This is a genomic window from Altererythrobacter sp. CAU 1644 (assembly GCF_029623755.1).
GTDB lineage: Bacteria > Pseudomonadota > Alphaproteobacteria > Sphingomonadales > Sphingomonadaceae > Erythrobacter > Erythrobacter arenosus.
In genome coordinates this window covers 1,151,406-1,377,980 of record NZ_CP121106.1, presented here as the reverse complement: position 1 = coordinate 1,377,980, position 226,575 = coordinate 1,151,406, and the positions used below count along the sequence as shown (strand labels likewise).

General features: G+C 61.9%; 227 protein-coding genes, 2 tRNA genes and 1 pseudogene (2 of these 230 running past the window's edge). 105 read left to right on the top strand and 125 right to left on the bottom strand.

What is annotated here, in order from left to right; translation table 11 throughout:
• The 7 genes in view from P7228_RS06780 to P7228_RS06750 are tightly spaced (at most 10 nt apart) and all read left to right on the top strand, a layout consistent with a single transcriptional unit that may run on beyond the window.
• A protein-coding gene (locus P7228_RS06780; RefSeq protein ID WP_278017452.1) for a 5-(carboxyamino)imidazole ribonucleotide synthase crosses the window boundary here: on the top strand, nt 1–317 show its final stretch. The gene continues 751 nt to the left of window position 1, outside the view; 317 of the gene's 1,068 nt are visible here — the last part of the coding sequence; its start codon lies off the left edge, out of view; its stop codon occupies nt 315–317.
• A complete protein-coding gene (locus P7228_RS06775; protein WP_430732508.1) occupies nt 314–829 on the top strand; it encodes a dihydrofolate reductase in 516 nt (171 codons plus the stop codon). The genes P7228_RS06780 and P7228_RS06775 overlap by 4 nt, the downstream gene beginning before the upstream one ends.
• Complete coding sequence (locus P7228_RS06770) at nt 829–2,037, top strand: dipeptidase (protein WP_278017451.1); 1,209 nt, start codon at nt 829–831, stop codon at nt 2,035–2,037. The genes P7228_RS06775 and P7228_RS06770 overlap by 1 nt, the downstream gene beginning before the upstream one ends.
• Nucleotides 2,034–2,972 carry a bifunctional riboflavin kinase/FAD synthetase gene (locus tag P7228_RS06765; protein WP_278017450.1) on the top strand — a complete coding sequence of 313 codons (939 nt, stop codon included), beginning with the start codon at nt 2,034–2,036 and terminating at the stop codon, nt 2,970–2,972. The genes P7228_RS06770 and P7228_RS06765 overlap by 4 nt, the downstream gene beginning before the upstream one ends.
• Nucleotides 2,973–2,982: 10 nt before the next feature.
• On the top strand, nt 2,983–5,973 hold the full coding sequence (gene ileS, locus P7228_RS06760) for an isoleucine--tRNA ligase (RefSeq protein WP_278017449.1): 2,991 nt from the start codon (nt 2,983–2,985) through the stop codon (nt 5,971–5,973).
• Nucleotides 5,970–6,500 carry a signal peptidase II gene (gene lspA / locus P7228_RS06755; protein ID WP_278017448.1) on the top strand — a complete coding sequence of 177 codons (531 nt, stop codon included), beginning with the start codon at nt 5,970–5,972 and terminating at the stop codon, nt 6,498–6,500. Before ileS ends, lspA begins: the two co-directional genes overlap by 4 nt.
• Before the next feature lie 3 nt (nt 6,501–6,503).
• Nucleotides 6,504–6,914, top strand: coding sequence for a DUF3035 domain-containing protein (locus tag P7228_RS06750; RefSeq protein WP_278017447.1), 411 nt, complete (start codon nt 6,504–6,506; stop codon nt 6,912–6,914).
• Between the two features lie 79 nt (nt 6,915–6,993).
• Here the strand turns inward: P7228_RS06750 and P7228_RS06745 are convergent, their stop codons facing one another.
• Nucleotides 6,994–8,292 (bottom strand): hemolysin family protein, encoded by a 1,299-nt coding sequence (locus P7228_RS06745; RefSeq protein WP_278017446.1) that lies wholly within the window; start codon nt 8,290–8,292, stop codon nt 6,994–6,996.
• 164 nt (nt 8,293–8,456) lie between these two features.
• On the opposite strand from P7228_RS06745, the gene P7228_RS06740 reads away from it, so the two are divergent.
• Nucleotides 8,457–9,152, top strand: coding sequence for a YiaD family glycine zipper/OmpA-like lipoprotein (locus tag P7228_RS06740; RefSeq protein WP_278017445.1), 696 nt, complete (start codon nt 8,457–8,459; stop codon nt 9,150–9,152).
• A gap of 45 nt (nt 9,153–9,197) precedes the next feature.
• On the opposite strand, the gene P7228_RS06735 is transcribed toward P7228_RS06740, so the two are convergent.
• Nucleotides 9,198–9,989, bottom strand: a complete 792-nt coding sequence (locus P7228_RS06735; protein WP_278017444.1) for a 3'(2'),5'-bisphosphate nucleotidase CysQ — start codon at nt 9,987–9,989, stop codon at nt 9,198–9,200.
• A gap of 147 nt (nt 9,990–10,136) precedes the next feature.
• Between P7228_RS06735 and sucC the strand changes: the two genes are divergently transcribed.
• The 4 genes from sucC (at nt 10,137) to P7228_RS06715 (ending at nt 14,215) form a co-directional block, all read left to right on the top strand.
• Complete coding sequence (gene sucC, locus P7228_RS06730; RefSeq protein ID WP_278017443.1) at nt 10,137–11,336, top strand: ADP-forming succinate--CoA ligase subunit beta; 1,200 nt, start codon at nt 10,137–10,139, stop codon at nt 11,334–11,336.
• A 198-nt stretch (nt 11,337–11,534) separates the two neighbouring features.
• Nucleotides 11,535–12,287, top strand: coding sequence for an electron transfer flavoprotein subunit beta/FixA family protein (locus P7228_RS06725; protein WP_278017442.1), 753 nt, complete (start codon nt 11,535–11,537; stop codon nt 12,285–12,287).
• A gap of 29 nt (nt 12,288–12,316) precedes the next feature.
• Complete coding sequence (locus P7228_RS06720; RefSeq protein WP_278017441.1) at nt 12,317–13,246, top strand: electron transfer flavoprotein subunit alpha/FixB family protein; 930 nt, start codon at nt 12,317–12,319, stop codon at nt 13,244–13,246.
• Between the two features lie 66 nt (nt 13,247–13,312).
• Nucleotides 13,313–14,215, top strand: a complete 903-nt coding sequence (locus P7228_RS06715) for a hypothetical protein (RefSeq protein ID WP_278017440.1) — start codon at nt 13,313–13,315, stop codon at nt 14,213–14,215.
• A gap of 21 nt (nt 14,216–14,236) precedes the next feature.
• On the opposite strand, the gene P7228_RS06710 is transcribed toward P7228_RS06715, so the two are convergent.
• The 12 genes from P7228_RS06710 to P7228_RS06655 form a co-directional block, all read right to left on the bottom strand.
• Nucleotides 14,237–14,875, bottom strand: coding sequence for a sigma factor (locus P7228_RS06710; RefSeq protein WP_278017439.1), 639 nt, complete (start codon nt 14,873–14,875; stop codon nt 14,237–14,239).
• 67 nt (nt 14,876–14,942) lie between these two features.
• Nucleotides 14,943–15,401: a hypothetical protein gene (locus P7228_RS06705; RefSeq protein WP_278017438.1), complete on the bottom strand. Its 459-nt coding sequence runs from the start codon at nt 15,399–15,401 to the stop codon at nt 14,943–14,945.
• A gap of 60 nt (nt 15,402–15,461) precedes the next feature.
• Complete coding sequence (locus tag P7228_RS06700; protein WP_278017721.1) at nt 15,462–16,685, bottom strand: DUF445 domain-containing protein; 1,224 nt, start codon at nt 16,683–16,685, stop codon at nt 15,462–15,464.
• A gap of 81 nt (nt 16,686–16,766) precedes the next feature.
• The gene (locus P7228_RS06695) at nt 16,767–20,249 is read right to left on the bottom strand and encodes an efflux RND transporter permease subunit (protein ID WP_278017437.1); all 3,483 of its coding nucleotides are present in this window, start codon (nt 20,247–20,249) and stop codon (nt 16,767–16,769) included.
• Between the two features lie 2 nt (nt 20,250–20,251).
• Complete coding sequence (locus P7228_RS06690; protein ID WP_278017436.1) at nt 20,252–21,442, bottom strand: efflux RND transporter periplasmic adaptor subunit; 1,191 nt, start codon at nt 21,440–21,442, stop codon at nt 20,252–20,254.
• A gap of 223 nt (nt 21,443–21,665) precedes the next feature.
• Complete coding sequence (locus P7228_RS06685) at nt 21,666–21,932, bottom strand: GlsB/YeaQ/YmgE family stress response membrane protein (protein WP_278017435.1); 267 nt, start codon at nt 21,930–21,932, stop codon at nt 21,666–21,668.
• Between the two features lie 146 nt (nt 21,933–22,078).
• A complete protein-coding gene (gene rfbD / locus P7228_RS06680; RefSeq protein WP_278017434.1) occupies nt 22,079–23,005 on the bottom strand; it encodes a dTDP-4-dehydrorhamnose reductase in 927 nt (308 codons plus the stop codon).
• Nucleotides 23,006–23,010: 5 nt separating this feature from the next.
• Nucleotides 23,011–24,066 carry a dTDP-glucose 4,6-dehydratase gene (rfbB, locus tag P7228_RS06675; RefSeq protein WP_278017433.1) on the bottom strand — a complete coding sequence of 352 codons (1,056 nt, stop codon included), beginning with the start codon at nt 24,064–24,066 and terminating at the stop codon, nt 23,011–23,013.
• Entirely contained in the window at nt 24,066–24,641 is a 576-nt protein-coding gene (gene rfbC / locus P7228_RS06670; RefSeq protein ID WP_278017432.1) for a dTDP-4-dehydrorhamnose 3,5-epimerase, read from the bottom strand. Before rfbC ends, rfbB begins: the two co-directional genes overlap by 1 nt.
• On the bottom strand, nt 24,638–25,519 hold the full coding sequence (rfbA, locus tag P7228_RS06665) for a glucose-1-phosphate thymidylyltransferase RfbA (RefSeq protein WP_278017431.1): 882 nt from the start codon (nt 25,517–25,519) through the stop codon (nt 24,638–24,640). The genes rfbC and rfbA overlap by 4 nt, the downstream gene beginning before the upstream one ends.
• A gap of 221 nt (nt 25,520–25,740) precedes the next feature.
• A complete protein-coding gene (sciP, locus tag P7228_RS06660; RefSeq protein ID WP_278017430.1) occupies nt 25,741–26,040 on the bottom strand; it encodes a CtrA inhibitor SciP in 300 nt (99 codons plus the stop codon).
• On the bottom strand, nt 26,041–26,343 hold the full coding sequence (locus P7228_RS06655; RefSeq protein WP_278017429.1) for a hypothetical protein: 303 nt from the start codon (nt 26,341–26,343) through the stop codon (nt 26,041–26,043).
• A gap of 161 nt (nt 26,344–26,504) precedes the next feature.
• Here P7228_RS06655 and mnmA point away from each other — a divergent pair, with 161 nt between their 5' ends.
• Nucleotides 26,505–27,659 (top strand): tRNA 2-thiouridine(34) synthase MnmA, encoded by a 1,155-nt coding sequence (mnmA, locus tag P7228_RS06650; protein ID WP_278017428.1) that lies wholly within the window; start codon nt 26,505–26,507, stop codon nt 27,657–27,659.
• A 7-nt stretch (nt 27,660–27,666) separates the two neighbouring features.
• Here mnmA and P7228_RS06645 read toward each other — a convergent pair whose 3' ends face one another.
• The gene (locus P7228_RS06645; RefSeq protein WP_278017427.1) at nt 27,667–28,017 is read right to left on the bottom strand and encodes a hypothetical protein; all 351 of its coding nucleotides are present in this window, start codon (nt 28,015–28,017) and stop codon (nt 27,667–27,669) included.
• 35 nt (nt 28,018–28,052) lie between these two features.
• Here P7228_RS06645 and P7228_RS06640 point away from each other — a divergent pair, with 35 nt between their 5' ends.
• The gene (locus P7228_RS06640; protein ID WP_278017426.1) at nt 28,053–29,192 is read left to right on the top strand and encodes a serine hydrolase domain-containing protein; all 1,140 of its coding nucleotides are present in this window, start codon (nt 28,053–28,055) and stop codon (nt 29,190–29,192) included.
• Here P7228_RS06640 and P7228_RS06635 read toward each other — a convergent pair.
• The 3 genes from P7228_RS06635 to pdxH are packed head-to-tail and all read right to left on the bottom strand — an operon-like array spanning nt 29,189 to nt 31,532.
• Nucleotides 29,189–29,959, bottom strand: a complete 771-nt coding sequence (locus P7228_RS06635; protein WP_278017425.1) for a PhzF family phenazine biosynthesis protein — start codon at nt 29,957–29,959, stop codon at nt 29,189–29,191. The two genes, P7228_RS06640 and P7228_RS06635, sit on opposite strands and share 4 nt — an antisense overlap.
• Nucleotides 29,960–29,967: 8 nt before the next feature.
• Nucleotides 29,968–30,903 carry a cation diffusion facilitator family transporter gene (locus P7228_RS06630; protein WP_278017424.1) on the bottom strand — a complete coding sequence of 312 codons (936 nt, stop codon included), beginning with the start codon at nt 30,901–30,903 and terminating at the stop codon, nt 29,968–29,970.
• Entirely contained in the window at nt 30,900–31,532 is a 633-nt protein-coding gene (gene pdxH, locus P7228_RS06625; RefSeq protein ID WP_278017423.1) for a pyridoxamine 5'-phosphate oxidase, read from the bottom strand. Before pdxH ends, P7228_RS06630 begins: the two co-directional genes overlap by 4 nt.
• Before the next feature lie 217 nt (nt 31,533–31,749).
• Between pdxH and P7228_RS06620 the strand changes: the two genes are divergently transcribed.
• Genes P7228_RS06620 through fabI form a run of 3 tightly spaced genes read left to right on the top strand, consistent with a single transcriptional unit; the run spans nt 31,750 to nt 34,576 of the window.
• The gene (locus tag P7228_RS06620) at nt 31,750–32,709 is read left to right on the top strand and encodes a DnaJ C-terminal domain-containing protein (protein ID WP_278017422.1); all 960 of its coding nucleotides are present in this window, start codon (nt 31,750–31,752) and stop codon (nt 32,707–32,709) included.
• A 46-nt stretch (nt 32,710–32,755) separates the two neighbouring features.
• On the top strand, nt 32,756–33,739 hold the full coding sequence (locus P7228_RS06615) for a YihY/virulence factor BrkB family protein (RefSeq protein ID WP_278017421.1): 984 nt from the start codon (nt 32,756–32,758) through the stop codon (nt 33,737–33,739).
• Nucleotides 33,740–33,751: 12 nt separating this feature from the next.
• A complete protein-coding gene (gene fabI, locus P7228_RS06610; RefSeq protein WP_278017420.1) occupies nt 33,752–34,576 on the top strand; it encodes an enoyl-ACP reductase FabI in 825 nt (274 codons plus the stop codon).
• 76 nt (nt 34,577–34,652) lie between these two features.
• Here the strand turns inward: fabI and P7228_RS06605 are convergent, their stop codons facing one another.
• The 14 genes from P7228_RS06605 to P7228_RS06540 all read right to left on the bottom strand — a co-directional run bounded on the left by P7228_RS06605 (nt 34,653) and on the right by P7228_RS06540 (nt 50,505).
• The gene (locus tag P7228_RS06605; RefSeq protein ID WP_278017419.1) at nt 34,653–35,843 is read right to left on the bottom strand and encodes a hypothetical protein; all 1,191 of its coding nucleotides are present in this window, start codon (nt 35,841–35,843) and stop codon (nt 34,653–34,655) included.
• A 29-nt stretch (nt 35,844–35,872) separates the two neighbouring features.
• Nucleotides 35,873–38,107, bottom strand: a complete 2,235-nt coding sequence (locus P7228_RS06600) for a GumC family protein (protein ID WP_278017418.1) — start codon at nt 38,105–38,107, stop codon at nt 35,873–35,875.
• A gap of 10 nt (nt 38,108–38,117) precedes the next feature.
• Nucleotides 38,118–38,852, bottom strand: a complete 735-nt coding sequence (locus tag P7228_RS06595; RefSeq protein WP_278017417.1) for a polysaccharide biosynthesis/export family protein — start codon at nt 38,850–38,852, stop codon at nt 38,118–38,120.
• The gene (locus P7228_RS06590) at nt 38,845–40,242 is read right to left on the bottom strand and encodes an O-antigen ligase family protein (RefSeq protein WP_278017416.1); all 1,398 of its coding nucleotides are present in this window, start codon (nt 40,240–40,242) and stop codon (nt 38,845–38,847) included. Before P7228_RS06590 ends, P7228_RS06595 begins: the two co-directional genes overlap by 8 nt.
• Nucleotides 40,243–40,812: 570 nt before the next feature.
• On the bottom strand, nt 40,813–42,018 hold the full coding sequence (locus P7228_RS06585; protein ID WP_278017415.1) for a glycosyltransferase family 4 protein: 1,206 nt from the start codon (nt 42,016–42,018) through the stop codon (nt 40,813–40,815).
• A gap of 7 nt (nt 42,019–42,025) precedes the next feature.
• The gene (gene wecB, locus P7228_RS06580; protein ID WP_278017414.1) at nt 42,026–43,156 is read right to left on the bottom strand and encodes a non-hydrolyzing UDP-N-acetylglucosamine 2-epimerase; all 1,131 of its coding nucleotides are present in this window, start codon (nt 43,154–43,156) and stop codon (nt 42,026–42,028) included.
• A gap of 3 nt (nt 43,157–43,159) precedes the next feature.
• Nucleotides 43,160–44,266, bottom strand: a complete 1,107-nt coding sequence (gene wbjC / locus P7228_RS06575) for a UDP-2-acetamido-2,6-beta-L-arabino-hexul-4-ose reductase (protein ID WP_278017413.1) — start codon at nt 44,264–44,266, stop codon at nt 43,160–43,162.
• Nucleotide 44,267: 1 nt separating this feature from the next.
• Entirely contained in the window at nt 44,268–45,308 is a 1,041-nt protein-coding gene (locus tag P7228_RS06570; RefSeq protein WP_278017412.1) for a polysaccharide biosynthesis protein, read from the bottom strand.
• 39 nt (nt 45,309–45,347) lie between these two features.
• On the bottom strand, nt 45,348–46,127 hold the full coding sequence (locus P7228_RS06565) for an AglZ/HisF2 family acetamidino modification protein (RefSeq protein WP_278017411.1): 780 nt from the start codon (nt 46,125–46,127) through the stop codon (nt 45,348–45,350).
• 2 nt (nt 46,128–46,129) lie between these two features.
• Nucleotides 46,130–46,744 carry an imidazole glycerol phosphate synthase subunit HisH gene (hisH, locus tag P7228_RS06560; protein WP_278017410.1) on the bottom strand — a complete coding sequence of 205 codons (615 nt, stop codon included), beginning with the start codon at nt 46,742–46,744 and terminating at the stop codon, nt 46,130–46,132.
• A complete protein-coding gene (locus tag P7228_RS06555; RefSeq protein WP_278017409.1) occupies nt 46,741–47,874 on the bottom strand; it encodes an N-acetyl sugar amidotransferase in 1,134 nt (377 codons plus the stop codon). The genes hisH and P7228_RS06555 overlap by 4 nt, the downstream gene beginning before the upstream one ends.
• A gap of 100 nt (nt 47,875–47,974) precedes the next feature.
• Complete coding sequence (locus P7228_RS06550) at nt 47,975–48,688, bottom strand: class I SAM-dependent methyltransferase (RefSeq protein WP_278017408.1); 714 nt, start codon at nt 48,686–48,688, stop codon at nt 47,975–47,977.
• A 58-nt stretch (nt 48,689–48,746) separates the two neighbouring features.
• The gene (locus P7228_RS06545; RefSeq protein ID WP_278017407.1) at nt 48,747–49,511 is read right to left on the bottom strand and encodes a polysaccharide deacetylase family protein; all 765 of its coding nucleotides are present in this window, start codon (nt 49,509–49,511) and stop codon (nt 48,747–48,749) included.
• A 115-nt stretch (nt 49,512–49,626) separates the two neighbouring features.
• Complete coding sequence (locus tag P7228_RS06540; RefSeq protein ID WP_278017406.1) at nt 49,627–50,505, bottom strand: UDP-3-O-(3-hydroxymyristoyl)glucosamine N-acyltransferase; 879 nt, start codon at nt 50,503–50,505, stop codon at nt 49,627–49,629.
• A 404-nt stretch (nt 50,506–50,909) separates the two neighbouring features.
• Here P7228_RS06540 and P7228_RS06535 point away from each other — a divergent pair, with 404 nt between their 5' ends.
• Complete coding sequence (locus P7228_RS06535; RefSeq protein WP_278017405.1) at nt 50,910–51,500, top strand: FkbM family methyltransferase; 591 nt, start codon at nt 50,910–50,912, stop codon at nt 51,498–51,500.
• 27 nt (nt 51,501–51,527) lie between these two features.
• Here P7228_RS06535 and P7228_RS06530 read toward each other — a convergent pair whose 3' ends face one another.
• The 10 genes from P7228_RS06530 to P7228_RS06485 all read right to left on the bottom strand — a co-directional run bounded on the left by P7228_RS06530 (nt 51,528) and on the right by P7228_RS06485 (nt 62,624).
• Entirely contained in the window at nt 51,528–52,268 is a 741-nt protein-coding gene (locus P7228_RS06530) for a class I SAM-dependent methyltransferase (protein ID WP_278017404.1), read from the bottom strand.
• Complete coding sequence (locus P7228_RS06525) at nt 52,259–53,401, bottom strand: glycosyltransferase family 4 protein (protein ID WP_278017403.1); 1,143 nt, start codon at nt 53,399–53,401, stop codon at nt 52,259–52,261. The genes P7228_RS06530 and P7228_RS06525 overlap by 10 nt, the downstream gene beginning before the upstream one ends.
• Before the next feature lie 37 nt (nt 53,402–53,438).
• Entirely contained in the window at nt 53,439–54,644 is a 1,206-nt protein-coding gene (locus tag P7228_RS06520; RefSeq protein WP_278017402.1) for a glycosyltransferase family 4 protein, read from the bottom strand.
• A gap of 146 nt (nt 54,645–54,790) precedes the next feature.
• Nucleotides 54,791–56,035 carry an O-antigen ligase family protein gene (locus P7228_RS06515; RefSeq protein WP_278017401.1) on the bottom strand — a complete coding sequence of 415 codons (1,245 nt, stop codon included), beginning with the start codon at nt 56,033–56,035 and terminating at the stop codon, nt 54,791–54,793.
• Nucleotides 56,035–57,501 carry a lipopolysaccharide biosynthesis protein gene (locus P7228_RS06510; RefSeq protein WP_278017400.1) on the bottom strand — a complete coding sequence of 489 codons (1,467 nt, stop codon included), beginning with the start codon at nt 57,499–57,501 and terminating at the stop codon, nt 56,035–56,037. The genes P7228_RS06515 and P7228_RS06510 overlap by 1 nt, the downstream gene beginning before the upstream one ends.
• Complete coding sequence (locus tag P7228_RS06505) at nt 57,464–58,618, bottom strand: glycosyltransferase (protein WP_278017399.1); 1,155 nt, start codon at nt 58,616–58,618, stop codon at nt 57,464–57,466. Before P7228_RS06505 ends, P7228_RS06510 begins: the two co-directional genes overlap by 38 nt.
• The gene (locus P7228_RS06500) at nt 58,606–59,727 is read right to left on the bottom strand and encodes a DegT/DnrJ/EryC1/StrS family aminotransferase (protein WP_278017398.1); all 1,122 of its coding nucleotides are present in this window, start codon (nt 59,725–59,727) and stop codon (nt 58,606–58,608) included. The genes P7228_RS06505 and P7228_RS06500 overlap by 13 nt, the downstream gene beginning before the upstream one ends.
• A gap of 1 nt (nt 59,728) precedes the next feature.
• The gene (locus P7228_RS06495; protein ID WP_278017397.1) at nt 59,729–60,313 is read right to left on the bottom strand and encodes an acyltransferase; all 585 of its coding nucleotides are present in this window, start codon (nt 60,311–60,313) and stop codon (nt 59,729–59,731) included.
• A complete protein-coding gene (locus P7228_RS06490; protein WP_278017396.1) occupies nt 60,310–61,311 on the bottom strand; it encodes a Gfo/Idh/MocA family protein in 1,002 nt (333 codons plus the stop codon). The genes P7228_RS06495 and P7228_RS06490 overlap by 4 nt, the downstream gene beginning before the upstream one ends.
• The gene (locus tag P7228_RS06485; RefSeq protein WP_278017395.1) at nt 61,308–62,624 is read right to left on the bottom strand and encodes a nucleotide sugar dehydrogenase; all 1,317 of its coding nucleotides are present in this window, start codon (nt 62,622–62,624) and stop codon (nt 61,308–61,310) included. Before P7228_RS06485 ends, P7228_RS06490 begins: the two co-directional genes overlap by 4 nt.
• Before the next feature lie 559 nt (nt 62,625–63,183).
• On the opposite strand from P7228_RS06485, the gene P7228_RS06480 reads away from it, so the two are divergent.
• The 3 genes from P7228_RS06480 (at nt 63,184) to P7228_RS06470 (ending at nt 66,167) form a co-directional block, all read left to right on the top strand.
• Nucleotides 63,184–63,657, top strand: a complete 474-nt coding sequence (locus P7228_RS06480) for a VanZ family protein (RefSeq protein ID WP_278017394.1) — start codon at nt 63,184–63,186, stop codon at nt 63,655–63,657.
• A gap of 289 nt (nt 63,658–63,946) precedes the next feature.
• Nucleotides 63,947–65,134, top strand: a complete 1,188-nt coding sequence (locus tag P7228_RS06475) for a sugar transferase (RefSeq protein WP_278017393.1) — start codon at nt 63,947–63,949, stop codon at nt 65,132–65,134.
• Between the two features lie 28 nt (nt 65,135–65,162).
• Complete coding sequence (locus P7228_RS06470) at nt 65,163–66,167, top strand: NAD-dependent epimerase/dehydratase family protein (protein WP_278017392.1); 1,005 nt, start codon at nt 65,163–65,165, stop codon at nt 66,165–66,167.
• Between the two features lie 11 nt (nt 66,168–66,178).
• Here the strand turns inward: P7228_RS06470 and P7228_RS06465 are convergent, their stop codons facing one another.
• The 9 genes from P7228_RS06465 to P7228_RS06425 all read right to left on the bottom strand — a co-directional run bounded on the left by P7228_RS06465 (nt 66,179) and on the right by P7228_RS06425 (nt 73,561).
• Nucleotides 66,179–66,784, bottom strand: coding sequence for a hypothetical protein (locus P7228_RS06465; RefSeq protein WP_278017391.1), 606 nt, complete (start codon nt 66,782–66,784; stop codon nt 66,179–66,181).
• 104 nt (nt 66,785–66,888) lie between these two features.
• Nucleotides 66,889–67,386: a demethoxyubiquinone hydroxylase family protein gene (locus tag P7228_RS06460; protein WP_278017720.1), complete on the bottom strand. Its 498-nt coding sequence runs from the start codon at nt 67,384–67,386 to the stop codon at nt 66,889–66,891.
• A gap of 20 nt (nt 67,387–67,406) precedes the next feature.
• Nucleotides 67,407–67,880 (bottom strand): disulfide bond formation protein B, encoded by a 474-nt coding sequence (locus P7228_RS06455; protein WP_278017390.1) that lies wholly within the window; start codon nt 67,878–67,880, stop codon nt 67,407–67,409.
• Between the two features lie 18 nt (nt 67,881–67,898).
• Entirely contained in the window at nt 67,899–69,236 is a 1,338-nt protein-coding gene (locus P7228_RS06450; protein WP_278017389.1) for a S41 family peptidase, read from the bottom strand.
• 179 nt (nt 69,237–69,415) lie between these two features.
• Nucleotides 69,416–70,651, bottom strand: coding sequence for a murein hydrolase activator EnvC family protein (locus tag P7228_RS06445; protein ID WP_278017388.1), 1,236 nt, complete (start codon nt 70,649–70,651; stop codon nt 69,416–69,418).
• Between the two features lie 4 nt (nt 70,652–70,655).
• Nucleotides 70,656–71,078: a 23S rRNA (pseudouridine(1915)-N(3))-methyltransferase RlmH gene (locus tag P7228_RS06440; RefSeq protein ID WP_278017387.1), complete on the bottom strand. Its 423-nt coding sequence runs from the start codon at nt 71,076–71,078 to the stop codon at nt 70,656–70,658.
• 60 nt (nt 71,079–71,138) lie between these two features.
• Nucleotides 71,139–71,504 (bottom strand): ribosome silencing factor, encoded by a 366-nt coding sequence (gene rsfS / locus P7228_RS06435; protein WP_278017719.1) that lies wholly within the window; start codon nt 71,502–71,504, stop codon nt 71,139–71,141.
• A gap of 123 nt (nt 71,505–71,627) precedes the next feature.
• A complete protein-coding gene (locus P7228_RS06430) occupies nt 71,628–72,320 on the bottom strand; it encodes a nicotinate-nucleotide adenylyltransferase (protein WP_430732507.1) in 693 nt (230 codons plus the stop codon).
• Nucleotides 72,284–73,561, bottom strand: coding sequence for a glutamate-5-semialdehyde dehydrogenase (locus P7228_RS06425; protein ID WP_278017385.1), 1,278 nt, complete (start codon nt 73,559–73,561; stop codon nt 72,284–72,286). The genes P7228_RS06430 and P7228_RS06425 overlap by 37 nt, the downstream gene beginning before the upstream one ends.
• 323 nt (nt 73,562–73,884) lie before the next feature.
• Between P7228_RS06425 and P7228_RS06420 the strand changes: the two genes are divergently transcribed.
• The gene (locus P7228_RS06420; RefSeq protein ID WP_278017384.1) at nt 73,885–75,027 is read left to right on the top strand and encodes a M23 family metallopeptidase; all 1,143 of its coding nucleotides are present in this window, start codon (nt 73,885–73,887) and stop codon (nt 75,025–75,027) included.
• Complete coding sequence (locus P7228_RS06415; protein WP_278017383.1) at nt 75,014–75,451, top strand: bactofilin family protein; 438 nt, start codon at nt 75,014–75,016, stop codon at nt 75,449–75,451. Before P7228_RS06420 ends, P7228_RS06415 begins: the two co-directional genes overlap by 14 nt.
• A gap of 85 nt (nt 75,452–75,536) precedes the next feature.
• Here P7228_RS06415 and P7228_RS06410 read toward each other — a convergent pair whose 3' ends face one another.
• The 4 genes from P7228_RS06410 to P7228_RS06395 form a co-directional block, all read right to left on the bottom strand.
• Nucleotides 75,537–77,210, bottom strand: a complete 1,674-nt coding sequence (locus tag P7228_RS06410) for a long-chain-fatty-acid--CoA ligase (RefSeq protein WP_278017718.1) — start codon at nt 77,208–77,210, stop codon at nt 75,537–75,539.
• A 59-nt stretch (nt 77,211–77,269) separates the two neighbouring features.
• Nucleotides 77,270–78,010, bottom strand: coding sequence for a DUF1013 domain-containing protein (locus tag P7228_RS06405; protein WP_278017382.1), 741 nt, complete (start codon nt 78,008–78,010; stop codon nt 77,270–77,272).
• Nucleotides 78,011–78,100: 90 nt separating this feature from the next.
• Nucleotides 78,101–78,727, bottom strand: coding sequence for a glutathione S-transferase family protein (locus tag P7228_RS06400; protein ID WP_278017381.1), 627 nt, complete (start codon nt 78,725–78,727; stop codon nt 78,101–78,103).
• Entirely contained in the window at nt 78,724–79,734 is a 1,011-nt protein-coding gene (locus P7228_RS06395; protein ID WP_278017380.1) for an NAD(P)H-quinone oxidoreductase, read from the bottom strand. The genes P7228_RS06400 and P7228_RS06395 overlap by 4 nt, the downstream gene beginning before the upstream one ends.
• A gap of 126 nt (nt 79,735–79,860) precedes the next feature.
• Here P7228_RS06395 and P7228_RS06390 point away from each other — a divergent pair, with 126 nt between their 5' ends.
• The 4 genes from P7228_RS06390 (at nt 79,861) to P7228_RS06375 (ending at nt 85,326) form a co-directional block, all read left to right on the top strand.
• The gene (locus tag P7228_RS06390; RefSeq protein ID WP_278017379.1) at nt 79,861–80,064 is read left to right on the top strand and encodes a DUF1192 domain-containing protein; all 204 of its coding nucleotides are present in this window, start codon (nt 79,861–79,863) and stop codon (nt 80,062–80,064) included.
• A 158-nt stretch (nt 80,065–80,222) separates the two neighbouring features.
• Nucleotides 80,223–82,631: an ATP-dependent Clp protease ATP-binding subunit ClpA gene (gene clpA, locus P7228_RS06385; protein WP_278017378.1), complete on the top strand. Its 2,409-nt coding sequence runs from the start codon at nt 80,223–80,225 to the stop codon at nt 82,629–82,631.
• 65 nt (nt 82,632–82,696) lie between these two features.
• Complete coding sequence (locus P7228_RS06380) at nt 82,697–83,728, top strand: ligase-associated DNA damage response exonuclease (protein ID WP_278017377.1); 1,032 nt, start codon at nt 82,697–82,699, stop codon at nt 83,726–83,728.
• 2 nt (nt 83,729–83,730) lie between these two features.
• Nucleotides 83,731–85,326 carry a cisplatin damage response ATP-dependent DNA ligase gene (locus P7228_RS06375; protein WP_278017376.1) on the top strand — a complete coding sequence of 532 codons (1,596 nt, stop codon included), beginning with the start codon at nt 83,731–83,733 and terminating at the stop codon, nt 85,324–85,326.
• A gap of 81 nt (nt 85,327–85,407) precedes the next feature.
• On the opposite strand, the gene P7228_RS06370 is transcribed toward P7228_RS06375, so the two are convergent.
• From P7228_RS06370 to P7228_RS06345, 6 genes are all read right to left on the bottom strand, one after another.
• The gene (locus P7228_RS06370; protein WP_278017375.1) at nt 85,408–86,007 is read right to left on the bottom strand and encodes a gamma carbonic anhydrase family protein; all 600 of its coding nucleotides are present in this window, start codon (nt 86,005–86,007) and stop codon (nt 85,408–85,410) included.
• On the bottom strand, nt 86,004–88,235 hold the full coding sequence (locus P7228_RS06365; RefSeq protein ID WP_278017374.1) for a polyamine aminopropyltransferase: 2,232 nt from the start codon (nt 88,233–88,235) through the stop codon (nt 86,004–86,006). Before P7228_RS06365 ends, P7228_RS06370 begins: the two co-directional genes overlap by 4 nt.
• Nucleotides 88,232–88,786: a GNAT family N-acetyltransferase gene (locus tag P7228_RS06360; RefSeq protein ID WP_278017373.1), complete on the bottom strand. Its 555-nt coding sequence runs from the start codon at nt 88,784–88,786 to the stop codon at nt 88,232–88,234. The genes P7228_RS06365 and P7228_RS06360 overlap by 4 nt, the downstream gene beginning before the upstream one ends.
• Nucleotides 88,779–89,336 (bottom strand): GNAT family N-acetyltransferase, encoded by a 558-nt coding sequence (locus tag P7228_RS06355; RefSeq protein WP_278017372.1) that lies wholly within the window; start codon nt 89,334–89,336, stop codon nt 88,779–88,781. Before P7228_RS06355 ends, P7228_RS06360 begins: the two co-directional genes overlap by 8 nt.
• Entirely contained in the window at nt 89,329–90,324 is a 996-nt protein-coding gene (gene hemB / locus P7228_RS06350; RefSeq protein ID WP_278017371.1) for a porphobilinogen synthase, read from the bottom strand. The genes P7228_RS06355 and hemB overlap by 8 nt, the downstream gene beginning before the upstream one ends.
• A gap of 63 nt (nt 90,325–90,387) precedes the next feature.
• Complete coding sequence (locus tag P7228_RS06345) at nt 90,388–92,067, bottom strand: M23 family metallopeptidase (RefSeq protein ID WP_278017370.1); 1,680 nt, start codon at nt 92,065–92,067, stop codon at nt 90,388–90,390.
• Nucleotides 92,068–92,340: 273 nt separating this feature from the next.
• On the opposite strand from P7228_RS06345, the gene P7228_RS06340 reads away from it, so the two are divergent.
• From P7228_RS06340 to P7228_RS06315, 6 genes are all read left to right on the top strand, one after another.
• Nucleotides 92,341–94,878 (top strand): helicase-related protein, encoded by a 2,538-nt coding sequence (locus P7228_RS06340; RefSeq protein ID WP_278017717.1) that lies wholly within the window; start codon nt 92,341–92,343, stop codon nt 94,876–94,878.
• A complete protein-coding gene (locus tag P7228_RS06335) occupies nt 94,875–95,183 on the top strand; it encodes an RNA-binding S4 domain-containing protein (RefSeq protein WP_278017369.1) in 309 nt (102 codons plus the stop codon). Before P7228_RS06340 ends, P7228_RS06335 begins: the two co-directional genes overlap by 4 nt.
• A 27-nt stretch (nt 95,184–95,210) precedes the next feature.
• Nucleotides 95,211–95,549 carry a ferredoxin FdxA gene (gene fdxA / locus P7228_RS06330; protein WP_278017368.1) on the top strand — a complete coding sequence of 113 codons (339 nt, stop codon included), beginning with the start codon at nt 95,211–95,213 and terminating at the stop codon, nt 95,547–95,549.
• Between the two features lie 260 nt (nt 95,550–95,809).
• Nucleotides 95,810–96,343, top strand: a complete 534-nt coding sequence (locus P7228_RS06325) for a CarD family transcriptional regulator (RefSeq protein WP_278017367.1) — start codon at nt 95,810–95,812, stop codon at nt 96,341–96,343.
• Between the two features lie 132 nt (nt 96,344–96,475).
• Complete coding sequence (locus tag P7228_RS06320; RefSeq protein WP_278017366.1) at nt 96,476–97,345, top strand: head GIN domain-containing protein; 870 nt, start codon at nt 96,476–96,478, stop codon at nt 97,343–97,345.
• Nucleotides 97,346–97,408: 63 nt separating this feature from the next.
• Nucleotides 97,409–97,741, top strand: coding sequence for a hypothetical protein (locus P7228_RS06315; protein ID WP_278017365.1), 333 nt, complete (start codon nt 97,409–97,411; stop codon nt 97,739–97,741).
• A gap of 8 nt (nt 97,742–97,749) precedes the next feature.
• Here the strand turns inward: P7228_RS06315 and P7228_RS06310 are convergent, their stop codons facing one another.
• Nucleotides 97,750–98,709 carry an L-threonylcarbamoyladenylate synthase gene (locus tag P7228_RS06310; RefSeq protein ID WP_278017364.1) on the bottom strand — a complete coding sequence of 320 codons (960 nt, stop codon included), beginning with the start codon at nt 98,707–98,709 and terminating at the stop codon, nt 97,750–97,752.
• A 62-nt stretch (nt 98,710–98,771) separates the two neighbouring features.
• Here P7228_RS06310 and P7228_RS06305 point away from each other — a divergent pair, with 62 nt between their 5' ends.
• Together P7228_RS06305 and P7228_RS06300 are read left to right on the top strand one after the other, a co-directional pair.
• On the top strand, nt 98,772–100,514 hold the full coding sequence (locus P7228_RS06305; RefSeq protein ID WP_278017363.1) for an acyl-CoA dehydrogenase family protein: 1,743 nt from the start codon (nt 98,772–98,774) through the stop codon (nt 100,512–100,514).
• Nucleotides 100,515–100,521: 7 nt separating this feature from the next.
• On the top strand, nt 100,522–101,349 hold the full coding sequence (locus tag P7228_RS06300) for a DUF815 domain-containing protein (protein ID WP_278017362.1): 828 nt from the start codon (nt 100,522–100,524) through the stop codon (nt 101,347–101,349).
• 6 nt (nt 101,350–101,355) lie between these two features.
• Here P7228_RS06300 and P7228_RS06295 read toward each other — a convergent pair whose 3' ends face one another.
• The gene (locus P7228_RS06295; RefSeq protein WP_278017361.1) at nt 101,356–102,816 is read right to left on the bottom strand and encodes a PQQ-dependent sugar dehydrogenase; all 1,461 of its coding nucleotides are present in this window, start codon (nt 102,814–102,816) and stop codon (nt 101,356–101,358) included.
• A 65-nt stretch (nt 102,817–102,881) separates the two neighbouring features.
• Here P7228_RS06295 and P7228_RS06290 point away from each other — a divergent pair, with 65 nt between their 5' ends.
• Both P7228_RS06290 and P7228_RS06285 read left to right on the top strand, forming a co-directional pair.
• Complete coding sequence (locus P7228_RS06290) at nt 102,882–103,364, top strand: GAF domain-containing protein (RefSeq protein WP_278017360.1); 483 nt, start codon at nt 102,882–102,884, stop codon at nt 103,362–103,364.
• Between the two features lie 144 nt (nt 103,365–103,508).
• Entirely contained in the window at nt 103,509–104,408 is a 900-nt protein-coding gene (locus tag P7228_RS06285) for a YMGG-like glycine zipper-containing protein (protein WP_278017359.1), read from the top strand.
• Between the two features lie 62 nt (nt 104,409–104,470).
• On the opposite strand, the gene P7228_RS06280 is transcribed toward P7228_RS06285, so the two are convergent.
• From P7228_RS06280 to P7228_RS06240, 9 genes are all read right to left on the bottom strand, one after another.
• Nucleotides 104,471–107,200 (bottom strand): carboxypeptidase regulatory-like domain-containing protein, encoded by a 2,730-nt coding sequence (locus P7228_RS06280; protein ID WP_278017358.1) that lies wholly within the window; start codon nt 107,198–107,200, stop codon nt 104,471–104,473.
• A 35-nt stretch (nt 107,201–107,235) separates the two neighbouring features.
• On the bottom strand, nt 107,236–108,075 hold the full coding sequence (locus tag P7228_RS06275; RefSeq protein WP_278017357.1) for a fimbrial biogenesis chaperone: 840 nt from the start codon (nt 108,073–108,075) through the stop codon (nt 107,236–107,238).
• A 221-nt stretch (nt 108,076–108,296) separates the two neighbouring features.
• The gene (locus P7228_RS06270) at nt 108,297–108,920 is read right to left on the bottom strand and encodes a DUF4402 domain-containing protein (RefSeq protein ID WP_278017356.1); all 624 of its coding nucleotides are present in this window, start codon (nt 108,918–108,920) and stop codon (nt 108,297–108,299) included.
• Between the two features lie 278 nt (nt 108,921–109,198).
• The gene (locus P7228_RS06265) at nt 109,199–110,185 is read right to left on the bottom strand and encodes a ParB/RepB/Spo0J family partition protein (protein WP_278017355.1); all 987 of its coding nucleotides are present in this window, start codon (nt 110,183–110,185) and stop codon (nt 109,199–109,201) included.
• On the bottom strand, nt 110,182–110,958 hold the full coding sequence (locus P7228_RS06260; RefSeq protein ID WP_278017354.1) for a ParA family protein: 777 nt from the start codon (nt 110,956–110,958) through the stop codon (nt 110,182–110,184). Before P7228_RS06260 ends, P7228_RS06265 begins: the two co-directional genes overlap by 4 nt.
• Entirely contained in the window at nt 110,955–111,587 is a 633-nt protein-coding gene (rsmG, locus tag P7228_RS06255) for a 16S rRNA (guanine(527)-N(7))-methyltransferase RsmG (RefSeq protein WP_278017353.1), read from the bottom strand. The genes P7228_RS06260 and rsmG overlap by 4 nt, the downstream gene beginning before the upstream one ends.
• Nucleotides 111,584–113,437 carry a tRNA uridine-5-carboxymethylaminomethyl(34) synthesis enzyme MnmG gene (mnmG, locus tag P7228_RS06250; protein ID WP_278017352.1) on the bottom strand — a complete coding sequence of 618 codons (1,854 nt, stop codon included), beginning with the start codon at nt 113,435–113,437 and terminating at the stop codon, nt 111,584–111,586. The genes rsmG and mnmG overlap by 4 nt, the downstream gene beginning before the upstream one ends.
• A gap of 108 nt (nt 113,438–113,545) precedes the next feature.
• A complete protein-coding gene (mnmE, locus tag P7228_RS06245) occupies nt 113,546–114,823 on the bottom strand; it encodes a tRNA uridine-5-carboxymethylaminomethyl(34) synthesis GTPase MnmE (protein ID WP_278017351.1) in 1,278 nt (425 codons plus the stop codon).
• 15 nt (nt 114,824–114,838) lie between these two features.
• Nucleotides 114,839–115,114, bottom strand: a complete 276-nt coding sequence (locus P7228_RS06240; protein WP_278017350.1) for a DUF6489 family protein — start codon at nt 115,112–115,114, stop codon at nt 114,839–114,841.
• A gap of 152 nt (nt 115,115–115,266) precedes the next feature.
• On the opposite strand from P7228_RS06240, the gene P7228_RS06235 reads away from it, so the two are divergent.
• From P7228_RS06235 to P7228_RS06215, 5 genes are all read left to right on the top strand, one after another.
• Entirely contained in the window at nt 115,267–115,965 is a 699-nt protein-coding gene (locus tag P7228_RS06235; RefSeq protein ID WP_278017349.1) for a dienelactone hydrolase family protein, read from the top strand.
• Nucleotides 115,966–115,977: 12 nt separating this feature from the next.
• A complete protein-coding gene (locus P7228_RS06230; protein WP_278017348.1) occupies nt 115,978–117,570 on the top strand; it encodes an FMN-binding glutamate synthase family protein in 1,593 nt (530 codons plus the stop codon).
• Nucleotides 117,567–117,968: a nuclear transport factor 2 family protein gene (locus P7228_RS06225; RefSeq protein ID WP_278017347.1), complete on the top strand. Its 402-nt coding sequence runs from the start codon at nt 117,567–117,569 to the stop codon at nt 117,966–117,968. Before P7228_RS06230 ends, P7228_RS06225 begins: the two co-directional genes overlap by 4 nt.
• Nucleotides 117,969–118,242: 274 nt before the next feature.
• Nucleotides 118,243–118,512, top strand: coding sequence for a hypothetical protein (locus P7228_RS06220; protein ID WP_278017346.1), 270 nt, complete (start codon nt 118,243–118,245; stop codon nt 118,510–118,512).
• Entirely contained in the window at nt 118,478–118,930 is a 453-nt protein-coding gene (locus P7228_RS06215; protein WP_278017345.1) for a pepsin/retropepsin-like aspartic protease family protein, read from the top strand. The genes P7228_RS06220 and P7228_RS06215 overlap by 35 nt, the downstream gene beginning before the upstream one ends.
• A gap of 17 nt (nt 118,931–118,947) precedes the next feature.
• Here the strand turns inward: P7228_RS06215 and rho are convergent, their stop codons facing one another.
• From rho to hemE, 3 genes are all read right to left on the bottom strand, one after another.
• Nucleotides 118,948–120,213 carry a transcription termination factor Rho gene (gene rho, locus P7228_RS06210; RefSeq protein ID WP_278017344.1) on the bottom strand — a complete coding sequence of 422 codons (1,266 nt, stop codon included), beginning with the start codon at nt 120,211–120,213 and terminating at the stop codon, nt 118,948–118,950.
• Nucleotides 120,214–120,518: 305 nt separating this feature from the next.
• On the bottom strand, nt 120,519–120,965 hold the full coding sequence (locus tag P7228_RS06205; protein WP_278017343.1) for a CopD family protein: 447 nt from the start codon (nt 120,963–120,965) through the stop codon (nt 120,519–120,521).
• Nucleotides 120,966–120,996: 31 nt separating this feature from the next.
• Nucleotides 120,997–122,013 (bottom strand): uroporphyrinogen decarboxylase, encoded by a 1,017-nt coding sequence (gene hemE / locus P7228_RS06200; protein ID WP_278017342.1) that lies wholly within the window; start codon nt 122,011–122,013, stop codon nt 120,997–120,999.
• Nucleotides 122,014–122,346: 333 nt separating this feature from the next.
• Between hemE and P7228_RS06195 the strand changes: the two genes are divergently transcribed.
• The 10 genes from P7228_RS06195 to P7228_RS06150 all read left to right on the top strand — a co-directional run bounded on the left by P7228_RS06195 (nt 122,347) and on the right by P7228_RS06150 (nt 128,893).
• On the top strand, nt 122,347–123,192 hold the full coding sequence (locus P7228_RS06195) for a pyruvate, water dikinase regulatory protein (protein WP_278017341.1): 846 nt from the start codon (nt 122,347–122,349) through the stop codon (nt 123,190–123,192).
• A complete protein-coding gene (locus P7228_RS06190; RefSeq protein ID WP_278017340.1) occupies nt 123,189–123,776 on the top strand; it encodes a Maf family protein in 588 nt (195 codons plus the stop codon). Before P7228_RS06195 ends, P7228_RS06190 begins: the two co-directional genes overlap by 4 nt.
• Nucleotides 123,773–124,630 carry a shikimate dehydrogenase gene (gene aroE / locus P7228_RS06185; RefSeq protein ID WP_278017339.1) on the top strand — a complete coding sequence of 286 codons (858 nt, stop codon included), beginning with the start codon at nt 123,773–123,775 and terminating at the stop codon, nt 124,628–124,630. Before P7228_RS06190 ends, aroE begins: the two co-directional genes overlap by 4 nt.
• Complete coding sequence (gene coaE / locus P7228_RS06180) at nt 124,627–125,223, top strand: dephospho-CoA kinase (RefSeq protein WP_278017338.1); 597 nt, start codon at nt 124,627–124,629, stop codon at nt 125,221–125,223. The genes aroE and coaE overlap by 4 nt, the downstream gene beginning before the upstream one ends.
• Before the next feature lie 60 nt (nt 125,224–125,283).
• Complete coding sequence (gene dnaQ, locus P7228_RS06175) at nt 125,284–125,982, top strand: DNA polymerase III subunit epsilon (RefSeq protein WP_278017337.1); 699 nt, start codon at nt 125,284–125,286, stop codon at nt 125,980–125,982.
• A 53-nt stretch (nt 125,983–126,035) separates the two neighbouring features.
• Nucleotides 126,036–126,605, top strand: coding sequence for a ribosome hibernation-promoting factor, HPF/YfiA family (gene hpf, locus P7228_RS06170; protein WP_278017336.1), 570 nt, complete (start codon nt 126,036–126,038; stop codon nt 126,603–126,605).
• 132 nt (nt 126,606–126,737) lie between these two features.
• On the top strand, nt 126,738–127,199 hold the full coding sequence (locus P7228_RS06165; protein ID WP_278017335.1) for a PTS sugar transporter subunit IIA: 462 nt from the start codon (nt 126,738–126,740) through the stop codon (nt 127,197–127,199).
• Nucleotides 127,189–127,662 carry a PaaI family thioesterase gene (locus P7228_RS06160; RefSeq protein WP_278017334.1) on the top strand — a complete coding sequence of 158 codons (474 nt, stop codon included), beginning with the start codon at nt 127,189–127,191 and terminating at the stop codon, nt 127,660–127,662. Before P7228_RS06165 ends, P7228_RS06160 begins: the two co-directional genes overlap by 11 nt.
• 4 nt (nt 127,663–127,666) lie before the next feature.
• The gene (locus tag P7228_RS06155) at nt 127,667–128,002 is read left to right on the top strand and encodes a DUF1491 family protein (RefSeq protein ID WP_278017333.1); all 336 of its coding nucleotides are present in this window, start codon (nt 127,667–127,669) and stop codon (nt 128,000–128,002) included.
• 204 nt (nt 128,003–128,206) lie between these two features.
• The gene (locus P7228_RS06150) at nt 128,207–128,893 is read left to right on the top strand and encodes a cell wall hydrolase (RefSeq protein ID WP_278017332.1); all 687 of its coding nucleotides are present in this window, start codon (nt 128,207–128,209) and stop codon (nt 128,891–128,893) included.
• A 66-nt stretch (nt 128,894–128,959) separates the two neighbouring features.
• On the opposite strand, the gene xth is transcribed toward P7228_RS06150, so the two are convergent.
• The 3 genes from xth to P7228_RS06135 are packed head-to-tail and all read right to left on the bottom strand — an operon-like array spanning nt 128,960 to nt 130,591.
• Nucleotides 128,960–129,757, bottom strand: coding sequence for an exodeoxyribonuclease III (xth, locus tag P7228_RS06145; protein ID WP_278017331.1), 798 nt, complete (start codon nt 129,755–129,757; stop codon nt 128,960–128,962).
• Between the two features lie 38 nt (nt 129,758–129,795).
• Nucleotides 129,796–130,125: a HesB/IscA family protein gene (locus tag P7228_RS06140; RefSeq protein WP_278017330.1), complete on the bottom strand. Its 330-nt coding sequence runs from the start codon at nt 130,123–130,125 to the stop codon at nt 129,796–129,798.
• Between the two features lie 34 nt (nt 130,126–130,159).
• Nucleotides 130,160–130,591 (bottom strand): CBS domain-containing protein, encoded by a 432-nt coding sequence (locus tag P7228_RS06135; protein ID WP_278017329.1) that lies wholly within the window; start codon nt 130,589–130,591, stop codon nt 130,160–130,162.
• Between the two features lie 135 nt (nt 130,592–130,726).
• Between P7228_RS06135 and P7228_RS06130 the strand changes: the two genes are divergently transcribed.
• Nucleotides 130,727–131,020: a hypothetical protein gene (locus P7228_RS06130; protein WP_278017328.1), complete on the top strand. Its 294-nt coding sequence runs from the start codon at nt 130,727–130,729 to the stop codon at nt 131,018–131,020.
• On the opposite strand, the gene P7228_RS06125 is transcribed toward P7228_RS06130, so the two are convergent.
• Genes P7228_RS06125 through P7228_RS06110 form a run of 4 tightly spaced genes read right to left on the bottom strand, consistent with a single transcriptional unit; the run spans nt 131,017 to nt 134,014 of the window.
• Nucleotides 131,017–131,421: a (2Fe-2S) ferredoxin domain-containing protein gene (locus tag P7228_RS06125; RefSeq protein ID WP_278017327.1), complete on the bottom strand. Its 405-nt coding sequence runs from the start codon at nt 131,419–131,421 to the stop codon at nt 131,017–131,019. The two genes, P7228_RS06130 and P7228_RS06125, sit on opposite strands and share 4 nt — an antisense overlap.
• A gap of 29 nt (nt 131,422–131,450) precedes the next feature.
• Complete coding sequence (locus P7228_RS06120; protein ID WP_278017326.1) at nt 131,451–131,930, bottom strand: DUF2497 domain-containing protein; 480 nt, start codon at nt 131,928–131,930, stop codon at nt 131,451–131,453.
• A 30-nt stretch (nt 131,931–131,960) separates the two neighbouring features.
• On the bottom strand, nt 131,961–133,448 hold the full coding sequence (locus tag P7228_RS06115) for a TolC family outer membrane protein (protein WP_430732506.1): 1,488 nt from the start codon (nt 133,446–133,448) through the stop codon (nt 131,961–131,963).
• A 2-nt stretch (nt 133,449–133,450) separates the two neighbouring features.
• Nucleotides 133,451–134,014, bottom strand: a complete 564-nt coding sequence (locus P7228_RS06110) for a protein-L-isoaspartate O-methyltransferase family protein (protein ID WP_278017325.1) — start codon at nt 134,012–134,014, stop codon at nt 133,451–133,453.
• A gap of 170 nt (nt 134,015–134,184) precedes the next feature.
• On the opposite strand from P7228_RS06110, the gene P7228_RS06105 reads away from it, so the two are divergent.
• From P7228_RS06105 to P7228_RS06095, 3 genes are all read left to right on the top strand, one after another.
• Nucleotides 134,185–135,705, top strand: a complete 1,521-nt coding sequence (locus P7228_RS06105) for a fumarate hydratase (protein WP_278017324.1) — start codon at nt 134,185–134,187, stop codon at nt 135,703–135,705.
• Between the two features lie 103 nt (nt 135,706–135,808).
• Nucleotides 135,809–137,044 (top strand): sensor histidine kinase, encoded by a 1,236-nt coding sequence (locus tag P7228_RS06100; protein ID WP_278017323.1) that lies wholly within the window; start codon nt 135,809–135,811, stop codon nt 137,042–137,044.
• Nucleotides 137,037–137,795: a LytR/AlgR family response regulator transcription factor gene (locus P7228_RS06095; protein WP_278017322.1), complete on the top strand. Its 759-nt coding sequence runs from the start codon at nt 137,037–137,039 to the stop codon at nt 137,793–137,795. Before P7228_RS06100 ends, P7228_RS06095 begins: the two co-directional genes overlap by 8 nt.
• A 117-nt stretch (nt 137,796–137,912) precedes the next feature.
• Here P7228_RS06095 and P7228_RS06090 read toward each other — a convergent pair whose 3' ends face one another.
• Nucleotides 137,913–138,218: a UrcA family protein gene (locus P7228_RS06090; protein WP_278017321.1), complete on the bottom strand. Its 306-nt coding sequence runs from the start codon at nt 138,216–138,218 to the stop codon at nt 137,913–137,915.
• 204 nt (nt 138,219–138,422) lie between these two features.
• On the opposite strand from P7228_RS06090, the gene P7228_RS06085 reads away from it, so the two are divergent.
• The 4 genes from P7228_RS06085 (at nt 138,423) to P7228_RS06070 (ending at nt 140,727) form a co-directional block, all read left to right on the top strand.
• The gene (locus tag P7228_RS06085; RefSeq protein WP_278017320.1) at nt 138,423–138,689 is read left to right on the top strand and encodes a hypothetical protein; all 267 of its coding nucleotides are present in this window, start codon (nt 138,423–138,425) and stop codon (nt 138,687–138,689) included.
• A gap of 58 nt (nt 138,690–138,747) precedes the next feature.
• The gene (locus tag P7228_RS06080; RefSeq protein ID WP_278017319.1) at nt 138,748–139,602 is read left to right on the top strand and encodes an acylglycerol kinase family protein; all 855 of its coding nucleotides are present in this window, start codon (nt 138,748–138,750) and stop codon (nt 139,600–139,602) included.
• A 99-nt stretch (nt 139,603–139,701) separates the two neighbouring features.
• Nucleotides 139,702–140,421, top strand: coding sequence for a metallophosphoesterase family protein (locus P7228_RS06075; protein ID WP_278017318.1), 720 nt, complete (start codon nt 139,702–139,704; stop codon nt 140,419–140,421).
• Between the two features lie 102 nt (nt 140,422–140,523).
• Nucleotides 140,524–140,727 carry a hypothetical protein gene (locus P7228_RS06070; protein WP_278017317.1) on the top strand — a complete coding sequence of 68 codons (204 nt, stop codon included), beginning with the start codon at nt 140,524–140,526 and terminating at the stop codon, nt 140,725–140,727.
• A 78-nt stretch (nt 140,728–140,805) separates the two neighbouring features.
• Here P7228_RS06070 and rpsI read toward each other — a convergent pair whose 3' ends face one another.
• From rpsI to P7228_RS06045, 5 genes are all read right to left on the bottom strand, one after another.
• Complete coding sequence (gene rpsI, locus P7228_RS06065) at nt 140,806–141,327, bottom strand: 30S ribosomal protein S9 (protein WP_278017316.1); 522 nt, start codon at nt 141,325–141,327, stop codon at nt 140,806–140,808.
• Nucleotides 141,327–141,806: a 50S ribosomal protein L13 gene (rplM, locus tag P7228_RS06060; protein WP_278017315.1), complete on the bottom strand. Its 480-nt coding sequence runs from the start codon at nt 141,804–141,806 to the stop codon at nt 141,327–141,329. The genes rpsI and rplM overlap by 1 nt, the downstream gene beginning before the upstream one ends.
• A gap of 176 nt (nt 141,807–141,982) precedes the next feature.
• Nucleotides 141,983–142,501: a hypothetical protein gene (locus tag P7228_RS06055; protein WP_278017314.1), complete on the bottom strand. Its 519-nt coding sequence runs from the start codon at nt 142,499–142,501 to the stop codon at nt 141,983–141,985.
• A gap of 198 nt (nt 142,502–142,699) precedes the next feature.
• Complete coding sequence (gene cutA, locus P7228_RS06050; protein WP_278017313.1) at nt 142,700–143,017, bottom strand: divalent-cation tolerance protein CutA; 318 nt, start codon at nt 143,015–143,017, stop codon at nt 142,700–142,702.
• Nucleotides 143,014–144,069, bottom strand: coding sequence for a COX15/CtaA family protein (locus tag P7228_RS06045; protein WP_278017312.1), 1,056 nt, complete (start codon nt 144,067–144,069; stop codon nt 143,014–143,016). Before P7228_RS06045 ends, cutA begins: the two co-directional genes overlap by 4 nt.
• 106 nt (nt 144,070–144,175) lie before the next feature.
• On the opposite strand from P7228_RS06045, the gene P7228_RS06040 reads away from it, so the two are divergent.
• The 3 genes from P7228_RS06040 to P7228_RS06030 all read left to right on the top strand — a co-directional run bounded on the left by P7228_RS06040 (nt 144,176) and on the right by P7228_RS06030 (nt 146,156).
• On the top strand, nt 144,176–144,559 hold the full coding sequence (locus P7228_RS06040) for a MerC domain-containing protein (RefSeq protein ID WP_278017311.1): 384 nt from the start codon (nt 144,176–144,178) through the stop codon (nt 144,557–144,559).
• A 26-nt stretch (nt 144,560–144,585) separates the two neighbouring features.
• A complete protein-coding gene (gene thiS, locus P7228_RS06035; RefSeq protein ID WP_430732505.1) occupies nt 144,586–145,563 on the top strand; it encodes a sulfur carrier protein ThiS in 978 nt (325 codons plus the stop codon).
• A gap of 65 nt (nt 145,564–145,628) precedes the next feature.
• Nucleotides 145,629–146,156 (top strand): hypothetical protein, encoded by a 528-nt coding sequence (locus tag P7228_RS06030; RefSeq protein WP_278017309.1) that lies wholly within the window; start codon nt 145,629–145,631, stop codon nt 146,154–146,156.
• A 4-nt stretch (nt 146,157–146,160) separates the two neighbouring features.
• Here the strand turns inward: P7228_RS06030 and P7228_RS06025 are convergent, their stop codons facing one another.
• The 4 genes from P7228_RS06025 to P7228_RS06010 form a co-directional block, all read right to left on the bottom strand.
• Nucleotides 146,161–148,116, bottom strand: a complete 1,956-nt coding sequence (locus P7228_RS06025; RefSeq protein WP_278017308.1) for an alpha/beta hydrolase family protein — start codon at nt 148,114–148,116, stop codon at nt 146,161–146,163.
• A gap of 107 nt (nt 148,117–148,223) precedes the next feature.
• Nucleotides 148,224–150,023, bottom strand: a complete 1,800-nt coding sequence (locus P7228_RS06020; protein ID WP_278017307.1) for an AMP-dependent synthetase/ligase — start codon at nt 150,021–150,023, stop codon at nt 148,224–148,226.
• 101 nt (nt 150,024–150,124) lie between these two features.
• Entirely contained in the window at nt 150,125–151,870 is a 1,746-nt protein-coding gene (gene ggt / locus P7228_RS06015) for a gamma-glutamyltransferase (RefSeq protein WP_278017306.1), read from the bottom strand.
• 10 nt (nt 151,871–151,880) lie between these two features.
• On the bottom strand, nt 151,881–152,909 hold the full coding sequence (locus P7228_RS06010; RefSeq protein WP_278017305.1) for a quinone-dependent dihydroorotate dehydrogenase: 1,029 nt from the start codon (nt 152,907–152,909) through the stop codon (nt 151,881–151,883).
• 310 nt (nt 152,910–153,219) lie between these two features.
• On the opposite strand from P7228_RS06010, the gene P7228_RS06005 reads away from it, so the two are divergent.
• The 15 genes from P7228_RS06005 (at nt 153,220) to P7228_RS05935 (ending at nt 164,846) form a co-directional block, all read left to right on the top strand.
• Nucleotides 153,220–155,022 carry a DUF885 domain-containing protein gene (locus P7228_RS06005; RefSeq protein WP_278017304.1) on the top strand — a complete coding sequence of 601 codons (1,803 nt, stop codon included), beginning with the start codon at nt 153,220–153,222 and terminating at the stop codon, nt 155,020–155,022.
• 21 nt (nt 155,023–155,043) lie between these two features.
• Nucleotides 155,044–155,982 (top strand): helix-turn-helix domain-containing protein, encoded by a 939-nt coding sequence (locus P7228_RS06000; RefSeq protein WP_278017303.1) that lies wholly within the window; start codon nt 155,044–155,046, stop codon nt 155,980–155,982.
• A gap of 9 nt (nt 155,983–155,991) precedes the next feature.
• A complete protein-coding gene (locus P7228_RS05995) occupies nt 155,992–156,894 on the top strand; it encodes an AraC family transcriptional regulator (protein WP_278017302.1) in 903 nt (300 codons plus the stop codon).
• 102 nt (nt 156,895–156,996) lie between these two features.
• The gene (locus P7228_RS05990) at nt 156,997–157,875 is read left to right on the top strand and encodes a helix-turn-helix transcriptional regulator (RefSeq protein ID WP_278017301.1); all 879 of its coding nucleotides are present in this window, start codon (nt 156,997–156,999) and stop codon (nt 157,873–157,875) included.
• Between the two features lie 99 nt (nt 157,876–157,974).
• A complete protein-coding gene (locus tag P7228_RS05985) occupies nt 157,975–158,385 on the top strand; it encodes an SUF system Fe-S cluster assembly regulator (protein ID WP_278017300.1) in 411 nt (136 codons plus the stop codon).
• A complete protein-coding gene (gene sufB / locus P7228_RS05980; protein WP_278017299.1) occupies nt 158,382–159,878 on the top strand; it encodes a Fe-S cluster assembly protein SufB in 1,497 nt (498 codons plus the stop codon). Before P7228_RS05985 ends, sufB begins: the two co-directional genes overlap by 4 nt.
• Entirely contained in the window at nt 159,875–160,180 is a 306-nt protein-coding gene (locus tag P7228_RS05975) for a cytoplasmic protein (RefSeq protein WP_278017298.1), read from the top strand. Before sufB ends, P7228_RS05975 begins: the two co-directional genes overlap by 4 nt.
• On the top strand, nt 160,177–160,680 hold the full coding sequence (locus P7228_RS05970; protein ID WP_278017297.1) for an endonuclease domain-containing protein: 504 nt from the start codon (nt 160,177–160,179) through the stop codon (nt 160,678–160,680). Before P7228_RS05975 ends, P7228_RS05970 begins: the two co-directional genes overlap by 4 nt.
• Complete coding sequence (locus tag P7228_RS05965) at nt 160,677–160,871, top strand: hypothetical protein (protein WP_278017296.1); 195 nt, start codon at nt 160,677–160,679, stop codon at nt 160,869–160,871. Before P7228_RS05970 ends, P7228_RS05965 begins: the two co-directional genes overlap by 4 nt.
• Nucleotides 160,872–160,903: 32 nt before the next feature.
• A complete protein-coding gene (gene sufC, locus P7228_RS05960) occupies nt 160,904–161,653 on the top strand; it encodes a Fe-S cluster assembly ATPase SufC (RefSeq protein WP_278017295.1) in 750 nt (249 codons plus the stop codon).
• Nucleotides 161,650–162,042, top strand: a complete 393-nt coding sequence (locus P7228_RS05955) for a hypothetical protein (protein ID WP_278017294.1) — start codon at nt 161,650–161,652, stop codon at nt 162,040–162,042. Before sufC ends, P7228_RS05955 begins: the two co-directional genes overlap by 4 nt.
• The gene (locus P7228_RS05950; protein WP_278017293.1) at nt 162,039–162,791 is read left to right on the top strand and encodes a SufD family Fe-S cluster assembly protein; all 753 of its coding nucleotides are present in this window, start codon (nt 162,039–162,041) and stop codon (nt 162,789–162,791) included. Before P7228_RS05955 ends, P7228_RS05950 begins: the two co-directional genes overlap by 4 nt.
• A 5-nt stretch (nt 162,792–162,796) precedes the next feature.
• Nucleotides 162,797–164,002 carry an aminotransferase class V-fold PLP-dependent enzyme gene (locus P7228_RS05945; protein ID WP_278017715.1) on the top strand — a complete coding sequence of 402 codons (1,206 nt, stop codon included), beginning with the start codon at nt 162,797–162,799 and terminating at the stop codon, nt 164,000–164,002.
• Nucleotides 163,999–164,499, top strand: a complete 501-nt coding sequence (locus tag P7228_RS05940) for an SUF system Fe-S cluster assembly protein (RefSeq protein WP_278017292.1) — start codon at nt 163,999–164,001, stop codon at nt 164,497–164,499. Before P7228_RS05945 ends, P7228_RS05940 begins: the two co-directional genes overlap by 4 nt.
• The gene (locus P7228_RS05935) at nt 164,499–164,846 is read left to right on the top strand and encodes a HesB/IscA family protein (protein WP_278017291.1); all 348 of its coding nucleotides are present in this window, start codon (nt 164,499–164,501) and stop codon (nt 164,844–164,846) included. The genes P7228_RS05940 and P7228_RS05935 overlap by 1 nt, the downstream gene beginning before the upstream one ends.
• 9 nt (nt 164,847–164,855) lie before the next feature.
• On the opposite strand, the gene P7228_RS05930 is transcribed toward P7228_RS05935, so the two are convergent.
• From P7228_RS05930 to P7228_RS05920, 3 genes are all read right to left on the bottom strand, one after another.
• Entirely contained in the window at nt 164,856–165,797 is a 942-nt protein-coding gene (locus P7228_RS05930) for a hypothetical protein (RefSeq protein ID WP_278017290.1), read from the bottom strand.
• Nucleotides 165,798–165,874: 77 nt separating this feature from the next.
• On the bottom strand, nt 165,875–166,318 hold the full coding sequence (locus P7228_RS05925; RefSeq protein WP_430732504.1) for a hypothetical protein: 444 nt from the start codon (nt 166,316–166,318) through the stop codon (nt 165,875–165,877).
• Nucleotides 166,305–166,991 (bottom strand): EI24 domain-containing protein, encoded by a 687-nt coding sequence (locus P7228_RS05920; protein ID WP_278017289.1) that lies wholly within the window; start codon nt 166,989–166,991, stop codon nt 166,305–166,307. Before P7228_RS05920 ends, P7228_RS05925 begins: the two co-directional genes overlap by 14 nt.
• A gap of 128 nt (nt 166,992–167,119) precedes the next feature.
• Between P7228_RS05920 and P7228_RS05915 the strand changes: the two genes are divergently transcribed.
• On the top strand, nt 167,120–168,115 hold the full coding sequence (locus P7228_RS05915; protein WP_278017288.1) for an adenosine kinase: 996 nt from the start codon (nt 167,120–167,122) through the stop codon (nt 168,113–168,115).
• Nucleotides 168,116–168,118: 3 nt separating this feature from the next.
• Here P7228_RS05915 and P7228_RS05910 read toward each other — a convergent pair whose 3' ends face one another.
• The 3 genes from P7228_RS05910 to purD form a co-directional block, all read right to left on the bottom strand.
• Nucleotides 168,119–168,946 carry a hypothetical protein gene (locus P7228_RS05910; protein ID WP_278017287.1) on the bottom strand — a complete coding sequence of 276 codons (828 nt, stop codon included), beginning with the start codon at nt 168,944–168,946 and terminating at the stop codon, nt 168,119–168,121.
• Between the two features lie 92 nt (nt 168,947–169,038).
• Nucleotides 169,039–169,404 (bottom strand): hypothetical protein, encoded by a 366-nt coding sequence (locus P7228_RS05905; RefSeq protein WP_278017286.1) that lies wholly within the window; start codon nt 169,402–169,404, stop codon nt 169,039–169,041.
• Between the two features lie 431 nt (nt 169,405–169,835).
• The gene (gene purD, locus P7228_RS05900; RefSeq protein ID WP_278017285.1) at nt 169,836–171,113 is read right to left on the bottom strand and encodes a phosphoribosylamine--glycine ligase; all 1,278 of its coding nucleotides are present in this window, start codon (nt 171,111–171,113) and stop codon (nt 169,836–169,838) included.
• On the opposite strand from purD, the gene xseA reads away from it, so the two are divergent.
• Genes xseA through P7228_RS05880 form a run of 4 tightly spaced genes read left to right on the top strand, consistent with a single transcriptional unit; the run spans nt 171,112 to nt 174,751 of the window.
• Nucleotides 171,112–172,572 (top strand): exodeoxyribonuclease VII large subunit, encoded by a 1,461-nt coding sequence (gene xseA, locus P7228_RS05895; protein ID WP_278017284.1) that lies wholly within the window; start codon nt 171,112–171,114, stop codon nt 172,570–172,572. The two genes, purD and xseA, sit on opposite strands and share 2 nt — an antisense overlap.
• A gap of 36 nt (nt 172,573–172,608) precedes the next feature.
• Nucleotides 172,609–172,812 (top strand): DUF2093 domain-containing protein, encoded by a 204-nt coding sequence (locus P7228_RS05890; protein WP_278017283.1) that lies wholly within the window; start codon nt 172,609–172,611, stop codon nt 172,810–172,812.
• Complete coding sequence (locus P7228_RS05885; protein WP_430732503.1) at nt 172,809–173,753, top strand: M23 family metallopeptidase; 945 nt, start codon at nt 172,809–172,811, stop codon at nt 173,751–173,753. Before P7228_RS05890 ends, P7228_RS05885 begins: the two co-directional genes overlap by 4 nt.
• Entirely contained in the window at nt 173,750–174,751 is a 1,002-nt protein-coding gene (locus P7228_RS05880) for an esterase-like activity of phytase family protein (RefSeq protein WP_278017282.1), read from the top strand. Before P7228_RS05885 ends, P7228_RS05880 begins: the two co-directional genes overlap by 4 nt.
• A gap of 69 nt (nt 174,752–174,820) precedes the next feature.
• On the opposite strand, the gene rpmB is transcribed toward P7228_RS05880, so the two are convergent.
• A complete protein-coding gene (gene rpmB, locus P7228_RS05875; protein ID WP_278017281.1) occupies nt 174,821–175,108 on the bottom strand; it encodes a 50S ribosomal protein L28 in 288 nt (95 codons plus the stop codon).
• 164 nt (nt 175,109–175,272) lie between these two features.
• Between rpmB and P7228_RS05870 the strand changes: the two genes are divergently transcribed.
• Nucleotides 175,273–175,728: a nucleoside deaminase gene (locus P7228_RS05870; RefSeq protein WP_278017280.1), complete on the top strand. Its 456-nt coding sequence runs from the start codon at nt 175,273–175,275 to the stop codon at nt 175,726–175,728.
• A gap of 3 nt (nt 175,729–175,731) precedes the next feature.
• Here the strand turns inward: P7228_RS05870 and P7228_RS05865 are convergent, their stop codons facing one another.
• The 5 genes from P7228_RS05865 to P7228_RS05845 form a co-directional block, all read right to left on the bottom strand.
• Complete coding sequence (locus P7228_RS05865) at nt 175,732–176,358, bottom strand: SMI1/KNR4 family protein (RefSeq protein ID WP_278017712.1); 627 nt, start codon at nt 176,356–176,358, stop codon at nt 175,732–175,734.
• A gap of 5 nt (nt 176,359–176,363) precedes the next feature.
• Entirely contained in the window at nt 176,364–177,065 is a 702-nt protein-coding gene (locus P7228_RS05860; protein WP_278017279.1) for a ribonuclease T2 family protein, read from the bottom strand.
• The gene (nadC, locus tag P7228_RS05855) at nt 177,062–177,922 is read right to left on the bottom strand and encodes a carboxylating nicotinate-nucleotide diphosphorylase (RefSeq protein ID WP_278017278.1); all 861 of its coding nucleotides are present in this window, start codon (nt 177,920–177,922) and stop codon (nt 177,062–177,064) included. The genes P7228_RS05860 and nadC overlap by 4 nt, the downstream gene beginning before the upstream one ends.
• 118 nt (nt 177,923–178,040) lie before the next feature.
• Nucleotides 178,041–178,838, bottom strand: a complete 798-nt coding sequence (locus P7228_RS05850) for a LytR/AlgR family response regulator transcription factor (protein WP_278017277.1) — start codon at nt 178,836–178,838, stop codon at nt 178,041–178,043.
• Nucleotides 178,835–180,052 carry a sensor histidine kinase gene (locus tag P7228_RS05845; RefSeq protein WP_278017276.1) on the bottom strand — a complete coding sequence of 406 codons (1,218 nt, stop codon included), beginning with the start codon at nt 180,050–180,052 and terminating at the stop codon, nt 178,835–178,837. The genes P7228_RS05850 and P7228_RS05845 overlap by 4 nt, the downstream gene beginning before the upstream one ends.
• Nucleotides 180,053–180,146: 94 nt before the next feature.
• Between P7228_RS05845 and P7228_RS05840 the strand changes: the two genes are divergently transcribed.
• Nucleotides 180,147–180,761, top strand: a complete 615-nt coding sequence (locus tag P7228_RS05840) for an HD domain-containing protein (RefSeq protein WP_278017275.1) — start codon at nt 180,147–180,149, stop codon at nt 180,759–180,761.
• On the opposite strand, the gene P7228_RS05835 is transcribed toward P7228_RS05840, so the two are convergent.
• From P7228_RS05835 to P7228_RS05790, 10 genes and pseudogenes are all read right to left on the bottom strand, one after another.
• The gene (locus P7228_RS05835; RefSeq protein ID WP_278017274.1) at nt 180,758–181,738 is read right to left on the bottom strand and encodes a M48 family metalloprotease; all 981 of its coding nucleotides are present in this window, start codon (nt 181,736–181,738) and stop codon (nt 180,758–180,760) included. The two genes, P7228_RS05840 and P7228_RS05835, sit on opposite strands and share 4 nt — an antisense overlap.
• Nucleotides 181,738–182,442, bottom strand: coding sequence for a DsbA family protein (locus tag P7228_RS05830; protein ID WP_278017273.1), 705 nt, complete (start codon nt 182,440–182,442; stop codon nt 181,738–181,740). Before P7228_RS05830 ends, P7228_RS05835 begins: the two co-directional genes overlap by 1 nt.
• Before the next feature lie 9 nt (nt 182,443–182,451).
• The gene (locus tag P7228_RS05825) at nt 182,452–183,807 is read right to left on the bottom strand and encodes a M48 family metalloprotease (RefSeq protein WP_278017272.1); all 1,356 of its coding nucleotides are present in this window, start codon (nt 183,805–183,807) and stop codon (nt 182,452–182,454) included.
• Nucleotides 183,808–183,817: 10 nt separating this feature from the next.
• Nucleotides 183,818–184,774 carry an alpha/beta hydrolase gene (locus P7228_RS05820; protein ID WP_278017271.1) on the bottom strand — a complete coding sequence of 319 codons (957 nt, stop codon included), beginning with the start codon at nt 184,772–184,774 and terminating at the stop codon, nt 183,818–183,820.
• Nucleotides 184,771–185,865 (bottom strand): phosphatase domain-containing protein, encoded by a 1,095-nt coding sequence (locus P7228_RS05815; protein ID WP_278017270.1) that lies wholly within the window; start codon nt 185,863–185,865, stop codon nt 184,771–184,773. Before P7228_RS05815 ends, P7228_RS05820 begins: the two co-directional genes overlap by 4 nt.
• A 1,167-nt stretch (nt 185,866–187,032) precedes the next feature.
• A pseudogene (locus tag P7228_RS16085) lies at nt 187,033–187,755 on the bottom strand (PAS domain-containing protein); the annotation flags it as partial.
• A 146-nt stretch (nt 187,756–187,901) separates the two neighbouring features.
• Complete coding sequence (locus tag P7228_RS05805) at nt 187,902–188,321, bottom strand: DUF2141 domain-containing protein (RefSeq protein ID WP_278017268.1); 420 nt, start codon at nt 188,319–188,321, stop codon at nt 187,902–187,904.
• A gap of 23 nt (nt 188,322–188,344) precedes the next feature.
• Nucleotides 188,345–189,079, bottom strand: coding sequence for a sterol desaturase family protein (locus tag P7228_RS05800; RefSeq protein WP_278017267.1), 735 nt, complete (start codon nt 189,077–189,079; stop codon nt 188,345–188,347).
• 51 nt (nt 189,080–189,130) lie between these two features.
• Nucleotides 189,131–189,643: an MmcB family DNA repair protein gene (locus tag P7228_RS05795; RefSeq protein WP_278017266.1), complete on the bottom strand. Its 513-nt coding sequence runs from the start codon at nt 189,641–189,643 to the stop codon at nt 189,131–189,133.
• A 39-nt stretch (nt 189,644–189,682) separates the two neighbouring features.
• Nucleotides 189,683–190,096 carry a hypothetical protein gene (locus tag P7228_RS05790; RefSeq protein WP_278017265.1) on the bottom strand — a complete coding sequence of 138 codons (414 nt, stop codon included), beginning with the start codon at nt 190,094–190,096 and terminating at the stop codon, nt 189,683–189,685.
• Between the two features lie 153 nt (nt 190,097–190,249).
• Here P7228_RS05790 and P7228_RS05785 point away from each other — a divergent pair.
• Together P7228_RS05785 and P7228_RS05780 are read left to right on the top strand one after the other, a co-directional pair.
• Nucleotides 190,250–190,326 (top strand) — tRNA-Arg (locus P7228_RS05785).
• A gap of 68 nt (nt 190,327–190,394) precedes the next feature.
• On the top strand, nt 190,395–191,006 hold the full coding sequence (locus tag P7228_RS05780) for a hypothetical protein (protein ID WP_278017264.1): 612 nt from the start codon (nt 190,395–190,397) through the stop codon (nt 191,004–191,006).
• Nucleotides 191,007–191,215: 209 nt separating this feature from the next.
• On the opposite strand, the gene P7228_RS05775 is transcribed toward P7228_RS05780, so the two are convergent.
• The 5 genes from P7228_RS05775 to P7228_RS05755 all read right to left on the bottom strand — a co-directional run bounded on the left by P7228_RS05775 (nt 191,216) and on the right by P7228_RS05755 (nt 195,804).
• Entirely contained in the window at nt 191,216–192,346 is a 1,131-nt protein-coding gene (locus P7228_RS05775; RefSeq protein WP_278017263.1) for an AAA family ATPase, read from the bottom strand.
• Entirely contained in the window at nt 192,343–193,269 is a 927-nt protein-coding gene (locus P7228_RS05770; RefSeq protein WP_278017262.1) for a toprim domain-containing protein, read from the bottom strand. Before P7228_RS05770 ends, P7228_RS05775 begins: the two co-directional genes overlap by 4 nt.
• A gap of 284 nt (nt 193,270–193,553) precedes the next feature.
• A complete protein-coding gene (locus P7228_RS05765; protein ID WP_278017261.1) occupies nt 193,554–193,739 on the bottom strand; it encodes a helix-turn-helix domain-containing protein in 186 nt (61 codons plus the stop codon).
• A 69-nt stretch (nt 193,740–193,808) separates the two neighbouring features.
• The gene (locus P7228_RS05760; RefSeq protein WP_278017260.1) at nt 193,809–194,312 is read right to left on the bottom strand and encodes a hypothetical protein; all 504 of its coding nucleotides are present in this window, start codon (nt 194,310–194,312) and stop codon (nt 193,809–193,811) included.
• 112 nt (nt 194,313–194,424) lie between these two features.
• Entirely contained in the window at nt 194,425–195,804 is a 1,380-nt protein-coding gene (locus P7228_RS05755; protein WP_278017259.1) for a hypothetical protein, read from the bottom strand.
• Between the two features lie 300 nt (nt 195,805–196,104).
• Here P7228_RS05755 and P7228_RS05750 point away from each other — a divergent pair, with 300 nt between their 5' ends.
• On the top strand, nt 196,105–199,722 hold the full coding sequence (locus P7228_RS05750; protein WP_278017258.1) for an SIR2 family protein: 3,618 nt from the start codon (nt 196,105–196,107) through the stop codon (nt 199,720–199,722).
• Nucleotides 199,723–200,137: 415 nt separating this feature from the next.
• On the top strand, nt 200,138–200,479 hold the full coding sequence (locus P7228_RS05745; protein WP_278017257.1) for a hypothetical protein: 342 nt from the start codon (nt 200,138–200,140) through the stop codon (nt 200,477–200,479).
• Between the two features lie 57 nt (nt 200,480–200,536).
• Here P7228_RS05745 and P7228_RS05740 read toward each other — a convergent pair whose 3' ends face one another.
• Together P7228_RS05740 and P7228_RS05735 are read right to left on the bottom strand one after the other, a co-directional pair.
• Complete coding sequence (locus P7228_RS05740) at nt 200,537–201,151, bottom strand: hypothetical protein (RefSeq protein ID WP_278017256.1); 615 nt, start codon at nt 201,149–201,151, stop codon at nt 200,537–200,539.
• 44 nt (nt 201,152–201,195) lie between these two features.
• Complete coding sequence (locus tag P7228_RS05735; RefSeq protein WP_278017255.1) at nt 201,196–201,687, bottom strand: DUF6232 family protein; 492 nt, start codon at nt 201,685–201,687, stop codon at nt 201,196–201,198.
• A 16-nt stretch (nt 201,688–201,703) separates the two neighbouring features.
• On the opposite strand from P7228_RS05735, the gene P7228_RS05730 reads away from it, so the two are divergent.
• Nucleotides 201,704–202,732, top strand: coding sequence for a hypothetical protein (locus P7228_RS05730; RefSeq protein ID WP_278017254.1), 1,029 nt, complete (start codon nt 201,704–201,706; stop codon nt 202,730–202,732).
• Nucleotide 202,733: 1 nt separating this feature from the next.
• Nucleotides 202,734–203,621: a PGN_0703 family putative restriction endonuclease gene (locus P7228_RS05725; protein WP_278017253.1), complete on the top strand. Its 888-nt coding sequence runs from the start codon at nt 202,734–202,736 to the stop codon at nt 203,619–203,621.
• A gap of 26 nt (nt 203,622–203,647) precedes the next feature.
• Here P7228_RS05725 and P7228_RS05720 read toward each other — a convergent pair whose 3' ends face one another.
• Nucleotides 203,648–204,595: a hypothetical protein gene (locus P7228_RS05720; RefSeq protein WP_278017252.1), complete on the bottom strand. Its 948-nt coding sequence runs from the start codon at nt 204,593–204,595 to the stop codon at nt 203,648–203,650.
• Nucleotides 204,596–204,638: 43 nt separating this feature from the next.
• Nucleotides 204,639–205,799, bottom strand: coding sequence for a tyrosine-type recombinase/integrase (locus P7228_RS05715; RefSeq protein WP_278017251.1), 1,161 nt, complete (start codon nt 205,797–205,799; stop codon nt 204,639–204,641).
• Nucleotides 205,800–205,843: 44 nt separating this feature from the next.
• Between P7228_RS05715 and P7228_RS05710 the strand changes: the two genes are divergently transcribed.
• The 10 genes from P7228_RS05710 (at nt 205,844) to P7228_RS05665 (ending at nt 220,640) form a co-directional block, all read left to right on the top strand.
• Nucleotides 205,844–205,971: transfer RNA gene (locus tag P7228_RS05710), tRNA-Arg, on the top strand.
• A gap of 192 nt (nt 205,972–206,163) precedes the next feature.
• Nucleotides 206,164–209,160 (top strand): TonB-dependent receptor, encoded by a 2,997-nt coding sequence (locus P7228_RS05705; RefSeq protein WP_278017250.1) that lies wholly within the window; start codon nt 206,164–206,166, stop codon nt 209,158–209,160.
• 99 nt (nt 209,161–209,259) lie between these two features.
• Nucleotides 209,260–210,807: a tryptophan halogenase family protein gene (locus P7228_RS05700; protein ID WP_278017249.1), complete on the top strand. Its 1,548-nt coding sequence runs from the start codon at nt 209,260–209,262 to the stop codon at nt 210,805–210,807.
• Between the two features lies 1 nt (nt 210,808).
• A complete protein-coding gene (locus P7228_RS05695; RefSeq protein ID WP_278017248.1) occupies nt 210,809–211,528 on the top strand; it encodes a SapC family protein in 720 nt (239 codons plus the stop codon).
• Nucleotides 211,521–212,552, top strand: a complete 1,032-nt coding sequence (locus P7228_RS05690) for a cupin-like domain-containing protein (protein ID WP_278017247.1) — start codon at nt 211,521–211,523, stop codon at nt 212,550–212,552. Before P7228_RS05695 ends, P7228_RS05690 begins: the two co-directional genes overlap by 8 nt.
• The gene (locus P7228_RS05685) at nt 212,549–214,051 is read left to right on the top strand and encodes a tryptophan halogenase family protein (protein ID WP_278017246.1); all 1,503 of its coding nucleotides are present in this window, start codon (nt 212,549–212,551) and stop codon (nt 214,049–214,051) included. The genes P7228_RS05690 and P7228_RS05685 overlap by 4 nt, the downstream gene beginning before the upstream one ends.
• A gap of 121 nt (nt 214,052–214,172) precedes the next feature.
• On the top strand, nt 214,173–215,234 hold the full coding sequence (locus P7228_RS05680; protein WP_278017245.1) for a LacI family DNA-binding transcriptional regulator: 1,062 nt from the start codon (nt 214,173–214,175) through the stop codon (nt 215,232–215,234).
• Nucleotides 215,224–216,426 carry an MFS transporter gene (locus P7228_RS05675; protein WP_278017244.1) on the top strand — a complete coding sequence of 401 codons (1,203 nt, stop codon included), beginning with the start codon at nt 215,224–215,226 and terminating at the stop codon, nt 216,424–216,426. Before P7228_RS05680 ends, P7228_RS05675 begins: the two co-directional genes overlap by 11 nt.
• Nucleotides 216,427–216,573: 147 nt before the next feature.
• A complete protein-coding gene (locus tag P7228_RS05670) occupies nt 216,574–218,952 on the top strand; it encodes a glycoside hydrolase family 3 protein (protein WP_278017243.1) in 2,379 nt (792 codons plus the stop codon).
• A gap of 104 nt (nt 218,953–219,056) precedes the next feature.
• Nucleotides 219,057–220,640, top strand: a complete 1,584-nt coding sequence (locus P7228_RS05665) for a sodium:solute symporter family transporter (protein ID WP_278017242.1) — start codon at nt 219,057–219,059, stop codon at nt 220,638–220,640.
• A gap of 75 nt (nt 220,641–220,715) precedes the next feature.
• Here the strand turns inward: P7228_RS05665 and P7228_RS05660 are convergent, their stop codons facing one another.
• A complete protein-coding gene (locus P7228_RS05660) occupies nt 220,716–221,912 on the bottom strand; it encodes a M20 metallopeptidase family protein (RefSeq protein WP_278017241.1) in 1,197 nt (398 codons plus the stop codon).
• 88 nt (nt 221,913–222,000) lie between these two features.
• Between P7228_RS05660 and P7228_RS05655 the strand changes: the two genes are divergently transcribed.
• Both P7228_RS05655 and P7228_RS05650 read left to right on the top strand, forming a co-directional pair.
• A complete protein-coding gene (locus P7228_RS05655) occupies nt 222,001–222,996 on the top strand; it encodes a diacylglycerol/lipid kinase family protein (RefSeq protein WP_278017240.1) in 996 nt (331 codons plus the stop codon).
• Nucleotides 222,996–223,892: a hypothetical protein gene (locus P7228_RS05650; RefSeq protein WP_278017239.1), complete on the top strand. Its 897-nt coding sequence runs from the start codon at nt 222,996–222,998 to the stop codon at nt 223,890–223,892. The genes P7228_RS05655 and P7228_RS05650 overlap by 1 nt, the downstream gene beginning before the upstream one ends.
• Before the next feature lie 12 nt (nt 223,893–223,904).
• On the opposite strand, the gene P7228_RS05645 is transcribed toward P7228_RS05650, so the two are convergent.
• Entirely contained in the window at nt 223,905–224,408 is a 504-nt protein-coding gene (locus P7228_RS05645; protein ID WP_278017238.1) for a DUF2141 domain-containing protein, read from the bottom strand.
• 285 nt (nt 224,409–224,693) lie between these two features.
• On the opposite strand from P7228_RS05645, the gene rpe reads away from it, so the two are divergent.
• Nucleotides 224,694–225,356, top strand: coding sequence for a ribulose-phosphate 3-epimerase (rpe, locus tag P7228_RS05640; RefSeq protein WP_278017237.1), 663 nt, complete (start codon nt 224,694–224,696; stop codon nt 225,354–225,356).
• Nucleotides 225,356–226,575, top strand: the 5' portion of a protein-coding gene (locus P7228_RS05635) for a heparinase II/III family protein (protein ID WP_278017236.1). Its footprint extends 649 nt past the window's final position; the window shows 1,220 of its 1,869 coding nt (coding positions 1–1,220); it begins with the start codon at nt 225,356–225,358; its stop codon lies beyond the right edge, outside the window. Before rpe ends, P7228_RS05635 begins: the two co-directional genes overlap by 1 nt.

Genomic DNA, 226,575 nt, shown 5'->3' with positions numbered 1-226,575 from the left:
TCTTCGCCACCAAGGATGGTCCGGTGTTCAACGAGATGGCGCCGCGCGTCCATAATTCGGGCCACTGGACGATCGAGGGCGCGGCGACGAGCCAGTTCGAGAACCATATCCGCGCCGTCTGCGGCCTGCCGCTCGGTTCGACCGAAACGCGCTTCGCCCAGGTCGAGATGCGCAACATCGTCGGCGAGGATGCGCTGACCGCACATACGATTTTGGCGGAAGATGGCGAGGCGCACCTACACCTTTACGGCAAGAAGGAAGCGCGCGGCGGACGCAAGATGGGCCACGTAACGCGCGTGAGCAACGCAGCCGCGTGAGCGAAATCGAACCGGGCCTGTTCCTGATCTACGCGCGCGCTGCCAATGGCGCGATCGGCCTCGACGGCGACCTGCCCTGGCGACTTCCGGCCGACCTCAAGCGGTTCAAGGCGCTCACTATCGGGAAGCCGATGATCATGGGGCGCAAGACGTTCGAGAGCCTGCCCGGCCTGCTGCCGGGGCGACGCCATATCGTGCTCACCCGGCGCGAAAGCTGGGACAGCACCGGCGCCGAAGTTGCGCGCTCGGTCGATGAAGCGATCGGGCTGGCACGACAAGCCAACCCAACCGGCGAAATTGCAGTGGTGGGTGGCGCCGCGATCTATGACGTCTTCATGGACCGCGCCGACCGCATCGAACTCACCGAAATCCACGCCGAATCCGCGGGCGACACTTTCATGCCCCCGCTCGGCAGCGAATGGGAAGTCGCTGCGCGCGAAGACCATGAGGCGGCGGGCGAGCTTCCGCCTCACAGCTTTGTCACCTACACGAGGGCGGAAGAGGAATCCTGATGCGCAAGCTTCTCTACGCCCTGCTGATCCTGATCGCGCTCGCGGCTGCGGGTTTCTTCGTCTTCGCGCCGGGCTATTTCGAGGCACAGACCAACCGGGTCGACGGCGAGCCGCTGATCGAAGTCTCGGACGAGGCGAAGGCGCTGCACGCAACGCTCACCATCGTCGATCTGCATTCGGACACGCTGCTGTGGAAGCGTAGCATGCTGGAGCGGGCGGATCGCGGGCACATGGATTTGCCGCGGCTCGAGGAAGGCAATGTCGCGCTGCAGGTGTTCTCGAGCGTGACCAAGTCGCCGGAGGACCAGAACTACGATTCGAACCCGTCGAACACCGACCAGCTGACCGCGCTGGTGATCGGCCAGCTCCAGCCGACCCGGACCTGGAACAGCCTGCTCGAGCGCTCGCTCTGGCATGCCGAGAAGCTGGTGCGCGCGGTCGAGGAAGCGCGCGACACCCTGTATGAAGTGCGCGGGGCGGAAGACGTCGACCGGCTGCAACGCGCGCGGGAGCTGGGCAAGCGGCCGCCGGTCGGCGCCATGCTCAGCATCGAAGGGCTCCACAATCTCGAAGGCGACATCGCCAATCTCGACCGGCTTTACGAGGCGGGCTTCCGCATGGCGGGGCTGACCCATTTCTTCGACAACGAGCTGGCCGGGTCGATGCATGGCGAGAAGAAGGACGGCCTGACCGAGATGGGCCGCGAGGTCGTCCGCCGCATGGAAGACATGGGCATGGTGGTCGACATCGCGCATTGCAGCCACAAATGCGTCGCCGAAGTACTCAGCATGGCGCGCCGCCCGGTCGTGTCGAGCCACGGCGGGGTGCAGGCGACCTGCGAGGTCAATCGCAACCTCACCGACGAAGAGATTCGCGGGGTCGCGGCAACCGGCGGGGTGATCGGCGTCGGCTATTGGGACGGTGCGATCTGCAGCACCGATCCGCGCGCGGCAGCGAAAGCGATGAAGCATATCCGAGACCTCGTTGGGATCGAGCATGTTGCCCTCGGCAGCGATTATGACGGAGCGACCACGGTGCGCTTCGACACCTCGCAATTGACGCAGGTGACGCAGGCGCTGCTCGACGAGGGTTTCAGTGAGGCGGAAATCCGCGCCGCGATGGGCGAGAATGCTTTGCGGTTGATCCGCAACGGCCTGATCCCCTTGGCCGAGTTGCCCTCCGAGCCAGCCAGCGAACCTTCCGCATGAGATGGCTCGACCACCGCGACGAAGTGCCCGCGGCGCTGCGCGGCGCGGTGATTGCGCTCGGCAATTTCGACGGCTTCCACCGCGGGCACCAGGCGGTCGCGGGCCAGGCGATCGACTGGGCGCATGCCGAAGGCCGCCCCTCGATCATCGCGACCTTCGATCCGCATCCGGTGCGCTTCTTCAAGCCCGACGTTCCGCCCTTCCGCCTGACGACGCTCGAACAGCGACAGGAACTCTATCTCGCCGCCGGGGCGACCGCGATGCTGGTGTTCCACTTCGACGCCGAGCTTGCCGGAACAAGCGCCGAGGACTTCATTAGCGAGATATTGTGCCAGCGCTTCGGCGCGCATGGCGTCGTCACTGGCGGCGATTTCACCTTCGGTAAGGGGGCCAGGGGCAATGTCGCACTGCTCCAGTCGCTGGGGGGCGAGCGCGGCCTCGAATCGCGCGTGGTCGAGGTGGTCGAGGATGGCGGCGAGATCGTCTCCTCCAGCCGCATCCGCGAGGCCCTGCGCGAAGGCAAGCCCGAAGTCGCGGCGGAACTGCTTACCCGCCCCTTCGCCATTCGCGGGATCGTCGAGCATGGCGACAAGCGCGGACGCGATATCGGCTATCCCACCGCCAACCTTGCGATCGACAAGTATTTGCGCCCCAAATACGGGGTCTATGCGGTGACCGGGCGGATCTTGGCCACGGGCGAAGTGCTGCAGGGCGCGGCCAATATCGGCGTCAGGCCCCAGTTCGAACCGCCCAAGGAACTGCTCGAACCCTATTTCTTCGATTTCTCGGGCGATCTCTACGGCCAGGAGATCGAGGTCGCCTTCCACCATTTCCTGCGGCCCGAAGCCAAGTTCGACAGCCTCGAGGAATTGATCGCCCAGATGGAGAAGGATTGCGACCGCGCGCGCACTCTACTAAGCGGCCCCCAAACTTGAATTGGGCATAATGACAGAAAAGCGCGACTACAGAGATACGGTCTTCCTGCCGAAGACCGACTTCCCCATGAAGGCCGGCCTTCCGCAGAAGGAGCCGGGTATTGCCGCGCGCTGGCAGGAAATCGGGCTCTACGAGAAGCTGCGCGAGAGCCGCGCCGGCCGCGAGAAGTTCATCTTCCACGACGGCCCGCCCTACGCCAATGGCGACATGCATATCGGCCATGCGCTCAACCACACGCTCAAGGACATGGTCTGCCGGACGCAGAACCTGCTCGGCAAGGATGCGCCCTATGTTCCGGGGTGGGACTGCCACGGCCTGCCGATCGAATGGAAGGTCGAGGAGCAGTACCGCAAGCAGAAGAAGGCCAAGCCGGTGCTGTCGGGCAGCGGCCGCAACGAAGGCGATGTGAAGGCCTTCCGCGACGAATGCCGCGCCTATGCGCAGCACTGGGTCGACGTGCAGCGCGAACAGCTGAAGCGCCTCGGCATTATGGCCGACTGGGACAATCCCTATCTCACCATGCAGAAGGAAAGCGAGGCGGTGATCGTCGCCGAGCTGATGAAGCTGGCCGAGGCGGGCAATCTCTATCGCGGTTCGAAGCCGGTGATGTGGAGCCCGGTCGAGGAAACCGCGCTGGCCGAAGCCGAGGTCGAATACGAGGACATAACCTCGACCCAGATCGACGTGGCGTTCGAGATCGTGGAATCGCCGATTGACGAGCTGGTCGGCGCGCATGCCGTGATCTGGACGACCACGCCGTGGACGATCCCGGTGAACCAGGCTTTGGCCTATGGGCCGGAGGTTGAGTATGTTGCTGTTAAGGTCTGGTCCGTTGGCACTTCTTCAGTCGGCAATGAAAATCTAGCCGCAAAGCAAGACCGCAATCCGCTCAACCAATGGATGGCCAAGACCTTCCTTGTGGCGGAACAGCTGCTCGATGCTTTTAGGCGCCGAGTTCAAAAATCGGTCGAAGACGGTTTTCCTCATTCAACGCTTGGATTGAAAGAGCAGTGGCGTGGCAAAGGCTCAGACCTCGCCGGAACCGTCGCCCGCCACCCGATGCACCATCTCGGCGGGTTCTACGCCAAGCCCCGCCCCTTCCTGCCGGGCGATTTCGTCACCACCGACAGCGGCACCGGCCTCGTCCACATGGCGCCCGACCATGGCGAGGACGATTTCGAGCTGTGCAAGGAACACGGCATCGAACCGCAGTTCGCGGTGATGAACGATGGGCGTTATCGCGACGACTGGCTGTGGCTGGGTGGCAGCGACGAGCGCCGCCGCAGCGTCATCAACAAGCCGTTCAATTCGCCCGAAGGCCCGATCTGTTCGGATCTGCGCGAAGCGGGCGCGCTGCTTTCGGCAAGCGACGACTACCAGCACTCCTACCCGCATAGCTGGCGTTCCAAGGCCAAGGTCATCTTCCGCTGCACCCCGCAGTGGTTCGTGCCGATGGACAAGCCGCTCGGCACCGGCGATTTCGACACCGGCGTGCCCGACGCGATCGGCGGCGCCATCGCGCCCTTCGTCAGCCAGGATCATTCGACCCTGCGCCAGCGCGCGATGCAGGCGATAGCCGACACCCGCTTCGTGCCCGAGAAGGGCCGCAACCGCCTCGGCTCGATGGTCGAAGGGCGCCCCGACTGGGTGCTCAGCCGCCAGCGCGCCTGGGGCGTGCCGATCACGCTGTTCGTGCGGCCCGACGGCTCCTACCTGCAGGACCCGGCGGTCAATGCGCGCGTCGTCGCGGCGGTCCATGAAGAGGGCATGGATGCCTGGAACGAGGGCAACAAGGCCGCCTTCCTCGGTCCCGATCACGATGCAGGTGATTTCGAGATGGTCACCGACATTCTCGACGTGTGGTTCGATTCGGGCACGACCCATGCCTGGGTGCTCGAGGGCGACCGCTGGCCCGAGCTGCAATGGCCCGCCGATCTCTATCTCGAAGGCAGCGACCAGCATCGCGGCTGGTTCCAGTCCTCGCTGCTCGAAAGCTGCGCCACGCGCGGCTGCGCGCCCTTCGACCAGATCCTGACCCATGGCTTCACCATGGCGAGCGACGGGCGCAAGATGTCGAAGAGCCTCGGCAATACGGTCGACCCGATCAAGGTGATGGAGACCTACGGCGCCGACATCATCCGCCTGTGGGCGCTGTCGGTCGATTTCACCGAGGATCACCGGATCGGCGACGAGATTCTGAAGGGCGTTGCCGACCAGTATCGCAAGCTGCGCAATACCTTCCGCTACCTGCTCGGCGCGCTCGACGGTTTCGTCGGCGATTTCGGCGATACGGCCGAGATTCCCGAGCTCGAGGTCTACATCCTCTCGCTGCTGTCCGATCTCGACGGCAAGCTGCGCCAGGCGGTCGTCGATTACGACTTCAACACCTACACCCGGCTGTTGTCGGAGTTCGTCAACGAGGACCTGTCGGCCTTCTACTTCGATATCCGCAAGGACAGCCTCTATTGCGATGGGCCGGACGATAGCCGCCGCAATGCCTATCGCACCGTGCTCGACCTGCTGTTCCACGCGCTGGTGCGCTATGCCGCCCCGGTGCTGGTCTTCACCGCCGAGGAGGTATGGCAGACCCGCTATCCCGAGGACGGCGAGCAGGGCGGCAGCGTCCACCTGCTGGAATGGCCGTCGGTGCCCAAGGTCGGCGCCGATACGGCGAAATGGGACAAGCTGCGCGCCCTGCGCGAGGACGTGAACGAGGCGATCGAGCCCTTGCGCCGCGACAAGGTGATCCGTTCCAGCCTCGAGGCCGAGGTGACCGTGCCCGCCAGCGCGGTTCCGGACGGCTTTTCCGACGAACAGCTCGCCGAACTGTTCATCACCGCGTCAGTCACACGCGGCCAAGGAGACGGCGTGACCGTCACCAAGACCAATGACCACAAATGCGGCCGTTGCTGGCGCCTGCTGCCCGAAGTCGCCGAAGACGGCGATCTGTGCGGACGGTGCGAGAGCGTGGTCGGCGCGATGGACGAGGTGGCAGCATGAACGGACTCCTGACCCGCAATCGCGTGATCGGACTGGCGATTGCCGGCGTGATCTTCGCGCTCGACCAACTGGTCAAATGGTGGGTGATCGGCCCGCTCAAGCTGCGCGAGGTCGGCAAGATCGACCTGCTGCCGTTCTTCGACCTGACCTACACGGAAAATCGCGGGGTCTCGCTCGGGCTGCTCCAGGCAACCTCGATGGAGATGCGGTGGGCGCTGGTCGCTATCACAGCGCTGATCGCACTGGTGGTGCTGGTGTGGATGCTGCGCGAGAAGGCGCTGGGCGATATCGCCGGGCTGGGCCTGATCCTGGGCGGGGCGCTCGGCAATATCATCGATCGCTATTACCTTGGCTACGTCATCGACTATGCCGACTTCCATATCGGGGATTTCCGCCCCTTCCTCATTTTCAATATCGCCGATGCCGCTATCACCATCGGCGTCCTGATAATCCTTGCCCGTTCGTTCTTCGTAAGCGACAAGGACACGGCAAACGAACAGGCGGGCACGCAGCCCGCGGAGAGCTGACCCATGCGAATTCTGAAATCCACCCTCGTCCTCGGCGCCGCCAGCATGTTGCTGGCAGGTTGCGGTGGCACCGGCATCTTCAACCGTGACCGCCCCGACGAGTTCGCTGTGCAGCGGCAGGCCCCGCTGGTGGTTCCGCCCGATTTCAACCTCGTCCCGCCCGCGCCCGGCGCGCCGCGTCCGGCCGAAGGCACCACGCAGGAACAGGCACTCGAAGCCCTGTTCGGCGGCCCCGCCCCGCGCAGCCAGGTCGAAACCAGCGCGCTCGACCGTGCCGGCTCGGCCGAACCGGGGATCCGTTCGACCGTCGGCGACCCCGGCACCAATACCGTCGCCAAAGGCGGCGTGACGCGCGATATCATCGCCGCTCCCGAAGGTGACGGACAGTCGGCCCAGGCCGTGATCCCGGGCTAACGCCGGAAATCACCTATTCTTGTTTGCAAGCCCGCTTTCGCGGGAGCGATGACATCGTACGCCAATGGGCGGGCGGGGATCAGGATTTCTCTTCGCTCACCAGGAGCTTGTCGATCCGGCGGCCATCCATGTCGACCACTTCGAACCGCCACCCCTGGTCGTTGAAGTGCTCGCCCTCGATCGGCAATTTCTTGAAGATCGACAGGGCATAGCCTGCAGCAGTGCCGAATTCGCGGCTGTCGGGATATTCGAGGCCGAGGCGATCGGCCAGCGCATCGGCCGATAGAGCACCGGAGACAAGCAGCGAGCCGTCGGACCGCTCGACCAGCAACGGCCCTTCGCTCTGGTCCTGGTCGCTGACGAACTCGCCGACGATCGCCGTCAGCAGGTCGACCGGCGTGACGATCCCGTCGAGATGGCCGTATTCGTCGTGCACCATCGCCATCGCGATTTCCGACTGCTGCAGGACGCGCAGCGCATCCATCGCGTCGAGCTGATCGGGCACCACCTCGGCCTTCTTGATGAGGCTCCTCAGATCGACCGAACGATCCGCCACCAGCGCGGCAAGCACTTCGCGCACCTTGACGACGCCCAGCACCGTGTCGGGCGAACCGTCGGCGACGGGAAGCAGCGAATGCGGGCTTTCCTCGATGACTCGGCGGATTTCGGCCTCGTCGGCATTGACGTCGATCCAGTCGAGCTCGGTTCGCGGGGTCATCAGTTCGCGCACCGGTCGCTCGGCCAGGCGCACCACGCCGGCCAGGATCTGGTGCTGTTCGGCCTCGATCACGCCCGACCGGGTCGCCTCGGCGAAGATCATGTGCAGCTCTTCGGCGGTCACGGCCGACTGGCCCCCGGGGCGCAGGCCGAACAGGCGCACAATCACGCCCGAGGACGTGTCGAGCAACCAGACCAGCGGCGCGGCGACCCGCGCCACCAGTGCCATCGGGCGCGACATCACGAGGGCAATCGGCACCGCCGCGCGCAGCGCGAGCTGCTTGGGCACCAGTTCGCCGATCACCAGGCTGAAATAGGTGGTTAGCGCGATCACGAGGAAGAATCCCGCCTCCGCCGCCATGTCGCCCGGCACGCCGAGGCGCGCCAGTCGTTCGCCCACCGGACCGCCCAGGCTGGCGCCGGAATAGGCACCGGCGATAATCCCGACGAGCGTGATCCCGATCTGGACCGTCGAGAGGAACTTGCCCGGATCGGCAGCCAGCGCCAGCGCGGCCTTGGCCCCGGTCGAGCCCTTGTCGCGCGCGGAGCGCAGGCGTGCGGTGCGCGCCGAAACGATCGCCAGTTCGGACATCGCAAAAATGCCGTTCAGCACGATCAGGCATCCGATGATGACCAGGTCTGTCCAGGGAAAGGGTGTCACAGTGCTTCGCTAGCACAAATGTTTACGTCTGCCAGTGCTTCTAGGCACCAGTTCTGGGGAACATAGGCGCGCCGCAATTGTTGGTTGCGCGAGGCGCGGGTGGGCGCGTCGGCCCACGCGTGGGGAAAACAGCTCGTCCGCTTACCTATTTGGAGGACCGAATAATGAAAAAATCCAAACTCATTCTCTCGAGTGTCGCGGCGCTTTCGCTGGTCGGCACCAGTGCCTGTGTCACCGACCCCAATACCGGTGAAAAGAAAGTTTCTCGCACCGCCATCGGCGGCGTCGGCGGTGCCGTCCTCGGCGGCCTGCTCGGCGGAGCCATCGGCGGCAAGACCGGCCGTATCGTCGGGGCAGTCGGTGGCGCAGCCGCCGGCGGTTATGTCGGCTACAAGATGGACCAGCAGATCAAGGAGATCAAAGAGCAGACCGCAGGGTCCGGCGTTGATGTGACCGAGGTCGACGGCGGCGACGCCTTCCTCGTCAACCTGCCCGACGTGACCTTCGCGACCGGCAGCGCGTCGATCAGCCCGAGCTTCCAGGACGCGCTTGATTCGGTCGCAGCCAGCCTGGTCAAGTATCCCAACTCGATCATCGACGTTTACGGGCATACCGACACGGTCGGTTCGGCCTCGTTCAACCAGCAGCTGTCGGAACGGCGCGCTCAGGCGGTGGCCAATTACCTGATCAGCCGCGGTGTCTCGGCCGCCCGCCTCCGCTGGCAGGGCTTCGGTGAGACGCAGCTTCGCGTCCAGACCCGAGACAATGTGGCAGAGCCGCTCAATCGCCGCGTCGAGATCAAGGTCATCCCGTTCGACGAACAGGATGTCGCTGAAGCTCAGGCCGCGCAGGGCAACTAAGCCCGCCAGACCGAACCAGACAGGCGAAGGGCTGATCCTGCGGGGTCAGCCCTTTGTTCTTGGTGCCAACTCTGCCGCGCGATCGGCCAGCCGCTCGACCGCCGCGCCATGGATCTGCGGGGCGCAGACGAGCAGGCCGAAGGCTCTGGGATCGTGCTTGTTGTAGACGAGCGGGTGGCCGAAGGCATCGGTCACTTCCGCCCCGGCTTCGCGCGCGATCAGGGTCGCGGCCGCAATATCCCACTCATATCCCCAGCGCAGCGTCGCAACCAGGTCCGCCTCATCCGCCGCCACCATGGCAATGCGCAAGGCGATGGAATTGGGCTTGTCGACCGTGACCAGGTCGCGGTCCTCCCGCGGCAGGCTGTCGGTCGGCACGCGTGATCCGGAGAAGATCGCCCGGGTCGAAGCACGAAGCGCCTCGCCGTTGCGCCATGCCCCTTGACCCGCCACCGCGATCCACTCCTCGCCGCGGGCCGGCGCCGCCAGCATGCCGATCAGCGGACGACCGGCGCTGATCAGCGCCACCGATATGCACCACCCGCTTCGCCCACGCACAAAATCGCGCGTGCCGTCGATCGGGTCGACCAGCCAGATCAACCCACGGTCGGTGCGCGAGACATCATCGGCAGTCTCTTCCGACAACCATCCGGCAGCAGGCAGCAGCGCGCACAGTTCGCGCTTGAGAAATGCGTCGACCGCCATGTCGGCAGCGCTGACCGGATTGCCGGGCGTCTTCTCCCACATCTCCACCGCATGGCCATCGCCCGGCCATGCGCCTTGCGCGATGCGCGCGGCTTCACGGACGATTTCTTCGAGGCGAATGCGGTCAATCATGGAAATCCGTCAGGAGACCCTGCCTATTAATCATGAAATCATCGCTATGCCCATTACACCGAAAGTCTGCTTTGCAAGATGGGCAGATCATGCTTATGCGCGGGCCAAACGATTCCTGCCGAGCCAAGCAAAGGAAACTCACTCCCGATGAATATCCACGAATACCAGGCCAAGGAACTGCTCGCGAAATACGGCATCGGCATTCCGGCCGGCCACGCCGCGCTCACCGTCGAAGAAGCGGTCGACGCTGCGAAACAGCTGCCCGGACCGCTCTATGTGGTGAAGGCGCAGATCCACGCGGGCGGGCGCGGCAAGGGCAAGTTCAAGGAGCTGGGTCCGGACGCCAAGGGCGGTGTCCGCCTCGCCAAGTCGGTGGAGGAAGTCGAGGCCAATGCGAAGGAAATGCTCGGCAATACGCTGGTGACGATCCAGACCGGCGATGCGGGCAAGCAGGTCAACTGCCTCTACGTCACCGACGGGGTCGACATCGCCAAGGAATACTACCTCTCGATGCTGGTCGACCGCGCATCGGGCCGCGTGGCCATGATCGTCTCGACCGAAGGCGGGATGGACATCGAGGAAGTCGCCCACTCGACGCCCGAGAAGATCACCACCATCACCATCGACCCGGCGCAGGGCTTCATGCCGCATCACGGGCGCGCGGTGGCCTTCGCGCTCAAACTGTCGGGCGACCTCAACAAGCAGGCGCAGAAGCTCGCCAAGCAGCTTTACACCGCCTTCATGGACCTCGATTGCGAGATGCTCGAGATCAACCCGCTGGTCGAAACGGAGGACGGCAATCTCCTCGTCCTCGACACCAAGATGAGCTTCGACGGCAATGCGCTGTTCCGCCACAAGGACGTCGAAGCGCTGCGCGACGTGACCGAGGAAGATCCGGCCGAAGTCGAAGCAAGCGAATACGACCTCGCCTATATCAAGCTCGACGGCAACATCGGCTGCATGGTCAATGGCGCGGGCCTGGCCATGGCGACGATGGACATCATCAAGCTCAACGGCGCCTTCCCGGCCAATTTCCTCGATGTGGGTGGCGGTGCCAGCCGCGAGAAGGTGACGGCCGCGTTCAAGATCATCCTCAAGGATCCGGCGGTCGAAGGCATTCTCGTCAATATCTTCGGCGGGATCATGAAGTGCGACGTGATCGCTGACGGGATCGTCGCCGCCGCCAAGGACGTGAACCTCTCGGTTCCCCTGGTGGTCCGTCTCGAAGGCACGAACGTCCAGCAGGGCAAGGACATTCTCGAGAATTCGGGCTTGCCGATCGTCAGCGCCGACGACCTCGGCGATGCTGCCCGCAAGATCGTGGCCGAAGTGAAGCAGGCGGCTTGATTACAAGCGCCGTCACGACCTGCCGCCTAACAAAAGAGCGGGCCTTCGCATGAAGGTCCGCTCTTGTAGTTTGAGTGCCGAAGGAACAGTAGGGGTCCGAAGCACATTGAAGGTTCAGACTCGCCGGAGGCTTGCTTGACGTTTACGTAAACGCAAGCTAGGTCCGCGGCGAATGATTCTAGAGAGGAAGGTACTCCGATGAAAATCCTCGTGCCCGTGAAGCGGGTGATCGACTACAACGTGAAGCCGCGCGTCAAGGCCGACGGCTCGGGCGTGGATCTGGCCAACGTCAAGATGAGCATGAACCCGTTCGACGAGATCGCGGTCGAAGAGGCGATCCGTATCAAGGAAGCGGGCAAGGCCGAGGAAATCATCGCGGTCTCGATCGGCCCGGCCAAGGCGCAGGAAACTCTGCGCACCGCGCTCGCCATGGGCGCCGACCGCGCGATCCTCGTGCAGGTCGACGACGATGTGGATGTCGAACCGCTGGCCGTCGCCAAGATCCTCAAGGCGATCGCCGACGAAGAGCAGCCAGGCATCGTGATGCTCGGCAAGCAGTCGATTTCGGACGACAGCAACCAGACCGGCCAGATGCTGGCTGCGCTGATGGGCCGGCCGCAGGGTACCTTCGCCAATACGGTCGAGGTCGAAGGCGACAGCGTCACCGTGAAGCGCGAAGTCGATGGCGGCCTCGAGACGGTCAAGCTCTCGCTCCCCGCGATCGTCACCACCGACCTGCGCCTCAACGAGCCGCGCTATGCTTCGCTGCCCAACATCATGAAGGCCAAGCAGAAGCCGCTCGATAACAAGACCCCCGCAGACTTCGGCGTCGACACCACGCCGCGGCTCAAGACCACCAATGTGGCCGAACCGCCGGTCCGCCAGGCCGGGATCAAGGTCGCCGACGTCGACGAACTCGTCGCCAAGATCAAAGCGCTCGGCATCGCCTGAGCTTCTTGGACGAAGAAAGGATCACACACATGAAAACGCTCGTCTGGGTCGAACACGACAATAACGAGATGAAGGATGCGACGCTGGCAGCGGTTACCGCCGCCTCGCAGCTTGGCGAAGTGCACCTGCTGGTCGCCGGCCAGGGCTGCGGCGGCGTCGCGGAGCAGGCCGCCAAGGTCGCGGGCGTGGGCAAAGTCCATGTCGCCGACGATGCCGCCTATGCCAATGCGCTGGCCGAGAACATCGCGCCGCTGGTGGCTGACCTTATGGGTCACCACGATGCCTTCATCTGCCCCGCCACCACCACCGGCAAGAACATCGCGCCGCGCGTCGCTGCGCTGCTCGACGTGATGCAGATCTCGGACATCTTGTCGGTCGAAGGCGACAAGACCTTCACCCGGCCGATCTATGCCGGCAACGCGATTGCCACGGTCGAATCCTCCGATCCCAAGCTGGTCATCACCGTACGCGGCACAGCGTTTGAGAAGGCCGCGACCGAAGGCGGTTCAGGCACGGTCGAGACCGTCTCGGGGCCGGGCGATGCCGGCCTGTCGAGCTTCGTCGGCGCCGAGCTTGCCGAAAGCGAACGCCCCGAGCTGACCAGCGCGAAAGTCATCGTATCGGGTGGCCGCGCGCTCAAGGATGCGGCGACTTTCGAGGAAGTCATCACGCCTCTGGCGGACAAGCTCGGCGCGGGCATCGGCGCTTCGCGCGCTGCGGTCGATGCGGGCTATGTCCCCAACGACTACCAGGTCGGCCAGACCGGCAAGATCGTGGCTCCCGAAGTCTACATCGCCATCGGTATCTCGGGCGCGATCCAGCACCTTGCCGGCATGAAGGACTCCAAGACCATCATCGCGATCAACAAGGACGAGGACGCGCCGATCTTTCAGGTGGCCGACATCGGCCTCGTCGCCGACCTGTTCAAGGCCGTGCCGGAACTGACCGAAAAGCTGTAACATTCAGTTTTTCTGAAGTTGTTTGAGACCTCCGGTAGGCTAATAAGCTTGCCGGAGGTTTCTCATATGGGTCGCTGGTCAGTATTCTTTCTTGCTCTGGTGGGCGGGTTTTTTTCGTCAACGCCGGTTAAGGCCGAGGAGGCTGGCGACACCGTCGTGCTTCAACCAAGCACTCCTTGGGTGCTCGACTTCGCCGATTCCGGTTGTCGCCTCAACCGCTACTTCGGTCCGCCTGAGTATCGGCACCTGCTCTACTTCGAAACGTCGACTCCGACCGACAATCCCACTCTGATGGTCGGGGGGCCCAGCATCAAGTTCCTTCAGCCGAAACAACCCGTCGTAGTCGGCTTTGGGGACGAGTGGAGTCCTGAGAAAAGGCAAATCCTCTGGGGCGAGATCAAGGATATTGGATCAAGCTTCCAACTCTGGACCAGCTTTCCAAACGAGGCCGAGAAAAACGGATCCAGCGAGAAGGCGAAATCGGATGAAACCCTCGGGATCGAAAGAATCGATCTTGAAGCGACTGCCAAGATCACCCAACTGACGCTCTCACAAGCGAAAAGCAGGATCGTTCTCGAGACCGGAGGCATGAAGCAGGCATTTGAGGCGCTGAATCAATGCTCGCAGGACCTGATCCGTCATTGGGGGCTCAATCTTGAGCAGCACAAGGCATACTCGGACCGCCCATCCTTGCGCGATAACGATCGCATAGTTCGTGGCCTTATCAGGACTGTGTTGAAGGAAGTCGAAGATAGCGACTTCGCCGCTGTCTATGCACTAACGTTCATAGTGGAAAAGGATGGAACAACCTCCAACTGCATTCTTCACAGGAAGTCACTGACCGACTTGGATTTCAAGAAGGCCTGCGACTACATGAAGCGTCGAGCACGTTTCGAACCCGCACGTGACATGACGGGAAGCGCTATGCGCTCGTATTACACGACAATGCTATCCCACAGACCTCACTGAACTGCGACTTCGGACGGCCAGCTAAGCCGCCAGCAGTTTCGCGCAATTGCGGAAGGTCCGCCGCGTGATTTGCCGGTGCCGCTCCCGCATGGCGCGGTCGGGTGCCATGTCGCCGTCTTCGCCGAAGATGCTGTGCAAGACGATACTGCGCTCCTCCGTTGGCGCGTCGAGCCGTTCGAGCAGCTTGGCGAGCATGCTACCCGCGAGATGATCGCTCGCGCCGCTTTCGGTGCGGGCCAGGGATTCCTCGTCCACGATCTCGAATATCGCGTTGCCCTCTCCCGCTGCGGCCCCGAGCCCTTCCAGCGACACTGTGCGCGCGCTTGCCGAACGGGCGCTCTGGCGCTGGTCGAGCCGGACCCGGTGGCGGAGGCTCTGCAACTCGCCGCGCAATTGCCAGGTCACATGGGTGGTGAAGCGCGCCTTGCCCGGATCGTAGCTTTCGAGCGCGCGAAACACGCCAATTGCGCAGGCTTGCTCGGCGTCCTCGCGCCAGTCTGCGAGGCCGTAGGTGCGGATGAGATGGCCGATGCGCGGGGCCAGCAGTTCCAGCAGCACTGCAAATCGCGCCTCCCACCGAGCGGCCTCGACATTGCCCGGCGCGGGCCGGACACCCATCTGCGCCACCTGTCGCTCCAGCGCGCTTCCCGAAACACCCATGACCAGCCTCCTTTCCTCAGGAGGTGCTGGCTAACCCCGCCGTGCTGACCGCGGGCCTCATCCCGATCTAGGTACTGTCCCGTATGAGCAATCGCGCCGGATGCGGTGCGGTGGTTCGGCGCGCGACCGGTCGATCTTGCGAGGCGGTAAGGCGCCGGGCGCTCCCAAGTGCCGCGTCGAGGTCGCCCGAGAGGATCGCGGCGGCACAGAGCGAACATTCCGATTGTGCTTCATGCGTTCGCATTTGCGCCACCGCCCGGCCAAGTAGGTCGAACAGCGGTTTGCGCCGGGCTTCGAGCCCGTTCTCCGCCAGGCTCGCTTCGATCAGCAGGAGGTAGAGCTCGCGGGTCAGTTCCACGGCCGGGCGATCAGGCCACAGCCCTCGTCCGGTCAGGACGAAGCCACCCGAACCGACCTCGAACCAGCAGGGGGTCACCGCGGTAACCAGCGCGCCGTTGACGACCGCCTGCGCGCCAGTGTCGAGACGCACTTCGCTCGGGAGCGGAGGTGGGATCACGCGTTTCATGGCAGCATTGTAGAGAGCGGCCCGGGCGGTCGGGGCCAATAGGCAGCTTTACCTAATCGGTCAGAACAGGCCGTCGATGAAGTGCAGCGTTAGCCCCACCAGGCCGCCGACCAGCGTGCCGTTGATGCGGATGAACTGGAGGTCGCGCCCCACCGCGCTCTCGATTCGCCCGGTGATGGTGACGGCGTCCCAGCGCTTGACCGTTTCCGAGACCAGCTGGACGATCTGCGCGCCATAGCGGGTGGCGATCCCCACCGCAGTGCGGCGCGCGAAACGGTTGATCTGGTGCTGGAGCCGAACGTCCTCCTGCAGCGCCTTGCCCAGTTCGGCCAGGCCCTTTCGCATTTCCTCGCCGAGCGCGCTTTCGGGGTCGCGGGCGCGGCGGATAAGAGACTGGCGAATGCGTTCCCACACGCCCAGCCACCACTCGGTGACCGCCGGATTCTCGATCAACTCGCGCTTCATCTCCTCGACGCGTTCGCGGGTCTTGGGATCGTGCTGCAGGTCCTGTGCGAGCTTTTCCAGCCCCTCCTCGATCTTGGAGCGCAATGGATGCTGTGGGTCGACCAGCACCTCGGCCAGCAGCTTGTAGAGCCCGTCGAGCACCGAGGCGGAGATGCGCTCGTCGAGGCCGGTCCAGCGCAGCACGGCGTTGGCGCGGTTATGGATGACCTCGCGGACGGTCTCCTCATTGTCCTCGAGCGTGAGGCCGGCCCAGCGGATGAAACCGTCCATCAGCGGCATGTGCCGATTGTCGGCAATGGCCGTTTCAAGCATGCGTCCGAGCAGCGGGGAGATGTCGATCTTGGCGACCTGGCTGGCGAGCCCGCTGCGCACCTGGTTGCCGAGCCGGTCGGGGTCGAGCGATTCGAGCACCTCGGCCAGCAGCTCGGCCGCGCCGCCGGTGATGCGCGAGGGGTTGTCGACACTGCTCTCCGGATCGCGCGGTGCGACGAGGAAATCGCCCAGTGCAGCGGCGACGTTCATTCCCTGCATGCGCCGCGCGACCACCGCGGGAGTGAGGAAATTCTCGCGCAGGAACTGCGCCATCGTGTCGGCAATACGGTCCTTGTTCTCGGGGATGATCGCGGTGTGCGGGATCGGAATGCCGAGCGGGTGGCGGAACAGCGCGGTTACCGCAAACCAGTCCGCCAGCCCGCCGACCATCGCCGCTTCGGCGAAGGCGTTCAAATAACCCATGCCTGGGTGCAGCGGGAGGTACTGCTTCGACAGGAAGTACAGCACCGCCATCACGACCAGCAATCCGGTTGCAGTCCAGCGCATCCGGCGGGCCCGATCAACCGTCAGCGGCTCACCGCCGAGGGTGTAGGCAAGAGGCTTGGCGCCGGTCATACCAGCTGAGCGTTACTCGGCAGGTTCGGGCCCTGCAAGCTCGCCGTCGCCTCCCCGCTCGCCGCGCGCTTCGTCGCCGGGGCGATAGGTCAGGAAGCGATTGCGCATCCACGGCCCGACCCGTTTCTCGAAACCGTCGGCGAGGCTGAATCCGGCGGGCACGATAAGCAGGGTGAGGACGGTCGACATGATCAGGCCGCCGATCACCACCGTGCCCATCGGCGCGCGCCAGGCACCGTCACCCGAGAGCGAAATCGCGGTCGGGATCATGCCTGCGGTCATGGCAACGGTCGTCATGACGATCGGCTGGGCGCGCTTGTGGCCGGCCTCCATGATCGCGTCGAGCTTGCGCGTCCCGGTCGCCATTTCCTCGATCGCGAAGTCGATCAGCAGGATGGAGTTCTTCGAGACAATCCCCAGCAACAGCAGGATGCCGATCAGCACCGGCAGCGAGGTTGGCTGGCCGACCAGCCAGACCAGGAAGATCCCGCCAAGCGGCGCGAGCGCCAGCGAGGTCATGTTCACCAGCGGCGACATGAAGCGCTTGTAGAGCAGCACCAGCACGGCGAAGACCAGCAGGATCCCGGAGATCAACGCGACACTGAAGTTCTCGAGCAGTTCCTGCTGCAGCTCGTCGGCTCCCACGGCATCGCGGATCACGCCCTGGGGCAGACTGGTCAGCGTCGGCAGCTTGTTGATCTCGTCCATCGCGTTGCCGCGCAGGACACCCTCGGCCAGATCGGCCCCGATGAAGACGCGGCGGTTCTGGTTGTAGCGCTGGATCGACGTCGGGCCTGCACCGAACGAAATATCGGCCACTCGGCCGAGTGGAACCGATCCGCCGGTGGCGATCGGCACCGGCAGGTTCTCGATCGTCGAAAGGTCGCGCCGCGACGAGATGGGCAGCTTGACCCGGATCGGGATCTGGCGGTCGGACAGCGAGAACTTCGCCGCGTTCTGTTCGATCTCGCCCATGGTCGCGATTCGGATGGCCTGGCTCAGGGCCACCGTGCTCACGCCCAGTTCCGAAGCGAGGTCGGGCCGCGGGCGGATAATGATCTCGGGCCGCGGGATGTCGCCGCTGATGCGCGGCGCGACGATCGAATCGAGGCGCCTCATTTCCTCGACCAGCTCCGCTGCGGTCTGGTTGAGCAACTTGGGGTCGGAACCGGCGAGCATGATCGTCAGGTCGCGCCCACTGCCGCCGCCGCCCGGACCGTTCTGGCTCTGGAAACGCACGCGCGCGTCGGGGATCTGGGCCAGCACAGGTGCCAGACCGCGCTCGAATTCGGACGAGGTCTTCTCCCGCTCCTTCTTGAGCGTGATGTAGATCGTTGCCCGTCCGCCATCGCGCACGCGCTCAAGAGCGCGCTCGACCTCGGGTTGTTGGTAGAGCAGGTCGGCGACGCTGTCCGCGACTGCCTCGGTTGATGCGAGGGTGGTCCCCGGCACCATCTCGATCTCGATCTGGCTGTTGTCGTCGTTGATCTCGGGGTCGAACTGGAACGGCGTGCTCATGAACAGCAGGATCGTGATCATGAACGCGAAGTAGCCGAGGCCGAGCATCCACACGCGATGGTCGTAGAAGCGCGCTTCGAGATATCGCCACGATTGATGCAGCCGGGTGCCGAACAGACGCGTCAGCCAGCGCGGAACTGCGAGCAATGCCAGCACCACGCCGAAGCCAAGCGCAACGACAAAGGCCAGTTCGAGAATCAGGACGATCCGGCTGAGGAGGAAGCCGATGCCATCGGTGGCCGTGAGGCCGATCGCAGCGGTCAGCTTGCCCGGAATGTCGGCGTTGGACATCGGCCCCCAGGCCGAGAAGACGATGATCCCGGGGACTACGATCAGCAGCAGGATCAGGAGGATAAACGACAGCACATAGAGCCAGCGATGCTTCGGTCCGGGCAGGCCTTCGCGCCGCGCATGCAGCTTGCCACGATCGAGCGACCAGCCCAGGATTTCCATGTAGCGGTCCATCCACTTGCCCCCGCCGTGGTCCGCCACGCCCTTGGCCTGGAGGAAGTAGGCGGCGAGCATCGGGGTGATCATGCGGGCGACGGCAAGGCTCATCAGCACGGCGGCAACGACCGTCAGGCCGAAGTTCTTGAAGAACTGGCCGGTCACGCCGGGCATCAGGCCCACCGGGAGGAACACCGCGACGATACAGAAGGAAGTCGCAACCACCGCAAGGCCGATTTCGTCTGCCGCGTCGATCGACGCCTGGTAGGCCGACTTGCCCATGCGCATGTGGCGCACGATATTCTCGATCTCGACGATGGCATCATCGACCAGCACGCCGGCGACGAGGCCCAGCGCAAGAAGCGAGAGGAAATTGAGGTTGAACCCCAGAAGGTCCATGAACCAGAAGGTGGGGATGGCCGAAAGCGGGATCGCAATGGCCGAGATCACCGTCGCGCGCCAGTCGCGCAGGAAGAAGAACACCACGACCACGGCGAGGATTGCACCCTCGATCATGGCCGCAATCGAGCTTTCGTACTGATCTTCGGTATATTTGACGGTGTTGAACAAGGGAATGAAGCGAACCGAGGCGTTTTCCTTCTCGATCGCTGCGATGATCTCCTTGGCCTCGTCGAAGACCGTCACGTCGGAAGCGCCCTTGGCGCGCGACATGAAGAAGTTCACGACTTCCTTGTCGCGCACCTTGCTGATCGAGGTCCGTTCGGAATAGCCGTCGCGCACCGTGGCGACATCCGACAGCTTGATCGCGCGGCCGCCGCCAAGCTGGATCTGCCGCTGCGACAGCTGGTAGGCGGTGTCGTTGTTGCCGAGGACGCGGACCGACTGGCGGGTCCCGCCGACTTCGGCCACGCCGCCGCCGGCGTCGAGATTGTCCTGGCGCAGCAGCGCGTTGATCTGCCCCGCAGTCACCCCGAGCGCCTGCATCTTGGCCGGATCGAGGATCACCTCGATCTCGCGATCGACCCCGCCGAAGCGACCCACGTCAGCCATGCCTTCGACCGACAACAGGCGCTTGGCCACAACGTCATCGATGAACCAGCTCAGCTGTTCGATGGTCATGTCGCTGGTTTCGACGGCATAGATGCCGAGGAAGCCGCCCGCGATCTCGACCTTGTTGATACGCGGTTCGAGAATGCCGTCGGGCAGGCTGCCGCGCACCGTATCGACCGCGTTCTTCACTTCGGCGACGGCGTCATTGGGGTCGGTGCCGATCTCGAATTCGACGAAGGTGTTGGAATTGCCCTCCGACGCGGTCGACGAAAGGTTGCGCACGCCGTTGAGCGACCGGATTGCGGATTCGACCCGCTGCGTGATCTGGTTCTCGATCTCGGTCGGAGCGGCGCCTGGCTGCGAAATGGTGACGTTGACGCCCGGGAACTCGACGTCGGGATTGTTCACCACGTCCATCCGGGCAAAACTGAGGATACCCGCAAGCAGAAGCGCGACGAACGCAACCATGGGAATGACCGGGTTGCGGATCGACCACGCCGAGATGTTGCGGAAATCCATGGTTATTCTCCCGATGCCTTCTCAAGCTTCGGATTGACCGACTCGCCTTCGTTGAGGAAGCCGCCGGCGCGCAGGACGACCCGTTCGGTCCCGTTCAGACCCTGGGTCACGGCAACGCCGCTGCCCGAGACGAAGCCCGTCGTCACGCCGCGCCGTTCGACCTTGTCGTCCTTGCCAATGATATAGACATAGCTGCCTTCGCTGTCCGACAGGATCGCGCTTTCCGGCAGCATCGGGGCGACCACGGTGCCGCTCTTGATCGTCGCCTTGGCAAAGCCGCCCGGACGCAGTCCCGGGGCGTAGCTGAGTGCGACGCGCGCCACGCCGAGGCGCGACTGCGGATCGATGGTCGGCTCGACCTGCCACACCTGCCCGGTGTAAGCCGTTTCGACCCCGACCGGTGAAACCTCGGCCTGGACGCCCGGTGCGAGCTTGACGAGATCGCCTTCGCCGACCCGCGCCATCAACTCCATTTCGCCACCCTTGGCGATGCGGAACAGTGTGCCCGAAGCACCGCCGACGACTTGACCGGGTTCGACATTGCGTTCGAGCAGCAGGCCCGATGCCGGTGCCACTATGTTGAGCCGGGCATTGCGGGCGAGCAATTCGTTATACTGTGCGCGCGCGACTTCAACCCGGGCGCGGGCCGCATCGCGGGTCGCGGTCAGGCGGTCGACGTCGGCCTTGGAAATGAAGCCGCGTTCGACAAGCTGCAGCGCGCGGTCGAGATTGCTTTGCGCCAGCTGCGCATCCGCCTGAGCGACCTGGACCTGGGCCGAGGCGCTGCGCGCCTGCTGGCTCTGGACCGAACGGTCGATCGAGGCGAGCACCTGGCCCGCGCGCACCCACTGGCCCTGTTCGACCGGGACCGATACCACGCGACCGCCCTCGCCCACGACGCCGACCGGCATCTCGCGCCGTGCCGCGATCGTTCCGGTGGCATTGATTTCGGCATCGATGGTGGTGCGGCCAGGGACGACCACCGTCACCGTGGGGGCCTGCGAGCGGTCATCGCCGACAGGCGCCTCATTGCCGGTCAGCAACAGGAACGCGACAATGGCGAGAATGGCCGCAGCCAACCCGCCGATGACGAGCCATTTCCTGCGGCTCGAACCCTCGGCCTGGCCATATCCCTCGAGACTGGACGTCACGCCACGATCGGCATCAGCTGTAATTCTTGTATCGTAATTCATGGCCGATCCTTTGGGGCCCTCGGAAATGCAGAGGGTGTGTTAGACTCATAACTCACCGCGCGCAATCCCTATTAGTCACGCCCTTGTGGCGGGGCAATGCGTCGCTCGACGAGCGACATTGCTTCCCGACGAGGGGCTTAAGGCAGGGCTGATACCACAAATACGAAGGGCGGAGCAGCCAAAGCTGCCCCGCCCCATGTGATTTCAGCGTCTTTTTCGGTTGTTACCGTACGCGACCACGCTGGATCAGGTTGACGATGCCGAGCAGAACCACGGCGCCGACCACAGCGATAACCAGTCCGACGAGCGAGAATTCCTGCACGCTGCCGCCGATGCCGAGCAACGGGCGCGCGATAAGATTGCCGACCACAGAGCCGACACAGCCAACGACGATATTCCAGAAGATGCCCATCGAGGCATCGCGATTCATGACGAGGCTAGCTAGCCAACCGGCAACGCCGCCTACGATAAGCGCAATAATCCAACCCATAACCCTACTCCTCCTGTTATTCGGGTACTTGGAGCTACAAACGGCTAGGAATGCAAGCCGTTCCCGGAGGCGCAGTCGATGTTACAATGGGATGTGCGACCGAGATGGACTTCCTACCTGAAACTGCGCCCTGCAGAAACAGGCCCTTAGTCGTGCCGTCGGCTTTGATCCTGCCTCGACACGAGGCCAAGCGACGCAGCAACGGTTTCGGCCAGTGCGGCACCGAAATCGCGCGGCGAGTAGCCGAAGCTGTCAAGGAATAGCGAGCTGTCCATGCGTGAGTTGCCTGGTCGGCGCGCGCGCGACGGATAGGCGATAGAGCAAATCGGGTTCACAGCGCAGGTCGGGCCGCCCAGTTGCCGACTTTGGCGAAGTATCGCTACGGCGAATTCCGCCCGGGATAACGCCGTTTGACCGGCAAGATGGTAGGTCCGGTTCGATCCCCGCCTCGCAGCCATGTCCCACTGGCGCGTGATTGTCAGCAAGGCGCGTGCGACATCCACGGCCGACGTGGGATTGCCGAATTGATCATCCACCACACTGACCTCGCCTCGTTCGGTCGCCAAACCAAGTATCGTTTTGACGAAATTCTTTCCGAAAGGGCTGTGGAGCCAGGACGTTCGAAGGATGCAATGATCAGCGCCCGAAGCTGCCAGCGACTGCTCGCCTGCCAGCTTGCTCTCCCCATAGGCGTTCACAGGACCGACAGGATCCTCCTCGCGCCAAGGGCGCGTTCCCTCTCCCGAGAACACGTAATCGGTGGATAGATGGATTACCCGCGCGCCCATCCGATACGCACAGTGGCCGATCACGCCAGGCGCCCTTGCGTTGATGGCCATTGCCAGTTCGGGCTCATCTTCGGCGCGCTCGACGTCGGTGTAGGCGGCCGCACTGAAGATAATGTCTGGCTGCGTCCTATCGATCGTGCGTTCGATACTTCTCGCGTCGGCCAGGTCGAACTCCGGGCGGGCGGCGAACATCACTTGGTGCCCGTGCAGCTCCGGTACGAGCAATGGCGATGCTAGGGATCTCGCGACCTGTCCGTCTCTCCCGGTTACAAGAATTCGCGCCATCTGCCTCAGCCGAACCCAACGCGCTCGCCGGCATTTTTTCCCGAGCGGATCGGCGCCCACCACCACTGGTTATCGAGATACCAGTCGACCGTCATTTCGAGCCCGCGGGCAAAACCAACCTCCGGTCTCCAGCCGAGCTCGCGCTCTATCCTGGTCGGTTCGATCGCATAGCGCCGATCATGACCGGGACGGTCTGCTACCATCGCGATGAGCTCGCTGTAGGACCTACCATCGCCACGAGGCACTTTCGCATCGAGGCGTTCGCAGATTGCCTCGACTACGGCGAGATTGGTGCGTTCCTGCCTTGCCCCAACGTTATAGCTTGTCCCGACCGACCCTCTCGTCAGCACAGCCTCAAGTGCTGCTGCGTGATCATCGATATATATCCAGTCGCGAATGTTCAGACCCGACCCGTAGATGGGAATCGCCTTTCCTTCCAAGGCGTTGAGAACAGCGAGCGGGATCAGCTTCTCGGGGAATTGGTAAGGTCCGTAATTGTTCGCGCAATTGGAAAGAACAATGGGGAAGCCGTATGTCGCATGCCACGCGCGCACGAAGTGGTCGCTCGCCGCCTTGGAGGCCGCGTAGGGAGAGCGGGGCGCGTATGGCGTTTCCTCGCTGAACGGAGAACCATCGAAAGGCAGATCTCCGAAGACTTCGTCGGTCGAGACGTGATGGAAGCGAAACGCTTCGCGGCGCGGCATATCGAGTTCGCGCCAGTACTCGAGCGCCGCGTCGAGCAAGCCGCAGGTCCCAACGACATTGGTTTGAACGAATTCCGCCGGGCCGTCGATCGACCGGTCGACGTGGCTTTCAGCAGCAAGGTGCATCACCGCCTCGATCCGCTCCTCGCGAAGCAGGTTCGAGACCAGCGCACGGTCGGCAATGTCGCCCTGCACAAACCGATGGTTCGGCGAAGCGGCAACGGCCTTCAAGCTTGAGAGATTCCCGGCATAAGTCAGCTTGTCGAGAGTCACGACGTGCCGCCCCTTGCCTACGAGCCTGCGAACCACCGCCGATCCAATGAATCCTGCTCCTCCGGTTACGAGAATCCTCTGCATCAGCCTGCCATCTCGTCACTGCGGAAGGGGCTGTCGATTTCGCGCAAGAACAGCGCATCCGAGTCTTTCTCAGACAATGTCACCTCCACTCCAGGATCGGGCCACGGAATTGCAAGATCCGGATCGTTCCAGCGAAGGGTTCTCTCGTGCTCGGCCGACCAATGAGCGCTCACCTTGTAAAGCACCTCGGTATCGGGTTCGAGCGTCATATAACCGTGCGCGAAGCCGATCGGCACCAGCAACTGGTTCCACGCTTCGGCCGAAAGCTCGAGCGTCACGCTCGTGCCGTAAGTCCGAGACCCGCGCCGTAGATCGACCGCGACGTCGAGGATCGCGCCGCGTGTTACCCTTACAAGCTTGTTTTGCGCGAAAGGCGGGATCTGGAAATGCAGTCCGCGAACCGTTCCCGGCAGCGCGGAATAGGCATGATTGTCCTGCACCCAAGCTATTTCAATGCCCTCACAGGCTAATTCAGCGTGATTGAATACTTCGGAAAAGAACCCCCGCTCGTCGTCGAACTTCGAGGGCACAATTTCCATCAGTTCGGGAATTGCAAGGCGCCTGATGCTCGTCACATTCGCCCCGCGATCAACTTGCGCAGGTAGGCGCCATAGGTGGTAGCATCGAACTTGTGCGCCCTCGCCGCAACGGCCTCATCGTCCAGCCAGCCTTGTCGCCAGGCGACTTCCTCGAGGCAGGCGATCTTGATCCCGGTGCGCTTCTCGATTGTCTGAACGAAACTCGATGCTTCGTGGAGGCTTTCGTGCGTCCCGGTGTCGAGCCAGGCATAGCCACGGCCCAATTGGGTGACATTTAGCCTGCCTTGTTCGAGGTAGTGGCGGTTTACGTCGGTAATCTCCAATTCTCCGCGTGGCGAAGGGCGGATGGACCTTGCGACCTCGACCACATCCTTGTCGTGGAAATAGAGCCCGGTCACAGCCCAGTCGGACTGGGGGACAGCAGGCTTCTCCTCGATGCTGGTAGCCCGACCGTCTCCTGCGTCGAAGGTGACGACGCCGTAGCGGCCCGGGTCATCGACCTGGTAGGCGAAGATACTCGCGCCTCCGCCCATTGCAGCTTCAGCCGCCAATCGAAATTTGGTCCCGAGCTTTTCGCCGTAGTAAATGTTGTCGCCGAGGATCAGCGCACTTGGTCCGCCGGCGAGGAAATCCGCCCCGATCAGAAAGGCTTCCGCAATCCCGCCGGGTTCGGCCTGTTCGGCATAGGACAGTTCAATTCCGAAATCCGCGCCATCGCCGAGCAACTCGCGAAAGCGGGGGAGATCGCGGGGTGTCGAGATGATGAGGATTTGACGGATCCCCGCAAGCATCAGCACCGACAGCGGGTAATAGATCATCGGTTTGTCGAAGATTGGCAGCAGCTGTTTCGACAGGGACACAGTGGCGGGATAGAGCCTTGTGCCATTTCCCCCTGCCAGAATGATGCCCTTCACGGCGAAGCTCCTCCACCGCCCCGGGGCCAAATGCGACCCGGTGAGCGGTTCGGCGTGCTATAGCGTGCTGCGGCTTCCGATCCACCTTCAGGCGAGATGGATTGCTGAAGTTTCCGCAGTTCTGCGCAGCCCGACCGACGAGATAACAGACATAGAGCGAATACAGAAAGCGGAGCCGCCCAAGGGCGCGCCGCTTCAACGCTTCTCAAGAATTTCTTGTATCAGTACTTGAGCTGGCGCTCGTAGAGGTCGCGGTAGTGCTGGATACGCGTGACACGCAGGCCCTGCATGCCCGAACGGTCGACCGCACGCTGCCACGAAGCGAATTCTTCGAGCGTCAGATTGTAGCGCTCGAGCACTTCGTCGATCGTCAGCAGCCCACCGTTAACGGCTGCAACGACCTCGGCCTTGCGCCGCACCACCCACCGCTTGGTGTTCGGCGACGGAAGGTCGGCGATCGTCAACGGCTCCCCGAGCGGGCCGATAACCTGTGCAGGTCGAATGTTTTGGTTTTCGATCATCTATTTCTCTCGGTCGCCTGTTGCCGCGTCACCTTCGCTATCGACGTCCATGCGCCGGGTAGATTTGCAATGCCCTAAAGCATCAAGGTTAACAGCCTGTTTTCCATCCCCCAGCTCGGCAAAGAAGCCTGCGGCAGCATCGCCGAAACTGGCAACGAAAGTCGCACTGTCCCGCCGCAGAACCTGGCGCAGGTCGCGTGCGGCGTTGATGCGAGCGGTGAGCTCGCTCCAGCCGATCGCCCTGAGCGCGGTACCGTCGCCATGCGGAATCGAAGCCGCTGAGATGGGGTTTCCTTCGAACATGAGAGGCGTTCTACATCCGCGCACCTCAACATACGGTAAATCCGCAATTTACCCGGCCTTAGTAATAAGCCGGGGTCGCGGAGTGAGCGTTCACGCGGGTTCACTCTCGGCGCGCTTGCCTCTGGATATGGGCGCGCGGCGCGTGTAAGGGCCGCCCGTCCATGACCGACATGCCGATCTTTTCCGCCGGGCTCGATGCCGCGGCCCTGTTCGACCTGCCCAAGCCGGCGGGCGAAAGCCGCATCGTCGTGGCGATGAGCGGGGGGGTCGATTCGTCGGTGGTGGCGGCGCTCGCGGCGGCCAGTGGAGCCGAAGTGATCGGTATCACGCTCCAGCTCTATGATTATGGCGCAGCGACGGGCCGCAAGGGCGCCTGCTGCGCGGGCGACGATATCCACGACGCGCGGCAGGTCGCCGATCGTCTCGGCATTGCGCATTACGTGTTCGACCACGAGAGCGCCTTTCGCGAAGAAGTGGTCGAGCAGTTCGCCGACGAGTACCTAGCCGGACGCACCCCCGTACCCTGTATTCGCTGCAATATGGGGCCAAAGTTCACGGATCTGTTCCGCATGGCGCGGGAACTGGGCGCAGATTGTCTGGCAACAGGGCACTATGTCCGCCGCGTGATGGGTGCGGCAGGGCCCGAACTGCACCGCGCCGAGGATCTTTCGCGCGACCAGTCCTACTTCCTCTATGCGACGACCGAGGACCAGCTCGACTATCTGCGTTTTCCCTTGGGCGGCCTGCCCAAGACCGAGGTGCGGCGGCTGGCCGAGGAAGCAGGGCTGCGCAATGCGGCGAAGCCTGACAGCCAGGACATCTGTTTCGTGCCCGACGGTGACTACGCCAAGATCGTCAAGAAGCTGCGGCCCGAAGGCGGGAGGCCGGGCGCGATCGTCCATGCCCAGAGCGGCGAGACACTGGGCGAGCACAAGGGCATCGTCCACTACACTGTCGGCCAGCGTCGCGGGCTCGAGATCGGGGGACAGCCCGAACCGCTCTATGTGGTCGGGCTCGATGCCGAAGCGGGCGAAGTGCGGGTCGGCCCCAAGCGCATGCTTGCAACCCAGGCAGCCACGATCATCGAAACCAACCGTATTGGGCCGCTCCCTGATGTGCAACTAACCGCAAAGGTTCGCAGCCTTGCCAAGCCCGCGCCCGTCACGCTCGAGGGTCCGTTGGGCGAAGGCGCGACGACGACAATCCGCTTCGCCGAACCGGAATATGGCGTTGCGCCGGGCCAGGCGGCGGTGATCTATGCCGGAAACCGGGTCGTCGGCGGTGGCTGGATCGACGCAACCGAAAGCGCCGCGTAAGCGCGCGCTAGCTATCCCATTTCTGCAGCACGCAGCCATAGCCCTTGCGGTAGGTGGCCGTATCGGAGGAGATCAGGGGAAAGCGAGCGGTGACGCTCCTGGCCTGCGGATCGTCGACCAGGGTGACCAGTTCCATCCCCGCGATCTTGTCCTTCTTGCAATCCTCGAGGCTGCGCCCGGCAACGAAGCGGCACGAACAGGCGACCCGCGCGGAATAGGCGGTCGCGGCATTGGCATAGCCGGTGGCGGGCGCGCGATAGTACCACGCCGCGGCGGCCAGGATCGTGAGTATCACCAGTGCGATCCACGGTCCCCGGCTCGAGCGGGGGGCGGCACTACGGGTACGGGCTTTAGCCATTGCGAATCGTGATTCCTTGCGCGAGGGAGGCGGCCATGAAAATGCGGTCGCCCTCCACTATCGCCACACTTGCCCTGCTGCCAGCCCTGTTTGGATGCGGCGATGCACCGCCCGCCGAACCGCCGCTGTCCGAGGAAGCGCTCGCCGCAGTGGCCAGTGATGCCGGCGCTCCGACCGAAGATCTCGCACGCCAGGTCGATGAGCTTTTCACGACGGAGGGGCTGGGCGAAACCCGCGCGATCATAGTGATGGCCGACGGCAAGATCGCGGCCGAACGCTATGCGCAAGGCTACGGGCCCGAGACCCGCTTTGTCAGCTGGTCGATGGCCAAGACGGTGACCGCGGTCATGATCGGCATGCTGGTTGCTGACGGGAGGCTCCGGCTCGACGAGAGCGCGCCCATTCCCCAATGGCAGCGGCCCGGGGATGCCCGCGGCGAGATCACCCTGCGCCACCTGCTCCAGATGCGCTCGGGCCTGCGCCACACCGAATCGGGCGACCCGCCATATGAATCGGACGAGGTGCGCATGCTGTTCCTCGATGGGCGCGACGATATGGCGCGCTGGGCGGAAGAACAGCCGCTCGAGGCCGAGCCGGGCGCGAAGTTCGAATACTCCTCCAACACCAGCGTGATCCTGGCCGATATCGCGGCGCGGGTTCTGACCGACAGCAAGGATCCGGACGTCCGGCGCAAGGCGGTGGCCGATTATCTCGAGGCGCGGCTGTTCGGACCGCTCGGGATGGACAGCATGGTCCCCGAGTTCGACGCCTCGGGCACGCTAGTGGGCGGCAGCCTGATCCACGGCACCGCGCGCGACTGGGCGAAGCTGGGCGAGATGCTGCGGCGCAAGGGGCGCGCGCCGGGCGGCGAACAGCTTGTCCCGCGCAAGTGGATCGAGCTGATGATCACGCCGAGTCCGCGATCACCGCAATACGGGTTCCAGACCTGGCTCAACCGCGAGTTCCGCCAGCCTGGTTCGGACGTGACCCACACATTGATCCCGGATCGGGCGCCCGCAAGCCTGTTTGGCCTTAGCGGCCACATGGGCCAGTTTGTCTGGGTCTCGCCAAGCCAGCGCGTGACGCTGGTCCGGCTGGGTCATTCGGATTCCGCGCAACGCAGCGTACTGAAGGGCGAAATGGCCGACGTGCTCGAACTCTACCCCGAGCGCTAACTGCCCGCCTCGCGCAGCGCGCCGCCGATCCACACGCGCTCGCCGTCAAGCCGGCAGGACAGGCGCCCTCCGCGCGCACTCGCCTGATAGGCTGTGAGCGAATCGCACCCCAGCCGTTCGCACCAATAAGTCGCGAGGACGGCGTGGGCCGAGCCGGTCGCAGCGTCTTCCTTGCCGCCCGAGAACACCCGGCTGACAATATCGTAGCCTTCCTCCTTCGACCGTGCCGTGGCGATGACCTGCACGGTTCCAAGTGCATGCGCAGCTTCCAAGTCCGGCGCCAGCGAACGTACATCCGCGGCGCTGGCGAAGATGGCGAGCGCATAGCCCCGCTCGTTCCAAAGCGTTTCGAGCGGCTGCGCGCCGAGCATCGCCGGTATCTCGGGCTGCGCGCGCGGCTTAGTCGGGATGCCCGACAAGGCCAGCGCAAATCCGCCATCGCCGTCGGCCCGTCGAACTTCAAGCAAGCGGCCCTCGCCCGAACGCAAGATAACCGAGCGCGCGCCCTGAGACAGCAGCACGGACCCGGCCGCAAGCGCACCATGGCCACAAAGCGCGATCTCTCGTTGGGGTGCGAACCAGCGGATGTCGTGCGCTCCGCCATGTGGTTCCGACGCCACGAAGGCGGTCGCCGGAAGGCCGAGCTGCCGTGCCTGCGCCTGCATCTCCGCCTCGGCAAGCGGGGCATGCAGTACGACTACACCCGCAGGATTGCCGCGCGCTCCCGGGCCAACGAACACGTCGATCTGGCGATGCGGATGTGCCACGCCGCTGCTCAGCCGGCCCGGTCGGGCAGCAATTCCTCGGCGGCGACGCCCTCTTCATTGACGAGCCCCTTGGGATCGGGGTGGATCAGCACCTCGACCCCCGGGAACTCCTTCTCGAGCCGTGCCTCGACCTCGTCCATCAGATCGTGGACCTGGACGATCGTGAGATCGCGGTCGACCGCCATGTGGAACTGGACGAAATCGTCCGAGCCGCTGGTGCGAGTGCGCAAATCATGCACCCCGCGAATGTCGGGATGGCGCGAGAGCACTTCGAGGAAGGCGTCGCGCTTCTCGTCGGGCCACTCCTTGTCCATCAGGTGATCGACCGCCTCGCTGGCAGCATGCCACGCGCCCCAGGCGAGCCAGGCCGCGATGCCGATGCCGAACAGCGGGTCCGCCTGCGCGATGCCCAGGTACTGGTCGAGCACCAGCGCGGCGATCACCGCCAGATTGAGCAGCAGGTCGGACTGGTAATGGACGTTGTCGGTCTTGATCGCGAGGCTGCCGGTGCGCCGGATCACGTAGCGCTGCCAGGTCAGCAGCGCGAGCGTGGCGACGATGGCGATCGCCGATACGCCGATGCCTTCCGCCGCCGCTTCGGTCTGCACCCCGTTGATCAGGCGATCGATCCCGCGATAGCCGATTCCCGCCGCCGAAACGGCGATCAGCATGACCTGGAAGATCGCGGCGAGCGCTTCCGCCTTGCCATGGCCGAAGCGGTGGTCTTCATCGGCGGGCATGGCGGCGATCCACACGCCGATCAGCGTGGCGAGGCTGGCGATGAGGTCGAGCGCCGAATCGGCGAGGCTGCCGAGCATGGCGGTCGAGCCGGTGCGCCAGGCGGCCCAGGTCTTGAGACCGACCAGCAGGATCGCAGTCGCGATCGAAGCGATCGCTGCACCGCGGTTGAGCGAGGAACGTTGATCGAGATGGATCGCACTCATGGGTAGAGCAGCGTATCCTGCCAGCCGTCAGCGTCGCGCGTAAAGCGCCGGCGGTCGTGCAGGCGGTTGGCCCGGTCGCGCCAGAACTCGATCGCCCGCGGCATGAGGGTGTACCCAGTCCAGTGCGGCGGGCGCGGCACCTCGCCGGCATTCTTGCAGGCTTCTTCGATCTGCTCGACGCGCCTCAGATAGGTCGAGCGGTGATCGAGCGGGTGCGACTGGTCGCTCGCGGCCGAACCGACCTGGCTGACGAAGGGGCGCGAATGGAAATAGGCGTCGGCCTCTTCGCTCGACACTTCGACCAACGTGCCTTCGATGCGGATCTGCCGCCTCAGGCTCTTCCAGTGAAACAGCAGCGCCGCCTGCATGTTGGCGCGGATTTCCTCGCCCTTCCTGCTTTGCGCATTGGTGTAGAAGGTGAAGCCGTCGGGCCCATGACCCTTGAGCAGGACCATCCGCACCGAGGGCGCGCCATCGGGCGTCGCGGTCGCCAGCGCCATGGCATTGGCATCGCCGGGCTCGGCCGCGCGCGCTTCGGCAAACCACGCGTCGAAAATTGCCAATGGATCGCTCGAGGGGATCTCGCTCTCGTCGAGGCGGGCCAGTTCTTCGGAGGTCGGTTCAGGCATATGGGCAAAGTCCTACAGGATGGAACACATGGAACACAGTCCTGAACGAGAAAATCGGGCCCGCATTGCGCGGGGTCAATCGGGCTGGGGCCAGGCCCGGCGCGATCGGGCACGAATATGGGTGGGCGGCGACCATGCGCCAAGTCCTACCCGCCTGAACAATCGTAGGAAAGCTATTCGCTTGCGCGCGGGCCGTGCATTACCTAGCTAACTCACTATGGCCGATCCGTACCAGACCCTTGGCGTAGCGCGCACTGCCTCCGAGGCGGAGATCAAGAGCGCCTATCGCAAGCTCGCCAAGGAACTGCACCCTGACAAAAACAAGGACAATCCCAAGGCGGCGGAGAAATTCTCCGACGTGACCCGGGCCTACGACCTTTTGTCTGACAAGGACAAGCGAGCCCAGTTCGACCGCGGCGAGATCGATGCCGAGGGCAATCCCGCCAATCCCTTTGCCGGAATGGGCGGCGGCTTTGGCGGCGGCGGCACGCGCGGCAACCAGCGCGGTTTCCGCCCCGAGGATTTCCAGGGCTTCGGCGGCGGCGACGACATGGACCTGGGCGACCTGTTCGAAGGCCTGTTCGGTGGCGGCGGCAGGCGATCTTCCGGCATGGGCGGCGGCTTCGGTAGCCAGCGTCGTCCGCCCCCTCCCCCGCGCAAGGGTGCCGATATCAATTATCGGCTGGCCGTGAGCTTCGTCGACGCGGCGACGCGCAAGGACCAGCGCATCACCCTAGCCGATGGCAAGACGATCGACCTTAAGCTTCCCGCCGGGGTCGAGGACGGCACCCAGATGCGCCTCAAGGGCAAGGGGCAGGACGGCCCGGGCGGCAAGGGTGACGGGCTCGTCATGGTCGAGGTTGGCGGGCACCCCTATTTCCGCCGCGACGGCGACAATATCCGCATGGACTTGCCGATCACGCTCGACGAGGCGCTCGGCGGCGCCAAGATCAAATGCCCGACCGCCGATGGCCCGGTGATGCTGACGATCAAGCCCGGCACCAATGGCGGCACCGTGATGCGCCTCAAGGGCAAGGGCTGGAGCACCAAGGGCGGTGGTCGCGGTGACCAGTTGGTCACGCTCGAAATCCAGATGCCGAAAGACACCTCGGAACTCGCCGAGCGGCTCGAAGGTTGGCAGGACGACAGCAATCCGCGTAGTAAGCTGGGGTTCTGACTTCGGGGCTCCACAGGCATGACGCCGCCACGAAGCAAGGGGAGCGATGAGCGAAATCGACCTACCCTCTCCGCAAGAGCGGCAGATTCACTATCTCTCACCCGAAGCGCGCCGCCGCGAGGCGAAGACGCTGCGCGGCCGGGTGATCGACACGATGGGGCCGGGCACGCGCGCCTTCGAAGTGGTCAAGCGCACGCTGGTCGGCACCTATAACGACGGCTTCATCCATGCCGGCAACCTCGCCTATCTGGCGATGCTGGCGATCTTCCCCTTCTTCATCCTCGGTTCTGCGCTGTTCGCGCTGATCGGCAGCAAGGGCGAGGAATCCTCGATCATCGACGCTATTGTCGTCGCCATGCCGCCGACGGTCGCCAACACCATCGCGCCGGTCGCGCAGGACGCGATGGCAGCGCGCAGCGGCTGGCTGCTTTGGGCAGGTGCCTTCGTGGCCCTGTGGACGGTCTCCAGCCTGATCGAGACGATCCGCGACATCCTGCGCCGTGCCTATGGGACGCAGGCGACCCACGCCTTCTGGAAGTATCGGCTGTTCTCGGCGGGCTTCACCCTGGCGGCCGTCATCCTCCTGGTCCTGTCGCTGTTCGCGCAGGTCCTGATCGGGGCAGCGCAGGAGGTGATCGAAGCCTATTTCCCGCAGCTCGTTGACCAGATGGGCGCGCTGCACCTGTCGCGCGTGGTGCCGACGCTGGGGCTGTTCGCCTCGCTCTATCTCCTGTTCTACACGCTGACGCCGTCAGCCTATCGCGCACGGCGCTATCCCAAGTGGCCCGGGGTGGTCTTCATCACGCTGTGGTGGCTCGCCGTGACCAGCGCGATGCCGCCAATCCTGCGCAATTTTTTCACCTACAGCCTGACCTATGGCAGCATCGCCGGGATCATGGTGGCGCTGTTCTTTTTCTGGCTCGTCGGCCTCGGAATGGTTATCGGGGCCGAATTGAACGCCGCGCTCGCGGTCACTCCCGAAGAGGAGGGGGCCGATGGCGGCGGCGAGGAAGCATGTGACGCAGCATAAGGAGGAAGCCGCATGGGCGGTTTGATGCAGGGCAAACGCGGGCTCATCATGGGCCTTGCCAACGACAAGTCACTCGCCTGGGGCATCGCCAAGAAGCTCGCGGACGAAGGCGCGGAACTCGCCTTTTCCTACCAGGGCGAAGCACTCGCGAAGCGCGTGCGGCCGCTCGCCGAGCAGCTGGGCAGCGATTTCCTGATCGAATGCGATGTGTCCGACATGGCGGCGCTCGACCAGGCGTTCGACGACCTCAAGGCGCGCTGGGACCGCCTCGACTTCGTGGTCCATGCGATCGGCTTTTCGGACAAGAACGAGCTGCGCGGCAAATATGTCGACACCAGTCTCGACAACTTCCTGATGACGATGAACATCTCGGCCTATTCGCTGGTCGCGGTGGCCCAGCGCGCTGCAGAAATGATGCCGCCGCTGCAGGAAGACGGGACAGGCGGCGGCTCGATCCTGACACTGACCTATTACGGGGCCGAGAAGGTCATCCCGCACTACAATGTCATGGGCGTGGCCAAGGCCGCGCTCGAGACCAGCGTTAAATATCTCGCTAACGATCTCGGGCCGCTGGGCATTCGCGTGAACGCGATCAGCGCCGGGCCGATCAAGACGCTGGCGGCGAGCGGGATCGGCGACTTCCGCTATATCCTCAAATGGAACGAGCTCAATTCGCCGCTCCGCCGCAACGTCACGATCGACGATGTCGGCGGATCGGGGCTGTATTTCCTGTCGGACCTGTCGTCAGGCGTGACGGGTGAGACGCACCATGTCGATGGGGGCTACCACGTAGTCGGGATGAAGCAGGAAGACGCGCCGGATATCGCGCTGGGGTGAGGGGGTGTGTGATAGCTGTCACTGCGATTTCGCATCAAGGCCCCCTTCTGTCCGGCGATGGAGTGTCCGCGTTTCGCTAACGAGTGATTGGCTCGAAGCCGATGTTACTCAAGATAACGGTCGCCGGGAGCTGACTTTCGGGACCGACGCCAAGGATTGAGATTCTTAGTAGATTGCAGTTTTGGTCGGCTTCGATCTCGGAACTATAGGTCCCAATCGTTTGATCTTGCGGCAAGCGCTGCTCCCAAATCAACTTTCGGTTGCCATTCGCTTCGCCAATGCATTCGCCTTGCCACCAGAGGCGAGGCTTGGCGCCACTGCCTGAATAATTGACCCGCTGGGACAGCCGGTAGTCACTATTTGGCCGGACTGGAAATTCTCGCGCAATGATCATCCCGCGTGAGAGGGGGGACATGGTGACCTCGACCTTACCGTCTTCCATAGTCCTGCTATCGATGCCGCCCTCTCGCGCCAGCATCCACGCGAGACTGCCTAGCCTTTCATCGATCGAGGCCCGGGTCACCCCTGGCGCCGAAAACTCATCAACGCCGAAATCGCTCCAAATTCGGCTGGCAAGCGCCATTGCCTTGTCCCACCGGCCAATCGCGGCAAGTCGGTAGATGAGCGTGGTAGCCGCTTGGGCATTCTCTTCGACAGTGAATATATCTTCATTCGACCCAATGAGATCGAGCAAATCAACAGGATCCGCGTTAGCGGAGGCATGAGCGACAAAGGCTCGTGACCAAGGCGCGCGACTAGCTAGATATGGCCTAATCGCCTGCCGCGCTTCGCGCTCTGATAGTGTCTGGACCAACGGAGGGATCAGAACATCTTCGAGCCGCGGTTTTACGGATAGTGCAGCATGATAATGGTCGACGGCCGCCTGGTAGTCACCCACCTTAGCTGCCTGCTCGATAAACCAGAGCTGAGCCCACGCGTCGCGTCGCGATACTCGGTTGGACAGTATCATCGCCTCTTCGGCTTTTGCCTGGTCGCCCGCGTCAGCGAACCCAAACCCGATAATTCTCAGTGACGATCGACTGAGCGGAAACGCCACAAGCGAGCGAAGAGCCTGCATGTTTTCAGAATCGTTTACCCGGATCTCCTGCGCTTCGGCGACTCGCTTGTCGACAACCTTTGCAAGAGCCAGAGCGTCATCGGGCCTTTCCGCGTGAGCTCGCACCGGGTTCTGGACACGTAGGTGGGAGAACCTTGAAAACTGATAAGCCGAGAACGCCGCAAAGCCGGCCAGAAGAATGAGGACCAATCGTCCGAACACGCTTCCGCTAGTCGTTGTCACGCTCGCCTCGCAACCTGTTCTTCTTCACCGTAACGCTCACCGTAACCGTATCCGTAGCCATATCCGTAGCCGTAACCGTAACCGCGCGATCCACTTCCCATCTTGGTGAGGACCACGCCAAAGATATGAGCGTTGGCCATATTGAGGCGCTTGACCGAAGCCCGGATGCCACGTGCCGCAGCTCCGGCAGACTGGACCACGTAGACCACGCCTTCCACCGCGCGCGCGATCAGCGGCGCGTCGGTCATCCCAAGTACCGGCGGGCTGTCGATGACAATATGATCGAACTTCAGCAAGCCTTCTCGGACAAATTGATCCAATCGGTCGCCGCTAAGGAGTTCTGCTGCACTTGGCGGTACTGGCCCTGCAGCAATAATTGAAACGTTCTTAGAGTTAGTCTCCTGGACAAGCTGCGACCAGTCGTCATCGCCTGCCAGATAGTTGCTGAAGCCGCGATCGTTCTTGGCATCGAAGAATCCGTGGATCGAAGGTGACCTCAAGTCCGCATCGACGAGCAGAACGCGACGATCTGTCCTTCCAAGCACAGTCGCCAAGGCCATTGCAGTCGAACTCTTGCCCTCTGCAGGGCGGGTACTGATAACGGCGATGGACTTGGGGAACCCGTGATTGGTCGCGAATGCGAGGCTGGATCTAATCGAGAAGTACGCATCATAGAAGTTGGACTTCACGTCCGCTAACTCTTCACGCGGATCGCCTTCGACCATCGGTGTTATGCCAAGCAATGGTAGCTTGAGCAAAGCTTCAACCTGTCCAGGTTCTCGGATGCCTTCGTCAATTTGTTCAAGGGCGAAGGCAGTGGCGGCCGCTGCGCCGACACCCAGCAGAATCGATACCACGAGGTTTATCAGCAAATTGGGAGATGATGGTTCGTTGGGTTCAATAGCGGGCTCAATGATAGCGATATTGTTGACGCCTACCGTGCCGGCAACGCCGATCTCCTTGTATCGCTGGAGAAGCGCATCGTAGAGCTCTCGATTGGTATCTGCTTCTCGTTGGTAGATTGCGTACTGAATATTTGCCTGGTTCTGAGTATCCAGTTCCTGCTTCAATCGATCCACTTGCACCTGAAGATCGCGCTCGCGCTTACTCGCCTCTACATACTCCTGCGCCCTTGCTTTCTTGATGCGATTTGTTTCGGCTGCAATTGCCGCATCCAGCGCTTCGAGTTGCTCCCTTAGTTCGATTGCTGCCGGGTACTCCGGTGCGAACTGCACCAGCATCTTTGCGTTCTGCGCGGCAATCGCCGCGCGCTGCTGGCGCAAGCTTCCCAGCGACGGACTCGATATTGACTCAGAGGTTGCGTCACCGGCGCTTCGTGCACGCGCTTCGGCCTCAATCCTCGCGGCAGTGGCCTGGTTGAGAGAATTGGCCAACTGCTCAAGTGAAGATCCGGTCAAGGTGCGGTTCGCAACCGCTCTTCCATTGCTATCTCTGATCTGATCCAATGCCACGATGCCAGACTCGGAGCCATACAGGACAACTTGACGCTCTGATTCTTCGAGGCGCTCCCTTAAATTAGCAAGGCGGCTTTCAAGGAAATTTCGCGCATCTGAAGTGGATGCAAACTGCCGATCAATGCTTAACGCAATAAAGGCAGTTGCCCATTGATTAGCAATACTAGTCGAAAGCGCCGGATCTCGACTGGTATAATTAATGTCGACAAGCTTTGACGCGCGGATGGGAGAAATTTCAACTGAATCAAGGAGAATGTTGACGACAAGCCGCCGATTCTCCGCCCTGAGCTCCGCTTCAGACTTGCCCGAGTCATTGTCCTCCAAAACCTCCTGGTCGACCCCATGCGCCTCCAAGAAGCTTGGGTTCTCGTAGAGTCGCAAATCAGAGGCAACACGTTCGGCCAGAGGGCGTGCCTTTAGCAAGGTGTACTGGGTAGCATAAAACTCCAGATCTTGGCTGCCGCCTTCTGCCTCAATGCCCTCAACCTTCGTGATCTGCTTCTGTTGCCGATCGATCTGGATTTGGGTCTTTGCGGTATAAAGAGGGGCCATCAACAGTGTAATGATCACACCGAGAACTACGCATCCAGCGATGATGGCCGCCATCAGCCACCGCCAGCGAAGCGCCGTATACCAATACTGCAAGAGTATTGGCGGGAGATGAAAACCTTCGTCACCGCCATTCGACGCGACATCGGAACGTCCCATGGGATCACCGAAGCTCTGATAATTTGCGTTCATTTCGTTAGCGACCATTTGAGTTGTGTCAGTTCCTGTTGCTGTCGAGCAACAGGACTACAGGCGCGAGCAAAGGCGTCGCAGCAAGGAAATCGCGGAATATTCGCCGGCTGTTCGAGTTGCCAACGACGACTATGTCTCTCGCATGGATATCTGGATCGGAATATTGCCCTTTCTCGATCGCCCGAACATCATAGAGAGCAGCGTAGTCCTTTCCGCCGACTGTCCTCAGCACGACGACCTCGCCCTTCTTAGAGAATTCCGTCCAGCCCTCAGCAGACGCAATGGCGGTAAGGAGGGTCATACGGCCAACAATAGGATAGACCCCGGCCTTCTTGACCTCACCGCTAATGGTGACTGTCTGACTGACGATCTCTTTCAGATTGACGGTGATCTGAGGATCGCGAATTAAACGGCCGCGGAATCGGTCGGCCATGAGCTCGCCCACTTCGCCAGGTGTCTTGCCTGCAACTTCGAGAGTGCCAATGAGCGGAAAAGTGATGCGTCCGCTGGCATCAACCTGCACTTCCTTCTTCGACAGCTCCTCGCTGCCGAATACGTCAATATTCAGGACATCGAATGGACCAACTCGATAGGGCCTCTCGTTTGCCGATAAGTCCGCGATGGTCGGTTCTGGCAGCGCCTCGCCCTCAACCACCTGAAGACCGGGTGCTCCGCCGATGTTGACTGACGAGGAAGCGCAAGCGCTCAACAGAAGCGCTGAGAGAATCAAGGGAAAGAGAGCGCGATGGTAACTAAGCATTCTTCGAAGTGCTTCCTGCCGGTTTGGTTTTCTGTTGGATACCGCTAGCCCATATCGCCGCGAGGACGAATATTGAAGCGAGAATAGGAGTACGCAGGGGATAGTCGCTTACACTGGCAAATGCCAGAAGGAGAATTACGACTAATCCCGCGCGGGTCATAATTGACTTTGAACCACGGCCGCCAAACGATCGCTTCACACCGATCAAGAATGCGACCACGGCTGCAACCAATAGAGCTGCCCCTGGCAACCCGGCGATCAGTATCACTTCCAGCCAATCGTTATGGGCTTGGTTGGAATATTGGCGCATCAGCAAGTTCGGTAACTCGTGAATCTGGTAGACTAGCGCGTAGGATCCGATTCCCGTCCCCCAGGGCAAGTATGAAGGCAAGAATTCGACTATTGTCGTCCACACCGGCCATCGTACTTCCTCGCTGGTAGCGCTGAAGCGTTCGAAAGCCACATTCCTCGAAGATACGAAGGTCGCTATCACCAATAGAGTCACCACAGCCAGCGCAGCCAGTAATTTCAGGACTAGCGAGGAGCGCCGATTCTGGCGGCGCTTCCCGGGTGAGTCGAACCGCATGTAGCCCAGGCAAAGTATTGCAATTGCTCCAACAAGGAGCCCGGCACGTGATCCCGTCACGATAATGAGCGGCACCAGAGCAACCATGGCAATCCCTGCCAGCAGGTTGCTCGCTCTTCCGGATTTCCCTTCTCTTTGCGCCACCGCGGCTAAGGCCGCGAGCATCGGGAACAATGCAGCAAGAAGTGCAGCTTGGTGATTTCTGTTGGCAAACAGCCCGGCGGTTTCTGACGAGATGCGATAGAATTGAATCCCTTGTCCGGCTGCCTGCATAACTCCGATCAAGCCACTAACAAGGCCCAGGCCAATGACGAGTTTTAGGATGCGCAAATGCTCACGCTCCTGAAGCTGGACTCCGAGGAGTAAGACAGCGGCAGGGACGCTCAGTGCATAGAGAGCGTTCCAGGTCCCTTCTGGATACATCGACAGGGGACGCCACGCACCTTGAAGCCCCGCGATTTCATCGATGTCGGAGATGATATCGCGCCCAGGCAACGCCTGCCAAACCGATGGCGGAAGCGGAACAAGATGGGCCACCACCAGCAGCGCGGCGGCCGCGAAGATCGCAAAGAGGCTCCAATACGGCCGGAAATGCTCCGGTTTGATTGTTGCCACACCAAACGCCGCCGCCAGAATCGCTAGCGGCCTGAGGAACTGCAAACTTTGAATATCTGCTCGCGAACCTCCGCCCATAGCGAACACCAGCAAGAGAAGCACGGCCAGAATCCAAAACTGCGCCGACGATTCCCGCAAGCTTTGGAGCTTTCCCGCGGACGGAATATCTACTGCTCTGCTTCGGGCCATCTCATTTGCACTATCGTTAATTTCTGGTTCCAGTTGGGCACGCCGCCTTAGTCGGGGCGGGCGATGCCTGTCACGCCCAATATTTCAATGCGCTGTCGATTCTTTGCAGGCGAAGCCTTTTCTCCTCAGCATGCTTTCTTGGGCGTGAATTCTCCTTATCCTGGACCTAGGTTGCCGGGAACTTGCTGTCATCACTCCTCCAGGCACCCAACGACATGAGAGATTAGACGCGCCCGTCTGATGAATGCCTCGAGATTCCGCTGAACCAATTCCTCTGGTACAAACCATGCGGTAGGTATGCGAATGTCTCGCACTCGTTGATTCAGCTCGCAAGAAAGTAGACTTGCAATCGAATTCGACCGCATTTAGCTGGCTCGACATGACGTCGATTATTGCCAGGGCCGCGGGCACCGTTTTCCTATGTTCGCGCGGTCGACACGAACGAAGCGAGGCGAACATTCGCAAGTCGGGAGATACATATGTCTCGACTTGCCGCTTTTGCGGCAAGCCAATGATTCGCTTGAGGAAGCGCAGCTGGTCAGTCATCGAAGCAGAGAGGTAGCAGCCTCCTTATCCTCGCGATAATCTACTAAGCGTATCGGTAATCTGGGTCGCTGCCTGCGCGGCTGAAAAGTTTCGATCAAACAGCGTTCGGCAACGCTGGGCAATGCCTGGGTCGGCAAGGTCCTGCCCGAGCATCGAAGTTGCCAGAATCTCAAGGTCGCCCCCATTCGGATCGACGGAGACTCTTCCGACTTCGGCTTCGGCTACAATCGCTTCGAGATCGTTTCCAGCGTTGATGGAAGCGAGAACCGGCAGGCCAGCCTGCATGTATGTGAGAAATTTTCCTGGAATGTTATGCGTGCGATGCCTGCTGTCGAGAGAAATCATGCCGACATGGCACTGCTTGTAAAGTGCGGGGATCTCATCTGAGTCGATCTCGTCGAAGAATAGCGTGTTCTCCGGACAGTTACTCTCGATGCTTACGCGAACCCTCTCTGCCTCGCTTCCTCGCCCAACGAAGAGAAAACCTATCTCGGGATTACTGCGGAGCGCGATCGCAAGATTGAGCAGCTTGTCCATTTGCTGCGCCACCCCCATGTTGCCCGCATAGACGAATACCTTCCTGCCCGCGAGCCTGGTCGCCGATAGATCGATGCTACAAGTGCCGGTGGCGGCTGGTGCAAGCCAATTCTTCAACACCTCGAATCGCACATCGGGATTTCGCTCCCGAAACCTCTCGAAGAACGCAAGATTTCCTGGAGTTTGAACTCCAATGATGTCAGCCGAACGATATTGATAATGGGCCACGGAATCGAGAATTCTGAAAGCTGGGCCCCGGCCAATTAGTCCGGTGTCTGCCGCCCATTGCGGGAAGACGTCTCGGATGATCAGATAAGACGGGGCTTTATTGCGGCGCTTGAGCCAGCGCACAAAAGGCCCATGAAAGATCGTTGGAGAATACCATACGATTGCGTCGAACTCTTGTGCGAAACATGGCGAGCCGACGAAGTTGCGTCGCATTGCGAATGGCATGCTCAATTCATTCGCCAAGCGACGAAGGTAGGGCATGTCACGCGTCGGCAATGTCCGCAATCGGACAATTGAGACCCCATCATTGCGCTCTAATGCGTAGGGGGCCTCAAGCTCAGGAGCCGCGACCAGCATGGTAACTTCGTGCGCCTGGCGGACGAGTTCCCGAGACAGGTCTCGCAATTGAACCGCTCCGGACGACCTCATCGGAGGGTAAACGTCTGCTACGATGGCGATGCGCATCGCGGGACTAATACTTCTTCCAGATCACTCGGTTCACATAATCGACGTAACTATGGATTATGCGCACAACTTTCTCCGATACGTTTGGCATCGAATAGTCCGCTACCAACCGGACCAGTCGCTCCCTCCCACGCGGCTGCCGCGACAGGATTTCGAGACCCTGCAAGATGCGCTCGGGCGAAAGCCCCACCATCATCGCCGCAGTTTCTTCCATCCCTTCGGGACGTTCGTGAGCTTCGCGAATGTTGAGTGCGGGGAAATTGAGGATGGATGCCTCTTCGTTGATTGTGCCACTGTCCGACAGGACGGCTCGGGCGGAGATTTGGAGGCGATTATAATCAAGGAAGCCGAGCGGCTTGAGCAACATTACTTGCTCACTAAATTGCACACCGCGCGCGGCAATCCGCTTCTGAGTCCGGGGGTGTGTCGAAACCACAACCGGTAGTCCGAATTTCTCAACCAGCGCGTCCAGCATGCCTATCAGCTTGTCGAAGCTTGCTTCCGGCTCCACATTCTCTTCGCGGTGTGCGCTGACAACGAAATACTGTCCGTGCTCGATGCCTAGTCTCTCAAGTGCATCGGACGCATCAATCCCAGCCCGATAATGCGAAAGCACTTCAAACATCGGGCTGCCTGTCTTGACAACCAGATCTGGAGGCAATCCCTCTCGGAGAAGATATTCCCGCGCAATATCGCTGTAAGTAAGGTTGATGTCCGCTGTGTGATCTACGATCCGCCGGTTGATCTCCTCGGGGACGCGTTGATCGAAACAGCGATTTCCCGCTTCCATGTGAAATGTAGGGATCTTCCGTCTTTTCGCAGGGATAACGGCAGTGCAGCTATTGGTGTCCCCAAGAACGAGAAGTGCATCGGGGCGAACTTGCTCGAGCAAGACATCGACCGCGATAATCACTTGCCCAATTGTCTGGGCTCCACTGGCACCCGCTGCTTCGAGGAAGTGATCAGGCTTGCGAATGCCAAGCTCGTCGAAAAAAATTCCGTTCAATTCGTAGTCGTAATTCTGCCCCGTATGCACCAGAACATGGTCGCAATCTCGATCGAGCGCCGCGATAACGCGTGAAAGGCGGATGATCTCTGGCCGCGTGCCGACAACGGTCATTACCTTGAGTTTGCGCATGGATTATACGCTCCGAGCGATTGTGTCTGGCCGGTTGCGGTCGAATATTTCATTCGCCCATAGCATCACGATCAACTCGTCGTCGCCTATGTTGGTGATGTCGTGACTCCAGCCGGGTATGGTTTCAACAATCGTAGAACAAGCCCCGCTCGTTTCGATCGAGTACGTTTCATCAGTTAGCAAATGTCGAAAGCGAAAGCTCGCCCGCCCTCGGATGACCAGGAACTTTTCGGTCTTGCTGTGGTGATAATGACCACCCCGGGTAATTCCTGGATGTGCGGTGAAGAATGAGAATTGCCCGCTATCAGGCGTCTTCAACATCTCCACAAAAACCCCACGCTGGTCACCGTATGTCGGAATCTCATAGCTGAACTGAGCTGGCTCAAGAAAGCTTACATATGTCGCGTACAAAGCTCGGGGCAGGCCTTCTCCGACCCGCTCCGTTACAAGCGTTTCGCGGCTCGCCCGGAAGGCTCTCAGGGTCTCTGCAACTGCGCCAACCGTGGTGTTGAATTGTGGCTCGACTTCGGGCCAATGCAACCCGGCTTCGGTCGACCGCAGAGAAGCGATGATTGCGTCGACTACGTCGTCGACATAGGCAAGGGTCAACGGCGCGTCGGGATCATCGATACGGATCGGCAGGTCCCGGGCAATATTGTGGCAGAAAGTGGCAACGGCAGAATTATAGTTCGGTCGGGACCATTTCCCGAACACGTTCGGCAATCGAAAAATCGTGCAGCTCTGACCGGGTTCGTTCGAGAGAGCGAGAAGCACTTCTTCTCCCGCGCGCTTGCTCGCCCCATAGGGATTGTCGAGTTTCGCTTGTGTCGAGGAGGCGAAGATTATCGGAATAGGCCGTCCGGTCGCACGTATGAAATCGCAAAGTAGCTGCGTCAAACCGGCGTTGACCTCCATAAAGGCGGAGGGATCGGCTGGCCTGTTCTCACCTGCCAAGTGAATTACTGCATCGGCAGCGGCAACTTTGCCCTGCAAGATCGAAACGTCATCTGTTCGCAGGAAGCTATCGAGGGTGAAACCGCCAACCTCTTCCAATCGAACAACCAGGGTCTTGCCCAGGAACCCATTGGCGCCAGTTACGAGTACCTTCATCTCATTCCTCGGGAGAAATGTAATCGCCCGCCGCCATGGCGCGCATAAACGGCAGCTTGTGCAGAAGCTCCGTCATGCCAGCCACATCGAGACGTGTCGTGTTGTGAGAATTGTAGTCCTCCGCGAGGGATATCTTCTTCTCGCCTTCCTCGATGAACTTACCGTAATTGAGATCGCGAAGATCAGGCGGAATCCGGAAATAATCTCCAAGGTCTTCCGATGCCGCCATTTCCTCGCGACTAAGTAGCACCTCGAATAACTTCTCGCCGTGCCTGGTGCCGATCTCGTGAATGGGGTGGTCAGGAACTCCAAGCATATCGCGCATTGATTGTGCCAGAGTGGCAATTGTCGCAGCCGGGGCCTTCTGGACGAAGATGTCGCCTGAACAACCGTTCCGAAACGCATAGAGCACCAACTCGACAGCATCGTCGAGCGTCATCATGAATCGCGTCATTCCCGGATCAGTAATGCTGATCGGGATTCGCGCTCTGATCTGGTCGGCGAACAGCGGGATCACGGAGCCTCTCGAAGCCATGACATTGCCGTAGCGGGTGGCGCAGATCACCGTGCGGTCGCTGCTCCTTGACTTGGCAACCGCGACCTTCTCCATCATCGCCTTGGATATGCCCATCGCATTAATGGGATATACTGCTTTGTCGGTGCTGAGGCAGACGACCCGCTCGACACCACAACTTATCGCCGCCTCAAGCACATTCTCAGTACCAAACACGTTGGTCTTGACCGCTTCAAGTGGATAGAACTCACAGGAAGGGACCTGTTTCAAGGCTGCCGCATGAAAAATGAAGTCGACACCTCGCACCGCATTGAGCACCGATGAGTAATCCCGCACATCGCCAATGTAGAACTTCAGCTTGGGATCGTTGAAGCGCTTGCGCATATCGTCCTGCTTCTTTTCGTCCCGACTGAAGATGCGGATCTCCTCAAGGTCCGAATGAAGAAAGCGTCTGAGCACGGCATTCCCGAAGGAGCCCGTCCCTCCAGTCAGCAGCAGTGTGTGCCCTGCAAAGTTATTCTCTGACATTCGGTCCTTCCAATAACGTAGCTTGCCAACAGGGCGAGTCTAAGCCCGCATTGCGCGCTGAACCAATTCTTCCTTGCTGGCCGGCTGAGGATAATTGATCAACACCGCGCGGTACTTGCCCTTAAAGACGAACAGGCTTCCGGCGGAAGCGCCGACCACCCCAACTTCACGGATGAGCGACTCGATATCCTCAAGGCGCCCGGCGCCGCCAAGGAAGCTCAGAGGCGTATTGACCGCGGCACGCATCTGCCGGGCAAGCCCGACGTCGTACCCCTTCAATGTTCCATCACGATCGATCGAATTCACGATAATTTCGCCGGCGCCGCGCGCTTCCGCTTGTTGCGCAAAATCGGTTGGTGCCAATCCCGTCTTGCGTGTTCCGTTGTGAGTATAGACGTCGTAGTTGCTTCCGAATGTGCGCTTGCGAGTGTCGATGACTACTACCGTGGATTGGCGCCCGACGGAATCGGCGATTGCCGAGATCAAATCCGGATTAGCCACTGCCGCTGAACTCAATGCGACCTTCTCGACGCCTAGGCTAATGATGCGCTTGGCCTGATCAACCGTAGTGACCCCGCCGCCGTAACAAAGAGGCATGCGGCATTCCGCGGCCAGATGCTCGATAAGCTTGAAGTCCGGCTCAACGCCATTAGCCGACGCGTCAATGTCGAGTACGACTAGTTCGTCCGATTCCTTCTCGTTGAATATCCGGACTGCATTGATGGGGTCCCCGACATAGGTCGGATCTCGGAACCTCACAGTCTTGACCAACCCACCTTCGTGGATGAGCAAGCATGGCACGATGCGAGGGCGCAACACTCTCAGAGACTCGCGAAATTCTTGAGAAGTGCCATGCCGAAACTATGGCTCTTTTCAGGATGAAATTGCACACCCCAGACATTGTCACGGTTTACGATGCAGGTGAAATCGGTACCGTACTCGGCGGTTGCGGCAGCATCCTCTACCTCTTGGTTATCGAAATAGAAGCTATGGAGAAAGTAGAAACGCGGGTCGACAAGATCGGCCAGCAGCGGAACATAGCGTGTCGCCTTGATATCGTTCCAGCCCATGTGTGGCAATGGGAGGCCCTGGTGCGCACCGCCCCGGCCGCCAAGATCACGGATATGTCCAGGGATCCACCCAAGGCCGGAAGATGTGCCCTCCTCACTCGCATCACCCAAGATCTGCATGCCAACACAGACGCCCAATACAGGCACTCTCTTTTCAAGCACCAGGTGATCGAGGGTTTCCCGCATGCCCGACCGGTTGAGCAACTCCATCGCGTGATCGAATGAACCGACGCCCGGGAGCAGAATATGATCGGCGCCGGCAAGCTGTTCGGCAGTCGAAACGGCGATCGCTGGAATGTCTTGGCGCTTATAGAGGGTAAGAAACGCCCCGATGTTGCCGAGGCCGTAATCGACAATATGGATCACCGCATCACAGCCCTTTGCAACCCAAGGACTCGAAAAACCTTCGCCCCAAGGTCTAGAATCGGCATCATGTTGGCGTAGTCGCGATAAGTCTTGTTGGGCGCGTCGAACATCGCCTGGAGCTCTGCCTCGGTTATACCCAGTTTGGTCGCGATGTATTCGAAATCCTGTGCCACCTGCTCCGGCGGATACGGATCTTTCGCAATGCGTTCGAGGGCCTCATTTCGGCTTAACTGCCCAGTGAGAATCAGGCTGGAAAAATGCGCACGGCGCTTGTCATAGCCGAACTTCTTGCGCAGCCAATATCCTTCGTAGAAACGCGTGAATCGAGATTCGTAATGTTTGTGTGGGTAGCGCTGCCAGCCGAAACGCTCCACCAGTTCGTCCATGGCCGATTCCTTGACGTATGGGATGTGGTTGAGAGGTTTTACCACTCGCACCCCTTTCACGAACCGGTAGAAGACTTTGAACTTTAGGATTCCTGCCAACGGGAAAGATTTGAGTGGTCGGGAGCCGAACAAACGATGGATGTCGCGCAACTGACGCAGATCTGACGCGTGGTAGTGCCATTCGAGCGGTTCGCGCACGCACTCGGTGGAATAGTTCGCGCCTGTAAGGATGTATTTCACATCGTTCTTGGCCGCGAAGTTGTAAAGTCCCGCGAAGAACGCGTGGTCCTGAGGCGTGTCGAGGTGGGGCACGCCTGCCTTGAAAAAAGCCAACTGAAGATCGCGCATTTCGGGCCAATTGACGACCTCAGTATAGAGGTCAAGGCCAAGTCCATCGACCAGCTTTTCAATGTTATTGACGGCTTCCTGTGAGTTCCAGCCCGCGTCGACGTGGTATAGCAGCGGGCGAAGTCCAAACTTCTCCTTTGCGATATAGGTAAGGTAACTACTATCGACTCCGCCCGAAAGGCCAATCAAGCAGTCGAAGTCGCGCCCCTTCCCATCCGCCTTGATCTTATCGATCTGCGCAGCGATCTCGCGCTCACCCCGTTCATCTGGATGCCAGTTCGGGACGATGCTCTGATGATAATTGTTACAGTATTCGCACCACCCCCGTTCATCGAAGCTGATGCGGGAGTCGCTGGTATCCATGATACAATTTACGCAAATCTGGTAGTCGCGCATGAATGCGTTCGCCTTAATCTCTTCGCACGGAGTGTTGCCTTGGATGTCCCCGATGGGGACGCAAAGCTTGCCTGAACTGTGGCTTAGGTGAGTTGCCTCATCACTTTGGCTCCAACCGATAGCTGTCACGGCGAATAGTCCGTATCAGGAGCAGGCGCAACGGGTGAGCGATAGGTTCGGGGCTGCCGATCGCAACCTTCGTGACCTTGTATCCAGCTTCTTCGAAGATTTCGCACCAGTCTTCGTGCGATCGGAAGCGCACACCAACGCCGAAGGTGTTGGCTTTGAATGACGGGACAATGCGCGCAACCATCGAAGCAAATAGGGACAACATCCGGCTCGACGTAATCTCGAAAATGAGACGGGGGCTCAGACGCCCCAAGAAGGATTGATAGATATACTCGTTCACGAACAATGTGGGGACCCGTCCATGCCATTTCCGAAGAGCATCAATCTGCAATGAGCGAGTAGCGCTCTCCGATGATCCAACCAAGTGGTGGAGAATGAGATTGAAACAGACAACGCGCTCGTCGCCTTCGACAGCCGGCGCCAATGCATTGCCGATGCGCCCCTCTACTCCGATGCTGGTACAGGACTCGATGGACGCCGGATCCATATCGATAACCCGGGTTCGCCAACCTCCCGATGCGGACAGTGCTCGTGCGAAGAAACCACACCCCCCTCCAATATCGACAACAACGCCGTCTTCGGGGTGATGGTCGACAAGTTCGCCAAAGTCCCGCACTTGGTCTGCCACGAACTCGTCATGGTAGAATGAGCTAATTTGCTCTTGCGTCAATATTTTTTGATTCATTTGGGAAAGTTCTACTTCGGGATCCGGGCTTGGAACTCTTCTTGACGGTCAAGGTTACTCAAGAATTCTCAGCCCCCACGATATTATTTGATTTTCGATACGCGGTTACCGTCTCTTCTAGGGCACCGCGGAGTTCACCACAGCGATGGTGATATAGTTCATCGACCGTCTCGCTAGCAGATATTGACTCGCTATTGCACCACCAAATTGGGTGCGTCAGTAACTGAATCGCATGGCTCGCCTGGACGGCGGGATGGTCCAAGGGATGTCCGTGATGCCAGCCGCCATTGCTGTCTGAAATATACCCAACCTCTTCGAAGAGTGCGGGCTCATAGCAATGGCGCCGCCCAGCGATGGGTTCGGGGCGCCCCAATAGCTGCGGCGCCGGCCGATGGAAGGAAATCGTCTCTACTGGCTTTCCAGCACAAAGCTCCAAGATATCACATTCGCGACCGGCGAATGCATCCAGATCAGATGCCTTCGGATCCCATCTGGTTACATCGAGATGCAGCCCAACTTCATGCCCGGCCTCGATAATCTCCTCCAATATCGCCCGGATGGGCGCAGAAGCGATAGAATAGAGCGGCGTCGAGACCAAGAAATAGAAGGTAGACTGGACGCCGATGTTCGCTTCACGTCGAGCAATCTGAAGGGCCAGTTCGGGCGACAGATCAACGTCATGGCGCAAAAACATGTGGGGCTCTTCCCGCACTACCTTCTTCAGTTGCACGCTCCGGTAGCCGCGAGCAACTAGCTCGCAAAGCAGCTCCTCATATTCCTCCGCTCGAAACCTGGCAGAACTCCAGGGATTTCCGGTCTTCATGAATATCCTTCAAGTTTGCAGGCGCCAAGGATCTCTGCTGCCAAGAACTGAGGCCGATGGTCCGCCATAGATCTATCGAAAGCTCGACCGACTGCCAGTGAGAATGATGGCTTCGCTACTGTGGATCGGTGCTGGCGCGCAAGACCCTTGCAGGATTACCTGCAACTGTTGAACCCTTGGCTACGGGTTTCGTTACATTCGAGCCAATTCCAACAAGCGATCCGTCGCCAACAGTGATTTTTTGCATTAGAGAAGAGTTCGGACCAATCCACGAGAACTCACCAACATCGACACCGCCGCTGAGTTCTACACAAGCCGTAATCAGGGCGCCCCTCCGTATTCGACAGTTGTGGGCAATATGCACGTGATCGTCTGTCTTGACATCATCCTCAACAACGGTCGTCCCAAGGGTGGCCCGACAAATGGTGTTGAGGCTGCCAATCTCTACACGATCGCCAATGACAACATCGCCCAGGTGCATGATGCGCACAGGCACACCATTCTCGTCACGTTCGAAGCCAAACCCAGGCTCCCCAATTACTGTGTTTGATTTAATTATGCAGTCTGAGCCAATTCTCGTACCATCACAGATAACAACGTTCTCGCCAATGACGGTTCTTGCTCCAATGGTTACAGATCTGCCAAGGACCGCTGTAGAACTGACCTTCGCCCCCTCTCCAACTGACGCCTCGGCTTCATAACCTCGGAAACCTGCTAGTCTCTCGATTTGATGAAGTGCACGAGCAAACGCCAATCTAGGGTTATCTGCCTCAATAACAGCGCCCTTAGAGATGCGCGCGCCGGGTTTCGCGATTATGGTCGCCGCGCAATGCCGTTTCTGATCGAGGTCCGAGTTAGCGAAGGCCAGCGCCCCTTCATCGACAGTGTCAAGGGTCCGGACGTGAGAGATTGAAACGTCGGTCCCAAACCAAGGCAACCCCATACTGGCGGCAAGTTCTGAAGCTCGAACGCGTTTCGATAATGTGTTACGCAATTTACCACCTGCTGAACCCGGCCTGGAAATGCTGCTTCTGCGACTACGTTAGTCTCGTCTTGCCTGCAATCTGATAGTCTGGCTGTTTGCCCCTGTCTCAATTAGAAACGTACCTACGGCTCGGTCAGGTGCAAGAAGGTTGGGGAATCATGGAATAAAGTTTTCCAAACAATGCAGGAATTTGGCAAAGTCGTGAATCCATCAACATCACGTCAATGCGCCAAACAAGTTGGACTGGGATTCGTGAATCCAAGACCCGCGTCATACATTAGAAAAGGCTGACAATGACCGTCATGCAAGCCCTCAAATCAGTTTATCGTAGTATCTTTCGCCCTCGATTGCATGGGCCAGAGATTAGTCTGCCATATCGAGTACTTGGAAGCGAATATGGCGGATGGCCGCTGTTGAACGATACCGAGGAGAATGCGATTGTCTACTCCTTCGGCATTGGGGAGGATATCTCCTTCGACCTCGCTGCCATCGAGGCATTCCGGTGCCGAATTCACGGCTTTGATCCGACCCCTAGGTGCCGCACCTGGATTGAACAGCAGTCGCTGTCTGAAAACTTCATTTTTCATCCAGTTGGCCTTGCTGGCGAGGAAGGTGAAATCGAGTTCTTCGCACCCGAGAATGACGCGCACGTCTCTTACTCTGCGCAACCTGCCCCTAAATCAAATGTCGCGCTGAAGATCGTGGCGCCGGTCAAGCGCCTTGATGATCTGATTGCCGAGAATGGTTCCGGGCCCCCACAAATCTTGAAGATGGATATCGAAGGATTCGAATACGACGTTATTGAAGACATTCTACGCGGAGAGTTTAGGCCTCGGCAGTGGCTAGTGGAGTTTCACCACCGGATGTACGGTATTCCCACCGAGCGAACCATCAACGCCGTGAGCAGGATTCGCGAAGCGGGCTACAAGCTCTTCTACGTTTCGCCGGGTGGTCACGAATATGGCTTCGTCTACATGCCAGAGGGCGCTCACGAAAATCAATAAATCGCACCCTCAAACATTTGGCGTTCCTTATTTGCCCAGTTGTTTACTCATTGCGAGATCCACTAATGCGCCACAATGGTAACAAAAAAGCTTGGTCGCCAGTTCAGGGACAAGCGCCAGTGAGCTTGAGCGGATAAATTTCAGGAGCCGGCCCTTCCAAGCCGGCATTCCGAACCCAGTCACCTCCAATGAGTGATCAAACACACGCAAATCCTCCGGAGGCAAGCCCGCGGTTTGAAGGGTGACAAGGAAATATGTGGGATTGAATGCATTGATATGCCCAATGTCCAAAGCTGTTTGGACAGACTCCCTGCTGCTGCGAAGTAAAATCTCGCAAGGAACCTCGACGTAGATATATCTTGAACTTACCCTTGCCAATTCTGCAAGGAACCCACGAGGGTCACTCACATGCTCCAAAACATGGCTTGCGTAGACAAAATCGAAGCTATCGTCAGCGAACGGGATCGTAACTCCGTCGTAGTGGCGCAGGTCGAGGCCGAGAGACGATTTGTCAACATGCTCGATTGGATCGACCACGTCGATACCGACATGATGACGGCCGATGCCTCGCGAGATGACCTCCCGCAGAACTGCACCAGTGCCGCAACCAACTTCCAAGACTCTCTCGACCGGCCTTCCGGCGATAATCTCGGAAATGTTGCGCGCCTTGTCTATTGCACCATAGCGACGCCATAGCATTGCATTCTCCGAGTACTCGCCTCCATAGTGATCTTGATTTTCGGAGATCTCGTAGAGTTTTACGGCCATTTTTTGCTGTCTTCCGGTGCGAAATTAGATTCATGGTCGAGCAGTTCGCAAACTAGGGAGACAAGTTCACGATTGTACCTATCAACTGTGAACCTGCTTCGCGCGAGCTGCGCATTACTAGCGCCAGTTTTTGCCACTTTGTCGCGCCTAGCAAGACATTCCGACAGGGCATCAATGATTGACTCGCTGGAGCCTTTCTCCACCTCCCACCCGTTCCTTCCTGGCTCGAAGACATCGAATATCCCACTGTGGTCAGTCGTTAGCACAGCGCACCCAGAGGCATAGCCCTCAAGAATGCAGATGGGCTGACCTTCGTAAGGATAGAAAGTTGGCAAGGCTAGAATATCGGCTTCCGCGAGTAACGTGCGCTTCTCATCCCCGTTCACCACACCGTGATACTTCATGTTGTCAGCACTAGAGATTGAATCGAGGAATTTTTCCTCTTCGGCTTTTGACTGAAACGCTCCAGCAAAATTGACCTGGGTGCAACCAGGAAGCTTTCTTTCGAGTTCCAGCGCTGCGTCCCGAAGCAACAAATAGCCTTTCTCGGGAATCATGTTGGACAGATAGAGAACGGATAAGGGCTTGTCGGAGGCGAACTTCCGATCAAGCGTGCCGCTACTGATCTGAAAGCAATCTTCAGCGAAGTTCTCGACGACGTGAAGCCTCTCTTCGGGAACAATTCCCGAGTAAATCTTCGTTAGCCTCTTGCCCAACACTACAACCGACGCAATCCTGCGCAGGAAGAACCCATTCAATAAACGGAGAGATCCTGTTGGGCCATTAAGTAGCCGTATCATTCCGGCGCCGCCGTGCAGATGGATCACCATTTTGCCCAATAATCGCCAGCATGCGATGAATATCAAGATATCCTTGGCATTGCCCAGTATTGATTCGGTAATGGTGAAATAAACGGCGTCTGCTCGCCTTGCTTCGCGGCGTACTTCGCGCAATAGGCGCAATATTTCTCTGATCCGACTCCAAGAGAGACCTCCGCTAACGAGATCAGCCTTATTGATGTTGACCAACGTTACAGAGTGCAACTCGTCGAGCGCCTTTAAGAAGACTTCGCACGCTAGGGCTTGGCCCGTGATCGGCGGAGGTATTGGGCCGATGAATAGTACGCTTTTCATTATATCAGTTCCTGAGGAGATCGAAGGATCAGCCACGCTACCAATGTGGCAAATAGGTGCACGCCAAGGTGCGCTCTGCAATGGCCTTATAATCAAGCATCTCTGCAGCAGTCTTCAACGCGCCCTGCGACATTCTGGCAAGTAGCGCCCTGTCACTCACCAGTTTGTGCAGCTGCTCGCCGATCTGCTCAGCGAATGGGCGAGCCGAATCTAAGATCTGCAGGTTCGCATGCCGATCAAGGTAGCGCACCGACGTCGTGCCTCTGATCTGTTGTGATTGCTCGCTGACGATGAGCGGAAGCCCCATACCCAGCGACTGTTGCCAAAGTACAGATTGACTGGCGGGGAAAATGGCGAGGTCAGACGCGGCCATGTGCGAGTAGACGCCTTCGCGATCCTGCCAGCCCACAAAGTGCAGACGGTCATCACTCCGAGCCAGCTCCTGGATTCTCAATCCATATTCGGGATATGCCCTATCGCTACCCCCAATGATAATGGCTCTAATCGGCAAGTCTGGATGCATGTGAAATGCGTGGATCACCTCTTCTGTCTGCTTCAGGGGCGTAAACTTACCGCCAGTAAACACTGTAAGCGTGTCGATCGGGATATTCAGAGCACCGCGAATCCGCTGCCGCGCGTTTCCTTCCATAATGCAGCGAGCGTATTCTTGATCAGTGCCAAGCGGAAGGAGTTCCATCTCATGTTCAGGCACCCCGTATAACGTGCTCAGAAACTCGGTACTTCCCGGCGTCACCGGAAAGATCTTCCGTAGATGGGGCCGGGCACCATTCAGAATGCGCCTGCGAATGATGCCGTGAAGAACTTGGCGCGAAAGCCAATTGGCTCCGGAGTTGGTTACGTCCGCATGGTAGTCCATGATCATCGCGCAGCTGGGATGTTGCGCAACGTATCGGACCCCCTCGTTCAGATTGGGAATGATGTCGTGGAAGAAGAGGAGATCTGGCCCTATCGTTGTGATCAGTTCGGTTAGGGGAGCAAACCGCTTGATCCGGTTCAGCAGGTTGAAGGAGAATGGTACCCTGTAGAGCCTGCCCCACTCGTAGGATTGCTGCGAATATTGCCCTTTCCCCCGATCAAGATCGGCCACATAATCTTCGATCGACTCGATAGTCGACGCGATTACTGAGACGTCGTGACCGAGCTTTGAGTACGCCCTGGCCAACATATTCTCTTGGTAGTCCAGCGCGTCGTCAAAGAATTCACAGATCATTAGAATCTTCATCGGAAGCGCGATCCATAGGGCACGTTCTCCGTACCGATCAGCAGCGTTCTAATATACCGAACAAACAGCTCAGTGACTGGCCAACGGGTGCCTAGTGCAAAGCGCTCGAGATCCACGGGTGTTCTCCGATTACCGCCAAAAAATTCTCAAGCGGTACGCATCTGCATCGCGTTCACAGGTGCAGAACGCTGTCTCATGCGCTCGACTGGTCTGACCTCAGCCATAACGACCAAGGTAGCGATCCAAACCCACCAATAGATATATCCGGCAGCATGACTTGGCACCGCGCCAATCACCGGCAAGGTAACGACACCAAACAAGACAGCAACGCGGACCGGCTCGGGCATATCTTTCCGGCGGAATACCGAAAGAAAAGTAAGGATGAAAAATCGCACGAAAACTAGCGCCGGAATGACGCCGAAATTGACTGCAATCTCCAAGAGGAAATTGTGAGGGTTGGGGATCAATTGGGGATAATTGTCGTTTACGTACTCCTCGAATCCTCCAACACCAACACCAAAGCCATACGTATCCCGTAGGGCCTGCAGCCCGGCCGTAAGCAGTCCAACGCGCTGCGAAACAGATTCATCTTGCGACCCTGCGCTCTCAAATCGGTATACTGCCAAGTCGTAAATATCGAGCGCCTCATTTCCAAATTGATCGATAATCATTACAATCAAAACAGGCACAAATAACAGAAGCCAAATTCTTACCCGTTGAAATTTGAGCGCGAAGAACGCAAATCCGATAATGGCAATAAAAATAGCGCCGCGACTCGTGTTAACAACCAGGATCGCAATTACCAAAGCATTCATTCCAGCAATAAGGAAGCGAAGATACGGATTCTTCTCAAGCGCCAAAGCGGCCATGGTTATTGGAAATGACAGACTCAACCATGCGCTGAAATCATTGTAATTCCCGAAGAAAATCGCGGCGAACGGAAATGACCCGATGCCGCCAATTGTGCGATCCTCGAAAGCTCCTTCAAAGTGGTTGCCAGTTGCAATCTCATACAGGGCGACCGGGAGGGATATCCCGACAATGATCACCCAAGCGCGCATGAGAAGTTGAACAGATCTGGGATTGGTACTCCAGCTATTTCCCGCAAGAAAACCAAGCGATCCAACCAGAACCGCAAGTAGGAGACCAATTCCTCCTGCCAAATCTTCTGTCCAGGCGAGAGACAGTACACCACCGGTAACGATGGCGGCGACCATGACCAGAGCCTGCTTTGCAGTTGGCGTCAGGTGCCGAAAGATAGTGGGCTGGAGCAGTGCCAGGGGCAATGCAGCAGCCAGGATAAGCCGGGAAGGCTGAAGCGAGCCGCCGAGCCCTCCGGCGAGAGTTGCGAGAATGGCTGCGAACAGCAGTGCCCACGTAATTCTTTGCATTATTTGGGGCCGCTCAACTGCAAGTATGCCTGCCTTGCCAAACTGCTAACCAAGAGCAGTCTGGCACGAAACATTGCGAACAGCGCGATAAGGAACCCAACCCAATACATCATTAGCCACGTCTGAAAGACGCTTCCCAACGCCAAGGAGAGCGCCGCCCCCAAGGTAAAAAGCGTCACGGCGAAATACATCTTTTGACTCGGCAGTCGATACCAGATCCGCGCAGCCAGCTCAGCTCGACCGATCAGAAAGACGAGCGAGCCTAGAAGAATACCGAGAGCTGCTCCTGCAACGCCAAACTGCGGTACGAGCAAGAAACTTAGCGCAAGCGCTACTGCCGCTCCACCCCCGCTGATTGTGAAAGCCACATCCATTCTCCGTGAAACACCCAGGCCAACGCCGTAGGTCTCGGCGAGCAGGTAAAAGAGCGGCAAAGCCATACAGGCCGGGACGTATCTAGCCAACTGATCGTAATCAGCGGGGAATAGAATGGGAAGAAACCATGCGAGGGCCGAGATGGTGCCGGCACAGGCAAAACTCGCGAAGACTATGGCTTCCACATACGGAGTGTAGCTCGACTCATCCTTCTCACGAGCGACAGATTGGTAAACGAATGGAGCCCAGATAATGGCAAAGATGGATGTGAATATCGTGAGTATCGCAGCGATGCTCTGCGCGACCATGTAGATCCCCAAATCTCGAACGCTGCCCCAGAATGCCAAGGCGAGGCGGTCTGACGAGGCCAGTAATGCGTAAAGGATTGCGGCGAGTCCTGCGGGGATACCGAAGCGTAACAGGCGCTCTGCGCCTTCCCAATGGAATTGGCGTCGCGAAGCCTCAATCAACTCACCCCTTAAGGCGAAAATATGAAGAGCCACAGAGACTAATACGGCTAGGAGATAGCATGATAACACGATCATTAGTTGACGTACATCAGTCAGAACCACTACTGCCGTCACAAGAACGAGTGTGACGACCCTTTGCGTCGCTTGCAGAACAGCTAGTGCAAGTAGTCGCTCGCTCATTCGTAACACTGTTGAGAGCAACCGAATGATCAATGCTCCGGCAGCATACCCAACAGCAAGAATTGTTCCTGCAATGCCAGCTTGGGGAATAATCTCTATTTCCCAAATCAAGAGAAAAACTAGAAGAAGTGCAACGGCTGCCACAGTGGCAAATGTCGGAACACGAAATGCATTCGCGAGGAGCGCGGCCTTGTCTTTTTCGCTAGCGAATTCACGCACGTAGGCCTGATCGCAACCAAATGTTAGGGCCATGGTAAAGAAGACTGCCGTAAGTTCGAGGATCGCAATTGAGCCAAGAATCTCCGGCTTGAAATTCCAAGAGATGAGAAAGACAAGGCCCGTGCTGAAGACAGCAGATGCCACCGGTCCGCACGAAAGAAGCATCACTCTGCCGGCGCGGCTTTCAGCGCGCATCGCCGCAAGCTCGCTGATAAATGGCATCTAGAGCGGCGCAGACCACGGGAGTGGAGTAGACAGAGGCGCACTCGTCGCGGATTTCCTTCGCGGGATAGTCGGCAAAATCAACAACCACGGCCGCAATCGCTTCGGCCAAGGCCTCCACGCTCCATTCGTCAACCAGCCTGCCCAGATTCGGTTTGACTATGGAATTCGGCCCACCCGAGCGGGTTGCTACAATCGGCATTCCTAGCGCCATCCCCTCGATCAGCGTCACACCGAAGGTCTCAAATTCGCTTGCAGAGACGAGGATATGACCTCTGGACATTGCAGTTGGCATGTCAAAAATCGAAACTTGGCCTACGAACTCCACATGCTCCAGCACCCCCAAACCCTTGACGAGTTCGGTCAACGCACCTCGCTCCGGCCCGTCGCCCACGATAGTCAGGGCGACGTCAAATCCCCGCTTGCGAAGGAATGCGACCGCTTCAATAATCAGGTCTACGCGCTTTCGGCGAGTGAGATATCCAACTGTTACTAGCCGCGTTGTTGCCCCCTCGCGGCGTACGAGCGGAGCAGTAAAGAAGCGAGACGCTACAATATTGGGTTGATAGTGCCAGTTGCCACCATATGACTCATTGAGCGCTTCAGCGAACATTTCAGAAACAGCCAGGTTCGAAGAGCTTCTTGCTGCCAATCTCTTGAATTTACTGCGTTTCGAAGATGACACGGGACGAAGGATATGCGCGGTTGAATGCTCGGTTGTTACGAAAGGTATGCCAAATTCCCGAGAAATCTTTTCCGCAGCGACCGCAGCCGGTTCCATGCTGTGAGCGTGCACAATATCAGGGTGACCAAATCGCGTAACGTACTCATTCACGGCGATAGAGATATGGCGCAGCCAAAGGCGCTCAAACCCAGGGTAAATCCTGGGAAACCAATTGAAGCCGTGGGAGCGCACTTCCTGAATTATGCCATCCATCCGAATGGTGACTCCGCCAGTTGTGCCGCGTCGAACTTGGCGTGGCCCGCGCAGGTCCGCAAACGCCACACCAACCTGCAGGCCGAGTTCTGCCAGTCCCTGAGCCTGATCTCGAAAGAAGCTCCCTTCTGCGTCTCCTTCGAACCTTGGGTACCAACTAGGCAGGATTAGGACGTGCATTTCACGACTGCCTCGATAACCCGATCCTGTGTTTGATGATCAAGGTAAGGATGCATCGGTAGGCTGAACACTTCTTGCGCTAATGACTCGGCCACCGGCAGACCAGTTGGATCCGACGGGAAATCCCGATAGGCGGTCTGCTGATGCAACGGACGAGGATAATAGACGGCAGTGGGGATGCCTGAATCCTTGAGTTTCGCCATGATTGATTCCCGACTTTGGCCAGGGCGAGTCCGGACCGTGTACTGAGCCCAAACCGATTTGCAGTCATCCGGAACGCTGGGGGTAATCAAAGCGTCACCGATGCCGTGAGCATATCGGGCAGCTACATGCTGGCGCGCTTCAATCTCGTCCGCATAGACAGCCAGCTTCTCAAGTAGGACCGCCGCTTGCAGCGTATCGAGACGGGAATTGAGCCCAATCCGCTCATTGTCATACTTGTGACTCCCCTTGCCGTGCACACGGAGAGACCGAATGAGCTGGGCAAGTTCGTCGTCACCGGTAAAAACGGCGCCTCCATCTCCGTAGCAACCGAGGGGCTTTGCAGGAAAGAATGAAGTGGTCGCCAATGTGCCGATCGAGCCGGTAACCCGACCACGATAGGTGGCGCCAAAGCCCTGAGCGCTATCGGCGATCACCCACATACCTTCGCTCGACGCAATCGCCTCGATGGCGTCATAGTCGGCCGGTAGGCCGAAGAGGTCGACCGGAATTATCCCCGCGGGCCGAAGCCCAAGGGTGCGCGCGTGTTCGATCGCGCGCGCTAGGCTTTCTACATCGATGTTATAACTGTCGGGTTGAACATCGACCATGATCGGCGTGGCGCCAGTCGGCGGGACGACCTCGGCTGTGGAAGCAAAAGTAAATGTCGGACAGAATACGGCATCGCCGACGCCGACGCCGAGCGCCATGAGAGCAAGCTGAAGCGCGTCGGTGCCATTGGCACAACCGAGGGCATGCGTCGCCCCGCAGAATGACGCTAAGCCAGTTTCCAGCTCTCGGACCTCAGGACCCATGATGTAGTTGCCATGCGCGAGTACCTGCTGGATGCGGTGTTCGAGCCGATCTTTGATCCGCGCTTGTTGCGCGCCCAGGTCTATGAATTCCATGCTAGATATCCTGCTTCAACCGAAGACCGCCACCCTCGGGATCGATTTCGTACTTCTCACCAGTGCGCGGGCAAACCAACCGATCATCGAGCCGCTCGCCGTTGCGCGATACCCAGCCAATCGGCCGCGCCGGCACTCCGGCTACCAATGCATGGGCGGGAACGTCTCGCGTGACGACCGCGCCTGCTGCGACCATGGCGTAGGAGCCAATGCGATTACCGCAGACGACAGTCGAGTTTGCACCGATGGTAGCGCCCCGACCAACTAGAGTGGGCTTGAATTCGTCTTTTCGTTCCACCTCAGCCCGAGGAGTCAGAACATTCGTAAATACGCAAGAGGGCCCACAGAAGACTCCGTCTTCCAACTCGACCCCCTTGTATAGCGAAACATTGTTCTGAATCTTGCAATTATCGCCTATGCGCACGTTGGGACCAACCACGACATTCTGGCCCAACACACAGTTTCGACCGATAACCGTGTTTGGCAGCACGTGGGCAAAGTGCCAGATCTTCGACCCTTCGCCGATCGAGCTTGGTAGATCGACGTAAGCGCTTTCGTGCACGAAGAAGTTAGCATCCGAGCTCATGATTCCACGCCTTCTTGATCGAGCGACATGCGCAGGGCGGCTTCTCCCCGCTCGAGTACTTTCAGCACACGAAGGCCTTCGTTGCCATCGGTTTGAGGAGGGGATTTTGTAGCGATTGCCTCAATGAAATGCCGACATTCCGCCTTGAGCGGCTCATCGCGCTCCACTTCCAAGAACTCGACTTCACTCTTCAACGGCGTCGGGACTGGACCACTTTTGTCGATTCGATGCCTGTAAAGAGCCAGCTTCCGACCCCAGTCGGTTTCAGCATCATCAAACACCGCCATGCCACCGTCTCCCAGGACCACAAGACGCTGCTCTTTATAGGGCGATGCCCAACTCACCTGGACGTGCCCTCGGGCGCCACCGGGAAAAGCCATCTGCATCGTGACCCAGTCGGCAATTCCGGGCGAAACGAAGGCAGCCCCTTGAGCTGTGACAATTTCGGGCTCTTCACCCAAAACGGACAGGATCATTGAGACGTCGTGTGGGGCAAAGGACCACAGGACATTCTCCTCGGTACGAAATTTGCCCAGACTCATTCGGTTCGAAAAAATGTAATTGATCACCCCCAATGCGCCCTCATCGACCATCTGTTTTAGGCGAAGAAAGATCGGATGATACTGTAAGAGGTGCCCGACCATAAGAATACGACCGGCAAGCCTCGCTTGCTCAATGAGGCGCTCGGCCTCCCTCGAGCAGAGCGCCAGTGGCTTTTCAACAAAGACATGTTTGCCTGCTGCAATAGCTTCAGCGGCCATGCTCGCATGCTCGCCTGCCGGCGTTGCGAGAGAAACTGCATCGATCTCGGGCGCGCGCAAGACTTCCGCCCAAGATAGGCCCGCAACGCGAAAATCCGCCGACATCGCCGCCTGGACCGCCGCCTCACGATCCGTCACCGAAGCCAGAACACCAAGTTCCGAAAAGTTGCGGACGAGGTTCTTACCCCAGTAGCCGCAGCCGACCTGCGCTACCCGTATATGATCAGCCGATTTCATGCGGCTACTACATGCTCATTGGCAGCATCGAAGCGGCCTCGAGAATCCACGATGAGGTCCGCCTCGCGAGCAATCATCTCGTAATCGAATTTGTCATGATCGGTTGCCAACAAAACGCAATCAAACCGGCTTACTGACTCAGGTGTGAGCTGGATGCTAGAAAGCTCGAAATGATGTTCGCGCATCCTCGGGAATGTCGCGACATGTGGATCCGAGTATGCGATCTCTGCGCCAAGATCGCGCAGCCTCTCCATTATGAATACGGAAGGTGACTCCCGCACGTCGTCGACATTGGGCTTGTAAGCGATACCGAGCACGAGGATGTTTGAACCTCGAACCGACTTGAACCGATCATTGAGCGCCGACTTGACCTTGCCGACGACATAATCAGGCATAGCCCCATTGACCTCTCCCGCCAGCTCGATGAAGCGGGTGCTTAGGCCGAACTCACGCGCCTTCCAAGTCAGGTAGAAGGGATCGATCGGTATGCAATGCCCCCCAAGACCTGGGCCAGGGTAATAGGGGACGAACCCGAAGGGCTTCGTCGCTGCAGCGTCAATAACCTCACGGATGTTGATTCCCATCTTGTCGGCAACGACCTTCATTTCGTTGACTAGGCCGATGTTTACAGCCCTATGAATGTTCTCGAGCAGCTTGGTCATCTCTGCTGCACGGGTGGAACTCACAGGAACGACGCGATCGATTATGGGGCTGTAAAGGCCCATGCCGACTTCAAGACAGTCTGCCGTGTGACCGCCCACCACCTTGGGAATTGTGCGCGTCGAGAAATGGGCGTTTCCGGGATCCTCTCGCTCAGGCGAATAGACCAGAAAAATGTCCTGGCCCACAGCGAATCCTTGTGATTCGATTCTTGGCAGCAATTCTTCATCAGTTGTGCCGGGATATGTTGTACTCTCCAAGGACACCACTTGACCGGCTCTCAAATATGGGACGATGGCATCAATCGTGGCTGTTACGAACTGCAAATCAGGCTCGCGATATTTGTTCAGCGGCGTGGGAACACACATGATCAAAGCGTCTGCTTCAGCGGCTTTCGAAAAGTCGGTGGTACAGGCCATCCCTTCGCGAACAGCTTTTGCCACCGTTTCGTCTGGGATATGCTCGATATCGGAGTGCCCAGAATTAAGTGATTCGACCTTCTGCTCATCGACATCGAACCCGATGACCTTGAAGCCGCTTGCTGCAAACAGCAACGCCAATGGCTGGCCAACATACCCCATTCCAAACACGCCAATGACGGCCGAGCGATCGGAGAATTTCTTAGCGAGGGAGGACAGTTGGTTTTCAGACATTCGGTTACTCATTCATTCGGTTGGCCCGCTTGATGGGCTTTCAATGTTTGCGCTGACCTGGCGGTACTCAAGAATGGCGGGGTGAAATCCTCGCGTGATGCCTAACACTTCCGGGGGCGCCGTTAATCCCGAAACGCGCTTACCGCGGTTCTGTGGTTAGCTTATATCCCACACCTGAAAGGATCACGGAAAGGCTGTCGGTTAAACGAAAGCCTGCCGAGTTCAGAAACTGTGCATCAACTTCAAGAAATAAGCTAAGGCGTGATGCTCGTAGCATGGATGAGCTTAACGCCCCGCGAGCGCAGGTGGCGACCAGCCAGGGAGACATGTTCTTTTCTGCCGATAGTAGATGGTGGGTACTTGTGAGCGCCCGGCGCTAGCAGCAACTCGATCAACAGCAAAGTCTATTGTTAAGTTTCACCTCCATACGCCTAGCCACTCTCCTTGTAGAACGAAAAAAGTGCTGGAAGATCGCCTTAGACCAGTGAGATATATGCCATCCTGAGATTTCTTGACGCATCGCCGCGGGACGGATGGAGTATCTCGATAGGCCAAGAACTTGCATGCGCTTAACTCTGCGTGGAAGAATTTCTATAAAGTTGAAATAAGTCATTATTTCAGAAATTTGGGTCAATTGATGATATTTTTCTTTCGCATTGCATTATTTGTCGGACTTGCGCTGACGTTTTTTCTATCGGTAGTTCCTCAACCGCCCATGATACCCGATCAATTGTCGGACAAGGCCCAACACGCGCTGGCCTTCGTGACCTTCACGCTTCTCGCTCTAGGCGCTTACCCTCGTGCCAGTAGCTGGAAGATCTTTCTTTGGTTAGGTCTTGTAGGTGTGGCGATTGAAGGGGTGCAATCGCTACCCGGAATCGAACGCGATCCAAGCGCCGCTGACGTTTTGGTCGATTTCCTTGCCGCAGGAGGAACGCTTCTCCTAATCTCCAGTTTGAGGCGGCTCAAGCTGGTCGGAACGGAGAAGAGCAGGCGCGAGAGTGCGAGGGAAGGCCTTCGCAACCCCGATTAGAGTCGTCGTTCGAATTTTGCGGGTCGTTCATCACAAGGAACCTCAGAAGGCCACGGTTCTTGCCCTCCGTTTTTTGCCTCAGCGCCATAGTGTTGTGATTATGGGGAATTGCCTATAGTCAGCGAAGAGTTGAAGGTAACTGAGCCTCAATCTTGCAGGTTTGCCCCCCATAATGAATCGCACACCCTCTTCACTCGCGACCGCAAGGTCGGCGCCAAATTTTTCGGTCCCAGAACAGTTGGCGTTTTACGTGGTGGCCGGGGTTCTCATGCCTGCCACAGCATGGACTATGGCTCGGGCGATCCCCCTCAGTGACCCTGTCTCCATTCTGACGCTTTCCGAGGTATTCGTCGCGAATGTCTGCATCTGGTATGTGCTAAATCGCTTGCAAACCTACGCCCGGGTGCGCCTCCTTTCGTACGTAGTTCCAGTAAATCTCACCATTTTCGCGGCCCTCATACTGGTGAACAACCTACTGCGAGTGGGCTACTCGATTTCGCTCTTGGGGGTCTGTGCGGTCGCCACCATTCTGATCAGCTATCTGGTGACCATAAAGGTGCGGAACTCCGGCTCGAATTTCCGACACTTTCTCGTACCCGGCGGGGCCATCACTAGATTGAAGGGAATGGCTGGCTACGAAGAGGTTGGATGCCCCCAGTTGCTTGAGCGCATGATAAATGAAGATGAGATATCTGGCTCGATCGTAGCCGATCTGCATCAGGACCTTTCAGCCGAATGGGAGCGACTCTTAGCCAAGGCCGCGCTTCGAGGAATCCCGGTCTATCACTGCCGGCTGATCGAGGAGGCGTTGACAGGGGAAGTCCGAATTAATCATCTAAGGGAGAATGAGCTTGGGTCATTGATTCCCAACTTGCCGTACCGTTACGCAAAGCGGGTGTTCGATGTGGTCGCCGTGCTGCTATTTGCCCCAATCGTGCTTCCCCTGGTTTGTGTCATCGCGATGCTCATACGACTGGATTCGCCCGGCCCAGCGTTCTTCTTCCAAAGCAGAGTCGGATTCCGAGGTGAAACCTTCAGAATGGTCAAACTGAGGACAATGCGGGTTGTTTCTAAATCGACAAGCGCGAACTCGGCGCGTGAATTTGCGATGACAAAAGATAATGATGATCGGATAACTAAGATCGGGCGTTTCCTGCGCAAGACGCGTCTTGACGAGCTGCCGCAGGCCTGGAACGTGTTGATTGGCGATATGAGCTGGATCGGTCCACGGCCGGAGGCGGCAGATCTTGCACTTTGGCACGAAGGCGAAATTCCTTTCTATTCCTACCGCCACATTGTCAGGCCGGGCATTACGGGCTGGGCCCAGGTCAACCAAGGCCACGTCACGGATCTGGACTCAATCGAGCACAAGCTTCGGCTGGACTTCTATTACGTCAAGAACCTTTCCTTATGGCTTGATGTGCTGATCGCACTGAAGACTTTTCGCGTCATAGCTGGAGGGGTCGGAGCCAGATGATCTACGGTATCCGCAGGTGGGGAAATCCATGCGACTCACGTTAGTTACTGGTGCGGCCGGTTTTATCGGCGCCGCCGTAGTCGGGCGATTACTCAATGATGGCGAGCGAGTGCTTGGGATCGACAATCTCAACGATTATTATTCGGTCGATCTCAAGATTTCCAGACTGGAGCGCCTACGCGAGCTTGGTGGCGACCGCTTTATTTTCGAACAAGCCGACTTTGCTGAAAACAAAGCTCTCGCAGCGTGTCTGGCCGACGCCGAGTTCGATCGCATCGTGCACCTAGGTGCACAGCCAGGCGTTCGCTACTCGCTCGAGAATCCGCATGCCTATGTTCAAAGCAACATTGTTGGCCATTTAAACATTCTGGAACTGAGCCGGGAACGACGGGTCACGCATTTAGTCTACGCCAGCTCAAGCTCGGTATACGGTGGCAATGACAAGATTCCCTTCTCAGTCGGCGATCGGGTCGATCACCCCTATTCGCTTTACGCCGCCACGAAGAAAGCGGACGAATTAATGAGCGAGACCTACGCGCACTTGTACAGGATTCCGCAAACGGGCCTCCGGTTCTTTACGGTATACGGGCCTTGGGGGCGCCCCGACATGATGCCATGGATATTCACCAGCAAGATACTGTCAGGTGAGCCCATCCCTGTATTCAATTACGGCAAGTTGCAGCGAGACTTCACTTATATCGATGATATCGTATCGGGAATCATCGCGTGCCTCGATGCTCCGCCAAGAGATGATGGAGATGTGAAACCCGGAGGCAGTATTTCGCCGCACGCGCTATACAATATTGGCAACAACAGGCCCGAAGAGCTGCTTGATGTTATCGCCATCATTGAACAGGCTTGTGGTCAGAAGGCGATCTTGGACCTCCTCCCGATGCAAGAGGGCGATGTTCCCCGTACATTTGCCGATATTGATGCCATTTGCAACGATGTGGGTTACATTCCCAAAACGACGGTTGACGAAGGTTTCCCTCGATTTGTTGAATGGTTCAAATCGTATCATGGGCTCGGCTAGAGCAAAGAAGTTCAACCCTGCGGCTCGTCCGCTGGCGCTTCTTCCGCAGCGGTAGCGCCATCATCCCCGCTCGGTAGAGGCTGATCGTCCACCACCGCGTCCTCGCCCTGCCGTTCGCGTTCGAGCCGCTCCATATAGGCACGCTCGATCTGCTCGACCCGCGCCTGCTCCGCCGCCGCATCCTCATCGATAGTCGAGAGGCGGTCTTCGCGGGCCGCGGCGATCAATTGGCCGAAGCGGACCTTCGAGCTTTCCGAGCGGTCGGCATAGGCCGCCTCGATCATCTGCTGGGTGCAGCCGGTGAAGCCGCCCGCGCCGGCAGGGTCGCACGACATGGTGCCGAATGCGCCGATCATCTTGTAGCTTTCGACCCGGCGCGACCAAGCGACATTCTCGGGATTGTCGCTATGTCGCAGTGTTTCGGGGATACGATAGCGATCGGCCTCGACCAGGATTTCGCATACCACGATCTCGTCGCCAACCGCCTCCGGGCACTCGTTCTCGTTGTAGACGATCACCATGTTGACCTTCTCGCCACCTTCGTCCTGGGCGGAAGCGGGCGAAGCGAAGGCGCAGGCGGAAATCGCGAGTGCGGCGGGAGCAAGAATGCGTTTCATCGTGTCATCCATCCAGAAAATCTGTCAGCCGGGATTAGGCCCGAGAGCGCGTGAACTCTCTATGAAGCGCTTAGCGGACCCATGCGGTTCCACCATGCGCCAGATCAAATTCGCTCAGCCAGCTTGATTGCGGCGCGGCAACCTAGGCGGATCGCGCCGGAGAGCAGCGGATAGGCAGGCGCACGCTCTGCACCGGCGGCGAGCGCGGCATCGCGGTGCGCACGCTCATCTTCGCGGAACTCCTCGATCATCGCGGAAAGTTCGGGATCGGCGTCGGTTTCGGCGAGCCGGTCGAGCTGGTCGGAATAATGCTTGTCGATCTCGGTCTCGACCGCCGCGGTGCACGCCATCGCCGCCTCTGGCCCGATCAGCGCGGTCGCCGCGCCAAGGGCGTATCCAGCCACAGACCAGAACGGCTGCAGGGCAGTCGGGCGAACGCCGCGCTCGGCCATCAGCGCGTCGAACTTGGCGCGATGGTCCTTCTCCTGCTCGGCCATATGCGCAATCTCCTGCGCATGCGGGCCGCGATCGCCCATCACCGCGAGCTGCCCGGCGTAGATGCGGGTCGCGCCATATTCGCCGGCCTGGTCGACGCGGATCATGCGGTGGATTTCGTCGCGGGTCACGTCCTGTCCCTTCGCACAAGCAGGTAGAGCGCGGCAATGGCCGATGCACTCGAAATCAGGAAATTGAAGCCCGCCAGCGAAATGCCCATGAGCGTCCACTGCGGGGCATCGCAGCGCACCATCGGCGCGTTGAGGATTGCCGCCATCGGGTCACCACTAGCGTCGACTGCGCTGGTGCACGAGGTGAGGCCTTCCCACCAACCGTATTCCACCCCTGCGTGAAAGCCCCCGATCAGGCCTGAGGCGAGCACGGCCAGGGCCGCCAGCGCAATCAACAGCCGTTTGGGCTCGATCGCATAGGAGAGCAGGCCCAGCGCGATGGCGGCGAAGTGCGGATAGCGCTGCCACCAGCACATCTCGCAGGGGAACAGGCCAAAGCCGTATTCCGAGATATAGGCGCCGGCGATCAGCAGCGCCGGTGTGCCGAGCGCGATCTTCTGCGTCAGCCGTGCGGACGGAGTGAGTGTCATTCGCGAGCTAATAGCGGATCAGCGGCGCAATGCCACCGCGCTTGGCGTCGTCCGCCGCAGGGTTTCCAGCGCATAGTGCAACTGGAAATCCTCGATCCCCTCGCCCTTCAACTCCTCGGCCGTCTTCTGGAAGCGAGGATCGGTGATCTTGTCGCTTTCGAGCGCGTCGTCCTTGAGGCCGAGTTCATTGACCAGATGGCCGCGCAGGTCGCTCTCCCGCATCACGTACTTGCTGCGCTTGGCGAGGTCGGGATCGCTCAACTGCGGCACCATGATATCGGGCTTGATTCCGCCTTCCTGCACCGAATGGCCGGAGGGGGTATAGTAGCGCGCCGTGGTGAGCTTGAGCGCCGCGTCGCGACCAAGCGGAATCAGCGACTGGACGCTACCCTTGCCGAAGCTGCGATCGCCCATCACCAGTGCCCGGCGATGATCCTGCAGCGCCCCGGCGACGATTTCGGAGGCCGATGCCGAGCCCGCATCGATCAGCACGATCACCGGCACGCCGCTGGCCATATCGCCGCGGAACACCGTCTCGGCATCGTAGAGCAGCGTTTCGCCGCGAGCGCGCCCGCGCTGCGAGACGATCCGCCCCTTGTCGAGGAACAAGTCGGAGAGGGCCACGGCCTCGTCGAGCGAACCCCCGGGGTTCGAGCGCAGATCAAGCACCAGACCATTGACCCGGCCGGCGGCCTCTTTCTTGATCGAGCTCCAGGCGGAATAGACGTCGCTGCCGACATCGGCGGAGAATTCGTTGACCGAAATCACCCCGATATTGCCGCGTTCCAGCTTGTAGGTCACCGGCTCGAGTTCGATTACGCCGCGGGTTACGGACACATCGAAGGGTTCATCGCGACCCGGGCGGAAAATCGTCAGGGTTATCGCCGTACCGGCCTTGCCGCGCATCCGTGCCACGGCATCGTCAAGGTCGCCGCCATAGATCAGTTCGCCGTCGAGGTGGGTGATATAGTCGCCTGCCTTGAGGCCCATCTTGTCCGCCGGGCTGCCGCGGAAAGGCGAGATGATCTTGACCGCGCCGTCTTCCATCACAACCGAGAGTCCGAGGCCGGAGTAATTCCCGTCGATCATGGTTTCGAGCCGCTGGAGGTCCGAACCATCGACATAGGCGGAATGTGGGTCGAGCGAAGCGAGCATGCCGTCAATGGCACCGCGGATCAGCTTGTCGTCATCCACCGGTTCCACGTAGTTCGACTTGATCCGCTGATAAGTGGCGAAAAGCTTGGCGAATTCGGGTCCGGCGCGGCCATCGACTTGCGCCATTCCGGCGGTCGTGGCCGGGATCAGCGCCACCGCGGTGACGAGGGCTGCGCTGCGCATCAGGTCGGCGAATTTCATGTCTTCTCGTGCTCCTTGGACGCAATACTATCGCGCATCGGGGCTGAATGCCAGATGAGAGCGCGGCTGGCGTCCCGAAGCGGAGCAACCCGGCGCCCGGATATCAAGGCTTTCCAGTCACCTTTCATCAGTAACAGCCGATTCCGCAATTGCGCGGCGGATTCCACCAAGCGGCAATATCAATCCATGTACAGCAGCGGATTGACCGCCTCGCCCTCGCGGCGCAGTTCGAGCGCGATCCGCGGGTTCACTTGCGGCGCCGCACCCAGCGGACTGCCGCCGACGACCCGGTCGCCGGCCCGCACATCGGCGCGCCCGAGCCCGGTGACGAGGCTGGTCCAGCCATTGGCATGCTCGACGATCACGATCCGCCCATAGCCGCGATAGTCGCCCGCGAAAGCCACCCGCCCCGATCCAGGCGAAACGACCAGCGCGCCGGACTGCGGGCGGATGGCGATGCCGCTGCTGCGTAATCCTGCTTCGCCTGCCTCACCAAATCCGGCCAGAGTGCGGCCCTGGACAGGGAGCTGCAGATCCTTGGGCGCGGCAGTCGAACTGGGGGTCGGGCTGGGCCGCGCCGGTGTAACCACGCGCGATTGGTCGGGTCGCGGTGGACGCATGATCGGCCCCTGTAACGCGGCGAGTTCGCGCCGCAATCGAGCCGCCGCGTCGAGCTCGCCGACCAGCTCATCGAGATCGCGTGCCTCCTCCGCCAGCGCCAGGGCGCGGTCCTCCACCCGTTGCGCCGACCCGCTGGCAACCTGCGAGGTGCGACGCTTCGCCGCCGCAAGCGCCGAAAGTTCGCTCTTGCGGCGCGCCAGATCGCGCTCGCTTTCGCGCTGGCTCTGCACTGCCAGCGCCGCCTCGCGTTCCAGAGCCCGGCCTTGCCGAATCTCGTTGCGCAAAGCCGCCGTGCGCGACCGGACGGTCGGTACCGTGCTTTCGAGGACCGCGCGGACATAGACCGTGTCCTTGAGCGAGCCGGGCTTAAGCGCTGACAAGGCGAGCGGGCGACGCGCCATGTTCTGGAGTGCAGCGGTCAGCCGGACGATGGGTTGCTGCCGTTCGGCCAGCCTGGCGTCGAGCACCCTGCGCTGGTCGGTGATGAGCGCCAGCCGCGCTTCGGCCTCTAGCGAGTTTGCCTCAGCTTGCTGAATCCGCGCCGCCAGCGCCGCCGCCTCGCGCGTCGCCTTGTCGGCCACCTCGTTGGCTGCAGCGGCCTCCGCGCTCAGGCGGTCCGCGCGTTCCGCGGCCTCCTGCGCGCCGTTTCTGGCGCGCTCAAGCGCAGCGCGCGCCTCGCCGGTGTTTGCAAATCCTTGATTTCCCTGCGCTTCAAGCGGGGAGAGCGACAGCGCCAAGGCGCCCGCGAGCACAGGGAGCGATCCGATAGCTATGAATGTCCTGCTCCCGCGCATGACGCTATCCTGCCCGATGATAGGGATGCCCGGCAAGGATCGTCGTGGCTCGATAGAGCTGCTCCATCAGCATCGCCCGGGCCAGCAGGTGCGGCCAGGTCGCCTTGCCGAAGGCGAGCAACAAGTCCGCTTCGGCCCGTTCTTCCTCGGCATGCCCATCCGCTGCGCCCAGCACGAACCGCGCTTCGCGGATGCCGTCGTCGCGCCAGCGCCCGAGGATCTCGGCCAGTTCTTCGGAGGACAGGTTCTTGCCGCGCTCGTCCAGCAATACCGTCTTGCAAGGTGTTTGCGGCTCGGGAATGCGACCGCCGGTTTCGGGCAGTTCGGTGAGCTTGACCGGCCAGGTCAGGCGCTTCTCATAGCGCGCAACAAGATCCGCTTCGGGCGAACGAGCAATCTTGCCGCGTGCGATCACGTGGAGAAGCATGGTCAGAATTCGTGTCCGGACTGCGCTGGGACGATTTCCCTCGCCGATCCGGTTCAAACGTTACGCAGTGCCGGTAGCAGCCTCGCCGTCACCGAAGGCCCACATACGCTCCAGATTATAGAAGCTGCGGACTTCGGGCCGGAACAGGTGCACGACCACGTCGCCGGCGTCGATCAGCACCCAGTCGGCGGCGGTCAGCCCCTCGACCCGAACGGGGCCAAAGCCCTCGTGCTTGATCTTCTCGGCAAGTTTCTGCGCCATCGCGGCGACTTGCCGCGTCGAACGGCCCGAGGCGATCACCATGTGATCGGCAATCGAGCTTTTCCCTTCGAGAGGAATCGAGACGACTTCCTGTGCCTGGTCGTCATCGAGCTGCGCGAGAACGAGCTCGTGCAACCGATCCGACGGCTTGTCAGTCTTGGCCATGACCGAAGCCTTGGCCGTGGTATCGGCCGTAGCCGAATAGGTTTGCGCCTGGTTCATAGGCGGATTCACGTCTCCAGATTGTGGGGCAAAAAGGCATGAGGAAAGAAACGCTTGTGCTGCGCCTCATGTTCCCTCCGATGGTTGGATGAGCCGATGCGTGACCGCATCCCTCACCGGCAAGCTGGAAAAGCGCATAGCCCAGTCCGGATCGGCGCGGCGAATGGCCGTGGCCGAGCGTGGATCTGGATCGAAACGCAATAACACCAGTGCCGGTGCGCTCCATCTGCCCCGGTTTCGAAAGCTGGCGGCAGGAACCCGGTAGCGCCTGAGCCAGGCCATGGCGGGGCTCGCCATAGCGCCATCATCATAACCGGGCCGGGCAATGACTGCAATCGGCATGGCATTCGCGATGTCGCGCCAGCGCCGCCAGTGATGAAATTGCATCAGGTTGTCACTGCCCATCAGCCACACGAATTCGCGTTTGGGATAGCGTCGCCCGAGTGCGGCGAGCGTATCGATGGTGTAGCGCGTGCCGAGTTCCTGCTCGATCGCGGTTGCGCGGATGGGGCTGCGGCGCGCCTGCACCTGCGCCGAGTTCAACCGCGCGGCGAGCGGCGCCATGCCTTGCTTCGGCTTGAGCGGGTTGCCCGGGGAAACCAGCCACCAGACCTCGTCGAGCCCCAACGCCTCCATCGCGAACAGGGTCACCCGGCGGTGCCCGCCATGCGCGGGGTTGAAACTGCCTCCGAGTAATCCGGTCCTGAGGCCCATCGAAGCGCTTACGGGCGCGCCTGCCCGCTGCCGCGCACGAGCCATTTATAGGTGGTGAGCCCTTCGAGCGCGACGGGCCCGCGCGCGTGGAGCCGGCCGGTCGCGATGCCGATTTCGGCGCCAAGCCCGAACTCGCCGCCATCTGCAAACTGGGTCGAGGCATTGTGCATCACGATCGCGCTGTCGACCTCGGCGAGGAAGCGGTCGGCCGCCGCCTGGTCGTCGGTAATGATCGCCTCGGTATGGTTGGAGGAATGGCGCGCGATGTGCGCCATCGCGTCGTCGATCCCGTCGACCACTGCAACCGAGAGGATCGCATCGAGATATTCGGTGTCCCAATCCTCGTCCGATACGGGGACGATCCGAGGGTCGATCGCCTGCGCGCGGCCGTCGCCGCGCACTTCGCAGCCGCCATCGAGCAGCTTGCCAAGCAGCGCCTCCGAACCGGCAAAACTGGCATCGAGCAGCAGCGTCTCCATGGCCCCGCAGATGCCGGTGCGGCGCAGCTTGGCGTTGAAGGCAATTTCGCGCGCCATAGCCGGGTCGGCGGCTGTATGGACATAGGTGTGGCAGTTGCCATCGAGGTGGGCGAGCACCGGCACCCGGGCATCGGCCTGGACGCGGGCCACCAGCCCCTTGCCCCCGCGCGGAACGATCATGTCGATCAGCCCGGCTGCCGCCAGCATGGCGCCGACGGCCGCGCGGTCCTGCGTCGGGATCAGCTGCACGGCTGCCTCGGGCACGCCGCCCGCGGCCAATCCGCGCACCAGCGCCGCATGGATCGCGCGGTTGGAATGGACGGCTTCACTGCCGCCCCGCAACAGCGCGGCATTGCCAGCACGAACGCACAGCACTGCCGCATCGGCGGTGACATTGGGGCGCGATTCATAGATCAGGCCGATCAGCCCGATCGGGACGCGGACACGGCTCAACGCCAAGCCGTTGGCTGGCGTGGCGGTATCGATCACTTCGCCGACCGGGTCGGGCAGTGCGGCCACCGCCTCGACCCCGGCAGCGATCCCCTCGAGCCGCGCTTCGTCGAGGCGCAGGCGATCGAGCATTGCGGCCGACAGCCCGTTAGCCTCGCCGGCGGCGAGGTCGCGGGCGTTGGCCGCCAGGATATCGCTCGCATCCGCGCGCAGGGCCTGCGCGGCCTGCCGCAGAGCCTCGGCCTTCTCGTCGCTCGACATGGCGGCCAGCCGCCGCTGCGCTTGCCTTCCTGCGAGGGCGAGCGCGCGAATCAACTCCGCGGTATCCTGCTGGGATTGTTGCGCGATTGTGGCCATTCGCAATGCCTTAGCAGCCTCGCCCTTGGCTGTCAGGCGGCGAATCCGATGGGAATTCTTGCGAATCGACTAGCAAGGATTGTCCCCCGATCAGGGGTCGCGGCAACACGCGACAAGGTGAATCGTTCCCGCCCAAACATTAATCTTTCAACGGAGTTAAACGGCTCATCGTGCGACTCCCCCCATTCGACCCTTCCAGAACTGTACAGATTCGACATCCTCATCTTTCCGGTGTTAGCGCTCCCCTGGGTCAAAAACGACGGACACAGTCGAGAGGGGTCGCTTTGCTTCAGAGAATTTCTGCTGGCGGGTGGGGGAACCGCTTGCGCGAACATTTCCCGGATCGCGAATTTTTCATGCGATCACAGGGTCAAGTTCGCTTCATCAAGATATCATCGCGCGTCCAGATGGGCGCAGCTGCGCTCGTAGTCGCGCTGCTGGTCGGCTGGACGCTGTCGATGGGCGCCATGGCGTGGTCGAAGTATCGCGCCGATGCCGATCGCAGCTCGCTGCTCGTGCGCGAAGCGCGGGTAGCGACTGCGCAAGAGCGGCTCGATGCCTATGGCAACGACCTCGAGGGCGTGAAGCAGGACCTGATCAAGCGGCAGGAATTCCTCGAAGCGACCGTACCGATGCTGCCCGACGACATTCGCAATGACGATACGGTCAGCGATTCTACCGGACAGGCAACCGAGACGGTCGAGAAGGTCGGCGCGCTGCTGCCGCAGGCTCGCGGCCTCGCCGAAATCGAAGCGCGCCAGCTTGCCTTCGTCGAGCGTCTGACCCGTTATGCCGACCGCCGCTCCAAGCGCGCGGAAAACGCAATTCGCAAGCTCGGGCTCGACCCGCGTACCATCGTCCGCAATGCCGAACGCCAGGCGATGGGTGGTCCGCTCGAAGTCCTTGCAACCGGCCGCGATGGCTCGATCGATCCGCGCTTCGAACGGCTTGGGCTTAGCCTGGCCCGCATGGCGGCTCTCGAGCGCGGGCTCGACGGGATTCCGCAAGTCCTCCCGGCCGAGGCTCCGATGGTGACTTCGAGCTACGGCTATCGCCGCGATCCCTTCACCGGTCGTGCCGCGATGCATAACGGCCTCGACTTCAAGGGACCGATCGGTGCGCCGATCTACGCCGCCTCCAAGGGCCGCGTAACCTTCGTCGGCCGCAAGTCGGGTTATGGCAATGTCGTCGAGGTGAGCCATGGCAATGGCCTGATGACCCGCTACGCCCACATGTCCAAGTTCCGTACCCGAGTGGGGCAGTCTGTCGCCGCAGGTGACATCATCGGCGCTATCGGAAGCACCGGTCGTTCGACCGGACCGCACCTCCACTTCGAGGTGCGCATCAATGATCGCGCGGTCAATCCGCGCCCCTTCCTGGAGACCGCACCCGATGTTCTCAAAGAAGTCAGACGAGTCCCCGAACTCGCTCGCCGCCAATCCGGAGAAACCAATGGCCAGCCGTAGCGCCTCGAATTCCACCTTTTCCGTGATCGGGTCGGATGTCACCATCAAGGGCGACATTACCGCATCTGCCGATCTTCACGTCGATGGCTCGATCGAGGGCGATCTTCACTGCGCTTCGCTGGTCCAGGGCGAAAGCAGCATCATCTCTGGCGGTATAGAAGCGCAGACCGCGCGCCTGGCCGGCAAGGTCGTCGGTTCGATCCGCGCCAAGGAACTGGTCGTGCTCAAGAGCGCGCGCATCGAAGGCGACGTCCATTACGACGCACTGACGATCGAACAGGGCGCTCACGTCGACGGCCGGTTTGCGCACAGCTCGCCCAAGGCGGCAGCTCCTGCAGCGCCGCGGCCGCAACAGCAGCAGGCGGCGCCGACCGGCGACAAGCCCGCTTCGCCCGATGAGCCAAAGCTCACGCTGGCAAGCTAGCGCATAAGTCTCTTGGAGGGGATGAAAGGGGCGCGGCCGCAAGGCTCGCGTCCCTTTTCATTTGTGCGGCGGGGCCTTTTGCGGGTCAGCTCTCGCCGCTGATTTCCGCCTTCAGCGCCTTGCGGTCGAGCTTGCCAATCATCGTCTTGGGCAGGCTGTCGCGAATGCCGAGGGTTTCGAGCCGCTCGTGCTTGCCAAGCCGCGCATTGACCCAGGCCTTGATCGCCTCCGCGTCCACGGCGGCATCGGGCACCAAGGTGATGTAACCGTTGACGCTCTCACCACGGTAGGTGTCGGGCAGGCCGAGCACGAGCGCCTCCTTGACCGCTTCGTGTTCGAGCAAAACCTTCTCGACCTCGCTCGGAAACACCTTGAAGCCGCCGACCGCGATCATGTCCTTGATCCGGTCGACGATCTGCAGGAAGCCGTCTTCATCCTGCACGGCGACGTCGCCGGTGCGCAGGTAGCGCTTGCCGCCATGCTCGACGAAGACTTCGGCTGAAGCTTCCGGCCGATTCCAATAGCCCTGCATGATCTGCGGGCCGTGGATGGCAAGTTCGCCCGGTTCGCCATCGGGCGCGAGTTTCGCCGGGTCTTCCTTGTCGAGCAGCAGGATCTCCGTCCCCGCCACGACCTGGCCGATGGTCCCGGGCTTGCGCACGCCGTCATAGGGATTGGCCGAGACCACGCCCGAACTCTCGGTCAGTCCGTATCCTTCGACCAGCCGCGTGCCGGTTCGCGCTTCCCACTTCTCGCGCACCGGCGCGGGCAGCGGCGCGCCGCCCGAGATGCACACCTTGAGGCTCGAGAGATCGGTCTTGTCGAGATCGGGGTGGTCGAGCAGCGCCTGGAACATCGTCGGCACGCCGGGAAAGCCGGTCGCGCCTTCCTTGCCGATGGTCTGCAGCACCTGCTTCGCCTCGAAGCGGGGAACGATCGCGATCGACGCGCCGCTTGCCACTGCATGGTTGAGCAGCGCCGTGTTGGCGAAGACGTGGAACATCGGCAGTGCGCCCATGAACACTTCGTTCTCAGCGTCGCCGAAGGGATTGATGCCGCACACCTGCTGCGCATTGATCGAGAGATTGGCGTGGCTCAGCATCGCGCCCTTGGGCGTGCCCGTGGTGCCGCCCGTGTATTGCAGCAGCGCAACCTCGTTGGGATCAATGGCGAGCTTAGGCGGCTCGCCCGCACCCGAAACCAGCTCGCTCCAGCGCAGTATGTCACTGCCATATGCGACCTTGGCGATCTTGCTGCGCGCGAAGATCTTCATTGCCACGCGCTTTGCGGTCGGCAGCATGGCAGCGAGTTCGCCCACCACCAGCGTTTCGAGCGCCGAGCCGCGCAGGACCTTCTCGGCGGTGCCGTAAAGCTCGGGCACGTCGACCGTCACCAGCAATCGCGTCCCCGAATCCGCCACCTGCTGCGACAGTTCGTCGACAGTATAGAGCGGCGAGAAATTGACGACGATCGCGCCCGCCATCATCGCCCCGTAATAGGCGGCGACATAGATCGGGACGTTGGGGAGGAACAGGCCGACGCGGTCGCCCTTGGCAATCCCGCGGGCGGCCAGGTGCGAGGCGAAGCGCTGCGCATCCGCGTAGAGCTCGGCGTAGGAATATTCGCGCCCCAGGAAATGCAGCAGCGGGGCCGCGCCGCGGCGCACGGTGGTGCGCGCGAACATCTCGGGCAGGCTCAGCGCCTCGAACTGCGTGTCCCAGGGTGTTGGGTGGTGATAGCGCGACCTACTGACATCCATGTCAATCGAATGGCGCAAGCCAACCGGCTAGACAAGGAAAAAGCCGCGCTACACGGCGCTTAGGCGTCGGCTTCGGGGCCCTCGACGCCAAGCTCGGCCTGCTCAGCCTCGCGGCGAGCGGCCAGCCAGGCCTCGGCCTCGGCTTCCTGCGCAGCTTCGGAGGCAGCCTTCTCGTTGGCATCGCGCTCGGCGCGAAGTTCCTCGATCAGCTTCTCCTTGTCGCTGCGGTCGTCGCCCGCAACCACTTCGCCTTCGGTAATGCCGGCGCGCTTGGCGGCCTTGGCAACGACGGCGTCGAGCTCGCGCTGCGAGCACAGGCCGAGGGTGACGGGATCCTTGGGCTGGATGTTCTGGATGTTCCAGTGGGTCCGTTCGCGGATCGCGGTGATGGTGTTGCGGGTCGTGCCGATCAGCTTGGAAATCTGCGCGTCGGACACTTCGGGGTGGCTGCGCAGGATCCAGGCAATGCCATCGGGCTTGTCCTGGCGCTTCGACACCGGAGTGTAGCGCGGCCCCTTGGTGCGGGTCACCTCGACTGGGGCCTTCTGCATCTTGAGGCGATATTCGACGTCGGCCTGCCCACGCTCGATCTCTTCCTGCGTCAGCTCGCCCGAATGGACCGGGTCGCGCCCGGTGTACTTGCTGCCCGCAAGGTCATCGGCCATCGCCTGCACTTCGAGAATATGCAGGCCGCAGAATTCGGCGATCTGCTCGAAGGAGAGCGCGGTATTGTCGACCAGCCAGGTGGCGGTGGCGTGGGGCATCAGCGGGGTGGGCTGATCTTTGGCACCTTGGGCCATGGAAAACTCCGTTCAAAATAGAAGGGCCGCCCCTTTCGGAGCGGCCGTTGCACGAGAGTAGATAGGGCAAGCCGCAGGATTCGGCAAGCGTTACGCCATCGGCACGAAATTGGGCAGCGCCTCGATCCGTGCGATCCAGCTTCGGATGTTCGGGTAGTCCCCCAGCCCGAAGCCGCCCTCTTCTGCGACATGGGTGTATGCGAACAGCGCAATGTCGGCGAGCGTGACCGCGCCGTACGCCATGAAATCGCGGGTCGCGAGGTGTTGGTCCATCAATTGCAGCGCCGCCTCGCCCGCCACTCTCTTGGCCATGATCAGGCCACGTTGTTCCTTGCTGAGATTGGCCTCGCCGACGAAATAGAGCCAGAACCGCAGCGTCGCGACATTGGGTTCGTGATTGTACTGTTCGAAGAACATCCAGCGCAGCATGTTGGCCTGCTCGTACCGGTCGCCGGGAATCAATTGGCTGCCGCTCGCCAGATACCAGCAGGCGGCATTGCTCTCGGGCAGGAAACGCTCTTCGCCATCGGTGATCTGGAGCACCGGAATGCGTCCATTGGGATTGATACTGGCGAGGAATTCAGGAGTGCGGGTTTCGCCGCGCATGATGTCATACTGCTGGATCGCCAGCGGGATGCCGAGCAGCGCCGCGGTCAGCTTGATCTTGTAGCAATTGCCGCTGCGCGGATCTTCATGGAGCGTGTAGGTTTCGGTCATAGTGGCGTAACCTCCAGCACAATCTTGCCGATATGTTCGCCCGCCTCCATCCGCGCATGGGCTGCAGCAGCTTCGGCGAGCGGAAAGGTCCGGTCCATCACCGGCTTGAGCTCTCGCGAGGTGAACAGGGGCCAGGCATGCTGCGCAATTTCATCGGCCAGTGCGGTCTTGAACGCGTCGGAGCGTGGGCGGAGGGTTGAACCGGTCAACGTCAAACGGCGCATCATGACGAAACCCATGTTGAGTTCCGCCGTGGGGCCGCCAAGCACCGCGATGGTCACATGCCGCCCGTCCTCGGCAAGGCACTTGAGGTTGCGCGCGACGTAATCGCCCGAAACCATGTCGAGCACGACATTAACGCCTTTGCCGCCGGTGTATCCCTTGATCGCCTCGACGAAATCCCGCTCGCGGTAATTGATGGCGAGGTCCGCGCCCAATTGCCGTGCCGCCGAGCATTTGGCCTCATCGCCGCAGGTCACGATCACCTCGAGCCCGAAGGCTTTGCTTAGCATGACCGCCATGGTGCCGATACCGCTGGTGCCGCCATGGACGAGCAGTCGGTCGCCTTCCGCTGCCATCCCGCGCTCGAACACATTATGCCACACAGTAAAGAGCGTTTCGGGGAGCGCCGCCGCTTCCTTGAGCGGCATGCCCTCCGGCACCGGCAGGCAGTGGCCCCAGGGCGCCCGGCAGAATTCGGCGTAGCCGCCACCGGGCGTCAGCGCCGCAACTTCCTGTCCGATCAGCTCGCGCGGAACATCTTCGCCCACCGCGACCACTTCGCCCGCGACCTCCAGCCCGAGAATAGGCGAAGCTCCAAGAGGTGCGGGATAGTGGCCGGCGCGCTGGATGCAGTCAGGCCGGTTGACCCCGGCATAGGCAACGCGGATCAGAACATCGGTCGGTCCGGGCTCCGGAATTTCTGCTTCGCCCAGCGACAGGACCTCGGGCCCACCGGGCGCTTCGAAGCCGATCGCCTGCATCGTCTTGGTCAATACTTCCGCCATATCCACTCCGTGCCACCCTCGAAGCGTTGCATTTGCGACGCAAGGGGAAGGAAATCCCCATCTGTCCGCGCACCTAGCCTTTGCCCGGATTGACAGCAAGGCGGCTCGCTTGCGATTGTAGCAGCAATGGAAGAAGACGACCGCCCCCGCCCCAAAGGGGATGCCGCGAGCAAGCTCGCTGGCGAGGATCTGTCACCTTATTCGCAGGACGAGTTGGAAGAGCGGATCGCGCTGCTCAAGGCGGAAATCGCCAGAGTCGATAGTCACCGGATGAAGGTCGAGGCGCACCGGAGCGCCGCCGACGCGCTGTTCAGGAAGCCGAGTTCGTGAAGCCGCGGCCTCGCAACCTTTCCGAGGCGTCCCCATATAGATGCAGCCATATAGGAATGGTTAACCATAACTGCTCATACTCTCCCGCAAGGGATGGGTCGCGCCTATGCGGTTAGTTAGATGTAAGCCCGGTTAGAAAGGCCGAGAGAGACCAGCAGATGCCAAGTTTCGCCCAGAACCTCGAAAGAACGCTGCACAACGCACTCGCCAATGCGTCGGAGCGTCGACACGAATATGCCACGCTCGAGCACTTGCTGCTCGCGTTGATCGATGACGAGGATGCGGCGCAAGTCATGGCCGCCTGCGGCGTCGACCTTGCCGAACTGGGCGAGGTCGTGAAGCAGTATCTCGACCAGGAATACCAGTCCTTGAAGACCGAGGACGGCGCCGATCCGCAACCCACGGCCGGCTTCCAGCGGGTGATCCAGCGCGCCATCCTGCATGTCCAGTCTTCCGGCAAGGACACGGTTACCGGGGCGAATGTGCTGGTTGCGCTGTTCTCCGAGCGCGACAGCTATGCGGTCTATTTCCTCCAGCAGCAGGACATGAGCCGGCTCGATGCGGTGAGCTATATCAGCCACGGCATCGGCAAGGGTGGGCGCCAGCTGGAATCAAAGCCTCCGCAGGGCGCCGAAGATCCGCAAGCCGATGGATCGGACCAGGCGAAAGAAGGCGGCAACAAGAAGGAAACCGCGCTCGACCAGTTCACGGTAAACCTCAATGCCAAGGCCGAAGCCGGCAAGGTTGATCCACTGATCGGTCGCGGTCCCGAAGTCGATCGCACGATCCAAATTCTGTGCCGCCGCAGCAAGAACAACCCGCTCTATGTGGGCGATCCCGGCGTCGGCAAGACCGCCATCGCCGAAGGCCTGGCACGCAAGATCGTCGAGGGCGAGGTCCCCGACGTTCTCACCGACGCGGTGATCTACTCGCTCGACATGGGCGCGCTGCTGGCCGGTACGCGCTATCGCGGCGATTTCGAGGAGCGGCTCAAGCAGGTCGTCAACGAACTCGAGGGCATGCCCGAGGCGATCCTGTTCATCGACGAGATTCACACCGTGATCGGCGCAGGTGCGACCAGCGGCGGGGCGATGGATGCCTCGAACCTCTTGAAGCCCGCCCTGTCGGGCGGGACGATCCGGTGCATCGGATCGACCACCTACAAGGAATTCCGCAACCACTTCGAGAAGGATCGCGCCCTTCTGCGGCGGTTCCAGAAGATCGACGTCAACGAACCGACCGTCGAAGATACGATCAAGATTCTCAAGGGCCTGCGCAGTGCCTTCGAAGATCACCACAAGGTGAAGTACACGCCCGATGCGATCAAGACCGCGGTCGAACTTTCGGCTCGCTACATCAATGATCGCAAGCTGCCCGACAAGGCGATCGACGTCATCGACGAGGTCGGCGCGATGCAGATGCTGGTCCCGCCCAGCCGCCGGAAGAAGAAGATCACCTCGAAGGAAATCGAGGCGGTGATCGCGACCATGGCGCGGATTCCGCCGAAATCGGTCAGCAAGGACGACAAGAAGGCGCTCGAAAATCTCGAACGCGACCTCAAGCACGTCGTTTTCGGCCAGGACGAGGCAATCCATCGCCTCTCGACCGCGATGAAGCTGTCGCGTGCGGGACTGCGCGATCCGGACAAGCCGATCGGTTCGTTCCTGTTCTCCGGCCCGACCGGAGTCGGCAAGACCGAGGTCGCCCGCCAGCTTGCATCGATCATGGGCATCGAGCTCAAGCGGTTCGACATGTCAGAGTATATGGAACGTCACAGCGTTTCGCGCCTGATCGGCGCGCCTCCGGGCTATGTTGGTTATGATCAGGGTGGTCTTTTAACCGATGCGGTTGATCAGAATCCGCATTGCGTGCTTCTGCTCGACGAGATCGAGAAGGCGCACCCTGACCTGTTCAACATCCTGCTGCAGGTGATGGATAATGGCCGCCTGACCGACCACCACGGCAAGACGGTCGACTTCCGCAATGTCGTGCTGATCATGACGACCAATGCCGGCGCCGCGGACATGGCCCGCCAGGGGATCGGGTTCGGCGACGTGAGCAAGGAAGACGCCCAGGAAGAAGCGGTGAAGAAGATGTTCACCCCGGAATTTCGCAACCGTCTCGATGCGATCGTGCCCTTCGCCTATCTCGGCAAGAGCACGGTCGCCCGCGTGGTCGACAAGTTCATCCTGCAGCTTGAACTGCAGCTGGCCGAGCAGAACGTCCACATCCAGTTCGACAAGGATGCGCGAAACTGGCTCGCCGACAAGGGTTACGACAGGCTCTATGGCGCGCGGCCGATGGCACGCTTGATCCAGGAGAAGATCAAGCAGCCGCTGGCCGAGGAATTGCTGTTCGGCAAGCTCGCCGACGGCGGCGAGGTCCATGTCAGCGTCAAGGACGGCAAACCGAACTTCGAACTGACGCCCGCACCGCCGAAAGCCGCGCCCAAGCGAAAGGCAACTTCGAAGAAGAAGCCCGCCGCGAAGAAATCCCCGCCCAAGCCCGAGGAGCCGAAGGCCGACACCGGCGGGGGAGCGGACGGCAAGGACGACAGCGGCAGCTAGGGCATGCCCAAGCTGTATGATCGGGGCGCGCGGGAAACCGTTGCGCCCCTTGTCGTTTGGAAAGGGTGAGCGCTCCCTTTTCCTGGATCCGGCCCGAACCGTGGGGCATCCACATCGTTCCGGCGGATATCTGGGTCGATCCCGGTCGCGCGGTCGATCGCGCACTCGTCACGCACGGCCATGCCGATCATGCCCGCGGCGGCCATGGCGAAACGATCGCGACGCCAGAGACGCTCGCGATTATGGAGCTGCGTTATCGCACCGGCGCGAAAGACGGCGCCGGCGAGATCCCGCACAAGGCCATACCAGCGATGTATGGCGAAACGATTCGCCTGAAGGGCGGCGTCGACGCGGCCTTCATTCCCGCCGGCCATGTGCTCGGCAGCGCGCAGATATTGCTCGAGCATGCGGGCGAGCGGGTAATCATTACGGGTGATTACAAGCGCCGAACCGACCCAACTTGTACCCCGTTCGAGGTAACTCCTTGTGATATTTTCGTGTCCGAAGCGACTTTCGGACTACCGGTGTTCGTCCATCCACCGATCGAAGACGAGATGGCGAAATTGCTCAGGGTGCTGTCGGACAATTCCGATCGCTGCGTGCAGGTCGGCGCCTATGCGCTGGGCAAGGCGCAGCGCGTCATCGCCGAACTGCGCCGCGCAGGGCATAGGGAACCGATCTATCTTCACGGCGCGATGGAGCGGATGTGCCGCCTCTATGAGGAACATGGCGTTCCATTGGGCGAGCTGCGGCTGGTGGCCGATCATACGAAAGAGGATTTGCGCGGTTCGATCGTCATCTGCCCGCCCTCCACGCTTAATGATCGCTGGTCGCGGCGCCTGCCCGACCCGATCACCGCGATGGCGAGCGGCTGGATGCGCGTGCGGCAACGTGCGCGGCAACGCAATGTCGAGCTACCGCTGGTCATCTCGGATCATGCGGATTGGTGCGAACTGACCGAGACGATCAAGCAGGTCGATGCGGCGGAGAACTGGATCACCCATGGCCGCGAGGATGCGCTGCTGAGATGGTGCCAGCTCAACCAGCGGCGTGCCCGTGCGCTGGCCCTGGTCGGCTACGAGGATGAGGACGACTAGGGGTGGAGGAGTTCGCCGTCCTCGTCGACGCGCTGGTCTATACGCGCAGCCGCAACCGCAAACTGCAGCTGATCGCCGACTATCTGCGCGAGACGCCCGACCCCGACCGCGGCTGGGCGCTCGCCGCCTTGACCGGGGAACTCGATTTTCCGGCGGTGAAGAGCTCGACCGTCCGCAATCTCATGCAGGAGCGGGTCGATCCGGTGCTGTGGACGCTCAGCCGCGACTTCGTCGGCGACACAGCCGAAACCGCGAGTCTGCTGTGGCCCGACCCTGAAATTGACGTCGCGCCGCCGCCATCCTTAAGCGAAGTAGTTGATTTGCTGGGCATGATGACGCGGGTCTCGGTCATGTCGGAGCTGCCCAAACTGCTCGACCGGCTCGATGCCAATGGACGCTATGCGCTGATCAAGCTTGCGACAGGCGGCATGCGGATCGGCGTCTCATCGCGGATTGCCAAGACCGCGTTCGCTCAGGCCTTCGATGTCGCGGTCGAGGAGGTCGAGGAATACTGGCACGGGCTCGCGCCGCCCTACGCGGAGCTGTTCGCCTGGGCTGCAGACGGCGCAGCACCGCCCGACACCGAGAACCGCCCGACCTTCCGACCCTTCATGCTGGCGCATCCGCTCGAAGACACGATCGTCGATCTGAAGGACTATGCGGCGGAGTGGAAATGGGACGGGATCCGCGTGCAATTGGTCCACGCGGGCGGCGAAACGAGGCTCTACTCGCGCAGCGGCGACGATATCAGCCACACTTTTCCGGAGCTGGTCGAGGCGCTCGACATACCTGCCGTGCTTGACGGGGAACTACTCGTTCGCGGCGCGCACCAGGGCGGGGAGGCTGGAGGAGCTGCCAGTTTCAATGCCTTGCAGCAGCGCCTCGGCCGCAAGAATGTCTCCAAGAAGATGCTCGCCGAATTGCCCGCTTTCGTGCGCCTCTATGATGCACTGATCATCGAAGGCACCGATCTGCGGGAGCTCGAATGGCATCGCCGCCGCGCGCAGCTCGAGCAATTCCACCCGCGCCTGCCCGAAACCCATTTCGATCTCTCGCAACTGGTCGAAGCGCGCGATTTCAACCATCTCGCCGAAATTCGCGAAGGCGCGCGCGACGATGCGATCGAGGGCCTGATGCTCAAGCACCGGACGAGCCCCTATGTCGCCGGGCGCAAGACCGGGCTGTGGTACAAGTGGAAACGCGATCCGCTGCTGATTGACTGCGTGCTGATGTATGCGCAGCGCGGCAGCGGCAAACGATCGAGCTTCTATTCCGACTACACTTTCGGCTGCTGGAATGGTGATCCCGACGCCGGTGCGGAACTGCTGCCGGTTGGAAAAGCCTATTCGGGTTTCACCGACGACGAACTCAAGAAGCTCGACCGGCATGTGCGCCAGAACACGGTCAATCGCTTCGGCCCGGTGCGGGAAACCGACAAGAGCCTTGTGTTCGAGGTCGCCTTCGACAGTGCGCACGTATCGAAGCGCCACAAATCAGGCCTTGCGATGCGCTTCCCCCGTATCCACCGCATCCGCTGGGACAAGCCCGCGCATGAGGCCGACCGGATCGATGCGCTACGCGCGCTGGTACGCGACTAGAGCCCAGCACAAGACTGCTCCACGCTTGATGTTGCGCCGCGCAACAATCCGCTGGCGCTGCGGGCGGGACTGCCGATGAGGTCAGCCCTCGGACGCGCCCTTGCCCAGCGCTGCCGCCACGGCTTCGGCGTGATGCTTGGCATTCTCGGCATAATGCGCGGTCCCGATCCGCATCCCGGCGACAGCCGCATCATCGAGATCGCGCATCTTGCGCGCGGGGCGTCCGCCCCATAGTTCGCGCTCGCCCATGACCTTGCCCTCGGTGAGCATGGCGCCTGCCGCGAGCATGGCATCCGAGCCGATCACTGCCTTGTTCATGGCAATCGCACCCAGCCCGACGAACCCACGATCCGCGATGGTGCAGCCGTGTATCATCGCCATATGGCCGATCAGTACGTCGTCCCCGATGATCAGCGGCGAGCCGTCCGGGTCGCCCGAGCGCGGCGGGTCGCAATGGAGCACGCTGCCATCCTGCACATTGGTGCGCTCGCCGATGACAATCCGGCTGACGTCCGCACGCAGTACGCAATTGTACCAGATCGAGCTGCCCGCTCCGATCGTCACGTCGCCGATAATCGTGCAGCCCGGAGCGACAAACGCGCTTTCGTGAATCTGCGGAATCTTGCCGTGGATCGGGACGATGTTCACACCCGGACGGGCCAAGGGAGTTTCGTTGGTCACTGGGATCCTCGCAACATGGTTTGCCACCGGATATGTGGAATGGCCGATGAGAAATTGTCCGTCCAGACCGCGCTGCCGTTATCATTCAGCGCGCGCCATTCGTCCCGGCCAGTCGTTTCAAGCAATTCTTCGATTTTTTGCTCGCTGCGCGAAATGACGACCCAGGCCGAGGCTGTCAGCGATCTGCTCTCGTCTCCCTGATCGATCCTGATAACGCCGGGCCACCCGCTATCGCGGAGAAAGGCAGACAGGACTGGCTCAAGGGCGATGAAGCGGTTGGAGATATGGATCGCCACCAGACCATCGGGCCCGACTGACCGCCCATAGGTTTCGATAGCCTCTTTTGTCAGCAGGTGCAGCGGTATCGCATCTGACGAGAAGGCATCGACCGCCAATATCTCGAGCTGTCCAGCAGGCTCCGCCTCCAGCTCTAGCCTCGCATCGCCAATGACGGTCTGCGAGTCAGGCGCACACTCTTCGAGGAAGGTGAAAACACCTTCGGTCGAGTATTCGAGCACAGCAGGATCAATCTCATAGAAGCGGTAAACTTGGTCAGGCTGGCGATAGCAGGCGAGCGTTCCGGCACCGAGGCCGACTATCCCTATCCGTGCACCTGAACCGTACAGGGCGTCGGCATGGCTCAGCACCAACCCCACCCCGGAATGCTCGCCATAATAGGTTGTCGGCTCAAGCCGGTCCTTCGGCCCAAGGAATTGGCGCCCATGCACGGTCGTTCCATGCGTCAGCACGCGGATCCCGTCCTGCTCCCGGTCGGCGATCGTGTAGACCCCGAAATAGCTCCGCGTCCTTTCGCCGAGACTGTAGGCTGAGAGATGCGTCAGGGCGCCGCGCCCGACCATGATCAGCGCCAGAATGACGACAAAGGCGAAGTGGCTGAATTTCATGGTCAGCGCCAGCCCAGCGAGCATGAACAGTGTGACGGTGGTCCACAGCCAGTTTTCATTGATGGAGGAGTAGAACAGACCGCAGGCGACGGCTGCGGCGATGACCATGCCTACCGCCAGTGCGCGCAGACGTGTTTTCTCCGAACCCGCAATGCGTTGCTGCCAATCGGACAGCCCGCCCAGCGGTAACAGCGCCGCTGCCATCAGGACGAGAAGCGGGTGCTCCCACACCCAATCGAAGATCAGCGGCGCGATGAGCGCTGTGAACAATCCGCCGAGTGCGCCGCCTGCGGACATAATCAGGTAGAAGAATGTGAGGCGCGACGGGTCGGGTCGAAGGTCGTAGAGTCGGCCATGGAGCGCCACCGATATGGAGAATAGCATCAATAGGCTGGTGAAAACGACCAGGAGTCCACTACCTGCCTTTCCCGTCATCGCCATCGCCCCTGCCAGAACGATTATCAGCGGAGCCGTTCGCGTGAACACGCGTGCTGTTGCCCGTCGCTCAGCAAAGGCAGCCGTAAAGCTCAGCAAATAGAGACCGAGTGGGATCACCCACAGCAGCGGCATGGCGAATATGTCGGTCGTCAGGTGGGTCGTTGTGGACAGCATCAGGCCGGATGGTACGGCCGCGAGCAGAAGCCACATGCCCACCCGCTCTGGACCAATCGGAGTCCCCGCATTTGCCGTGGAAGGGGCTGTCTGTTTCGCTAGATGCGGTAGGCGCGACCGCGACCGCATCAACAGGCAGACGAGGACGATGAGCACGACGTAGATTGCGCTCCAGAGAACCGCCTGTTGCCTGAGCGGAACGAAGGGTTCGAAGAGCAGCGGATAGGAAATCAGTCCCGCGAAACTACCGAAGTTGGATGCCGCATAGAGCGGATAGGGGTCGCCCGCACTCTCATCGAGCGCATACCAGCGTTGCACCAGGGGGGCCTGGGCCGAGACGAGGAAGAAAACAGGCCCGACGCTCGCCAGTAGCAGAAGTGGAACCCATAGGACCTCCCACCCTTGCCCCAGGCTGCGAACGTCGGCCAGGGCAATCGGCAGGGTAAGGCCGGCCAGCGCCAGTAACGCGATATGGAGCGCGAACTGGTGGCGAGGCAGCATGCGCCCGATAAAATGCGCGTAGGCGTAGCCGCCCAACAGCAGCGCCTGATAGACCAGCAAGGCACTGTTCCAGACATTGGGCGCGCCGCCCAACCGCGGGAGCGCCATGCGGGCGACCATCGGTTGCACGAGGAACAGCAGGAAGCTGCCGACGAGTATGGTGATCACGAAAATCACCCGGCCTCGATCGGACTGCTTCTCCAGCGTCACGCTCTTTGCCAATCCTGCTTCGTCAGCGAGTACTGGATGGTGGGATTGTGGTCATCGTCGAAAGACGGATCGCTGAAATCCAGGTCTCTGCGTCGTACCATTCCGAGTTTCTCCATGAACTTCCAGCTCGGAATGTTCGCTTCGCAGGTGAGAGCGACAAGATGCGGCGCGCCGATGGTCTCGAAGGCCCAGTCGATCACCGCGCGCATCGCCTCGTCGGCGTAGCCGTGCCGCCAGCGATCCTCGCGCACCAGCCAGCCAATTTCGTGATCGCCCTGGTTGGACGCATTGCTGTTGTCGACCAGCTTCATCCCGCAATGACCGACCAGTTCGCCGGTTTCCTTCTCGATCATCATCATGAAACCGAAGCCGAACTGTGCGAACCAGGCCATGTTCTTGGCATGCTTGGCCTCGATCTCGTGAAGCTCCTTCACCCCGCCGAGATAGTGCATCACGGTCGGCGTGTTCAGCACGTCATACTGCAGCCGGGCATCGCCCTCGTCGATCTTGCGGAGGATCAGCCGCTCGGTCTCGATGACGATATCAGCCATTGGCCGCTTTCCATTCGCCATGGTCGATCGAATAGACGATGATGACCGGGTTCTCTTTGTCGAAATCGTCGTTGGGAAAGTCGAGATCCTCACGGCGACGCATGCCAAGCCGCTTCATCAGCCCCCAACTACCCTCGTTCCCTTCAAGGGTGAGAGCGATAACTTCATCGGCGCCGAAGGTAGTGAAGGCGAGCTCCAGCGAGGCCTGTGCCGCTTCCTTGGCGTAGCCCTTGCCCCAGGCATCCTCACGCAGCCGCCAGCCCACTTCCATCATTCCGATCGGACCGCCCCCCTGGTTGCTGCGCTTGAGGCCGCAGAAGCCAAGGATCGCGCCGTCATCCTTGCGCTCGACGACCCAGAAAGTGTGGCCATGCTCGCGCTTGTAGGTCAGCAATCGGTCCTGCGCGCCCTGCCGCTTGTCTTCGTCCGCAACGCCGCCCAGCCAGCGCATCACCGCCGGTGTGTTGGTGCCTTCCCAGAAGGGCTTCCAGTCCTCCGCGCGCCAGTCGCGCAGGACGAGCCGCTCGGTCTCGTGCCGGAATTCAGCCATTCAGCAGCCGCGCGGCGTGCGCCGCATGGTAGGTCAGCACGCCGGCGCAGCCAGCGCGCTTGAATGCCAGCAGCGTCTCGAGGACCAGCGCGTCGCGATGTCCGGCGCCGGCTGCTGCGGCCGCTTCGATCATCGCGTATTCGCCGCTGACCTGGTAGGCGAAGACGGGCACTTCGAACCGCTCCTTCACCCGGCGCACGATATCGAGATAGGGCAAACCCGGCTTCACCATCACGCTATCGGCGCCCTCCCTGAGGTCGAGCTCGACCTCACGCAGCGCCTCCTCGGCATTGGCCGGATCCATCTGATAGGTCTTCTTGTCGCCCTTGAGCAGCCCCCGGCTGCCGACCGCGTCGCGGAATGGGCCGTAGAAGGCCGAAGCATACTTGGCAGCATAGCTCATGATCTGGACATTCGGATGCCCGTTCATCTCGAGCGCCATGCGGATCGCGTGGACACGCCCGTCCATCATGTCCGACGGGGCAATAATGTCCGCTCCCGCTGCGGCCTGGTTCAGGGCCTGGTCGACCAGCACCGCCACCGTATCGTCATTGGTGACATAGCCCGCAGCATCGACCAGCCCATCCTGACCGTGGGTGGTATAAGGGTCGAGCGCGACATCCGTCAGGATCCCGATGTCCGCCCCGCATGCTTCGCGGATCTCCTTGATCGCGCGGCACATCAGATTGTCGGGGTTGAGAGCCTCGGCGCCATCATCGCTCCGCTTCCCCGCAGGCGTGTTGGGAAACAAGGCGACGCAGGGAATGCCCAGCTCGACCGCCTCCCTCGCGCGTGAAGCAATCCCGTCAACCGACCACCGCGACACGCCGGGAAGTGAAGCTATCGGCTCATCGACCTCATCGCCCTCGGTCACAAACAGCGGCCAGATCAGGTCCGAGGGCGTCAGTACGGTTTCACGATGGAGCGCGCGGCTCCAGCCGCTTGCCCGCGTACGGCGCAGGCGCAGATTAGGATAGCTCGCAGTCATGGCCGGGACTGTTGCCGCAATTGCCCGGGCGAGGCAATCGCGTGTTGCGCAGCTGTGCCGCGATCAGCCGATTTCGCGCTTCTGGTCGAGCTTCTCGATTTCACGCCGTGGAGTTTCGATCTCGGACGCCTTGGGTTCGAGATCGGCGAGCGCCGCTCCCGCCTCGACCTGTTTCAACCGGCGTAGCGTGGCGCGAAAATCCATCAGTTCGCGGCCTTCGAGCTGGGCGCGCGTCACGAACCGCACGCCAGCCGGATTGATGGCGCGCCCGCCGCGGTACATTTCGTAATGGAGGTGCGCCCCGGTCGAGAGCCCGGTCGAACCGACATAACCGATGACCTGGCCCCGGCGCACGTTCTGGCCTGACCGGACCGCCATGCGGCTCATGTGGCAGTAACGGGTCGAGAGCCCGCCGCCATGCGTAATCCTGACCGCATTGCCGCAGCCGCCCGCGCGGCCGGCGCTCGAGACGCGGCCGTCCGAAACCGCGACGATCGGCGTGCCGTAACCGGCTTTGAAATCCATGCCCGAATGCATCCGCCGATAGCCGAGGATCGGATGGCGCCGCATGCCGTAGCTCGAGGTGATCCGCCCCGGGACCGGCGCGACCAGCCCGTTGCGCTGCTCGCCGACCCCCGAAGCCTCGTAAAAGCGGCCTTCATCGCCCCACCGCATCAACTGCGTCTTCGCCTCGCCGTTGCGGTCGATCCCGGCGTAAAGCAGCTTGCCCGCCTGGCGCTCGCCCGTCGCAGCACGGCGATAGGAAATGATCATGTCGAAGGTGTCGGTCGAGGCGACCGAGCGGTCGAGGTCGATCTGGCCGTCAAGCGCCTTGATATATTCCTGCACCGCACTGGTCGGCGCACCGGCCGCGCGGGCCGAGCGGTAGAGGCTTTGGCCCACAGTCCCGCGAATGCGCAGCGGCGTGTCATCGACCCGGATCACATTGCGCTTGAGCGCTAGCTGACCGGCATCGTCGCGAAAGACTTCGAGTTCGAGGTCGAACCGGGCGCGGAAGGCCAACTCGTCGAGAGGGCGCGGCGCGCCTGCTTGCGGTCGCCGGCCGAGCACCAGATCGACCCGGGTGCCCTTCTCGATCTCCTCGAGCGGCATCGCGCCCGAGACCATGGCGTTGATCTGCTCGGCTTCGCCCGTGCCGACGCCCGCGCGCTGGAGCATGCGCATGAAACTGTCACCGCTCGACAGGGTCGCCACCAGTTCGATCTGCGGTCGTTCGGGGGCCGACTTGAGCGGAATCACGCGCGAAGTCGCGCTGGTCTGGCGCCCGCTTTCTGCACCAAGCGCGAGCGGGGTGATCATCTGGCTGCGAAACTCATCGCGCGCGCTTTCGTCTAGTTCCATTGCCGGCATAGCTTCGAGCGGGGCGAAATCGGGCCAGAAGGCGAGGGCAATCGCGCCGAGCGCTACCATCGTGCCGAGCCCGCGGAACCAGCGCTTGCTACCGATCTCGCTCGCCAGATCAGGCGTCAGATCGACATTCTCGAGCTTCTCCGATGCCTTGTCGCGCCAGGCATCGTAACGCGCCCGCCCCGATCGGTAGTGTGCCCGCACCTTGGAGGTGTGCGAGTGGAATTGGCTGAGATGCGGTGCCAGCGCCTGTCTGAGTGAGCTTGAGAGCGTGTTCTCGCGCTTGAGGCTGTGCTGCAGGACTTCGTCGGGAAAGAGCGGCAACTCTTCCGACACGGCCTGATCGCCTGCCTCCAACTCCCGCGCGTGATCCAATGCAGCCCTCCAGCGAACGCGAACAGACCCCGCTGTCGCGCCGACGCAGCAAATTACATGGCCGATTTCTCTGCCCGTTCAAAGTAAACAGCGCATTAATTGTCGACCAGCCGAGTCCGTCGCGCGACCAGTTGTGCATTGGTTGCGGCATGTGTTGCGGGCGCGCCGGTGCGATGCCACATATGCGGCGTGAGTACATTCGGCGCGGAGAGCGCGATCAAGGCCGTTCTCGGCCCGACCAATACCGGCAAGACGCATCTCGCGATCGAACGCATGTGCGGCCATTCGAGCGGCATGATGGGGTTTCCGCTGCGCCTGCTCGCGCGTGAAGTCTATGACCGGGTCCGCGCGATCAAGGGTGACGAGGCGGTTGCGCTGATCACCGGCGAGGAGCGGATCGAGCCGGAGAACGCGCGCTACTTCTGCTGCACGGTCGAGGCGATGGATCGGTTAGGTGGAGGCCACGCCTTCGTTGCGCTCGACGAGGCGCAGCTCGCCGCGGATCCCGAGCGCGGGCACATCTTCACCGACCGCCTGCTAAACGCCCGTGGGCGCGAGGAAACCATGCTGCTCGGTTCGGCCACGGTCGAGCCGCTGGTTAAGCGCTTGATACCGGGCGTCGAAATGGTCGCCAGGCCGCGCTTCTCCACCCTCACCCACGCCGGCTCGACCAAGCTATCGCGCCTGCCGCCGCGCAGTGCAATGGTCGGCTTCAGCGCCGAGCAGGTCTATGCGATGGCGGAAATGCTTCGGCGGTTTCGCGGGGGCGCGGCGGTCGTCATGGGCGCGCTCTCGCCTGAAACACGCAATCGGCAGGTCGAATTGTTCCAGAATGGTGAGGTCGATTACATCGTGGCGACCGATGCGATCGGGATGGGGCTCAACCTCGATCTCAACCATGTCGCCTTCGGCGCGCTGACCAAGTTCGATGGACGGCGCAAACGGCGGCTGACCCCGGCCGAGATGGCGCAGATCGCCGGTCGGGCGGGGCGGCACCAGCGGGACGGCTCGTTCGGGACGCTATCGGGCCTTCGCGGCACCGGCGAGGCGCCTGAGTTCACCGAGGAAGAGATCTATGCGATCGAAGAGCACCGCTTCGCGCCGCTAACGCACCTGTTCTGGCGCGAGGCGGAGCCGCGGTTCGATAGTCTGGGCGTACTGATCGGCGATCTCGAGAGCGCCCCTACAGCGCCCGAGCTGCGCGCCGCACCCGAAGCGATCGATCTCGCCGTGCTCAAACGCCTCGCCGATGAGCCGTTTGCCGCAGAGATCAAGGGCGCCGGGCTGGTCCGCAGGTTCTGGGAAGCCTGTTCGCTGCCCGATTTCCGCCAGGTCGGCCCGGACCAGCATGCCCGCTTCGTAGGGCGACTGTGGCTCGACCTGCGCGAGGGATATCTCGGGGCGGATTATGTAGCCGCGCGTATTGCCGAGCTAGACCGAATGCAGGGTGATATAGCCACGCTGCAAGGAAGGATAGCCGCGATCCGATCCTGGGCCTATATCTGCCAGCGACCCGACTGGGTGCTGGCGCGCGACGAGATGGCGGCGCGGGCCCGCGCAGTCGAAGCCAAGCTCTCGGATGCGCTGCACGCGCGGCTGACCGAGCGATTTGTGAACCGAAGGACGGCGATTTTGATGAAAAGCCTGGGGCAGGATGCAAGCGCGCTGCCGGTAATTCTGGAACAGGACGGCAAACTCACCGTCGAAGGCGAAACCATAGGGCGGCTGGACGGGTTCCGTTTCTCGGTCGACCCCGAAGCGGGCGCCGCAGACCGCAAGATGCTGCTGGCCGCGGGAGAGAAAGCGCTTCCGGGCATTCTCACCCAGCGCGCCGACTGGCTGCTCGGCGAGGGCCTGGGCGAATTGGAGCTGGCCGACGCCGCGATCCGGTGGGGCGATCGCCCGCTGGCAACCGTCGACATGCCCGACGATTTCGCGGCCCCCCGCCTGACCTTGACGCGCGATGTCACGCTGCTGCCCGAGGCGCCGCGCAAGCGGCTGGAGGACGGTTTGCAGGCATGGCTCACCGGCAAGCTGGAACCGCTCGAGCCAATGCGCAAGCTGGCACAGGCCGCGCGCGATCCCGAGGCCGGCTCCGAGGCGCGCGCCCTGCTCCACACGCTGATTGCCGGTCACGGCGTCGTCAGCCGCGAAAACGCGGGGCTCCAGCACCTGCCCAAGGAGTTGCGCCCCTATCTGCGCAAGCTGGGTGTGGTGTTCGGCGCGCTCGACATCTTCGCCCATGCCCTGCTCAAGCCGGCGCCGCGCCAGTTGCTCCACGCGCTCGGGATCGACCGGCGCCCACTGCAGGACGCGATGCTGCCAGTCATCGCGGAGCAGAAACGGCTGCCCGCAGGTTACCGGCCAGCCGGGAGCCAGGCCATTCGCGTCGACCTGGCCGAGAAGATCCTGCGCGCTGCCTTCGACGCCCGCGCCAAGGCAACGGGCGCGGACAAGAAGCCGCCCGCACGTTTTGCGCTCGATACCGCGCTGCCGATCTCGATCGGACTCGAACAGGGCAATATCGCCCGCCTGCTCGGAGCCGCAGGGTTTCACCAGCACCGCGCCCGTCCGCTCGCCGAGGGGATGTACGGCCCGCCCGCGCCCGACAGCTGGAGCTGGCGGCCGCGTCGTGCCGGCGAAAAATCGCCGCAACGGCGCAGCCCGGAAGGCAAGCCCGGCAAGGGCCCGCAGGGCCAGAAGCGCGGTGCCCGCGACGACCGCCGCAAGAAACAGCCCCAGACCGGGCCTGCCAGGAGCGGCGGCGCCTTTGACGGCCTCGCCGAGCTGCTGGGAGGCAAGCCCGGTTGACCGAGAGCAGCGCTTCGGGCGGCAGCATGCGGCTCGACCGGTGGTTGGTCTATTGCCGCTTCGCCCGCACTCGCAGCCGCGCCAGCGCCTTGATCGAAGCAGGCCATATCCGTTGCAATGGCGCGCATGTCCGCCGGTCGAGCGCCTGCGTCCACCCCGGCGATGTCCTGACCATCCCCCTCGGCGAGGCAGTGAGGATCATCGAGGTGGTGGGCCTGCCCGAACGACGCAGTTCGCCCGGATTGGCGCGCTCCCATTATCGCGAGCTTGACCGCGACGGCGATATCGCCATAGCACCTAGCTGATTCGATGATCGAGAAGGACCTTCATCCATGACCTATGTCGTCACCGACGCCTGCATCCGCTGCAAATACACCGATTGCGTCGAGGTTTGCCCGGTGGACTGTTTCTACGAAGGCGAAACGATGTTGGTGATCAATCCTTCCGAATGCATCGACTGCGGCGTGTGCGAACCGGAATGCCCGGCCGAGGCGATCCTGCCCGATACCGAGGACGGGCTTGAGCAATGGCTTGAACTCAATACCAAATATTCCGCCGAATGGCCGAACATCACGAGCCAGAAGGAACCGCCCGCCGACGCCGACGAGCACAAGGGCGAAGAGGGCAAGTTCGAGAAGTACTTCACGCCCGATCCCGGCGAAGGCGACTGAGCCCACTGCCGCTTTTCACACCAATTGACCTGCCTCAAACGGCGGGCGTTCGACTTTATGCAAGAGACTCGCAATTTTCTTGCGAGTGTGCTATATAATAGATCAAGCCTGCCGGTTTGGTCCCGGCTGAAGGCGTGAAAGAAGAAAGGCTCCAGGACCAGTAGCACACATCGTCGGATCTCCGCGGCGCCCGCTTCAGGCCGGCCCGGCAAGGGAGTTCGACCGTCAGCTATCGGTCGGGTCGCAAGAAAGGATACCGCATGGCCAGCAAGGCTCCTGCTTTCACTGTCGGCGACTATGTCGTCTATCCCAAACACGGCGTTGGTCGTGTGATCGAACTGCAGAACGAAGAAATCGCCGGGATGCAGCTCGAACTCTATGTGCTCCGCTTCGAGAAGGAGCGCATGACCCTGCGCGTGCCCACCAACAAGGTCGAATCGATCGGCATGCGCAAGCTGTCGAGCGACAAGACGCTCAAGGAAGCGATGGAAACGCTCAAGGGCAAGCCCAAGGTCAAGCGGACCATGTGGTCGCGCCGCGCCCAGGAATATGAAGCGAAGATCAATTCGGGCGAAATCGTGCTGATCGCCGAGGTGACCCGCGACCTGTTCCGCCCGGAAGACCAGCCCGAGCAGAGCTATTCCGAACGGCAGATCTTCGAGGCCGCCTCGAGCCGTCTTGCCCGCGAACTCGCCGCGATGGAGGAAACCGACGAGCCGACCGCGCTCGAGAAGATCCTCACCGTGCTGCGCGAGCACGCACCGCAATATTACGAAAGCACCGAAGAAGCCTGATCGACAGGCGACCCTTCGGGATCGACAGAGGGCTGCCCCACGGGGCGGCCCTTTTCTTTTGCACGGTTGAAGCGGCCCGCGTACTGTATTATATCGGCAATACGCATTGACCTATCCTGGAGGACCCCCCGCATGTTCCACAAACTGATCAAGGGTATTGCGCCGATCGCAGCCATGGCACTTGGTGCAGCCGTTTCCGGCTGCGACATGGATGTCAGCATCAACGGCGAAGAGGGCGTGCCGCTTGCCGAACTCGACATGTCGGGCGACCCGCCCACCGAACTCGTCCTGTTCGGTCCCGACAACGTGGTGCTGACCGATGGACAGAAGCTGGCCATCGCAGTCGAAGGCCCGGCCGAGGTGCAGGATGCCCTGCGCTTCACCCTGTCCGACGGCACTCTCGGCATTCTGCGCAAGCCGAACTCGGGTCGGCTCGACGGCAAGGCGACCGTCCGCGTGACGATGCCCGCCCCCTCTTCCGTCACCATGGCGGGATCCGGCCGGATCGAGGCCCCTGGCATGGGCGAGAACGCCGATATCAACATACTCGGCTCGGGCTGGCTTTCGGTTGCGGCGATCGACGCCGACCGGGTCGATGTCAATCTGCTGGGTTCGGGTGGAGCCGATGTCGGCGGCAAGGCCAACCGGCTTGACCTGAATGTCGCCGGTTCGGGCAAGGTCGACATGAAGGGCCTCAAGGTCGAGCGAGCCGATGTCAACGTGGTTGGCTCGGGCGATGCAAGCTTCGCCTCTGATGGCAGGGTCGAAGCGAACATCATGGGCTCGGGCACGATCCGGGTGATCGGCCGCGCAACCTGCGAAGTGCAGGCAATGGGTTCGGGCAAGCTGATCTGCGAAGCTGGCGACGCGACAACGACCGAGGCAGCCGCTCCCGATCAGGCCAAAGCCGAACCGAAGGCCAAGGCAAAAGCCAAGGCAAAGAAGCGGGTTGCCAAGGCCAAGGATAACGCAAAGGCACCGAAGAAGCCGCGCAAGGCCTGAGCCCGGCTCCATTCATCGCGCGCTCAGTTGCGCATACCTAGGCCGCGTGTCAGGAGTATCCCGATGCGCGGCCTTGCCCTTTCCACCCTAGCCCTGGTTTCCCTTGCCCTGCCCGGCTGTATTGTCCGCACTGCGGCCGATGTAGTGACCGCGCCGGTCAAGATCGCGAGCAAGACGGTCGATCTTGCCACCACCAGCCAGTCCGAAGCGGATGAGAAGCGCGGGCGCGAGTTGCGCAAGCGCGAGGAGCGCCTCGGCAAGCTCGAACGCGCTTACGACAAGCAGATGAAGGAATGCGCCGACGGCAACCGCCGCTCGTGCGACCAGGCACGCGAGACCCATCGCCAGATCCAGGTCCTGCTACCCTCGATCCCGGTCGAGCCGGAAGAGGACTGACACCGAACTTAGGCCGCCGCGCGCCGCAACCGGTCGTTGATGGCCGTGCCGATGCCCCGGTCGGGGATCGGCGCCACGGCGATGCGCGCCTGCTCGCTTTCGGCAGCCAGGTGGAGACATTCGTAAAGCCGTGCTGCCGCCTCCTCCAGATCGCCCGCGCTCGACAAGGTGCAATCGCCGGGGATCGTCCCGAAGCCGATCATGAACTCGCCCGGCACGGCCTGCTCCGCCTCGAGGCGGAGTGGTTTCCCCGGCGCATAATGGCTGGCGAGCTGCCCCGGCGCCTCGATCGCCGTGGCCGCCACAGCTATCTCGCGATCGTCACCAATGACTTCGGCGATCTGTTCGCGCGTGATCGGGCCGGGGCGCAGCATTTGCCATCCGCCCCCATTCGCAATGTCGCGCAGCGCAACTATCGAGGATTCGAGCCCGCGCGCCGTCGCCCCGCCGTCGAGCACCGCGTCAATCCGCCCGTCGAGCGTTTGGAACACGTGTTCGGCCATCGTCGGGCTGACGAAGCCGCTGCGGTTGGCCGAGGGGGCCGCCAGCGGCACCTGTGCTGCCGCTATGATCGCACGCATCGCCGGATGGGCCGGGCAGCGGAGTGCAAGCGTGGGGAGCCCGGCGGTGACCGCCGTGGCCAGCCCGGCATCGGGGCGGCGCGGCAGTACCAGCGTCAGCGGACCGGGCCAGAATGCCTCGGCCATTCTCGTCGCCCGCTCGTCCCACTGGGCCAGAATATTGGCCTGCGCCGTGTCGCCGACATGGACGATCAGCGGGTTGAAGCTGGGGCGGCCCTTTGCGGCGTAGATCTTTGCTACCGCTTCATCGCTGTCGGCGCGGGCGGCAAGCCCGTAAACCGTCTCGGTCGGCACGGCGACCAGCCCGCCGTCGCGCAGGATCTGCGCCGCGCGCGCGATTCCCTGTTCGTCTGGCGATAGCCGTTCCGTAGCGTTCTTGCCGCGCATGGCAGCGCGCTATAGGTGAAGGCGAAGATTGCCAAGAGAATTGCCGCGAGGATGACGCCGTCGTGACTTCATATGCCCCCGCCACCCAGGACCAGCTACTCGCGATCCGCGTCAATGCTGGAATCGAGGAGCTCGCGCAGAGCGAGCGCTTTGCCGCGGCCGAAGCCGATCTGGTCGAAGCGATCGTCGAAGGCGTGGGCCAGTTCGCCGCAGGAGAGTTCGCCCCGCTGAACCGGATCGGCGACCTCGAGGGCGCGAGGCTCGAGAACGGCGTGGTGCGCCTGCCCGAGGGATTCGACCAGGCCTATGGCGCCTATGTCGAGCAGGGCTGGAACGCCATCGCCAGCCCCGAGGACTTCGGCGGCCAGGGTCTGCCGTTCACGCTCGCCTGCAACGTGCTCGAGAACCTCGGCTCGGCCAACATGGCCTTTACGCTGCTGCCGATGCTGAGCGTCGGCGCGATCGAGGCGATCGAGCACCATGGCTCGGACGCCCAGAAGGCCAGATACCTGCCCAAGCTGGTGAGCGGCGCCTGGTCGGGGACGATGAATCTCACCGAGCCGCAGGCCGGCAGCGATGTCGGCGCCCTGCGCGCCACCGCCACGCCGATCACAGATGGCGAGCATGCCGGAAAGTACCTGATCAAGGGCCAGAAGATCTACATCACCTGGGGCGAGCACGAGCTGGCCGAGAACATCATTCACCTGGTGCTGGCGCGGCTGCCCGATGCGCCCGAGGGGACGCGCGGCATCTCGTTGTTCGTGGTCCCGAAATATCACCTGAAGGAAGATGGCTCGCTCGGCTCGCGGAACGACCTCAGATGCGTCAGCCTCGAGCACAAGCTCGGCATCAACGCTTCGCCGACCTGCGTGATGAACTATGGCGACAATGACGAATGTATCGGCGAGCTGATCGGGGCGGAGAACCGCGGCCTGATGGCCATGTTCACGATGATGAACAACGCGCGGATCAATGTCGGCAACCAGGGCGTCCAGATCAGCGAGCGGGCGAAGCAGCAGGCGCTCTCATACGCGCAGGACCGGGTGCAGTCGGCGCGGGCGGGCGCGCCCGGCAAGGACCCGGTAGCGATTGTCGAGCATCCCGATGTCCGCCGCATGCTGCTGCGGATGAAGGCGCTGACCGAAGGCGCGCGGGCGCTGCTCTACTATTGCGCGGGACAGGTTGATCGCGGTTCGCTGGGCGATGACGTCGCGAAGTCGCGCGGCGAGGTGCTGGTCCCGTTGCTCAAGGCATGGGGCACCGATGTCGGGGTCGAAGTCGCCGGTATTGGTATCCAGGTTCACGGCGGAATGGGCTTCATCGAGGAGACCGGGGCGGCGCAGCATTGGCGCGACGCGAAGATCGCCCCGATCTACGAAGGGACCAACGGCATCCAGGCCGCCGACCTCGTCACCCGCAAGCTGGGCCTAGACGGCGGCGAGGCGCTGACCGCGCTGCTCGACGATATCGCCCGGGATGCCGCAGGCGAGCCGGAGCTCAAGGCGCTGGCGCAGGATTGCCTCGAAGTCGCGCGCTGGATGCAGGGCGATGCCAGCCTCGATGACCGGCTAGCCGGCAGCGTCCCCTTCTGCACCATGATGGCGGTCGCGGTTGCCGGGTGGCAGTTGATGAGACAGCGTGATGCGGTCGCGGCTGGCGCAGCGCCGGCATTGGCCGATACCAAGCCGGTAAGCGCGCGCTTTTTCCTGACGCGGATCGTGCCCGAGGCGGCCGGCCTCAAGGGTTCGGCCATGGCCGGTGCGGAGCTGCTCTACGCGCTCCCCGCCGAACGGTTGGCGGGCTGAGGCGGCGATGGCCGACCAGGGCGATCCGCTGGCACGTATCGCTGCTGCGCTCGAACGGATCGCACCGGGCGCGCCCCGGGAACGAAGCTGGACTGCGCATCCGGCCTATTTCTGGCACGCCGGCGAGGTTTACCCGGTCGATGAGATCGATGCATTACCGCTCGATCGGTTGCGCGGCATCGACCAGCAGAAGCAGGCGGTAGTCGCCAACATCGCGCGTCATGCGAGCGGCGCGGCGGCGCACGACATGCTGCTGTGGGGTGCGCGCGGCATGGGCAAGTCGGCGCTGTTGCGGGCGGCGGTCGCGGCCGAGCAGGCGAGCGATCCCGGGCGCCTGGCCCTGATCCAGCTCGATAGCGCCAGCCTGTCGGCACTCCCCGAACTCTTCACTATGCTCGGCTCACTCGAACGCCGGTTCCTGCTCTATCTTGACGATCTTGCCTTCGATCACGGAGACGATGCGATGCTGCGCAACCTGCGCAGCGCACTCGAGGGCAGCCTTGCCCCCCGCCCTGCGAACATCCGTCTTGCCGTCACGTCCAATCACCGCGCGATCCTTGCTCGTGACGAGAGCGACCAGTCGGGCCCGCTCCACGAGCGCGATCGGATGGACGATACGCTGGCCCTGGCCGACCGGTTCGGCCTGCGGTTGGGATTCCATCCCTGTAGCCAGGACGAATACCTGGCGATCGTCGCCGCCCATGCCGAGCCGCGCGGGCTCAGCTGGTCCGACGAGGAGGCGCTAAGCTGGTCGCGGGCGCGCGGGCCGCTATCGGGCCGCAGCGCATGGCAGTTCGTGGTCGAGATCGCGGGGCGCGCGGGCCAGCCGCTCTAGCTTCGCCTACTGCGCAGGTTCTTCGCGCGCGTAATCGTCCTGGCCGAAAGTCGCGCGGGGATCGCCGCGCAGCTCCTTTTGCGGCCGGAGCGAACTGCCGCTCGCCCGCGAGATCGCCTTGCCCGGCGCGGCCCCGGGCGCAATGACGCGCCAGATGATCCCTGCCGTATCGTCGCTGACCAGCAAGGCCCCATCGCCGGCCCATTCCACCCAGGTCGGTCGACCGCGCGTTGTACCATCCTTGTTGAGGAAACTGCCGAGCAGCGGAACCGGCTTGCCCTGCGGGTTGCCGCGGTCGTCGAACGCCACATAGACGACGTCATAGCCTGCAGGCGGTTTGCGATTCCACGAGCCGTGTCGCGCGATAACGGCACCGTTGCCGAACTTTTCGCCCAGCAGGTGGCCCTCCTTGTTGAACACGAGGCCCAGCGCCGCGACGTGGGGCCCCAGCGCATATTCGGGCTTGCGAGCATATTCGACGAGATAGGCGGGCATTTCCGCCTCCACCCGGCGGTCGATGTTCTCGCCCCAATAGACCCAGGGCCAGCCATATTGCGCGCCGACCGGGACATTGGTGAGGTAATCTGGCACGAGGTCCGAGCCGAGCATGTCGCGTTCGTTGACGACGGTCCACAATTCGCCTGACCACGGGTTCCAGTCCATGCCATTCGCATTGCGTAGGCCGCTCGCGAAGATACGCTGGCGACTGGTCTCGAGATTGTACTCCCAGATCATCGCGCGGCCTTCTTCGACTTCCATGCCCTGTTCGCCGATATTCGACACCGAACCGACCGCTACGTAGATCTTGGTCCCATCCGGGCTCAGCTCCACGTTGCGCATCCAGTGCCCACCGCCGCCAGGCAGGTCCATGAGCTTGCGCGCTTCGCCGGTCACCGCATCTGCGCCCAGTTCATAGGGAAAGGCGAGCAGTGCATCGTGGTTGGCGACATAGAGCGTGCCGTCGTGCCACCCGATGCCCGAGGGCGATGAGAGCCCAGCGTGAAGGATCGTCTTGCGGATTTCCGCCACGCCATCGCCATCGGCATCGCGCAGCAGGACGACCTCGTCGGCCGAAGTGCCGGTCGCGCCAGCCTTGGTCATCAGCCAATCGGCAATCCAGGCGGTGATGCCGCCGCCATCGCTCTTGGGCGAGCGGGTGAGTGCCACCAGGACGTCGCCATTGGGCAGCGTATGGATAGTGCGAGGGTGATCGAGCCCATCGGCAAAGCGCGCGACGGCCAGCCCTTCGGCCGCAGCAGGCACCTCATTGTCGCCCCAACCGACCGGCTTGGCGATCGACACCGTCGGAATCATCTCGGGTTCCGGTTGCAGCAGCGTGGGATCCGTCCCCGAAACCTCGTTGAGGGCAAGATCGGCAGTATTTCCACGCGCCAGCCACAGGAAGACAGCTCCGAGCAGCAGGACGAGGGCGAGGAGGGCGATGAGAAGCTTCTTGAGTGTGCTCATAAGTCACAGCGATAGGCGACGTGCCCCCTTGCGGCAATGGCCGAAGCGCGTAGAGCGCAATCGCGATGTATGATTTCCAGCCCGACCCCACGCTCGACCCGGCCGAGCGCTATCGCCAGCTAACCGACGCCGCCGACGCACTGACCGCCGGCGAACCGGATGCTATCGCTAACATGGCCAATGTCGCGGCGCTGCTGTGGGAATTCGTGCCCGATCTCAACTGGGCCGGCTTCTATCGCATGGTCGAAGGCGAGCTGGTGCTCGGCCCGTTCGTCGGCCGCCCCGCCTGCATTCGCATTCCGCTGGGCAAAGGGGTGTGCGGCACCGCGGCGAGTACGGGCGAGACCCAGCTGGTCGAGGACGTGCACGCGTTCCCCGGCCACATCGCCTGCGATTCCGCCAGTCGGTCGGAACTGGTCGTGCCGATAGTCCGCGACGGCGCGGTCGTCGCCGTCATCGACCTCGACAGCCCCAATCCCGCGCGCTTTGCCCCGGCAGACGCGCAAGGAATTGAAAAATTGGCGGAATTGCTCACTCACCGGGTCTGACCTGCGCATCACAACTTGGTGAATCGGCGGCGCTTCGCCCCGAAACGGGACAGCGCGAGGAGCCGCGTGGCCGAATGGTTTCCAGGTGGTAAACTCTTGGCAAGCTGCGCAGAATCGATTCTCGCGCCTGCCAAGGGGAACACGATGTCGACCAATCGCCTTTTCGCTTTTTCCGCTGCCGCTGCTGCGCTCGCATTGGGCGGCGCGGGTAGCGCCCTCGCCCAGGATCAAGCCACGGCAGCGGATGCGGGCGCGTCCTACTCTGCCGAGATCCCGGCCGAATACGCCACGCATTCCTATGCGACCGAACAAACGGTCGAGAGCACGGTTGCCCCCGACGGGACCGTGGTCGAAACCGTGACGCGTACGCGGCGGATACCCGCCCGCGCTCTTCATGACCGCTCCGACCAGCCGGTCCCGATGATGCATCATGGATACCAGGCACATCATGCCGCTTATCAACCCGTCGTGTGGGACCGCGAGACTTGGTTGGCAGAATGCCATGCGCGCACGCGCGGCGTCGACGAGAAGAAGCGCGGCGGCATCATCGGCGGACTGCTCGGGGCGATCACCGGCGGCGTGATCGGCAACCGCGCCTGGGACAGCGAGCGTCTCGCCGGGACGATTATCGGTGCCGGCGCTGGCGGACTGATCGGCGGGCTCATCGGCAGCGCGATCGATCGCGGCGACGAGCGCCCCTATTACGATTGCGAGGAAGCGCTCGACCGCTACATGAGCGGTGCCGTCACGACACCGCGCTATGCCGCGCGCCAGATCCCCGCATACGGCTACGCGCCGATGGTCGCCTATGCGCCGGTCTATGCCGCCTCCTACGGCTACTCCCAGCCGATGACCTATATCGAGAGCACGGAAGAGATCCCGCAGCAGGTGATCGTGCGCGAGTACGTGACCGAAGAATGGATCGAAGAAGCTGCTCCGCGTGCACCGGCAATCCGCGAGATCGAGGAATACAGCCCTCCGCCGAGCAAGCTCGTGCCGATCAAGCCACGCCCAAGCAAGGCAGTCCCGATCAAGGGTAACTGAACTGCCCCGAGGGGACGGGGCGGGGCGGCCTATCGGTCGCTCCGCACCGCTCCTCCGGCCAATCAATCCTCCCCGGTTCCGCCGCGCGCGGCGATGACCGTCGCGGTGGCGGTGCGCAGGCGCGTCACGCCGGTGCGGACGATGTCCTTGTCGCGCGCAAGGGTGAGTTGCTTGGCCAGTTCGCGCTCGACGCCCAGCGCACGGGCCGATCCCCTGGCGAGACGCAGGCTATAGGTGCCATAGGCGACCCGGTCGAACAGGAAGAATCCGTCGAACTCGCTCGCGGTCGTGGCAACGACATTCCCGGCCCGATCGACCAACTCGAGTTCGACCCCGCCGATCTCGAAACCATTGGTACCGAGCAGCATGCCCTCGATCTCGCCCGAGGGTGATACCGCCAGCTCGATCTTGGTCGGTACTCCCGGACGGGGAACGACCACCACGCCCTTGGCGGCGGGCACCAGGAAGGGGTCAGCAAGCGAGCCTTCGTCGATTCCCACCAGCACCGGCACAAATGGCTTTAGTTCGTCGACCAGCGCCATGCCCTTGTCGTTGGTCAGCGCGTCGGTGCGACGGAAGCCGGCCTCGACGCCGACATCCTCGATCGCCTCCTCGCCAGGATCGCGGACCCCGTCGCCATCGTCGTCGCGGAAGATCGTCACCAGCGCTTGACCGTGCCGCGCGAGCTTGCGTTCGGACAGGCGGAAGCCGCCATTGGCCGGGTCGGGGCCGAGGCTGAAGCTGGTCGAGAGGCGGAAACCGAAGGATCCGTCGGTCCCTGCATCGACATTGCCGCGCACAGCGAACTTGTCGAACCGGCGCGAGACGCCGAACCCGAAGATCGCGACATCGCTCTGCGCCCGGTATTCGGTCTCAAAGCTCAGGGCCGTGCGTTCGCCGATCTGCTTATCGCTTTGCAGCTGGACGGTCTGGAGGCCCTTGTCGATGCCCGAAAGCCTGAAGTTTGCCAGGCCGCGGACGCGCAGCCCGAAAATGCGGGTATTGGTGAGCAGGGCGAGCCTGGTCTGCGCGCTGCTCGCGCCAACCAGCTCGTCTTCGACTACTTGGTGCGACAGATTGGCCGAGAGGTTGATCCCACGAACGCCCAGCGCGGTCCCTATTAACCAATCGGTAACCTTTGTCCCGTCCTTGTAGCGCGCCCTCCCGACGCCGCCCTGCACCGGCATGCGGAGGCTGCCGAGTTTGAGCGCGGTATCGAAGCGCATACCCGTACGATAGTCGAGATTGGCGCTCACCAGCTCGCTGTTGAACTGTCCACTCACCCACAGCGCGTCGGCGCTGAGGTTGATCCCCCCGATTCGAGCCGCAAGGTTGCCCTGGGTGACAAATCCAGCCCCGAATTCGTGCGATCCGGCCAATTCGAGCTGCATCGAGCCCAAGGTTCGCTGCAAAGCAGCCTCGGCAAAGTGCCGACGCTGCGGTCCGAGCATAAAGCTCTGATATCCTGCGGAAATACTGGTACGATCGTCGAGGCCATAGGCCGCTCCGGTCCCCCAACGCCAATCTCCGCCCGCATGGGCCGCCCTACTTCGACCAATCTCGATCAAATCGTGGTTCTGCTGCAAGATGCCGCCCCAATATTCGAACTCGCCTGGCCGCATCAGCGCGCGACCGACCGGTTGGGAATAGTTCTCGGTGCGGATCTGGCCCTGTGGGCCGTAGAGGATCACTTCGAAGTCGTTACGGCCGAAATACAGCTCGACATCGAGGAATTCGTAGCGTCCATCGCCATCCTCGTCGGTCTGGAAGGCGATCAGCTGTCCATTACGGTACAGTTCGGCATCCCAACCCGTGGGCAGCACGCCGCGGAATTCGGTGGCTGAGAAGCGCGAGTTGCGCGTGAAGCTCTCGTTGCTGATAAACGCCCCGCGTCCGACCGCGCCTGCGCCGGAAAGTTGCCCCGACCGCAGCGAGGCATCGCCTGCCTCGACCTTGGTCGCCTTGAGCGGCCCCAGCAGACCGCCATCGTGGTCATAGCGGAACGCCTTGACCCGCAGGGAGTCGGGCCGGCCGTCCTCTTCGGAGGCGAGGCGGGCGTTGACGCTGACCGCGGCAATCTCCCCGGAGGCGTAGAGCTCGTAGCGCGTCTCGCGCCGCTCGCCGCTTGTACCTCCGTCGCGATAGGACACCCTGGTGTTCACATCGATCGATGGCGCACGCCACAGCCGGTATTCAGCCTCCGCATGCGGATACTTCCCGAGATCGAAGACCTGGGCCTTCTTCTTGGTAAGTCGCGCGGCGCGACTTTTGCGCTCGATCGCCTCGATAAAAGGCAAGGGGCGGTCGCTCTCGATCTTCACCACGGAGTTGTAGAGGTCGGGCTTGAAAGTAACGCCGAACCAGCGCGATAGCGCCCCGCTCTCGACACACCAGCCTTCTGGCGTGTCATAGATCTCGTTTGTCAGCGGTGCCGAGGCGGTGTTCACGTTTTGTACCGTATTAGAGGAACGGTCGAGAGTGAATTTCTGATCCTCCGCAAAGAGCCAGCCGGTTGCGCGGCGCGACTTCTTATCGAGGCGTACCGGCAAGTCCATCGACTGAATGACGTCGGCAAGATCCAGGCAAACCCCGTCGGGCGTCTGATAGCCGCGGACATCGTGGGTGAGGCGGTAGTTCTTGACCATCAACTGCAGCAGCAGGAAGTCGTCCTGGCTGACCTGCCAATTGTCGGGAGATTGGTTGGCCTGCGCAAAGCCGGGCGCACAAAGGCCAAGCGCCGCCGCGAAACTCGCAGCGGCGCCGAGCCAGTGTCGTGTGCGCCGGTTACTCATGGCATGCCCGATCCGGTCCCCTCAGCCCATGGGGTTCAGCCAAGGACCGCGTCGACGGAGGCGATCACGTCGCCGCCAGCTTCGGGCATCTCGCGAAATTCGAACTTGAGCGGCCCCGTCATCGCTGCGGCCTGTTCAGGCGTGAGCGGTAGTGCGATCGCGCGGTGGTAAACCTCGGGATACATGGCGAGGCCACGAATGCTGTAGATCGGCTCGCTCGAACCGCGCTTGGTGACACGAAGTTCGCCATAGACGGAGCTTTCGCCCTGGCGCGACAGCTGGAATTGCAGTTCCGGGCCGCGGGCGCCTTGCGCCACCTTGGGCTGGTTGATCGCAACCTGCGCCTCGAGACGACCATGGCGTACGATGATCGGAATCGTGATCCCATAGACCGGGATCAGCTTGAACGAGATCCCCTGCGCCGGTTCGGCGGTCGGTTCGGTAACCTTGCTGGCCTGCGGGATTGCGCGAAACGACATATGCGCGCGATATTCGCCTTCGGGCAGCTCTTCACCCGCACGCGCCGAAATGCGCACCGCCTGCGGCTGGCCGGGAGGAAGCGTGATGCGGCGCGGGGCATAGCGGATCATCGACAGCGCGGCCGATTCCTTCTCGTTGGCCTCTTCGCTCTCGACATCGATCAGCGAACCGTCGGGCGCCATGCGCCGCAGCACGAGCTCGATCCGGTAGGTCGCCTCTTCGCTGCCGATATTGCTCAGGATCACCTCGGTCCCGCGTCGACCGTCGAGGATAACGCGGGTGGGCGCGACCAGCAGGTCGCCCTGGGCCTGGGCGGGCATGGTCACGAAGAAGGATGCAGCGGCTGCGATGATGGCGCTCATACGCGCCAGGCTCCGCAGGAAAGATTTGGTCATGATCAGGCGATCCCTTGCCTCTTTGGGCAGTGCGCGGCCAATCCGGGCGCACGACCTCGGTGAATTCCCTGATGTTGGTAAGCAGGAATGGTTAAGATCGATTAAAAATGGCGCGTGCTCGCCGGAGCATGGCCGGCAAAGAGGAGGGGCCGCGCTCCGGTCGGAACGCAGCCCCCATCTTGTGTGGTTCCCGCGGGCGGGAACCGTCCCAAATCAGTGATTTAGAGGTAGTCGACCGTCACCGGAACCGAACCGCTGTAGACACCAGCAACCTCGTTGCCATCAAAGTGCAGCGAGCCGCCGATGGTGAAGCTTCCGGCGCCCGAGCCATCGAGCGTCGTGCTGTAATAGGCCGGAATGTTCACCGTACCGGTCTGCACACCGTAAGGGTCGAGGACCGGAACGTTGTTCTGCGCAGGGTTGAGCGTCGCGTCGCTGGTGAAGGTGTCGAGGACAAGGTATTCCGTCGGATCAACACTCGGCGTCCCGCCCAGGTACAGATTTACCGAGGTCGAGTCGAAGCTGATGGTTACGGTCTTATTGGCCGTACCGCCCGAAATGTCGAACACCGGAACGTCGGTCGTGCCCGAGCAGACCAGGTTGGCGTCGCTGCAATCGAGCACGCCGTCGTCACCCATCACGAGCGTCGCAGCGCTGGCAGTGTTCTGGATAACGACCGCACCAAAGTCGAGCGTGGTGCCGGTCGCAACTTCGAGCGTCAGGGCAGAAAGAATTTCAGCGCGCGCATCGGCCGAGGCCTGATTGGACTGCGCGAAAGCCGGAGCGGTAGCAAGAGCGGCAGCAACGGCAACACCCGCAGCGCCAAAACGGAGAAACTTGGTCATATGTGATCCCTTCCAAGCGTGGTCTTCTAATCCCGTAGCGGTCGGGCCGAATCAGCCGCCCCGCAGAACGGGTGAATTGCCTCCCGTTCGCAGCCCTAAGTAGTTCAGCGGAGTTCAGTCTTCGTTTTTGGGTATAGTTAATATTTTATGCATTCTGGCGCGCGTTTGCGGGGCAGAATGACGCAAAATCAACAGGTTATCGAGTTGACATGCTTTCGGGTGGCCTGTTCACCAGGCATCGCGACCGGCAATTATGGCGCCAATGGCGGGTCGGAGAATCAGATGTCGCCGCCGGTCAGGCGCTGGCAGATCAGGTCGAGCTGATCGAGGGTACGGTAGCGGATCGTGACGGCACCCGACCGGGGATCGGCATCGGTCTTGATCCTTACCGTAAGACCGAGGAATTCCTCCAGATGCGCCTGGACCGCGGCAATATCGGCATCCTTCGCAGGTTCACGCGAGCTGCGCGCGACATTCTTGGCGGGCTTCGCGCCTTCTGCTTCCCCGCGCGCGAGCTTCTCGACCTCGCGCACCGAGAGATTGTCGTTGACCGCGCGTTTTGCCAGCGCAAGCGCCGCTTCGTTTCCGATCAGGGCGCGAGCGTGGCCCATCGAGAGCCGTCCGTCCTCGACCATGTCGAGCACGCCCTCGGGCAGATTGAGCAGGCGCTGGAGGTTCGCGACGTGACTGCGCGACTTCTCGACCATCTGCGCAATCTCGGCCTGGGTCATGCCCTCGTCTTCGCTCAGGCGATGATAGGCCCGCGCTTCTTCGACCGGATTGAGATCTTCGCGCTGGATATTCTCGATCAGCGCCAGCGCCATAACCTCGCGATCGTCGAGATCCCGCACCAGCGCCGGAATTTCGTGCAAGCGGGCCTTCTGGGCTGCGCGCCAGCGGCGCTCACCGGCAACCAGCTGGAACCTCCCCTCCCCGCGCGGACGAACGATAATCGGCTGGATCACCCCGCGCGCCGCGATCGAGGCAGCGAGCTCGCCGAGGGACTCGTCGTCGAAGCGCTTGCGCGGCTGCCCAGGCAGCGGTTCGATCGCCGAGATCGACAGAGAAGTCAGCGTCGAACGACTGTAATCGATTGAATCATCCGAATTTTCTGCAGCACCGGTGATCTCGCGGCGGACCAGCGGTTCCTCGCGGCGGGTTTCCCCGAGGAGCGCCCCCAGGCCCTTGCCGAGACGCTTCTTGTTGGTGTCAGACGCGCTGCGTTGGGGCACGGAGAAGCGGATCGGGTCGCTGGTATCGTTCATGCGGCTTTCCTTTCGCGCGGCAGGCGGCCGATCAATTCGCGGGCGAGACCGATATAAGCGCGGCTGCCCGGGCAGGAATGGTCGTAGACGAGCGCCGGCAGCCCGTGGCTCGGCGCTTCCGACAAGCGGACATTGCGCGGGATGACGGTTTCGAACACCAGATTGCCAAGGCACTCGCGCACATCGTCGGCAACCTGGTCGGTCAGGCGGTTGCGCCGGTCGAACATGGTCAAGGCGACGCCGACAATCCCCAGCGATGGATTGAGCGCCTGCTGGACCCGCTCGACGGTCTGCAGAAGCTGGCTAAGTCCTTCTAACGCAAAGAATTCGCACTGGAGCGGGACCAACAGCGTATCGGCCGCCGAAAGCGCGTTGAGGGTCAACAGTCCCAGCGATGGCGGGCAGTCGATGAAGCAGATGTCGTGCCCTCGGTGGCCCTGCAATGCCTGCGAAAGCCGCGAGGTTCGCTCCTCGACATTGACCAGTTCGACCTCGGCCCCGCTAAGATCGACGGTAGCCGGAACGATATCGAGGCCGGGGATCGAGGTGCCCACGATCGCATCCGACAGCGGAACCTGGTCGACCATCACGTCATAGCTCGAGAGAGTGCGTGCGGCAGCGGCAACGCCCATGCCGGTCGAGGCGTTACCCTGCGGATCGAGGTCGATCAGCAAGGTACGCCAGCCCGTGGCAGCCATGGCGGTCGCGATATTGATTGCGGTGGTGGTCTTGCCCACCCCGCCCTTCTGATTGGCAATGGCAATCGTGATCATCGCTCGACCTCCGTAACGCCTGCGCTGACGATGATGCCAGCGCCGGAATCGGTCAAGGATTGTTCCACGTGGAACATCGAGCGACTCCTTTTCGGCAGTTCGGATAGTTCCTGCGCCGCCGAACGCCCTTTGGGCAACAGGTAGGTCGTCGCCTTTGTGGAAAAGGGTGCGGATAGCTTGAGGAGTTTCGGCAGCGGAGCGAAGGCTCGTGCCGAAATGAAACGTGCCGCGAAGGGTGGCACATTTTCGAGGCGCTGGCCGATCGTCTGGCAATTGCCCAGCCCCATTGCCTCGCTTGCACGGACCAGCCATTCGACGCGGCGCGCGCGCGATTCGACAAGGAAAACAGGTATATCCGGGCGGAGTACTGCGATAACCAAGCCTGGGAATCCGGCCCCGGTGCCGAGATCGAGCCATTTGCCGGATGTTTCACGTGGAACAAATCGGAGGAGCTGCGCACTATCGGCAATGTGCCTTTGCCAGACCTGCTGCTCCGACGGGCGCGAGATCAGGTTTTGTCGTGCATTTTCTTCCAGCAGCAACCGGATCATCAACTCGAGACGCTCGATCGCATCCTTGTCGCCCAACTCTTCGACATATCGACGAGCGCTCGCTTCATCCTCGATCATGCCGCTTGTTGCCGCCGCTTTGCATGAACCAGCAGTGCCGAAAGCGCAGCGGGGGTTATTCCTGGGATCCTTCCCGCTGCGGCTAGATTGGCCGGCTTGGCGGAGTTGAGGCGCTCGAGCATCTCGTTCGAAAGGCCAGGCACAGCGTCGAAGGGAAAACCATCGCCAAGAACGAGCGCCTCGCTGGCACGCAAATCGCGTAACTCCGCCTCCTGCCGCGCAAGATAGGGCGCATAGGCCGCGTCTTCGATCATCTCCTCGACCAGCGAATCCTCCGGATCAAGCGGCGTGTCCAACAGTTCGTTCAGCGCATTGATCGATACACCTTCGTGCCGGACCCATTCGCGGAGCGCTTTCTCGCCCCTGTCGCGGCGCACTGGCAGGCCCAGGTCATCGAGGTCCTTGGCCGAAATCCTGGTGTCGAGTGCCGCTTCAATCGTCGCGCGGCGTACAGCGCGGTCCTCGAACCAACGCGCGCGCGCCTCGCCGATACAGCCCGCTTCCATACCCAGTGGCGTCAGCCGGGTTGAGGCGTTGTTGGCGCGCAGCCTGAGCCGATACTCGGCCCGGGCCGTCAGCATGCGATAGGGCTCCGACACGCCCTGCAGCGTCAAATCGTCGACCATAACCGCGATATAGGAATTGGCCCGATCGAGCGCCGGCGGCTCCTTTCCGAGCACGGCCGCAGCCGCGTGGAGCCCGGCAACCAACCCTTGGGCCGCTGCTTCCTCATAGCCCGTCGTGCCGTTGATCTGCCCTGCGCAATAGAGGCCGGGAATGGCCCTCAGCTGCAGATCGGCGGTCAACGCGCGCGGATCGATGTAATCATACTCCACGGCATAGCCAGGAACCTCCATATCGACCCGCGCAAGTCCGGGCATCGCGCGCAGCATCGTTAGCTGGACATCGGTGGGCAGCGAGGTGCTGATGCCGTTGGGATATACCAAGTGGGTCGAAAGCCCCTCGGGTTCGAGGAAAACCTGGTGTCCGTCGCGATCTCCGAACCGGTGGATCTTGTCCTCGATCGACGGGCAATAGCGCGGTCCCATCGCGTCGATGGTGCCGGAAAACAGCGGAGACCGATGCAAATTCGCCCGAATGGCGTCATGCGCCTCCTGCGTCGTGCGCGTAATCGCGCAAAAGACCTGCGGATTGCGCCGCGTGTCGGTGAGTGGCGACATCGTCCATGCATCCGCATCCGAAGGCTGTTTTTCGAGGGCAGCCCAGTCGATCGTGCGCCCATCGAGCCGTGGCGGCGTGCCCGTCTTGAGCCGCGCCATCGGCAAATCGGCCCCGCGAAGCTGCTCGGCGAGCCGCAGGGCTGCATTCTCGCCGATACGCCCGCCTTCGAAGCGCTCTTCCCCGCGGAACAGAACCCCTCCCAGGAAGGTGCCCGTGCAGAGAATGACGGCAGAAGCCTCGATCTCCTCGCCATCCGCCAAGCGCAAGCCTCGCGCACGTCCACCGGCCATGCGCAGTTCAGCCGCCTCGCCCTCGATCAATTCGAGATTGGCCTGTGCGCGCACGATCCGCTGGACCTCGGCCTTGAACAGCACGCGATCCGCCTGCACGCGCGGACCCCAGACCGCACTCCCCTTGGAACGATTGAGCATGCGATAGTGAATGGCGCCGGCATCGGCGGCGCGGCCGATCACGCCATCGAGCGCGTCGACCTCGCGAACGAGATGTCCCTTACCCAGCCCGCCGATCGCCGGATTGCAACTCATCGCCCCGATCGCATCGAGATCGAAACTCACCAACGCCACGCGCGCGCCCATGCGGGCGGCACCGCAGGCCGCTTCGACGCCGGCGTGACCGCCGCCGACCACAAGGATGTCGTAGTTTCGCATGTGGCGCCCGATAGTCTAGTGCGCCCCGAGCGTCAAAGCTGTTTCACGTGAAACATCGCGCTTCACCTGCTGAGATGTGTTCCACGTGGAACATTGCGCTCGCCCGGCCTATTTTCCGATGCAGAAACGACCGAACAAGGCATCGAGCATGTCCTCGGTAGTTGCGCGGCCGACCAGCCGATCGAAGGCGATCCGCGCACGGCGCAGGTTCTCGGCAATGATCAGTGGGTCTTGTACCCGGCCAGCATCGAGGATCTCACGCCGGGCCTCGTCGATCAGCGCGTGCTGGCGTGCATTGAGCGCTGCTTCGCCGGGCTTGGGCAGTGCCTTGCGTGCTTCCTCGACCAGCGCGCGCTTGAGAGCATCGAGGTTCTCGCCGGTCACAGCCGAGACGCGAAACCGCGGTGCTTGCTTAACCAAATGCGCCGGATTGTCGACCTGCGCCTCGATAGGCCATGATCCCTTCGGCTCCTCGGCATCCGGCCCCAACCAGAGTACCAAATCGGCGCGTTTGAGCTGCTCGCGCGCGCGGTCGACTCCGATCGCTTCGATCGCATCCGAGCCCTGCTCGCGTAGCCCCGCCGTATCGACAAAGGTGAAGGGAATACCGTCGATTGCCACCGAACGCTCGATGACGTCCCGGGTGGTGCCGGCGATAGGCGAGGTAATCGCTGCCTCACTTTCGACCAAGGCGTTGAAAAGCGTGGACTTTCCCGCGTTCGGCGGACCTGCGAGCACAACCCGGTATCCCTCGCCCAACCGCTCGGCCCGCGGCCGCTCGAGCCAGGACGCCAGTTCGTCCGCCAATGCGCGCAGCGATTGCCCAAAATCTGCTGGCATTTCAGCGACATCGTCCTCATCGGAGAAATCCAGCGCCGCCTCGACCGCAGCCGAAAGCTGGAGCAGTTGCGATCGCCAGTCCTCGACCTCCTGCGAGAACTGACCGCCCGCCATCGCCATGGCCGCACTGCGCTGGAGCTCGGTTTCGGCACTGAGCAGGTCTGCCAGGCCCTCAGCCTCCGCCAGGTCGATCCGTCCGTTGGCAAAGGCGCGGCGCGTGAATTCGCCCGGCTCCGCCCGGCGCAAACCCGCGCGCGCGGCCAGCTCGGCCTCGACCGCCGCGATGACCGCCCGGCCGCCGTGGCAGTGAAACTCGACCAGATCCTCGCCCGTCGCGCTGTCGGGGCCGGGCAACCACAGCACCAGCGCTTGATCGAGCAAGCCGCCAGCCGCTCCGCGCAATTGCGCGAGTATTGCTCTCCTTGGGGTGACGTCACGACCGCAAAAGTCGGCCAGCGTTGCCCCCGCCTGAGGCCCGCTGATTCGAATTACCCCGATCGCAGCGGGGGGTGCGCCGCTCGACAGCGCGAAGATCGTATCATTCATCGGCGCCGGTCGCGATCAGTCGTCGTCCTTGTCCTTTTTGGACGAGCTTCCCATTCCGGCGGCCCCAGCCTTCATCCCGCCCTCGACGAAACTCTGGAACAGCTTGAGGCCGACCTGGCCCATGGGCGCCAATTGCTTGGCATATTCCTGCAACTGGTCGGGGTTGCTGACCCCCTTCATCGCCTTGGCGATGCCATCGACGTAGATCGAATTGGCCTTCGACACATCGGGCAAACCCATGAAGGTCCGCGCCTCCTCAGGCGTAAGATCGACTTCGATATGGACCTTCATTGCGTTTCCTCCGTTAGTGTCGTGGGCGCCACCTCGCCCCGCGCGCCTGCTATTTGGGTTTGGCAATCGGCGTGCGCAATGGATAAGCCGCTTTGGACGCGATTACAAAGCCTGCAATCTGGGCCTGCAATCTGGCAAGGGAGTTAGCCACCATGACCGAGACCACCAAGATTTTCACGCTCGAGAACGATGGCCAGTTCAGCGCCTATGTTGCCCGGCCCGAAGGCCAGGCCAAGGCCGCGATCATCGTCATCCAGGAAATCTTCGGAGTGAACGCCGGGATCCGCCGCAAATGCGACCGTCTGGCCGAGGAAGGCTATCTGGCCGTGGCGCCCGACCTGTTCTGGCGGATCGAGCCCGGCGTGGAGCTCGATCCCGATATAGAGCCGGAATTCCAGCGCGCGCTCGAACTGATGGGCAAGTTCGACCAGGACATCGGCATTCGCGATATCGAGGCAACGATCCACTGGATCAGGCGTGAAGCTGGCGTCGATAAGGTCGGCTGCGTCGGATATTGCCTCGGCGGTAGGCTGGCGTTCATGACCGCCGCCCGCACCGATATCAACGCCTCGGTCGGCTATTACGGCGTCGGGATCGATGGCCTGCTGGGCGAAAAGCACGCGATCGCGCACCCACTGATGCTGCACATCCCGACCGAAGATGGCTTTGTCGACAAGGCTACCCAGCAGAAGATGCACGAGGGGCTCGACGATCATCCCAAGGTGACTCTGCACGACTACGAGGGGCTCGACCACGGTTTCGCTACCGAGTTCGGCAAACGCCGCGCCGAGGATGCAGCCAATCTCGCCGATTCGCGCACCAGTGCCTTTTTCGCGGAGCATCTGGCCTAGGCCGCCGCGTCGATGGCCTGGCGCTACGCTATTCCGCTCGGGCTGGTTGCCGCGACGCTTGCGGCCTGGCTCCTCCTGCCTGCGGGCGCGTTGAAGTGGGTGGTTGCTGCGCTTCTCGCAACCGGAACGCTGATCGCATTTTGGGATTTTTTTCAATATTCCCATACACTTAGGAGGAATTACCCGCTCGTCGCCAGGATGCGCTGGGTGGCCGAAGACCTGCGCCCCTTTGCACAAAGCTATTTCGTCGAGGGCGATCTCGAAGGGCGCCCCTTCAGTCATCAGGCGCGGGCGCTGGTCTATGCCCGGGCCAAGGGCGACCTCGATTCACATCCGATGGGGACCGAGCTCGACGTCTATTCCGATGAATACGAGTGGCTGAGCCATTCGATCGTTCCCGACGAGGGCGCACCGCAATACTGGCGCAAATGCGTGGGGGCCGCGACCTGCAAGAAGCCATTTGACAGCGCGCTGCTCAACATCTCGGCGATGAGCTTCGGCTCGCTATCGGCGCGAGCGATCGAGGCGCTCAACGCCGGCGCAAAGATCGGCGGCTTTGCCCACAACACCGGCGAAGGTTCGATCAGCCGCTATCACCGCTCGCCCGGCGGCGACCTGATTTGGGAACTGGGCAGCGGTTACTTCGGTGCCCGCGCCAGCGATGGCTCGTTCGATCCGGTCCAGTTCGCTGACAATGCGGCGGACGACCAGGTCAAGATGATCGAGATCAAGCTGAGCCAGGGGGCCAAGCCCGGTCATGGCGGCGTGCTGCCGGGCGCCAAGGTCACCAAGGAGATCGCCGAAGCGCGCGGCGTGCCGGTGGGAGAAACGGTTTATTCGCCCGCGGCGCATTCCTCCTTCACGACTCCGCTCGAGCTGCTCGAATGGCTCAGCGAATTGCGCGAGCTGTCGGGCGGCAAGCCGGTCGGGATCAAGCTTTGCGTCGGCCAGGTGCACGAGGTCCTGGCGCTGGCCAAGGCGATGCACCAGAGCGGCATGCATCCCGACTTCATCACCGTCGATGGCGCGGAAGGAGGCACCGGTGCAGCTCCGCTCGAGCTCTCCAACAGCGTCGGCATGCCGCTGCGCGAAGGGCTCATCCTGATGCGAAATGCGCTGGTCGGCACGCGATTGAAATCCAAGGTCGCGGTCGCTGCCTCGGGCAAGATTCACTCGGGCGCGATGATGGCGAAGTGTTTCGCCGTGGGCGCCGACTGGTGCAATGCCGCCCGGCCCTTCATGTTCGCGCTCGGCTGCGTGCAGTCGATGCAATGCCATACCGGCGACTGCCCGACCGGCGTGGCGACCCAGAAGGCCTGGCGCCAGCGCGGGCTGGTGGTCGAAGACAAGGCTCCGCGCGTGGCCCGCTTTCAGAAGCAGACCGTCCATTCGCTGCGCGAGATCGTGGTGGCGATGGGCCTCGAGACCCCGTGGGAGATCGAACCCCACGACATGCGCGAGCGGGTCAATGGCGCGCGCTCGGATTCCATCGATCGCATCTACAGCTTCCTGCCCGAAGGCATCCTGCTCGACGATCCGGACTCGACACGGCTCGCGCCCTACTGGCATGTCGCCAGCGCCGATACATTCAGGAGAGTACGATGAGTGCAGCCGAGGGTTTGAAGAAGTGGCACGTGGTGATCGATGCCGGCAGCGACCCCGCTGCGCTCGCCGCGATCATTCGCGACGATGCCGTGTTTCACTCGCCCGTCGTCCACACGCCTCAGGTCGGCAAGCCGATCGTCGTCGCCTATCTTTCGGCGGCCGGGCAAACGCTCGGCAATGACAGCTTTACCTATGTCCGCGAGTTGGTCGACGGAGAGAACGCCATGCTCGAATTCACCACCGAGATGGAAGGTATCCAGGTCAACGGGATCGACCTGATCCGCTTCGACGAAGACGGCATGATCGCCGATTTCAAGGTGATGGTGCGGCCGCTGAAGGCGGTGAACAAGGTGTGGGAGATGATGGCGGCGCAGCTGGAGCGCCAGAAAGCAGGCTAGCGCATTCTTATGAAGCCATCCTTTATCGCGCGCCTCACCCCATCCTCAACCATTGTCCGAATCACTGTATTGACGTCAGAACCGTGAGTTCCTTTTGACGCCAAGTCTTCCAAGTATTTAATGGTTTCCTCCGCAAAGGTGACATTCTTCCGTGTCGTACTTGATTTGCCTTGTGCCATGAGTCGTGGATAACATAAACAACACGAATATGTAACAGATTCGTGCCTTGCGTTTTTTCAGCACATCGGTCAAATTGTCTGTGGAGGACCGCGCAATGGCTCACGCAATCGAAGTTGAAATCGAAAGAAACTTCTCTGTTTTCAAGGATATGCTTGAGGAATTGCTTGAACGCGCTGCCGGAAAATATGCGCTTCTCCACAACCAGTCGCTAGAGGGTCTGTACCCAACAGCAGCTGCGGCGGGAAGAGCTGGCTTTGACAAATTTGGTGCCCGGCCGTTCTCCATCCAGCTTGTTTCAGATGAACCAGTTGATTTAGGATTTTACTCCTATGCCAACACTGAGCGGACATCTGCAGAACAATAGAATCCTAATTAAAGTAGGAATTCGTCAGTTCGAGCCAATTGGGCCAGTCGCAGGTCAATCGACGATACCGTCGCTAGATTATGTCGAAGCAATGGCTTTGGTCGATACAGGGGCAAGGCGCACATGCATATCCGAGCAACTCGTCCAGAAACTGCGCATGAGGCGAATCGGGCAAACTGAAGTCTGGAACGTTAAACGACCAGAGCGTCACTGGACTTACCTATTTCACGTCGGAATCTGGCCAGATACAGAGTTGGGAGTTCCTTCAACAATTTTCGGTATCGGAGAGGAAATTGAGGGAATTGACATTGGCAACCATCCGTATTTCGATGTCCTACTAGGCATGGACATCATCTCACAGGGAAGATTGCTCGTTGAACCAAATGGGGACTTCACGATCACCTTCGGCGAACAGTGAAGCCCCTCTGATCAAAACTATTGGTTCATGGTTTCGAAGAAGTCCTCGTTGGTCTTCGAATCCTTCATCTTGTCGAGCAGGAATTCCATCGCGTCGACCGTGCCCATCTGCATGAGGATACGGCGCAGGACCCACATCTTCGAAAGCTTGTCCTTCTCGACCAGCAGTTCCTCCTTGCGGGTGCCGCTCTTGCCGACGTCGAGCGCCGGGAAGATACGCTTGTCGGCAACCTTGCGGTCGAGCACGATTTCCGAGTTACCGGTGCCCTTGAATTCTTCGAAGATGACTTCGTCCATGCGGCTGCCGGTATCGATCAGCGCGGTGGCGATGATCGACAGCGAACCGCCTTCCTCGATATTGCGCGCGGCGCCGAAGAAGCGCTTCGGGCGCTGCAGCGCATTGGCATCGACGCCGCCGGTCAGCACCTTGCCCGAGCTGGGCACGACGGTGTTGTAGGCGCGGCCGAGACGCGTGATCGAGTCTAACAGGATCACGACGTCCTTCTTGTGTTCGACGAGGCGCTTGGCCTTCTCGATCACCATCTCGGCGACCTGGACGTGGCGCTGCGCCGGCTCGTCGAAGGTCGAGGAAATTACCTCGCCCTTCACGCTGCGCTGCATGTCGGTTACTTCCTCGGGACGCTCATCGACCAGCAGCACCAGCAGGAACACCTCGGGGTGATTGTCGGTGATCGCCTTGGCGATGTTCTGCAGCAGCACCGTCTTACCGGTACGCGGCGGCGCGACGATCAGCGCGCGCTGGCCCTTGCCCTGCGGCGAGATGATGTCGATCACGCGGGCCGACTTGTCCTTCACCGTCGGGTCGAGCGTATCGAGCGAGAGCTTCTCATCCGGATAGAGCGGGGTGAGGTTGTCGAAATTGGTACGGTGACGAACCTGCTCGGGATCGTCGTAATTGACCTGCGTCAGGCTGGTCAGGGCGAAATAGCGCTCGCCTTCCTTGGGCGCGCGGATCTCGCCTTCGACGGTATCGCCGGTGCGCAGGCCCCATTTGCGGATCTGGTTGGGCGAAACATAGATATCGTCCGGCCCGGCGAGATAATTCGCCTCGGGCGAGCGGAGGAAGCCGAAGCCATCCTGCAGCACTTCGATCGTGCCGACGCCCATGATCTTTTCTTCGTATTCCTCGTCTTCGGCGAGTTCGCGCAGGATGCAGAACATCAGGTCCTGCCGCCGCATCGTGCTGGCGCCTTCGACACCAAGTTCTTCGGCCATGCTGACAAGCTCGGCCGGGGTTTTCTGTTTGAGTTCCTTGAGATGCATTGTGTAATTCCGTCTTGGGATGGCCGGCAGGTCAGTACCTCTGTGGACGAGGATCTGGGCTTGGTGAAAGCAGACCTTGCTCTGCGGGATGCGGAGCCTGACCGGTTTAGAGGTTCGTAAAATACGATTCCGTCAGGGCTGCGTCAATCGCTGTTGATCGCAGCCGATATGCGCTTCGTCAGAATGGCCTGAGTTTTTGCTTGGCTTCAAGCGCCAGCGTTCGCGTCTGCTCACTTGGCTGTCCTCGCTCCCGCTGGTCGCTGCGGGCGGGCAGTCGCCCTTGCGGCCCTTTGGGCCGGTCATTCCTAGAATGGCCTGACCACCACCAGGATGACGATCAGCACCGCGGCCAGGCCCGGGACCTCGTTGAGCATGCGCAGGCGCTTGCCTTCGAGCACACGTTCACCGCGCGCGAGTTTCTTCGCATAGCCGGCAAGCCAGCCGTGATACCCTGACAGCGCAAGCACGAACAGCAGCTTGGCGTGAAACCAGCCCTGGCTGAACGCGCCGGTAGAGATCGCCAGCGCCAGGCCCAGCACCCAAACAACGATAATCGAAGGCGTGAGAATGATCCTCAGCAACCGCCGCTCGCGTTCGATCCAGACCGTGTCCGCGTCCGAACCGGGTTCTCCATCTTCCTGGTGATAGACGAAGAACCGCGGCAGCATGAACAACCCCGCCATCCAGAAGATCACGAACAGGAGATGGCCTGCCTTGAGCCAGAGATAGGTCATCGCGAGTAGGTCCTGCATTGCGTCGATCTAGCGAGCCGCCTGCACAATTTCATCCCCTCACTGCCGCGACGAGTTCTTCGACATGCTCGATCGGGGTGAACTGGCCGATTCCATGGCCCAGGTTGAACACATGCGGCCGGCCCGAGAAAGCCTCGAGGATGGCGCGAACGCGATCCTGCAGGCGCTGCCCCCCGGCAAGCAGCAACAACGGGTCCAGATTGCCCTGTACGGGCATCTGGGGCGGAATATTGGCATGCGCCCACACCGGATCGACGGTTTCGTCAAGCCCGATCGCATCGACGCCGGTTTCGCGGGCATAGGCGGGAAGCTTTGCCCCCGCGCCCTTGGGAAATCCGATCACCGGCGTATCGGGATGCGTCTGCTTGAGCGCCGCGGTAATCCTGGCGTTGGGCGCGATCACCCAGCGCTCGAACTCGTCGGGTGCCAGACTGCCCGCCCAGCTATCGAACAATTGCACCGCCTCGGCCCCGGCGTCGATCTGGCCGCGCAGATAGGTCACGCTGCATTCGGCAATGGCATCGATGATCGCCTGGAACCGCGACGGATCGCGATAGGCCAGCGCACGCGTCTCGTGCTGGTCGCGACTTCCCTCTCCCGCCACCATGTAGGTTGCGACCGTCCACGGACTGCCGGCAAAGCCGAGCATGGTGACGCCATCGCCCAGCTGCGCCCGGCACAGCCGCACCGTTTCGTAAACCGCCTCGAACCGCTCATGCTGCGGCGTGAAGCTGCCGAGATCGACGTTGAGCAAACGCGGCGAGAGCTTCGGGCCTTCGCCGGCAAGGAACTCGAGCCCCTGGCCCATGGCGTGGGGCACGATCAGGATATCCGAAAACAGGATCGCCCCGTCGAACCCGAACCGCCGCAGCGGCTGGATCGTCACCTCGGCCGCCGCCTCGCTATCGTAAACCAGGTCTAGGAATCCACCCTTCTCCGCCCGCAGCTCGCGATACTCGGGCAGGTAGCGCCCCGCCTGTCGCATGAGCCACATGGGCACCTTATCAGAGCGCTTTCCTTTAAGCGTGTCGAGAAGCAAGCCGGGCATTCGAGGGGTCCATACAATAATAAATGTATATTTATAAAAGGATTGAGGAGTCTGTTGGCCCTGTGGATTACGGGGATTGCGTCGCCCTGCCCGATTTCTCCCGCGATGAACAGGGTTTTGCTGGACAGCGAATCGCGGGACTCCTTGAGTCGAGTCAAACTTTTCCCCGCTCTCCCCAGCCTGTCGATAATCGGGGCGGCTTGTGCGCAGGTCGCGGGTCGAAAGTGCCGGTAGTGGGCAGGAAACTCATCCCCGAACTTGTCGGCAGGTTTCTCCCGTGGTTTATGCCACCTGCTTTCCACAGGGGCGAGAAGGGCGCGTTCTCCGCAAGCCATGTACAAACTGCACCTCCATCTGGTCTCGGATTCGACCGGCGAAACGCTCGAGATGATCGCCAAGGCGGCGCTCGCGCAATTCGAGGATGCCGACGTCACTCGCCACTTCTGGCCGATGGTGCGGTCGCGCCAGCATCTCGACCGGATCGTGCCCGATCTCGCTGCCAATCCCGGGCTGGTGCTGTTCACATTGGTCAATCCCGAGACGCGGGCGCGGCTGGAGGAGCAATGCCGCCAGCTGGGTCTGCCCGCGGTCCCCGCGCTCGACGCTGTGACCGAGGCGCTCGAATCGCAGCTTGGCCAGGAAGCCCGCGGCAAGCCGGGCCGACAGCACACCATGGACGAGGCCTATTTCCAGCGGGTCGAGGCGATCCAGTTCACCATTGCGCATGACGACGGCGTGGCGTGGGAGGATTGGGAGCAGGCCGACATCGTGCTCGCCGGGGTGTCGCGGACCTCGAAGACGCCGACCAGCATCTACCTCGCCAATCGCGGCTACAAGACCGCCAATATCCCGATCGTGGTCGAAAGCCCGCCGCCCGATGCGCTGTTCCGCCTGCGTCGCCCGTTGGTCGTCGGACTTACCACCGCGCCCGACCGGCTGGTGCAGATCCGCCGCAACCGGCTGCTCAGCCTGCACGAAGACACCGAAACCGCCTATGTCGATGACGAACGGGTGCGCGAAGAGCTGAAATATGCCCGCCGCATGTTTGCCGACAATGGCTGGCCGGTTATCGACGTGACCCGCCGCTCGATCGAGGAAACCGCCGCAGCAGCGATCCGGCTGCTCAGCCATCGTACCGGCGAGGATAACCTCCCGCTTCTTGGTTCGAAGCCGATATGACGTTGATCCTGGCGTCGAAATCGCAATCGCGCCGCGCGATGCTCGACGCGGCAGGGGTTCGCTACGAGAGCGTTCCGGCGCAGATCGACGAACGTGCAGTGGAGCAGGGGCTCGCGGACTGCTCGCCGGCCGAGATTGCCGAAGCGCTCAGCGTGGCCAAGGCGCAGGCGGTGGCGCAGGATAATCCCGGGCGACTGGTCCTTGGCAGCGACAGCCTCGTGGTGTGCGACGGACGCCGCTTCGACAAGCCCGAGAGCCGCGAACAGGCCGCCGAACATCTGCGCTTCTTTTCCGGCAGAGTGATGGAGTTACACAGCGCCGCTGCGATAGTGCGCGACGATACTTGCGAATGGAGCGAGGCTACCGCAGCCTATCTCAGCGTGCGGCGACTGTCGGACGAGTTTATCGCGCTTTATCTCGATGCCGAGTGGCCCGAAGTGTCCCATTGCGTCGGCGTGTTCCGCATCGAAGCGTTGGGCGTGCAACTGTTCGACAAGATCGAGGGCGACCAGTTTACCGTACTCGGCATGCCGCTGCTCGACGTGCTTGGGGCGCTGCGCGATCTCGGGGAGCTGCAAACGTGACGCGGGTGCATGCCGAGGTTATCGGCGATCCGATCGCGCAATCGAAGTCGCCCGCGATCCACAATTTCTGGCTCGGCAAGCTCGGGATCGACGCGGAGTATCGCGCCCGCCATGTCGCCAGCGAGGGGCTGGCAGATTACCTTGCCGAGCGGCGCAGCGATCCTGATTGGCGCGGGTGCAATGTCACCATGCCGCACAAGCAGGCAGTCATGCCGCTGCTCGACCGGATCGATCCGCTCGCCGAGGCGATCGGCGCGGTCAACACCATCGTTCATGAGGATGACGGAACGCTGAGCGGTTACAATACCGATGCAACGGGCTTCCTCGAACCGCTGCAGGGGCACCTCAAGGACAACCACTTCTTCCGCATGGCGCGGGTACTGGGTACCGGCGGTGCCGCGCGCGCCATCGTCAAGGCGCTGGCCGACGAGGGTTTCACGCTGGTGCTCGCGGGCCGAAATCCCGACAAGGCGCGCGGCTTGCTGGACGAACTTGCCCCCAAAGGCGAGCACCACAATCCACCGCTGTCGCACTTCGCCGGCGCGACCGAATTCGACTTCGACGATCGCGAAGGCTGCTTCGACCTCGTCGTCAACGCCTCGCCGCTCGGCATGCGCGGCCAACCTTCGTTGGCATTCGACTGGAGCCACGCCCCTCCCGGAAGCATCGCTTACGACATCGTCACCGACCCGCTCGAAACCGACTTCCTCGCCAACGCGCGTGCAGCCGGGCACGGGACTATCGACGGCCTTGCGATGCTGATCGGCCAGGCGGCCCATGCCTTCGAACGCTTCTTCGGCCAGAAGGCGCCCCGTGCAGTAGACGCCGGGTTGCGGGAGTTGCTGACCCGATGACCCGACCAAAGATCATCGGCCTGACCGGCTCGATCGGCATGGGAAAATCGACCGTCGCCGAGATGTTTGAGCGCGCCGGGGTCCCGGTCTTCGACGCCGATGCCGAGGTGCGCCGCATGCAAGGGCCGGGCGGCGAACTGATCGAACCAATCGAGGCGGAGTTTCCCGGGTCGACCGGGCCCGAGGGGGTCAAACGTGACGAGCTCGGTGCGCAGGTGTTTGCCGATCCGGCGGCGCTCAAGCGACTCGAAGCCATCGTCCATCCGGCGGTCGGCGCACAGCGCCAGGCTTTCATGATTGAGCATGCCGGTGCACCAATGGTGGTATTCGACATCCCGCTGCTGTTCGAGGGGACCGGGCATTCGCAGGTAGACGCGATCGTGGTCGTTTCAGCCCCGGCCGAAGTCCAGCGTGCCCGGGTCCTCGCGCGACCGGGTATGAGCCCCGAAAAATTCGCGCATATCCTGAGCTTGCAGCTCCCCGATGCGGAAAAGCGCGCCCGCGCGGACCATGTCATCGACACCGGAACGAGTCTCGCCGAGACCGAAGCGGCGGTGCGCGATCTGATCGCGCGGCTGTCGTGCGATGACTAACAAGGCGACCCCCTTCTAACCCCCTTGCCACCTGCAGATTCAAAGCCGATATGAGAATCAATGCGCGAAATCGTATTCGACACTGAAACCACCGGCCTCGACCCCAAGACGGGCGACCGGATGGTTGAGATAGGGTGTGTCGAACTGGTCAATCGCGTGCCGACCGGCGCGACCTTCCATGCCTATTACAACCCCGAGCGCGACATGCCTGCTGCGGCCGAAGCCGTGCATGGCCTCTCGAGCGCATTTCTCGCCGAGAAACCGCTGTTTCGCGATACTGCCGCCGAGTTCCTCGAATTCGTGGGCGATGCGCCGCTGGTGGCGCATAACGCCGGCTTCGATTTCGGCTTCATCAACAACGAACTCGAGCTGTGCGGACGCGAGGCGATCAGCCTCGAGCGGATGATCGATACCGTCGCGATCGCGCGCCGGCGCCATCCGGGGGCCAAGCTCTCGCTCGACGCCCTGTGCAACCGCTACGGCATCGACCGCAGCCACCGCGTCAAGCACGGGGCGCTACTCGATGCCGAGCTTCTGGCGCAGGTCTATGTCGAGCTGACCGGGGGGAGGCAGATCGGCCTTGAACTGGCGGCTGACAATGCGCCGGGCGAGCAGGCTCACGAAGGGGCCAAGGAGGCAATCTTGCCGCGCGCAAGCGGCGAACGGCGCGAGCCGCGACCGCATTCGGCGAGCGAGGAGGAACTCGCGCGCCACAAGGCATTTCTCGAAGAGATTGATTCGCCGCTTTGGGCGAATTGAACCCCGGCCCATCCCGAATGGCCCGGCAAGAATAGAAAAGGAGACAGACCACCATGGATATCCGCGTATCAGGACATCAGATGGAAACCGGCGCTGCGCTGCAAGAGCATGTTGCCGACAGGTTGGGCGGGATCGTCGACAAGTATTTCGATCGAGCGCTTTCGTCCCACGTCACCTTTGGCAAGGCGCCCGCTGGTGCCTTCAGCTGCGATATCGTTACCCATGTGATGCAGGGCCTGATCTTGAAGGCACAGGGCCAGGCACAGGATGCGCATCTCGCGCTCGATAATGCGGCCGAGAAGATCGACAAGCAATTGCGCCGCTACAAGCGTCGCCTCAAGGACCGCCACGAACAGGCTGCACACGCCGCCCGCGAGGAAGAGGCCGCCTATACGATCTTCGCCCCGGCAGAGGACGAGGAAGACGAGATCGTCTCCTCCGAAGCGCCTCCGATCGTTGCCGAGACCAGCACGGTCATTCCTGAAACCAGCGTCGCGGACGCGGTGATGATGCTCGACCTCCAGCACACGCCGGCGCTGTTTTTCAAAAATGCTGGAACTGGCCGACATAATATGGTTTACCGCCGCGCGGATGGGTCGATCGGCTGGGTCGAACCCAAATAACGCCTCGCGGCCACTGCCGGTCGCAACGGGGAGGCAACACCATAGATCGCTGAAAGATCGTCGTTTTTGGACGGTTGGCAAGCCTGTTGGACGGCACCCCTCACTGGAAGTTCTGATCGATAACAAGCTGACATGAATGTGAATTTCAAATTGCTGCCGGAAGCGGTCGCGACCGCGCGCCTCGATTCGAAAGGCGATGTTCTCCAGCGCGTCGCGGATATTTTCGCCGACGTGTACGGGATCGACGCCAATGGTGCGCTCGAAGGGCTGGAGGAACGCGAAGCGCTCGGCTCGACCGGATTTGGCCGTGGTGTGGCGATCCCTCATGCGCGCTCGACGCAGGTCAATCGCCCGGTTGTGGTGCTGCTGCGCTTGGAACAGCCGGTCGATTTCAGGGCTGCTGATGGTATGCCGGTCGATCTGGTGTTTGGCCTGCTCTCGCCGGAAAATGCCGGGGCCACCCATCTCCACGCGCTCGCGGCGATCTCGCGGTTGGCGCGCGACGAAGCAATGCACGAGAAACTGGCTGAGGCCCAGAACGCCGAGGCGCTCTTTGCATTGATCAGCGACCAACTGGATCGCGATGCCGCCTGATCAGGGTTCGACCAGCGGCGCGCAGCTCCATTTCCGCGCGCTCGAGAACCTGTACGCCTCGGCACCGGTCAACGCGCTGTTCGATTCCCGGCTCGAGATCCCCTCGGCTGGGCAGTCGCGCATAACCTTCACCGTCGATGAGCGATCCTATCACGCAGCGGGTGCGGCGCACGGCACGATCTATTTCAAGATGCTGGACGATGCGGCATTCTACGCCGCCAACACGCTAACGACCGACCGATTCCTGCTGACGACCAGCTTCAACCTTCACTTTACCAAGCCGGTTCGGGGCGGCGAAGTGGTGGCCGAAGGTCGCTGGATCAGCGGCAAGCGCCGCGTTTTCGTTGCCGAGGCGCGCCTGGTCGATGCCGAAGGCGACGAGATCGGCCGCGGGACGGGCACGTTCATGCGCTCGCGGATCGCCCTGTCGAGCCTGCCCGGCTATCGATCTGACGAAGGGTAGCGGTTTGGACGCGCGGCTGCCTGCCCATCTCGAAGTTGCCGGGCTCCTGCGCGGAGCGGAATCGGCGGGCGGATTCGGCATGGTGCTGCATCGCGGCGAGAAAGACGCCGGGACGATCCTGATCTTAACTATGTACCGCGGTGAAGGCCTTGTACTTTTCGAACGCATGCCCCAGCTCGACGGTAAGCGACCATTTATTGCTGCAAAGCGGGAAAACGCTGAAAATCGGCAAGAAATGGACGAATATCTCGAAAAACGTCGAAGCCAGGACCCCGATATCTGGGTGATTGAACTGGACATCGCGGATGCAGAACGGTTCATCGCATCTACCGCGGGTTAACTTTACAATCCCCCCCTGTCGCCTATTTGGCCCGCCAGCTTCCAGGTGCGCAGGCGGCACGCATGGCAATCAGGCCAGCGAGCTAGCACGCAGACGGGGGGCGGCCGGCAGGCCAAGAAACTGGACCCACCTCTCTCAACGCAATTAACGCGATAGGTCCCAGCCTGCGACTGTGCTCGTCCACCGCACATTTGTGACGGGAATATGAGTCGTAAGACCCATAGTTTAGGTGCAGCTGCACTCATCGCAGCCACCAGTTTGACTTTTGCCAGCGCCGAGACATCCGGCGCTTTTGCCCAGGATGCGCAGGAAATCCCTGCGTCGGGCATGGAGACAACCGACGTCGCCGCGGCGGGTTCCGAAGAACTTCCGGCCGAAGCTGCAACCGTGTTCGTTTCCGAAGAAGTGGTCCAGGCCCTGCCCGAAGCGGCGGCCGGCGAGACCGACTCTGACAATCCGGTCAAGGTTTCCGCCAGCTCGCTCCGGCAGCTCGTGGCCGCGACCGACGTCGATCACGCGCTGAGCGAGCAGATGCAGTGCCTCGCCGGAGCAATCTATTTCGAATCGCGCGGTGAACCCCTTGCCGGCCAGTTGGCGGTGGCGCAGGTCATCATCAACCGCGCCGACAATGCGCGTTTCCCCTCAAGCTATTGCGGCGTGGTCTACCAGCGCTCGCAGTTCTCCTTCGTGAAGAACGGCAGCATGCCGCGGATCAAGACTGGCTCAAATGCCTGGCGCAATGCCAAGGCGATCGCCAAGATTGCGCATGAAGGCCAGTGGGAATCGGAAGCGGCGGATTCGCTCTACTTCCACGCCAAGTATGTGCGCCCGAGCTGGAGCCGCAAGAAAGTGGCCCGCGCGACGATCAACACGCATATCTTCTATCGCTAACCTTTCGGGTCAGCGCTGAAGAAAGAAGGCCTTCACTCGTCGCGAGTGGAGGCCTTTTTCGTTGTGTCAGTTGCGGAGCTGCACCCAGACCGGCGCGTGATCGCTCGCCTTTTCGCGGCCGCGATGATCCTTGTCGACGCCCACCGCTTCCAAGCGGTCGGCTAGTTCGGGCGAGAGCAGCAGGTGGTCGATCCGGAAACCGTGATCCCGCTGCCACGCGCCCGCCTGGTAGTCCCAATAGGTCCAGACGCCGCCGCGCGGATTGAGCGTGCGCATTGCATCGGTCCAGCCATCGGCAAGCAAGCGGGAATAGGCAGCGCGCGATTCGGGCTGCATCAGCGCATCGGACGCCATCGCCTTGGGCGACCAGACGTCGTCGTCATGCGGAATGACGTTGAAATCGCCCACTACCGCGCAGGGAACCTCCTCGGCCCAGATCTCGGCCATTCGCTCGCGCAGACGCTCCATCCACGCCAGCTTGTAGTCGAATTTGGGCCCGGGATGCGGATTGCCGTTGGGCAGGTAGATGCAGACGACCCGCACGCCATTCACATCGGCTTCGAGATAGCGCGCCTGTTCGCCTTCGCCGTCGTTGGGGCCGTCAATGCCCAGCCCGCGCCGCACTTCAACCGGCCCGGTAAAGCTGGCCTTGGCATCGACCAGCATGGCGACACCGTTGAAGCTCTTCTGGCCGTGCCAGATCGCTTGGTAGCCGATCGCTTCGAACTCGCCTGCCGGAAAGCCGTCGTCCTGGCTCTTGATCTCCTGCAGGCAAGCGACCGAGGGGCGCGTTTCCTCAAGCCATTCCTTGAGACGCGGCAGGCGCGCCTTGATGCCGTTGATGTTGAATGTCGCGATCTTCATCGGGCGATTAGTGCCCGAAGATTGCGCGCGGGTCTAACTCAAATCCCGAAGCTGGAGCCGCATCCGCAACCGGCCGCGGCATTCGGGTTCTCGACCTTGAAGGCCGCCCCACCAAGCGATTCGACAAAATCGACGACGCTGCCACCGACGAGGTCGAGGCTCACCGGATCGACCACCAGTTGCACCCCATCGGTCTCGCTGACGCTGTCATCGGCAGCGGGCCCGTCGGCGAGGTCGAACTTGTACTGGAAGCCCGAGCATCCACCACCCTCGACCGAAAGGCGCAGGATCGCCGGTTTCGCCTGTTTCTCGGCGATCCAAGCAACGCGCTTCGCCGCAGCGGGGGTGAGAGTGAGAGTTTCGGCCATGTTGGGCACGATCTAGGGATGCCCGGACGCGATCTCAAGCGGTCTGGATGTAATTGCGCATCGCCGCGGCCTCGTGCTCGACCTCATCTATCCGGTTCTTCACCAGGTCGCCAATCGAGATGAAGCCGGCCATATCGCCGTTCTGCATCACGGGCAGGTGGCGAATCCGGCGCCGGGTCATCAGCGCGAGCGCCTCGTCGCACTTCGCGCTTGCTTCGACCGTGATGGGGGGCGCGGTCATGACCTTCCCCAGCTCGTACGAGAGACAGACGTCGCCTTCATCGGCAAGGCGATAGATAACGTCGCGTTCAGAGAAAATTCCGACCACCTTGCCATCCTGCGTGACCGGCAGCGCGCCGATCCGTTTCTCCGCGAGCAGCTTGATGGCCTCGCGGACCGGGGTCGACACGTCGCAGCTCACGATATCGGCGGCGGTGCGGTCGCGGATGATATTGGCGATATGCATTGGCGAAATCCCTCGTCTGGCTTGGTGCAAGGATGCCATCTCGCGCTTGAAAAAGCGAGTCATGGCGCGTGGTGATCGGTGATCGGGGTGCGTTTAGCCATTGCTTCGCGCACCGCTTGCCCCCATCTGGCCCGCATGGTCGGCAAATCCCCCCTCGACGATCCGGAAAAGGCGGCCTTCGCCTGGGCGCGCTATCGCCGGTTGATGCGCTTCATGTTCGGGGTAACGGTGGGCGTGGTCGCGATCGCGCTGGCCTTGCTCTACAAGTACAATGGCGCGGTTTCGGTGCATTTCTATATTGCGGTCGCGCTCGGCGTCGGCTTCTCGATGCTGTTGACGAGCGCACTGATGGGGCTGGTATTCCTTTCCAACGGCACCGGCCACGACGAGACCGTCGACAACCGAATGCCTCGCGCCGACGAGGACTAGGGCTCACCCTCGCGGGCAAGACGGAATTCCTCGACGACCTGGCCGCCGATCAGGTGTTCCTGGATAATCCGTTCAAGCACCTCCTCATCCGCAGAATGGTACCACACCCGGTCCGGCCAGATCAGCGCGATCGGCCCGGCGGCGCAGATCTGCAGGCAGTCGGCCTTGGTGCGCTGCACCCCGCCGCAGGTGCCGCCCATGCCATCCTCTCGCCGAGGGCCGGCAAGCCCGAGCTGCTTGAGTCGCTTCTTGAGGAATTTCCATGCCCGCTCCCCCTCGGCGCGGCTGCAGCATTTCTGCTTTTCGCTCATCGCGCACAGGAAGATATGACGTTCGATCGTCTCGCCGCCGATCTTGGTGAGCGCGCGCTTCGCTTCGGCGAGTTTCCGGGGGCGGGTCACGTCGCGAACAGGGCGGCGTGCAGCGTCAATCAGCCGCGCTTGCCCGCAATGCGCGCAATTTCGGCCTGAACCATCTTCTCGACCATGCCGGGCAGGTTCTTGTCGAGCCATTCGGCCAGCATCGGGCGCAGCATCTCGCGCACCAGACCCTCGAGCGAGGTTTCTCCCGAACGCACGATCTGCGGCCTGGCGCCCGGTTCGGCGAGCATGGCGAGTGCGGAAAAGTTCTCGCGCATCGAATCGCGCACCGTGTCGCTTGTCAGCGGCGTATCGCTGTCATCGGCCTCGACATCCGCGATTTCGTCGTCGAGATCCTCCGAATACTCCATCGCACCCAGATCGAGCACTTCGTCCTCCGCTTCATCTTGCGATACGGAAGTGGCGCGGATCACGCCTTCGCTCTCGCGACGGCGCTGCAATTCGCGCGCACCTTCACGATTGTCGCGCGCAATCACCTTCTTGATGGATTCGAGGATTTCCTCGACCGAAGCTTCATTCTGCTGCGACATCACCATGCCCCCAGGGTGCGGAAGGTGACGTCACTGCGGCGCGGCATCACCCGATTCTTGCTCGGCCGCAATTGTCGCGTCGGGAGCAGGTATGTCAACGGTTCTGGTTGAATTCGCTTGCGGTTCCGGATCGCGATCCCAGTCGAAGAACTTGCCCTTGACCCGATCGTAATTGATCTGCGGGTCGTACAGCGGTCCGCCGGTGTCGAGGTTGAGGTCGCGCGCTTCGGCGCGGCCCATCGCCGCCAGCAGGCTGAATCCGGCGACATAGGCGTTGCGCCGCGCGGTCACGAGCTGCGCCCGCGCCGAGAGCAGTTCCTGCTCGGCGTTCAGCACATCGAGGATGGTGCGATTGCCGATCGAATTCTCGGCCCGCACGCCCTCGAGGCTCAGTTCGGCCGCGCTCACGGCGGACTGGCTGCTCTCGATAATCGCATTGGCAGCCTGCCAGCTCGACCACGCCGCGCGCACCTGCGCGATCACGGAGCGTTCGGTCGCAATGACCTGCTCGAGCGCGGCGCTCTCACGGGCATAAGCCTGGCGCTGCTGGGCTGCAGGGCGCCCGCCCTGGAAGATCGGAATGGTCACCTGGACGCCCGCATTCATGGTCGTCTCGGTCTGCGCGAAGTCGGACGAGATCGGGCCGCCCAGCGTCCCGAAATAATCAGTGTAGTCGAGCCCGGCAAAAAGGCCGAAGGTCGGCAGGCGTCCCGAGCCTGCGACTTCGGAGTCAAAGCCCGCCGCATCGGCGCGCTCGCGCGCTGCGATCAGGTCGGGGTTGTTTTCGAGCGCCGAGACAACCGCCTGGCCGACCGTTTCGGGCAGGCCCGGCAGCGGCGGCGGCGGTTCCAGGTTGTCGGGCGCTTCGCCGACCAGCTGAATATAGGTTTCCCGGGCCGAGATCAGATTGGCCTCGGCCCCGCGCAGATCGCCAGCGGCGACCGCCAGTCGCGATTCGGACTGGGCGACATCCGTGCGGGTGAGATCGCCGATCTCGAAGCGATCGCTGGTGGCCTCGAGATTGACGGTGAGCACCTGGACCTGGTTCTCGGTGAGGGCGACGAGCGCCTCGTTGCGCAGAACGTCCATGTAGGCGGCGACGACCTGGCTGAAAATCGCGCTTTCGGTGCCGCGCAGGTCTGCCTGCCCGGCTGCAACGCGCTCCTTCGCTGCCTTGATTGAATTCTTGACCGCTCCGCCCGAGTAGACCGGAACCTGCAGGTCGGGACCGATGGTGAAGCGGCGCTCGGGCGCGGTAAAGCTGTTGGGCGAAGTGCGCAGGAACTCGATATGGTTGGCAGTTGCCGTGACGCTCGGCAGGCCTTGGGAGCGCTGGAGCGGGACCTCTTCATCGGTCGCGCGCTGCTGGGCGCGGGCCGATCGCAATGTCGGGTTGGTATTGTAGGCGCTGACCAGCGCTTCACGCAGCGTATCGGCCTGCGCGGAAGTACCGATGAAGGTCGAACTCAGCAGTATTGCGGCGGCCAGACGCCGTCCGTTCGTGGCCGCACGCATCATGCTTAGAAGCTCCATTCCTTCGGTTTGTCGAACTGGTGCAGCACTGGAATGCCGATATCGGCAAGCGGCTGCAGCGACACGGTTCCGGCAATTTTTCGGCCGCTGGCCAGCCGGGTCACACCGCGCACGACGAGGCCGGTGACGATCCGGCCGTCTTCTTCGAGGTACTTGCCGAGTGCGTCGGGAAGCTGTTCGACGGCCCCGTCGACCAGGATCAGGCTGTAGCTTCCGCGTTTGCCTGCCTTGGCCGCAATCTCGTCGGCGTCGACATTGTCGAGCTTGGCCACTAGCGGGCGGATCAGCTCGGCCAGATAGCCGCTGCCCCCGTCAACGACCAGCACGCGATCGGCGCTTGTCGGCGCCGCTTCGCCAAGCATCTTGCCATGCACCAGTGGGGCGGGAAGGAAGCGACCTTCGCCGAGCGGGATCGCGCGGTCCATATAGGCGATGCTTCGCGCCGCTTCGGGCACGAATTCCTCACGCGGCACACTGCCCATGCGAGCGAGCACGAAATCCTCGTGCACACCGCTGGTGCGAAGCTGGCTGTCGATCATGGCTTTGCGCATTGAAGACATTTCAAACTGGGTCATTTCGATCTCGGAAGGCTGTATTACACTGATAACACAGTGCGTCAATCCTCCCTAAACAATCGTCTCGGCTGCGCCAAGCGCTTTGACGCTAGGCGAGATGCCTGCTTATGGGATTTTCGAATTCGACCGAATGGAAGGCGCAATCGATGAGCGACATGACCATAATCCGCGAAGACGACCTGATCGAAACGGTCGCGGATGCGCTGCAATACATCTCCTACTACCATCCGATGGACTACATCCAGGCGCTGGGCGAAGCCTACGAGGCGGAGCAGGGCCCGGCGGCAAAGGACGCGATCGCCCAGATCCTCACCAACAGCCGGATGTGCGCCGAAGGACACCGGCCGATCTGCCAGGACACCGGCATCGTCAACGTCTTCATTAAGTGGGGTCAGGATTGCCGCCTCGAATCGGGCAAGAGCCTGCAGGAAGTGGTCGATGAAGGGGTGCGCCGCGCCTACAACCACTCCGAAAACAAGCTGCGCGCCTCGATCCTTGCTGATCCCGCCTTCACCCGTCGCAACACGCGCGACAACACGCCGTGCGTCCTCTCGGTCGAGATGGTGCCCGGCAATACGGTCAGCATCGACGTCGCGGCCAAGGGCGGCGGCAGCGAGAACAAGTCCAAGTTTAAGATGATGAACCCGTCGGACAACATCGTTGACTGGGTGATCGAACAGATTCCTTCGATGGGGGCGGGCTGGTGCCCTCCCGGCATGCTCGGCATCGGGATCGGCGGCACGGCGGAACACTGCATGAAGCTCGCCAAGCAGAGCCTGATGGATCCGATCGACATGGCGCAGCTCAAGGCGCGCGGGGCGCAGTCCGATATCGAGCAATTGCGGATCGACATCTTCGATGCGGTCAATGCACAGGGCGTCGGCGCGCAGGGTCTGGGCGGCCTGTCGACGGTACTCGACGTCAAGATCCTCGACTGGCCCTGCCACGCTGCGGGCAAGCCGGTGGCGATGATCCCCAATTGCGCAGCCACGCGTCATGCGCATGTCACCATGGACGGATCGGGGCCGGCCTATATTCCGCAGCCCGATCTCGACAAATGGCCCAAAGTGCAGTGGGCACCCGATGCCGAGGCCAAACGGGTCGATCTCGACAACCTCACACCCGAGGAAGTCGCCAGCTGGAAGGCGGGCGACCGCCTCCTACTCAACGGGGCCATGCTGACCGGACGGGACGCAGCGCACAAGCGCATCCAGGACATGATCGCTCGCGGCGAAGAGCTACCTGTCGAATTCCGGGGCCGTGCGATCTATTATGTCGGACCGGTCGACCCGGTCATGGGCGAGGTGGTCGGTCCGGCGGGCCCAACCACGGCGACGCGGATGGACAAATTCACCGAGATGATGCTCGATCTCGGCCTCCTCGCGATGATCGGCAAGGCCGAGCGCGGCCACGATGCGGTCGAGGTGATCAGCCGCTTCAAGGTCGCCTATCTGATGGCCGTGGGCGGTGCGGCCTACCTCGTCAGCCGGGCGATAAAGGAGGCCAAGGTGGTGGGATTCGAAGACCTCGGCATGGAGGCAATCTACGAATTCACGGTCAAGGACATGCCCGTAACGGTCGCCGTCGACAGCGAAGGCACCAACGTCCATACATTGGCCCCAGCGCAATGGAAGGCACGGATTTCCAACGAGAAACTGCTCGCTTGACCATTCGCCTACAAACGTTTTCCTTCGATGAACTTTCGATGAACGGCATTTCCTGCCCGACGACGGATTCGCGTGGCGCCAACTGCGGGGTTAAGGGGCGCAAATGACGCAAATTCACTCTTTCGAGCCGCAGGCGCGCGTAACGCTGCGAACCGTGCTGGTCTCGATGATCGTGCTGTGGGCGACCTACTTCGCCATTACCACGCTGCGCGCCTATGTCATCGGCTTCGAACTGCAGATGGACATGATGTGGCGCCGGGGCGTGGTCACGCTGGTCGGAATCGCCATGACCGTTGTGTTCTGGCTGTTCCTGCGCCTGTTCGACTCCCGTCCGCTTGGGATGAAGGTGGCCGCGGGCCTGCTTATCGCCCTGCCGATCTCCATACCGATCGCGCAGGTCAACCAATGGATGTTCGAGGACATCCAGAGGTCCGAAGAGGCGAGCTACGCCCGCAAGAACGGCATCCAGATGCGCCGCGACGATGCCGGCAACCTGATGGTCGACATTCCGGTTCGCGGCCGACCATCGGATCCCGACAATCCCGTGCCCGAGAACGAGGAGGCCATTGCCGAAAGCTACATGATCGCGCCGGCGCCGACCGTGAAGGAGAAATGGCTCGGGGTGATCGATATCGCGCTCGGCCGCTATTTCCTGCTGCTCGCCTGGGCATCGCTCTACTTCGCGCTGCTGGCGATCGCACAGGTCCGGCGGGCGGAACGTCGCGCCGCGGAGTTCCGGGAAGCCGCGCGGGCGGCTGAGCTCAGGAGCCTGCGATACCAGGTCAATCCGCACTTCCTGTTCAACACGCTCAATTCGCTCTCGGCCATGGTGCTGACTGGCAAGGCCGAGCGGGCGGAGCAGATGATCCAGACCATGTCGCGGTTCTATCGCCAGAGCCTGGCAGAAGATCCGATGGTCGATGCGCGCCTCGACGACGAATTCGACCTTCAGGAGCAATATCTCGCCATCGAGGCGGTCCGATTCCCCGACCGCCTGATCAGCAAGTTCGACCTGCCGCGCGATCTGGAAGATGCACGCGTCCCGGGCATGATCCTCCAGCCCCTGATCGAGAACTCGGTGAAATATGCGGTCTCTGCGGTGAACCGGCCGGTGACCATTACCGTCGCCGCGCGCGAGGAGTTCGATCGGCTGGTGATCACCGTTACCGACGATGGGCCTGGCGTCCCTGCCGGTGCCAGCCATGGCTTCGGCATCGGCCTCGCCAATGTACGCGATCGGCTCGAGGCTCGTTTCGGGCCCGATGTCGTGCTATCCAGCTCACCCATCCCCGGCGGCTACAAAAGTGAAATACGGATTCCACTGACTCGCAATGGCTGACGATTCCCAACTTGATAAACCGCTGCGTACGCTGATTGTCGACGACGAACCGTTGGCGGTGGAACGCGCGCAGGTCATCTGCGCCTCGCTCGACGCGATCAATGTCGTCGGCACCGCGAGCGATGGCGCTGCGGCGCTGCGACTGATCGAGGCGCTGTCGCCCGATCTGGTCTTGCTCGACATGACCATGCCCGAACTCGACGGACTGGAGGTAGCGCGCGCACTGGGCAAGCAGGACAATCCACCTGCGGTGATCTTCGTGACTGCGCATGATGATTTTGCGGTGGAGGCATTCGATCTTGAAGCGATCGACTATGTGCTCAAGCCCGTGGCGGCCGATCGACTCGGTCGCGCGATCGAACGCGCGGTCGCGCGGCGCGGCGAGCGCCGAGAAAGTGGCGGACGCTGGCTCGAGGAGCTATGGGTCCCGCACCGCAGTGAATTGTTGCGGATCGCGGTGAGCGAGGTCGCCCGGATCGATGCCGAGCGCGACTATGTGCGTCTCCACGTCGGCCTCAAGGGCGAGGGCGGGCGCTCCTACCTCCTGTTACAGACCATTGCCGGGCTTGAGGAGAAGCTCGACCCGGCTGAGTTCATCCGCATTCATCGTTCGACCATCCTGCGCAAGGATCGCATTCGCGGCTTGCGCCACGATGGCTTGGGAGTATGGTCGGCGGAGTTGGATGATGGGGAGGCGTTACGGATCGGCCGTACCTACCTGCCCAAAGTGAAATCGATGGCCGGGCGCTAACCCGACCATCGATCCAGTTTCACCCCCCGCTAGACGGGTGGCTTCGTGTGGCGGCCCTAGTTCGTTGGGACTGGATTGCTAGGGCCGCCCTTGCACTTGGTGTGCAACCGTAAAACTTCAGCCGCCGAGCTTGTCGCGCTCGATCAGTGCGGCCACTTGCTGTTTGGCGCTTTTCTTTGCAGCCTTGACGCAGGCCATCCGATCTCGCGGCACCATCCGCGAGCCGGTGACCTGTTCGTCGACCTTGCAGATCTGGCGAGCGACAGCTTCGATCCTGCCGTCGAGCGCCTTCTGGCCCTCTGCGGTCGAAAGGTTGAGATCCTTGAACTCGATCTGGGCAGCGGGTTTTTGCCCTCCTGCCATTGCCGGGCTGGCAAGCATAGCCGTGCCCAGGGCAACTGAAACCAGGGTAGTCTTGAACATGAATTCCTCCATCTGCGGGGCTCCCTAAGGGGGGTGGAGCACATTCCGCAGTTGAAGTATTAGGCTGGAGGGGATCGGGCCGCAGCATATGGTCGACAATCAAGGCCACGCAGTCGACCAAATCAAAGGCTTACTGACCGACGCCTGAAACCGTCCGACGAACGACTATTTCCAACCGACCAGTGTTTGCGCAATAATGCAACAATGGCGATTGCATTCATACTCCTTCTCGGCATCGGCAATTTTGCCCTGCACAAGGCTGTGCTGGAAAGCGGCCATCCCCTGCTCGGGCGGATGCCATGGTTCATCCACATGCTCGGCGGACGGATTACCATGGCGACCGAATTCCTTGTCCTGCTTGCTGCACTGCTGCTTGCGGCCAATGGATGGCCCGGCCTTGTCTGGGCCTATGCCATTTACAGCGCGCTCAACGCGGCTGCCGCGTGGTTGATACTAACCGATCGGATTTAGGGGGGTGAAGGGCTAGAGGCTGCGGGAACCACGCGCGTTCCCGTCGCTTCCATCTGATATGGAACAGTTTTCCCGGTGTTGCCTGATCACGAATTCATCCAGCGGCAGCAATCGCCAGGCTGCGGTCGAAGAAGTCAAGGATGCGCTGGCGCAACACGAGATCGAGATTGTGCGAGCGGTGGAGTTCCCGGAACAGGATCTACCCACTGGACAGGAATTGGATGCTGCAGGATTATCGCTTGTGGTCGTCTTTACGGGCGATGGCAGCGTCAATTCGGCCATCTCGCAACTCGCCGATTGGACTGGTGCGGTCCTAGTGCTGCCAGGCGGAACGATGAACTTGCTGAGCAGGCGGCTACACCGCGATTTCGAAGCTGGGCGCATCATTGAACTGGTCGCGGGGGGAGCGGCGCGGCGCGTGCGACCCAATGTGTGCCAATCTCGTCATGGATTTGCGCTCGCCGGCTTGCTGGTCGGTCCGGGCACCTGCTGGAGCGAGGTTCGCGAAGCTACGCGCGACATGAATATCCCGGCTATCGCGGAAACCACGGTCGAGGCGATCGGCCAGACGGCGGAAGGCCCCCCCGTCGCGATGATCGAGCCTCGGCTCGGGCGCCCGCAGGGTTACCAACTGGTTGAGATCACGCCAGGCGAACATGGCCTGCAGTTCGACGGCTTCTATGCCGATACGCCGACCGATTATGCACGCCAGGGCTGGGCGGTGCTTCGCCGCAAGTTTCGCGAAGGTCCGCATGACCGCATCGGCATGGTCGGCGACGCTACGTTGCAAAGCGCCGATGAAACGCCGCTCGAAATGTTGATCGATGGCGAACCGATAAAAGGAGAACCGGTCGAGCGCTTTTTGGCCACTCGCTGTCCGGTGGACCTGCTCGCCACGGCCCATTCCGATTGAATCATTGTCGTCGGACGTCGGATAGAAATATGCGATTTCCCTTGATCTTGCTCCCAGCAAGCTGTTGTCCATGAAGGCATGCCGACAAAAATATTCCATGTGAGCGATACCCACTGGGGCGTCGAGAATCGCGCGGCCCTCGAAGCGGTGGCGGCGGCCGCGGCCGTGGAGCGCCCCGATGCGCTGATCAGCACGGGTGACATCACCCAGCGGGCGACGCATACGGAGTTCTCGCATGCGGAGGACTTCTTCGCCCGATTCGATGCGCCGGTTATCCTGTGTGCGGGCAATCACGACATGCCCTATTACAACCTATGGGAGCGCTTCACCGATCCCTATCGGCGGTTTCGCAAGCTCTACGCGGCCGTCGGGGGCGAATTCGTCTCGGACGACGTCGTTCTGGTTCCGCTCAAGACCACCGTGCGTGCGCAGCCGCGGTTCCCGTGGTCGGACGGGTTCGTGATGCGCGAGGCCTTGGAGGCGACGCTCACCCATCTGCGCTCGCTGACGGGCGACGAGCGGCTCAAGATCGTCACATGCCACCATCCGTTGCTGCCGGGCCGCGAGGGCGAGAAGAATCCCACGATCGGCGGGGACGAAGCCTTTGCGGCGATCGCTGCGGCCGGTGCCGATGCCGTAATTTCGGGACATGTGCACTTCCCGTTCGACCTCATGCCCGCGCGAGGAGGCCTGCGGTTGCGCATGATCGGAACCGGAACCCTGTCGACCCGCCTGCGCGGAGCGCCGCCCGGCTACAATGTGCTTACTTGCTGCAAGGAAGACGGAATTTCAGTCGAGCATCGCTCATTTGGGGGCTGATTCTCGAATCTCACTACGACGTTAACCAAATCTCGAACCTTCTGGCTTACCGTTCAAGCTCAAACTCAGCGCGAATAACGCGCGTGCTTAAGGCGGAAGACTATGATCGAGTTCATGAAAGCTTCGGTCCTCGGGATCGTGCTCACGGGGGTGGTAGCCCTCATCATCGGATCGCAGGGTTCTGGTGGCGGGCAGCTGGCCATCTATGTCGCCAAGCCGTACGTCGGCTATGAGATCTACTGGTCGTGGCCGCTGTTCTTTGCCGGCACAGGCCTCTCCTGGGGCCTGATGATCATGCAGCGCTGATCGGGCGCAGCCAGACCAAAGAAAAAGGGCGGCCCCAGCGGGACCGCCCTTTTCGTATCCGGTGTTCGTCGGAGCGGATTAGCGCTTCGAGAACTGGAAGCTGCGGCGTGCCTTGGCGCGGCCGTACTTCTTACGCTCGACCACGCGGCTGTCGCGGGTGAGGAAGCCAGCGGCCTTGACCGTCGAACGCAGCGCCGGCTCATACTTCGTGAGAGCCTGCGAAATACCATGCTTGACCGCACCGGCCTGACCCGAAAGTCCGCCGCCCTTGACGGTGGCGACGACATCGTACTGGCCCTGGCGATCGGTGATCGAGAAAGGCTGGTCGATGATCAGGCGCAGCGTCGGACGTGCGAAATAGACTTCCTGCTCGCGTCCGTTGACGGTGACCTTGCCGGTGCCGGGCTTCAGCCACACGCGTGCAGTGGCATCCTTGCGGCGGCCAGTGGCATAGGCGCGGCCCTGCTTGTCGAGTTCCTGCTCGCGCAGCGGGGCAGTGCTTTCCGCGATGACCGCAGCGTCACCCTCGGGGGCGTCGCCGGCGATGGTCTTCAGATCGGCGAGATCGGAGACGGTTTCGTTGTTCTGTTCGTCAGCCATTACGCGGTGACCTTGTTCTTGCGATTCATGGAAGCGACGTCGAGCACTTCGGGCTTCTGCCCGTCATGCGGGTGCTCGGTGCCGGCATAGAGGTGCAGCGCCTTCATCTGCTGGCGGCCGAGAGGGCCGCGTGGGACCATACGCTCGACAGCCTTTTCGAGCACGCGCTCGGGGAAGCGGCCTTCCAGCACCTTGGCCGGGGTCGTTTCCTTGATGCCGCCGGCATAGCCGGTGTGCTTGTAATACTTCTTGTCGGTCGTCTTCTTGCCGGTGAATTTCACCTTGTCGGCATTGATGACGATGACGTGGTCGCCGCAATCGACATGCGGAGTGTAGCTCGGCTTGTGCTTGCCGCGCAGGATGTTGGCGATGATCGCGGCAACGCGGCCGACAACCAGGCCGTCCGCATCGATCAGGTGCCAATTCTTTTCGACCTCGGCCGGTTTGATCGACCGGGTCTGCTTGCTGAGCGCCTTCATGGGTCCAAAGTCCTAAATTAAAGCGCCGCGACAATGGGCCGCGGCATCGAATCGCGTCCGCCCCAGCCGGGGCAGCGCAGAAGCGAGCGCCATTTGTCGTTTCACCGCCTTCAAGTCAAGCAAAACCGCGGGTCTCAGAGGAGGTAAAATAATACCGCAGGCCAATGAAGGCTCGCCTACACAGGTTCCAGGATCCAGCTTTCCCGCGAAATACGGCGATCTTCGCCGAGGATCGTGGTCACCTCTCGCTCGGCCTCGGACAGCCAGGGGAAGTCCGCGCAGGGACTGGCACGATAGAGCAGTTCGAAGTTCGCCGATGTTCCATCCTCAAGCTCGACCTGCTGCGACCGGTGGAACTCCTCTCCTGCAGGGTAGAAGAGATCCTCCGGCAAGGCGGCCAGGAACCCTTCCCCGGCGCTGCGAATTTGCATGAGACCGGAAACGGCATCGGCGCTTTCGGGTCCGCCGGGGAGGGCTCGCTCGATGGCGGCCTGTCCCGCTGCGATCGCACTTGCCACGGTTGCGGCATCCTCGCTTGAGCCGACGCTTACGATGCGGCCGTCCTTGCCGAGCAGGATCGGGAACAATCCGTGCGTATCGCGCCGCTCCTCAATCGCAGCGAGGGCGGCCAACTGAGGCGGCGCCGCGACTGCCACCGCAATCTGGCGCCCAGTTATCGCGATGCGCTCTGGCATGGATCTGAACGCTATCTCCCAGCTTCGCGAAACGGAAATCTGTTCACCATCGCTCAGCGACCGTAGCAAGCGGCGAGTGAGCCGCATTGGTCCCGAGGGGATCGGGAGCGGTCCTCGAGCGCGCAACGGTAAGGCCAAGCCCGCCAATCCAAGCGCCGCGAGGTTCAGCACTCGCCGACGCGAAACATTATGCCACATTCACTTCTCCGACCCGAGGCCTCCAAGCCACTCGCGCGTAGCCTGCGGCGCCGCATCGCAGCACCAGCCCATGACCGCGGGCGTATCATAGGGATGCAACTCGCCCAATCGCGCGGAGGCCTTATCCAGAACTTCCGCATGGGTCTTGAACAGAACGCCGATCTCGGTGGCGCTGCCGCGTTCGCCGTTCCATTCGAAGATCGATTCAACTTCGCCCAGGATATTGGCGCAGGCGACCAGGCGCTCGCCAAGGAGGATGTTTGCCGCCGAGCGGGCGCTCTCGCGGTCGGGGAAGGGGCAATAAATGAGCGCGCTCATGCTTGCTGCTCTCGCCGACCAGCGACATGCATGCCCCAGGCTGTCGCTGCGACCAGCAGGGCGCCTACCAGCTGGTGGGCCACCGCCACCCACAGCGCAACGCCGGTCATGACGGTGGCGATCCCGAGAATGATCTGCGTGCCGAAGGCGCTGTGAATCGCCACCGAAGCTCTGCGTTCCGACCTCCGCACCCGTCGCGCGAGCCAAATCAGCATGCCGACGGCCACCCAGGCCCACCAGCGGTGGAGGAAGTGCAGCAGGAAGGGGTCATGCGTCAGCGCCCAGCCGATGCCCTTGCCGCGGTCGAACTCAGGGAAAAACTGGCCCTGCATCAATGGCCAGTCGTAGGAGGCGTGCCCGGCATTGAGCCCGGCCACCCAAGCTCCCAACAGCAGCTGGACAAACAGGACAAGCGCGGTCGCGATGCTCAGCCTCGTCAGGCGCGCCGGGCGGCTCGCCGGATCGCGGTGCAACGCGCGCAGATCGAGCGCGGTCCAGACCAGGCCTCCGAGCGTGAACAGCGCGGTCAGCAGGTGGATCGACAGCCAGAAATGGCTCACATCGGTCATCTGACCGGACAGGCCGGAGCGGACCATCAGCCAGCCGAAGGTTCCTTGGAGCCCGCCAAGCGACAACAGTGCGAGCAGGCGCCACTTGTAGCCGGTCGGGATCGCCCCCTTGATCCAGAACCAGGCGAGCGGCAGGGCGAAGGCGAGTCCGATCAGTCGACCGATCAGGCGGTGAAACCATTCCCAGAAGAAGATGAACTTGAAGTCCGCCAGCGACATGCCTGCCGGGCCGGCCTCGTAGATAAATTCGGGCGTCTGGCGATATTTGTCGAACTCCGCCTGCCAAGCCGCATCGGTCAGCGGCGGCAAGACGCCGGTCACGGGGTTCCATTGGGTTATCGAAAGGCCGCTTTCGGTCAGGCGGGTTATTCCGCCAACCATCACGATCAGCACGACCATCCCCGCGATCACCATCAGCCAATTGGCGATCGCTAGGGGGAGGGCGGGGGAGTCAGCGCTGGCGGGTTCGGGATGACCTTCCATGGCGAAGCCCACTGCGCGGCGTCCGACGAAAACTCAAGTCGTTTCATCGCAAGCGGCCTCGACGCACTTGCATAATGTTACACCATCACATAAATGGGGCACGCCCATGGGTAATGTAACCACCTCGATTCGCGGTGTGCTGGACCGCGCCGGCATCTGGCTGTCGAGCCTGTGCCTGCTTCATTGCCTGGCGAGCATCATTCTGGTGTCGGCGCTGGGCATTGGCGGACAACTGCTTCTTGCACCCGAGATTCACCGTTATGGTTTGGCGCTGGCCCTGATTATTGCCGCGGTGGCGATCGGATGGGGTGCGCTACGCCACCGCAAGGCGGCACCCTTCGTGACGGCCATGACCGGCCTGTCCTTCATGGGCGGGGCGCTCGCCGTACCGCACGGGTTCGAAGAAGCCGTGCTCACGATCATCGGGGTCACCCTGGTCACGATCGGCCACGTGCTAAACCTGCGCGCGCACTTGCCTCAATCGCGCTGAACGTTATTGCGCGCCGGATGAGCGCAATGATCGACATCACACTCAATGGCGAAACCCGCCGCACTTCAGCCGACACCATCGCCGCGCTGGCGCAGGAGCTTGAGCTCGACCCCGCCAAGATTGCGGTCGAACGCAACGGCGAGATCGTTCCGCGCTCGACACTGGGACAGGTCGCCTTGCAATCTGGCGATGTACTCGAGATCGTCCATTTTGTTGGCGGCGGTTCGGGCGTGGGTGGCGATAGCTGGAGCGTCGCTGGGCGCACTTTCAAGTCGCGCCTGATTGTCGGCACCGGCAAGTACAAGGATTTCGAGCAGAACGCGGCGGCAGTCGAGGCCTCGGGCGCCGAAATTGTCACCGTCGCGGTGCGCCGCGTGAATGTCAGCGATCCCAAGGCTCCGATGCTGACCGACTTCATCGACCCGAAGAAAATCACTTACTTGCCCAATACCGCAGGCTGCTTCACCGCCGACGAAGCGATCCGAACGCTGCGGCTGGCGCGCGAAGCGGGCGGTTGGGACCTCGTCAAGCTCGAGGTGCTGGGCGAGGCGCGCACACTCTATCCCGACATGCGCGAGACGCTTAAGGCGACCGAAGTGCTGGCCAAAGAAGGCTTTCTGCCGATGGTTTATTGTGTCGACGATCCGATCGCAGCGAAACAGCTCGAAGAAGCCGGTGCAGTCGCGGTCATGCCGCTTGGCGCGCCAATCGGTTCGGGGCTAGGCATCCAGAACCAGGTCACGATCCGGTTGATCGTCGAAGGGGCCAACGTCCCCGTGCTGGTCGATGCCGGCGTGGGGACAGCGAGCGATGCGGCCGTGGCGATGGAGCTCGGCTGCGACGGTGTCCTGATGAACACCGCAATCGCCGAAGCCAAGGATCCAATCCGCATGGCCCGGGCGATGAAGCTGGCGGTCGAGGCGGGCCGCGAGGCCTATCTCGCTGGACGCATGGGGCGCCGCAAATATGCCGATCCCTCGTCACCGCTTGCCGGATTGATCTGATCCATAGCTAACGCAAAATTAACCACGATGCGCGAAGCTCCCTTTCACAACAGGGGGCAAAGACGATGGCCGTTACCAACAGTGCATCGATGACGATCAGCGAAATGCGCGAATTCGCGGGCTTCGAGGCGTGCGAACAGCGCTACATCCGGCGCAGTCTGGATATCGGTCTCGGCCGCCAGGATGCCTTCAAGCTGTGGGCACGCAGCGAGGGTGAAAGTGCAGCGATCCGGAGCCAGTATGTCGCCTATCAGGAGCTCAAGGCGCTGCGCGCCGCGATTCCCGCCGCGAGCGGCTTCGGCGAAATCGAGAATTTCATCGGCAAGCTGACGCGCGTCGCCGCCTTCGATCTCGCGCAGGAGCGGATCGAGAGCTTCTCCGCCTTCCGGTTCCTCTACGAACGCCTGCTTGGCGCGGACGTTCGCCCGTGGCTGCCGAGCGCGTTCTGCGCTGCTGCCGCCCTGCCGCAGATCCGCCCTGAACGGCGCAAGATGCTGCTGCAGAGCCTGTCCGAAGCCGCTGCCACCGCGCCCGGCTGGTCCGACCGCGCGCCATGCTTCTACCCCGAGTTCATCGAGGCAGAAGCAGCTTAAGCGCTCAATTGGGCGGGTTATGCTTCTCGACGAAGGCGACCGCAGCCTTGAGCATGGCCAATCGCGTTTCGCCAAGTGACAACCAGTGGTCTTCGCCCTTGAGTTCTACGAACTCGTAAGGCTTGCCTGCGTCCTTGAGCGCATCGGCCATTTTGCGACTCTGATCATAGTCGACGACAGTGTCGTTGCGACCGTGGATGAGCAGGATTGGCGCGTCTGCCTTGGCTGCGTGCCCCCGCGGAGAGATCTCCTTGTAGCGCTCCTTGGGGCCCAGTTGCCGCTCAAGTGAACGTCGACGCACCTTCGCTCCATCGCGATTCTCGATGCGCGACATGAGGGAGACGTCGCTGACTCCAGCAACTGAAACCGCGCAACGGTAGAGGTCTTGTTGAAGAGTGACACCTGCAAGCGCAGCGTATCCTCCATAGCTCGCACCAACGATGCAAACGCGCTTTGGATCGATAACTCCTTTCGCCGCAAGTGCAGCTAAACCGTCCGAAAGATCCGTCTGCATCTTGCGACCCCACTCGCCATAGCCAGCCTGGACGAAGGCCTCGTCGCGATTGGTCGATCCGCGGAAGTTCGGTTGGAAAACCGCATATCCGCGTGAGGCGAAGGCCTGCGCCCACCAGTCGAAACCTTCCGTATCCTGGCTGTGAGGACCGCCATGAGGCAGCATCACCAGCGGAAGGTCCGACGCCTGTCTGCCAGGCGGTAGAGTCAGAATCCCGTCCAGTTCAAGGCCGTCACCGGCCGTGTAGGAAACTGTCGAAATCTGTCCAACGTGTGCTGCGGCAACAGCGGGCCGCTCCCAGCCTACCGGGTCAGCTTTGAGCGCAGCAAGGTCAACATTGAAGTAGCTGCCGCTATCGCCATTGCCGTCTGTCCGGACGAGCACATGATCGAAATCTGACGTCCAATCGACCAGTGAACTGTTTAGTCCGGCAAACGCTCGTCGGATCTTCTTTGCCCTCGTCGACCTGCTCTCTTCAAAGAAGACTGGGGCTAGGTCCGAACCCTGTTTTCGATACCCGATCAACTCGCCAGTCTCGCCGTCAGTGTATATCCTGGCAACGTCTTCGTCGGCGAACACCTCGGCCGGGGCCGAGCTTCCATCGGTTGGCACCTCGTACCAGCTAACGCTGTCAGTGGCGTCGTCCAGCGTGCCGTAGATGACGCTCTTCCCCCCCCGTCCGATCGAGATCAGCCACGCTCCGCCAGTCTTGCTCTGCCCCTTCGCGATCACGTTGCCACGGGAGGTTAGCGTCCACGCTCCGCTGTTCTCGTCGTTATCCAGCGTTGCAAGTACCGTACCGTCCGACCCGACCAGCCAGTCACGATCTTTTCCCTCCGGCGGTGAAGGTGCGATCCGTCGGGCGCCATTGCTGACCAGATCGACCTCGTAAAGTGCCGGACGACCGTGATCGAACTCATATTCCAACCGGCTGCCGATCCTCTGCTTCATCTCGAGCGCGCCGAAATAAGCGTGGGGCCGCCCTTCGATAAGGCGTGTTCCGTAATATCCAAAGGTTGCCTTCACCAGGTCGGCCTTTCCGCCAAATACCTGATCAGTCTTTCTTCCGTCGATCGAAAACAGGAATGCCTGATAGAACTCAAACTTGTCCTGAGTGAATCCCGGACCGAGCCTTCCGGTCGCGCTGGAATGAACCATCAATAGATCTTCGGTCACGAAATCGAATCCGCGAACCTTCGAATCACCAATCGTGAAGTTTCCGAGATTCTTCATTTGCCGGTCCGCGACGACCAGCATCCGCTTGCCCCCAAACGTGCCGAGCATCGCTATACGTTCTCCGCTTGGCGAGAGGACCATGTCCTCAATTGCAGTCAATTCCCCATAGGCTGAAAGAGGCGGAACGCCGCCGTCCTGCGCCATAAGTGGCGCGCCCAGCGCCAAAGTAACGGCAAGCATAGCCTGCCGCAGAGCGACCCTAATTTTCATCGTTTGACCCCTGAATTCACTGGCAGCCAAGATAACCGGGTCGATGCGCGGCGCAAGACCTAATAATTCTCAACAGTAGTTCTACTCGAGAGGTGGCCGCAATCCGCCTAGCTGCGATAGAGCGCGTCCATGCGGTCCTGATAGCGATCGCGGATCTTGTGACGGCGGATCTTCATGCTCGGCGTCATTTCCTCGTTCTCGATGGTGAAGGCCTCGTCCGCAAAGTCGAACTGACGGACCTTCTCGATCACCGACAGGTCCTTGTTGACCCGGTCGATCGCACTGCGCACCGCGCTCTTGAAGGCCGGCAGTTCTTGCAGTGCCTTGAGGTCGAATTTCTCACCATTGGCCTTGGCCCATTCGAGCGCCCATTCGGCGTCCGGAACGATCAGCCCCACGATGTAGGGCCGCTTGTCGCCGCTGACCATCGCCTGCGCGATCTCAGGCTGGAGCGTCAGCATGCCCTCGATCTTCTGCGGAGCGACATTGTCGCCCTTGTCGTTGACGATCATGTCCTTCTTGCGATCGGTGATGACGATCCGGCCCTTCTCGTCAAGGTGGCCGATATCGCCGGTATGGAGCCAGCCGTCCTTGATCGTGCGCTCGGTCTCCGCCTTGTTGCGCCAATAGCCGTGCATCACCAGCTCACCGCGGACCAGAATTTCGCCATCATCCGCGATCCTCAGTTCCACTCCGCGCATGGGCGGGCCGACCGTGTCCATCTTGAGTCCGGCCTTTGGACGGTTGCAGCTGATCACCGGACCGGCTTCAGTCTGACCGTAGCCCTGCAGCATGGTGAGGCCCATGGCTTCGAAGAAGTTGCCGACATCGGGGTTGAGCGGCGCGCCGCCCGAGACCATCGCCTTGATCCTCCCGCCGAAGCGGGCGCGGATCTTGGGCCGCAGGGTCTTCTCGATCAGGGCATCCATGGGCTTGTCGCGCAGCCGCTTCTTGCCCTCGACCTGGTGCTCGCTGATCGAGAGTGCGCGGTCCATCAGGTAGTTCGCCACTTTCCCCTGCTTCTCGATCTGCTTCATGATCCGCGTGCGCAGGACTTCGAACAGGCGCGGGACCACGACCATGATGGTCGGGCGCGTTTCCTCGATATTGCTGGCGAGCTTCTCGAGCCCTTCGGAGTAGAAGATCTCTGCGCCGACGCTGATCGGCAAGTATTGCCCGCCGGTGTGCTCATAGGCATGGCTCAGCGGAAGGAACGACAGGAAGCGCTCGTCCCTGATGCCAAAATCCTCGATCAGGATTTCGGCAGCCCCCGCGACATTGCACAAGATAGCGCCGTGATGCTGGAGCACGCCGCGCGGCGCGCCGCCGGTCCCGCTGGTATAGATGATGCAGGCGGTTTCATCGCGGCCCACCTTGGCCATCCGCTCGACAACGGCCTTGCGCGCTTCTGCCGCATCGCCCGCAGTCATCTTGTCCCAGCCGTGGAAGGTGAAGCCGCTCGACTGGTGGCGGTGAAGGTCCTCAATTCCGATAACGTGTTCGGCAATGCCTGACGCCTGAAGCGCGCCGTGCAGCGGCTGGAGCAACTTCTCGGTCGAGACGATGACGGCGCGCGCCCCCGAATTGTCGAGGATGTGCACGTGATCGCGCTCGGTATTGGTAATATAGGTCGGAACGGTAACGCAGCCCGCCGCCATGATCCCGAGATCGGCGATGCACCATTCGGGGCGATTCTCGGATACAAGGGCAACCCGGTCGCCGGGCTCGAGGCCCAGGCCGCGCAGGTTCTCGGCCAACAGGCAGACCTGATCGGCAACCTCGTTCCAGCTTTGCGTGACCCATGCGCCGCCCGATTTCCGGCCCAGAAATGGGGCATCGCCCTTCTCGCCGACGCGCTTCAGGAAGAGCTCGACCAGATTGTTGGCGGAATCGATATCGTGCAGCACTTCAGCTTCCCCCGACGCTTTGTTCTTGTCGCTTCAACGGCGCCGAAGCGATTAGGCTCCCGCTGCGCCCACGGCAAGGCCGCGCGCATCGCCAATCATGCTCAGGGAACCGCGAGACTGCGTTCGATTCGCGGATCGCGAGCGCTTTCCCAGCCGCCCTGGCCGCGGGTGATTGCATTGCCCTTGATCGGCGCTTCGCGGAACACGATTTCGGTGTGACCCAGCGCGCGAAAGGCGTCGGCCTGCTGCTCCATCCACGTGCCCTTTTCGAGCATGATCGCCCCCCGGAACGCCATTGCGAAGGGCAGGTCGAGCGCTTCTTCGGCGCCCAGGCCGAAATCGATAGCGCCGATGATGGCGCGGGTCGTGGTCACCGGGATTGTCGGCCCCCCAGCCGCGCCCACAGCCATGAACGGGCGCCCCTGCGGGTCCCAGATGACGGTCGGCGACATCGAGCTGCGCGGGCGTTTGCCGCCTTCGACTCGGTTAGCGACCAGCTTGCCGTCGACGGTCGGCGAGCGGCTGAAATCGGTCAGTTCGTTGTTGAGGTAGAAGCCGCCGCTCATCAGGCCTGAACCGAACGCGCCCTCGATGGTCGAGGTATAGCTCACCATGGTGCCAGAGGCGTCGACGACTGCGAAATGCGAGGTACCGCTTTCAGGCGGCTCATCGCCATCGGCCAGCGCCTGCGGTGCCCCTGCCGGTTGGCCGGGTTTTGCATCGCCGCGACTGGCCGGATCGATCAAGGCGCTGCGGCTGGCCAGGTATTCGCGGTCAAGCAGCCCCGCGACCGGCACTGAAACAAAATCCGCATCGGCGAGATAGATCTCGCGATCGGCATATGCGAGCCGCTGCGATTCGAGGAACAGGTGCCAGGTAACGGGATTGTCCCTGCCCAACGCCTTGAGGTCGAAACGCTCAAGCTGGCCGAGGATTTGCAGCACGGCAATCCCACCCGACGTGGGCGGGCCCATGCTGCAGATGCGGTAGGCGCGATAACTGCCGCAGACGGCTTCGCGTTGCTTGGCCCGGTACCCGCTGACATCGGCGAGCGTCATTGCTCCGTCGCGCGGGGTCGCCGCGGCCACTGTCGCGACAAGGTCCGAACCAATGGTGGAGTCGTAGAACCCGGCTGCTCCCTCGCGCGCGATGCGCTCGAAGGTCTGCGCCAACTCCTCGTTCCTGACGAGCGCGCCAACCGGCAGGGCCTGCCCCTCGGCATCATAATAGAGCGCCTTGGCAGCGTCGCTGAAGCCGGCGTGGCCAGGTTCGTTCTTGAGGTAATTGTGTAGCCGCGGGTTGATCTCGAAACCCTCGCGCGCGAACGTGATTGCCGGTTCGAACAGCTTGGCCCATGGCAGCCTGCCATGGCTTGCATGTGCCTTTTCGGCGAGACGCACATTGCCCGGGACGCCAACGCTGAGGCCACTCTGGACCGATTCGTCGAAGCTCGGAAGCGTCCCATCAGATTTGAGGAACCAGTCCGGGGTCGCTCCGGCGGGTGCGGTTTCGCGCCCGTCGAAAGTGGTCACGGCACCGTCTTTGGTTCCGCGCACGAGGAATCCGCCGCCGCCAATGCCGGAACTTTGCGGTTCCACCACGGTCAGCGCGAGCATCACGGCGATGGCCGCGTCGGTGGCGCTACCGCCCGCATCGAGCATAGCCTGCCCTGCGGCTTCGGCGCGCGGGTCGGCCGCGGTGACAGCGCCGTTGCCGCCGTAGAACAACTGGTCAGCGCCCTGAAGAACAACTTCTTGGGGGACTGCTTGATAGGATGCACAACCGGCGAGAGACAGGCCGGCGAGAAGCGGAGCGAATACGAGTCGCGAGACAGGCAGCAATTTCATGCCCGCGTTGCTATTCGCTTCCGACCGCCTCCGCAATGCTGCCGAAACCGTCGCGCTTCATCAGCCGTTCCAGCCCGCGCACGATCTTGGCGCCGAGCCCGGGCCCTTCGTAGACCATGGCGCTGTAAAGCTGGACCAGGCTCGCCCCTGCGCGGATCCGGGCCCAGGCATCTTCTGCGCTCGCGATACCGCCCACCCCGACGAGCGGGACCGCGCCGCCAGTCGCCTTGCGAAAATCGCGCACACGCTCAAGCGCTAGGGGGCAAAGCGGCGCGCCCGACAGGCCGCCCGTCTCGTCTGCATGGCGCGACTTCAGCTTCGGCCGCGAAATGGTGGTGTTCGATACGATCAGCGCGCCGAGCCGCTTGTCGATTGCGATGCGGGCGATTGCGTCGATGTCTGCCGGCTCGAGATCGGGGGCGACCTTGAGAAAGATCGGCGGGCCTCCTTCCGGCAGCGCCTCGATCACCGCGTCGAGCAGGCCGGTCAACGCCCCCTCGTCCTGCAAGGCGCGCAGGCCCGGCGTGTTGGGGCTCGAGATGTTGACCGAGAGATAGGAGGCATGCGGAGCCATCAGCCTTGTCATGGTCGCATAGTCGGCGACGCGATCCTCGGAGTCCTTGTTTGCGCCGATGTTGATGCCCAGCACGCCGCCGCGCCCCTTGCGCTTCGCGAGTCTTCGCAGCGCCGCATCGGCCCCGCCATTGTTGAAGCCCATGCGATTGATCACTGCCTTGTCCTCGACCAGCCGGAACAGGCGCGGCTTGGGATTGCCCGCCTGCGGGCGCGGCGTGATCGAGCCGACCTCTGCAAACCCGAAGCCGATGCCGAGCAGCGCGTCGGGGACCTCGGCATCCTTGTCGAAGCCGGCGGCGACGCCGACCGGGTTGGGGAAGTCGATCCCGGCAACGGAGGTAGTTAACGGCCCCGGCTGCTGCGGCGGCAAATGGCGAATCGCCTGGAGCCCGCGAATCGCCAACCGGTGGCCCGTTTCCGATTCGAGCGCGAAGATCGCGGGCCGAATTACATCAAAAAGCATATGCCGGGCCTATGGCAAGTTGCGGCGCGCATGTCGAGCAGCGTCGAAAGCGGCCAGAAAGCTACGGATTTTGCGAGAAAAAGAAAAATTTCGGCGCTTGGGTGGCAGCTTGTCGTTTGCATACAATTCTAACGGGGTGCCTTGGTCTAACACACTCATGCGACCCGAAGGGCTCGGAGCAGCGATGCGAAGAGTTCCTCAACTTCAAGGGGCGGTCTCTCAGGAGGCCGCCCTTTTTTTATCCCGCTGGTAATTAACCACTTCATCGGGCAGGAAGCTCCGGATAATTGAGAACGTTTCGGAGCTCGCAATGAAATCACCAATCGTGCCGATGGTCGGCGGTCTTGCCCTGGTTCTCGCCGCCTGCACTCCAGTCGAAAGCGGAGAGGTTGCCAGCGCTTCTGCCGAAGTCCCGGCAAAGTCGCTCGCGCAGCTGTTCGACGATTACGACGCGCAGCAGCTCGAACTCTCGCCGGAGACTCGGGCGTACCGCGGCATTCGCGACGACGATTACGGCACGTGGGACGACCCTTCCGACGAGGCCGAATTGCGCGGCCAGGAATCGCTGCGTGCGACCCTGGCGCAAATGCGTGAAGGCTTCGATCAGGCAGAACTCTCCGAGCAGGACCGGCTTTCCTATCGCCTGTTCGCGAGCATGGCCAAGCGGAGCGAAGCGCTCTGGCCCTATCGCGACTACGGCTATCTGTTCGACCAGATGAACGGCGCGCAAAGCGGCTATCCGGCATTCCTGATCAATATCCACCGGATCGACAATCTCGCCCATGCCGAGGCCTATATCGAACGTATCGCGCGGCTCGGCCCGTTGCTCGATGCGCTCCAGGAAGATTCGGCGAAGCGCGCGGCAAACGGGATAACGCCGCCGGCCTGGGTTTATCCCTACGTCATCTCCGATATCGAGAATCTGCTGGCGGCTGGTGACGACAATGCCGTGCTGAAGGACTTTGCGGCGAAGATTGCGGGGCTGGACGAACCTGACGAAGCCAAGCTGGTTCTGCAGGACGTCGCCACCGAGATGTGGAACGGCATGACGCGCCCAGCATACGAGCGCCTGCTAGCGGAGATGAAGCGGCAGCAGGCGATCGCACCCAGCGAGGACGGCGTCTGGCGGCTCCCTGACGGCGCGAACTACTACAAGGCCTTGCTCGCTAACTACACCACGACCGAACTTACGGCAGACCAGATTCACGACATCGGGCTACGCGAAGTGGACCGGATCCATGGTGAGATGCGCCGGATCATGGCGCAGGTCGGGTTCGAAGGAAGCCTCAAGGATTTCTTCGAATACACGCGCACCGACGTTCGCTTCTTCTACGACACGCGCGAGGCCTATCTTGCCGACGCCGAGATGAAACTGGATGCCATGGAAGCCAGGTTGCCGGAATATTTCGCCACGCTGCCCAAGGCGCCGATGGTGATCAAGCCGGTCGAGGCCTTCCGCGAGAAGAGCGCCGGCAAGGCGTTCTACAGCAGTCCGGCGCCCGACGGTTCGCGTCCGGGCACCTATTACGTCAATCTCTTCAATCTGCGTGACATGTCGAAGAACGAGCTGGAGGCGCTCGCCTACCACGAGGGCCTGCCCGGGCATCACTTGCAGCGCACGATCCAGACCGAGCTCGGCGATGTCCCGCCCTTCCGCCGGTTCGGTGGAGTGACTGCCTATACCGAGGGCTGGGGGCTCTATTCGGAAGAACTCGGTAAGGACATGGGTTTCTACACCGACCCATATTCCGATTTCGGCCGGCTTGGCATGGAGCTGTGGCGCGCGTGCCGCCTGGTGGTCGATACGGGCATCCACCACAAGCGCTGGAGTCGCGAGCAGGCGATCCAGTATCTCACCGACAATACGCCCAACCCGGACGGCGACATTCGCAAGGCGATCGAGCGCTACATCGTCTATCCCGGCCAGGCGACCGCCTATACGATCGGCAAACTCAAGATCATGGAACTGCGCGAGCGGGCCCGGAGCGAGCTAGGGAACGCATTCGATATTCGCGGCTTTCACGATGCAGTGCTGTTGTCCGGACCTGTTCCGCTCGACATCCTCGAGGAGAATGTCGACGGCTGGATCGCGGCGGAAAAGGCGGGCCGATAAGGCAAGTCTGGGGCAAACGGGGTGGATAGAGCGGACACAGATCTGGATGCCGCAATCGCCGGGGGCGAAACGCTTGAGCTCACCCCGCGCTCGCATTTCCAGATCGACTATATCGCTACCCCGGCCTCGCTGAGCGATTACATCACGACCTTCTATCACTTCCGCTGTGATGAGGAGGTGATCCGCGACATCCAGCCAGCCGCGATTGGCCACCTTGCCCTGTTCCCGATCGGCCGGGGCAAGATGCAGTTCCGCGACGGTACCAGCGACCCTTCGCATGAAGTCAACCTTCTGACCCCCTTCTCGGTGGCGGCACCATTCGAGGTCACAGGCGGATTTCACGCGATTGGCGCGGCATTGTCGCCGCTCGGCTGGGCGGCGCTGACCGGGCTCTCTGCCAACGAGCATGGCAATCGGCTCTATCGGGCTGCGGATTTCCTGGGCCCCGAGGTGGAGGAGCTCGGGCTGGGGCTGTGCGCCGATTATCGCAGCGGAGCCAAGACAGGTCCGGACTGCGCGCTTGCGCTAGGCGAGTATATTGCGACGCATCTCAAACCGGTGAACGAGCGCCATGCCGAACTGATCGCCTATACCAACCGCTGGCTGAGCAGCGCGCTCGATCCTTCGCTCGACGATCTCTACGCAGGCGCGGCGTATTCGGAGCGACAGGTCCAGCGACTCGTAGAGCGCTATTTCGGGCTCCCCCCGCAAACCTTGTTGCGGAAATACCGTGCGCTGCGTGCTGCCGCCTATTTCTCGCTGCCGGAACTGGCGCCGGAATTCGAAGCTCAGCTGGGCGAGGCTTTCTACGATCAGTCGCACATGATCCGCGAGATCCAGCTGTTCGTCGGCCGCACTCCCGCGCGGCTCGCCCATCACGATTCGCCTTATCTTGCCGAGATGCTCGACCAGCGGAATTTTCGCGAAATAGACCCCAGGGGAATGGGGGAAGGCGAGTAGGTCGGACCCATGAGCGAGACTCCCGCCCATCGCTTCGAATTTGTCTCCGGCCCAACGCAGCTCGGGAAATTCCTCAATTCGCTTTATGTGCTCCATGTCGGCGAGGACGGTCTGGAGGAGATGTTACCCGCCTATTCGGGTCAGATGCTGATCGTTGCCGAAGGAGGCGGAGCGATGGATTTCGGGCGCGGGCAAGAGCGAGCGCCGGAGGATGCCTTCTTTATCGGGCCGCTCAGTGCGGCATCGCGCTTCTTGATCGAAGGGCCGGCGCTGATCTTGGGGGCATCGTTCAACTTCCACGGCTGGGCCGCGATCCCCGGGCTGCCGGTGGCGCAAAGCAGCGACCGCTTCATCGAGATCGCCGAGGCGTTTGGCGAGAAGGGCGGTGCCGCGGCCGCGAAAATCGCACAACGTGTCCGCGCCAAATCGCTGTCGAAGGATCGGGCGCTCGATCAGATCGGCGCTCTGCTCGGCGAATTCGCGCAGCCCTTGGCGCACAGCCACGCAGAGCTGATCGAGCGGACCTATGCCTGGCTCAGCAGCAGCCTTAATCCTCCGACCGAAGGACTATACGAAGCGCTGGCGCTGTCGAACCGCCAGGCGCAACGGCTCGTCAAACGCTTCTTCGGGCTCCCGCCGTCGCGGCTCAAGCGTCGATTCCGGGCGATCCGGGCGGCAACGCTCCTGGCCGACCGGCCCTACGACCTGGCGACCCGCGACGAGGTGATCGACGCCTTCTACGACCAGGCTCACATGATCCGCGAGATCCGCGAATTCACCGGGCGCACGCCCAAGCTGCTTTCCGACATCGATGGATCGGTGATTTCGCAGACGCTTGGGCCAAAAGGGTACGGCGTCGTCGGCTTGTTTGGCGGCAGCGAGGAAGAACAACTGGCATCGGGCACCGACTGAATTGCCGGTGCAATCGTCGCAATCGCGCCGATCCCATCTATCCTGACCGTTGCAATTCGCGCTTTCCCGCTTCACCGTGAGTCGCAAGAGTTGGGGACAGCGATGGCAGACGACACCGGGAGCGTACCGTACAGTTTCGAATTCGTGCCGCCGCCCCCGGATCTCGCGCAGTACGTCAATGCGCTTTACAAGCTGACTTACCATGACGCGATAGACGAGGTCCTGCCTGCCTATTCCGCACAACTGCTGGTTTCCGCCGGCCCCGCCGGCATGGCCGACTTCGGTAACGGATTGGTCGAATCCTATCGCTATGCCTCGATGCTCGGCCCGCTGACTACCGCGCATCGGGTTACCATGGATGAGCCCACCGCCATCTACGGGGCTTCGATCAGCGTCTATGGTTGGGCAGCGCTCACGGGCCTTCCGGCACTGGAATCGTCCAACCGGCATATCGACGCGGTCAGCGGACTTGGGGCCGAGGCAGGACAGGCAGCACTGGCGCTCGGGCGAAAATCGAGCAGGTTGAGTGATACTGAAGTGTTCGACCAGTTGGCGGATATCGTGCGCAGTCGCGCCGAGCCCCTTCCTCCCGGCCATGGCCAGTTGATCGATGCGACCTTTCGCTGGCTGACGAGCGACTTCAACCCGCTGATCGACGATCTCTACGCCTCGCTACCCTATAGCGAGCGCCAGGTTCAACGGCTCGTGAAGCAGTTCTTCGGGCTCCCGCCCACCCGCCTCAAACGCCAGTACCGCGCGCTCAGGGCGGCGGTGATCCTGTCCGATCCCAACGTCAGCGACAGCGCGCGCGACATGGTTTACGCAGCGTTCTACGATCAGGCGCACCTCATTCGCGAAGTGAAGCAATTCACGGGGCGCACGCCTCGTCTGCTCGAACCGGGCCGGGTCACGCTCGCCTCGACCACATTGAAGGCTGAACATTCGGGTAGCGGCGCGGCGATGAACGAAGCCGCCGAATAGCCAGGCTAGATGCTAACGACTCGCAACAAGCGGTTTTGCGTTGAAATCCGCGGTTTCGACGCATAGCTGCAAATCGGAACAAATTGGTCCGATTAAGCTATGCGCCTTTCAAACCTCGCCGATTACGCTGTCGTCACGATGAGCGCCGCGGCCCGCCATTGCGGCGGGGCACGCACTTCTGCGGCTGAACTGGCGGCCGAAACCGGCCTGCCCGCGCCGACCGTGCAGAAAGTCGTCAGCATGCTCAGCAAGGCGGGCCTGCTACGCTCGGTTCGCGGTGCGGGAGGAGGATTGCAGTTGGCGCGCCCGGCGGCGGCGATCACAGTCGCCGATATCGTCGAGGCGGTCGAGGGGCCGATCGCGCTTACCCAGTGTGTCGATACGCATGATTGCGATTACGAGCACGGTTGCTCGGTCAAGCCGCATTGGCCGATCATCAACCAGGCGCTGCGCGGCGCACTGGCGGATATTCCGCTGACTCGGCTGGTTCGCCAGGAGGTGGCGGCATGAGCGACGACATCGATCTCCAGCGCCACGATATCCAGGACAAGGACGCGCGCGACGCCGCGGCCAAGGCCGCCGAATACGAGCATGGCTGGTCTGCCGATATTGAGACCGAGTTTGCTGAGAAGGGCCTGACCGAAGACACCGTGCGGTTCATTTCCGCCAAGAAGGGCGAGCCAGAGTGGATGCTCGAATGGCGTTTGAAGGCCTTCCGCCTGTGGCAGACCATGGAAGAGCCCGATTGGGCCAAGCTCGGCTACCCGGCGATCGACTATCAGGACGCCTATTATTACGCCGCGCCGAAGAAGAAGCCCAAGCTCGCCTCGCTCGATGAACTCGATCCGGAGATCAAGGCGGTTTACGACAAGCTCGGAATTCCCGTGGCGGAACAGGAGGTTCTCGCCGGGGTAGAGGGTGCGCGCAAGGTCGCGGTCGACGCCGTTTTCGATAGCGTCTCGGTCGCGACGACATTCCGCGAGGAACTGAAGAAGGCGGGCGTTATCTTCCTGTCGATCTCGGAAGCGATCAAGGAATATCCCGAGCTGGTGAAGAAGTGGCTCGGCAAGGTCGTGCCGCAGCACGATAACTTCTTCGCCACGCTCAATTGCGCGGTCTTCTCGGACGGAACCTTCGTTTACGTGCCCGAGGGCGTGCGCTGCCCGATGGAGCTGAGCACCTATTTCCGGATCAATGCCGAGAATACCGGCCAGTTCGAGCGCACCCTGATCGTCGCCGAAAAAGGCAGTTATGTCAGCTACTTGGAAGGCTGCACTGCGCCGATGCGCGACGAGAACCAGCTCCATGCTGCGGTGGTCGAACTGGTCGCGATGGAAGACGCCGAGATCAAGTATTCGACCGTGCAGAACTGGTACCCCGGCAATGCCGAAGGCGTAGGCGGGATCTACAACTTCGTCACCAAGCGCGGGCTGTGCCAAGGCGCGCGGAGCAAGATCAGCTGGACGCAGGTAGAAACCGGTAGCGCGGTGACATGGAAATATCCCTCTTGTGTACTCAATGGCGAGGATTCGGTAGGCGAATTCTACTCGGTTGCGGTTACAAATAACTATCAACAGGCAGACACCGGAACCAAAATGGTTCACAACGGCAAGGGTTCGCGCTCGACGATCATTTCCAAGGGGATCTCGGCGGGCAAGTCCAACAACACCTATCGCGGGCTGGTCCGGGTCGGGCCGAACGCCGATGGCGTGCGCAATTTCACCCAATGCGACAGCCTGCTGCTTGGCGACCAGTGCGGCGCGCACACCGTGCCCTATATCGAGGTCAAGAACCCCAGCGCGCAAATCGAGCACGAGGCGACCACCAGCAAGATTAGCGACGACCAGCTGTTCTACGCGATGCAGCGCGGGCTGGGCGAGGAAGAGGCGGTCGCTCTGATCGTCAACGGCTTCGCCAAGGATGTGCTGAAAGAACTACCGATGGAGTTCGCGGTCGAGGCGCAGAAGCTCCTGGCGATCTCGCTCGAGGGGAGCGTGGGGTGAGCCTCGATCTTGAGACAATCAAAGTAGCCCACCGGCTTTCAGCGACTAACCGCACACTTGTCAGCGAAAGCAAGGAGTGTGGCTGTTTCCATTGCGAGTCTGTTTTTTCATCTTCGAGGATCGATGAATGGATTGAAGAAACGCAGGGCAGTTATTCTGAAGCGCCCGACCCCTTCACAGCAGTTTGTCCTGACTGCGGAATTGACTCGGTGCTCGGTGATGCTTGCCTATATCCGGTGACCGACCCTGCGTTTCTCCATGCCATGCGTCTCCATTGGTTTGGCGAGGAGGAAGCCGCATGACCGACCGCAAGACCCTCAAACTGTCCGACGAACCGGCCACCGAAGCCCCCGCGCTCGAAAAGAAGGGCCGCGGCTGGAAGATCTCGGACAAGCGGCTCGATGCGCTGCACGACCAGGCACGCGACAAGCGTCGGCATTCGTCGCCCGCGCACAAGGCGCTCGCGGCACGCTTCGCCAAGGCCGATCTTGGCCGCTACAAGTTCACCCGCCATGCCGTCGTCGGCAGCGCAATCGTCGACTTCAATTGCCACAATCTCGGCATGGCCATCCTCATCGACGAGGAAGGCCAGAACGAAACGCTGGCCAAGCGCCGCGACAAGAGCCTCGAATCGGTCGGCATCCGCGTGATGCGGATCAAGTCGGCGGACATTCTCGAGAACATGGACGCAGTGCTGCAGCGGATCACTGCCGGCATGCGGATCCGCATCGCAGACAAGCAGCAGGCGCGCCGCGAACACCAACGCTCCAGCACGCCGCGCCGGGAAGGAGGGCCACGATGATCCCCGGATTGAACGATGTCATGTCGCCCGACATGCAGAAGATCCTGCTGTTCGTGCTGCCCTTGCTCGCCGCCCTCGGGACGCTGGTCCTGACCCTCAGTCGCGGCAAATCGACCGAAGGCGTGGTTGCTATCGTCGTGCTGACCGCCGTGGCCATCTATTTCGCCCCCGGCTTCATGTCGGTCTTCTGATCGGCAAGCCAACCGGAGATTCCCCAGGAACTATGCTCAAGATCGACAACCTTCACGCCGAAATCGACGGCAAGCAGATACTCAAGGGGCTGACGCTCGAGGTCGCCGCCGGCGAGATTCATGCCATCATGGGCCCCAACGGCGCGGGCAAGTCGACGCTGGCCTATGTGCTAGGCGGACGACCCGGCTATGAGGTGACGCAGGGCACGGTCACCTTCATGGGGAAGGACCTGTTCGAGCTTGAACCGCACGAGCGGGCGGCCGCCGGCCTGTTTCTCGGCTTCCAGTACCCGGTCGAGATTCCCGGCGTCTCCAATGTCCAGTTCTTGCGCGAGGCGCTCAACGCGCAGCGCAAGACGCGCGGTGAGGAGCCGCTGTCAGGCGGCGAATTTCTCAAGCTGGCCAAGGACAAGGCGGCGCTGCTTCGCCTCGATATGGAGATGCTCAAGCGGCACGTGAACGTCGGCTTTTCGGGCGGTGAGAAGAAGCGCGCCGAAATGGTCCAGATGGGCATTCTCGATCCGACCTTCGCGGTGCTCGACGAAACCGACAGCGGGCTCGACATCGATGCGCTGCGGATCGTGGGCGAAGGGATCAACGCGATCATGCGCGCCCCGGAAAAGGGGGTGCTGCTGATTACGCATTACCAGCGGCTGCTCGACGTGGTGAAGCCCGACAAGGTTTCGGTCCTCGCCGGCGGCCGGATCGTTGCAACCGGCGGCCCCGAACTCGCGCTGCGGCTCGAGAACGAAGGCTATGACGCGGTGATGGCGGAAGCATGAGCCTGTTGTTCGCCTCGCTCCTCGTTCTCCAGGCTGGTTCGCCCGCGCCCGCGCCCCAGGTCTCGCCTGAGGTGTCGGACCAGGCCCTCGTGATCGGGGAGCGGCTGAAGACGTGGAAGGGCGGTCTCTACAAGAAGGACGGCCAGCTCACCTGCCGGATCGAGAAGAGCACCGGCGATCCCGAGATCGATGCGATTCGCTGCGGCGCGCTGCTCCGCTGCTTCGGTCCCAATGCCGAAAAGATGGATGCCATTGCCGGGTCCGACCTTCCGCGGGAGGATCGCAATCGGCGGATGCAGGAACTGGCGCAAGCGACCAAGCCCTGCCTCGAAGGTGCGCATAAGGCGGGCACCATGTTCCTCGCCGAGAAACGGGCGAGACTGCCATGAGCGATGCAGCAACCCTGCCCACTCGCAAGGATGAAGCGTGGCGTTACGCCGCGGTCGAGCGGCTTGTCGCCGTGCCAGACTGGCGCGAGATCGCGCTCGCGCCGGGTGAGACGCTGCGCGAGTGCCTGACGATCGTGGATGGCGAGGGAACGGACGGTACCGAAATCCATCGCCTGCGCGTTTCTGTCGGTGAAGGCGCGCGCTGCGAAATCTTCGGCGTGATTGCCTCGCGCGACTATGCCCGGATCGAGGTCGAAGCCACGCTGGCGCGCGGTGCGCATTTCGAGATGGGCGGCATCACCGTGGGCGGGCGGGACACCACCCGCGAATTCGTCACCCGCGTGATCCATGCCGAGCCCGAAGCGACCTCCAACCAGACGGTACGCAGCGTGCATTGGGGGCAGGGCACCGGCAATTTCCTCGGCAGCATCGATGTCGTGCGCCATGCGCAGAAAACCGATGCGGCGCAGGACTTCAAGGGCCTGCTGCTCGAAAAGGGTGCGAGCGTGAATGCCGTGCCGCAACTCGAGATTTTCGCCGACGACGTGAAGTGCGCCCATGGCGCGACGGTCGGCCAGCTCGACGAAATGGCACGCTATTACATGGCGGCTCGCGGAATCGATCCCGATACCTCGCGCCGCCTGCTGGTGCAGGCCTTCCTCGGCGATGCGCTGGTGGCGCTCGACGACGAGCAGGCGCGCGAGCGGCTGATGAGGCAAGCGCTCGACAAGCTGGAGCGGCACCTGTGAACCAGATGACCACCCTGTCCTTGCGCGACGATTTTCCCGGCCTGCGCACGGCGGACGGAAAGCCGTGGCACTATCTCGACACCGCTGCGACGGCGCAGAAACCGCAGGCGGTGATCGGCGCGATGGCACGCGCCCTGGGCGAGGACTACGCGACGGTCCATCGCGGGGTCTATTCGCGTTCGGCCGAAATGACGCTGCGCTACGAAGCAGCGCGGCGCCGCACTGCCGAATTCATCGGAGGGCGCGAAGACGAGGTGGTCTTCACCCGCGGAGCGACCGAAGCGATCAACCTCGTCGCGCAAACCTGGGGCATGACGCAGATCGGGGAGGGTGACCGGATCGTCCTCTCGACGCTCGAACACCATTCGAACATCGTGCCCTGGCAAATGGTCGCGGAACGAACCGGTGCGCAGATCGATGTCTGCCCGCTGACCGAGAGCGGTGAAATCGACCTTGGCGCGCTCGAGGCGCTGCTGGGTCCGCGGACCAGACTGGTGGCCCTCGGGCATGTCTCGAACGTGCTCGGCTCCGTGCTCGATGCGAAACGCGCCGCAGCGCTGGTCCATTCGGTGAGCGCAAAGCTGCTGCTCGACGGTTGCCAGGCGGCTCCGCGCCTCAAGATCGACGTTGCGGACATCGGCTGCGATTTCTACGTCTTCAGCGCGCACAAGCTTTATGGCCCGACTGGGATCGGCGCCTTGTGGGCGCGCAGAGAAATCCTCGACCAGATGCCGCCCTACCAGGGCGGGGGCGCGATGATCGATCGCGTCACTTTCGAGAAGACGACCTACGCCCCGCCGCCGCAGCGGTTCGAAGCCGGCACGCCGGCCATTGCCGAGGCGGTCGCGCTGCATGCCGCGATCGATTACGTCGAGAGCATTGGTCTGGCGCGCATTCACGCCACCGAGACCGAGCTGGTGGAACGCCTGCGCACGGAGTTGGGCGCGATGAACGACGTGACGCTGTTCGGCCCGTCTGACAGCGCGGGGATCGTCAGTTTCGCGATCGACGGGGTTCACCCCCACGATCTCGGCACCATATTGGATGAAAGCAGCGTCGCCATCCGCGCCGGGCACCATTGCGCACAGCCGCTGATGGATCACCTTGGCGTACCAGCGACTGCCCGGGCCAGTTTCGGCCTGTATTCGGACCACAGCGATGTCGATGCCCTGCTCGAGGGGATCGCCAGGACCAGGAGGATATTCGGATGAACAAGCCATCCGATGACAAGGAATTCATCGCGGCGCCCGCGCCCAATGAAGAGGTCGTCAAGCCTCCCCGTGCGCGCGTCTCCGATGCGGTCGACGAAGGCGAATCGCTGGGCGAGAAGCTCGAACGCAAGCGCGATTACCTCGAAGGGTTCCTGCAGAAGCAGCCCGAAAACCTCGGCGCGGGCGAACCGGGCGGCGAGCTGTACGAAGCCGTGATCGCCGCGCTCAAGGAGATCTACGACCCGGAAATCCCGGTCAATATCTACGATCTCGGCCTGATCTACGGCGTCGAGATCACCGACGAGAAAGACGCGCTGGTCACGATGACCCTGACGACGCCGCATTGCCCGGTCGCCGAAAGCATGCCGGGCGAGGTCGAATTGCGCGCCGCCAGCGTGCCCGGAGTGCGCGATGCCGAGGTCAACCTCGTCTGGGATCCGCCGTGGGGCCCTGACAAGATGACCGACGAGGCGCGCCTCGAACTGGGGATGTTGTGATGAATACCCGCGTAATTCCCGCTGCTGTCAAGCTGACGCCCGGCGCCGAAGCCCGGATTGCCGAATTGATGAGCAAGGCGCCGCAAGACGCGATCGGGGTCAAGCTGTCGACCCCGCGGCGCGGCTGCTCGGGTCTCGCCTATTCGGTCGACTACGTCACCGAAGAAGCCAAGTTCGACGAGAAGATCGAGACCCCCGGCGGGGTGTTTTACATCGACGGCGCGAGCGTGCTCTACCTCGTCGGATCGACGATGGATTGGGTCGAGGATGATTTCACCGCCGGCTTCGTGTTCGACAACCCCAATGCCAAAGGCGCGTGCGGCTGCGGCGAATCCTTTATGGTGTGAGCTTCGGGCTCAACCCTCGTCGATAATCCGGCTCAGAAGCGCGCGCTCGAGGTCGTCGACCTCGCCATCGGCGTCGATCATCTTCTCGAGCCATTCCTGCTCGTTGTCGGTGACCAGGTTCCCGGCGGCCGCGGCCTCGGTGTAGTTTGTGCCTTCGGGCTTCTTGCCGAAGACCTTGCCGAAGTGGTTCTGCACCTGCGGCATTTCCTTGGCCATCGCGCCGAAAAAGCGCCCGACGCTGGCCGAGTTGTCGGCGACGAAGCTCTCGAGTTCTTTGACGCGTTCGTGGCTGAGTTGCGCGTTCTGCAGGTGGAATCCCTTGAGGTAGTTGGCGACGCCATCAACGAACAGGTCGTCCCACTGCGGCGCGTTTTCCTCGTACAGCGTCTCGTCCTTGAGCCGGAAGAGCATCTCGGCGTCGTATCGGGTCACTGCGGCTGGTCCGTGGCCGCCGCTGGCGAAGATCAGCCGGCGCACGATGCGGCATTCGGCGGCGCTGATATGTGTCGCCGAAAGGTCGCCGCCGTGGCGGGTCGGGCCGGTGCCGGTCAGCACGGCCTGTTCGATCTGCCGCAATGCGTAGTGCTTGAGGCTGTCGGGGACATTGCGCGCACGCTCGACGATCCGCACCAGCACTTCGAGTTCGGCCATGGAATCGAGCCGCCCGTCGTGGTCGAGCGCGTGGACCAACCACTGCGCTTCCTCTTCGCTGCACATCTCGCGCGGCTCAGAACCGTTGAGCACGAATTCGGCCACAGCCTCGACGAAGAAATCGACCCATTCGGCGGTGGGATGGGCCAGCTGGCGGTTGATGGCGAAGATCGCCTCCGCTTCCTCGCGGTGGATCTGGCCGTCGCCCCAGCCGAGCTGTCGCAGGTTCTGCAACTCGGATGGCGATACGATCCCGTCTTGCGCGACCTGGTCGGCGAGTTCGGAGAATTGATAGCTCATGGCCCGTGCCCCTTTTCCCTCAGGCTCAGGCATCGCAACTCTTGCTTAAGATGGGGTTACCGCCGGGGGCGAAAGCCTCAATTCGCGCCCAGGGCGCGCACGCAGGCGGCGCGGTCGACGGACTGCCCATCGCTGCTGCGGCGGGCTTCGACATGGGTTGCGGTGGGGGCTGCGCCAGGGCTCAGCGGATAGAGATAGATGTCGAGCACGCAAGGTTCCCCGGCGAACTGCAGCTTACGCACGTCGCCCTCCTTCACGTCGAGCCGGGCCTTGCCGAACACCCGCTCCAGCGCGTCGGCGCGTTGCCCGATGACGCCCTCCAGTCCGGGCAGGCGCATGACCTGCGGGGCAATGAAGCGCGAATTCGGCGCCACGGGCTGCTGGGCCGGGGGGCTTTGCGGCGGCGGGGTGGCGGGGCGGACCGCTGCCGGGGCCTGCGGTCGCGGTTCGGGCTTGGGTGCAGAAACGCAGGCACCCAAGGTCAGCGAAGTCAAGAGAAGGGCGGCACTACGCATTGTCATTCCTCAACCGCCGATGGACGAGATGGGTCCCGGCAGCCGCGCCCAGCACCGGGGCCAGCAGATTGACGAACGGCACCAGCATGAGGCCGGCGACGGCGGCGCCCAGGATCAGGCGGTCCACGCGGCCCGCCGGGGAGCGCGCGCCCGGGTCCTGCCGGTGCCGCAACCACGCCATGTCGGTCAGTTCGCGGCCCAGCAAGATCGCATTGGCGCCGAAGAAGGCGATGGCGGGTCCGATCCCGGTCGGGATCAAGAGCAGGGCGATTGGAATGGCGAGCAGGTTGATCCCGATGGTCCGCGCGATGCTGCCGAGGCTGTTGGACAGGTCCTCGCGAAAGGGCAGGCGGCGCGCACCCAAGCTTGCGGCAGGATAATGCCGCGCCTCGACCGCTATCACGACCTCGTCGGCGAAGAACTGGAGGACGGCCACGGCGACGATGCGGAACAGGAACCACAGCGCGAAGAGCGTCAGAATGAGCGAGAGAATGGCGTAGGTTTCGCCGCCGAGGTCGAGGTAGCCGGACATGAGCCGGGGCAGACCTTCCGAAATTCCGAAGCCCAGCAACACGAACAACCCGATCGTGATCGCGATGCTCTTGGCCAGCACCCGCAGCACCGGCGGGTCGGACAGCTGGCGCATGGCCAGCACGAGGGCGTTGATGACTGCGGGCATGGGCTCTGCGCTGCGTTTCGGGTTGAAGCCGGGCCAAGTCAACGCCAATGCGCAGCATTCCCCTTGGCCTTCCACCGCTTAGCCGCTAGGCGACCGCGCAACTTCAAAGATTCAATTCAGGAACACCAGTGACAGAACCCCGCTACGACGTAATCGCCATCGGCAATGCCATTGTGGACGTGATGTCCCCCGCCAGCGACGAACTTATCGAGGAACTGCAGCTCAACCGGGGCGGCATGACCCTGGTCGATGCCGAGCGGGCCAAGGAGCTCTACGATGCGATGGGCCCCGCGCGCGAAATCTCGGGCGGTTCGGCGGCCAATACGCTGGCGGGCCTGTCGGCGCTGGGCGCACAATGCTCCTTCATCGGACAGGTGTCCGACGACCAGCTGGGCGAAGTCTTCGCGCATGACATTCGCGCCGTGGGGATCGATTTCGACACGCCAGTGCGCGCCGGTGATCCCTCGACTGCGCGCTGCCTGATCTTCGTGACGCCCGATGCGCAGCGCACGATGAACACCTTCCTCGGCGCGAGCCAGTTCCTCCCGGCCGAAGCGCTCGACGAAGAAGCCATTGGCGGGGCCAAGGTGCTCTATCTCGAAGGCTATCTGTGGGATCCCGAAGAGCCGCGTGCCGCCATGCGCCGCGCGATCGAAACCGCGCGCGAAGCGGGACGCGAAGTCGCTTTCACGCTGTCAGAGGTATTCGTGATCGATCGCCATGGCGACGATTTCCGCGCGCTGATCGAGGACGGGATGATCGATATCCTGTTCGCCAACCATCTCGAACTGTTCGCGCTCACGGGCACCGACAATATCGAGGACGGGATTGCCGCGATCAAGGACAAGGTGCCGACGCTTGTTGTGACCCGCAGCGCCGACGGGGCCATCGCCACCCGCAATGGCGAGCGCGCCGAAGTCGCAGCCGAACCGATCGATCGCGTCGTCGACACGACCGGCGCGGGCGACCTCTTTGCCGCGGGGTTCCTCTACGGCCACGTCAACGGCGAACCGCTCGAAACTTGCCTCAGGCGCGGTGCGATCGCCGCCTGCGAGATCATCTCGCACTACGGCGCACGAACCGAAACCGATCTCAAGGCCCTGATGGCCGCAAAGCTGGGCTGATCCTCAGGCGGCCTGGGCGCGCGCCTTTGCGGGCGCCGCACCGGCACCGCCTGCTCGCCAGCCAAGCCAACCCGCCAGGCCACCGGCCACTATGCCCGCCGTGGCCGTGATGGCGAGCGGGATCTGTGCGTAGGCGCTGAACACGGGGCCCAATTGTGGGACGAAGGGCGCATTCCACATGACGACCGCCTGGAGCGCCATGAAGAAGGAGGCGACAAGCCAGGGCGCGCCATTCTTGCGGTCCAGGAAGTAGAGCGTCAGCGCAAAGATGACGGCCAGCCCATCGCTGATAGCGATGACATCCTGCACTGCGTGCGGCCCTTCACTGCCGATGAAATTGGTCCACGGGAGATATTGGTCGAGCACCCGGCTGAATGGCGATTCGAACAGGATCAGCGGAGTCGCCAGCATGTACCCGGCATGTAGCTTGACCTTGCGACGGTTCTTGAGCGCCAGGTAGAACAGCGTGAGATAGGCGGCGATCGCGATCAGCATGCCGATCCCGAAGGATGGCCCGTTGTGCAGGATGAAGGGACTTTCGGCCGAGGCATAGCGATTGGCCGAGACGTCGATGATCATCACGAAACCGAGAATAAGGAACGGGAAGAGCGCGAAGCTCGCCCGGCCCATTTGCCGGTGGAATGCGTTTGATCGTCGGTGGATTGCGACGCTTTGGACGATCAGCAGGAGCAGCCAGGCGGATGAACTGATGGCGTGAAGGTGGAAGGCGAGCGGCACCTTCCCGAATAGCGACCAGTAGCTGGCCCAGAACCCGCCCAGAATGACGAGCAGAACGAAGCCGACATAATAATGTCCGTAGCGGTACGGCATGGAGAACCTCCCCCAGTTCTCGACCCGATCGCGACAATATCACGAAGAGGAGCCTGCCTCCAAGCGCGACCCATCGCGCATGCTGCCGGAAGCTAATAGGGCGACAGCTTCCGCTCCGGATCCTTGAGGGTGAGCATATAGTCGGTGAGCAGGTCGACGTGGTGCTCTTCCAGGTCGAAATCCATCACCTCGGGGTAGTTGTGGGCATCGGACAGGAAGCGGTGCATCGACCGCCGGGTCACGCCTTCGCGATTGACGATCTCGACGAAGGTCGGCGCATTGGGATTGGGCGAGAGGTGCAACGGCTCGACTGCGTGGCAGCCGGCGCACGCCGCTTGAATGAAGGCGAGATCCTCATGGCTGGTCGCCGCCGCGGTGGCCGGGCTTTCGGGCGCAGCCGTATGGGCGCACGAAGCGCTCAACAGCAATATCAGACTGACGAAACCCTTGGCTTGCATTGCTCGACTCCCTTGCATCCTCTGATCCAAGAGTGGACGAGTTTGCGCCGCAAAGCATTGATGTAGATCAAAAATGCCTGTCAGCCGCGATTGAGCTGCAAGCGACTACGCCTTGGGCGCAGGGTCAGTGGCGGCGAAAAAGGGCCGCCAGCGAGAAGCGCGTTTCCTCTTCCATCGGCTGGATCGGGCCAAAGATAGCGCGGCGAGCGATAGGATCGAGAGGTCGCTTCTGCGGAGACCATCCCCGCGAGCCGGAATTCTGGAAACGGAGCATTGCCATCATACCGTCCTTCGTAAGGCAAAGAGGGTATGCGACCTTTCTTTTTTATGGAGCGAGGATAGGCCTCGCCCGCAAATAATGGGAGGCTGATTGCGACAGACTTATCCACATTGTGGATAAACCGAATGGCCTGTTGCTCCGCTACAACGATTCAGGCCGTTTCCGACTCGCGCTCGACCTCGCGCCAGCCAATATCGCGGCGGAAGAAGCCGCTCGGGAAGTCGACCGAGTCGACCGCGCGATAGGCGCTGGCCTTGGCCTCGGTCACGCTGCGGCCGATGGCGGTGACGTTCAGCACGCGCCCGCCATTGGCGACCAGCTCACCGTCCTTGAGCGCGGTGCCGGCATGGAACACCTTGGCTCCTTCGCTCTCGGCCGAACCCAGGTCGAAGGAGCCACCCTTCTCGGGCGCACCGGGATAACCCCGCGCCGCCATCACCACCGTTAGTGCGGCATCAGCGTCGAAGCGGGCCTCGCATTCGGCCAGGCGCCCCTCGGCACAAGCGAGCATGATCTCGGCGAGATCGCTTTCGAGCCGCGTCATCAGGACCTGGCATTCGGGGTCGCCGAAGCGGCAATTGTATTCGATCAGCCTGGGCCCCTGCTCGGTCAGCATCAGCCCGGCATAGAGCACGCCGGAATAGGGGATGCCCTCGGCCTTCATCGTCGCGACGGTCGGCCCGATGATGTCGTCCATGACTTGCCGTTCGAGCGCCGGGGTCAGCACCGGGGCGGGCGAATAGGCACCCATGCCGCCGGTGTTGGGGCCGGTATCGCCCTCGCCCACGCGCTTGTGGTCCTGCGCGCTGCCGAAGGGGAGGATCGTGGTGCCATCGGTCAGCGCGAAGAAGCTGGCTTCCTCGCCGCGCATGAATTCCTCGATCACCACCTCGGCGCCCGCCTCGCCGAAAGCGCCGCCGAACATGTCCGCGAGCGCTGCCTCGGCTTCGTCCCGCGTTTCGGCGATCACCACGCCCTTGCCGGCGGCGAGACCGTCAGCCTTGAGCACATAGGGCGCGTCGAACCGGTCAAGCGCGGCTATCGCTTCGCCGAGCGCGGTCGTGCGGACATAGCCCGCGGTAGGGATCCCGGCGCGCTCGCACAGATCCTTGGTAAAGCCCTTGCTACCTTCGAGCTGCGCGGCCGCCTTGGAGGGGCCGAACACCGCAACGCCCGCCGCCCGCAAACTGTCGGCAAGACCGTCGACCAATGGTGCTTCGGGCCCGATCACGACCAGGTCGATGGCACGCTCGGCGCAGAACCGCGCGACCGCGGCGTGATCCTTCGCATCGAGCGCTACCAGCTCGGCTTCCTCGGCTATGCCTGGATTCCCGGGGGCAGCGTAGAGCTTCGCGCAAAGCGGGGATTGCGCCAGCTTCCACGCCAGCGCATGTTCGCGCCCGCCCGAGCCTAGCAGAAGGATATTCATGGCCGCTCCCGACAATTCCGAAGATTCTGGTGGGCTGGTAGCGCGCTCGACCGAGGGCGACAACGCCGAGCCGCTGACAATCAGCGAGATTTCCGCCGCGCTCAAGCGGACGGTCGAGGATCGCTTCGGCTTCGTGCGGCTGCGCGGCGAGTTGTCGGGCGTGAAGCGTGCGGCCTCGGGCCATCTTTACTGCGCGCTCAAGGACGAGAAGGCGGTGATCGACGGGGTAATGTGGCGCGGCAATGCCGGGCGGCTCGCCTTCGTGCCCGAGGATGGGCTGGAGGTGATCGCCTCGGGCAAGCTCACGACCTATCCGGGGCGCTCGAAATACCAGATCGTGATCGACAGCCTCGAGATCGCCGGCGAGGGGGCGCTGCTCGCCCTGCTCGAGAAGACGCGGAAGCGGCTCGAGGCCGAGGGGCTGTTTGCACGCGAGCGCAAGCGGGCCCTGCCGTTCCTCCCGCGGACGATCGGCGTCGTCACTTCGCCAACCGGATCGGTTATTCGGGACATCCTCCACCGGCTGGCCGATCGCTTCCCTTCGCATGTCCTTGTGTGGCCCGTGCTGGTCCAGGGGCAGGGGTCGGCCGAGCAGGTCGCGCAGGCGATCCGCGGCTTTTCTGGCCTTTCGGGCGATAATGGCATCCCTAGACCCGATCTCGTCATCGTCGCGCGTGGTGGCGGCTCGATCGAGGACCTGTGGAGCTTCAACGAGGAGATCTTGGTTCGCGCTATCGCCGAGTGTACCATTCCGGTGATTTCCGCGGTCGGGCACGAAACTGATACCACGCTTGCCGACCATGCCGCCGACCGGCGCGCGCCGACTCCCACCGCAGCAGCCGAAATGGCGGTGCCGGTGCGGGCCGACTTGGCGGCAACAGTGGCGGGCTTTGCCAATCGCCAGCGCCGCGCGGTCTATCGCCCGATCGAACTGGGGCGCGAACGGCTCGAAGCCCGCGTGCGCCGGATGCCGCGGCCGGAGCAACTTCTCCAGCCGCAAGCACAACGGCTTGATGAATTGTCCGAGCGCCTGCGCCGCGCGCTGATCGACCGTTCAGCAGGTGGACGCGAGAAGCTGGCGGGGCTTTCTGCGCGCCTCTCTCCCCACGTGCTCGAGCGGGGCTTGCGCGACGGCCAGCGCCGCCTTCAGAGCGCACGCCTCGTGCCCACCCTCGTCACCCGCCCCCTGGCGCAGAAGCGCGAGGGGCTCGACGCGCTGTGGCGGCTGGCAAGCCAGTTCCATCCGGAAAAGCCGCTCGAACGCGGCTATGCCATCGTCCGCGATCTCGACGGTGCAGCGCTGACGCGCAAGGCTGCAGCCGAGAAGCACGCAGCGATGCGCCTGCAGTTTGCCGATGGCGTGCTCGAGGTGACGCAGGGCGGTGCGCCCGCGCCCAGGCGCAAGCCTAAGCCGCAGGCTGCCAAACCCGTCCCGAAGCAGGACGACCTGTTCGGTTAATTGTCGGGCTAGCAGCGCTTTGCTAAGGGATTGGATATGTTGATGTCATCGAGCGACGACGGGGCGAAGCTTCACTACGGCCCCAATGATTTCCGCGTGCTGCGCCCCGGCCAGCATGTCTATTGCGCGGTTACCGGCGAGGCGATCCCGCTTGAGGAACTGCGTTACTGGAGTGCTGCCCGACAGGAGGCCTACGCCAGCGCTGAGGCGGCAACCAAACGCCTGACGGACGAGGCGTGATCCGGCTCTCCATGCGTCATGCCGCGATTGTCGGCGCGCTGGCGCTGCTCGCCGCATGTACGGCTGGCCAGGCTGAAAACGCCGAAGTCGAGCAGGCGCCGCCCACCGCGACGCCGTCAGCATCGATGACGCCCCCCGCGCCAGTCGCTCCGGCGCCCGCTCCGGTCGCGACGCCGGCGGGACCGGCGACCTTTCTCTACGAAGGCGAATTGACGCAGGGCGGGTGGATCCGGGGCCAGGCTCCGGCAGGCACTGAAGAGGCTTTGCTCAACGGAACGCCGCTGGCGCTCGACGATAAGGGCCGGTTTTTCGCGGCCTTCGATCGCGATGCCGGAAGCGAAGCAGTGCTGCGCGCGCAAATTGCGGGCGGCCGGGAAGACCTCGTTACGGTCGCGATCACGCCGCGCGCCTGGAATATCGAACATATCAACGTGGCGCGGCGCCCAAGCGGGCCGAGCGAGGCCTTTCTCGCCCGCCGCCGACCCGAACTTGCCGCGATCGGCGCGGCGCGGGCCAAGCAGACCGCGGCCGAGGGTTGGCGACAGGACTTCATCTGGCCGGTGAAGGGGCGCGTTTCGGGGCGGTTCGGCGCGCAACGCATCTATCGCGGCGAACCGGGCAGCTACCATTCGGGCATGGACATCACCACGGGCGAGAGCGGCACGCCGTTCGTCGCACCTGCCGATGGCGTGGTCGTGCTGGCGGTGCAGGATTTCTCGCTCGAAGGGAATCTGCTCATTATCGACCATGGGCAGGGTCTCAATAGCGCTTTCCTTCATGCTTCGCGCCTCGTCGTGAGCGAGGGACAGAGCGTCAGGCAGGGCCAGCATATCGGCAATATCGGTGCAAGCGGGCGCGCCACCGGCCCACACCTGCATTGGGGCCTCAAGTGGAACGACGCGCGGCTCGACCCGCTGCTATTCCTCGATTCGTCCGATTGATCACCCGCCTGCAACCCCGCTCGATCCGCCGCCTGGTGCTGCTCGCCATCGTTGCGCTGGCGCTCGCGCCGGGGACATTCGTGCGTACGGCAACGACCGAACCCGATCTGCGACCGATCCTCGATATCGTTCCGCTCGACATTCCGCAGCGCGCGCTCGGCGGCGGCCTGGCGGTCGAGAATATCTGGCACCTCTCCAGCCCGAACGAATATTTCGGTGGCTATTCGGGGATCGCGGCCCTGGGGTCGACCGATCTGTTGGCGGTGAGCGACAAGGGCGGATGGCTGCGATTCGACCCTGAGCGCCCGCGGCAGGCGCCAGAGTTCGGCCCGCTGCCGCGTGCCAACCTGCGCAACAAGCACCTCGTCGACGCTGAATCGATCGAATTCGATCCCGCGAGCGGCCAGATCTGGATCGGATATGAGGGGTCGAACTCGATCGAGCGATCCGCCCCCGGCTTCGGCCAACTCAAGATCGCCGAGCCGGCGGGCATGCGGCGCTGGCCAGGCAATCGCGGCCCTGAAGCCATGGCGCGACTTGCCGACGGGAGGTTTCTGGTGATCGGGGAGACCGCTCCTGGCTGGGTAGGCGACGGCTTCCCTGGGCTGCTGTTCAATGGCGACCCGGTCGAAGGGGCCGAAGCGATCGAGTTTACCTTCTCGCCGCCGCCGGGTTTCCGGGCGACCGATCTCGCGGCGCTTGCCGATGGCAGGGTGATTGTCCTGTTGCGCGCGATCGAGAACTACCTGCCGCCCAGGTTTGCGATCCGTTTCGCCATTGGCGAACCCACGGAGATCGAAGAAGGCTCGGTCTGGACCACCACTCCCCTTGCGGGGCTCCCCAATGATATGCCTTCGGACAATTTCGAGGGACTCGCTGCCATCGAGAATAGCGACGGCAGCTACACGCTTTGGCTGATCTCGGACGACAATGGGGCCGTGCTCCAGCGTACGCTGCTCTACCGCCTACGCTGGGATCCGGCCCAAACGGCCCGATAGACGCGAAAAAGCGCGCAGGGTTGCCCCTGCACGCTCCTGCTGTTCCTGAAGGCCAGAAAGCCGGAAGGATTAGGCTGCTGCGAGCGCCTTCTTGAGCTCGCGCTTCACCTTCAGCGCGTTCGCCGAAAGCTTGTCGTCCGAAGTCTTGAGCAGCCAGTTGTCGAGGCCGCCATTGTGCTCGACCGAACGCAGGCCCTGCGTCGAAACGCGGAACTTGAAGCTGCGGTCGAGCTTCTCGCTCAGCAGCGTGACGTTCTGCAGGTTCGGCAGGAAAACCTTCTTGGTCTTGTTGTTGGCGTGGCTCACATTGTGGCCGACCTGGCGGCCTTTGCCGGTCAGTTCGCAGATGCGCGACATGGTATCTCTCGTTCGTTCACAATAAGGGGCGGGCCATTTGATTCGGCCACCCAGTTGCTCGGGTTATCCCGGAAAGCGGCGCGCATAGCGGTGGCCTCCCGAATCGTCAAGCATATCGTCACCTTGTTGCGCCTTTCGCAGGTTGAGTTTAGCGCCCTGTATCCATGAACAGGTGGCCGATCCCCGACGCGATGCGCCAGGCGCTCAATGCCGCGCGTGCAGCAGGCGCTCAGGGTGAGGTTCCGATCGGCGCGGTGGTTGTGCGCGGGGGCGAGATAATCGCGGTGGCGGCGAACCAGACGCGGGAGCCACCCGATCCCACCGGCCATGCCGAGATCCGTGCACTCCGGATGGCAGCGGAAAGGCTTGGGCAGGAGCGGCTGACCGATTGCGACCTCCACGTGACCCTCGAACCCTGCGCCATGTGTGCCGGGGCGATCAGCCATGCCCGGATCGCCCGGCTCTATTATGCGGCGCCCGATCCCAAGGGGGGTGCAGTGGAGCATGGCGCGCGCGTGTTCGAACAGGAGCAATGCCTGCACGCACCTGAGGTTTATTCGGGCATGGGCGAGGCAGAGGCAGCGGAGTTGCTGCGCGGGTTTTTCAGGGAGCGTCGCTAGCGTCTAGCCGCCGGTCCATCGCCGAAAGGCGTCGTCAAGCCAGCGCTGGTACCATGGGCCGAAGGTCAGGATCGCTCCGCGCTCGTCGCGGACCGGCACGACCCCTTCGCCGTCGGCGCGCTTGTCGAACCAGATCTGGCCTTTGCCCGGCCCGGAAACGACGAGCAGGTAGAACAAGGCGCAGCCATCTGTCGCGATCTCGATGGCGCCAGCGATCACCGAGCAGGAATAGTAATCTTCGTCCGGAATGGAGTCGTTGTCGCCCCGTCCGACAGCGAGGCGGCTCTCGTTCCAGGTGTCGATCAGGCTGAAGTCCGTTGACAGGTTTTGCAGCAACTCTTGAGGAAGCTGCTCCTCCTCACCCTCACCAAGGGGGAAGATGCCGTATCCGGGCCCTGCCCCGCCATTGCCGAGCTCGATCAGGAATTTTCGATAATCCTCCGGCAGGGTGACGCCATGAGCTTGTTCAAACGCAGCGACCTGGTGCTCGGAAGCCGTCGGTTCCATGCGATAGTGGTGCGACCAACCATAGAAGTCTGTCGTTTCGCCCTGTTCACGCGCACCCCAGTTCTCGGGCCATTCGCGCTCGGCAAGGGCCGCCAGCTTCTCACGGATCGCATCGAAATCCATGGCGCTCAAAAACCTCGCCAGATCTTGGCCTTCACGCCATCCCCGGCACCGAAGCGTGCCTTGTCGCAGTGGGCCGGGCGGAAGCGCTTCGAATAGCAGAGCTTCAATTCCTTGAGCCAGCCGCGGTCATTGAGATGCACACCGACCGCCTCGGCCGTCCAGCCGGGATTGGCTTCGACGAACGCCCCGCGAATATCGCCGACAGTTAAGTCATCGCGGCGCGAGATGCGATCGTAGTCCGGCAAGCGATAGCTATCCCACAGGATGTTCGAAACCCGGAAGTATGTATCGGGTCGTCTGACCATGCAGCTGCCGTGCTTGGCCCATTGGTGCGTGACGAGGGCGGCAGAGGGGCTGCGGCAGAGCTGGCCGGCGATGGCGGCATTGGTGGGGCGCCGCGTGGTCGGGCACCATTGCGGCCAGGTTCTCCCGCCCTCAGGCCATAGCCCGTGGAGGACGAAGCCGAAGCGGCCGTTGCGCCCGGAGCATTGCAGGGCCTGCGCGCGGTTGCCCTCGCGTCCGCGGCAGAACTCGGGGCTCCAGCTGATTGCCATGGTGTAGCCGGTGACGGGCAGCTGGCGGACCGGGCCCGATCGCTCGGCAGTCGGCGGCGTGACCGCGCGTGGCATGCGGCATTGGTAGGCCTGGGCCGAGGCCGCGGCCGGAAGCAGGATTGCAACGAGGGTAATGGCCGCCCGCCCGATCATAAGGGCGTGAAGTCCAGTCCGATATCGGCGGCAGGCGCGCTTTGGGTCAGCCGACCGACCGAAACGTAGTCCACCCCAGTCGCGGCCTTGGCCTTGATGGTGTCGAGGTTGATCCCGCCGCTGGCCTCGGTCGGAACCCGGCCAGCCACAATGCCTACGGCTTCGCGGAGGGCGGGCGGGTCCATATTGTCGAGCAGCAGGCGGGTGGCGCCTGCTGCAAGTGCAGGCTCGATCTGGTCGAGCCGGTCGACTTCGCAGATGATGTCCTTCACGCCGGCCGCGACGGCGCGGCGCACCGCCTCGCCCACCGAGCCGGCGACGAGAACGTGATTGTCCTTGATCATCGCCGCGTCCCACAGCCCCATGCGGTGGTTGGCGCCGCCGCCCATGCGCACCGCGTATTTCTCGAGATGCCTGAGGCCCGGAATGGTCTTGCGCGTGTCGAGCAGCGTGCAATCGGAATTGTCCATCGCCGAGACATACTCGGCGACCATGGTGGCAATGCCTGAGAGGTGCTGCACCGTGTTCAAGGCGCTGCGCTCGGCGGTCAGCATGGCGCGGGCATTGCCGGTGAGCCGCATCAGGTCGGTTCCGGCAACCACGCTTGCGCCTTCCTCGACGAGGATCGCGATATCCATCTCGGGATCGAGCGCGCGGAAGAAGGCTTCGGCCACCGGCAGGCCTGCGACGTGGATGGCGTCACGCGTGTCCATCACGCCGGCAAAGCGCGCATCGGCTGGGATCACGCTTTCGCTGGTGACGTCGTGCCCTCCGCCGGGCAGCCCTTCGCCGAGGTCTTCTGCCAAAGTCTCGCGCACGAATGCGGCAAGGTCGAAGCCGGGGAGCGAAAATGTCATCGGTTCTCAATAGCCGGTCGCGAAGTGACCGCAAGCACGACCGTGCACCCGCAGGCGCGCAGAGCGAAGCGAGGGAAGAGCGCTGAGGACCAAGCCGCGGTTGCGGCTTCGCAAATCGTCAGTGAACGAAGCGGGCCACGACGTCGCGATAGCTGCGCGAAACCTTCACTTCCGCACCGCTCTCAAGCACCAGGAAGCACTCGCCATTGGTATGTGGCTTGACCTGGCGCACCTGGTTGAGGTTGACGATGGTCGAGCGATGGACGCGCTGGAAATTGCGCGGATCCAGCCGACGCTCGAGATCCTTCATCGTCTCGCGCAGGATCAGCGAATTGTCGCCGGTGTAAATGCACATGTAGTCGCCCGCGGCTTCGATGTGCTCAATCGATTCGACCTCGACGCGGAAGATCTGGCCGCGATCCTTGATGTTGATGAGCTTCTCGAAGCGGTCGCTGCTCTCGCCGTCCGAATCGGCGAATTCTTCCGCCTTGTCGGGCGCGACTTCGCTCAGCACGTTCATCAGTTTCTCGGCTTCGTCTGCGCCCTTCTTCTCGGCCAGGCGCTGGCGGACGCGCTCGATCGTATCAGCCAGCTTGTCCTCGTCGACCGGCTTCATCAGGTAGTTGACCGCATTGGCTTCGAAGGCGCGGATGGCATGCTCTTCGAAGGCCGTGACGAAGACGAACAGCGGCGGTTCGATTTCCATCACGCCTTTGACCACCGAGAACCCGTCGAAACCGGGCATCTGGATGTCGAGGAAGACGAGATCGGGCTTCTCGGTCTTGATCTTGCGGATCGCCTCGCGACCGTTCGAGCAGGTGCCGATGATCTCGACGTCCTCGAACGGTTCAAGCCTCAGCTGCAGGCCTTGGATAGCCAGCTTCTCGTCATCGACCAGGATAGTTCGGATTGTCATGCGTTACTTCCAATAGGGCGGCCCGCTTGCAGGGGTACAACGGGCTCAGGGGCAGGTGGTTTCAATTGCGCGGGCTGTGCCGACGGTTCGGGGCTCTCGGCCCGTTCGATTTCGAAAGGGATCTCGATCAGGACGCTGAAGCCGCCGCCGGGTTCGGACCGCGTTTCGAAATGGTGGTTCTCGCCATAGGCCTGCATCAGCCGGTTGCGGATATTGGCGAGCCCGACCCCCGTCGATATAGGTTCGTCAGGCCGGTTTTCCAGTGAGGTGAGCAGGTCCCGGTCAGTGGCGCCATCGACTCCCGGCCCGCTGTCTTCCACGGTGATTCGCACTCGCTCGCCGACAACTCGCGCGGTCAGCGCGATTTCCGCACCCTCCTCCTGTGCCGAAACGGCATATTTAATCGCGTTCTCGACCAGAGGCTGCAGCAGCATCGACGGGAGCCGCGCATCGCACGCCGCGTCCTCGACCTCGAACCGAGTGCGCAGCCGCTCCTCGAACCGCATCCGCTCGATCCCGAGGTAGAGCTTGAGCGTCTCGATCTCCTGCGCCAGCGTCACCTGGCTGCCCGGTTGGGTCACCAGCGTGTGGCGCAGGAACGAGGAAAGGCGGGTCAGCATGGCATTGGCTGGCTCGGTCTGCTTGAGCAGCACCAGCGTGCTGATCGAATTCAGCGTGTTGAACAGGAAGTGCGGGTTGAGCTGGTAACGCAGCATGGCGAGCTGGGCACTGGTGGCCTGGGCCTCGAGCCGTTCGAGCCGGTCGGCCTGCTCCTCGATCGTGAGGAAGTAGTTGGTGGCGTAATAGAGCGCGCTCCAGCCGCCGAGCAGCGTCAGCGGGATATAGCTGAGGCCGATGAATCGCTGGGCGAAGGTCGTCTCGCGGATCCCGGCGTAATAGATCCCCTGCACCCATGCATCGATCGAGGCGTGGACGATGACCGCGCCGAACAGCACCAGGCCGGTGACGCCCCAGGTCACCAAGGCGCGGCGATTGATCAGCTGGCGGTAGATTACCGAGAGGATCAGGCTGATCGAGAAGCCGGTGATGGTGGTCACCAGGATTACGGCGAGCAAATCCCACGATTGTCCATTGGCCAGCGCCGACATGGCGCGCAGCAGAAATGCTCCCCCCCAGCCGGCCAGCTGGAGGTTCCAGAACGCCCTGTTCTTGTTGGCAAAGAAGGGCGTAGGGCGGAAGGGCAGGACTGCCATGACCGGCCCTGATAACCGATTTGTCGGATTCGTGCAGAATGTTTTGCCCGATTCCGGCGCGTGGGTTACACTGTTCGCCTTAGGGAGACCGACCATGAATGCGCACGCCGACACCCTGAATGCGGAGCACGAACACGCAAAGTTCCGCGAAATGAAGGAAGGGACCGCCCAAGATTGGGCGATCATCGGCAAGGAATACATGGAACACGCGAAGGGACTGCCTGACCGCGTGCTCGACCACCTAAGGCTGCTAGAGGGGGATTTCGGCGGCTTTCCTGTCGATCGCCTCGAGCATAGCCTGCAGACCGCCACCCGGGCGCATCGCGACGGCCGTGACGAGCAATATGTGGTGATGGCCCTGCTGCACGACATCGGCGACACGCTGGGAAGCTACAACCATCCCGAGGTGGCGGCTTCGATCATCAAGCCGTTCGTGAGCGAGGAAGTGCACTGGATCTGCCAGAATCACGGCGCCTTCCAAGGCTATTACTACTTCCATTTCCTCGGCATGGATAAGGATGCGCGCGAGAAGTTCCGCGGCAGCCCCTATTTCGACGCCTGCGCGGAATTCTGCGAGAAATACGACCAGGCAGCTTTCGATCCCGATTACGACAGCGAGAACCTCGACTTCTTCGAGCCGATGGTCCGGCGAGTGATGGCGCGGCCTCTGGCCTCCATGTACTCAAAGGCCTTGATCGAAGACGACTAGTTCGCAGCTTCCGGGAGAATATCCCGGCTGAAGTGCGTCGACCAGTCAGCCACGCCTCCCGTGCCTTGCACGGCAGAGATTGAGTCAATCTCTGCGCGGATGACCTGCAACCGCTCGTCCCACCCATCGTGAGACCTGCGGCGAAAGATTCCGCCATCATTGGCTGGGCCCCAACGCTCCATGAAACGGGCGGCGGCGGCAGGCTCGTAACCCGCATTGGCGAGCAACCACGGCATCAGCCGGTCGGCCTCGCGCTCGGTTCTCCGGACATTGTGCTGCTTGCGTCCATTGGCATCCAGCCATTGCCGATGCCCGAGGATATTGTGCGCGAGCTCATGCGCTATCGCGGCAGCGAATTCCTCCTCGGGATAGGCGAGGCCGACGAACTTCGTGCCGATCTGGACCCGCTCGCCATCCGCGACGGCGCGGGCACCGCCTCCAGCGAGCTCGAACCGCGAGGTGCAGGCTTCGCGGCCGCTGATGGCTATTTCTCCGCCGTTGGCAAGGCCGATCGCCACCGATCCCTCTCGTGCCATGGCAGAATCGATCGCATCGTGGAGCCGCTTGTCGCGGCGCCAGTCGAGCCGCGCTTCGGCTGGCCAGACCGAAAGCTTGTCGCCATCGATCGTGCGGATCTCGGTGCCGGGGACGAGCTGCGTATCCGCAGCCGGCGAATCGGCGGCTATGGCAAGCACTGCGAAATCGCCATCGAGACCGAGCAGGCTACGCATCTGCTCGGGTGCGCCATAGCTGCGCATGTCTTGCAGCTGGAGCCCGGCCGCGAGGCGAGTGTCCGCACAGAACGGCGCGTTGCCTGCGACCAGTTTCCAGCCAACATCCTGAAGCAACTGGTTCTGGGTGAGGTATAATTCGTGCTCGACCGCCACCGGGTCGAGCGGTTCGTGCGCCTCGGCGGCATGAATCGGCCACCAACCCACCAGCAGCAGAAGCGCAGCAAGGCCAGCCGGATACCGCATCAGTCTGCGGCGCTGTCGATCGCCTTCTTGAGCGCTCCGAAACCGACCGCGCCCTCGAATGCCTGATCTTGCGTCACCCAGCTTGGCGTGCCGGTGAAGCCAAGTTGCTGGGCGAGGGAATGATTGCGCGCCATCTCCGCGTCGACTTCGGGCGACTGCCCGTCTGTCTTGGCCCGTTCGAGATCGAGTCCGGCTTCGTTCGCGGCCTGGATAATCGATTCCGGCGTGGCCGGGGCCAAGCGAAACATCGCGTCGTGGAAAGCAGCGTATTTGCCCTGCATCGCGGCGGCGAGCGCCATTCGCGTCGAAAGCTCGCTCCCCTGGAAGATCGGCCATTCGCGAATGACGATCTTCAGGTCGGGGTCCTGCTCGATCAGGCGCGCGACGTCGGCCTGGCTCGATTTGCAGTAAGGGCAGTTGTAATCGGTGAATTCTACCAAGACTTTTGAACCATTGGGGTTACCCAGCACCGCGCCGACAAAGGGTTTGCGCACCGCATCGCCAATTCCCTCGAGACGCGCCTGTGCGTCCTGCCGCTGGTAGGCATCGGCCATTTGCGGCAGCAATTCGGGGTGCTCGAGCAGGTAGCTGCGGGTGCGCTGATCGGCGAGGCCGCTCCATGACCAAATGCCTGCGCCCACAAAACCGAACACCAGAGCCAGCACTGCCGTCAGCAGCATCGAACGCACATTCACCACCATCATTGCCCCCGGCTACTTTCTGTCGCGCATACGCTCGAGCTCGGCCCGCGCCTGGAAAGAGATATCCTGCGCCCGCAGCCAATCGGGCGTTCCCTCGTCGAGCCCGGCTTGGGCCGCCTGCGCGCTGCGCAGTGCCTCCGTATAGCGTCGGCTCATGACCTGCTGTTCGGCGCTCGCCAGCCGGGCCCGGGGCATGTCGCCCCGCGCTGCATAGACAACGCCCAGCTGGTACCAGGCGAAGGGATTGTAGCGATCGCGCGCCACGGCAGCGCGCAACACCCGCTCCGCCTCGTCGAAGTTTTCTCGGTTCTCGGTCGCGATCAGGGCGTGGCCGAAGATCGATGCGATAAGCGGTTCGAAGCCGGATCGCTCGGTCGCCTCGCGCAATGCAGGGAGCGCTTCGTCGGGCTTGCCCGATTCGAGCAGCACCTGGCCGCGCAGTTCGAGGAAATAGGGATCCTTCGGATCGACCTTGAGCAGGGCATCGGTCTCGCTCAGCGCCTGATCGATCAGGGCCGACTTGTGGTAGGCATAGGCGCGCGCGTAGCGCGCTTCGACCCGCTGGTCGCTCTCCGGATAGGCGTTCAGCGTGCGCTTGGGTTCGGTGAGGTAGCCATAGAGCTTGGCCTTGATGCGCTGGAACTTGCCCTCGAGTGCCGGGTCGGTTTCCGCCTCCCAGGCCGGGTCGACGACATAGTCCTCGCGCAGCCTGGTAATGCGCTCGGCCGAGAGCGGGTGGGTCTGGTTGAAGGCGACCTCATCGCTCTGCGAATAGCCGTAGCGCATCGCCTGGTTCTGCAACTTTCCGAAGAAGGCGAGCGAACCCTTGCCTGAAATACCGGCCTTCGAAAGATACTCCGCACCGGCCGCGTCGGCAGCCGATTCCTGGACGCGGCTGAAGGCGAGGAACCGGCCGAGCGCGGCGCGCTGGCCGGCCATGATCACGCCCATGCCGGCATCGCCCGCCCCGGCTACCGCGGCACCGACGCCCAGCAGCAGGCTGAGCAGCGAAATGCCGGTCGCTTCCTGCATGCCCTCGCCATAGCGGATGATATGCCCGCCGGTGATGTGGCCGAGCTCATGCGCGATGACGCCCTGGACCTCGTTAGCGCTATCGGCAGCGTCGATTAGCCCGCTGTGGATGTAGATCGCCTGGCCCCCAGCCACGAAAGCGTTGATCGAAGGGTCGTTTATCAGGACGATATCGACATTGCCCGGTTCGAGCCCCGCTGCGGCGACCAGCGGAGCAGCCATTTCCTGCAGCACCGCCTCGGTCTCGGCGTCGCGCAGCACGGATTGCGCCATTGCGGGCTGGACGCTCAGCGAGAGCGCGACGAAGGTGGCAATCAGCTTGGAAATGAGGCGCATTGCGCCCTTGCTAGCGCGTTTCGGCCTGAACCGGAACTGAAGAGGTGACCGCGCGTGCGAATTCTAGCACTCCCGGCAGGATTTCTCCGCGATTCCGCCAGGGTGCAGCGAGGGCAACGAGCGGGTCGGAATGGTCCATGCCGGGATACTCGCGCAAGGTAGCCTCACCCCCCTTCTCGCTGATTATGCGGGCGAGTGCCTGGCTGTTGCGCGGCTTAACGGTGGTATCCTCAAGGCCGTGGATGAGCAGCATCGGGGGCGCGCTTTCCTGCACATGGTTGACCGGCTGGGTCGCTTCAGGTTCGGGCGCTCCGCCAAAGGCGGCGCGCGTCGAATCGCTGTCGAAGGGATAGAAATCGTAAGGTCCGGCAAGGCCGACGAAACCGGCGATAGCGCGGGGCGGCACGCCCTGTGCCTCGAGCCAGCGGGCATCGAGCGCGAGCATGGCCGCGTTGTAGGCGCCTGCCGAATGGCCCATCAGCACGATCCTTTCAGGATCGCCGCCATAGTCGGCGATATTGGCGCGCACCCAGGCGATACCTGCAGCGCCATCCTCCAGCATGGCGGGCCAGCGTCCGTCGTCGCCGAGCCGGTAGCCGAGATTGACGACCAGGAAGCCCTGCGCCGCGAGCGATCGGCCGATGAAGTCGTAATAGTCGGGGGCGCCGTCCCGCCAGCTGCCGCCGTGGATGAAGGCAATGACCGGGCGCATCTCGTTGGTTTCGAAATGGGGCACGCGATGGATGAACAGCCGCTGCTGGGGATGATCGCCGTACGACAGCGAGCCGATCCGCTCGGTCCCGACCTTGCCTCCCATCAGCCGATCGACAGTGTCGAGCACCGCGGGACCATTGGTCCAGATGGCAATCTGGAGGGCGATCGCGCCTGTCACCAACATGCCCAGGACAACAGCCAGTATCGCCAGCATCTTGCGCCTGCCCCCTCCCTGCATCGTGGCTCCGCTCACCCGGCCGCCTCTTCGACCGTCTCCACGATCTTCTCCGCTTCGCCGTCCGCCATCAGCCCGAGGGCGCGCAGGAAGCTCTGCCCGGTCGTGTAGTCGTCGCCAAGCCAAAGGGGAACATTCGACGCCTCGAGCGAGGCTTTTCCGGCGAGTTCCTCTGGGGACAACGGCTCTCCCGCGATGGTGCGGATGAAGACCGCGGCAATGCGCGAGGGATATTTGTCGACGATCTCGGAATAGGCCGGCAGGTCGCCCTGGGTATCGTCACCGATCAGGGCGAAGCGCAGGTGCGGGAAATGGTCGAGTATCCTGGCAATGGCATCGCGCTTGTGCTGACCATGGCTGGCCGAACCGAAAGTCTCGCTGTTCAGCCCCCAATCGCGCAGCATTACCGGGCCAAGCGGCAGACCGCGCGTCTGCTTGAAGGCAACGAGGTAGGCGAACAGGTTCCAAGGGCTTGATGAGACATAGAAGAACGGGCGACGGGTCGCCGCCACGCCCTTGCCGGTCCTGGCCTCGTCGGGATCGAGCAGCGCGCCTCCCCCCAGTGCGCCGTAGAATGCGTCGACCCCCGGCACGGCGATCCGCTCGTCCGGCAATTGCGCCAGCACGCGGCGCCAGTTCTTCGCCACCGAGCGCAAGCCGCCGGTGATACCGGTTTCGATGATGGTGTCGTCGATATCGGAAATTACCGCGAGGTCCGCGTGCTCGCCGGGTGATAGCACATGCCCCTCGGTGCATTGCTCGCCCTGGTCGTTGGTCCAGCGCAGCGCGACCACTTCCCATCGCGTCGCCTCCGCATGTTCCCAGCGTCCGTCGAGCTCGACCTCGAAATGCACGAAGCCTTCGCCATCGGTAACTCCGCGATGCTGCGACTTGAGGCCGTCGCGGCGCTCGATTTCGAGCGTAACGTCGAGACCAGGGACCTCGTGCGAAAGGAACTGCGCCACCATGGTGCGGAAGGCCTGCGCCCGCCCTGCGCGGTCAAAGCGATGATCGCCGGCGCGTAACGCCCTCGCCGAAAGGACCAGCCGGTCCTGGTTGCGATAACCGTAGTAGGGCTGGACGCGAATGGGGCGCTTGGTGAAGGGCATGGACCGCTTCCTAACGCCAAGAAGGGCCGGGGCAAAGACCCCGACCCTCTGGGAGAAACCTGTTTTTCTTGAGGTTTAGCCGACCAGCTTGCGGCCGACACGCTCGATCAGCGGCACGTCATCGTCGATTTCGCCGAGCACTGCGATCTGGCCATTCTCCGTGCGGCGGATCATGACGATCGCAAATTCCGGGCCTTCGGCGCTGAGATCCTCGAGGCCGAAGTGGTCGAGCTTGCGCAGCTTCTTGGCCAGCGCTGCACGCGGTTCGTTCTCGGGCTCGACCGGCTTGCCGGCTTCTTCCTTGCGGAAGCGACGTTCGGAAGTCACCACGCCCTTGAGGCCGCCTTCGGCTTCGGACAGGTAGCCGGCGAGTTTGCCGCGCTCGATACCGACACGATGCGCGTGGCTCAGCACGGCAGCATATTCGGTCAGGCGCGTCTTGTCGTAGTCCGCGCCAAAGACGAGCTTGACCACCGGGGTCATCGGAGCGCGGTCCTGGACGGTCAGGCCGCTTTCGGCGACCAGTTCGTCATATTCCTGCGGCTCGGCCTGCGCAGCGAGCGAGAAGTCGTAGGCACGGCCGACAGCCGCATAGAGCGCGCTGCGACTGCGGTCTTCGCAGCTGCGGGCAGTTTGGGCGAGTTCGCGAGCCGATGCGAGGCAATCGTACAGGCCGGCATCCTCGGGCAGCTCGTCGTCGATCTCCACTTCCTCTGTGGGAGCGGCGAAATCGCTCTCGACCGGGGCCGGTGAAACCGGGGTTTCCTCGACCGCGACGTCGGGGGTGTCGATTGCCGGCACATCTTCGGTGGCGACGGCCTCATCCTCGACAATGTCGTCGGTCGGACCATAGGCGCTTTCGTCGTAGCTAGCTTCGGCTTCGTAGGTTTGCGGCTCGAAAGGCGCGGGAGCTTCCAGGTCGAAGTCCTCATCATCGCTGTCGGGCGAATATTCGCTCGGCATCGCGAAGGCCTCGACCCCATTGAGATCGATCGGCTCGCTCTTCTTGACGGGCGCGCGAATATGATCGGTCAGCGAGGCGAAGTCGTAATTGGCCTCGTCCTCTTCCTCGTCCTCTTCGTCGCCATAGTCGTCGAGAGCGTAATCGCCGAAAGCGGGCTCCGGCAGGTCGGCCGCGTAGTCGACTTCGTCTTCCTCGCCGAGTTCGAGAGGGGCGATGTCGTCCATGCCGCCATCGGTAAGCTCGTTTTCGGCGCCGGGTCCATCGGCCCAGTCGGTGACCGGGTCGCTGGCACGCGCCACAGGCTCGCTTTCTTCTTCTTCGAGCTCGTCGGCTTCGAGAGCCTGATCGATCTCGAGCAGGAGCTCGTCTGCCGTCACAGCATCGGCCATTTCCTTCCAGTTGATGACGCCATAGATGAAATCGATCGTGTCATCGTCGCTCGAGAAGGGCAGCAGGATGCCGCGGTAAAGGATGGTGGAGCCGCGCTGGTTGACGAATTCGGCTTCGAACCCGATCGGCGCCTGGTTGGCCAGGATCTGGAGGTAGTGATCGGTAATCCGCGACAGCAGCGACCGCGGCGGAACGTCCGACAGTTTCCTGATCTCGTCTCCGGCCCCGCATTCCGCAGCCAGCATGTCGCCGAGATATTGCACCGCCGGATCCTCGATCCCGGTCGAGAAGTCGAGCAGGACGCTATAGGGGCCGAAATCGGGCAGGTCGGTCGGGTCGAGATCCTCGATCGAGGGAAAGTTGCGCTCGCCGAGCAGCCCGGCCCAGTGATTGTAGGCGCGCACCTGCATGCGGCGCTCGTCGCTGCCGATCGAGGCAGGCGGCGCATCGCCGATGTTTTCTTCTTCGGTCAGATCGTAATCGGCTGAATCGTCTGTGACGTCAGACGATCCGAAAGCGCCGCGCAGCGTATCCATGACCCCAAATGCCCCCTACGTGGTGGTTACAACTGAGGTTCTGGCGTTACATGGTAAACATACTATTAAGTTGCGCCGAAAACTTTGAGAATCCTCGGTCGCCGGGCTTCCGTGACGTCACGGCTGCTTCTCGCCAATTGGCGGCGTTAAAGAAGGTAGCGCATCCTGATCGTCATGGCCTTGGCTTCGCCGGCGTATTCGAACGCCGCCTGATCGAAGGTCGGAGGGCCCATTCGCACGGGCGCATCGCGCGAGAATCCGAAGCCTTCCTTCGGCATCATTCCCAGGACCCGGTCGGCCTTGCCATTGGCGTTCTCGTCATGGAGCAACGAGACGGCGTAGCGACCGGGCCTGACGTCATCGAACATCAGCTCGACCCGGCTGTCGGCGTCGACCCGGGCAGTCCGGGCGGCCGGATCCTTCGAACAATCGGGGAAGGCGCGCGGCTTGGCCGTGAGGCAGGCGAGGACCTGCCCCTTGCCCGATCGCAGGTCGGTAACCGTCACCGCAAGCTGGCCGTGCTGCGGCGGGGTTGCGCCCATCAACAGGATTGCGCCCGTGCCCATCAGAAAAGATGTTGTTGCCGTCCTCATGCGGCGACCCGTCGATCGAGCTTGACCGAAAGGCCGCGGTCGGTGCCGCAGATCCTGTCCCAGATGCGAAAGTAGAGCCCGTAATTGCATTGATATTCTTCGTGATGCCTTTCGTGATGGCTTGCCGTTATGAGCCAGTCCCCCAACCGGGAATGAACGAGGCGGCGTGGAAACATCTCCCAGCCCATGTGATTGGTGACCCCCATCACGGTCATGATCGCGAGGACGAGACCGAGCATGGCAACGTGAATCGGGATCAGGAACACCAGCGCCGGGATGACCACCGCCCCGGTCAGCGCCTCGATCGGGTGAAAGCTCATGGCGGTCCACGCCGTCGGCGGACGGCTGGCATGGTGGACAGCATGCGCGACCCGGAACCAGCTTGGCCGGTGCATCAGGCGATGGGTCCAGTAAAACCAGCAATCGTGCGCCAGCAGGCAGAGCAGCACCGACAGCGGCGCATACCACGGCGGATAGGCCGCGATGTCGGTATAAATCAGTGTCCAGCCGCGCGCCTGCCAGCCCCAGGCGACGATGCCGGCCGGGACGCCGTAGATCGCAGCCGACGCCAGCGACCAGCCGATCTCGCTGCGGATTTGCGGCCCGAGCCGATCATAGAGGCCGGGTCGAACGCGGCTGGTGGCATAGGCAAACAGCCCGCTCGAGAGGAGATAGCGCACCGCCACGATCACGGTCATGGCCAGGGCTGAGATGGCGATTGCGGCCCACATGGGAGAGCTTATGCCGCAGGATGAGGCCGCGCGACAGAGGGCGGGCGCAGCTTATTCCCCGCGCAGCATTTCGGCGCAGGCGGGGTCGAGCAAACCCGTATGCCGGCGCAGCGCGGCACGCGCGAGACGCTCGATCTCGGTCTTGCGGCGCCCGGCGTTGAGCGGGTGCAGGGGGGCCGGGCGCAGAATCTCCGCGTCATAACCGTCGGCCACGATGATGCCGCAGCAATCGGGGCGGAAGTCGACGCTTTCCAGCGGCGCCCGGTCGAGGTGGGGCGGGAGGCCCCAGAAGAAGCGGTCGCAGAAATCCAGATAATCGGGCCATTTTCCGTCGCCGAGGAGATCGCCGCGCGCGACTTTGATCTCGACAATCACGATCCGCCCCTTGGCATCGACACCCATGAGGTCGGCGCGTCGGCCGCTGCGCAGGGGCATCTCCGCAAGGCACCAGATGTCGTTGCGCGCAAACAGGCGCATGATACCCCGCACCACGGAAGCGGAGTCGGCGGGTTCGGGTGCCACAACAGCGTGCGAATCATCGAGGGCTAGGCGCGTCTCTACCATCACCCCAAGTTGGAACAGAGCGCGAACGCGGTCAAGCCTTCAGGCAGGATCGGGGGTGGAGACTTCCCTGGTACTCGACGGGCAGAGTGAGAGCACGGCGGCACGGGTGTGATAGAACTCGCGCCACAGTGCGAGTGCCGGCGCGGTCGTGTCGAGGCCGCGGGATTCGATCAGGCGGAGCGCGGTCAGGCCGGGCTGGAGCACGGCATCGAGGTCCTCGAGCGCGCGGCGCACCAGGAAAGCCCGGTCGGCACCGGCGGTCTCAACCCGATGGGGAAAGCCCTCGATCTCCACGCTCATGATCTCCGGCGCAAGGGCAGCCTTGTCGGCGATCTCGTTGGCGGCCTCGTGCAGGTAGCGCCAACGCTCGGCCAGCGGCTTGCTGGCCCCGCGACGGTTTGCAGGGATCGCATTTGCTGCGCGAAACTGGTCGTGATGCTCCATGGCGGACATAATCTCGTCCCATAGGCGGCAATGCCTTGCGATTTCGCTAAAGCGGGCGGAATGGATAGCGTCGGGGCGCTCATCTCCCGACCAGGCGCAAATTTCCTGTGGTGCCTGCGGTGACGCTTTGCTAAGCGCCCTCGGCCCGCCTCGCGGCGCGATGCACCCGTAGCTCAGCTGGATAGAGCGCTGCCCTCCGAAGGCAGAGGTCACAGGTTCGAATCCTGTCGGGTGCGCCATTAAATCAAACAGTTACGGCACGGGCTTCGGTGGCGTATGGAATACGTATGGAAAACAGGGGTCGTTTTTGACGGTTCTCGGCTGGTTGAAAAGAGTTTTCCGAGGCGGCGAGAAATCCGGCTGGGCCGCCACACCTGGATCGATTGTTCAATCGGCAACGAGTAGCAGAGATAAGGCCGAAGCAATTTCATATGCCGTCAATCTGTCGGGCCTCGTCAAATGTGAGCCGGATGCGATGGCCTTCTATGAATCAGCCTTTGCCGATCATCCCGAAAGATTTTTGACCTATAAGGAGCTTCGCAAACGAGGGGATCTGCTCGACCCGGTCGCTCTGAAGGCACTTGGCCTTCGTTCGAATGTGAAACTGTCCAAGCAGCTTCTCGCTACCTTGAACGAAGCAGGAGCGGATGATCCAATAAATTCCGCCAATGTGATTGGTCTTACGATCTCGACGGCGCTCTGCACGTTGCGTGATTTGGAAAACTTCAAATCTGCTGGCGTAAATGATGCAGTCTTTTGTGCCTCCAACATGGCTGCTGGACCATGTGGGGCCGCCGCGAAAATGGATCGCAATTCAGTTCGTGTTTCAAAGGCACCGCTATTGCCGCTTGGATCCTGCTCACACCCAGACCAATGCTCATGTCGTTATCTGGCGTCTTTTGCCGTCGACCGCGCGTGAACAGACACATCCATACGCATGACTGTTTCATGATGGCGGCGGACCTCGAAGGGCCGCAGCCGTAATACGTAGTATTAGGGGGGTGTGTGGCGCACCTGCAGCGCAGCTTGACGCAAGGGCCTTTGCGGGTTTCGGCCATGGGTTGGCGCAACTAGCGCACAGGGGTTGGCGCATGGCAATGGCGCGCGAAAGAGTAAGCGGTGCAACGCTCATCGATTCCTGTCCGTTGCCTGGATGCCGCGCTTGAAATGTCGGTTTGATCCCTTCCAAAGCTCCACATCCAGTTCAATCTCCGCACGATACAATAACCGTTCCATTGCGGATTCGAACGCCGACTTCTTGATGCCCTGCGCTTCAGTCATCGCCGCGAAAATCTTGGGCGCATAGTTACTGCCAGGCTGGTGGGAAACATTGCGCCTCCGTTCAGTGCAGGCAGCGAGGCATCGCATGAATGCCATGTCTTCGGTTCTGGCGCGCGCGGTTTCTTCAATCGAGCGTGCCGTGTCGGGCGGCAGTTCGTCCTCGTGAATGAAGGCCCAGTCCAGCCACGCAAGGCGGATCGAATCCCCCATTTGCGCATAGTTCGCCTTGCCAATCGTCAGAGTTCGCATGTTGGTTTGCAGATCGTGATTAAGAGTAAATTGGGAACGGACGGCATTCAGCCACGCAGTCGAACCAGAATAGGTATCGCCGGTTTTGTTCGGGTGCCCCAGTAAGACGACGGCAGCGCCCGTCTCACCTGCTAACCGGTTTAGGGCATTGACGAAGCGGGTCACTGAACCCCGATCGTTCTCGTTTCCGACAAAAAGGTGAGCGATGTTGTCCAGAGCAACGAATTTTGCGCCCGCCTGACGGACCTTTTCAGTAAGTCGAGTGTAGGCAGGGGTAAGTTCAAATTCATCGCCCTTCCCATCCATGCCAAGCGCGTTGTTTAGATTGCCACGCAAGCTGGACAAATGAAGCTTTTCGGCAAGACTCTCCATTCGGACGCCAAGCATTTTGCAAATATGCTTTTGCCGCCAATGAAGTTCATCGGCATCATCCTCGCAAGTGAGATAAAGCGCCGGTGACTGCCGCAGTTCAAGACCGAGTGTCGATACGCCAGCAGCTACGCTTGTTGCCAATTGCTGGGCCAACAAGGATTTGCCCGCGCCTCCCGGACCCGTGAAAAGGGTCACCTCTCCCGCTGGGGCAAATTTGGGCACGATAAACTGCTTCGGCGTAGGTTCCACATGGGCAAGTGCCGCAAGGTCCAGGGTCTTAATGCTTGCCGCCGCGATGCGAGAACCGGCTTCATCGAGCGCCAATTCTGCAAGGTCCATAGGTTGCGAGGACATCATGCTGACCGTTCCAATCGCGCTACTTCGATACGCCCAGCCACATTTCCGCGCGGAATGTCCGCAAAATCGACGCTGGAGTTCGCTGAACACGTTCTCGGCCTTGGAGTGGCCACAACCCCGCCAATGGCCTGAGCCGCCTTTCTGGCGTCGCGAAGGCCAACATTCTCGGCAAGGTGGCGATCATCGTCGGCAGCAAGGATCAGTTCGCGGGTGGGGAACAGCTTCCGCATGAGGCGCGCCACGGTTTCGAGATTTCGCGCCGACATGGCAGCGACAACGCCAATGCCGGTTGCTGAATGAATGGCAGCCATGGTGGCAAAGCCTTCCCCGATCACCACCGGGCCAGTGAATGGCTTACCGTTTGCCATGTGCAAGCTGTGCGGCCAGAACAGACCAGCCGTGCGGGCATCCTTACCGAACAGCTTGAAACCATCGGGCAGGATACGCTGGACGTTCCAAAGGCGAAGGCTGAAATCGACCATCGGCACCAGCAATTCGCGCCCTGCCTGCCGGATGCCGAACGGCTCCAGCGCCTTGGCGACAAGATATGGGTGTGCGGGATCGGGGCGGCCGGCATTCGCCCAAAGGTCCACCGCCCGCCGTGACGCCGCTTCCTCAGCCGCCAGCCGCTCGCGCTTGCGGGCAAGTTCGGCCTGCCGGATCGAACGCCGTTCCGCTGCTGACAGTTCGCGCCCGCCATCTGCCGCTAAGAAGCCGTCCGCGCGAAGCATTTCCTTGACTGCCAGAGCGTCGGCCTGAGTGCCATTGTAGCAGACGACAAGGCAGCCATCGGGAGCGTGCGCGCTGGCCTTGATCGCGGTTCCCCTATCGCGGCTGGTGTGGCCTGGCGTCGAGATCAGCGCATTGCCTCTACAGACCTTGCCACCATAGTAGCGCGCAATCGCGTCAACATCGACGTTCACCGTGCGGCCCTCCCTATGTCAGCGAGCCGCAGCGGACATGTGTTGATTGGGCTAAAGCAGGACCGCTTCGCGTAGGTGGTTCCAGTCAGGCCAGCGGCGCTCGATTCCGGCATTTTGGACCCGCGCAATTCGAGCAAGCTGCAAATGTCAGTGTGACGAACCGTTTTCGGACGGATCGCTTGCGGAGGTGTCTGATGAGAGGTAAAAGCGACGAGCAACCAGCGGCCAAGTTGATTGCGCGACGCCCCGCCCTCGTGCGGGGTTTCGCAATTCTGAGGCATGGCTCAATTCTCGCCCGCTATCAGCGCATGGAGACTCTCGGCGGGAATAACGGTGCGCCCGCCAATCCGCGTGGCACGGAGGCGCCCCGCAGCAATGTGATTGTAGATCGTTGATCTGCCCAAGCTTGACGCTTCGCAAGCCTCCTTGATGCTATATCCAATTTTCGTTGGCGATGGTGCTTGCTGCATGAATCAGTTCCCATTTGGCCGTCGACGGAATGATCTGCACGGCATGGGACTCACAGCTACATCATGGCGTCAGGGAGAAAATGTAAGCAGAGGCCTCTCGCTACTGATCTTTGCCCAGCCCGGGTAGCGGCGCTTGGCGTTATTTAGATCATCTTGCGAGAATTCGTATCCTCGCTCGGCCAGGAGATCCAGGGCGTGACTATCAGGAACGTCAGCCCAAAACGTATGCAGGAGTTTCACCACTTTTGGATAGGCTAGAATCTCATTTGGCGTGCCTGACAATTCGGCCCGTGAAAGATCAAGCTTGGCGATGGCTAGGTCTAGTTTCGCCTTGATGACAAGGGATAACAAGCCACGATCTCTTTCTATCGTTGCCCTGGATGATCCTTTTCTCTTTTCCGCAGCAAAGCGCTTCTTTGGTTCCCTCGAAATCTGATCCGCGAGGTAGCGTCTCGTTTCCGCAGAGAGCTTTTCCTCAGATCGCAAGAGGGCAATCAGCATTTGGTGATCCCCTTGCTTCGAGCGCATGATGTGCTCGCGCTGACTCAGTTCTGAAAAGTCATACTCCGTCATCCCGTATCCCTCGCGGTATCCAGTTGCGAAGCAAGAAGGAACTGCGCTTTTCGGCTGGAATGCTTACCTCCAGTCTTTGGATGTTTCATCGCCGGTTTCAGCGCTTCGAGCCTCATTGGTATATGCTCGCCTGTAGGCCTTCCAGATCGTCGGAATTCCTGTTCCGATAAAGCCAGTCGCAAGATGTGGTGAGGCAGAGACGCGCTGTCACTTCAGCGCTTGAGCGAATATGCGTCCAGTCATCGGCAAAATCTTGACTCGAACCGTGTATTAGGCGGCTTCGACCCTTTCCATAAATCTTGCTGATCACACTTTTAGTGGTGCGGCCATCTTTGAACAGCGGACCGTCCGGCTTGTAGTCAAGCTGAGCGCCGAGCAGTTTGACGATTGCACGTTCGCCTTTGCCTCCCACAAGCGCGTCCATGCTGGCTGCGAATTTTGTGGTTGCAATTTGATCGAGAGGCTCGCGAGTTGCTTCATGAAACCACAATAGGCTCATGAAAATTGCATTCATGACCTTCGGACGATCAACCGGGCGTCCAGGCTGGACATAGTTGAGTAGCGCTTCCCCAATCTGATCCAGCAACCATTGGTTTTCGGTCAGGTTCGAGACAAGTTCGCTGTCCGTCCAGCGCCCAACGGGCATCTCGGACTTTGCGGACGAACTGCCAGGGTATTTTCCTTCGCCGAAGCTTACTGTGTGGCGGTTGGGCAGCTTCCGATCATAGAGTAATTTCATCCACTGGACGCCCTGGGAAGGGCGTTCCCACATCAGCGAAATAGCTGACATGGCCAGCCGTGCGGCCAGCAGACCCTTTTCTTCGATGTTCTTGGATGAGAGGCCATCGGTCTCGATGGTGCAAGCGGCGGGGCATTCCCCGATTGCTTGGAGGATTGCGTATTCGGTTTGGGAATCAGCGGAGGCTTTGCGTGCCCGTCTTGGTTTACCCGACCAAATGGCTTCAAGTCTGCGCGCGCTAGTGCGCGAGAGCTTGTTTCTCGCGACAAGCCGCTTGCGCCATTGTTCGCGTGTCTCAAAGACAACGGGGCCGACACGCAAGGGATAGGCGTTATCGCCCTCGAAGAGATGGCAACCCACTGTCAACTCGATTGTCTGCCTGTGGCGTAGCAAATCCTCGTTGAGCCGCTCGCGAACCTCTTCTTCGACTTCGTCCACGAGGTCTTCGTCGGGCCGGTCAGAATCGGTTTTGGCAAGCACGTTCGCAATGGCGTATTCTGCCAATTTCGCGAGTTCATCGATCTTAAAGCGGGGCTTTATCGCCGGATCATTGTTCCAGCATAGCCTGGCATAATCATAGACTGCGTTTCGCAGGGCTTCTGTTGCCTTGAGATATTCGCCGTTGCCCAAGGCCAGCGTTGGCGGAAATCGCAGCTTTTTGACCGGACCCGGCTTGGGCGGCGTCCACTTCTCGATCTGCGCCTTTCGCAGTTCTTTCAAGATTGTGGTGATGAGATCTTTTTTGCTGGCCATGGCTTTGTTGAGAGGGTGATCCTCGACCGTAACTCGAACAGCAATCCACTTAAACCATCTATCGACAACCGCGATTGTCGGCGTGATTGATCTCCATGAGCTACAGTCACGCGCGCGCACGCGCGCGCGAGGAGTTGGGCATCTCAAAGGAAATCAAGTGGTTGCGCCGAGAGAAACTCCACCGCAGTTGCTTCTCAAGTTCTCATTACTCGTAGGGCAAGTTATAGGCACCTGATGCTATTTGACCCGGATGGACCGGAAATCCCAATCCCGCTTCTACGTGCTCATCGAGCCGGGGATGTGCTATTTGTCGTCGGCGCTGGCATATCCAAAGCGGCAAGGCTTCCTCTATTCGGCGAATTGGCCGATCAGATATATGCTCGGTTAGGGCAGGCCCTTCCAGGAACACCCGAGAGTTTGGCATCACGTGCGGAAATTGAAGCGCGTGATGAAGGGCAATATGACCGACTAATTGGTCTCCTAGAACAGCGTGTTGTCTACCGCGGCGCAGACTGGCGGCAGCCACACAACGCAGTCCGTGACGCTGTCGCGGACTTGCTCAAGCCGACAAACAGGACGCGCCTCAACGCCCATGCAGATTTGCTCGATTTAGCACGGGGCATTGATGGCCATCCCAGAATTGTCACCACCAACTTCGATACGCTGTTTGAGAGGGCGTGGCGAAGACGGACCCGCCAACGAATTGTAAGTTCGGCTGGCCCCGCGATGCCCGCAGTAGGGTCACACGACTTTGCCGGCGTGCTTCATCTCCATGGTAGAATAGCCGATCGTTACAATGGGCTAGAGGGAACCGATCTCGTCCTCACATCGGCGAACTTTGGTGAGGCCTACATGCGGGCAGGATGGGCTTCTCGCTTCGTTTATGACCTTCTGCGCAGATACACTCTCGTTTTGGTGGGCTACTCTGCGGACGACCCTCCAATGCGATACATGTTGGAGGCCACTGAAGAGGGTCGCCTAAACTTCCCTGACCTCAAACCGGCATTCGCTCTTGTCGGTGACACGGAGAACGACGCCGGATCGCTACGAGAAGCCTGGCGCGGGAAAGGTGTACGGCCCCTAGTTTATCCAGCGCCAGAACATGACCACAGCGCGCTATATCGCACTCTCAATAGTTGGGCGCAGTTTGCGCGCCAGCCATTAGAATGGGCAACCGAACATCTGTCTGAAATTGCTTCGGTAAGTCCAAGTGAAACGACCACGGAACGTCGTTCAAGCTTTGTCTATTTGACAAAGGAAGTCGCAAGCGTTGGCGTCGCAGCCGATCAAGCGCAAGATCCCCGGTGGCTCGATGAACTGCTTCCAGTAGAGGGGGACGAGACTTGGACCTTTGTCTCGTGGTTTAGAAATCGCCTGGCTGAGCGAGAGGCAGCCGAATATGCGGCTGGGGCGGACGACTCGACCAAGATTGAGATCGCTCGCGCGGTGGATGCTTTGTTGCGTTCACAGCACGATCCCCTCCCTGATCTCTATCGTCAGTATTGGACGCTATTCGTTCAAGCCAACCTTCGCCATCCGCCAAACCGATTTGGACGCATTCGCAGAGGACCAGAGATAACGGCCAATCGCATTCGTGATATTGTTGAGTTATTAGAACCACGCTTGCGAGTTGATAAAAAGTTTCGGTGGCGCGAGGATGATGAGCCGGAAAGCGAGCCAGCAAATATCCACGACTTGGCGCATTTTCATTTTCGCGCGAATGAGAGAGATTGGCGGCGCCTCTTAGGGCGGTGGCCTGAGGATACTCGTGGCGAAGAGCGCCTATTGCTCGCTCTTGATCGCGCTCTGAGCGAGGCTGTCGAGCTTGGAAACGACGCGGGTATACTCCAGCCCGACGGCGATCTGATGTCTTATGATTTGGCCCTAGTTCATGCTCCTGAGGAGGGAGAGGGACTTGTCGATACCAGTGATCGACATAGAGGTGCCTGGCGTCTCAATCAGCCCGACGCGAACAATGACAGGTTTGCACCGATCGTCCGAATGATGACGGGCCTCTGGCGGAGAATCTTTAGTCGAGATGTTGCGCGCGCAAGCAACATTGCCGCGGCGTGGTGTGATCGTGAACCGATAATTTTCAAACGCCTTGCTGCTTGGGCCGCTATTGAAGGAGATCGCGAGGCTGACCGACGAATTGAGAGGTATCTGCGAGGCACGACGCGTCAGAGATATTGGCAATCTGACAAATGTTCGGAGTTAGTCCGATACTATTGCCGACGATGGAACAGGCTGGTTCCTGCGACACGACAAAAGATTGAAAGGGCCATCCTAGCCGGAATGCTTCCCGACGTGATCAATCGGATCGCTCAAAGGGGAAATCGCTCTTACGCGCGGGCGCTTTATACAGCCCGTGAACTGGCTCGCATCCGTAGTGCTGGTGGCCGGTTGTCGCGCCCTACGGCAAATCGCCTAGCTAGACTATATCGATCATATCCTGATCTCCCTCGCGAGATGCCAATCTTTGCCCATCTCTACAGCCCGAGTTGGTCTGGATCGGGCTATTCTGCTGACATTCGAGTTTTGGATCAGGTCACCGATGACGAACTTCTCGAAAGTGCTGAAGCATTCGAGAGTTCAAACCGCATCGAACAGGCGGACCTCTGGACTGTATTCGCTCGCAACGAACCAAGACGCGCATTTTCAGCCCTTTGCAGCGCGCTCGAGACTGGAGAGTTTCCATCGCATCGCTGGCAACCCTTGTTGGGCCTCTATGGAGCAAGAGGAACAGAGGAGCTTCCCGAAGATCTCCCACCGCTCTCCGAGATACTTGACGTCATCTCGGAAGTTCCGAACGAAAGGCTCTCGCCAGTTGCCTATCAGCTTGCGAGTATCATCGAGCAAAATGCCCGCACTACCGCAGACCCGACCTTCCCGAAAATTCTGAGGCTTTGGGATCAACTGGCGGCTGGTGCGCTTGCGCTCGATGACGGTGACTATGAGCGCCCGTTAGCCGAATTGGTTTTTTCGCACCCGATAGGCATCATATCAGACAGCCTTGTTTCCATGCTCGACGAGATGCGACTGCCTCCTGGCTATGGAATAGCAGACAGCCTTAAGGAACGCTTCGACTTACTAGCAAACATGTCGGGGAGAGCCGGACTTATTGCTCGGGGCGCGCTATTACAGCAATTCGCGTTTCTTCGGACGATCGCGCCCGAGTGGGTGGACGCCAATCTTCTGCCAGAGCTAGTCGAGGAAAATGACGAGGCGGTGGAATTGATGAGCGTCATCGCGCGTTCTGTGGCTCCGCAGTATTCCGAGATGTTCAATTTACTTAAGGGCGCAATCCTTCATGCCCTTGAACATGACCGCACGGAGGAGGCAACCAGAGAGCAGCTTTCTGGGGCTCTAGTCGGCGCTGCGCTTGCGATCATTGAAGGTGTTGGCGGCTTCGAACTGACAAGCGTTGAATGCCGGCGGGCACTGACACGAATGCCAAATAACGTGCTTGCTAGAATGGCGTGGGAACTCACATCTCTCATGCGACAGAAGAGTACGGCCCAGGACCGCGAGAGATACTGGGATAACGTGGTGGCACCATTCCTGCTCGACTATTGGCCCAATGACGTATCGGCCAGGACGCACGAGGTATCTGAGAATCTAGCTCACCTTCCGGGACTGACAGGCGGAGCATTTGAACGTGCGGTTGCCCTTGTCCTCGACTTGGTTTGCCCAATTCAGCGATATGAACTTTCCTTCGGACTGGGACTTGATGACGACGAGAACCATCTGGAACTCCATCCCCAAGCATGTCTCATGTTGCTTAGTTCGATCTTGGATCGTTCTTCACCGCCTCCTCGCGACCTAGCAGAAACGTTGGATCGCATTCTATCGGCCGATGCCAATCTTGCAGCAGAGCCAGCATTTTGGCGATTGCGGCAAATGTGCAGGGCCGATTGAAGTAGCCGCTTTCTCTGTAACATCGATGGACCCACCCAAGAAAGGTGGGGTGGTTTGGACACGACACCTGCTGGTTTGAGCATCAGTCGCGATGGAATCTCGCGGACCCTAAATCACGGACGATCGATCATAAAGGGTGACTGCATTCATCCTCGCATCTGCGCGCGATCTAAAAACTCACTGTCCGTGCTCGCAAATGGACAAACCGACGATACCGAAATAATGTCTGATTGTTGCCTCAACTTTGATCGGAAGAGGTGACCCGCAATCGGCGGTGAACACAAGGCTCTCGACCTTCAGGTCGGGCGGCCTGCGAAATAAAATACCTTCTTGGGAATACGCGGGGGCGTGTTCTTGTGTTCGCGTCGATCAACCGACCCGGCTGGCGGGCGGCGCGGCAGAGCACGGGAATGCCATGCGCCAAATTTTGATGCTGAGCTTAATACTCGCAGGTTGCACCAACGCCGGAGCGGAAGCCGAGGAGCGCTATCAGATGGTCAAACGCACCGGCACCAACGGCGAGATATGCGATGCAGCACGCGATGTGGCAGCAACCTACCTTCGCGAAGGTGACGAGGAGGAATACAGGTTGTGGCACACGCACGCAGGCATCAATTGCATGACCGCCAAGTATAAAGGCCGTGATTCCTTCCCGGAAACGCCGGACCGCAATGAGGCGAATGAAGATGCTCAACAGGCTATGGAAGCCATGCAAGAGGCGGCCGACCGAGTGTCAGACCCGGCAAACGATGAATGACTTCAAATCGGCGTTGCTGCCTTCGCATCATTGCATAGGCCGAAGAAAGTTTGATGCCTAACCGATACCAAAATGGCCCTGCAACAACGGCGCCACCGCGCCCCAGGCATCGGCGATGCTCTTAATAGCACCAGCGCCCTCGCCGATCGCTCCAAGCACCGACTTGATCATACCCGGCTTCCGCTCTTGCGGTTGCGCCGTTGCTTGCGACGACAAGAACGCGAGTTGCTCAAGCAACTCATTTTTTTGTGCTTCCGCGAGTTCATGAGTTTCCAGAATTGCATTGGTCATATTCGCCAATGCGTCTGCTACGCCGATCTCGCCGTGTTGGGTTAGCGCTTGAAGGTTGACCTGAATATCGTTGACGTTTCCGAAGTTGATCGCGCCAACAGTCCCGCCCTGAACGGTCACGTTTTGATTGTTGTAGTGAATGGGCGGCACGGGTGCGTTTGGTATGTCGATTTGCGATGAAAGGTGCGGCATTCCGGTGACCGCGACCATTTGCCTGTCAGCCATGTTATACATTGCAGCGTTCTGCGCGAACACCATCCATCGCGATTGCTGAAATTTATACTCGCAATCAATGCACAATGGTATTTCATCAATCATCATTACGGCAGGCTTGCCGCACTGACCACAAACAGGCCGACCTTGCTTCACTTCTTCAGACATATGAGTAGGCGATCTCCATGTTTGCGCGTGAATTTACCTTTACCTTAGCGAGCCGAAATTGCTCCCTCGATTTCCTTACGGATTGAGGCAACCTGATCCTTGTCAGTGGTGGTCACGGCTGTTGCTTCGCCGCTCGAAGTAACGAGCAAAAGTGCGTAGGTATTGGTGTCTGCCCGCTTTCGATATGAAAGCCAGCCGAGCAAGCCGCAGATGGCAACGAAGGCAAACATGCCGAATACGCCTTCGCCAGAGGCAAATGCGCCCAGCAAGCCAATCGCGAACAAACCTGCGATGATCCAGAAGGCAATATATGCACGCGACCCCTTCTGGGTCGTTGTCCTTACTTCGACCGAATTGATCTTGTTTATTGCGTAAGACTTGTCACCAACACGAACAAAATCCCGGTCTACGGAAAAATCCATTTTCTGCCCCCAAATGATTTCAAGTGTGTTTGCCACTGCGTAATTGGCAAGGCAATGACGTAGACCGTTGGACAATTGTGTAGGGCTGATTGAAGCGGTTGCTTCCAGCGACACAGCGAAGGGGGCACCTATGACAGATCGGGTGGCCAATGGGGGCGTCAAAGGTATGAGCAAAGTCTATATTGCCAATATGGGAGAGGCCAACGCGCTTTGGCCTCGGGCGAAGGCCAACAGCACGATCCTGACATACGACAACGTAGAATTGCACTCGTTCTGGCAAAGCGGCGACCGAGCGGGCTACATCGCCACAGCGCTTGATCGCGCCACAACAGCGCGTGGCGAGAGGCCCACAAAGCAAACGGCGGGTCGCTGGTATAACTTGATCGATGAACTCAGGGATAGCGAGGGGGACATCTGGATTTCCCGGCAAGGACCATCGCTCTGGTGGACGATTTCAAGCCGAGGGGACCTGTCGGAATCGCTAATGGAATCTAGTAATCCAGGTCGGGACGGCCCCGAAATTTGGGTTCTGGAAAAGGCCTGCCAGCCGTGGTCCGACCGTGACGCGGAAGGGCGCCCATTATTGTGGGAAGCACTTCATCCCAAGGCGCGCGACTTTCTTTCGACCGAAGCGACATTCCAGTCGGTCCAGAATGACAGGGGCTATTCCGACTACGCGCGCGCTCTTGTGGCAGGGCAACCGTTGGACCAATGGCACGGTCTCGCATTGTTCAAAGAGAGAGAGGCTTCCTCAAAAAAACGGGTTGGGAAGGTCTTCTCGCCGAAGGAGATCGCCGCCGCACGGATGGCGCGAACTATGCTTGCGACTGTTTCTCAATCAAACGGACAGACAGTCGAGAGCAAGGCCAAGGAGAAGAACACTACGCTTGGCCTCACCGACTGCGAGGCACTGCTGCGCAGGCTAATGGGCGAACAGGAAGATCTCTGCGCACTAACCAGCCTTCCACTGGGCTACGATGCGGAGTGCGACGATCCTGAAATGCTGGCTTCGCTCGACCGTATCGATAGCAACGGTCATTATACGCCTGAAAATGTGCAAATCGTTTGCCGGTTTATGAACCGGTGGAAGAAGGCAGATCCTGACGAATTGGTCCGAAGGCTGCTCAATCGATTGCGTGATCATCACAGGGCTGGGTGACATGGGTTCACCCGTCTCCTTCGAGAAACTCGCCAGCTTGCGGAGCAATCTATTTGAGGCGTCGTATGCGGCAATAGAGGATTGGCAGAGATTCCCTTGGCACCGTGACAAGCGAAACGAGGTCCAGGCGGACAAGCCCAATTCATCACAAGCCCTAGCCATCGATGTTTTTGGGACAGTCCGAGCAATGGCCAATAGTCGGCGCGACGCTGTGCTCGATGCTCTCGCCGCAGAAGCTGGCTTGCCTCTTGGCGGGCCTTGGGCACTTGAATTGGAATGGACAGACCCCGAAAACCTGTTGTGCGAGCCTCGACAGACGCAGGTTGATGCAATTGCCTGCGGGGCGAGCGCGATCATGGTGATTGAGTGCAAGTTTACGGAACCAGGTGGCTCTTGCAGCCAGACACGCAAAATCGCCTCTGGCTTGGGAGCGGGGCAGCGGCAATGCAACGGGGACTATGTTCGGCAGACCAACCCCCGCACCATGGTAGAAGCGAGTTGTGCTCTTTCCGGCAAGGGGATTCGTTACTGGGAGGTGATCTCGTCACTCTTTAGCTTGGATCCGAACGCTGCCTACAGTCCCTGTCCATTCAAGGGAGAGGCATTCCAGTGGATGCGGAATATGGCACTGGCCCACGAACTAGGTCGGCTGCACGGAAAGGCCGCTCGCTGTGTTATCGCCTATGCAGCCGGTGGCGGCTTTCCGACCGAAATTAAAGCCCGCGATCTCGGCTGGCTTCCGTCATTTGCAAGCGAGGCGTTGCCGCCTAGATGCGTTTCGTATCAAGAGATCATAGCACTGGCCGATCAAGTCGATCCATCGCCGATGTGGGGTGATCTAGCGCGCTGGGTTGAATGCAAAATCGCCCAGTCGCAAACGGCGCGCTAGAGGGTCAGCTTAGCCAATCGCTCTAGTCAACGGCGCAAATGCGGCGGCAGTTTAAACCGATCGACGGAACCCATAGCCCCTAATATGCCGCGTGTTGGCGGGGGACCGCCTTCACATGCGATCTCGATACCGCCTGCATCGAAGATCATCCCACCAACATCCGCTGTCGGCGGCTTGATAAGACCCGGACCAATCACCCAAGGCGAATAGCCAGTTTCCAATCTAAGATCCGTTTGGGGGGACCGAATTAGGATGTGATGCGGGGCGTTGGCGAAGAATTTTGACCTGACGGGGGCAGAGCCGGGAAGGGGAATGATTACGGCGGATGTGTGTGGCCCGACGCCTGGCTGCTCATGCTTGCGTATGGTTGCGGTCAGGAACTCCGCAATCTCGTCATGGGTCAACTGCGGCGCCGCATCACACAGGTGGGTTAAGATGCGTTCGCGTTCTTGATCTCCAATTTCAACTCCAATGGAGCTAACGCACCCTGCTCCCGCTCGCCAGTGGCGCGGAGACTGATAGAATTTATCGACTTGGTCCCGCCTCAACGTCAATTCATAAAGCAAGGGTCGAACCATCCCGTGCCTGTTGAATTGGTGGCCGACCACCGAGATATAAATAGTTTGCCCAGCGGCGATGCACGGGGGGAGTTGCTCTCCGATGGCCCTCACAGCCTTGCCAATGTCCCAATTGTTTGCAGTGCGGCCCATGCGCACACCGCCACTATCGTCCGGCCCGCGAACATTTGGTTCGCCCGAAAGGAGTTGAGCGATCCATTCGTCTGTCGGAATTTCCCCGATGAAGGCCTGCCCAGCGTATCCCATAGATACGATGGCGTCCCGCGCACGGTAGATTAGGAGCTTGTTGGCAATTTGGTCGAGCGGGCTGATTGCTCGGCCTCGCTGCTGCGAGACCAATCGATCAGCGACTTGGACGGCGATGCCGTGACAAGCGAATGACAGGACCAGGGTCAATGGTTGAGACGGTGGTTAGTGAACGCGAGCATGGCAGTTGTGACTATAGCGCCAATTCACCGAGCGCTTTTACCGCCGCGTCGCTGGCCAAGTGTCCGTAATGACGTTCAATCATCTCCGCGCTTGTCCCTGAGATTTGGGCAATTGTGAGCAATGGCAGGCCTGCACTTACTAGGTCAGTTATCGTGCTGTGGCGCAATGTGTATGCCGTAGCCGTCCTTGGCAAACCAGCCGCTGCCACTGCGGTGGCTATTGGGGTTTTCCAGCTATTCTTGTCCCAAGGCATACCATTGGCGCGCATGAACAATGGTGCGCTGGGAAGCTTATTCTTGGCTTGGTCGGCAAGCAGTTTTGCGGCTTCTTGAGGTAGCTGGATGCGTCGAGGTTTGCCTGACTTATCCTTTCCGATTGTAAGCTCAGACGTGCGCTTCTCGAAATCTCCGACGGCAAGGCTGGCAAGCGCGCCTGGGCGAAGCGGTAGCAGGCACAGCGCGTGGACGAACGGCGCGGCCTCACCATCGATTCTCTCCAGCAATTTCCTGCGCTGATTGCGATCAAGGTAGAGTGTTCGCCGGCCGTTGGCATTTGGGATGGTTTTCAGCGGCTCTTGCCATGCCGCCTCGGTGTTGGGCATTCCAACGCTGAGCACCTTGGCTAGTGCAGCACGCAACACCACCATATCTCGATTTATGGTTGAAGGTGCTCGCTCGCGATAAATCTTCGGCCCTTGCTTGCGCCGACTTACCAATGCGGGTTTCGCCTCAAGCCGCTGGCGCCATTCCTTGACGTGGCGTCGGCGCAACTTCTCCAACTTCACCTTGGCGATAGCGTCATTGTAGACATAGCGTCGGAAACGGGACTCCGCGTCTGGCCGAGACTTGGCATACTCGCGGCAGGCGTCACCTACAGTTTCGACCTTTGCCCGAAACTCGCCACCAGCTTCAATAAGCTCCGCAAACGCCTCCGCTTCCTTTTTGGCGGCTGTAAACATTTCGTTGCCGGTGAGCGTTCCGAAATCACCGAGGGACTTCACTCGATACTTGCGGTTATCTTCGTCATAGGCGCGAGCGATCCACGTTCCCTTGCTTCCACGCTTTGATTGGCGAAAGCCGAGAAAGCACCCGGCTCTAAGCCTCTGCCAATGCGGCTCCCGCTGCACCTTAAGTTTCCCACGCGCGGTAACTTTGCTGAGGTCCAAGGCCATTTGCTGATCCTTTCCCAGTTTGTATGGAACGAGTATGGAATACAGCATAGGATGAAGCTGGACAATAAGGGACGGATTTCTGCGGTTTTCTTTCCATAAACGTCCAACCATGCTCATTTTCCCTGCCCTCCGAAGGCAGAGGTCACAGGTTCGAATCCTGTCGGGTGCGCCAGCTTTTCCAGATCGCGTGAAACACGGCCGTTGGAGGAGCGTGCAATTTTGCCACAGGCCCCAAAAAGCCTCCGTGCATTCGCATGCACACGCCTTCCGTCTGCTTGACCGAGTGAACGTTATCATTTAGGTGAACGTTCACATTATGGGTTTCATGTACGTTTCGTGCATGGTTTTGGGAGGAGATACTGAGATGAGCCGGAAGGGTACGCCTTCTTACACGAAGTTCATGGCGGGGGCATCTGTCCTGGCGCTCGGCGTGACTAGCCAGACCGCCTTGGCGCAAGACGCCGAAGTGGCCGAGAATGACGAGGCATACGAGAACGTTATCGTCGTCTCGGGCATTCGCGCTTCGCTGCAAGACGCCATGAACATCAAGCGCGAGGCGACCGGTGTCGTCGACGCGATCTCGGCCGAAGATATCGGCAAGTTCCCTGATACGAACCTCGCCGAATCGCTCCAGCGTATCACCGGCGTTTCGATTGATCGCCAGAGCGGCGAAGGCTCGACTGTCACCGTTCGCGGTTTCGGCCCCGATTTCAACCTCGTTATCGTCAACGGTCGCCAGATGCCGACCTCGACGCTTGGCGACGGCTTCTCCGCTCCTTCCTCGCGTAGCTTCGACTTTGCCAACCTCGCCTCCGAAGGCGTGGCTGGCGTCGAGGTCTACAAGTCGGGCCGCGCCTCGCTCCCAACTGGCGGCATCGGTTCGGTCATCAACATCAAAACTCCCAAGCCGCTAGATCGCCCCGGTTTCCAGGGCAGCATCGGCGCCAAGGCGGTCTACGACACCTCGCGTTTTGAAGGCACCGAAATTACACCGGAAATCTCCGGCATCGTCAGCAAGACCTTTGCCGACGACCGCGTGGGCATCCTGCTCGCCGGTTCGTACCAGCAGCGCAAGGCGAGCCAGGCACAATTTGTTACCGGCAACTGGCGTCCGGGCTATACCGGCGCGGAAAACAACTGGGGCACCCTGGCTCAACAGGGCGATCCGCGGTTTGCCAATATCGAGAACCGGCCTGGCCCAACGGACGTCTACCAGGTCCCCCAGAACGTCGCCTACGACTTCTTCAATTTCGAGCGCGAGCGCATCAACGGCCAGGCCGTGCTGCAATTCCAGCCGACCGACTCGCTCGATATGCGGCTCGACTATATGTATTCGCAGAATACCTTCGACAGCCGCCAGGACAGCATCGGCGTTTGGTTCAACCATGGCGACACTTCGAGCGCCTGGACCGACGGCCCAGCTGCGGGCGCACTGTTCTATGCTGAAAACTTCGACCCTGGTGTCGATGGCCTCGACGGCCCGGGCATCGGCAAGGACCTCGCCATCACCGGCGCAGTTGGCGCCAACCGCAGCATCAACCACTCGATTGGCGGCAACGTGGCGTGGGAAGGCCTCGGCGGCCTGCGCCTCGAGCTTGACGCGCACCACTCGACCGCGGAATCGAAGCCGACTTCGCCTTACGGCAGCGGCATCGCGGTGGGCACGGCCATTTTCGCCACCCAGTCGCAGAGCGTCGACTATACCAGCGACATGCCGGTTATCTCGGTCCAGATGTATCCGGGCGGCGAAATCTCCGCCTCGAACATCCGTCCTGCCGGCAACGCTTTCCGCAACGCCTATTTCAAGAACGAGATCAACGAAGTTACCCTCCGCGGTGGCTACGATTTCGACGCCTCGTTCATCGACAGCCTCGATTTCGGCGTCAGCTATATTGAGAACAAGGTTCGTTCGGCGTTCGGCGTGATCCAGAACGACACCTGGGGCGGAACTCTGTCGCGGGCCGAAACCCCCGACGATCTCTTCGTCGAACGCGCGCTCTCGCCCGATCTTGCGGGCATGAGCGGAAGCAACGATCCGTCGATCATTCCGGTCTACTTCCAGATCGATACCGAGAACCTGATCCAGTTGCTCGACGGGCAGCTTGGCATTTGCGGTGCGGCACCAGCCGGGACCTGCCTCGCGCCGTACGGGGACGACCGCCGGATCACGGAAGAAACGATTGCCCCATATGTGCAAACGTTCCACCGCTTCGATCTTGGGGACACCGAAGTCACCATGCGCCTCGGCCTCCGCTACGAAGAGACCGAGATTACCTCGACCGCTCTTTCGCGTATCCCGACAGGCACGGTGTGGGCAGGTGCCAACGAGATCACCCCGATCTTCGCACCGGAATCGGATTTCACCACGCTCGAAGGCAAGTACGACAACTGGCTGCCGGCCGTCGATTTCAGCATCGAACCGGCGCAGGATGTGGTACTGAGGGCTTCGTACAGCCACACCGTGACTCGACCGACCTACAACAACCTACAGGGCGGGATCACCGTAGCCCAGCCGCTGCGCGTGGGTGCAGGCGGTAGCCAGGCAAGCGCCGGTAATCCGGGTCTGTTGCCGTTCAAGTCGAAGAACATCGACCTCTCGGCCGAGTGGTACTACGACGATGCCAGCTATGTCTCGGTAGGCTTCTTCAACAAGAACGTCAGCAACTTCATCGGAAGCGGCACCACGCAAACGCCGTTGTTCAACCTGCCCGATCCGTCGCAAGGCGCGGCTGCGCAGGCGGCACGCGCGGCGTTGGGTGCGAACGCGACCTTCGAGCAGCTGGTCGCGTGGGTAGCAGCCAACCGTCCCGGCGATTTCGATCCTTCGTTCGGCACGGCCGGCGGCATCGTCGGCGCTGCCGGCGACCCGGATGTGATCTTCACGTTCTCCCAGCCGTTTAACAGCGACCAATCCGCACGCCTGTGGGGCTGGGAATTCGCGCTGCAGCACAACTTCTGGGATACCGGCTTCGGTGCGATCCTGAACTACACGATCGTGAAGAGCGACACGTCCTATGACGTGACTCAGCCGTGGACGGTGACGCAGTTCGCCGTGACCGGGGTCAGCGACAGTGCCAACGCCGTCCTGTTCTATGACAAGAACGGCATCCAGGCCCGTGTCGCCTACAACTGGCGCGATAAGTTCCTGGCTGCCTATGACCAGGATCCGTACTTCACCGACTCCTATGGTCAGGTCGATGCGAGCGCGAGCTACGACTTCGACAACGGCCTGACGGTATTCGTGGAAGGGATCAACATCCTGAACGAAGATCGCAGCGGCTTCCGCCGTAACGATCTGGCGAAGCACTTCGCGGCACCGGGTTATGCCCGCTACGCGGCAGGTGTGCGCTTCACCTGGTAAGTCTCGAGGGTTGAACAACCCTCGGTGATGACAGAGAGTCGCACTGCCACGGCAGGGCGACTCTCTTTCGTTGGGCCATGGGAAACTGCGGGCGAGACTATGCAGGGTGAAATCGAAAAGATCGTAATCCTAGGCGGCGGGACAGCCGGCTGGCTGTCGGCGTGCGTCCTGGCCGCGCGGCATCCACGGCTTGCGATCACGCTGGTCGAATCGCCAGACATCCCGACCATCGGCGTGGGCGAGGGGACCTGGCCGACCATGCGCGGCACGCTCGCCATGATCGGGATTTCCGAAAGCGAGTTCATCATCGAGTGCGAGGCTAGCTTCAAGCAGGGTTCGCGCTTCGATGGCTGGGTGAGCGGCGAGCCGGGCGATAGCTACTACCATCCCTTCAGTCCGCCGCCGCAGGGCAAGATGGAAGAGCTGCTGGCGGCGTGGAAGGCCTCGGCGCCGGAACTGTCCTTTGCCGCTGCGATGACCCCGCAGGCGCAGATCTGCGCGCGCAACCTGGCGCCGCGCCAACGCCAGATGCCGGACTTCGCCGCGGCTGCGAATTACGCCTATCACCTCGATGCGGGCAAGTTCGCCAGGCTCCTGACCCGGCATGCGACTACGCGGCTCGGGGTCACGCGCGTCGCGGCCCATGTGACCGGAGTGGAGCGGAAAGAGACGGGCGATCTCGCGGCGCTGCTGACCCGCGAGGGTGAACGTTTCGAGGGCGATCTGTTCATCGATTGCAGCGGGCAGGCAGGACTGCTGATCGGCGCTGAACTGGGCGTCGACTGGATCGACCGCTCCGACGTCTCGTTCAACGACTGCGCCCTGGTCGTGCAGGTGCCGGTCGAGCCGAACAGCGCGATCTCCTCGCAGACGGTCGGTACCGCGCATGAGGCCGGCTGGCTGTGGGATATCGCCCTGCCAACTCGGCGCGGGATCGGCTGCGTCTACAGCTCAGCGCACATGGACAATGCGCGGGCGCAGGAGGTGCTACGCGACTACATCGCGGCGCAGATGCCGGCGGTGGATATCGACATGCTGTCGCCGCGGCGGATCGAATTTGCGACCGGCCATCGTACCGAGTTCTGGCATCGCAACTGCCTCGCGGTCGGTTTGTCCGCTGGCTTCATCGAGCCGCTGGAAGCATCGGCGATCGTGCTGATCGAACTCTCGTTGCGCGCCCTGGCGGACAATTTCCCGGCTTCCCGCGCCGCGATGGATATTCACGCCAGGCGTTTCAACGCGCTGTTCCGCTATCGCTGGGAGCGGATCGTCGACTTCCTCAAGCTTCACTATGTGCTGAGCCGCAGGGAAGAACCCTATTGGGTCGCTCAGCGCGATCCGGACACGATTTCACCGCAACTGGCCGAACAGCTTAAGCTGTGGCGCGACCAGCCCCCATCGGCGTGGGATCTACCGCAGGTCGATGAGATCTTCTCTGCGGCCAGCCAGCAGTACGTCTATTACGGCATGGGTCAGCCCATTCCGAACGGTGCGGGGACCGAGCCCTCGGCCGCGGCACTTGCGCGTTTGCAGGAAGTGCGCGACCAGACCCGGGCTCTGTGCGCCGCGCTCCCCAAGGGTCGCGCCTATATCGACAATCTGACCGCAGCGAATTCCGAAGCGGCAGCGAAGGAAAAGACCGCCTGAAATGACCGACCATCGCATCCTCAATAGCGAAGAGCACCGCGAACTTCGGGTCCTGACCGATAGCTCGGCCGAATTGGGCGATGCCGTGATGGGCTGCCTCACCGTGCCGCTTGAATTCCGGCGGGTACAATCCTGTTTTCCCATCGTGTTCCGCCGTGATCCGGAAACCGATGCGTTCTCGGCGATGGCACTGTTCGGCTTCACCAATGGCGAGAACCTGTTCCTGGTCGATGGCAAGTGGGACGCTCGCTACAAGCCGCTTGCCCAGTCGATCCAGCCGTTTCTGGTCGGCCGCTCGCGCGACGATGATGCGGCGGGACAGGTCCATGTCGATATGGAGCATCCGCGCATCTCCCAAAGCGGCGAGGGCATGCGGGTGTTCGACGAGGACGGGCAGGCGACGCCTTACCTGGAGGAGATCGCCGCCCAGCTCGGCATGCTGCACGAGGGGTATCAAAGCAGCGCCGGCTTCTTCGAGGCCATGAAGCGCTACGATCTGCTCGAACCCTTCTCGGTCGAGGTTCCGCTGGCCGACGGTTCGAAGCACTCGCTGGTCGGGTTCCACACGATTCACGAGGAGCGGCTAGCAGCCCTGAGCGGCGACGAACTGGCCGTCCTGCAGCAGGGCGGTCACCTGCTGCCGATCTACATGGCGCTGGCGTCGATCGACAATTTCGCCGAGCTGGTCGCGCGCAAGAACAGGCAGGTCATGAGTGGCTGAGGCCGACCCATCGATATTTTCCTCCATGCGCCGGGTGGAGGAGCGGCAGGTTGCCGATTCCGCCGCGCTCGACGCCATGCTCAAGGGCGCGCGCGAGCCCTTCCTGATCCGCAGCCTGGTGGCCGAGTGGCCGCTCGTCAAGGCCGGGCAGCTATCGCCGCAGGCAGCGCGTGATTACCTGCTGCAGCATGCGCGCAAGCGCCCCTTCACCGTCTCGATCGGCCCACCCGGGCACGATGGCAGGCTTTTCTACAACCACGAGATGGAGATGAATTTCCAGACCGCGCGGGGCGAGCTGGCCGATATCTTCAAGGGAATTGCGGATAACGAGGGCCGCGAGCATCCGCCGACGATCTACCTCACCTCGATCGACGTGCATGACTTCTTCGACGGTCTGCACGAGGCGAACCATGTCGAACTCGGCCATCGCCAGCCGATCGAGAGCATCTGGATCGGGACACGCACGCGCGTCGCGGCGCATAATGATTTTCCCGACAATCTCGCCTGCTGCGCGGTCGGGCGTCGCCGCTTCACCATTTTCCCGCCCGAGCAGTTTCGCAATCTCTACCTCGGCCCGATCGACAACACGCCGGCTGGCCGCGCGGTCAGCATGGTCGATTTCCACGATCCCGACCTTGCCGCGCATCCGCGTTTCGCAGAAGCGATGGAGCACGGGCTCGTTGCCGATCTCGAGCCCGGCGATGCCGTGTTCGTCCCGAGCATGTGGTGGCACCATGTCGAGGGACTCGACGGGTTCAACGCCATGATCAATTACTGGTGGCGCGAGACGCCGCGCTGGCTGGGGCAACCCCAGAACGCGCTTAACCACGCCATCCTGGCGATCCGCGATCTCCCGGCCGAAGACAAGGCGATCTGGCGCGAGCTGTTCGAATATTATGTCTTCGACGACGGCGAGCAGGCCCGGGCGCATCTTCCCGAAGGCAAGCGCGGCATTCTCGACCCGCTCGACGCCGAAGGGGCCAGCCGCCTCCGCGCCTTTCTCCTAAGGGCTCTCAACCGATGAACAGCAACAAACCCCTGAAACGCGTCGTGATCGCGGGTGGCGGCACTGCCGGCTGGATGGCCGCGGCCGCATTGGCACGCACATTCGGCGATGTGATCGACCTCACCTTGGTCGAATCCGAGATGATCGGTACGGTCGGCGTGGGGGAGGCGACCATCCCTCCGCTGATCGTCTACAATCGGCTGCTCGGCATCAACGAGGCCGATTTCATGCGGTCGACCCAGGCTACCTTCAAGCTCGGGATCGAGTTCGAGAACTGGAAGGTCGACGGGGAGAAATACTTTCACTCTTTCGGCCAGACCGGCCGGGATCACTGGTCGGCTGGGTTCCAGCATTTCTGGCTGCACGGCCTGACCAAGGGACACACGGCGAGCTACGACGACTACTGCCTCGAACTGCAGGCGGCCTATGCAGAGAAGTTCGCCCACCTTCCCGATGACCGGCTCAATTACGCATACCACCTCGATTCCTCGCTCTACGCCGCCTTCCTGCGCAAGATGGCCGAGGACAACGGCGCTCGCCGGGTCGAAGGCAAGATCGCCGAAGTTGAGCTCGACGGCGAGCGCGGCGACATCGCCGCACTGAAGCTCGAATCCGGCGAGCGGCTCGAAGGCGATTTCTTTGTCGACTGCACCGGCTTTCGGGCACTGCTGATCGAAGGCGCGCTGCATGTCGGCTTCGACGACTGGACCCATTGGCTGCCTTGCGACCGGGCGATTGCAGTCCAGACCGCGAGCGTCCGACCGCCACTGCCCTATACGCGCGCAATCGCGCACGATGCGGGCTGGCAATGGCGCATCCCGCTCCAGCATCGCCAGGGCAACGGCATCGTCTACTGCAGCCGCTATCTCTCCGAAGACGAGGCGGCCGAGCGCTTGCTCTCGTCGGTCGAAGGCGAGCAGCTGACCAAGCCCAACTTCCTGCGCTTCACCACCGGCGCGCGGCGCAAGCAATGGCACCGCAATTGCGTGGCGGTGGGACTTTCGAGCGGGTTCATGGAGCCTCTCGAATCGACCAGCATCCATCTCATCCAGCGTGCGGTCCTGCGATTGATCCGCATGCTTCCGGGCGGCGCAGTGAGCCAGCGCGACATCGACGAGTTCAACGACCAGCAACTGACCGACATGGTGCAGATCCGCGACTTTCTCGTGCTGCATTACAAGGCGACCGAGCGGGGCGATTCGCCGTTTTGGCGGCAATGCCGCGACATGGAAATTCCCGACACCCTGCGCCACAAGATCGAGTTGTTCCGAGAAACCGGCCGGGTGTTCCGCAAGAATGAGGAGCTGTTCGTGGAGAACAGCTGGATCCAGGTCATGCTGGGCCAGGGCATCATGCCCGAAGCCTATCATCCCATCGCGGCCAAACTTACCGACCAGGAGCTGGCCGGCATGCTCGACGGGATTCGCCAATCGGTAACAAAGACAGTCGAGAGTCTCCCTTCGCATGAAGCCTATGTGGCCCGGTTCTGCGGGGCCAAACAGTCGGAGTCTGCATGACGGCAGGGATGGATTGCCCCAATGATGGTGGGGCGAGGCTTCAGGGTTTTCGGACGACGGGTGGAAATTCCCAGCGGTATTCGCTAGCGCCACCTGCTCGAACGATTGGGGGTAATGGGTAATGGCTAGGCGTCGCCAGGCCGTCACGATCAAGCATGTCGCTGCCGATGCTGGCGTCTCGCTGCAAACGGTGAGCCGCGTCATCAACAACGAACCCAATGTGCGGCCGGAGATGAAGGAGCGGGTCCAGGCCTCGATCGACCGGCTTGGCTATGTTCCTTCGATCGCGGCGCAGCGGATGAGCGGCTCGCGCTCCTACCTGATCCTGGCACTCAACGATCGCGAAAAGACGGTCGCAGAATGGCGTTCGCGTAGCGGGACGGACTGGGTCGACCAGATGCTGCTCGGCGGCATGCTGACCTGTGCCGAACATGGCTACCGGATGATGGTCGAGCTGGTCGACACGCATAACGATCATGTCGAGCGCGAGCTGTCGGCCACGATCGCGGCGCTCCAGCCCGACGGAGTGATCTTGACCCCGCCGCACTCGGAAAACCGGCTGATTACCGACCTTCTGGCAAGCAAGAATATCCCCTTCGCGCGGATCGGATCGCTCGAGCCCGGGCCGGGCATTCGCCTGACGATGGACGACGATCACTCGGCCGTAATGGCGACCGAGCGGCTGATCGAGCTCGGCCACAAGCGTATCGGCCTGATCGCCGGCCCCAAGGACTACAGCCTCAGCGGGTGGCGCATCGATGGCTGGATGCGCGCGATGCAGGCCGCCGGATTCAATACCGACGGGTTGTGCGCTCGCGGCGATTTCGGATTCGATTCGGGGATCGCGGCGGCGCGCACCTTGCTTTCGCAAAAGGATCGCCCGACGGCGATCATTGCTTCGAACGACCAGATGGCACTGGCTACGCTCGATGTTGCGCGAGAACTCGATCTTGCCGTGCCGGACAAACTTTCGTTGATCAGCTTCGACAACACGCCAATCGTGCGCTTCACCAACCCTCCGCTGACAGCGGTGGACCAGCCTATCGCGGCCACCATCTCGCATGCGGTCGAGCTGTTGATCAACAAGTCGCGCAAGGCGATCCCCGCTGATCCGATCAATATTCAGGGCGTCCTGGTGGAACGCGCATCGACCGCTCCGGCGCCCAAGGCCAATGGCGGCTGAGACCGCTCCGGGGCCGCGGCAGCCGCTGTGGTTCCTTTCGCTGCTTGCGCTCGCCGCCGCGGGCGGTGCGGTCGCCTACGTCCCCTTCCTCACCGTGCTGCTCCCGCTGCGGGTGGTTTCGCTCACCGGTAGCGAAGATGTCGTGGCGCTGTCCTTTGCCACCTTCCTCGGGGCGGTGGTGGCGAGCCTGGCGAATATCGGCTTCGGCTGGCTCAGCGATCGCACCGGAAGCAGGCGCGGCTGGATACTTGCCGGCCTGGTTTCCTCGAGCTTGCTATTGCTGCTGTTCGGCCAGGTCGAAACGGTGCGTCAGCTGGTGGTCCTCATCATGGCCTGGCAATTGGGGTTGAACATGATGCTCGGCCCGCTCGCAGCATGGGCCGGCGATTGCGTTCCCGACGAACAGAAGGGCCTTCTGGGCGGCCTGTTCGCCTTTGCGCCTGCTCTGGGCGCTCTCTCCGGAGCATTCGTGACCATTCCCGGATTGGCCGATGGGCAGGAGCGCTTGGCGCTCGTGGCGCTGTTGGTTGCCGCCATGGTCCTGCCTGCCCTGGTTGTCGGCAAGGGGCGGAGCCTGCCGCATCTCACTATGCCGACCGACAGCGCGGCTGGGTCACCGGCCGATCCTTTCAAGCAGCGCCGGATTATCGGCAACATGTGGTTTGCCCGGTTGCTCGTGCAGGTCTCGGAGGCGGCGCTCTTTGCCTTTCTGCTGTTCTGGCTACGCTCGATCACCCCAGGGTTCGGAGAGGACCGAGCGGCGCGGATATTCAGCCTCGTCTTGATCATCGCCGTGCCGATCGCGCTGGTTGCGGGGCGCTGGTCGGACAAGGCTCGTCGCCCCATGCTGCCCCTGGCAATCTGCGCCGGACTATCCTCTCTCGGACTGTTGGCGATGGCACTGTCATCGAGCCTGAATGGCGCGCTCGGCGGCTACTTCCTGTTCGGCGTGTCGTCGATGACCTTCCTAGCATTGCACTCAGGCCAGACCCTGCGCGTCCTTCCCCGCCCGCAGCACCGAGGACGCGACCTTGGCTTCTTCAACCTGACCAATACGGTCCCGTCGCTGATCATTCCGGGGCTGACACTCACGCTCGTGCCGGTCTTCGGTTTCAGCGCGCTGTTCCTGCTGCTGGCCGCCCTAGCTGCGCTGGCTTGCGTTCTCATCGCCATTATCTCGCGCCCGATTTAGCTGCTTGATTTTTGTCAGTGAGCATGCCATTCCCTCGCTGTTGAGAACGTTCACAGAAATTTCGGGCGGCTCGGCTTCTGGGAGGGAAAATTGAAGTTTCGGTCTCGTTCAATCTGTTTTTCTGCGGCGATCGCCCTGGCAACTTCCTTGGGCGCCTGCGCCACCGTTCCGAATGCGGCGTCGACCGTTTCTACACCGGCGGCGGCAAACGAAGCCGATGTGGTCGCCGACCTGCTTTCGCGCATGAGCGTCGAGCGCAAGGTCGCCCAGCTTATTCAGCCGCAGATCAATTCATTCACCGCCGCAGACATGGAGCGATATCGTTTCGGCAGTTATCTCAACGGCGGGAACGGCGGCCCCTATGGCGATGAATTCGCTCCTGCTTCCGAATGGCTACGACTGGCCGACGAGATGTACGACGCCTCGGTCAAGCCATTGCCGAACGGCGAGCCTGCCATTGCGACCATGTGGGGCACTGACGCGGTTCACGGCCACAGCAACGTCGTCGGTGCGACGATCTTCCCGCACAATATCGCACTGGGCGCGACCGGCGATGCCGATCTCGTGCGGCGCATCGGCCACGCGACCGCGATCGAGATCGAGGTGACCGGCATTGACTGGAACTTCTCTCCTACCGTGGCGGTGGCCCAGGACGATCGTTGGGGCCGCACCTACGAAAGTTATTCCGAGAATCCTGACCTTGTCGCCAAGCTCGGCGCTGCGCTGGTCGAAGGACTGCAGGGCAGCAAGGGTGCCGGCGATTTCCTTGGTGACGGTCGGGTCATTGCCACGGCCAAGCATTTCTTTGGCGACGGCGGGACCGACCAAGGGGTCGACCAGGGCGACGTCAACGGCGACATCGAAGCGCTGATAGACCTGCACGGCCGTCCCTATCCAGCGACCATCGCAGCCGGGGTCGAAGCCGTCATGGCGAGCTTCAATTCCATCAATGGCACCAAGATGCACGGCAACCAGCCGTTGTTGACAGATGTGCTGCGCGGCCGGATGGGATTTGACGGATTGGTGGTCGGCGACTGGAACGGTCACGGACAGATCAAGGGCTGCACCGTCACCGATTGCCCGCAATCGCTGATGGCGGGGCTCGATATCTACATGGTGCCCGATGATTGGAAGCCGCTGATGGATTCGCTCGTCGCGCAGGTCAGGGACGGCACCATCCCGATGGCGCGGCTCGACGAAGCGGTTGCGCGGATACTGCGCGTCAAGCAGCGCGCGGGCCTGATCGGGGCAGATGCCAAGCGCCCGTCGGAGCGGGGCGTCGCAGGGCGTTTCGACCTGCTCGCGTCTCCTGAGCATCGTGCCCTGGCGCGCGAGGCGGTCGCCAAGTCGCAGGTGATCCTCAAGAACAACGGCGTGTTGCCGCTCAAGGCGGGTGCCAATGTCCTGGTCGCAGGCAGTGCCTCGGACGATATCGGCCGGGCATCGGGTGGCTGGACCCTGGAATGGCAGGGCGGCAGCAAGGACCAATTGCCGCGCGAACGTTTCCCCAATGCCAGCTCGATCTGGGATGGCATTCGGGAGAATGTCGCGGCAAGTGGCGGCACGGCAACCCTGTCCGAAGACGGTTCGTTCACGAGCCGCCCCGATGTTGCCGTGGTCGTGTTCGGCGAGCGCCCCTATGCGGAATTCGCCGGCGACCAGCGCGATCTCGTCTTCCGCGACGAGGAAGGCCTGAAACTCCTCCGGCAGTACAGCGAAGCGGGCATTCCCGCCGTCGCCGTGTTCCTCTCAGGTCGTCCGCTATGGATGAACCGCGAGCTCAACGTAGCCGATGCCTTCGTGGCTTCGTGGCTGCCGGGCAGCGAGGGCGCCGGCGTTGCCGACGTGCTGACCGGCAAGCGCGAAGCAACCGGTCGGCTGTCCTTCTCCTGGCCAGAATCCTGCATGGGGCAACCGGTCAATGGGCCCGACGGTGCGCTGTTTGCATTCGGCTATGGCCGCATGCTGGGGGACACCTCGCCGCTCGCCGGTTTGAGCGAAGATTGCCCCGCGCTCGCCGCCAATGACAGCGCGGACATGTTCGGCTCAGGGCGTCTCGGTTCGGGTGTGAGCGCCTTTGTCGGCCGTCTCGACGGTGCCGGGTTCGAGGAATTGATGCCGCAGATGCGCGGCGACATGAATGGCTCGGGCGTTGTCGCACGCGGCTACGATCGCGACGCGCAGGAAGACTCGCGCGAAATCGCGCTGCAGGCTGGCTCCTACTTCGGGCTGCAACAGGCCGACGACACGGGCGGGGCATATCGCATCGCCTATGAGGTCGTAACGCGCCCGACGGCGCCTATCGTCCTGCGCGCCAGCACCACGGACGGCGGCGAGAAGGTGCTCGACCTGACCGAACAGTTCGCGCTCGCCTATTCCAAGGGCTGGCGGGAAATGGTCATCAGCGAGGCCTGTGTCGCCAATCTCGGGTCGCGCATCGCGTTTGAAGCGGAAGGCGCAATCACCTTCCGCATCTCGAGCGTGAAGCGCGAGACAACGGATGCCGAACTGGAATGCTCGTTCTGACGGAATGCATTCGAATACAAATGGACCGCGCGGTTGGGCGCGCTAGTCCTTCAAGTTGGGATTGAGGCGCGACCGAAAAGAGCGCGCCCTTGGGAGGATTATCAATGACGCTCGAAACGATCGATATCGTCATCATCATCGGTTACGCGTTCGCGCTGCTGGGGATCGCGCTCTATGTCAGCCGCGAGCCCGAGGGCCACGACAAGAATACCGAGGATTATTTCCTCGCCGGGCGCGCGCTGCCGTGGTGGGCGATCGGCGCCTCGCTGATCGCGTCGAACATCTCCGCCGAGCAGATCATCGGTCAGTCTGGCCAGGGCTTTGCCGTCGGCATCGCCATTGCCGCCTATGAGTGGCAGGCCGCGATCGTCCTGATCATCGTCGCCAAGTATTTCCTGCCGATTTTCCTCAAGCGCAAGATCTACACCATGCCGCAGTTCCTGCAGCAGCGGTATGGCGAGGGCGTCAAGAACCTGATGAGCGTCTTCTGGGTCGCGCTCTACACCGCCGTCAACCTCACCACTGTGCTGTGGCTCGGCGGACTGGCGATTACCTCGCTCACCGGCTGGAGCGTGATGACAGCAATGGCGGCGCTGGCGGGCTTTGCCGCGCTCTATTCGCTCTATGGCGGCCTCAAGGCGGTCGCGCTGACCGACATCATCCAGGTTGTCATCCTGATCATCGGCGGCATCGCGATCACCTGGATCGCGCTCGACGCGCTTCCGGCTGACGGGCCGCTCGGCGGGCTCGGACTGCTGATGCGGGAGATGCCGGGGCACTTCGAGATGATTCTCGACGAAAGCAATCCGGCCTATTCGGATCTCCCGGGCATCTGGACGCTGCTCGGCGGCCTGTGGGTGCTGCACTTCAGCTACTGGGGCTTCAACCAGTACATCATCCAGCGCGCACTGGGCGCGGAGAACCTGGGCGAAGCGCAGAAGGGCCTCGCCTTCGCTGCCTTCCTCAAGATCCTGGTGCCGTTCATCGTGGTCATCCCCGGCATCGCCGCGGTGATCCTCGCTCAGCAGGGCGTGCTCGACGGCGCGGCGCTGGCCGAGAAGTCGGACCGTACCTATGGCGAGCTGATGGCCTTTGCCCCGGCGGGCCTGCGCGGCCTCGTCTTCGCGGCGCTGATCGCGGCGGTCGTGAGTTCGCTTGCGTCGATGATGAATTCGATCTCGACCATCTTCACGATGGACCTCTATCGCAACTGGAAGCCTGACATGGGCGAGCATCACTACGTGACGGTGGGGCGGATCTCCGCATTCACTGCGATGGTGCTCGCGCTGTTCCTCGCGCGCCCCTTCATCGGCGGCTTCGAAAGCGGCTTCCAGACGGTGCAGGAATACACCGGCTTTATCGCGCCGGGCATCGTGGTCGTCTTCCTGCTCGGGTTCTTCGACAAGAAGGCCAATGCGGTGGGCGCCTTCACCGCGCTGCTCGGATCGCTGGCGGTCAACGTGCTGCTGAAATTCGGCATGCCGGACGTGCCGTTCATCATCCGCATCTGGGGCGTGTTCATGCTGTCGCTCGTGGCCGCGATCGTGGTTTCGCGGATGACGGCCGCGCCGGAGGAGGAACGCACAGTCAAGCTGGGCGATATCGGTTTCGCCACTAACACGCTGTTCAACACCCTGGCGATGCTGACCGTCGCCACCCTGGTCGGGCTTTACGTCTGGCTGTGGTGATCGAATAAGCGGCGCGGCTTGGGGGAGCTTGCGCCGCGGATTTGGCCGGGGCCGTCCGCGCGGCGGCCCCGGTTTTTATTGCCAGCCTTCCTCGAGGAATTTGAGCGCACAGCCCGCCAGCATCGCCGTGCCCTTGGGCAAGGCATTCTCATCGACATGCATGCGCGGTGAGTGGATCGCGCAGCACGATCGCCAGTCATCGCCCTCTTTGGCGACGCCCAGGAAGAACATCGCGCCGGGCACCTGCTCGAGCACGTAGGAGAAATCCTCCGCGCCCATGATCGGGTCAGCCATGTCTCGCCACCCGCGCTCACCGCCTAGTTCCTGCGCGACCTTGCGACCGAGATCGACCGCGCGCTCATCGCAGATCGTGACCGGGAAACCGGCGCGAATGTCGCACTGGATTTCGAGTCCATATGCGCTCGCGGTGTTCCTGGCGGTCTCGACGATCAGCTCCTGAACCTTGGCCCTGTGCTCGGGCGAAAGTGTGCGCATGGTGCCGCCGAGCACGACCTCGTCGGCGATCACATTATGCGCAGTGCCGGCGTGAATCTGCGTGACCGTGACGATCACGGGACTGGCGGCGTTGAAACGCCGGGTGACCATCGCCTGGATCGCGCCAACGATCGCAGCGGCACCCGGAACCGGATCGTTGCAGTCATGCGGCATCGAGGCATGACCGCCTTGGCCCTTAACCTTGAAAGTGAACTCGTCGGCGGCCGCGAGCAGCGGGCCGGCCCTCCCGGCCAGCACCCCGAAAGGCGCATTGGGCATGATGTGCAGCGCGAAGGCGGCATCGGGCAGCGGGTCGAGCAACCCGTCGTCGATCATGTAGCGCGCGCCGTGATAACCTTCCTCGCCCGGCTGGAACATGAAATCGACGGTTCCCGCGAACTCGTCACGCTTCGCCGATAGCAGTCGCGCGGCGCCCGCCAGCATGGCCGTGTGGGTGTCGTGCCCGCAGGCATGCATCCGCCCGGGGATGGTCGAGGCGAATTCGAGGTTGGTCTTCTCGTCCATCGGCAGCGCATCCATGTCACCACGCAGCAGGACGCGGCGGCCAGCTCTGCCACCCTCGAGCGTCGCAATCGCGCCGGTACAACTGGTCCCTTCCCGCCAGGTGAGCGGCAGATCGGCCAGCGCTTCGCGCACCTTGGCGAGCGTCTTGGGTGTTTCGAGCCCCAGTTCGGGTTCGCGATGGATCGCGCGGCGCAGGGCGACGATCCCGTCGGAAAGAGAGGTCGCGGATTCGAGCAGGTCGGGATTGAGCATGTCGCCACCATTAAATCAGATTTTGCGCCAGCGCGAGCGGTGGATAAAGATCTAGTGAAGTTTGGTATTTTGCGGCTATGGCCCTTGCATGTCCGCCGCCCTTCCGAACGATGTTGCTGCAGTGCATGCAATGCCACGGAGCGATGCCCCGCGCGTTGGAGTGATCGCCAATCCGCGCAGTCATCGCAACAAGGGCAAGGAGCAATTGCGCGAACGCGGCGAGAATGTACGCGTGGCGATCCCCCGGGACCACGACGCGCTGGTCGAGGAACTGGACCGGTTCAAGCGCGACGGCATCGAGTTGCTCGTGATCAGCGGTGGCGACGGAACCGTGCGCGACGTGCTGACTGCCGGGCTGCGGGTATTCGCCGCGGATTGGCCAGTGGTGGCGGTTCTCCCCAAGGGCAAGACCAACGCCCTGACGGTCGATCTCGATGCGCCGACACCATGGACGCTCGACGAGGCGATTGCCGCCTATCGCAAGGGGCGCCGGATCAAGCGCCATCCCCTGTCGATTGCTCCTGCCGGCAAGCCCGATCAGGCGATGCTGGGCTTCATCCTCGGCGCAGGTGCCTTCACGCTCGGCATCGACAAGGGTCAGGATGCGCATCGCTGGGGTGCCTTTGACAGCCTGGCCGTCGCAGTGACGATCGTCTGGGGAATTGCTGGGACACTTGCGGGAAGCCGCCGCAATGCCTGGCGACAGGGGGCGGAGATGGAAATCCTGCTCGGGCCGGATCGCACACCGCTCCCGCATAGCGGCGAAGGCGATCCGAAGCGAAGACAGGTCCTGCTTGCTTCGACGCTCGAACGCTTCCCGGTCGGCATCAAGCCATTCGGCAATCACACGAGAGGGCTCAAGCTCGGCGTTCTGGACCAGGTCAAGCGGCGAACCACATTGCGCCTGCCTTTCATCCTGATGGGCACCAAGTTCGACGCCATGGAGCGTAAGGGGTTTTTCCAGTGCGCCGTCGAAAGCTTCCAGCTGACGCTTGCCGACGCTTTTATTCTCGATGGCGAGGCCTATCCCGGCGGGACCTTCGACGTGACCCAGGGCCCCGAGATCACCTTCGTCACCCCGTGATGGCGACGCTCGCAGACAGGATTGCCGAAACCACCGCTGCACCGGTCGATCCGGCGGTGAGTGAGTTTGCTGAGCGACTGGCGGAAGAGAGCGGCGCGCTGGCGGTGCTGTTCTACGGCTCGAACCTCAGGACCGGCTCGCTCGAAGGGGTGCTCGACTACTACGTCCTCTTGCCGGGCAAACAACGCGAGAAGATCTGGCCGCGGGTCAGCTATCGCGAGTGGGACCACGGTGGCGAGACGCTGCGCGCCAAGATCGCGACCATGTCGCTTCAAACCTTCGCGGAAGCCGCGCGCGGCGAATTGCTCGACACCACGATTTGGGCGCGTTTTGTCCAGCCCAGCGCGCTGGTATGGCAACGTGATGGAGCGGCCGGGGATGCCGTGCGGGAAGCGATCGGCGAGGCCGCCAAGACTGCGGCACGGCTTTCGATCGCCCTCGGGCCGGCAAGCGGGGCGGCGGAGGACTACTGGCGCGCCTTGTTCCGGGCGACCTACAAGGCGGAATTCAGGGTCGAGAAGCCGGGGCGCGAGGATTCGATCCTGTCCGTCAATGCCGACCATTTCGACGGATTGCTGCCATTGGCGCTCAACGCGCAGGGCATCCCTTATGAACGTGACGGCAATCGCCTTACGCCGCATCTGAGTGAAAGCGAGCGGTCGAAGGTCCAGGGCTGGTGGGGGAAACGCCAGCGGCTCGGCAAGCTCCTCAACGTAACCCGCCTGCTAAAGGCAAGTACCACTTTCGACGGCGCGGCGCGCTACGCCGCCTGGAAGGTCGAGCGCCACACCGGAGTTCCGGTCGAGCTCACTCCTTGGCGCGAAAAACACCCGGTGCTGGCCGCACCAGGCGTATTGTTTCGGGTCTGGAAAGAACGTGGGCGGCGCGGCGGATAGCCGCCCCGGCGATCACATGTATTTCATCGTGATGGCGATCGACTTGACGCCATCGCCCACGCTGAAAGCGGTTTTCTTGTAGTTCGGCTTGCCGAGGTTGAGGATGTTGATCGAGGGGTTGTTCGACATGCCTCCACCGTCTCTCGACAGGTCGGTCTTGCCATTGGCGTTGGTGTCGTGCCGCACCGCGATGCCATAGGTTCCAGCTGAGGGAACCGGCACGCAGACCGTCATCGTACCGGCGCGTGCCGGCAGTTCGATCCGGTTGATCCACTTGCCCTTTTCGAGCCAGTCGGACGAAGTGCCGCGATAGCTCTGGACTCGCAGCTTGCCATCGGAGCTCTTTACCCCATTGACGGTCACGCGCACGGCCGGGCCGCCGCCAGGAGCGCACTTGCTCATGTCGTGGCTGATTTTCTGGCGATACACGACCTGTGCGGCGGTGGGCACGGCAAGCGCCATCACGCCCGCCCCCAGCGCAGCCAAAGTCCATGCGATTGTCGTCACTTGCTTCATAGGTTCTGGGAGATCCTCTTGGCACAGTTCGCTCGGAAGCGCGCGCGGAGTTACACGCAAGCCCCCTGAATTCGCCACCCTTTTGTCAGGGCGAGGCTGAATTGCGGCTGAATTCGGCAAACTGCCACGGTTAAGCGTCACGTAACGCGCGCATCTGTGGATAGTCCGGCGAACGGCCGGGTCCTCTGGGGAAAAGGCCTGCTTGCGGGATTGTGGGTACGGGGCGCGAATCCTAGGTGCAAGATAGAGCGCGCTCCTTTCTGGACAGTGACTGGTGGACCTCGCATGGCGACCCCGCTGATATCTCCTTCAATCCTTTCGGCCGATTTTGCGCGGCTGGGCGAGGAAGTGCGCGCAATCGACGCGGCTGGAGCCGACTGGATTCATGTCGATGTGATGGACGGGCACTATGTCCCCAATATCACCATCGGTCCGGCGGTGGTGAAGGCGCTTCGCCCCCATACGAGCAAGCCTTTCGACGTCCATCTGATGATCTCTCCGGTCGACGCCTATCTGGAAGAATTCGCCGAGGCGGGCGCGGATATCATCACCATCCATCCCGAGGCGGGGCCGCACGCGCACCGCACGCTGCAGGCGATCCGGGCGCTCGGCAAGAAGGCTGGCGTAGTCCTCAATCCAGGCACTCCGGTCGAGGCGCTGGAATATCTGATCGACCTGGCCGACCTCGTATTGATCATGAGCGTCAATCCCGGCTTTGGCGGGCAGAGCTTCATCCATTCGCAGCTCGACAAGATCCGCAAGGTGCGCGCCATGATCGATGCGACCGGGCGCGAAATTCACCTTGAGGTCGATGGCGGGGTCAATGCGGACACCGCCAGGCTCTGCGTGGATGCGGGAGCTGATGTGCTCGTTGCCGGATCTGCCACCTTCAAGGGCGGCTCCGGCCAGTATGCAGCCAATATCGCCGCCTTGAGAGGAGGCGATTGATGGACACGCTCTTTGCCGACGCGGAAGGTGAACTCGATACGATCGACAATGATGGCGGCGCGGACGAGGTAAAGAGCGCGATCCCGCTGGCCAGAGAGGACCGGCAGCCGATCCTGAACGATCCAGTGCTTGTCCTGCCGGTGGATTCCACTCGAGCGTTGGCGCTTACGGATATCGTCGCGCCAGCCGCAGGTCCGGGAGAGCGCCTCATCCGCCTCGCCTATCGGCTTGGGGTGCCGGGATCGACGCTGGTTTCGCCCTTTCGCAAGCCCACCCGCTCGCGGCTATTGGCAACGGTCGAAAGCCCGCTGCTGGGCGACCGAGCGGCAGGGGTCGCCCTGCGCGCCGGGCATTTCCTGGTTCACGGGGTCAAGACCCCGATCGGGCAGATGGACTTCGAAAGTTCATCGCGCCTGTCGCCACCGTTCGAGCGGGTCATTCACGGCTTCAGCTGGCTCCGCGACCTAGGTTCGAGCGCGCCGCGCGAGCAGTGCATTGCGACTGCCGAGCGGATTTGCTCGGCCTGGCTGGCTGAGAACTCCAAGCCGGGGAAAGGTGCAGCCTGGACCGCCGAGTACGCGGGTCAGCGCTTGCTCGCCTGGCTGGTTAACGGGCCGCTTGTCCTCTCGGGCCAGGATGCCAAGCTCAAGCCGCGCCTGCTCGACGCGATCGATGCGACGGCACGCTGGCTCGATCGGAATGTTGCGAAGTCTTCCGACCAGTTGGGGCAGGTCGCTGGCTGGTGTGCGATCGCGGCAGCGGGGCTGTTGCTGCCCGATGGCAAGCCGCGCCGGCTTTATGGTGAGGCCGGGCTGATCCGTTCCTTGGGCGAGCTCGTCGCCGAGGACGGCGGCGTGCTGTCGCGCAGCCCGCTGGCTCAGATGGATGCGATCGCCCTGCTGGTCGACCTGCGCGCCTGCTACCAGGCCGTTGACCGCCAGATGCCGTCGGCCCTCGGTGTCATGCTCGAATTGCTCGTGCCGCCCCTGCTCACGATCCGCCATGGCGACGGCGGCCTCGGTAGCTGGCAAGGTTCGAGCGCGACCAGCGCAGATCGGCTGTCGGCCCTGATCGAGGCAAGCGGCGTCCGCACCCGCCCGCTTAAGGATGTGCGCGAATGGGGCTTCCAGCGCCTCGGTGGCGGGCAGACCACGGTGCTGATGGACGCTGCGCCCCCACCCAAGCCGCGCCATGCGCGCTGGGGCTGCGCCTCGACACT

Coding starts and splice junctions, on each gene's coding strand:
- P7228_RS06280 (WP_278017358.1), bottom strand. CDS start 107,200: ATGAGTAACCGGCGCACACGACACTGGCTCGGCGCCGCTGCGAGTTTC.
- P7228_RS05775 (WP_278017263.1), bottom strand. CDS start 192,346: ATGATGTCCTCGCAACCTATGGACCTTGCAGAATTGGCGCTCGATGAA.
- P7228_RS05660 (WP_278017241.1), bottom strand. CDS start 221,912: ATGCTCAATCCCGACCTGCTCGAATCCGCGACCTCTCTTTCCGACGGG.
- P7228_RS05680 (WP_278017245.1), top strand. CDS start 214,173: ATGGCTAGGCGTCGCCAGGCCGTCACGATCAAGCATGTCGCTGCCGAT.
- P7228_RS06445 (WP_278017388.1), bottom strand. CDS start 70,651: ATGCGCGGGAGCAGGACATTCATAGCTATCGGATCGCTCCCTGTGCTC.
- P7228_RS05850 (WP_278017277.1), bottom strand. CDS start 178,838: ATGACAATCCGAACTATCCTGGTCGATGACGAGAAGCTGGCTATCCAA.
- rfbB (WP_278017433.1), bottom strand. CDS start 24,066: ATGCAGAGGATTCTCGTAACCGGAGGAGCAGGATTCATTGGATCGGCG.
- P7228_RS06275 (WP_278017357.1), bottom strand. CDS start 108,075: ATGACCAAATCTTTCCTGCGGAGCCTGGCGCGTATGAGCGCCATCATC.
- P7228_RS06460 (WP_278017720.1), bottom strand. CDS start 67,386: ATGATCCGCGTCGACCAGGCCGGCGAATATGGCGCGACCCGCATCTAC.
- P7228_RS06705 (WP_278017438.1), bottom strand. CDS start 15,401: ATGAAACGCGTGATCCCACCTCCGCTCCCGAGCGAAGTGCGTCTCGAC.
- P7228_RS05650 (WP_278017239.1), top strand. CDS start 222,996: ATGGCGACGCTCGCAGACAGGATTGCCGAAACCACCGCTGCACCGGTC.
- P7228_RS06545 (WP_278017407.1), bottom strand. CDS start 49,511: ATGAAGACCGGAAATCCCTGGAGTTCTGCCAGGTTTCGAGCGGAGGAA.
- P7228_RS06055 (WP_278017314.1), bottom strand. CDS start 142,501: ATGCCAGAGCGCATCGCGATAACTGGGCGCCAGATTGCGGTGGCAGTC.
- P7228_RS06510 (WP_278017400.1), bottom strand. CDS start 57,501: ATGCCATTTATCAGCGAGCTTGCGGCGATGCGCGCTGAAAGCCGCGCC.
- P7228_RS06265 (WP_278017355.1), bottom strand. CDS start 110,185: ATGAACGATACCAGCGACCCGATCCGCTTCTCCGTGCCCCAACGCAGC.
- P7228_RS05920 (WP_278017289.1), bottom strand. CDS start 166,991: ATGCCCGCAGTCATCAACGCCCTCGTGCTGGCCATGCGCCAGCTGTCC.
- P7228_RS05835 (WP_278017274.1), bottom strand. CDS start 181,738: ATGCGGTATCCGGCTGGCCTTGCTGCGCTTCTGCTGCTGGTGGGTTGG.
- rplM (WP_278017315.1), bottom strand. CDS start 141,806: ATGAAGGCGCTCAGCAAGCAGACCCGGTCGATCAAACCGGCCGAGGTC.
- P7228_RS06340 (WP_278017717.1), top strand. CDS start 92,341: ATGTGCGGCCATTCGAGCGGCATGATGGGGTTTCCGCTGCGCCTGCTC.
- P7228_RS06645 (WP_278017427.1), bottom strand. CDS start 28,017: ATGGCTAAAGCCCGTACCCGTAGTGCCGCCCCCCGCTCGAGCCGGGGA.
- P7228_RS05795 (WP_278017266.1), bottom strand. CDS start 189,643: ATGGTAGAGACGCGCCTAGCCCTCGATGATTCGCACGCTGTTGTGGCA.
- P7228_RS05965 (WP_278017296.1), top strand. CDS start 160,677: ATGATCCCCGGATTGAACGATGTCATGTCGCCCGACATGCAGAAGATC.
- P7228_RS06465 (WP_278017391.1), bottom strand. CDS start 66,784: ATGAAACGCATTCTTGCTCCCGCCGCACTCGCGATTTCCGCCTGCGCC.
- P7228_RS06300 (WP_278017362.1), top strand. CDS start 100,522: ATGGCCGACCAGGGCGATCCGCTGGCACGTATCGCTGCTGCGCTCGAA.
- hpf (WP_278017336.1), top strand. CDS start 126,036: ATGGATATCCGCGTATCAGGACATCAGATGGAAACCGGCGCTGCGCTG.
- P7228_RS05945 (WP_278017715.1), top strand. CDS start 162,797: ATGACCACCCTGTCCTTGCGCGACGATTTTCCCGGCCTGCGCACGGCG.
- P7228_RS06165 (WP_278017335.1), top strand. CDS start 126,738: ATGAATGTGAATTTCAAATTGCTGCCGGAAGCGGTCGCGACCGCGCGC.
- clpA (WP_278017378.1), top strand. CDS start 80,223: ATGCCAAGTTTCGCCCAGAACCTCGAAAGAACGCTGCACAACGCACTC.
- P7228_RS06360 (WP_278017373.1), bottom strand. CDS start 88,786: ATGGCTGATATCGTCATCGAGACCGAGCGGCTGATCCTCCGCAAGATC.
- P7228_RS06160 (WP_278017334.1), top strand. CDS start 127,189: ATGCCGCCTGATCAGGGTTCGACCAGCGGCGCGCAGCTCCATTTCCGC.
- purD (WP_278017285.1), bottom strand. CDS start 171,113: ATGAATATCCTTCTGCTAGGCTCGGGCGGGCGCGAACATGCGCTGGCG.
- P7228_RS06110 (WP_278017325.1), bottom strand. CDS start 134,014: ATGCGCAAAGCCATGATCGACAGCCAGCTTCGCACCAGCGGTGTGCAC.
- dnaQ (WP_278017337.1), top strand. CDS start 125,284: ATGCGCGAAATCGTATTCGACACTGAAACCACCGGCCTCGACCCCAAG.
- P7228_RS06525 (WP_278017403.1), bottom strand. CDS start 53,401: ATGAAAAGCGTACTATTCATCGGCCCAATACCTCCGCCGATCACGGGC.
- P7228_RS06040 (WP_278017311.1), top strand. CDS start 144,176: ATGGGTAATGTAACCACCTCGATTCGCGGTGTGCTGGACCGCGCCGGC.
- coaE (WP_278017338.1), top strand. CDS start 124,627: ATGACCCGACCAAAGATCATCGGCCTGACCGGCTCGATCGGCATGGGA.
- P7228_RS06490 (WP_278017396.1), bottom strand. CDS start 61,311: ATGAAATCGGCTGATCATATACGGGTAGCGCAGGTCGGCTGCGGCTAC.
- P7228_RS06115 (WP_430732506.1), bottom strand. CDS start 133,448: ATGATGCGTGCGGCCACGAACGGACGGCGTCTGGCCGCCGCAATACTG.
- P7228_RS06475 (WP_278017393.1), top strand. CDS start 63,947: ATGGCTCGGGCGATCCCCCTCAGTGACCCTGTCTCCATTCTGACGCTT.
- mnmG (WP_278017352.1), bottom strand. CDS start 113,437: ATGCGAAACTACGACATCCTTGTGGTCGGCGGCGGTCACGCCGGCGTC.
- P7228_RS05985 (WP_278017300.1), top strand. CDS start 157,975: ATGCGCCTTTCAAACCTCGCCGATTACGCTGTCGTCACGATGAGCGCC.
- rpmB (WP_278017281.1), bottom strand. CDS start 175,108: ATGTCGCGCATCTGCGAACTGACCGGCAAAGGCCGCCAGGTCGGCCAC.
- P7228_RS06450 (WP_278017389.1), bottom strand. CDS start 69,236: ATGAAATTCGCCGACCTGATGCGCAGCGCAGCCCTCGTCACCGCGGTG.
- P7228_RS05815 (WP_278017270.1), bottom strand. CDS start 185,865: ATGCCCTTCACCAAGCGCCCCATTCGCGTCCAGCCCTACTACGGTTAT.
- P7228_RS06100 (WP_278017323.1), top strand. CDS start 135,809: ATGACGCAAATTCACTCTTTCGAGCCGCAGGCGCGCGTAACGCTGCGA.
- P7228_RS06325 (WP_278017367.1), top strand. CDS start 95,810: ATGGCCAGCAAGGCTCCTGCTTTCACTGTCGGCGACTATGTCGTCTAT.
- P7228_RS06720 (WP_278017441.1), top strand. CDS start 12,317: ATGAAAACGCTCGTCTGGGTCGAACACGACAATAACGAGATGAAGGAT.
- P7228_RS06290 (WP_278017360.1), top strand. CDS start 102,882: ATGTATGATTTCCAGCCCGACCCCACGCTCGACCCGGCCGAGCGCTAT.
- mnmE (WP_278017351.1), bottom strand. CDS start 114,823: ATGAATGATACGATCTTCGCGCTGTCGAGCGGCGCACCCCCCGCTGCG.
- rpsI (WP_278017316.1), bottom strand. CDS start 141,327: ATGGCTGACGAACAGAACAACGAAACCGTCTCCGATCTCGCCGATCTG.
- P7228_RS06310 (WP_278017364.1), bottom strand. CDS start 98,709: ATGCGCGGCAAGAACGCTACGGAACGGCTATCGCCAGACGAACAGGGA.
- P7228_RS06570 (WP_278017412.1), bottom strand. CDS start 45,308: ATGTCAGAGAATAACTTTGCAGGGCACACACTGCTGCTGACTGGAGGG.
- P7228_RS06515 (WP_278017401.1), bottom strand. CDS start 56,035: ATGCAAAGAATTACGTGGGCACTGCTGTTCGCAGCCATTCTCGCAACT.
- P7228_RS05665 (WP_278017242.1), top strand. CDS start 219,057: ATGACGCTCGAAACGATCGATATCGTCATCATCATCGGTTACGCGTTC.
- P7228_RS05845 (WP_278017276.1), bottom strand. CDS start 180,052: ATGGCAGTCCTGCCCTTCCGCCCTACGCCCTTCTTTGCCAACAAGAAC.
- P7228_RS05740 (WP_278017256.1), bottom strand. CDS start 201,151: ATGTCTGAAGAAGTGAAGCAAGGTCGGCCTGTTTGTGGTCAGTGCGGC.
- P7228_RS05910 (WP_278017287.1), bottom strand. CDS start 168,946: ATGCCGTACCGCTACGGACATTATTATGTCGGCTTCGTTCTGCTCGTC.
- P7228_RS05800 (WP_278017267.1), bottom strand. CDS start 189,079: ATGTGGGCCGCAATCGCCATCTCAGCCCTGGCCATGACCGTGATCGTG.
- P7228_RS06005 (WP_278017304.1), top strand. CDS start 153,220: ATGAAATCACCAATCGTGCCGATGGTCGGCGGTCTTGCCCTGGTTCTC.
- P7228_RS06415 (WP_278017383.1), top strand. CDS start 75,014: ATGGCCAGCCGTAGCGCCTCGAATTCCACCTTTTCCGTGATCGGGTCG.
- ggt (WP_278017306.1), bottom strand. CDS start 151,870: ATGAAATTGCTGCCTGTCTCGCGACTCGTATTCGCTCCGCTTCTCGCC.
- P7228_RS06225 (WP_278017347.1), top strand. CDS start 117,567: ATGAGTGCAGCCGAGGGTTTGAAGAAGTGGCACGTGGTGATCGATGCC.
- P7228_RS06710 (WP_278017439.1), bottom strand. CDS start 14,875: ATGGGTGTTTCGGGAAGCGCGCTGGAGCGACAGGTGGCGCAGATGGGT.
- sufB (WP_278017299.1), top strand. CDS start 158,382: ATGAGCGACGACATCGATCTCCAGCGCCACGATATCCAGGACAAGGAC.
- rho (WP_278017344.1), bottom strand. CDS start 120,213: ATGCATCTCAAGGAACTCAAACAGAAAACCCCGGCCGAGCTTGTCAGC.
- P7228_RS06550 (WP_278017408.1), bottom strand. CDS start 48,688: ATGAATCAAAAAATATTGACGCAAGAGCAAATTAGCTCATTCTACCAT.
- xseA (WP_278017284.1), top strand. CDS start 171,112: ATGGCCGCTCCCGACAATTCCGAAGATTCTGGTGGGCTGGTAGCGCGC.
- P7228_RS06030 (WP_278017309.1), top strand. CDS start 145,629: ATGGCCGTTACCAACAGTGCATCGATGACGATCAGCGAAATGCGCGAA.
- P7228_RS06220 (WP_278017346.1), top strand. CDS start 118,243: ATGGCTCACGCAATCGAAGTTGAAATCGAAAGAAACTTCTCTGTTTTC.
- P7228_RS05890 (WP_278017283.1), top strand. CDS start 172,609: ATGTTGATGTCATCGAGCGACGACGGGGCGAAGCTTCACTACGGCCCC.
- hemB (WP_278017371.1), bottom strand. CDS start 90,324: ATGACTGCGAGCTATCCTAATCTGCGCCTGCGCCGTACGCGGGCAAGC.
- P7228_RS06105 (WP_278017324.1), top strand. CDS start 134,185: ATGAGCGACATGACCATAATCCGCGAAGACGACCTGATCGAAACGGTC.
- P7228_RS06495 (WP_278017397.1), bottom strand. CDS start 60,313: ATGAGCTCGGATGCTAACTTCTTCGTGCACGAAAGCGCTTACGTCGAT.
- P7228_RS06725 (WP_278017442.1), top strand. CDS start 11,535: ATGAAAATCCTCGTGCCCGTGAAGCGGGTGATCGACTACAACGTGAAG.
- P7228_RS06765 (WP_278017450.1), top strand. CDS start 2,034: ATGAGATGGCTCGACCACCGCGACGAAGTGCCCGCGGCGCTGCGCGGC.
- P7228_RS06195 (WP_278017341.1), top strand. CDS start 122,347: ATGTACAAACTGCACCTCCATCTGGTCTCGGATTCGACCGGCGAAACG.
- ileS (WP_278017449.1), top strand. CDS start 2,983: ATGACAGAAAAGCGCGACTACAGAGATACGGTCTTCCTGCCGAAGACC.
- P7228_RS06140 (WP_278017330.1), bottom strand. CDS start 130,125: ATGGCCGAAACTCTCACTCTCACCCCCGCTGCGGCGAAGCGCGTTGCT.
- P7228_RS05675 (WP_278017244.1), top strand. CDS start 215,224: ATGGCGGCTGAGACCGCTCCGGGGCCGCGGCAGCCGCTGTGGTTCCTT.
- P7228_RS06295 (WP_278017361.1), bottom strand. CDS start 102,816: ATGAGCACACTCAAGAAGCTTCTCATCGCCCTCCTCGCCCTCGTCCTG.
- P7228_RS05935 (WP_278017291.1), top strand. CDS start 164,499: ATGAATACCCGCGTAATTCCCGCTGCTGTCAAGCTGACGCCCGGCGCC.
- P7228_RS06750 (WP_278017447.1), top strand. CDS start 6,504: ATGCGAATTCTGAAATCCACCCTCGTCCTCGGCGCCGCCAGCATGTTG.
- P7228_RS06735 (WP_278017444.1), bottom strand. CDS start 9,989: ATGATTGACCGCATTCGCCTCGAAGAAATCGTCCGTGAAGCCGCGCGC.
- P7228_RS06455 (WP_278017390.1), bottom strand. CDS start 67,880: ATGACACTCACTCCGTCCGCACGGCTGACGCAGAAGATCGCGCTCGGC.
- P7228_RS06740 (WP_278017445.1), top strand. CDS start 8,457: ATGAAAAAATCCAAACTCATTCTCTCGAGTGTCGCGGCGCTTTCGCTG.
- P7228_RS05730 (WP_278017254.1), top strand. CDS start 201,704: ATGACAGATCGGGTGGCCAATGGGGGCGTCAAAGGTATGAGCAAAGTC.
- P7228_RS06285 (WP_278017359.1), top strand. CDS start 103,509: ATGTCGACCAATCGCCTTTTCGCTTTTTCCGCTGCCGCTGCTGCGCTC.
- P7228_RS06620 (WP_278017422.1), top strand. CDS start 31,750: ATGGCCGATCCGTACCAGACCCTTGGCGTAGCGCGCACTGCCTCCGAG.
- P7228_RS06085 (WP_278017320.1), top strand. CDS start 138,423: ATGGCGATTGCATTCATACTCCTTCTCGGCATCGGCAATTTTGCCCTG.
- P7228_RS06095 (WP_278017322.1), top strand. CDS start 137,037: ATGGCTGACGATTCCCAACTTGATAAACCGCTGCGTACGCTGATTGTC.
- P7228_RS05830 (WP_278017273.1), bottom strand. CDS start 182,442: ATGATGGTGGTGAATGTGCGTTCGATGCTGCTGACGGCAGTGCTGGCT.
- P7228_RS06410 (WP_278017718.1), bottom strand. CDS start 77,210: ATGGATGTCAGTAGGTCGCGCTATCACCACCCAACACCCTGGGACACG.
- P7228_RS06520 (WP_278017402.1), bottom strand. CDS start 54,644: ATGAAGATTCTAATGATCTGTGAATTCTTTGACGACGCGCTGGACTAC.
- xth (WP_278017331.1), bottom strand. CDS start 129,757: ATGAAGATCGCGACATTCAACATCAACGGCATCAAGGCGCGCCTGCCG.
- P7228_RS06320 (WP_278017366.1), top strand. CDS start 96,476: ATGTTCCACAAACTGATCAAGGGTATTGCGCCGATCGCAGCCATGGCA.
- P7228_RS06395 (WP_278017380.1), bottom strand. CDS start 79,734: ATGGCGGAAGTATTGACCAAGACGATGCAGGCGATCGGCTTCGAAGCG.
- P7228_RS05860 (WP_278017279.1), bottom strand. CDS start 177,065: ATGATCGGGCGGGCGGCCATTACCCTCGTTGCAATCCTGCTTCCGGCC.
- P7228_RS06260 (WP_278017354.1), bottom strand. CDS start 110,958: ATGATCACGATTGCCATTGCCAATCAGAAGGGCGGGGTGGGCAAGACC.
- P7228_RS06315 (WP_278017365.1), top strand. CDS start 97,409: ATGCGCGGCCTTGCCCTTTCCACCCTAGCCCTGGTTTCCCTTGCCCTG.
- P7228_RS05905 (WP_278017286.1), bottom strand. CDS start 169,404: ATGCAAGCCAAGGGTTTCGTCAGTCTGATATTGCTGTTGAGCGCTTCG.
- P7228_RS06690 (WP_278017436.1), bottom strand. CDS start 21,442: ATGAATTACGATACAAGAATTACAGCTGATGCCGATCGTGGCGTGACG.
- P7228_RS06400 (WP_278017381.1), bottom strand. CDS start 78,727: ATGACCGAAACCTACACGCTCCATGAAGATCCGCGCAGCGGCAATTGC.
- P7228_RS06205 (WP_278017343.1), bottom strand. CDS start 120,965: ATGCAGGACCTACTCGCGATGACCTATCTCTGGCTCAAGGCAGGCCAT.
- P7228_RS06530 (WP_278017404.1), bottom strand. CDS start 52,268: ATGGCCGTAAAACTCTACGAGATCTCCGAAAATCAAGATCACTATGGA.
- P7228_RS06190 (WP_278017340.1), top strand. CDS start 123,189: ATGACGTTGATCCTGGCGTCGAAATCGCAATCGCGCCGCGCGATGCTC.
- rfbD (WP_278017434.1), bottom strand. CDS start 23,005: ATGGCGCGAATTCTTGTAACCGGGAGAGACGGACAGGTCGCGAGATCC.
- P7228_RS05745 (WP_278017257.1), top strand. CDS start 200,138: ATGCGCCAAATTTTGATGCTGAGCTTAATACTCGCAGGTTGCACCAAC.
- pdxH (WP_278017423.1), bottom strand. CDS start 31,532: ATGCCTGAACCGACCTCCGAAGAACTGGCCCGCCTCGACGAGAGCGAG.
- wecB (WP_278017414.1), bottom strand. CDS start 43,156: ATGCGCAAACTCAAGGTAATGACCGTTGTCGGCACGCGGCCAGAGATC.
- P7228_RS06585 (WP_278017415.1), bottom strand. CDS start 42,018: ATGCGCATCGCCATCGTAGCAGACGTTTACCCTCCGATGAGGTCGTCC.
- P7228_RS06080 (WP_278017319.1), top strand. CDS start 138,748: ATGGAACAGTTTTCCCGGTGTTGCCTGATCACGAATTCATCCAGCGGC.
- P7228_RS06485 (WP_278017395.1), bottom strand. CDS start 62,624: ATGTCTGAAAACCAACTGTCCTCCCTCGCTAAGAAATTCTCCGATCGC.
- P7228_RS06405 (WP_278017382.1), bottom strand. CDS start 78,010: ATGGCCCAAGGTGCCAAAGATCAGCCCACCCCGCTGATGCCCCACGCC.
- P7228_RS06615 (WP_278017421.1), top strand. CDS start 32,756: ATGAGCGAAATCGACCTACCCTCTCCGCAAGAGCGGCAGATTCACTAT.
- fabI (WP_278017420.1), top strand. CDS start 33,752: ATGGGCGGTTTGATGCAGGGCAAACGCGGGCTCATCATGGGCCTTGCC.
- P7228_RS05725 (WP_278017253.1), top strand. CDS start 202,734: ATGGGTTCACCCGTCTCCTTCGAGAAACTCGCCAGCTTGCGGAGCAAT.
- cutA (WP_278017313.1), bottom strand. CDS start 143,017: ATGAGCGCGCTCATTTATTGCCCCTTCCCCGACCGCGAGAGCGCCCGC.
- P7228_RS05695 (WP_278017248.1), top strand. CDS start 210,809: ATGACCGACCATCGCATCCTCAATAGCGAAGAGCACCGCGAACTTCGG.
- P7228_RS06355 (WP_278017372.1), bottom strand. CDS start 89,336: ATGGCTGAATTCCGGCACGAGACCGAGCGGCTCGTCCTGCGCGACTGG.
- hemE (WP_278017342.1), bottom strand. CDS start 122,013: ATGCCCGGCTTGCTTCTCGACACGCTTAAAGGAAAGCGCTCTGATAAG.
- fdxA (WP_278017368.1), top strand. CDS start 95,211: ATGACCTATGTCGTCACCGACGCCTGCATCCGCTGCAAATACACCGAT.
- P7228_RS05655 (WP_278017240.1), top strand. CDS start 222,001: ATGTCCGCCGCCCTTCCGAACGATGTTGCTGCAGTGCATGCAATGCCA.
- P7228_RS05870 (WP_278017280.1), top strand. CDS start 175,273: ATGAACAGGTGGCCGATCCCCGACGCGATGCGCCAGGCGCTCAATGCC.
- P7228_RS06425 (WP_278017385.1), bottom strand. CDS start 73,561: ATGGCCACAATCGCGCAACAATCCCAGCAGGATACCGCGGAGTTGATT.
- P7228_RS06390 (WP_278017379.1), top strand. CDS start 79,861: ATGGAAGAAGACGACCGCCCCCGCCCCAAAGGGGATGCCGCGAGCAAG.
- P7228_RS06135 (WP_278017329.1), bottom strand. CDS start 130,591: ATGCATATCGCCAATATCATCCGCGACCGCACCGCCGCCGATATCGTG.
- P7228_RS05925 (WP_430732504.1), bottom strand. CDS start 166,318: ATGACAATGCGTAGTGCCGCCCTTCTCTTGACTTCGCTGACCTTGGGT.
- P7228_RS06640 (WP_278017426.1), top strand. CDS start 28,053: ATGAAAATGCGGTCGCCCTCCACTATCGCCACACTTGCCCTGCTGCCA.
- P7228_RS06700 (WP_278017721.1), bottom strand. CDS start 16,685: ATGCGCTGGACTGCAACCGGATTGCTGGTCGTGATGGCGGTGCTGTAC.
- P7228_RS06010 (WP_278017305.1), bottom strand. CDS start 152,909: ATGCTTTTTGATGTAATTCGGCCCGCGATCTTCGCGCTCGAATCGGAA.
- P7228_RS05705 (WP_278017250.1), top strand. CDS start 206,164: ATGAGCCGGAAGGGTACGCCTTCTTACACGAAGTTCATGGCGGGGGCA.
- P7228_RS06590 (WP_278017416.1), bottom strand. CDS start 40,242: ATGGCCCGAAGCAGAGCAGTAGATATTCCGTCCGCGGGAAAGCTCCAA.
- P7228_RS05765 (WP_278017261.1), bottom strand. CDS start 193,739: ATGCAGCAAGCACCATCGCCAACGAAAATTGGATATAGCATCAAGGAG.
- P7228_RS05940 (WP_278017292.1), top strand. CDS start 163,999: ATGAACAAGCCATCCGATGACAAGGAATTCATCGCGGCGCCCGCGCCC.
- P7228_RS05865 (WP_278017712.1), bottom strand. CDS start 176,358: ATGGATTTCGATGCGATCCGTGAGAAGCTGGCGGCCCTTGCCGAGCGC.
- P7228_RS06470 (WP_278017392.1), top strand. CDS start 65,163: ATGCGACTCACGTTAGTTACTGGTGCGGCCGGTTTTATCGGCGCCGCC.
- P7228_RS05685 (WP_278017246.1), top strand. CDS start 212,549: ATGAACAGCAACAAACCCCTGAAACGCGTCGTGATCGCGGGTGGCGGC.
- P7228_RS05825 (WP_278017272.1), bottom strand. CDS start 183,807: ATGCGCCTCATTTCCAAGCTGATTGCCACCTTCGTCGCGCTCTCGCTG.
- P7228_RS06120 (WP_278017326.1), bottom strand. CDS start 131,930: ATGTCGCAGCAGAATGAAGCTTCGGTCGAGGAAATCCTCGAATCCATC.
- P7228_RS05950 (WP_278017293.1), top strand. CDS start 162,039: ATGAGCGATGCAGCAACCCTGCCCACTCGCAAGGATGAAGCGTGGCGT.
- P7228_RS06505 (WP_278017399.1), bottom strand. CDS start 58,618: ATGCACGTCCTAATCCTGCCTAGTTGGTACCCAAGGTTCGAAGGAGAC.
- P7228_RS06630 (WP_278017424.1), bottom strand. CDS start 30,903: ATGAGTGCGATCCATCTCGATCAACGTTCCTCGCTCAACCGCGGTGCA.
- P7228_RS06430 (WP_430732507.1), bottom strand. CDS start 72,320: ATGGCTCGTGCGCGGCAGCGGGCAGGCGCGCCCGTAAGCGCTTCGATG.
- P7228_RS06070 (WP_278017317.1), top strand. CDS start 140,524: ATGATCGAGTTCATGAAAGCTTCGGTCCTCGGGATCGTGCTCACGGGG.
- P7228_RS05840 (WP_278017275.1), top strand. CDS start 180,147: ATGAATGCGCACGCCGACACCCTGAATGCGGAGCACGAACACGCAAAG.
- rsmG (WP_278017353.1), bottom strand. CDS start 111,587: ATGATCGAGGATGAAGCGAGCGCTCGTCGATATGTCGAAGAGTTGGGC.
- P7228_RS06655 (WP_278017429.1), bottom strand. CDS start 26,343: ATGTTCGAAGGAAACCCCATCTCAGCGGCTTCGATTCCGCATGGCGAC.
- P7228_RS06440 (WP_278017387.1), bottom strand. CDS start 71,078: ATGCTTCTCCACGTGATCGCACGCGGCAAGATTGCTCGTTCGCCCGAA.
- thiS (WP_430732505.1), top strand. CDS start 144,586: ATGATCGACATCACACTCAATGGCGAAACCCGCCGCACTTCAGCCGAC.
- P7228_RS06045 (WP_278017312.1), bottom strand. CDS start 144,069: ATGGAAGGTCATCCCGAACCCGCCAGCGCTGACTCCCCCGCCCTCCCC.
- P7228_RS06685 (WP_278017435.1), bottom strand. CDS start 21,932: ATGGGTTGGATTATTGCGCTTATCGTAGGCGGCGTTGCCGGTTGGCTA.
- P7228_RS06595 (WP_278017417.1), bottom strand. CDS start 38,852: ATGCTTAGTTACCATCGCGCTCTCTTTCCCTTGATTCTCTCAGCGCTT.
- P7228_RS06090 (WP_278017321.1), bottom strand. CDS start 138,218: ATGTTCAAGACTACCCTGGTTTCAGTTGCCCTGGGCACGGCTATGCTT.
- lspA (WP_278017448.1), top strand. CDS start 5,970: ATGAACGGACTCCTGACCCGCAATCGCGTGATCGGACTGGCGATTGCC.
- P7228_RS06150 (WP_278017332.1), top strand. CDS start 128,207: ATGAGTCGTAAGACCCATAGTTTAGGTGCAGCTGCACTCATCGCAGCC.
- P7228_RS06130 (WP_278017328.1), top strand. CDS start 130,727: ATGGTCGGCAAATCCCCCCTCGACGATCCGGAAAAGGCGGCCTTCGCC.
- P7228_RS06500 (WP_278017398.1), bottom strand. CDS start 59,727: ATGGAATTCATAGACCTGGGCGCGCAACAAGCGCGGATCAAAGATCGG.
- P7228_RS06215 (WP_278017345.1), top strand. CDS start 118,478: ATGCCAACACTGAGCGGACATCTGCAGAACAATAGAATCCTAATTAAA.
- rpe (WP_278017237.1), top strand. CDS start 224,694: ATGGCGACCCCGCTGATATCTCCTTCAATCCTTTCGGCCGATTTTGCG.
- sucC (WP_278017443.1), top strand. CDS start 10,137: ATGAATATCCACGAATACCAGGCCAAGGAACTGCTCGCGAAATACGGC.
- P7228_RS06600 (WP_278017418.1), bottom strand. CDS start 38,107: ATGGTCGCTAACGAAATGAACGCAAATTATCAGAGCTTCGGTGATCCC.
- P7228_RS06025 (WP_278017308.1), bottom strand. CDS start 148,116: ATGAAAATTAGGGTCGCTCTGCGGCAGGCTATGCTTGCCGTTACTTTG.
- P7228_RS05930 (WP_278017290.1), bottom strand. CDS start 165,797: ATGAGCTATCAATTCTCCGAACTCGCCGACCAGGTCGCGCAAGACGGG.
- P7228_RS05990 (WP_278017301.1), top strand. CDS start 156,997: ATGGCAGACGACACCGGGAGCGTACCGTACAGTTTCGAATTCGTGCCG.
- sciP (WP_278017430.1), bottom strand. CDS start 26,040: ATGATCGAAAACCAAAACATTCGACCTGCACAGGTTATCGGCCCGCTC.
- P7228_RS06270 (WP_278017356.1), bottom strand. CDS start 108,920: ATGACCAAGTTTCTCCGTTTTGGCGCTGCGGGTGTTGCCGTTGCTGCC.
- P7228_RS06770 (WP_278017451.1), top strand. CDS start 829: ATGCGCAAGCTTCTCTACGCCCTGCTGATCCTGATCGCGCTCGCGGCT.
- wbjC (WP_278017413.1), bottom strand. CDS start 44,266: ATGAAGGTACTCGTAACTGGCGCCAATGGGTTCCTGGGCAAGACCCTG.
- P7228_RS06230 (WP_278017348.1), top strand. CDS start 115,978: ATGGCCTGGCGCTACGCTATTCCGCTCGGGCTGGTTGCCGCGACGCTT.
- P7228_RS05645 (WP_278017238.1), bottom strand. CDS start 224,408: ATGAAGCAAGTGACGACAATCGCATGGACTTTGGCTGCGCTGGGGGCG.
- P7228_RS05790 (WP_278017265.1), bottom strand. CDS start 190,096: ATGTCCGCCATGGAGCATCACGACCAGTTTCGCGCAGCAAATGCGATC.
- P7228_RS06715 (WP_278017440.1), top strand. CDS start 13,313: ATGGGTCGCTGGTCAGTATTCTTTCTTGCTCTGGTGGGCGGGTTTTTT.
- P7228_RS05805 (WP_278017268.1), bottom strand. CDS start 188,321: ATGGGCACGGGCGCAATCCTGTTGATGGGCGCAACCCCGCCGCAGCAC.
- rsfS (WP_278017719.1), bottom strand. CDS start 71,504: ATGGCCAAGACTGACAAGCCGTCGGATCGGTTGCACGAGCTCGTTCTC.
- P7228_RS06555 (WP_278017409.1), bottom strand. CDS start 47,874: ATGCGCGACTACCAGATTTGCGTAAATTGTATCATGGATACCAGCGAC.
- nadC (WP_278017278.1), bottom strand. CDS start 177,922: ATGACATTTTCGCTCCCCGGCTTCGACCTTGCCGCATTCGTGCGCGAG.
- P7228_RS05955 (WP_278017294.1), top strand. CDS start 161,650: ATGAGCCTGTTGTTCGCCTCGCTCCTCGTTCTCCAGGCTGGTTCGCCC.
- P7228_RS06695 (WP_278017437.1), bottom strand. CDS start 20,249: ATGGATTTCCGCAACATCTCGGCGTGGTCGATCCGCAACCCGGTCATT.
- P7228_RS06235 (WP_278017349.1), top strand. CDS start 115,267: ATGACCGAGACCACCAAGATTTTCACGCTCGAGAACGATGGCCAGTTC.
- P7228_RS05760 (WP_278017260.1), bottom strand. CDS start 194,312: ATGACGGAGTATGACTTTTCAGAACTGAGTCAGCGCGAGCACATCATG.
- P7228_RS05970 (WP_278017297.1), top strand. CDS start 160,177: ATGACCGACCGCAAGACCCTCAAACTGTCCGACGAACCGGCCACCGAA.
- P7228_RS05995 (WP_278017302.1), top strand. CDS start 155,992: ATGAGCGAGACTCCCGCCCATCGCTTCGAATTTGTCTCCGGCCCAACG.
- P7228_RS05700 (WP_278017249.1), top strand. CDS start 209,260: ATGCAGGGTGAAATCGAAAAGATCGTAATCCTAGGCGGCGGGACAGCC.
- P7228_RS05715 (WP_278017251.1), bottom strand. CDS start 205,799: ATGGCCTTGGACCTCAGCAAAGTTACCGCGCGTGGGAAACTTAAGGTG.
- P7228_RS05755 (WP_278017259.1), bottom strand. CDS start 195,804: ATGGCCAGCAAAAAAGATCTCATCACCACAATCTTGAAAGAACTGCGA.
- sufC (WP_278017295.1), top strand. CDS start 160,904: ATGCTCAAGATCGACAACCTTCACGCCGAAATCGACGGCAAGCAGATA.
- P7228_RS06240 (WP_278017350.1), bottom strand. CDS start 115,114: ATGAAGGTCCATATCGAAGTCGATCTTACGCCTGAGGAGGCGCGGACC.
- mnmA (WP_278017428.1), top strand. CDS start 26,505: ATGACCGACATGCCGATCTTTTCCGCCGGGCTCGATGCCGCGGCCCTG.